Below are 208,096 nucleotides of genomic sequence, written 5' to 3' on the forward strand. Positions count from 1 at the left end.
TCGGCGCTGCGGTTGGCAGCATGGTGGGGCAAGGCGTTGGAATTGCCATTGGCGCGCAGGACAAATTCAGCTGGAGCCAGGTCGGCCGGACAGCGTTGAGTGCGGGTGTGACTGCTGGCATTGGTGGCGGGCTCGCGGACTTGGCACGGACCAGTACTGGTTTGACCCAAACACTGCTCTCAAGCGCAGCGGCGCGCGTGGGCGTTGCCAGTGCGATGACACAAGGCATTGGCTTGGTGACGGGGTCGCAGTCGAGCTTTAACTGGAGGGGCGTGGCGGCGGCTGCCGCTGGCGGCCAGGTTGGCGCTGAACTGGGTGGCGCGCTCGACGGCAAGTTGGGTAGTGGGTTTGCCGGTAGCGTTGCGCAAGGGTCGATCACTGGTTTTGCCGGAGGCATGACTACGGCGGCGCTGCAAGGTGGCCGTATTGCCGCTGTGCAAGTGGCAACCGATGCGTTTGGCAATGCGCTTGGCATGAGTTTGGCCGACAAAATGGGCAGCGCGCGTAGCTCGCAAGAAGAGGCACTACAAACCTCATCGGCTATGGAGGCCGAACGCGCTGCTCGTATTCGGCAAATGCAGGACATGGCTGGAGTGGAGCTCGCTGGAAGTGGAGCGGGGCTTGCATATCATCCCGCCTTTGCGGCACCGCCGTCAGTACCAGTGGGCGCAACATCAGATCGATCCATGGAATCGATTGTGCCCACACCGCAGGTGGTGACCAGAGGTGTGACAGCAGACGGACGAGCCTTCGAGCGCTGGAGCAGTGGTGCAACGGCTTACGCGGTGCCGAGCCCTGTGCTTGGTGGCCAGGAACTCCCACCTCTGGTCGCCAACGTACCATCTGGTCCGCAGGACGTCAGCATGCTCAATAGGTTGGGTCAGGAGGCCATTGGGACGGTGCTGGGGCTTGCGCAGACTGCCGCGAATACGGTGCGGCTCGTGAACGACCAAGGTTGGGTTCTGGCCAATGGGTTGAGCGGCGGCTGGCTGCCCACAACGCTGATGCACTGGCGGCGGTCCAACGCAATACAGCTTTGGGGCAAGCCATCTCGGCAGCCCCTGGCTTTGGGCTGCGTTTGGCAATGGGCAATGTATCCCTTGATGAGATTGGGCAGCGCGGGAGCAATGCTCTGCAGTTGGACAGGATCGACAAGCTGAAGGCCGCCGGGGACTATGTCGGGGCACAGATGATCCGAACGGAAAATGCCTTGGGCATTGCTTCGCTCGCGGTGGGTGGTGAGGGATTGGTAGTAGGGGCGGTGGATCTGGGGTCAAGTCTCGGACGCACAGCTGCAATAGGCACAAGATTGGCGGCTGAGGAGGCTGCTGCATCGCGTACGATGCAGATTGCAGGCGCTAAGTTTGAAGAGTTTAACTATCGATATGGGGTCGGCCCTCGCTATATGATGGAGCCTGACTTCAGGGTTGCTCCGCCAAGCAGCACTGGTGGTATCGCATCTTCGACTGGGGATACCGTATCGGTATTCCGAAAAATGTCTGATGCCGAAGCCGAAGCTACATTGACCACCCAGCGATTGCAGCCTCCGGCTCCGGGTTCGAACTCGAGTAAGTATCTTTCAGAGTCTTTGAATAAAGTCATCGCGTTTCAAAACAATGGTGTTTCGAGCGCGACATCGGAATCTGTGCTGGAATTTGTTCTTAATAAGCCGCGCTATCAGGATTTGATGTCAACGGCGGTAAATCAGGCGGGGTCAAAAGGAGTTGATGCGGTAAAGATAAATTTTGAAGGAATTAGCGATCCATCACTCAGAAATATCGGTGTGCCGATTTCTAAGCTTGATGCCTTCAATGATTTGATTTTGCAGATAAATAAGGTTGATCGATGATTAATCTAAGTGATTCGAAATCGGTGCGTGATAGTGTTACGCAACTGTTTTCGCAGGGCGACTTCGAGGCTGGTGTGACACTGTTGCAGAAAACCGAGAGTATTCCTCGGTTTGTGGAGTTGGAATGCATTGGTAATATGCATTTCTATAAAAGAGAGTTGCAAAAGGCAATTGAAAGCTACGAGCTCGCTATATCGATTCAGCCAGGGTATGAAATTGCCAGATATCAGTATCTTGTCGGAACTCAAGATGAGAGGCAGGGTGATTTTATATCTGCTTTTAAACGATACCAGTCGGCTATTGATATAGAGCCGACATTTGTTGATGCTTATTTTGAGCTTGGTGGTCTACTCGTTAAGGTTGGTGATTTTGAGGGGGCTGCTCAGTGCTATCGTGATGCGGTTAAATTGGCACCAAGTGATCTCGCGGGTTACTACAACTTGAGCGCTGTTCTCGGGAAGCTGGCGCATACGGATCCGGAAAAGTATTCCGCCGAGTTGCTTGCAGTTGATGCCGCATATGAGAAACTTAAGGAGAGTGGTGCTCCTCTTCCTAGCGCGGGGAAGTGGTAGCAAGCAGTCTTTAAAAGATTTATGTCGATGGAAGATTGGTTTGCCTTCAAATTTTGAAAAATTGGTGAAACAAGTCGAACTTCTTGAGGACTACGAGGCAAGCTCTCAAGCTCTCATGGAGATCGTCCATCGTGAGCCCGTAACGGGTGCGCAATTGGCGTCGAACATTCTGTTATCAAAGGCAGGAGATATCCATCTACGTGCCTTCGCTTTCAGTATGCTCTATCGGGCAAACAAGACGAGAGCTTTCGAATATATGTTGGAAAACTCGAGCACCTGTGAGTCGGTCGTTTTTGCTGCGATGCTGGGAGAGGTCGCGGAAGATTTTGGTTTGCTGAGTGATTCCAGAGAGTTGCAGAGAGTCGTCGCGCATCTGCGATCGACTATTCGTGTTCGAAGTGATAAGGATGTCGAAGTGGTTAAACGAGCCATAGATGGATTATTAAGAATCTACGGCAATTAGATTGTTGTTTTTTATCATTGTGTAAAAATGCCCGCTGAATGCGGGCGATTTTTATTCGATAATGCCGAGGATGCGGATTGATCTGCGGAGTAGGCCGTGGTGATCCAAGGTGATGCCTTCGATCTGAAATAATGATAATTCCCACCCAAGCCGATTCTGGACACTATCAGCCGACGATTGAAGAGAGTTTGAAAGTCCCCGCTCTACTGAAGAATCTTGGCTATGATACGTCCGGCGCCTATTTGAAGATTTATGATTTCAGGACGGACTCAAATGGCTTCGTTACTGGTCGAAATCTCACTGTGAATAAACAACTGCCATGAGTGAGTTGAGAGCACTTTCCAAAGCAATTTTTGATGGATACGGTAATGCTGATGTGATTGGCATTGCATATTTCCAGCGTTGGTCGACCGACTTGTCGGCGCATGTCTATTCTGATGTTTTGGTTCATCAGATGCGCAACTATCCGCATAGATATGTACTTGATTTTATACTTGGAACCCCATTTCTTTGGAGGGCGCTCGGCCCGAGCTTTTGGACTGGGTTGCTAGTGTCGGCCGAACGGCCAGACACGGCACGTACAGTCGAGCAAATTGGTGCCTTTGCCGATATAGAATTTCTTTCGCGGTATGTTGAGGTTGACGCGTTAAGCTATCTTTGGCATGAATGCAAGTTATCTGTGGCGGATCGCGCATCGTTGTTGTTGTATTTTCAGAAATATGGGTATGCATTAGTTCCGTCGGATCTCGATGACGAAGATTTGGATGGCTGCTATTTTGTTGGAAAAAAAGATTTGTTGCACCTGGCGGATGATTTGTGTAGGGATTTCAAATTCAAAAAAATGAACTGAGTGAAAAGAGTGTGGCGAGCTATATTGACGGACTTAGCGGTAAGTGATTGATATATTACGGATGGTAATAAATCTAATTTTCGAAAAAGCTCACTGATGTTAAAGTTAGCCATCTTTGCAGTCCTCTGTGCTTCCCTCTCCGGCTGCGCCACCTCCGGCCGAATCGGTGACCTCCCGACCATCGCTGCCGGTGCGCCCTCGTCGTCGCTGGTGCTCATCCGCCCAAGCAGCTTGGTTGGCGCTACCAACAGCTACTACGTCGCGCTCGACGGCAAAGACGTTTTCAGCATTCGCTCAGGTGAAAACACCCAGTTCCCGATTCCATCCGGCGAGCACACGGTATCCGTGAAGTGTTTTGGTGGCTGGTCGCCCACGTGGAAGGAAGACGGCAAACAGTTTGTCGCCGTCGAGGGACAATCGAGTTACTTCGAGATCAATCCCAACCTGACTTGCGCGAAGATCATGCCGATGCCTGCTGAGGCCGCGAAGACGCAATTGGCAGCCACGAAGTTCGTCAACCCAGCCAACGTGTCGAACAAGTAGTTGATTGGCGGACGCTTTGCCGCAAGGTGGGAGCCTCCAGTTACCAAGTACTTCACGAGAAAGCACGGCTGCGTGGCGCCACAACACCGTACCGTTCGCAGGATTTGCCACGCTGAGGAGGGACACTCTATTGCCTGGTCCGGTCTATGAAGGGCCTTCGCGGGCTCAGTGGGACATCCGGATTTGTGCTGCGTAGTTGACGGTACGCGATCAAGCAACGGGCTACGTGGACGCGGCCGGCAACATCGGCCAGCAAGGCCACGCCATCACCTACGACAAGAACGGCAACCGCCTCACGGACACGCACTGGGGCAACAAGGTCACGACCGCAGGCGGCCAGAGCATCATCACGGGCTATACGGAGGCGGGCGAAGCCATCTACAGCACGACCCCGACGACGTTCGTACGCTCAGACGGCTACACCACCGAGACGTATGCGTATGACAACCTGGACCGCCTGAGCAGCGTGGTGCGCGATGGCGCGCAGATCGACCAACGCTCGTACGACGGTGCAGGCCGTGTCACGCGCACCGGCTCGTGCAACCTGCCCACGGGCTAGGGAGTGTCAGGATTTCCGAGTTCAAGGCGAGGTTGAGATTTACACGGACGGTCGAACGAATCGATCCGCATAGAGGATAGCGAATTGGTTCATGGCCTGCTTCCAGTCATGAGCTGCACGGCTCCACCCCGCAGTGATGTTGCGCAGTGCCAGCCAGATGAGCTTCGTCGCAGCCTCGTCGGTCGGGAAGTGGCCTCGGGTCTTGATGATCTTGCGTAGTTGCGCGTTGATGTTCTCAATGGCGTTCGTCGTGTAGATCACCTTGCGTACCGCTGGCGGGAACGCAAAGAACGGAATCACGCGATCCCAGGCGTTGCGCCAGGCAGCACTGACCGTCGGGTATCGCTGCCCCCACGGGCCGTCGGCAAACGCGTCGAGCTCGGCTTGTGCGGCCTCCGCGCTTGGGGCTGTGTAGATCGGCCGGATCGTGGCAGCCAGCGCACGGCGGTCTTTCCAGCTCGCATAGTCCAGGCTGTTGCGGATCAGGTGGACGATGCAGGTCTGCAGCGTGGTTGCCGGGAACACGGCTGCCAGTGCCTCGGGCATACCCTTGAGGCCGTCGGTCACGGCGATCAGGATGTCATTGACTCCGCGCGTCTTGAGATCGTTGAACACCTTCATCCAGAACTTGGCACCCTCGGTGTTTTCGATCCACAGACCCAGAATGTCACGCGTGCCGTCGGGCAGTACCCCCAGCGCCAGATAGACGGCCTTGTTGCGTACCACGGCATCCTCCCGGATCTTGACCCGCAGGGCGTCGAAGAACACGACCGGATACATGGGATCGAGTGGTCGGGCCTGCCATGCGGTGACTTCGGCCATCACCTCATCGGTGACCGAGCTGATGAACTCGGGCGAGACTTCCGTTGCATATTGCTCCAGCAGGAAGCCCTGAATCTCGCGCACAGTCATGCCCCGGGCATACACGGCGATGATCTTGTCGTCGAAGCCCTTGAAGCGTCGCTCGTGCTTGGGAATGAGCAGCGGCTCGAAGCTGCCGTCACGGTCGCGCGGCACCTCGATGCGGATCGGGCCGTCCTCGGTCAGCACCGTCTTGGCGCCTGAGCCGTTGCGCTGGTTGGTGACGGTGGCCGGTTTGGCAGCGCCTGACGGATAGCCTAGGTGGTGATTCATCTCGCCGCCCAGTGCTCGCTCGATCAACGCCTTCTTGAGGGCCAGTGTCGCGGCATTGATGGCTTCGGCCGTCATCGGGCCGCTGCCAAATTGCTCGAGCAGTTCAGTTGGGATCGCTGGCAGGTCCGCCGGCTTGGCTTTCGGTTTGCGGGGCATAACGTCTCCTTGAGAGCATGTTATGCCTCGAACACGAAATTACTGACAGGCCCAGGCGTCTGAATATAAATGTGTGTCTGGACGGTCTGCAGGATTTGTCCAGCGAATTTCTGCCCGAACTGCAAGGAACCAGCAGTACTACCACCGACGCAACACAGACTTCGTTTTGCGTTGCATCGGTGCACTCATTCGCGGAAAATTCACCCCAGTCCCGAAACGTCGCTCCAACGCTTGGCGACACATCACGCGAGCTGCATCGGCGATCTAATTGACGGCGTGCCGGGGCGATTAATTTGAGGCCTCACCCGCTGATCTGACTGCCACCTTGGCGTGTCTGCTCAAGGTTCGGCACAAGTAACGCTTCCACCCCCGATCGCCCGATGTGCTCCAGCGCCACAAGCGCGGGCGGCAGTCGAGCATTGACCTGTACGAGAACCCGAAACATGGAAAGATTCTGGCGATTTGAAACGTCTGCCGTGCATGCCGGCTACGATCCTGATCCGCACGTGCGGTCGGTGGCCATGCCGATTTACCAGACAGCAGCTTTTGCGTTTGATGATGCGCAGCACTCAGCCGACCTGTTTGACGGCAAGGTAGACGGCTTTATCTACAGCCGCTTGGGCAACCCGACTGTTCGCTCGCTTGAGCAGCGTGTGGCCACGCTGGAGCAGGGCGTGGGCGCGCTTGCAATGGCCTCCGGCCAGGCAGCAGTCGCCGCGACGTTCATGACCATCGCCGGCGTTGGCGACAACATCGTGGCAGCCAGTTCGCTATATGGCACGACGTACGGGCTGCTGGCCTATACGCTGCCGCAGTACGGGATCGAGGCAAAGTTTTTTGATTACCGCGATCACGACCGCTGCGAGCAGTTGATCGATGGCAATACGAAAGCCGTCTTCTGCGAATCGATCGCCAATCCGTCGGGGCATGTGGCCGACATTGCGGGCTTGGCTGAAATCGCGCATCGGCACGGGTTGCCGTTGATCGTCGACAACACGATTGCCACGCCGTACCTGTGTCGCCCCTTCGAGCACGGTGCGGATATTTCGGTGCACTCCATGACGAAGTACATGGGCGGCCATGGCGCCACGCTCGGCGGTGTGGTGGTGGATTCGGGGCAGTTTCCGTGGGCGAAGTCTGCTGACAAGTTTCCGAAGCTGACGCAGGCAGACGTGAGCGCCCACGGCAAGGTCTTTACTGAGGTCTATGGCGAGGCCGCCTTCATTGGGCGCTGCAGCGAAGTGCAGTTGCGCACCTTGGGCGCGATCCTGTCGCCCATGTCGGCCAACATGATCGCGCTGGGCATCGAAACCCTGGCCGTGCGCATGGATCGCATCTGCTTCAATGCCGAGATCATCGGCCGTTTCCTGCTAGAGCATCCTGCCGTGCAGTGGGTCAGTTATCCTGCGTTGGAAAACCATCCCGACCATGAACGCGCGCAGCGCTATATGGGTGGGCGGACGTCCGGCGTGCTGAGCTTTGGCGTGAAGGGCGGACGCGAGGCCGGAGCAAAGCTGCAGGACGCACTGACGCTCATCCGACGCTCGACCAACATCGGCGATTGCAAGACGCTGGTCTGCCATCCGGCATCGACCACGCATCGCAAGCTTTCGGCGGAAGACCTGAAGAAGAGCGGTGTGAGTGAAGAACTGGTGCGCCTGTCGGTGGGGATCGAGCATATCGAGGATCTGCTCACCGACCTTGATCAGGCACTCCACCAATGTGCTGTCTGAAGGAGTGCTGACGTGACACTCAAGCCAGAGACCGCGCTGCTGCATACCGCGCACGGCGACGTGCAGAACTTCGAAGCTGTACAGCCGGGTACTTTCCGGGCGTCCAGCGTGTTCTTTCCGAGCATGCAGGCGTGGCGTGAACGTGACTGGACAGCCAAGTCCGGCTACATCTACGGGCCCCACGGCACGCCCACTACCTTTGCCTTGGAGGCTAAGGTGGCACAGCTGGAGGGCGCCGATCACTGCCTGGTGTGTCCGAGTGGGCTCAACGCCATCGCGCTGGTCTACATCACGCTGCTCAGGCCGGGTGATGAGCTGCTGGTGCCGATCAATGTCTACACCGCCAATCGCACCTTCGTCACGCAGGAGCTGATGGGGTGGGGCATCAATGTCTCGATCTACGATCCGACCGATCTCAATTCACTCACGTTTACGGATCGGACCCGGCTGGTCTGGGTCGAGGCGCCGTGCTCAATGACGTTCGAGTATCCGGACCTGCCCGCGCTGGTGGAGCTGGCACATCGCCACGGCGCACTGGTGGCGCTGGACAATGCGTGGGGAGCGGGCATTGCGTTTTCGCCGTTCGATTTCGACGTCGACATCTCGGTGCATGCGCTCACCAAGTACGCTAGCGGCAGCGCCGACGTTGTCATGGGAGCGATCACCACGAAGGACAAGTCGCTCTACGATGCGCTGAAACTCTGTTATATGCGGCTTGGCCTCAATGTTTCGGGGCCCGATGCCGAGTCGGTGCTCAAAGGGCTGGCAACGCTCACGCTGCGCTATCACGCGCATGACCAGAGCGCGCGCACGTTGGCGGCGCACCTGCGCAACAGCGCCAAGGTGGCGCGCGTCATGCATCCGGCGCTGGAGGATTCTGTCGGGCACCAGTTCTGGTCGCGCGATTGCCGGGCGGCGGCCGGCATCTTCAGCGTGGTGTTCGACGGACGCTTTAGCGAGGCGGATATCGATCGCTTTGTCGATAGCCTGCGCCTGTTCCGGATCGGATTCAGCTGGGGCGGGCCTGTCAGCCTGGCCGTCTCTTATGGCAAGAGCGTCGCCACGTTGCAGGAGTTGGAGGGGGAGTTGGTCAGGTTCAGCGTTGGCCTGGAGGCCACCTCAGACCTGATTGCCGACATCGATCAGGCGCTGGCGCGGTTATAGGCCGGCTCAAACCTCGTAACGCGGCCCTGATACTGTAGTGGGTAACTTGGCGTGCGGGTCGGCATGACCTTGCCGCGTGATTCCGTTCGACTTCATCCACGCGGCCAGCGGTACGTCTGCTGGCTGAGGGCCGAATGTGTTCCAGAACCCATGGTTCGAGAATAGCTGCCGCTCAGCGTCGGTGGATGCTTCATTGAGTAGCACCGGTGTTTGCCGAGGACACGGTGCCAGCCAGCGAAGCGCGTACTCCAGGTACATGCCACGGCGGAGTTGCACGGACTCCGCGAACGCCACAGCGCGTGGCGATCTCCGGTCGATGAGTACAACGTCACCCGTCTCAAGGGCGATGTGCTCGCCTGTGTTGCTGCCGCGTGTGGCTTCCATGCAGAGGATCGCGCCAATGGAATACATCGGTGCTCCAGCACGCGGGACATATGGATCCAACGGCGTGGTACCGATGGCTTGCGACAGTGCGCTGTCGGGAAGCACCAGGGCACGCCGTACCGAGATGTTCGGCCCCAACAACTGACACACGATGCCTAGCATTTCCGGATGGCAGGCCACGGCTTGCAGGCTTGCGAGAGCGGCTACATCGACCAGCCAATCGGCGCGTTGTGTAATGGTGACAAGGCCGTCGGTTTCGAGTTGTTGGAATAGGGCTTTCATGGCGTGTGATAGGCCGACGCTGCTGCGGACGAGACGGTGTCGGTTCAACAAATCAGGCGGGCAATCGATAACTGGCAGCATTCGGGTGGTAGCTGCCAGTCTTGCTTGCGGCGAATCCATGGCACTGAAAACTCCACGAACATGACCAGCCGAGTTGCGGTACCCCGGTTCCAGGTGCGCGAATGCAGAAGCCTGCGGTCGAACAGGGTGACATCACCCGCGCGCGCCACGACGGCATGCTGTGGTGCCACCTCAAGGTCGAGGCGACGGATCGCCTGGGGGGACATCCGGTGTGTACCAGGGTAGAGCAGAAGGTTGCCTCCTTCGGCAGGTACGTCGTCCAGCCAGATCGCGGCCTTGAATGTCAGCATGGGCGGGTGCTCCACACAAAGATCTTCTTCGATCCATCCGCCATCGCGATGCGCGCCCATGTTGCCCAGGTAGAAGTATCCGAACGTATGGGGATCACCGGGGCCACGGCTATTCATGTCTTCCGGCGGTGTGACGCCGAACTCCACCATGCTGATGCTGCACGGCTCGCCCAGAATGGCATCTGCAAATGCCACCAGACCTGCGTGGGAGTAGAGCGGTGCGAGATCGAGGAAGTCGTTGCCTTTCGGGCGATGCATGTGATGCGTCGCACGATGGTTTGCTTCGAGTTTCGCGTCCATGCGTTCCTGTGCCAATCGCGCTTGTCCAATCAGGGCGGCGTCGATCAGGTTGGGAATGTGTACATAGCCGTCATTGGAGAAGGCCACGAGGCTTTGCGAAAGGATATCTGTGTGGTTATCCATGTCTGCGTTACAGCGGACGTGCCATGACGACACTGTAAAAATCGTCGCCTGGCCAGCGAATCCGGTCGACCTGGACAAAACCTTCCTTTGCCATGGACGCGAGCCGCTCGGCGTAGCCCTCGGCGGTGTCGGTGCCGACTTCTGTAAACCCGTACTCACGCGCCCACATATCTACCCGCTGCCTCAGCGCGCTTCCAATACCGTTTCCTTGAAGATGTTCTGCAACCGCAAACTGAAACCGATAAGCAAGCTCGGGGCGAGTCAGGTACGCGCACGTGTCGTTTGGGAAGCTGGGGCAGGCAGACATGGTGCCCGCCAATACGCCATCCAGAACCGCGACAAAACAGACACCGCGGGCGGCCCGGCGCCGCGTGTGTTCGATGTCCTGATACGTTCCGGCCAGGCGATAGCCCATTGCTGCGACGCGTGCATATGCGCGGTTGATCAGCGTGGTCAACGCCTCAAGCGAGTCCTCCGGATGCAACTCCCGGATCTGGATGGTTGTCGACGTCATGACGGCTTCGGAGCGATGTAGTGGCCTTTCAGGCAAACGGGTGGATAGCACCAGGCACTGCTTGTCGCCAGCAATCCATCCCGAGCGGCTCTCGGCGGTAGCCGAAGCTGATGGGGATGAGGCCCGGTGCCAGTGCGCGGACTGTATGAATTGCGCGATCGCCAATCACCGGGGTACCGCCGGGCGGCGCCAGTTCTGTCCAGCAGGGGCGGTGGCCGGCTGTGCCCAAACGATTGAAGAGTGTGGCGGCATCACCGCGGAAGGTTGCGGCCGCCTTTGCGTAGGGAGCGCTGTCACCAGAATCTGCCCAGAGCCGGTCCGCCTGTCGGAAGTACGCAGGCGTTGCGTAAAGCGTTCGATGGTCTGCCGGTGTCCGAACATTGGCAGGCTCGATGGCATGGTCGAGCGGGGCATCCATGTGAGCCAGTGCCAATGCTTCTGCCTCTGCAAACGCGTTACGCAGCGCCCCCTCGGCGTCGAAGCTGCAAGCCGAGCCTACGGTTGTGAAATGCGCGGCCTCGCGTTGTACCCAGACCATCCACGTCGGGTGATGGCCCAGGTGCAAACATTGCACGCCGGATGCGGCGCCCAGATGCTCCAGATGCTCGACGCGTTCGCGCAGGTCGTCTGGCAGTGTGTTGCGGTCGATCGAGCGGCCGGGCTGCTGTGCAAACCAGTGCCGCATGAAGGCGTCTCGTTCCACGAGCTCCAGAACCGCGCGCTCGATACACGTGTTCAGGTCCGGGCCGCTTGCGCATCCGGATGACGTGGCGTGCGTCACGAGCTGGCTTAGGTAAGTGGGAGTGAATGCTGCTGGGCTACATACGAAATCAGCCAACGCGTACGTGATGCTGTTATCCATCACATCCCGCATCGCGACCCAGTGGTAGGGCACATCCTCGCGGAACGCGGCGATACAGAAACTCGGATCGGCATACTGCTCTGGCAGATAGCGCACCAGCGCGTCCGGCTCGATGCGCGATGGCATCTGTGCTGCCGTCGCCCACTGCGTATCCGGTAGCGTGCGGAAGGCCAACCGTTCAATCGCCTCGCTGATCGCTTTGTCCTGGGCAATCTGCTGATCGGCGTCGCGCCCGAACCCGGTGTGCGTGCGTTCGTCGTCGAGCGTTACCTCCGCGCAGATGAGGTACTGCCCATGGGCACCCGTCGTGCTGCCTTCTTGGGATAGATGGATGGTAGGCATGCTGTGGATGCGCGGCCTAGCGGAACATATCCTCGAACATTGCCGCGTAGCCTTCCGGCGGCATCAGCGAGTTGGTGTTCATCTCAAGCCACCAGATCTTGCTCTGGGGGTCCACCATGCAATCCACCGTGATCAGTACCGGCGCCGCAATCGCCTGGCGCAGAAGGTCGGCCAGCGCATCACCCATCTGCTGAATCTGGGCGCCGGATCGCTCCATCAGCTGTGGCAGTGTCGAGTCCGTGTCGATGCCGTTGCCCGGCGGGTTGGCGTAACGCTGGGCAAAGCGATAGTCGATCCAGATCTCCTTGCCTTCCGGCACGATGGCAGAGAGATCCATCTCCTGAAAGTTGAAGCAGGAGAGCATGAGGTCGCGATCCGCAAAGGTGTCCCAGTTGCGGCGCGGCGCGAGCCTTTTGCGGATCAGCGCGTCGAGCGACAGCGCGCCATCGCCGCGCACGACAGGAAATGCATGCGACTGCGCAAAAATGGGGCGCTTGCCCCAGAACCAGATCTTCGCGGTCTCGCCGTTGATGAACTGCTCGATGAACGTCTCATTGCCGGCAGACCACTGGGCCCAGCTGTCCTTGGCGGGTTGCGTGTTGGCGCGGTACGGGCCGGAGATCTCCTTCCCAAACGATCCGCGAGTGCCCTTGATCACGTAATCGAACGTCGGCGGGCGATTGATGTCATGCAGCCCTGACTCCGGTGTGGCAATGCTTTGGCTGCGCAGGAAGTTCTTGAAGAGCTGCTTGTCGGTGGAGAGCGGATGCTGAATCGTGCGGTAGGGGCGCCAGCCGCCAAATCCGATCGTCTCGTTCGTCAGCACTTCCATGTGGAAAACGCGTTCCGGCCTGCCGTTTTCACCGCCCTGGAACATGGGGTACATCGTGAAATATCGCCCACGATGCTTGACTTCGAGCAAGAACGTCTTCACGTCCAAGTCAAGCGCCATGTCCTTGCCGGCAGCCCAGGTTTGTAGTGCACGAAGATGGTTGAGAATGTCGTTGATATAGGTGGCCATTTTCGATGCGAAGGATGTGCGGGCGATATGCTTGATGTGTGGCGCACACGGGTGATTGGCTACCGGCTTGCGAGAAAGTCTGGGGGGGGGCCGGCAGCGTAGGGTGTTCTGCAGTCGACGCTGTTGTGACGGCGCTGCAGCAACTCAGGCTGCATCCGCCGATCTTGAGGCGATCTTCCACCAGCGCGTGAGCGCCACACGGGTGCCGCTTCGTACGGGCAGTACCTCGTGCCGGTACCAGGGGTTGGCAGGAAACAGGACCATGGCGCCCGCTTGGGGGCAGATACTCAGCGGAGAGCCCGTGGCGACATCGACCAGAGAGTTGATCTGCAGTTCACCGCCTTCAAAGACGTGCGGGTCGTCGGTCAGCTCATCCGTCGTCTGGTCATGCTGGGACGTCAGCCACACAATGCCGACCAAGTGGCGGTCCGGCTTGATGGCGCGCCAGACTTGCTGCCCGTCCACGTCGTGCAGTGCGCTGTCGTCGGCGTGGTCGCGGATATAGTCGCCGGTCTCATAAATCAGGCACTGGTCGTTGACTGGCTGCAACCGATAGCTCTCGGCATCAATGCCGAACGTCGGCATCGATTGCTCTGCGTAACGCTGCATGGCAGCGAATCCTGTTGCCAGCCCATCCAGCGTGGAGGGAATGTTTTTGGAGCTGCGAAAGCTTTCGTTGACATCCCACTTGGTGTTGGCCGCGTAGCGTGTGCGCGACGCAAAGCTCTGGCCGGTACGGTGGGCGGACAGAATAATGTCGGCCAGTTCCCGCGCGGTGGCTGTATCCAGCAGTTTCGTTTGAAGAACCTCTGGTTGCTGGATCCAGCCGGGGACTGGTCGTGCATCGCCATGCTCCAAGGAGGGAGCCAGAAACCGATATTGCGTCATCAGATCACTTGAATGTCGGGCTGCGCGTAGTTGAACTCGGCGGGCAGCAGGGCTTCCTGCAGATAGGTGGTCACGAGCAGCACCGCGTGATCACTGCCCCGATTGAAATAGGCATGCGGGAGCACGTTGCTGAACTCGAACAGTTCGCCGCGCTGCAGTGGAGCCTTGTAGTCGCAGATCATGAAGCTGTCTTCCGCATTGAAGCGCAGCGGCATGATGGTCCGGTGCGAGGCGTGCAGTTCGACGATGCCCCGTTGGATGTCCGGGATTGACAGATCGGCCCGCTCGCCCTTCAGGAAAACCGGCCCGTCTACATGGAAACCCAGCGTTCCACCGGCGCGGATGACGTAGAGCCCCATCTTGGTCGTAATGCCGGGGCCATAGTTTTCAGCGTGCATGGTCGACCAGGCGTCGATCCAGCGGCAAAGCTCTGTGTCGTCAAATTCCGCAGCGGGAATCGCCACTGCGTCGAACTCCCGATCAGATTGCGCTTTCGCCGATTTCTCCCGTGCGATCTCGCCTTCTTCCAGAAGAACGTGAAACGCAATGTCGAGATGCTCTTCGTCGAGCGACACGCCGGCGTTCTGCCAGAACGTATGTCGCTCCAGTATTCGCTGCCAGTCCGAATCGTCCATCTGGGCGAGCGGCTGGTACAGGCGCGAAGGTGAGTACATGCAGGAGCGGATTGAAGAATTGGAATGCCCCACCAGAACGGCGGGGCTGGGAAATCAGTACGTCGCCGTGGTCAGTGCGGCGCGCACGGTTTCACCGCGTGCCTTCATGCGGTCCGTCGGCATGGCGGCGGGTTTGGCGCTTGCGAAAGTGACTTTCCAGGCGCTTTGAGCGGCCTTGGACATGGCCGGGGTGTTACCGACAGGCGCGGCGGTAACGGTGGTCGATTTTTGCATGCTTGCTCCTGCAAGGAATGAAGGGGCAACGGCGAGAGTGCTCGTTTTCGGGCGCCAGACGCAGTTAGCCCAAGGACATTGAGGTAGTTGGGTGTCCAACCGAACCGTATATCCATGGATTTGAAGATTTGTTTAGCGGTGACGGGGTAGACGGAGGTTTCGCAAGGCCAAGCCGGTGGATCCGCTGGTAACTCGACGCTGGCATTCAGGTTTCAATCGTTGTTCAGCCAAAGAACCGTGGGCAATGGGCAAACCGGAAGGCTGCGAACGTGCGCGCCGCCCGAATTGATCTTTCGAACTGGTCCGCTGTTGCTGCTCTTTCCATTCATCCGTCAGCAAACCAGAAAATCTCCAGTCTTCTTCCTTGATCTCGTGAATCAGAACGTGCGTGTGTTCGGGTTTCTTGCCAAGAACACGAACCATAGAGTCGGTCACGTCTTGAGGCAGTTGGGCGTTCTGCTCACGGATTGCACCCGCCGTGATCTGAATGTTGACGTACGGCATCGCGGTTGGATTCCTCCGGTCTATAGCAAAGACAGCGTTGCCATGTCGTTGGCAAAGCGAGAAGCATGGTGCTCTGGGAATGGGATGGCTCGCTTGCGGGAGGGCGTGCAGCAGCGGGAGCCGACTCTATCATCGGCGCCTTGCCAGTGCATTTACCAGTTCACCGGCAAATGCGCGTCATGCACTGACGACCTTGTTCTTACCGGCGCGCTTGGCTTGATACATGCCGCGGTCCGCACGCTGGATCGCCGCCATGGGGGCTTCATCCTTGCCGAGCTCGGCCACACCGGCAGAGAACGTGATGAAGAGCCGGGTATCACCGGCGGCAAAGAAGCGCTGGGTGAGGGTGCGTTGCAGCCGGGTGATGGCTTGCACGCCATCTTCCAGGCAGGTGTCGGGCATCAGGATCACGAACTCTTCGCCGCCAAAACGCGCGAGTGCGTCCTGGGGGCGTATGGATTCGCGTGCTACCTGGGCCAGATGTGACAGGGCATCGTCCCCGAAGCTGTGTCCGTGGGCATCGTTGATGGATTTGAAATCGTCGATGTCCAGGAAGGCGATGGAGAGCGTCGAGTTTTGATGGGCGGCGCGGGCGACCTCGCGCTCCAATGCTTCTTCCAGGCCCTTGCGGTTGAGTGCCCCCGTGAGCAGGTCGTGACGCGCCGAGGCCGACGCCATGTCGAGCGCCTTGCGAAGACTCGCGACTTCGGCTGCGGCATCTTCGGCCTTCTTCTTCATTGCCGAAAGCTCGTCGCGATTGTGGGCAGCCTGCTGCGACATCCAGCGCGTGGCGGCTAGTGCGTCCTGAATGGCGGGCGCAATCTCGGAGAGGGTCTCGGCCGACTCGATCTTCTTGGCGCACGCTTCCATCAGCTGGTGATGCTCGCCGGACGTTTCAGCGGCCGTTGACAGGCGCTCCATGAAAGAGGCCAGGAGCCGTTTCATGTCCTCCTGGGCTTCCACTGACTTTGCCTTCAACACGCCTTGCTTGTGGATCACCTCTTTGAGGCGCCGCCGCACGTCGTCAAGCCGTCGCAGGCTCACCGGCGCTTCGCTGGCTTTCAACAGGGCGTCAATCTGGCCGCGCAGCCAGCGGTCGTCCAATGACAACTGGCCGATGTTTTCAAAGACAAGCTGCAGCAGGCCCAGCAGCGATTTGCGAATCTCGTTCTGGTCCTCTGCCACCAGCGATAGCCGATGGTTGAACGCCGCCAGCTTGGCGTTCAGGTGCGTGAGGTTTTCTGTTTCTGAGCGGCAGGTCTTGATCAGTGCCCAGGCAACCGGGCCGATCGCGACGTCGTCTTCGCCCAGCGCAGGCAGGCAGTGCTCAACCGTGCGCGCAAGCTGCTCGCGCAACTCCCGCACCAGCGTCATCCGTTCTGCGTTCTGTGCGTCCCCATTTGGCTGGCTGCCGGCAATTTCGTAGTAAACCGCGGCAAAGTTGTCTGGCGTGGGGGCCAACCTGCGTGAGGCCAGCAGCCTGAGAGCGTGCCGCGCGGTCTCCGAGGGATTGTTGTCTGTCATGCCGAACCGCAGGGTGGAGAGGAGGAATCAGTGCGCGATTCTCCACGGTTCCGGGCACATCGGAAAGTCGTTCAAAAGTGTATGTGGGGGTTTTTGTTGTACGGGCTATCGCTGTTCTGTTTGCTGATCAGGCAAGCATTGAACGGCTTATCAGTCCCGCTAAGGTGGCGAGCACTGAGAGTTGCCGCGAGTTGCTTGGCGTAGACGGTGTGCAGTCAGTGGAAATCATTGACCTACAAATTTATCGCTCGGGCTCATTTTCCAAGGCAGCCCGAAGAATGCTCGACGCTACGGTGGAGTTGCTGGGTAAGGTTGGCGACCTGAGGCAGGCGTGCTGGTTTAACAGCGCAAAGAAGGGCATTGGGTGCGCTGCCTGGGGGGCGCATTATTAGAGCGCGAAGCGTTGAAATGCCGCGCTTTCCCGTATCAGGAAAAGCGCGGCATTGTCGAAGAGATGGTGGGACGTACAGGACTTGAACCTGCCTGCCTGCGTCGGTAAACCGTCGCTGCTCGACCCATGAGCTACCGTCCCGCCTTCACTATATCGACCCTTCCTGAGGAAACCCGAGTCGGGACATTTCCCTAGCCCGATCGGTCAGTCGGCCGGGCCGGTCGAGGCATCCGGACGCTCTAGCCCGGAATGATCTTGCGCCGCCGCAAGTCGTCGAAGATGCGCATGAACATCGCTTCCGTTTCCACGTATTCATGAAAGCCGAAACGGCGTGCCTTGGAGCCGTCGCCAAACATGTCGTAGTCCCACGAGAACACGAAGTCGGCAAAGCGCCACGAAGACACGTCGCAATACGGCGTGTCGGCCAGGCCGTGTCTGGTGATCATGCTTTGCCACAGCGGTTCCTTGTCGGCCATGACGGTGTCGAGCGATAGGTGCAGCGGTGGGGCGACTTCCAGATCAAAGTAGCGTGCGATCTTGGGCCACATTTCGCTCCAGCGGAACAGATCACCGTTGTTGATGTTGAAGGCCTGATTGGCGCAGCGCGCGTCGGTGGCGGCCCACACAGTGGCGCGGGCGAGCAAGCCGGCATCAGTCATCTCAAGCAGGTGGTCGTACGCGCCGGGTTTGCCGGGAAAGCGCAGGGGCAGGCCCAGCTCTTTCGATATCGACGCGTACATGGCAATGGCCACGGCCAGGTTCATCGGGTTGCCCAGCGCAAAGCCGCCGACCACCGCTGGGCGGATGGCCGACCATGTCCACACCTTGCCATGCTGGCGTGCTTCCAGAAAGGTCTGCTGGTCGAACATGAATTCGGGCGGCATGAAGTGCGCATCGGTTTCGCGTGCCGGGGTCTTGAAGGGCCCCAGGTGGCCGCCGTAGACCTTGTAGCCCTGCATCAGGCTGATGTGCGCGAGGTGTGGCGCCGTGGCTTCCATGGCGTCGACCACGTTGGTCAGCATGGTGAGGTTGGGCGGCACGAGTTCGGCCCAGGTCGGGCGGTCCTGGTAGGCGGCGTAGAAAATGTGTGTGACGTTGCTGAGCGCACCGAGCTTGGCGCGGGCGCCGGCCGCATCGAGCAGGTCGACGGCGATGTGGTGCACACGCTCGGTCGACTCACCGCCGCGTCGCGACAGGCCGACGATGTGCCAGTCGTTCAGCGTGGCAAGGTGGTCGATCAGGTTGCGGCCGATCACGCCTTGGGCGCCGACGACGAGCGCGACTTTGTGGTGTGCAGTCATGATGGTGTGCGGTGGTGCGATGTTTGATCAGACGGTTTGCGGGCGCTGCGTTGTGGCATCCTCAGCGCCGTGCAGGCGCAGGCCAACGGCGATGAGGCCCAGCGCGCCGACGGGGGCCAGGGCAGCGACCCAAGGCAGGGCAGTCAGACCTGGGCCATGTGCGATGACCACGCCGCCCACCCACGCACCGAGCGCGTTCCCCAGGTTGAACGCCGCGATGTTGAAGCTCGACGCAATGCTCTGGCCAGCACCCTGCGCCTTCTCCAGCACCCACATCTGCAGCGGCGGTACGGTGGAGAAGGCCACGGCGCCCAGTAGCGCCACGAACACCACGGCCCACACCTTGTCGTGCACGGCAAACGTCATCAGCGCGAGCGTCACGGCCAGGGCAACGAGGGTGCCGATGAGCGTGCCGCGCAGGTGGCGGTCTGCCAGCCGACCGCCCACCAGGTTGCCGGCGATGAGCCCGCCGCCAAACACGAGCATCACCGGTGAGACGGCAGCGCTGGTGTAACCCGTCACCTCGATGATGAGCGGCGCAATGTAGGTGAACACCGCAAACACACCGGCATAGCCGAGCACCGTAGTCAGCAGGCCGAGCAGCACGGGGCCGCGCATCAGTACGCGCATGTCCTGGCGCCAGTCGCCGGCATCCTGCGGGGCGGGTTCGTTCGGTACAAAGCGGGCGATGACGGCCAGCGCCACCACACCAACGGCCACGATGGCCCAGAACGCGGCGCGCCAGCCATACGCCTGGCCGAGCCACGTGCCCAGCGGCACGCCAAGGATGGACGCCACCGTCAGCCCCGTGAACATGATGGCGATGGCAGAGGCGCGGCGGTTGGGCGGCACCAGACCGGTGGCGACCACCGAGCCGACACCGAAGAACGTACCGTGTGCAAATGCGGTCAGCACGCGGGCGGTCATCAGCAGGGCGTAGTTGGGCGCCAGCGCACAAGCCGCGTTGCCCACCGTAAAGATGACCATCAGCCCTAACAGCACGGCCTTGCGTGGCCGGCGCGCCGTGAGCGCTGTCAGTACCGGAGCACCCAGTACGACACCGAACGCGTAACCGGAAATCAGCAAGCCGGCCTGTGCGACGCTGACGTGCAGGTCTGCGCTGGCCTCCAGCAGCAACCCCATCAAAACGAATTCAGTCACGCCGATGCCGAATGCACCGGCGGTCAGGGCGAGTAAAGCGACAGGCATGGTCCTATGTCCTCAAAGCTGGCTTCAGTGGCGGAATTCGGACAAGTATGTCGATGCTGTGTCTTGTGCGATAGACTGCCTGGAAGCACAACATCTATGAATTGAAATCACAATGTCGCGGCTTGATGTCAATCGCTTTGGCGAGATGGAAGTCTTCGTGCGGGTGGTGGAACAGGGCGGGTTTTCGGCGGCGGCGCGGGCGTGTCGGATGACGCCGTCGGCGGTGAGCAAGCTGGTGGCGCGGTTGGAGGCACGGCTTGGTGCACGACTGGTGAATCGCTCAACGCGGCGCTTCCAGCTCACGCCGGAAGGCGCGGCATTCTATGAACGCAGCGTGGCGGTGCTGGCGGATCTGGACGAGGCAGAGCGCGAGGCTTCATCCGGTGCGCAGCCGTCGGGGCGGTTGCGCGTCAACTCCAATGTGCCGGTGGGCACGCATCTGCTGCTGCCGATCGTGCCGGCGTTTCTGGCGTGCCATCCGCAGGTGTCGCTCGACATTGCGCTGACGGATCGGGTGGTCGATCTGCTGGAAGACCGCACCGATGTTGCACTGCGCAGCGGGCCGCTGAAGAGCTCCCGCCTGGTCGCGCGCAAGCTGGGGCAGACGCGGCTGATGGTTGTGGCCTCTCCTGACTACCTGGCGCGCATGGGTACGCCGCGCACGCCGGCCGACCTGGCCAATCACAACTGCCTGGCGTTCAGCTACGTGCGCGCGGTCAACGGCTGGCCTTTCACGAAACGGGGGCGCCGCACCGAGGTCATGCCGCAGGGCAACACGCAGATCAGCGACGGCGAGGCCCTGCGCGCTGTGGCCGTGGCCGGTCTTGGTTTGGCGCGACTGGCCGAGTTTCAGGTGCGGGCGGATCTTGATGCCGGGCGCCTCGTGCCGGTACTAGAGGAGTACAACCCTGGCGAAACCGAAGATATTCACGCGGTTTATGTCGGTCAGGGCGCGCATTTGCCGGCGCGTGTGCGGGCGTTTCTGGACTTTCTGGTCGCGCATGTGAAGGTTGCCTAGGCGGCAGTGCCCCCACGCTGGAAGGGCGTGGCGTTCACATTCGTAAATCCCTTCAAGTTGGTCAGCGGCGTGCCGTTTACCGCCACATAACGTGTGCTTGAACGGGGGAAGACGATGTCTCAACTGGAAGTCGATGAACGGACCAATCTGACGAACAACAACCGCTTTGAACTGTTGCTGTTCCGCCTGGGCGAATCCGCGCGCTCCAACCAGCGCGAGATGTTCGGCATCAACGTGTTCAAGGTGCGCGAGATCATGGTCATGCCGCCTGTCACGCACGTGGCGGATGCCGGTGCCCACATCCTGGGTGCGGTGAACGTGCGCGGCCAGATCATCCCGGTGATCGACCTGGCCAGCGTGATCGGCACCAAGAACGGCAATGCCAACATCCTGCTGATTACGGAATACGCGCGTTCCACGCAGGGCTTTGCGGTGGAAGAGGTGGACGAGATCGTCCGCCTTGAGTGGAGCCAGATCTTCCCGGCCGAGGCCAGCGTGGGCAGCAGCAACATCACCAGCCTTGCGCGCCTGGACGGCAATGCCGACAACTCGCGCTTGGCGCAAGTGATCGACGTCGAGCAGATCCTGGTCGACGTGTTCCCGACCCGCCGTGCCGATCTGGCACCGGACAACGATGAGCGTCCGATCAAGCTGCCGCCGGGTGCCAAGCTGCTGGTGGCGGACGATTCCGGCCTGGCGCGCTCGCTGATCGCCAACGGGCTGGAAGCGATGGGCGCACCGTACGTGATGACCAAGAGCGGCCAGGAAGCGTGGGATACGCTGCAGAACATCGCACGTGACGCGGCCCGTGAAGGCAAGACCGTGCGCGACAAGATCGCACTCGTGCTGACCGATCTGGAAATGCCCGAGATGGATGGCTTCACGCTTACGCGCAAGATCAAGACCGAGCCGGCATTCCAGTCGATTCCGGTGGTGATCCATTCGTCGCTGTCCGGCTCAGCCAATGAGGACCACGTGCGCCGCGTCGGTGCCAATGGCTACGTGGCCAAGTTCGAAGCCAACGAACTGGCGCAGGCGATTGCTTCGGCGCTGGGCTGATCGTTAGCCGCTCGCCAACTCCGGCGGCGTGCAATGCGCCGCCGGAAGTATCGTGTGCACTACTTGCGGCTCTGGTGGTCGCCGCCAAGCGGGTCGACGACAATCATCGTGCGGTCCAGCACACCGTTGTCGTCAAAGAGTGCGTTGAAGTGTGCCTGCTGATACCCGGCAACGTACATCCGGTATGACCACGCCTCGCGCTTCATGAGCGGGTAGTATTGCGTCGGCTCGCGCGGCATGCCGAAGCGCTCGGCCACATCGTGCTTGGTCCACACACCCGGGCGCGCTTCATAGATTTCCTTTTCGGTCAGCATCTGGCGAAAGCCGGTGAGTTTGCCGCCGCTGTCGAAATCCGCTGCATAGACCTCGTGCCCCATGGGCTGCTTCGAATAGATCCAGCGTTGCGTGCCACCCGCGAGCTGATAGGTTTCGGTGGGTGTGCCGAAGGCCGTGCGCACGGCGCTTTCCGGTTGGCCGATCATCTTCTGCGCGGTCTGCACCGGCTCCAGCGACGCACAGGCGCAAAGCGCAACTGCGGTCACGCCAATTCCGATCCATTTGGTGAGTTGAGTCTGCATGGCCATCCTCCGGTGTCTACGCGGGCCGTATCCGAATAGTAAACACCTTAGGCATGGCGGTTATTCCATGGGTTCCGGCGTGCCTTTCCAAGGCGGCGGCAGGATCACTCAAGGGTTGTGGTGGCAAAGGGATACTGCGATGCACTATGCATCGTTCACCAAAGGCTCCGTGGTTGCAGCGGCCGGCCGCCATCGCCGCTTGGCGCCCGGGTGGGCTGGCGGGAGGCGGTCATGGCCGAACAGCTTGCCGCGCAGTGTGCCCGGCGCGTAGGCGGTCTTGTAGACGCCTCGATTCTGCAGCTCCGGTACCACCAGATCAATGAAGTCGGCATAACTTTCCGGCGTGACGGTGCGCGCCAGGTTGAAGCCATCGATGTCGGTCTCATCCATCCAGCGCTGCAGGGCGTCGGCTACCTGCTGCGGGTCTCCGACAATGGTTGTGTAGCGGCCGCCCAGGGCCAGTTGATCAAGCAGACGGCGCACGGTGAATTGTGTGTCGCCGCCGGTTGCGCGACGGATGGAAGATTCGATTGCGTTTGTTTGCACCGCGCGCAGCGGGTCGTCCAGCGCATAGGTCGAGTAGTCGACCCCGGACCCTGCGGAGAAATGCGCAAGGCCGGCTTCCGCGCTGGCGTAGCGCTGGTATTCGGCCAGCTTTTCACGCGCGAGCGCTTCAGTCTTGTCGACCACCACGGTGATGCCCATGAAGACCTTGACGTCGTCGGCACGGCGCCCGGCCTGCACGGCAGCCTGGCGCAACTGCGCCACTTGGTCACGCGTGGCCGAGAGGCTCTGTCCAGACAGGAACACGCACTCTGCATGCTGCCCCGCGAAGATCTGCCCACGTGCGGAAGACCCCGCCTGAAACAGCACCGGCGTGCGTTGTGGAGAGGGCTCGCTCAGGTGATAGCCCTCCACGTTGTAATAGCGGCCGTGGTGGTGGATGCGATGCACCTTGTCGGGTTGTGCAAACACACGCGCTGCACGGTCGCGCAGTACCGCGTCGTCTTCCCAACTGCCTTCCCAGAGCTGGTAGACCACGTCGAGAAATTCATCGGCGCGGTCGTAGCGCGCGTCGTGAGCGATCTGCTCGCGCAGGCCCATGGCGCGGGCAGCGCTGTCCAGATAGCCGGTGACGATGTTCCAGCCGACACGCCCTTCGGTCAGGTGGTCGAGCGTGGAGAGGCGCCGCGCAAACAGGTATGGCGCTTCATACGTCAGGTTGACGGTCAGGCCGAAACCGAGATGCTCCGTCACGCCCGCCATGGCCGAGACGAGCATCAACGGATCGTTCACAGGCAACTGGATCGACTCGCGCAGCGTGAGGTCGGCCGATTGTTGGTAGACGTCGTACACGCCCACGATGTCGGCAATGAACAAGCCGTCGAACAGGCCACGCTCCAGCAGCTTGGCAAGATTGGTCCAGTAACTGAGCTTGCGGTAGTCGGCAGAGTTGTCGCGCGGGTGCGTCCACAAGCCGTGGTTGATGTGGCCTACGCAGTTCATGTTGAACGCGTTGAGCAGGATCGATTTCTTGGCCATCGTGCTTAGGCGCCCAGGCTGGTGAGGGTGGGCAGCGCATCAGCGGGACGCTGCAGCAGCACGCCAAGGATCTCGCGCCGCCACGCGTCGTAGAGCGAAACGTAGTTGCGCGTGTCGATGCCGGCCGCGCGTTCGTTCAGCGCCCACGATTCGCGCAGGTAATCGCCCAGCAGCACTTGCAGCTTGTCATCGGCTTCCAGCACTTCACCGACGAGCTGTTCGCGTTGCCCATCCGATGCGGCATTGAGCTTGTTATGCCACCACTCTGTGATGAGGATGCGGTGCACCTCTTCGTCCGGCATGATGCGGTTCTCGGCAAAGTCACGGTTGGCGAGATCGAGCACGCGCGAGGTGCGCCGGTTGACTTGCAAGCGCGCAAGGATGTGATGTTCATAGTGGAATTCCCACGCCAGGAAGGCGGCCTGGCTGGTCAGTGGGTAGTCGCCGAGGATGTCCCAGTGGTGTCGCACGTCTTGCGCAATGCGCTCGATCTGGTCGTGCCCTGACAGCACGCGGATGCGCTCGCGCGAGGCCACGGCGTGAAAGCCGTCGTCGCCGATCTGTCGTGAGAGCGCGAGCTGGAAGTCGGGCTCATCCCGAAACAACCGGTCCAGCCCGGCGCTTGCCAGTTGCACGATGAATAGATCATGCGCGGCGTTCCACACCGCGTAGTCGATGACGCCTGCCCATTCTTCCGGGGTTTGCGCATCGCGCGGTGGTTCTGTGCGCGAGGGCGGCAGGTGCGGCGCGTGGTTGGCGGCGACACGGTCAAAGAGGTCTTTTTCCAGGGCCGCGCCATAGCGCGCGGGGGCCGTTTCGAGGTTGGCTTGGGTCACGTTGACATCCTGCTCGCGGAGGTTGGCTCCGGTTGATCGGTGTGCGCAATCGCCGGGTGGGCGCGCGCGGCAAGGCTGTCATCGTTGCATTGAAGGTGGCGCAGACGAACGAAGCGTTGCGCATGTCGTCAGAACCTGCGCGCAGATCGCGCGGCTTTGTTCAACTGAGGCGGCTACAGGCCATGCTCCACCATCTCGACCACGCGTAGCGCGATGGCGCCTGTCTGTTCGGGCGGGCGGCCGCGTAGCGGACCATCGATGATGAGTAGCGCAAGCCCATGCACCGCAGACCATGCGAGGTATTCGGCGCCCGGGCGGCGCTCAGCCGGGAGCACGCCAGCGGCGGTCATGCGATCGAGTGCCAGGCCCAGCAACTGGAACGGGTTCAGCCCGCTATTGCCGGCCTTGTCCGGATCGGCGTCGTTCTCCACTGCATCGGGCACCGCAAATGCGGTGCGGAACAGGCCGGTCTCCATTTGCGCAAAGCGCAGGTAGCCCACGCCGATGGCGCGCAAGGAGGCGCTGGCCCGCGCATCTTCCGGCCAGGTTGGGTCGATTGCGTCCAACTCTGCCTCCATTGCGCGCGCCAGTGCCGCCAGCGCGGCCGCGCGCACGCCCTGCAGCAAGTCTTGCCGCCCTGCAAAGTGCCGATACGCCGCGTTTGGCGCCACACCGGCGCGCCGCGTTGCCTCGCGCAGCACGATGGCATCCGGGCCGCCGGCACGCGCCAATTCAATGCCGGCGTCGAGCAGTGCGCGCCGCAAATCGCCGTGGCGATAAGTCGATCGCGCAGGCGGGCGGGGTGGTTCCTGGGTCATGCAATCTCCGCAAGCTTTATGTGGACACTGTTCATTATGTCTGCTATCGTTTGTGGACAGTGTTCACAAATCAACACTAGACGCTGTTGCTGTAGATTCCAAGGCGCTTTTTTCTTCATTGGAGGCCGACATGACAACTGCAACAGACACCGCGAATGATGAAGCGCAGGTGCGCGCGCTGATCGAGGCGTGGGCCGCCGCCGTGCGCGCCAAGGACGTGGACGCTGTGATGCGTTACTACGCGCCCGACGTGGTGGTGTTTGATGTCATGCCGCCGCTGTTTGTAAAAGGTGCCGATGCCTACCGTCGCAACTGGCAGGGCTGGTTCGATGCGCTGGAAGGGCAGGCCGATTTCCAGTTTGTCGAGCAGCACCTTGAGGTGAGTGGCGACTTGGCCTATTGCTTCAGCGTGAACCGCTTGCGCGCGCGCTATCGCGACGGTGCGAAGCACGATGCGCAAACGCGCGCCACGGTGTGTTTCCGCAAGATCGATGGTCGCTGGCAAGTCGTGCACGAGCACGCCTCGGTACCAATGCCAGTGCCCGAGCCGGCGTGCAATTGATTGAGCGTGTTCCCCAGGCTGCGCGATGCGATGCGCGGCCGGATCGTCCCACCCCAGAGTCCCTACCCAAGGAGTTGTGATGCAAATTCAACCGTATCTGTTCTTCGAAGGTCGTTGTGAGGAAGCGCTCGAGTTCTACAAGAAGACGCTCGGCGCCAAGGTTGACGTGGTGATGCACTACAAGGATGCGCCTAAGGATGCGCAACCCACTGCCGAGCAATGCGGCGGCATGGCACCTCCGCTCGACAAGGTGATGCACGCAGCCTTCCGCGTAGGTGAAACGCAGGTGCTGGCGTCTGACGGCATGGCTTCGGGCAAGACCGATTTCAAGGGCTTCGGGCTGTCGGTAAGCGTGGTAGACAAGGCCGAGGCAGAGCGTACGTTCAAGGCGCTGGGCGAGGGCGGCCAGGTATCGATGCCGATGTCGGAAACCTTCTTTGCCAACGCGTTCGGCATGGTGGTCGATCGTTTTGGCATCACGTGGATGGTGATTGCACCCAAGCCGATGTAAACGGAACCGCGTGCAGCGCAGCGGCTACCCAGCGGTGGCCGCTCCAAAAAAGCCGCAGGAAGACTGCCTTGGCATCGGGCGAATGTCCGGTGCTAGACTGCGCTTTCACCGGGGCCTTACCAATATCAACGAAACCACCCCTGGGTGACCGGCTGTTCTGGCCGCGGCCCTTCGCATGATCTGCGCGAAGGCGTCCATTCACCTGCTGCCCTCATCTCTGGAGACCGTCTTCATGCTGAAGATCATTGCGATCGTCATCGTCGTTGCCATTGTTGCCGTGCTTGGCTTTGCCGCCACGCGCCCGGACAGTTTTCGCGTGCAGCGCGAAGTCGACATCAAGGCGCCGCCCGAAAAGGTGTTTGCCCTGATCGACGATTTTCACCACTGGACTGCCTGGTCGCCGTGGGAGAAGCTCGACCCGGCGATGAAGCGCACGTATGGCGGCCCGAACAATGGCAAGGGCGCGAATTATGCGTGGGAAGGCTCCAGCAAGGTGGGCGCCGGGCGGATGGAGATTGTCGATGCAGCGTCGCCTGCGCGCATCCAGATTCAGCTGGATTTTCTGAAGCCCTTCGAAGCCCACAACACGGCGGAATTCACGCTGAAGCCTGCGGGCGATCTCACCCATGTGACCTGGGCCATGTACGGTCCGAGCCCATTCATCTCTAAGGTGATGGGCCTGTTCTTCAGTATGGACAAGGTGATCGGTAAGGATTTCGAAACAGGTCTCGCCAATCTCAAATCGGCAGCGGAGTCCTGATAGGAGCCGCGGCGCATTCAAGGAGTGGTTCCATGACGCATGGCATTGACGAACGCAAGCGCTGGCTTGCCCTCATCGTGCTCTGCCTGGGCGTGCTGATGATCGTGCTGGACACGACCATCGTGAACGTCGCACTGCCGTCCATCCGGGCGGATCTGGGCTTTACCGAAACTTCGCTGGTGTGGGTGGTCAACGCCTACATGCTGACCTTTGGCGGTTTCCTGCTGCTGGGCGGGCGATTGGGCGATCTGTTCGGGCATCGCAAGCTGTTCCTGCTGGGCCTCACGCTGTTTACGCTGGCTTCGGCGGCGTGCGGGCTGGCGAATTCGCAGGGGCTGCTGATCACCGCGCGCGCGGTGCAGGGACTGGGCGGTGCCGTGGTGTCGGCGGTGTCGCTGTCGCTCATCATGAACCTGTTCACCTCGCCGGCGGATCGCGCCCGCGCGATGGGTATCTACGGCTTCGTGTGCGCGGGCGGCGGCAGCATCGGCGTGCTGATGGGCGGTCTGCTGACCAGCGCGCTGAGCTGGCACTGGATCTTCCTGGTCAATCTGCCGATTGGTGTGGCGGTGTATGCCGCATGCGTGGCGCTGCTGCCCGTTGGCAAGCCGCTGGCAGATCGCGCCAAGCTGGACGTGGCAGGTGCCATTTCGGTGACGGCATCACTCATGCTGGCGGTGTACGCCATCGTGCACGGGAATGAAGCCGGTTGGACTTCCACGCAAACGCTTGCCCAGTTAGGCATTGCTGTTGCATTGATGGTTGCGTTCCTCGTTATCGAATCGCGTGTGTCGCATCCGCTCATGCCGCTGCACATGTTCGCGCTGCGCAATGTGGCCACGGCCAACGTGGTGGGCGTGCTGTGGGCGGCGGCGATGTTCGCGTGGTTCTTCATTTCGGCGTTGTACATGCAACGCGTGCTCGACTACAGCGCCATGCAGGTGGGGCTGGCCTTCCTGCCGGCCAACATCATCATGGCGGTGTTCTCGCTGGGGTTGTCGGCCAAGCTGGTGATGCGCTTTGGCATTCGCGCGCCGCTGTCGCTGGGCTTGCTGGTGGCGGCCATTGGGCTGGTGCTGTTTGCGCGTGCGCCGGCAGGCGGCAGCTTCCTGCTGGACGTCCTGCCGGGCATGGTGCTGTTGGGCCTGGGAGCAGGCGTGGCCTTCAACCCGGTACTGCTGGCGGCGATGAGCGATGTCGCGCCGGATGAATCGGGCCTGGCCTCGGGTGTGGTCAACACGTCGTTCATGATGGGCGGCGCATTGGGGCTGGCGATTCTCGCAAGCCTGGCGGCCGCGCGTACCAACAGCCTGGCGGCTGCCGGTGCCGATACGGCCACTGCACTCAACGGTGGCTATCACCTGGCTTTCCTGCTGGGGGCCATTGCAGCTGTGCTGGCCTCGGCGCTGGCCGGCGCCTTTGTGCGGACGCGTGCGCACGCGCAGACGCAGGATCAGGCGTCTTCCGCAGCGCCCATCTAATCTGAATCACACCGCATGTCTCAATCGAGGCATGCGGCGTCGCTCTCTATTGACCGACCGGCCGGACGGTTTATAATCGATCCAGCCCCAGCGTGGTGCAGATGGCGCGCTGTGCACATCTCGCGAAAGCGGCCGGAGGATCGCATGTACACCCAAAGCCTGGACCAGCCCGGAGGCTTGCCCACCGAACAGGAGCTGGCAGCTGTGCCGCAAGGCGAGGCCGAACTGCAGGCGCGTTTTGACGCGCGCATCGGTGCTGACCACAAGATCGAACCGCAGGACTGGATGCCCGCGCCCTATCGCAAGACGCTATTGCGGCAGATATCGCAGCATGCGCATTCAGAGGTGGTTGGCATGTTGCCCGAGGGCAACTGGATCAGCCGTGCGCCGTCGCTCAAGCGCAAGGCGATCCTCCTGGCCAAGGTGCAGGACGAGGCGGGCCACGGCCTCTATCTCTACTCTGCCGCAGAAACGCTCGGCAGCACGCGCGACGAGATGATCGATGCGCTGCACGAAGGGCGTGCCAAGTACTCCTCCATCTTCAATTACCCGACGCTGTCGTGGGCAGACGTGGGCGTGATCGGCTGGCTGGTGGACGGCGCCGCCATCATGAACCAGGTGCCGCTGTGCCGTTGCTCGTACGGCCCGTATGCGCGCGCCATGATCCGCATCTGCAAGGAAGAGTCGTTCCACCAGCGCCAGGGCTACGAATCGCTGCTGACCATGATGGGCGGCACGCAGCCGCAACGCGACATGGTGCAGGACGCCGTCAACCGTTGGTGGTTTCCGGTACTGATGATGTTCGGGCCGCCGGATACCGCGTCGCCCAACAGCGCGCAGACCATGGCCTGGGGCATCAAGCGCATCTCCAATGATGATCTGCGTCAGCGCTTCGTTGATGCGACGGTCGAGCAGGCGCGTGTGTTGGGCGTGACGCTGCCCGACCCTGGGCTCACGTGGAATGAGGCGCGTGGTCACTACGATTTCTCGCCGCTGGATTGGTCCGAGTTCAAGCGTGTGCTCGACGGCCACGGCCCGTGCAACCGCGAGCGCCTCGCCACCCGCAAGCGTGCACATGAAGAAGGTGAATGGGTGCGTGAAGCCGCGCTCGCCTATGCGCAAAAGCAGGCGTGCAAGCAGGCCGAGCGTACCGCCGCCAACGAACAAGCTGCCTGAGGAGTTGCACTATGAGTCCAACCACGCATCAACACGAATGGCCGCTGTGGGAAGTGTTCATCCGCAGCAAGCAGGGGCTGGAGCACAAGCATTGCGGCAGCCTGCACGCGGTGGATGCCAAGCAGGCGTTGCAGATGGCACGCGATGTCTACACGCGCCGGCAGGAAGGCATCTCAATCTGGGTCGTGCCCTCGGCCGCCATCACCGCCAGCGAGCCTGACGACAAGCCCATGCTGTTCGACCCGATGGCTGACAAGATCTACCGGCACCCGACGTTCTATCGGCTGCCCGATGAAGTCAATCACATGTGAGCCGTGGCGATGACTTCCAACGCGCATCTGCAGTACATCCTGCGTCTGGCCGACAACGCACTCATTCTTGGCCAGCGCAACGCTGAATGGACGGGGCACGGCCCGGTGCTCGAAGAGGACATTGCGCTGTCCAACCTGAGCCTTGATCTGATCGGCCAGGCGCGACTGCTCTATACGCATGCGGGCCAGCTCGAAGGCGAGCTGACCGGTACGCCGCGCAGCGAAGACGACTATGCCTACTGGCGCAGTGAGCAGGCGTTCCGCAACTACACGCTGCTCGAACTGCCACATGCGGGGCCGCTGGTTGCCACATCTGCTGCGGCGCGTGACTACGCGGTCACCATCGTTCGCCACTTCCTGTACGCAGCGTTGATGGTGCCGTTGTGGGAGGCGCTGGCGGTATCCAAGGATGCAGAACTGGCTGCCATTGCCGCCAAGTCGGTCAAGGAGATGCGCTATCACCTCGCACACACGCGTGATTGGCTGGTGCGCTTTGGCGATGGCACCGAGGTATCGCATGCACGTGCTCAGGCTGCGCTCAACTGGTTGATGCCCTACACCAACGAGTTCTTCGCCGCAGACGCCGTGGAGGATGCCGTGGCCGATGCCGGCATTGGCGTGCGCGTTGCCGATCTGCGTGATGCATGGCAGGCAACAGTGAACGACGCGCTGGCTGAAGCCACGCTCACTTTGCCCGAGTCCGGTCCCTACGTGAGCACCGGCAAGCAGGGCGAGCATTCCGAGCACATGGGCTATCTGCTGGCAGAAATGCAGGGGCTGGCGCGTCAGTTTCCGGGGGCATCGTGGTAACCGAGCCCGTTGCCGGCACCGATGCGGCCACGCGACTTGTGCGCGCTCGGGCTGCGCTGGACGCCGTGAACGATCCGGAGATCCCCGTCGTCACGATTGCCGAACTGGGCATCCTGCGCGACGTGCAGATCGATGGCGACGGGACCTTGGTGGCAACGATCACGCCCACCTATTCGGGTTGCCCGGCGATGGACCAGATTGCTGACGATGCAAGCCGTGCTCTGCAGGCAGCAGATGTGGGTGCGTATCGCGTGCGCTCCGTGCTCTCACCAGCATGGACGACGGACTGGATCACGCCAGAAGGGCATCGCAAGCTGCGCGAATTTGGTGTTGCGCCGCCAGCCCACGTGGTGACGGTGGATGGTGAACGGCCGATCCGCCTTGTGCGCCAGGGGGAGGGCGAGCACATTGCTTGCCCGCAGTGCGGCTCGCAAGACACGGTGCTCATCTCCGCCTTCGGTTCGACCGCGTGCAAGGCGCTGTACCGTTGCCGCGCGTGCCGCGAGCCGTTTGACTATTTCAAGCCCTACTAGACGAAACGATCGCCATGACCCCGCAATTTCACCCGCTGCGTGTTGCCGAAGTGCGCGGCGAGACGGCCGATACGATTTCCGTGCGCTTTGATGTGCCGGACGACTTGCGCGACGCGTATCGCTTCAAGCAGGGCCAGTTTCTGACGCTGCGCATGCCGGTGCCCGAGCAAGGGCAGGATGACGTACGGCGCTCGTACTCCATCTGCTGCTCTGTGCAGGACTACGACGCGCATGGCGAGCTACGCGTGGCCGTTAAGCGTGTGGACGCGGGTGTGTTCTCCAACCATCTGCACGACCGCATTCGCGTGGGGCAGGCGCTCGACGTGCTGCCACCCGACGGCCGCTTCTACGTTCCACTCGCTGCGGAAAGCGCGCGCCACTATGTTGCCTTTGCCGCCGGCAGCGGCATCACGCCCATCCTCTCGCTCATCAAGACCACGCTGGCGGCCGAGCCGCACAGCCGCTTCACGCTGGTCTATGGCAATCGCAGCATCGACAGCATCATCTTTGGCGAGGCGCTGGAAGACCTGAAAGACCGCTATCTCGATCGGTTTGCGCTGTATCACGTGCTGTCGCGCCAGGCGCAGGAGATTGCGCTGTTCAACGGGCGGCTGGATGGTGCGAAGACGCATGCCTTTCTGGATGCACTGATTCCACCCGGCGATATCGACGCCGCTTTCATCTGTGGGCCATCCACAATGATCGATGCGGTAGAGGCTGCGCTACTGGAGTGCGGCGTACCGCGCGAGCGCGTGCATGCGGAGCGCTTTGGCGTGCCGGTGGGCGACGCGTCGACTGAATCGGCCAAAGCACGCCAGCGCGCGGCTGTGGCTGGCGATGTGGCGTTGACGGTGGTGCTCGATGGTAAGTCGCACGAGGTGCCGATGGCGGGGGATGCCAAGGTGCTCGACAGCGCGCTGAATGCTGGGTTGGACTTGCCCTATGCGTGCAAGGGCGGCGTGTGCTGCACGTGTCGTGCCAAGGTGCTGGAGGGGCGCGTGGAGATGGAGAAGAACTTCACGCTGGAAGACTGGGAGATCCAGCAAGGCTTTGTGCTGACGTGCCAGGCGCGGCCGCTCACGCAGCGTGTTGTCGTCAGCTATGACGAACGTTGATCTTCAGCCCTTCTTGCCGTCCGGGCCGCCAAGTCCGTTCTCCAGCATCTCGATCACCATCTCGGCATAGCCTTCATACGATAGTGGGCCATCGGGTTTGAGCCAGGTGAACGTCCAGTTCATCATGCCGAACAGCATCATCGTGATGGGCGTGCGGTTGGCCTCGTCCACCTTGTCCGGGTAGGCTGCGCCGAGCTGCCGGCCCACGGCCGCCACCACATTCCGCTCACGCGCGAGCACGATGTCGCGCTGTTCGGGCGACAGGTACTTCACGTCGTTGAGCAGTGCCACGTGCCGCGTGCGCGACGTCGCGTATTCCGCCAGGAAGGTGCGGATCAGCAGGTGCAGCGTGGCGCGTGCCGACAGCTTGGCGTGCAGCGCATCGCTTTCCGCGCGTTCGACCAGATCGGCCAGCCGCGTGGTGTAGCGGTCGAGCAGATCGAAGAGGATCGCTTCCTTGCCTTCGTAGTAGTGATACAGGCGCGACTTCGAGCCACCACAGGCGGCGGCGAGCTGGTTCATCGACACGCTCGGGTAGCTGTCGGCCGCAAAGGCTTCAGCGGCGGTGTCGAGCACGCTTTCGCGGCGCAGTTCGAATTCGTCTTCGTTCTTGACGCGGGACATGTCTGGCGGCACATCGGTTGGATGGCCGCCATGTTAACCGCAACCGGGCGGGTTGCGGCATGGTGATGCGTTAGGCCGGCTCGTGCACGGCCAGGAAATCCAGCACCAGTTCGATAAACGCGTCCGGCGCCTCCACGTTGGCGAGGTGCACGGTGTCCAGCATGCGCAGCTGTGCGCCCGGAATGGCAGCGGCGATCTCTTCGCCGTGGCGTGCGGAGGTCACCGTATCGTGCCGGCCTGCAATGACCAGCGTGGGATGCGGGATGAGCGCGATCGTGCGACGCAGGTCAGAATCGCGCACGGCAGTCCAGCCGCCAATGATGCCCTCGCGGGGCGTCGCCAGCAAAGCGCGGCGGAACGGTTCGACAGCCGGGTCATTCGCTTCCAGCATGTGTGCCGGGAACCAGTTGCGCAGGAATGTTTCGGCCGTCTCCTGTATGTCGGGGGCGCGCTGCAACTCCGCAATGGCGTTGTCAAAGTACTGCGTCGGGCCAATGTGGGCAGCGGTGTTCGACAGCACCAGGCGGTCAATGCGCTCCGGCACATGGATGGCCAACCATTGTGCAACGATGCCCCCCAGCGATAGCCCCAGCATGTGCACGCGCTGCAGGCCGAGCGCGTCGAGCAGCTCCACGACATCGCGCCCAAGCCGATCGAGCGAGTACAGCCCGGTGGGCGCGTCGGACGCACCGTGACCGCGCGCGGCATAGCGCAGCACGTAGAAGTGCTGGGCAAGCTGCGGCACCGTCACGTCCCACATATGCAGATCGGTGCCGATGGAGTTGGACAGCAGCAGGACGGGCTTGTCGGTCGAACCGTCAAAGCGATAAGCCAGACGTACGCCGTCGCCGGTGGTGATGAACGAGAGGGTGTTGTGAGATTCCATGATGGGCTCCTGAACGTGTTTGAGGTGGAGTCATCCTAGAATCCGGGCCGTTTCATGGATACTATAAAGTTTGAAAGAACTCTGTAGATTAAACAAACAATGTCGAACTTCACGCTCCATGAGCTGCAGTGCTTCGATGCGGTTGTGGCAGGGGGCAGCTTCCAGGCTGCGGCTGACCGGCTGCACCGTTCGCACCCCTCGGTGTTTGCCGCGGTGGCCAAGTTGGAGGAGCAACTGGGCTTGAGCCTGCTGGACCGCAGTGGCTATCGGGTGCGATTGACGGAAGCGGGCCAGTCCTTCCATCGCAAGGTCCAATCGTTGCTGCGGGAGAGCGAAGAACTGCGCACCCATGCCCGGCAACTGGCCATGGGGGAGGAAGCCGAGTTACGTGTGGTGCTGGGCGATCTGTGCCCGATGCAGCCGGTACTGGCATTGCTCAGCCAGTTCGTTGGGCAATGCCCGCAAACGCGCCTGCAGCTTCAGTTCGAGGCCGTGACCGGCCCCTGGGAGCGCCTGCTGGAAGACAAGGCTGATCTGATCGTGCATCGTGTGCCGAAAGGCGATGTCCGCATGGAGTGGATCGACCTGGGCAAGATCGCAATGGTGCCGGTGGTCGCGCCTGGCTTCTTGCCTTTTCAGCCAACGTCCGGCATCACGCCGCAGCAGATGCAGCGCTTCATGCAATGCGTGATCAATGACTCGGCGCGTCAGCCGTCGTCGCAGGCCCACTACGTTGTGGAAGGCGCCCCGCAGTGCTTCGTGCCAGATCAACTGATGAAGAAGGAGTTGATCGTGCACGGCATGGCGTGGGGGCATCTGCCTCGCTTCATGATCGAGGCGGAGTTGCGCGAGGGGCGTCTGTTATCGATTGCCGGCAAGCACTTTCCCGGCATGATCCAGGACCTGGTCGTTGCCCGCCGGTGTGATCGGCCGCACGGGCCCGTCGCCAATCGGCTGTGGGATTTTCTGGCCCTGCAGGCGCCGGTACTGAAGCCGGTGCTGGGCCGGATGCCGCGCCAGGCCGCGGCAGGCGCTGCGCGCAAGACGACGTAGCGCGCGGTCAGGCGGCCTGCTTGGTCGCGCTCATGTAGTTGCGGTTGTAGTTCAGCACGCGCCCCGTGGCGAGGTCAAAGCCGACGCGGCCAGTGAGCGTTTCCAGCGCGCGGCCGTACAGGTGGAAGTGGCGCGTGGGCTTGTTGCCGACCACGTGGATGCTGTGGATGTCGTCCGCCAGAAACGTGATGGGCGTGCCGGGTTGCACAGTCACCTCACGCGACAGGGCGAGCGTGGCCCGCTCAGGGTCGCGGCCATCGTCCGTGCGGATGTACACGCGGTTCAACTCTTCGCCTTCCAGTGCAACGATGACTGCCCACGTGGTGTGGTTGTGGGGCGGCGTGATCTTGCCGGGGTTGATCGAATTCAAGTACAGCGCGAAGGTCTTGTCGGCCTCTTCATGCAGCAGGTAGCGGCTGGAGGCATCGGCGTCGTCTGCCGGGGGCGGCGGGAAGGCGTCGAAGGGAAACAGCGCCTCTTGCGCGGCCAGTTCCTGCAGCCGATCAGCAATGCGGGTGAGTGACGCGTAGGTGATGCCATCCTGCGCAGCAATGGCACGAATGGCGATGAGGGTTTGACGGACCGCGTGGTCCCGTTGCTGGGTGAGGCTCATGGCGCGTTGGGAACAATGAATGGCAGAGGAGAGACGCCCCAGTGTAGGGCGCCGGGCACGCACCACCAACGCAGCATCCCGCATATGTATAGACGCATCGGTTCGTTCGCGGGCGTGGGCCGGCGTGCCTACCATGGGCCTTTCCGTTAACGCGCGAGGCCCGCATGTCTGTTCCTTCCATTGATGCCGTCACGTTGAAGGCGTGGCTCCACGACGGTGCAGAGATCGCACTGCTAGACGTGCGCGAGGCCGGTGAATTTGGCGAGGGGCATCTCTTTCTGGCAACCCCCGCGCCGTACAGCCGGCTGGAGATCGATGCCGTGCGTCTTGTGCCCCGGCGCAATGTCAGGCTGGTGGTGACGGATGCCGATGGTGGCGCGCTCTCCGTGCTGGCTGCCCGGCGCTTGCTTGACCTTGGCTACGGCGGCGTGCACGTGCTGGAAGGCGGCAATGCCGCCTGGCAGGCCGCCGGGTTCGCGCTGTTCAAAGGCATCAACGTGCCATCCAAGACGTTTGGTGAATTGGCCGAGTTGGCTTATCAAACACCGCACATCACAGCGGGTGAGCTGGCCGCCTGGCAGCGCGAGCACAAGCGCCACGTGCTGCTCGATGGGCGCACCGTCAGCGAATACCGCCGCATGACCATTCCCGGCGCCATTGCTTGCCCGAACGGTGAGCTGGCACTGCGTGTGCATGCGCTTGTGCCGGATGCCGACACGCCGGTGGTCATCAACTGCGCGGGGCGCACACGCAGCATTATCGGTGCGCAAACGCTGCGCAATCTGGGGCTGCCCAATCCGATCTACGCGCTGGAAAACGGTACGCAAGGCTGGCAGTTGCACGGCCTGACGTTGGAGCATGGCGCCGACCGCCGCTACCCAGACACGATCGACGTGCCGGCACGCCGGCGCGCGAAGGATGCCGTGGAGGGTCTGTCTCACCGCCTTGCCGTGTCGACCGTTACCGCGGCGGCGGTCCAAGCCGAGCGCCAGCGTGGAGTGCGTACGGTCTTCCTGCTCGATGTCCGCACCGCTGACGCCTTTGCGCGCGGCAGCCTGCCCGGTGCCGTGCATGCGCCGGGCGGCCAGTTGCTGCAGGCGACTGACCAGTATGTCGGCGTGCGCGGCGCGTGGTTGATCGTCTTCGACGATGACGGCATCCGCGCCCCCGTGATCGCCAGTTGGTTGCACCAGCTGGGGCACGATGCCGCAGTGCTGGAAGGCGGTGTGAGCGAAGCGAATGTCGCCTTGCTGGCGACACGCGACACGCCGTGGCAGCCCGCTCCACCTGTGGGTATCGACGCGGGCACGCTACGTAACGCATTCGCGCATGGCGAGGTCGTGTTGTTCGACCTGCGCAGCAGCGCGGCCTATCGCACGGCGCATATTCCTGGCGCACGCTGGGCCACGCGGCGACAGTTACACGACGTGCGAGGCGCACAGGTTGTGCTGGTTGACGATGACGCTTCAGTCAGCGCGCTTGCGGCGGTGGACCTGTTGGAGCAGGGTGTGGCTTCCGTACGGCGTCTCGAAGGTGGTGTTGTCGCGTGGCATGCCGTTGGGTATCCGCTTGAAGCAACGCCGGAACTGCCGGCAGACGCCGAGCGCATCGACTACCTCTTCTTCGTGCACGACCGGCATGACGGCAACCTTGACGCCGCGCGCGGCTATCTCGCCTGGGAGATCGGACTGCTGGCGCAACTCGATGCGCAAGAGCGCGCGCTGTTCGCGCTCGGCAGCCCGAGCGCGCTCGTCAGCGAAACGGCGGAGGTGGTGGCCGAATGACGCGAGCATCCCACAACGTGCCTGAAGCGCTTGCCACGCGCATCATCCACGCGGGCAGTCCGCCGTTTGTTGACGGAACTGCGCCCGTCAATGTGCCTGTTGAACGCACCAGCACCGTGCGTCATGCCAGTACGGCGGCTCTGCACGCTGTGCATGCCCGCCGCAAGGCAGGCGAGAACATCGCCAGCTACGGCCGCCATGGCTCGCAAACGCACCGCGCGCTGGAAGATGCACTGCTGGCGCTGGAGGGCGGTGTGCGGGCGTTTCTTGTGCCGTCGGGCTTGTCGGCCATCTCGTTGACGTTTCTGGCGTTGCTCTCGCCCGGTGATCACGTGATCGTGACCGACAGCATCTATGCGCCCGTGCGCCGGCTGGATGCCCTGCTGCTGCAGCGATTGGGGATTGAGGTGTCGTATGTCGAGCCCAATGATGGGCGGCTCGAAGCGGCCATTCGACCGCATACGCGGTTGATCTTTACCGAGTCGCCCGGGTCGCTGCTGTACGAGATCTGCGATCTGGAGGCGATTGCCCGTGTGGCGCGGCGGCACGACATCGTGCTGGCGACGGACAACACGTGGGCCTCCGGCATTCTGTTCCGTCCGCTTGAGGCGGGTGCCGATGTTTCGGTGCTGGCCGCCACCAAGTACGTGGCCGGGCATTCCGACGTGATGCTGGGTGCCGTGATTGCGCGCACCGAGGCCGTGGCCACCCGCATTGCCGCCGCCCACGACGTGCTGGGTCTGACGATTGGCCCGGATGATGCCTACCTGGCCTTGCGCGGTGTGCGCACGCTACCTGTGCGGATGGCACAGCACCAGCGCAACGCAACACGTGTCGCGCAATGGCTGCAAGCGCAGCCAGGCGTTGGCCAGGTGTTCTATCCGGCATTGCCGGACGACCCCGGTCACGCGCTGTGGAAACGCGATTTCTCGGGCGCCAACGGGCTGGTTTCTTTTGTGCTGAAGGATGCGGATCAGTACGCAGCGGAGCGCGTTGCCGACGCGTTGCGGCTCTTCGCCATTGGCGCCTCGTGGGGTGGCTATGAAAGCCTTGTCACGGTGGTTGCACCCGAGCGTCTGTCAGACCATGCGCAATGGAACCGCAGCGGCGCCGTGTTGCGCCTGCACGTTGGCCTGGAGGATGCCGATGACCTGATTGCCGATCTGGAGCAGGCGCTGCAGCATGCCCGAGTGGCAGAGCTGCACGCCATTGGCGGATAAGAGGGAAGGGATCAGACGGCGAACGCCGCGCTTGCAAAGGCGGCGTGCCACGGTGCATATGCCGGTGGCCGCGTTCCGGTGTGCCCCGACAACGCGCGTGACAGAAATGCCCGCGTGCGCGCGCTCACCGGTGACGAGAACACTTGCTCTGCAGGGCCGCGTTCCACCACCACGCCGTGCTCGGTAAACACCACTGCATCGCTGATGGCGCGTGCGAAGGCCATTTCGTGCGTTACCAGTACGCAGGTCAGCCCATCGTCGACCAGTTCTCCGATCACGTTGAGCACCTCGCCCACGGTTTCCGGGTCCAGTGCAGAGGTCACCTCGTCAAACAGGATCAGCTCGGGCCGCATTGCCAGCGCCCGGGCAATCGCCACGCGTTGCTGCTGGCCACCCGAGAGTTGGCCCGGATAGGCGTGTGCCTTGTCGGCCAGGCCCACCTTCTTGAGCAGGGCATGTGCATCGGCTTCGGCCTCTTGTTTGGTTCGGCCGAGCACGCGCACGGGTGCAGCCGTCAGGTTGTCCAGCACGCTCAGGTGCGGAAACAGGTTGTACTGCTGGAACACGAAGCCGATGCGCTTGCGCAGGGCGATGGTGTCGGCCTCGGTGGTGAGCTGGTCGACGCGGATGCCATCCACCGTCACACTGCCACGCTGTGGCCGCAACAGCCCGCTGATGCAACGCAGGAGCGTCGACTTGCCTGAGCCGGATGGCCCGATGATCGACACGGCCTGGCCACGATGCACGTCGAGGTCGATGCCGCGCAATACAGGTGTGGTGCCAAAGGTCAGATGCACATCGCGCAACGCAACGAGTGCGGCACTGGCGGCAGGTGTATCAAGGGGCAGCAGATCAGGCGAGGACATGGGCGCGCTCCAGGCGCCGGGTCAGGCGCGAAATCGGGTAGCAATAGACGAAGAACAGGGCCAGCACGGTGAAGTAGGTGAGCACCGTGAACGGCGTGCGGTTGACGGTGTTGCTGGCGATCTGCGCGGTGTCGAGCAGGTCATGCACGCCCACCAGCGAGGCCATCGCGGTGCCCATGGTGATGACCGCGTACAGGTTCATCCACGAGGGCAGCATGCGGCGCAGGCACTGCGGCAGAACAATGCGCCAAAGGATGTCGCGGCGCGTGAAGGCGAGCGATGCCGCTGCTTCCCACTGCGTGGAGGGAATCGACAGCACCGCGCCGCGAAAGATCTCCGCCACGTGTGCACTTGCCGGCAGTGCCAGCGCCAGCGTGACCTTGAACCAATCGGGAAACGGAAACACGTGGCCGCGCACCACAATCTCGAAAGGCACGGCGTAAGCAATGCCGTACACGAGCACGAGCCAGGGCGCATTGCGGAAGGCAACGACGTAGCTGCCGGCGAGCCGCTGCACCCAGCGTGCCGGTGATAGATGCAACGCACCGACGGCCAGCCCAATCAGCGTGCCCAGCCCAACGGCAAGCAGGCTGATGCCGATATTGATGGCCAACCCCCGCAGCAGCGCCGGCGACCAGTGCAACAGCGTCGCAAGAAGGGTTTCAGGCATGGGCGGGCCCTCCTGCAATAGCAGGGCTCGTGGCCCCATAGCCCGGCATGCGCAGCCGACGTTCGATCCACACGCCGGCTGCATGCACGGCATAGGTGACCACGCCATAGAACAGCAGTAACAGCACCATGCATTCGAGCACGTTGTCGCGCTGGGTCCAGATCATCAGCGCGCTGTATGTGATGTCACCCACTGCAATGGCCGAGGCCAGTGATGACGCCTTCACCAGTTCCACCGTGTTGTTCATCAACGAAGGCAGCGCGGCACGGAACGCCAGCGGAAGCTGCACGCGCCACAGCCGTTCGCGTGCACTGAAGCCCAATGACGTTGCTGCTTCCACCATGGCGGGCGGTACGGCCTCGATGCCGCCGCGCAGTGCCTCGGCATGAAAGGCCGCCTTGTGCAGCGAGAGAATGGCCACCGCCCAAAAGAACGGCGTGAGCGGATTGCGCAACTGCCACTGCGTCAGCGCCTGCGTGATGAGCGTGTTGACGACCAGGAACGCGCAGCACAGCTGCACCAGCGTCGGTGTATTGCGTGTGAGTTCAACAAAGCCCTGCGCCAGTTGCGCAACGCGCCTGCGCGGCGAGATCAGCAGGCGCGCCAGCACCACCCCAAGGATGAGGCTCAATACTACGGTGCTGAACATCACCTGCAGCGAGAGCCTGGCGCCGTGCAACAGCGCATTGCGCTCATAGGCTTCGGCCAGGAAACCGTAGTCGAGGCCCGCATGGCGGACCAGCGCAATCACGCGCAGCAGCAGATCGTCAGCCATGCGGAATGCGGGTCAGATGCGGTTCGTCTTGGCGGTACCTTTTGCGGCTTCATGCCATTCAACCAGCGCGGGCGACGGCGGCAGGATGCCGTTCTTCTTCTCGGTCTCGATCAGCCAGCCATCGCGATGCCAGCCTTGCACGATGCGGTCGAGCGCGGCCACGGTGTCGTTTTCACCCTTGCGTGCCCAGATAACGGTGGGCGAGGGGATCAGGTCTGGGCCGACGACGCGGTAGTCCTTCCATTCCGGGTTGGTGCGCGGCAGCGGTTGCAGCAGCGTTGCGTCATGCACCGCGGCGGCGCAGTTGTTGCCGCGCAGCGCCAGCAGTGATTCCGCCGGGCTCTTGAAGCCCTTGGGCGTGGCGCCGATCTCTGCCGCCAGCGGCTTGGTGTAGCTACTGCCTTGTGACAGGCACACGTCCTTGCCCTTCAAGTCGCTCCACTTCTGCACGGGGCTGTCTTTGGGCACCAGCGCCACGCCGCCCACGCGGTAGTAAGGCGAGGGCACGTGGGCCAGCAGTTCCGCGCGCTCGGGGTTCAGCTCCATTGATGCGACGAGAATGTCCACACGCCCTTGCTGCAGGAACTGAATGCGGTTGGACGGCTGCACCTGCACCGTTTCCACCTCCACACCCAGCCCGCGCCCAAGCGCCTGTGCCAGGTCGACATTGAAACCCGTCGCGCGCTGCGTTGCCGGGTCGATGGACCCGAACGGCCCGCCCGACAGCACCACACCCACCACCAGCTTCTTGCGTTGCTGGACCTTGTCGAGCGTGGCATCGGCGGATGCAGCGGTGGCTGCGAGCAACGTGGCGGCAGCCAATACAGTGGGGGCGAAACGGAACCAGCGGGAGCGAGCAGACATGGCGTGCGACAGATTGTTTCTGAGGCAACCATTGTGTGAGACGCCCGTCGTGCGGTGAACGAATAAAAACCGGAAACGTTATGCAGTGCTCATGGCTTCTGCAGCCCCAGCCGTGCGCGCCACGCATGCCGCGTGTCGTGCATCCAGTCGATCGTTTTGCGACCCAGCGCAATGGAAGGCTGCTCGACATAACGATGCAACAGCGCCGCCAGCGCAAGCGTCAGCGCAAGATTGACGGCAAACAGCAGAAGCTGCGTACCGATCCACTCCGGCGCAAGCACGCCCACCAGCCGGTGCGTGGCTTCGATCACGCTTGGGTGGACGAGGTAAAGCGCATACGACAACTCTCCCAGCCTGACCGCCACACGCGGCACGCGGAGCAGGCTGCAGTACTCCATCGCCACCAGACCCATCAGCAATGCCCCCGCCGGCAGGCCGCGCGCAAGCAGATCGAACTTGGGCGCCGGCCCGATCACGGAGATGATGAAAGCGCCCAGACTGACCGCCAACAGCACGCGGGCCAAAGCGGGTGTCAGGCGGTGCCGGTGTTTCGCATACAACCACGCCAGCCCCGCACCCAGCAGGAATTCGAGCACAAGTGGGTTGGCCGCCATTGCCTGCACGGGTGTGGCCCAGGCGTGGAGTGCTTCCGGGTTACGCAGCACTACGCTGCCGTGCCAGAACGGCACGATGATGGTTGTGGTGAACAACACGAGTGCGACCAACCACAGCGCACGCCTGCCGAATAGCGTCAACCCCAGTGCACACAGCGCATAGAAGAATGCCTCGTAATTGAGTGACCAGCCGACGTAGAGCGCGGGATAGCCGAAGTAGGGGGCATCCACGTTGGCCTGCGGCAGGAAGGCAAGCGAGCTGAGCAGCGCGCTAGTCGACACCGGATTGAGCCATGTGGAATGCAGCACCGACATCAGCCAGTACGGCGGTGCCAGCCGAAACGTGCGCTTGACGAGAAACGTGCTGGGTGTCTCGGGGCCTTTCGGTCCGACAATGGCGACCCACGCAATGATGAAACCGCTGATGACGAAGAAGACATCCACCCCCACATGCCCGCGTTTGATCACATGCGTGGTCAGCCACGCGAGGGCAGGGATGTCGGCGTGGGCCAGCGCCAGGCCGGAATGGAATGCCACGACATAGAGCGCGGCAAAGCCTCGCAGCGCCTGGATGCTTTGAAGAGAAGACGAAGAGCGGCTCACGCAAGATGGGCGATGGCGGCGCGACGGAGGGGCCGTCGCCATCGCGTGATAGGTAACCCAACCGCTCCAGCAAGCTGCGTGCCGCGTGCTCCTCCCCGTTGTGTGCCAGGGCAGTGGCGCGTTCGTACGCCGTGCGCGTTTCGTTCGCCCCGTACTTGGTGTCAGGCAATCACGCAGCCAGGGGCGCTTGGCCACGGGGTTCATGGTGAAAGAGCGATCGCCCGATTTCCAGTGCCGTTACCCGGCGCGCGGGTGTGAGCATCGGCGCGCTCTAATTGCAGGCACCTGGAGCCAGTCATACATCCTCAAACGCCCCGGCTTTGATGTGGTGATCGACCACGCGGGTGATGAGGTGCTGACCTGGCCCGGCAATTTTCACGTCGGGTTTGAACTGCCGAGCCTGGATGCGGTGCGCGAACTCCACGCGCGTTTTCAGAGTGAAGGCGTGAAGATGGAGACCGACGTGTTCAACAACGGCCGCGGCTCACGCTTCTTCTGCCGCGCCCGAGTATCAGGGGACCTTTGACGACTGAGCGCCAGGGCAACAGGGCGCTCAACGGCACTTGACGCTATAGCCCGACACGCTCGGAAGGTCATCTTCGCCAGCCGTTTCCAGTGACAGCTTGCCGGCCGGGCCCGCGTAGCTGTAGCTGCAATAGGCCATGCCCGTGCCCGAGCAGTCGTCGGTTTCGATGATGCCGTGTTTGAACAGCATCGCCTGCCGCGGGTCGCCGCTGGCTTTGGCCCGCACCGGGTTCCAGCCCTTGGCAGCCAGCGCCTTGCGCGCCTTGTCGATCGGCATGCCGTAGACGTTCGGCAGCTTGGCGCGGCCCTGGCAGACGGTGTCTTCGTCGGCCATCTTGGTCAGCCGCACCGTGCCGTCGGCGTCGACATGCAGGTCACCCGCGGGCGCGGGAACGATGTCGCCATCCCACAGGCGCACGGTGCCGCCTTCGAGCGGGACGAGGTTGCCGATGGCGGTGTCGTCTGCCGATTTTCCGTAGGCCAGCGCGATCAGCTTGTCGTTGCTGAACACCGCGATGTTGCCTTGCGTGGCGGCACAGGTACCACTGGTGCCGGCCTGCATCTGGCCCGCAAAGCTGACGGCGCGGTAGGGCCCCAGCGGTACATCTGCCATGACGGCCCAACCCTGCGCGGCCACCAGCTTGGCACCGGCCGACTTCGGCTGGATGACCCGCTGCGGGCAATCTTCCCGATCACTTGCGCTGCCGCCCGCTTTGGGCAGCGTGGCGGTTGCCTTGACGCGGATGCTCTTCAATTCGGAGAGCACGCGCGGTGCTGCAGTGGTTGTTTGTGCAACCGCGGGCAACGATACCGCGAGGCTCAGCGCCAGCACGGCATGGCGCAGGGAAGTCTGTGCGGCGGGGGCTGCAAACGTAGGCATGGCGAGAGCGCGCATCGAGAGCGCGATGGAAGAAGATTGGAGGGGACGCAGTCTCTGGCGAGCGTGGAAATCGCCAAAAGATTAAGAGGCGGAAACAAGTCGGCGACGCAGCAATGGTTGTTCTGATTGGCTTGCCGCTGTTGACGCGGTGGGACTATATAGATCGGTATCTATTCGTGCAATCGCATCACATGGGCGGCGCGTTGCCAAACTGTGCGGTCCAGTCGGTGGCAGTTCAGAGACCTTGTATGCCCGCTGTGTTGTTGAACTGGGCCGCATTCAATAGGCCGGATTCCGTCAAAGAGAACCGATGGCAACGCCGGAGCTAGGCAACTACGCCTCCAAAGCCTCTTGCTGTGCATCCGGCATTTCGTGCTCCCGGTACGACTGCCCCCAGTCGCGCAGGCTGATCAGCACCGGCGCAAGCGACTCCCCAAGCGGGGTCAGCGCATATTTGACCTTGGGCGGCACCTGCGGATAGACGTGCCGCACGATGATGCCGTCGGTTTCCAGCTCACGCAGTTGCAGCGTCAGCATGCGCTGTGTTGCGTTGGGAATCAGCCGCGTCAGTTCCATGAAGCGCTTCGTGCCGTCCAGCAGGTGAAACAGGATGACGGGCTTCCACAGGCCGCCGATCACGGAGAGCGTGACCTCGACCGCGCAGCCGCTCTTGATGCCTTGAGGTTTGCGACGCATTGGATTTATACCTACAGAATTGATAGTACTGGCGATAATTGTACGTTCTTGCGGTAAAGGATGTACGGCTCGACAATCCCCTCTGTCGCTGTGTTGCCGTGCACGGCCTCAGCGCTGTCTCGATCTCTCCCAAGGAACCGTTTCAATGAAAGCCATCACCCTGCGCCAGCCCGGCGGATTGGATCAACTTCAACGTGTCGAACTTGCCGACCCCGGCGCGCCCGGCCCCGGCGAAATCCGCGTACGCATTCACGCAAGCTCCCTGAACTTCCATGATCTCGGCGTCGTGACCGGCCGTTTGCCCAGCGCGGATGGCCGTATCCCGATGTCCGATGGCGCAGGCGTTGTCGAGGCCATTGGCGAGGGCGTCAGTGAATTCGCAGTGGGTGATGCCGTTGTGTCGACCTTCTTCCCGACCTGGCTGGACGGTGGTCCGACGCTGTCGGACTTCAAGACCGTGCCGGGCGATGGCATTGACGGCTACGCACGCGAATGCGTCGTCCACCCTGCACACTGGTTCACGCACGCACCGCGCGGCTACAGCCACGAAGAGGCGGCAACGCTCACCACAGCAGGCCTGACTGCATGGCGCGCACTCGTGGTCGACAGGCAATTGAAGGCCGGTGACACCGTGCTTGTGCTTGGCACCGGCGGCGTATCGATCTTCGCGCTGCAGTTCGCCAAGCGGATGGGCGCAACGGTCATTGCAACGTCATCGTCCGACGAGAAGCTGGAACGCGTTCGCGCACTCGGCGCAGATCACGCCATCAACTACCGTCGCGACACGGATTGGGCTGCCAAGGTGCTGGAGTACACGAACGGGCGGGGCGTCGATCAGGTGATCGAGGTCGGCGGGGCGGACACGCTGACGCAATCCATCCGTGCATGCCGCACTGGCGGCCATATCGCATTGATCGGGGTGCTCGCCGGCGTTGTCGGCCAGGTGCCCACCGTTGAGCTGATGCTGCGCCACCAGACGCTGCAAGGGTTGATTGTCGGCAGCCGCAGCCAGCAGCGCGACATGGTGCGTGCGATTGAGGCAACAGGTATCAAGCCCGTGATTGACCGCACGTTCGCACTGGATGACATTGCCGAGGCGTTTGCTCACCAGGCAGCGGGTAAGCATTTCGGTAAGCTCTGCTTGTCGATTTGATCTCTGACGGCAGCGCCCAGCTTGGCGGTTTGCGCCGGGCTGGGCAATTGGATTGCGTGCGTGGCTCGATTGCTTTCGGGCACTCGCACAAAGGCGGGTGATGCCAGACCCTGTGGCCGTGCATCGGAGGGCCGCGTTTTCGAGTGCTCAACACCATGCCCCACGCCCAACCAATTCCCATCTATACGATCCCCGCACTGTTCACCTTGCGCGGCATGCTGCATCAGTTCTGGGCGAGCGAGCTGGGTGGCAAACGCCTGCCGCCGGAGCTTGATCAATCTGAGCGGCAATAGCGCATTCCGGGGGGGCAAGCGCATTGAGCGCCGCGGGTGATGTCATGATGACGGCGTGTGGCGATGTACCACACAGCCATCGGGCCGGTACGCGCGGTCAGCAATGCTGGGCACCGGCATGCTATTGTCAGCCTGCGCCAGCGGCGCAGCTGTGAATACAAGGGGAAAGCATGGATGCGCGACGTAGCGAAACACACGGGATGTCCCGGGATCGGCTCGAACGGGTCGAGCGCTTTATCGATGAAGCCTATATCGCCACCGGCAAGCTGCCCGGCGCGTTGACCCAGGTGTGGCGTCGCGGCGAGCGGGTCCTGAACTCGGTGCTCGGCCAGGCTGACCGCGAGAGGCAAGTCCTGCTGGCTGAAGATTCGATCTTCCGCATCTACTCGATGACCAAGCCCGTCACGTCGGTAGCGATCATGATGCTGGTCGAGGAATGCAAGATCGCCCTGGATGATCCGGTCAGCAAGTACATTCCGGCGTGGGCCAACCTGGGCGTGTACACCGGCGGCTTCATGCAGGGCTTCCAGACGCGCCCGACTGCGCGCCCCATGCTGGTGGTCGACCTGTTGCGCCATACCTCCGGCCTGACCTACGGCTTTCACCAGAACACCAACGTTGATGCGGCATATCGCCAGCTCAAGCTGGGCGACATTGCCACCCGGGGCACGCTGGACGAGATGATCGCGAAGCTGGCTGGGCTGCCGCTCGAGTTTTCGCCGGGCGAGGCATGGAATTACTCCGTCTCGACCGACGTGTTGGGCTACCTCGTTGGCAAAGTCAGCGGCATCCCGTTCGAGACCTTCCTGAAGGAGCGGATATTCGACCCGCTGGGGATGGTTGACACTGCCTTTCATGTGCCGGAAGAAAAGGTGCCTCGCTTCTGCGCCTGCTACGCCGTGGGGGCACTCGGATCGACGGCCGTGTCCGAACAGCCGGTTCTGCAGGACGACCCCCACACCAGCCCCTACCTGAAGCCGCCCAGCTTTGTGTCTGGCGGCGGCGGACTGGTGTCTACCGCTGCCGACTACCTGCGCTTTGCGCGCATGCTGCTGCAGGGTGGTGAGCTGGACGGGGTGCGCCTGCTGGGGCCGAAGACTCTGGCGTTGATGACCGCCAACCATCTGCCTGGCGGGGCGAGCATATCGAGCATGTCGCCGCGCTCGATGTTCAGCGAGGCTGCCTATGACGGCGTTGGATTCGGGCTCGGTTTTGCCACCACGGTAACGCAGCCAACCACGCTGATCCCCGGCAGCACCGGCGATTTCTTCTGGGGCGGTGCGGCTGGCACCTTCTTCTGGGTTGACCCGCAGGAGGAGCTGATCGGCATGTTCCTGACGCAGGTGTTACCGTCGTCGGCCTACCCGGTACGCCGCCAGTTGCGTACGCTGGTCTACAGCGCGATCACCGAGCTGGGTGCCGGGCAGCAGCGCTCAAGCTGAGTCCTCGGCTTCCCGTTGTCGCGCGGACGCCGGGAGAACGCAGAAACCGTTGCGGCGCGTCGTCCTGCAAGGCGATGCGCCGTTTTCTTGTCAGGCCTGTTGCGTTCCGCTTACGGGTTCCCACTAGTACACAAAACGAATGTCGCCAACCAAGATGCGAGCACAAAGTTAAGCGCTTAACTTTGTGCTTCGCGACATCGTCTCCCTATGCGCGCAAGAGGGCAGTGCCATCGTCGCGTCCTGCATTGCGGGATTTCCCCCGCAACTTCAGTCCCATTCTTGATAGCGAGGTGGCCATGCGCCATGTTCTTTCAGACAACAAGCCAGACAGGAAGCGTTCATACCGATTTGCTGCGCTTGTCGCATCAACATTGCTCGCCGTTCTGTCACCCGGCATCGCCAGCGCTGCGTCGACGTACTACGTTGATTGCTCCGCGAGCGCGGCAGGTACCGGTGCCAGCACCAGCCCCTGGAATTCGATCAGCCAGCTCAATGCATGGACATTTGCGCCCGGCGACACGCTCCTCTTCAACAGCGGTACAACCTGCACGGGATCGTTCCTCGGCAAGGGTTCGGGCACGGCTGCCGCGCCCATCACCGTGGGCGTTTACGGCAGCGGTGCGCCCCCCGTCATCAACGCCAACGGCGCGCGGGCGGCAATTGAGCTGGACAACGTCGACTATTGGTCGATCGGCGCGATCAAGCTGACCAACCCGGCGGCGTCGGTGGGGCTGCGCAACGGGCTGCTGGTGCAGTCGACGGATGGCACCGCCCACACCGGTTTCGACATCAACGGGCTGATCGTGGATCGTGTTGCCGGCCAGACCAACAAGGCGACGAACTCGAACGACTACATTCACTCTGCGGGGATCGAGTTTGACGCCGACACCACCAATGGGTCGACCTTGAGCAGCGTGCATGTCTACAACACGCAGGTCAGCAACACCGGGGGCGGCGGCATCAAGGTGCGCACCGGGTCGATGACCAAGCGCGGCCAGAATATTCGTGTCGACCACAACACGATCACATCGGCAGGCGGCGATGGCATCGTGGTCTCGTACAGCGAGTCGCCGCTGATCGAATACAACGTTGCAAATGACCTGGGCGGCGGCGTGTATCCCTTCACGGGCGGCAACTTTGCCGGCATGTGGGTGCTGGGCGACCACAACCCGACCATCCAGTTCAACGTGGTCACCGGCAACCACGCATCGGTGGCGGACAGCCAGGCATGGGATTGCGACTGGGGTAACACCGGCACATGTCTGGTGCAATACAACTACAGTCGCGACAACTATGGCGGCTTCTACCTGAACTGCGATGGTTGCGGCACCTCGGGCGGCGCCACGCAGATCGTGCGCTACAACGTCGCCCAGAACGATTGCCGTACAAACAGCGTGGGCAACGCCGTCACGCTCTGGATGTACAACAACACGTTCTATTGCCCCAACACCAAGCTCAACATTGTGTTGCCCACCACCTCCAAGGTGTGGAACAACATCTGGGTGGCGACCACCACGTCCACGCTGCCCACCGGCAGTGGCATCGACTATCAGGGGAACCTGTACCAAGGCGTTCCGCCGCCCACGTCGGACGGTGTGGTGGGCGCGCCTGGGTTCATCAAGCCGGGCACGGGGGGCAACTCTCTGGCATCGACAGCCGGCTACTGGCTGGGTGCTGGCTCACCGGCGTTGAGCAACGGCGTGATCGTGCCGAACAACGGCGGACGGGACTACTGGGGCAATCCGGTCTCATCGACAGCCAACCCGAATCGCGGTGCCTACAACGGCCCGGGTGTCACGCCGACGACGCTGGGCGACACGGCGGACGCCTACGTGCGTGACGGCACCTATGCCACCACCAACTTCGGCACTTCGGTCGACCTGGCCGTCAAGAACGATGCCACCAGCTACGCCCGCGATTCGTACCTGATGTTCGATCTGTCGAGCATTAGCACGCCGATCAAGCAGGCCACGGTGTATCTGACGTCCACCAGCCTGGGCCAGACGGGCATCATCAACAATGCCTACCCCGTGGCGAACCATACCTGGACGGAAAGCGGCGTCACCTGGAACACCATGCCTGCGATCGGGGCGACGCCGCTGGCGGGCTGGACCGCGCCTGCCGTCGGCAACACCGTGGCGATCGATGTGACCTCGCAGGCGATCAGCGCACAGAGCGGCGACAAGCAACTGGCACTGGCCGTCACTTCTCCAGTCAATGTGGGAAGCGGCGGCCTGGTGACCTACGCATCCAAGGAGCACACAACAGCGGGTTACCGACCGGTGCTGGTGGTTGTGCCGGCAAACTGAAATGTAGCGATCGCGCAGGGTGCACTGTCGCTGTCAGCGGCAGCGATTGATGTTCTCTCCATTGGCCTGGTGCCCCACACGGGGTGCCGGGCTTTTTTCTTGGGCGATGTGGGCCCAAAAAAATACCCGGCAACGTTGTCGCAGCCGGGTCGAAGGAAACGATGAAGCCCAGGGCAAGCCAGCCCAGGGCAACTACAGGGTAACGGTGACGGACCTGTCGAAATCTGAACGAATCTGACGCCGTGACATGCACACGACAGCGAAGGGTTGCGGTGACCAATCGTTCTTCGCGGCATGCCGCTCGTCATGGGGAGCTTCCGCTGTCGCCAGGCCGCATTCCCACGCCGTTTGCAGTTCGCGGCAGGCCTGCACGCCGCTTCATTCGACAAGCGCCTCAGGGAAAGCACCAACTCTTCACTTACAACGGGTTTGTTACTCTGGTTAAACGCTTAACAACGCCGTACGGCGGAACGAAGCCAAGAACGTACGTGAGAGCCGTCGGAACACCAATCAAGGTGTATTTGGAGGAAGAGACAAATGAAACGTAAATATTTCGCCGCCCTGTTGGCCATGGGCTTGGCTGGTGGCGCGTATGCGCAGTCCAGCGTCACCCTGTGGGGGCGCGTGGGCGGGGGCGTCGAGTACATGAGCAACATCAAGACGGGCGCCAACACCAGCGGCTCGAAGCTGGCCGAAGGCAGCCAGTGGGGCACCAGCATTTGGGGCATGAAAGGCACGGAAGATCTGGGCGGCGGCAATCAGGCGCAGTTCTGGCTGGAAGGTGCTTTCGCTTCGGATACCGGCAACCAGGGTGGCGGCAAGCTGTTCCAGCGTGGGGCCTGGGTGGCGCTCAAGAACGCCGACTACGGCATGCTGCGGCTGGGGCAGGGCAATACCATCAATAACTACATCTGGCGTTTCGATCCGTTTCTGCTCGAAGACTATTCGGCATCGACATTCACCAACTATCGCAACGGCAATAAGCTGGCCAATGGCATCCGCTACGAGTCGCCCAACTTTGGCGGTTTCGAATTCGGCGCCCAGCTGAACCTGGGGGAGAGCCCGGACGGCTTCCGCAGGGGCCCAGAAGATTCGGTGCTGTCCAACATCGGTATGTCCTATGGCGTCACCGTCGCCTATGTGCAACCGACATGGGAGGTGCGCGCCTTGTACGACGAGGTCAACAGCAACAATGGCCGACTCGACAACCTGTTCATCGCGTCGCGCGAACTCTTCCTGGGCGCCAAGGCGCAGATCACGCCCAGGCTGATGGCGCAAGTTGGGTGGGCACATTACACGGCACCGGACACGGCGCCGGGCCTCTCGCGCGTGGCCAACCACGTCTGGACCGGCCTGACCTACGACGTCACACCACGGCTCCACGCCATCGGTGCGGTCTACATGATGAAGGTGGGCAAGGGGCAGTGGACCAGCGACCACGACGGCGAAGGACGCGGCACGATGTTCAGCCTGGGCGGCATGTACGACCTGTCCAAGCGCACGTTCCTGTATGCCACGGTGTCGTACGTCAAGAACAGCGCCAACGCCAACTTCTCGGTGCGCCCCACAGCCCCGGGCTATGGCGACCCTGTTACCGGCAATGGCAATTCGCCCGCTGCGGGCGGTTCCCAGCTCGGCGCCTACGCCGGCATCATGCATAACTTCTGAGCCAGCGCTTGCCGTTCAAGGCAATCTGCCTGGGGTAAATACCTAGCATCGCAACATCGATTGACCTTGTTCCAGGCGCCATCTTAGGTAAAATTAGTTAAACGCTTACCAAAACAAAAACAAAGCGTCTGAGCCACCGATCAAGCGATCAAATCGTCGTCGGTGGCGCAGACTCCAAATCCCATCGTGGAGGAAGACATGCAGCGTCGTTATGCGAAATTTCTCGCCGGCGGTTTGCTGGCTGCGACGGCGGTCGCAGCGCAAGCGGCCGCGGTTGAGCTGAACGTGAGCGCCTGGAAAGGCGGCGCGGCAGAGCCGGCAGCCATGCCGGAACTGATCGCCAAGTTCGAGAAAGAAAACCCCGACATCAAGATCAAGTTCGACTACATCACCCGCAATGACACGACGACCATCATGTCGTCGCGCCTGCAGGGAGGTGCCGCGCCAGACGTGATGATGGTGGACCGTCCGCTGATGCGTCAGTGGGCGGCGGCGGGTCAGCTCATGGACTTGAGCGCCGACCCGACGATCCAGAAGTTGGCACCCGATGTAAAGCCGCTCGCCCAGATTGGCGGCAAGTACTACATGGTGCCGATGGAGGTGGTCGGTATCGGCCTGTTTGCCAACGAGACCTTGCTGAAGAAAGCGGGCGTCGACCATGTGCCGACCAACATCAGCGAGATGAAGGCGGCTTGCACGAAGCTGCGCGCGGCCAACATCACGCCGCTGCTCCTGCCCGCCAAGGACGGCTGGGCACCCGCCATGCTGGCGCTGACCATGGGCCTGGCGCCCAGCGTGAAGGCGAACCCGTCGTTCGTGAGCGACGTGGTGGCCGGCAAGCAGAAGTTTTCGTCCAACCCGAATTTCAAGCAGGCCATCGGCGCCCTGAAAGAACTGGCGGACGCCCATTGCTATGACCCGAAGCTGAACGTCGGCATCGACCCGTGGGGCCTGGGCCTGACGGAGTTCACTGCCGGCCGCGTGGCGATGATGCCGCAGGGTGCATGGAGCATCCAAAAGTTCACGGTCAATGGCAAGCCGGCAGTCGACTTTGTCTTCGCGCCGCTGCCATCGCTTGATGGCGGCAAGGCGGCGGGCCTGGACATGCTGGGCACGGCGTGGGCGATCAACGCGGCGGCCAGGCAGCCTGCTGCTGCCAAGCGTTGGCTGCAGTTCTGGTCCAAGGAAGAGAACCTCGGCAAGTTCCTGCAGGCGGAAGCTGCGTTCAGCCCGTTTGCCGGTGGCCAGAGCGCAATCCCGGCGTCGGAGCGCTTGTATGCCGAAGCGCGCAAGGCGGGCAACACGGTAGCGCACCCCAAGGGCGATTTCTCCGCTGCCTTCATCCAGGAAATGCAGAAGAGCATGGCGGCCTATCTCCTGAACATCAATCAGGACCAGGGTGCCGTGCTGGCGCGCTGGGACAACGCACCGCAACAGCAGTAAAGGCTGTCTTGACGTGCGCCGGGGTTGCGATGCCATCGCGGCCCCGGCTGATGGAAGAAGAACATGAGCAAGAGAAATCACCTCTTATGGTTCGCGCTGCCGGCGCTAGTCCTCTACGCGATATTCGGCATCTATCCGCTGTTCAGCGCGGTCCGGCTGAGCTTCACGAACTTCGGCGGCGTGGGCGCAGAGACCTGGATCGGCTTGAAGAACTACGCAGAGATACTGGCCAATCCGGAGTACTTCAAGGTGCTCAAGGTCACGCTGGCCTATTGCGTGATCGTGGTCGTGATCCAGAACACACTGGGCCTGCTGTTTGCGGCGCTGCTGTTTTCACTGCCCAGGATTCGTAGCGGTGCGCGCGTTGCGTTGCTGGTGCCGAGCATGTACTCGGCGGTGATTGCCGCGTTTGTCTGGCAGTACATCTACTCGCCGCTGGGCGGCGGACTGAATGAATCGCTGAAGGTGCTCGGCCTCGAAAACCTGCAGCAGATCTGGCTTGGGGACCCAGGCATTGCGCTGTTTGCAGTCGCCGCAGTGCAGGTCTGGATGTACGTCGGGTATTCCACTGCGATCTTCCTGGCCGGCTACATGAGCATTCCCGCGGAGCTGTACGACGCCGCACGCATTGACGGCGCCAACGCCTGGCATCGCTTTACGAAGATCGACATCCCGCTGCTGGCGCCGTCGTTCACCGTGAGCATCACGTTGAGCACGATCGGCACGCTCAAGAGTTTCGAGTTACCGCTGGTGCTCACGCAGGGTGGCCCCGACGGTGCGACTACCACGCTCGGCCTGCAGATCTTCAATAGCCTGTTCGGCGAGTACCGCTTTGGTTTCTCCAGCGCCTTGTCCATCGTCATGCTGGTCATGATCGCGACGATTGCTTACGTGCAGAACTGGATGCTTCGCAAACGGGAGCAAGCCCTATGAAAGCCCTCTCCATGACAGCGTCGTCGGGTACGTCCCAACGCCATCCCACGTTCCGAGTCCGCAATGTCCCGGACATGCTGCGCGGTGCGCTGGCCATCGGCATTGCCGGCGTAATCCTGCTGCCCATCGCCTACATGCTGATGATGTCGGTGCGTTCGGGCATGGACATCGCTGCGAACCCGCTGGGGTTTCCGCGCAGCCTGCAGTGGGACAACTACGTGCGCACGTTTGCCGAGATGAACTACTGGCGCAGCGTAGCCAACACGATCGGCATTACTGTGGCGGTAACGGTGCTGGTGTCGGTGATTGCGTCCATGGCGGCGTATCCGCTGGCGAGGCTGCGCTCGAAGTTGTCGAACGCGCTGTACGTGCTGCTCACGCTCGGGTTGACGATCCCGATGTTCGTCAGCCTCACGCCCACCTATCTGCTGCTGCGCAACTTCGGTCTGCTCAACAGCTACGCCGGGATCATCCTCGCCTACACGGTGCTGAACCTGCCACTTGGCGTGTTCTTCTACTGCAGCTTCCTGAAGAGCATTCCGATGGAGTTGGAAGAGGCGGCCATCTTGGACGGATGCACGCCGTGGCAGGTGTATCGCCACGTGATCCTGCCGCTGCTGCGCCCGATTACCGGCACGCTGGCCATGTTCGTCACCCTGCATGTCTGGAACGATCTGGTCTATCCGCTGCTCTTCCTGCAGGACCAGCACAAGTTCCCGATCACGGTGTCGGTGTTCCGCTTCATCGGCACGATGGATGTTGACCCGACCAAGCTGTTCCCGGCGGCCGTTCTGGGCACCTTGCCGCTGCTGGTGATGTTCCTGTTGCTGCAACGTCAGATCGTGGCTGGTATTACCGCTGGCGCGGTGAAGGGGTGAACATGAGCGAACAACAATGCGGCATTGGTGGCCGCGTGGTGGTGGTCACCGGCGGGGGCGCGGGCATTGGCCTCGGCATCGTCAAGGTGCTGGCGCAGCAGGGTGCGCGCGTGGTCATGGCGGAGTGCAACCCAGAGGGCAGCCGTACCAGCGCGGCCCTGTGCGAGCAGGGCCTGGATGTCCGGTTCATCCCATGCGATGTGGGCGACCCCGCAAGCATCGACGCGCTGTTTGCCGAGGTGCGCAGCCACTACCCCAGGCTCGACGGTCTGGTGAACAACGCGGGGCTCACCATCCACGGCGATTTTCTGGAGGCGTCGCTGGAATCGTGGGAGCGCATGGTCAACGTGAACCTGCGCTCGGTGTTTCTGTGCTCGCAGCATGCCGCACGGATGATGGCGGGCGCAGGCGGCGCCATCGTCAACATCTCGTCAAACCACGCGGGGGCCAGCTCCGAAGGGTTTGAGGGCTATGCGGCCACCAAGGGTGGCATTACCGCCATGACCCGTGCGATGGCCTGGAGCCTGGGCAAACACCGCATCCGCGTGAACTCGCTCAGCCCGGGGCTGACCCTGACGGACCACATCGGCCAACTCATGTCGGACAAGCCCGAGCTTGGCCGTTTCTATCACGCACTGCACGCAACGCAACGGATCAACCAACCGGAAGACGTCGGCCAGCTTGCTGCCTTCCTGTTGTCGGATGCGTCCATCAGCCTGACAGGTGCAGACCTGATGGCAGACAACGGTCTGTCTGCCCATCTGTTTAATCGCAGCGGAATTTGAAGATGAAGATCACGAAGCTCGAAGTATTTCCGGTGGCTCCTCGTTGGCAGTTCCTAAAGGTGGAAACGGATGAGGGGATTTCCGGTTGGGGCGAACCCATTGTGGAAGGGCGCGCAGCCACCACGGCCGAAGCCGTGCGTGAGCTGTCCGATTACCTGATCGGTAAGGACCCGCGCCGCATTGAAGACCTGTTCCAGGTGATGTACCGCGGTGGCTTCTATCGCGGTGGCCCGGTGCTAAGCAGCGCCATCTCCGGCATCGAGCAGGCGCTGTGGGACATTAAGGGCAAGGCGCTCGGCGTGCCGGTGTACGAGCTGCTGGGCGGTGCGGTGCGCGACAAGGTTCGGCTGTACGCCCATGTGCCTGGTGCCACGCCGGAAGCGTGCGCTGCTGCAGCAAAAAAGCTGGTGGCATCGGGCTACACCGCGCTGAAGATGGGCGTGGTGTCCGAGACGGACTGGGTGGAGCGGCCTTCCAACATCGATGCAGCCGTCAACCGGTTTGCCGCCGTGCGCGAAGCGGTGGGCCGCGATGTGGGTGTGGGCATCGATTTTCACGGGCGCGTGCGCCGTTCCGTTGCCAAGGTGCTGGCCAAGGCGATCGAGCCGTTCGACCCGATGTTCTATGAAGAGCTGCTGCTGCCTGGCAACACCGATGCACTGCGCGAGGTTGCCCGCAACTGCGCCGTGCCGCTGGCAACGGGGGAGCGCATGTTCACCCGGTGGGACTTCAAGGCCGTGCTGGAAGACGGCGTCGTCGACATCATCCAGCCCGATGTGAGCCACACCGGTGGCATCTGGGAGCTGCGCAAGATCGCTGCGATGGCCGAGGCCTACGACGTGGCCGTCGCCCCGCATTGCCCGCTGGGCCCGATCACGCTCGCGTCGTCGCTGCAGATTGATCTGTGCACGCCCAATGCGTTCATCCAGGAGCAGTCCACCAACGTGGCGTATCACACCGACGACAACGCCATGTTCCGGTACCTCAAGGGCGATCCGTTCAATTTCGAGGCGGGTTTTGTCAACCGTCTGGAAGCGCCGGGCCTGGGCATTGAAGTCAACGAAGAGGCGGTACGCGAGGCGGCCGCCACGGGGCACCGCTGGCGCAATCCGGTTTTCCGTCTTGAAGACGGCTCCGTCGCCGAGTGGTAAGCGCGGCAACACGCAGGAAGAACGATCATGGCAAAAGTGGCACTGCATCACATCGGCAAGCGGTATGACGACGGCACCGAAGTCATTCGCGATGTCAGCCTCGAAATCGAGGATGGGGAATTCATGGTGTTTGTCGGGCCGTCCGGTTGCGGCAAATCGACCATGCTGCGCATGCTGGCGGGCCTGGAAGACATCACGCGCGGCGATCTGCTGATCGGCGAGCGGCGCGTGAACGAGATCGCGCCGTCCAAGCGCGGCATCTCCATGGTGTTCCAGAGCTATGCGCTGTACCCGCACATGTCGGTGTACGACAACATGGCATTTGGCCTGAGGCTGTCCGGTGTCAAGGGCGAAGAGCTTGACCGCGCGGTGCGCAATGCGGCCGAAATCCTGAAGCTCACGCCGTTGCTGGAGCGCCGGCCGAAGGCGCTGTCCGGCGGTCAGCGGCAGCGGGTGGCGATTGGCCGCGCCATCGTTCGCAAGCCCAAGGTGTTCCTGTTCGACGAACCGCTGTCGAACCTGGATGCCGCACTGCGCGTGCAGATGCGCATTGAACTGGCCCGCCTGCACAGCCAGCTCGAAGCCACGATGGTCTACGTGACGCACGACCAGGTAGAGGCCATGACCCTGGGCGACCGCATTGCCGTGTTCAACGCCGGGCGCATCGAACAGGTCGGGCGCCCCCTGGAGCTGTACAACCGGCCCGCCAACAAGTTTGTGGCGACGTTCCTGGGCTCGCCCAGCATGAACATCCTGCCCTGCAGCTTCATGGGTGATAGCGCTGGCGGTGCACGCCGCGCGCTGGTCGGCAATCGTACGGTCATCGGGCTGGGTGAACACCGTCAGGCTGCCGCTACCAACGAGGGTTCCATCGGCATCCGGGCCGAGCACATCGATATCGGCTCGGCCGGCGTGCTTGATATTCCTGCACGCGTGACCTTGATCGAGCACCTCGGCGAGATGGCCATTGCCTACGTTGAGATTGCAGGCCACGCCGAATCGGTGGCAGTCAAGCTGCGCTCGGAAAAGGTCGAGTACGAGATCGGGCAGGAGGTCAGCGTTGGCTTCCCTTCGCAGCACATCTACGTGTTTGATGCCGAAGGCACAGCAGTCTACTGAGCGGTGACACAGACCAGTCGTCCATAACAAAAAAGTCAGTCACGGAACGCAAACGATGCAAGTTCAATTGGTGCAGGCCGCCAACGCAATCCTGGGCGAAGGCCCACTGTGGTGCCCGGATGAGCAGGTGCTCTACTGGATCGACATCCTTCGCCCCGCGGTGTATCGCCATACGCCGGGCGTGGGGCAGACCGGCGTATGGGCGTTGCCCGAAAGCGTGGGTTCCATTGCCCGCCTAGGTGCAGGGCAACTGCTGGTTGCCATGCGCAGTGGCCTGTTTGCGCTGTCTACGGTCGAGGGTTCGCTGACGCGGCTGGCCTCCGTCGAGCACGCCTCTGCCCAGCAGCGCCTCAACGATAGTGCAGTCGATCCTGCAGGGCGCTTCTGGGTCGGCTCCATGCGTGAGGGCGGCCCGAGCTTCGGCAAGCTGTATCGCTTTGGCGGTGGTTCTGCACCGTTCGAACTCGATGATCAATGGGCGTGCCCGAACGGTATCGGCTGGAGCCCAGACGGCACGGTGATGTACGTCACCGATTCGGCCAAGCAGACCATCTGGCGCTATGCCTATTCGGTTGAGCACGGCACGGCCACCGACAAGCAGGTGTTTGCCACCTTCGATGCTGGCACGCCGGATGGCCTGACGGTGGATGCCGAGGGGGGTGTGTGGTCTGCCTTGTGGGACGGCTGGAGCGTCGTCCGGCTGAGCCCCGAAGGCGAACGTGTGACCACGGTGCCGATGCCCGTGCAACGGCCTACCAGCGTGGCCTTTGGTGGCGACGCCCTCCAGACGCTGTATGTGACGTCGGCAAGCATCAATGTCGACACCACCGGGTTGAACGCCGGGCCCTTGGCGGGTGGCCTGTTCGCGGTTGAGACATCGGTGCGTGGACTGCTCAATACGCCGGCCCGTTTGGGGGAGAGGACATTCCTGTGCACGACAGGCGCGGAGGTGCCCGCATGACCGCGCAGGCCGGCCTGATCGCACAGGAAAACACCGTGGACACGGACGCCGTTGCGCCAGCACTGGTTGCGGTCGATTGGGGAACGTCGTCGTTTCGCGCGGCGATTGTGCGGGCAGATGGCACCATTCTTCGTTCCATGTCGGCCGGCAAGGGCATTGCCAAGATTCCTGGGCGAGACTTCAGCCAGGCATTCAGGCAATTGCTGTCCAGTTGGGAGGCGGAACTTGCCTCGTTACCAATCTACCTATGCGGCATGGTCGGCAGCCGCCAGGGCTGGGTGGAAACCACGTATCAGGAGTGTCCTGCGGGCTTTGAAGACATCGCGCGCGGCACGACCCGTTGCAAGATCGACGGCATGGAGTTGCGTTTCATCCCGGGCCTGCACCGGTATGACAATGTGGCCGGGCACGACGTCATGCGGGGTGAAGAGACGCAGGTGATCGGGGGGATGACGCTTGGCCGTGAGCGCATTGTGGTTACGCCGGGCACGCATTCCAAATGGATTCTGACCGAGGGCCAGTCTGTCCGGCACTTCCGTACGTTCATGACGGGCGACATCTTTGCGGCAATGCGTGGTCACACCATCCTCGCGCATTCGATGGACGAGGGCAGCACGCTGGCTTCGCCGGGGGAAGTCAGTTTCGAGCAGGGTGTCCGGCAGGGCTTCCGCACAAACGCGTTGATGGGCGAGCTGTTTTCGGTCCGTACGCGCAGCTTGTTTTCGGAGCCCGGTTTCCACGCGGCCAGCTATTTGTCCGGCCTGCTGATCGGCAGCGAGTTTGCTTCGGGTGTGGCCCTCTATCCGGCAGCCACTCGGGAGGGGGTCACGGTGATCGGGTCCGCCGCGCTGATGCCGTTCTATGTGCGCGCCGCACAGTGCCTGGGCATCGATACGGAAGTCGTGGACGGCGAAGCCAGCGTGCTGGGCTGCTACCGGCTCGCACGATTAAATGGAGAAGCATGGTGATGCAGTCAAAGAACGTAGAGAAGTTTGCGCAGTTGATGGCACGGTGCCCGATTGTCGCAATCCTGCGAGGGGTCCACCCGGATGAAGTGCTGGAGATTGGCGAGGCGCTCATCTCCAACGGCATCGAGATCATCGAGGTGCCACTCAATTCACCGGAGCCCTTCGAGAGCATCCGCCGCTTGCAGGCGCGCTTTGGCGAGACCGCGCTCATTGGCGCGGGCACTGTTGTGACGGTCGAACAGGTGGATCGCGTGCGTGACGCCGGCGGCGCGCTTGTGGTGTCGCCCAATATCAACCCGGCGGTGGTGCGGCGCACGGTTGAAACTGGATTGGTATCGCTGCCTGGTGTTGCAACGCCTAGCGAAGCCTATGTTGCTCTGGAGGCCGGAGCGCACGCGGTGAAGGCGTTTCCGGCGGATCAGATTGGGTGTGTTGCCTTGCAGGCTTGGAAAACCATCCTGCCAGCAGGCACCCGGCTGCTGGCGGTTGGCGGTGTGGACGAGGCGACGTTGCCGCGCTTTCGCGCAGCCGGAATCACGGGTTTTGGGGTGGGCGGGTCGCTGTACAAACCGGGTGCGTTGCCGGAACAGGTCGGGCTGGTGGCAAAAAAGCTGCACAATGCCTGCCTGAACTGAGCGCAAACGCACCGATATCAGGCGTATCCGCTGTGAATCGTGTCCTGCCGCCATTCATGAACACTTCGGTTTTGCATTGAATTTCATGACTGAAAAGAAGAGTGCCCCGACCCTGAGCGACGTCGCCACCGCGGCCAATGTCTCCACGGCGACCGTCTCGAAATACATCAACCGCATCCAGCGTTTCTCGCCGGAGGTGGAGGCGCGGGTTGCCGCCGCCATCAAGGACCTGGGCTACCACTCCAACCCGATGGCGCGATCGATGGTGACGGGGCGCTCCAAGACGCTGGGGTTGTCCATCACGGATATGCACAACCAGTACTTCGCCGGGCTGGTGCAAGGTGCCAACCGCGTGGCAATGAAGCACGGCTACAGCTTGCTGCTGGTGGATAGCGAAGAAAGTGCGAGCCGAGAGCGTCAGTTGCTGGAAGACCTGTGCATGCGTGTCGACGGCCTGATGATCAACTCCAAGCTGCGCCAGGAAGAGATGGAGTGGATTCACGAACTGCCCAAGCCGTTCGTCTTTTTCGATCGGCGCGAGGACAACGGCAAGCAGGAGATTGATTCGCACAACCGCGATGCTGCTTACATGGTGGCCAACTATCTGGTCAAGAGCGGCCATCAGCGGATTGCCTATATCGGCTTCGACAAGTCGCGCGCCGATCAGGAGCGCTACGCCGGTGCTCTGGCTTGCCTTGAGGCTCACCGGCTCGACCTGCCCCGCTACGAGACTGACGCATCGTCTCCGCAAGAGGGCGCCAGAATTTGCTCCAAGATCATGCTGGGTTCGGAGCGCGTGGATGCCGTCATCTGCTTCAACGACATGATCGCGATCGGCTTCCTGAAGCAGGCGTCCGAGCTGGGTTTCTCGGTGCCGGACGACTGCTCGGTGGTTGGCTTCGACAACATCCCTTTCTGCGACTACGTCACCCCCACCCTGACCTCCGTCGACATGGGCGGCGAACGCATGGGGGCGCTGGCTACACAGCACCTGATCGACATTCTCAATGGCAGGGAGTCGAAGGCTTCGCTTCCGGAACCCAAGCTGATCCTGCGCAAGTCCACAAGGGGCCGCAAGCTGGAAATCTAGCCGACCGGTGCGTGAGGCCCTTCCATTCGGATTACGCAATGCGCGACGACGGCGTGAGCGAGGAAACTCGGAGCGATTTCCGCTGGACAGGGAATCGTGGAGGGCATGGATGCTGATCTATCTGATCGAAGGCGATCGCTCGCAGTCGGTGTCTCTGGGCGGCGTGCTCTCCGGAGCGGGCTACATGGTGGCGTGCTATGCCGACGGGGCCGATGCGCTGCGCGCCATGCGACGTACGGCGCCGGACCTCGTCGTACTCGACCGTAAGCTGCCCGATATTGATGGGCTTGAGGTACTCGCCTGGATTCGCCGCCACTATGCCGATACCCCGGTGGTGATGCTCACAAGCGCGGCGCTCGAGTGCGACATCGTCGCGGCGCTGGAGGCCGGCGCCGATGATTACCTCATGAAGCCGGTCAAGCACGCCGAACTGGTGGCGAGGATCAATGCCTTGGTTCGCCGTACCAGGCGCCAGGCCGCCAGGAGCGACGCACAGTCGTTTGGCGCCTACACCGTCAACTACCAGGAGCGACGTGTCCTGATGCACGGCCAGGCTGTCTCGCTCACCCCGAAGGAGTACGAAATTCTGGAGATGCTGGCGCGGAATGTCGGGCGTCTCATGCCGCGTGAAGCCGTGCTGAATCAGATCTGGGGCCAAGTCCACGATCTCACGCACTCCCGATCGTTGGATACCCATATCTATCGGCTGCGGCGGAAACTGCATCTTGGGCAGCAGAGTGGGGTGTCGCTCAGGGTGGTGTATTCCCATGGCTATCGGCTTGAGTGCCATGAAGGGTAGGGTGGCGGCGTTCTTGCCGTCACCCCGCCCCCGGTTGATTGCCTCATCCTGAGGGACAGCCCAGTGCTCGGCCAACTTGCCGTCTTCAATGCGGACGACGCGCGGCGTATAGCCGGCTCTCCGGTGTCGTGCCAAGCGGGCCAACGACGTACGCATGCTCATCGAGTTACGGCATACCGGGCCGCAGGAATCGCGGTGGACAGGTGCGAGAACATTGCCTGCCGCGCGGCTTCATAGGCGTCCCACTTTTCGCGGGCGTGCAATGACGGGATCGTCACCAGCTCGCGCTGATCAAATCCGACCAAAGCGGCGTCGACCATGTCGGGTGCCGACATGACGATTTCCTTGGGCAGATGTTCCAGCGGAAGGCCGCCGATCTGCCAGAAGTCGGTGGCGGTGGCACCGGGTAGCACAGCTTGCACCTGCACCCCCTTGTCTGCGAGTTCGTGGTGCAGTGACTGGCTGAAGGCAAGCACAAACGCCTTGCTGCCGCCGTAGACGCCGTTGAGCTGTTCGGGCGTGATCGCGACGATGGACGCGATGTTGATGACGGCGCCCTTGCCGCGTGCGACAAAGCCTGGCACAGCGGCGTACGTCAGCCGCGTGAGCGCGGTAATGTTCAGGTCGATCATCCGTGTCATTGCGTCGACATTGCTGTCGAGCAGCGGCGTGTGCGTCCCCACGCCTGCGTTGTTGACGAGCAGGGTGATGCTTGCGTCCTGCTTGAGCTTGGCCTCGACGGCCGTCAGCGCTGTGCGATCGTTGAGGTCGGCATCGACAATCTCGACGCTGCGCCCTGTTTCATTGGCGATGCGGTCGGCTAATGCGGCCAGTCGGTTGCGGTTGCGTGCGACCAGAATCAGGTCGTAGCCCCGCCGGGCGAGGCGGTCTGCGTAGATTGCCCCAATGCCTGATGACGCGCCGGTGATCAGGGCCGTACCTTGGTGTGTTTGAGTCATGACGTCACTCCGTTGTGAAGCGGGTTGATGAATGCGTGAATGCATTCTGGCTTCGATCGGCTGTGACTGAAATGACGTATATAGTCGTGATTTAAGACGCGGCTTGATGGAGAACGGACATGCACCGAATCGGCTTTCTGATCAGCGATGGTTTTCAGATCATGGCGCTGGCCAGCCAGTCCGTGTTTGAGTACGCCAACATGACGGCGGGTGAGCCGTTCTATGTCATCAGCAACTTCTCGGTCGGCGGCGGAGAGGTGCGCTCGTCGCTTGGGGTCTCGGTCGGCACGCGATCCCTGCGCGGCAGGGGCGACGTGGACACGTGGATGGTCGCAGGCGTCAATGACCCGGTAATTTCACCGGCCCCTGCCGAGATCCTCGCGTTCCTGCGCAAGGGGGGCCGCCGGGCCAGGCGTGTTGCCGGCATTTGTACCGGCGCCTTCGTGCTGGCGGAGGCAGGTTTGCTGGCGCAGCGTCGCGCCACGACGCATTGGGCGTACGGGCGGGAAATGCAGAGGCGTTTTCCGGACATCCACGTCGAGGAAGACCGCATCTACATCGTCGATGGCCCGATCTGGACGTCTGCCGGCATGACGGCAGGCCTGGATCTGGCGCTTGCAATGGTGGAGAAGGATCTGGGCGCGGACATGGCCCGCTCTGTGGCGCACAAGCTGGTCATGCATCAGCGCCGGGCGGGCGGACAGTCGCAGCATTCCGAAATGCTCGATCTCGCGCCAAAGTCGGATCGGATCCAGAACGCGCTGAACTATGCACGTCAAAATCTGCACCGTTCACTGACCGTGGAAGAACTGGCCGAGACCATCCATCTGAGCCCGCGCCAGTTCAGTCGCGTGTTTACGCAGGAAACGGGGCAGTCGCCCGCCAAGGCGATCGAGGGACTGCGGTTGGAGGCGGCCCGGCTGATGATCGAGCAAGGCCGGCATCCGCTGGATGTCATTGCCAGGGAAACCGGCTTCCGAGATCGCCGCCATATGCGTGAGGCGTTCATGCGTGGCTTTGGCCGCCCACCTCAGGCGGTTAGGCGGGACGCGCGCATGGGCGACTGAGACCCTGCCATCGGTACGTTGCCGCAGAGGCGGTTGTCCTCAGTCATCGCAACCAAGCCGCGCATCCTGTCATACACTCACGCGCGCCTTCTGTCGTAGAACAACCCAACAATACAAACAGATGACTGTCCTCCTTAACGTATCAGCTCAATCCGGCAGCACAGCAGGCATGCCGCCTGACATGAGGCGCAACGGGGGCATCGGGCGCCAGCGATTCCCGTTGCGCAACGCATTGATTTCCACGGCACTTGCGCTGGGGTTCTTGCAAGTTGCGGGACTGGCCGCTGCCTCGACAGGCCCGGGCGCCTCCTGCGAGACCTGGGTGGGTGACTTCGCCACCAAGCAGGGTGCCCCCGCTTTTTTCCGGATCGAGCACAACGACCAAGGCTTTGTTGCGCGCACCAAGCAGGCCGATGGCAGTTGGAGTGCGGAGACCGTCGAGCTGGTGGACGTAACCCACAAGCCAGAGCTGGAGATTTCCTTCGCTCATGGTTGCGTGCTGGCTGGCGCCGGAGCGCTGTTGATCGAAGCCCCGAAGGGCACGGCCTACCAGGCCACGTCGATCACCGGGCGCAATTTCAGCACGTACCACATGGGTACGGATGCGCTGATGCTGGTCATGCAGGGCTTTCAGGTTGACGGGCGCGATCTGTACCGTGTGGCGGCCGAAGGCGCATCGCCGACACCGCTGCCGCCATTGCCCAAGGCGGTTCCCGGCAAAGAGGTGTCGAGCTTTGCTTGTCCTGGCCTACGCCCGCCCGCCATCACGCAGGCTGCCTTCGATGCCTTGCCTGCCGACTATCGCAAACGCTTCGACGGGCTGAGGCCCGATCGGCAGGCGGAAGTGATCTGCGGTCAGCGCCTCAATGATCTGCTCAGCCTTGACACGTTCACCAGCGTTGGCCTGCACGCGGATCGCGCAGCGACGCTCGCCGAGGCGCAGATCCTACTCAAGGCGGGGGAAGCGCCCCGTGACGAAGCGGGCAAAGACACATGGTGGCCGGCAGCACGCCACTGGTTGATGCGCAACACCCCGTTGTTCGATACCGACCCGCCTGTCCCGCTTCAGGCCGAGTATTTCGCCGCATTCAACGAAGACATCCTGCCGCGGCTGCCAAAGGCTCCGGCCGACGACACTCAGAGCGTGAAAGATGTGGTTCGGTACACACTTGCCATGCCGCAGGCGCAGGCGACCCACGCACTCGCCGGGTTGCAAGCGCTGGGCGCGTTGGATGCGCTGGTATCTGGTGGCACGGTTGCCCATGCTGTGTTGCAGTGGGCGCTCGAGCCGCAGGTTGCCGACGCGGTATTCGAGACGATCTACAAGGCCGCCAAGGTGCAGCCGCGCGATGCCAGCACGCTGTTCATTCCGGTCATTGACACGAAGAACGCGGTTGGTGTGGATCGCCTGCTCAAGCATGGTCTTGATCCGCGCGATGCGAAGGTGCTGTTGCGCGCGCGTGCGCAGCCGGCCCTGTATACAACCTTGCTGGACGCTGCATTCCAGCGTGCCAAGTCGGCCGGCGGCAAGCTGTCGCCCGACGTGGTTGATCCGTTGGTTCAGGCGGAACTGCGCAATGGCAAGACGATCAACTGGAGCGCCGTCGAGCCGTTGCTCAGCCATGGCGGTGACGTGTCTCGCAGTTTTATCACCGGTGTGGAGCGTGACAATGCGTCGCTTGCCTTTTTTGCCCGCAGTGCGCCAGACAAATTCCTGGACCTGCTCAATCACGGCTTGCGTGTTGATTTGCCGTATCCGGTTGGAGGCAATGCGCTGCTGACCCGTTATCTGCGTCTGAACATCGCCTGGATGCCGGATGGGCCGAGACCCGATCTGGTCGAGGCGATGCTCAAGCGCCACAACAATGCGGTAACCGGCAAGCCATGTACCGACTGTGCCTACGATCCCCTTGGCATTGCACTCGGCAATCAAGGGCCCAACAGCGTTGCAGTGCTCAAGGTGCTGCTGCGCTACGGTGCCGACCCCAACACGCCCGACACCAAGGGATTTCCTGCTTTCACCTACGCGATCATGGATGACCGCGTCGATATGCTCGAGGCCATGATGCAGGGTCCCAAGGCGCTCAATCTGAAACTGACCGATCCCAATGGGTTCAGCTTGTTGGCGCTGGCGCGCTGCTACGACGCCAACAAGGCAGCGGACTGGCTAAGCCAGCATGGAGCGGGCCAGCCGGATCAGGGCTATGCTGCCTGTCGCGAGGGGCTTGCCGCACAACGCAAGAAGGGTTGATTGCCGGCGTACGGCCCACTAGCGCTGGCAGAGGTCGATTCATGCTCGGAACATGCCTCTGCCAGCACGTCTGCGGTCAGTTCTTGTGGCTGCCGAATCGACGCCCTTGGTCGAATAGCGTTGCGACAGCAACCATCAGCCCGGAACAGATCAGGATAACGACGACCCCACCTGTGGCATGCGTCGTCGATTGCGCAACCATGGACAACGCCCACAGTGGTGCCAATCCTCCCGCCAAGGCCGTACCGATTTCGCGCCCCGATCCGACACCGGTCGAACGGCTCTGCACTGGAAACTGGCGGCTCAGGAACGACCCCTGCGGTGCAAACATCATTGGTGCCAGAACGCCGGTGCCAATGACCATGGCCCAGTAGATTGCTGTGCTGGCACCCGTTCCCAGCAGCGAGAGGAAGGGGTAGGCAAACAGCGCAGACAGCATGCCACCCACCATCAACACCTTCTTGCTGCTGAACTTGTCGCACATCCAGCCGAAGAGCGGCACCGTCACAATGGCAACCAAGCTGGCCAAGGTCACCGACAGCGACGTGACGCTGGCCGGTACGCCCTTGAACTGGGTGAGATAGGCCAGAGAGAACGTCTTGAAGATATAGCTGATGGCGTTGTATCCAACAGCGATGAAAAAGACGACGCCAAGACCCTTGAAATGCGAGGTCAGCAACGTTCGAATCGGCTTTTCCTGGCGATGGCTCTCTTCAAAAGACGCGTATTCCGGTGTTTCGGGCAGGCTCCTGCGTACCCACATCCCGACCAGCACCAAGACAAAGCTCAGAAGGAAGGGAATGCGCCATCCGCCAGCAAGCAGGAATCGATCCCCCGCCATCGTGAGCAGGTAGACGGTCAGCGATGAAAGCAGCAGGCCCAGGTTCAAGCCCAGCGCGGGCCATGATCCTTGGCGGCCTTTACGGTTCTCTGCGGCATGTTCGTACGAAGTCACTGCGGCGCCGGCCAACTCGGCACCGGCTCCCAAGCCCTGGATGATTCGAATCAGCACAAGCAGCAGCGGTGCCCAGAAGCCGATGGATGCATAAGTCGGGATCAGGCCGATTGCCGTTGTGCACAATCCCATCAGGCAGAACGTGACAAACAGCATTTTCTTGCGGCCGTACCTGTCACCGAAGTAGCCGAAAAAAATGCCGCCGATGGGCCGCGCAACAAAGCCGATCGCGAAGGTGGCGAACGCCTGCAGCGTGGCATTGGTTGGGTTGGACGTATCAAAGAAGATCTTGCTGAAGACGATCGACGCCATCGTGGCGTACAGATAGAAGTCGTACCACTCCAGCATTGAGCCAACGATCGTGGCGGTGGCCACTTTCCTCAGTCGTGTCTTGCTGTCAGCAGGGGATTCAAGGCGAAGTGCTTGCATTGTGTCTCTGTTTTTAATGTGTGTTTTTATCATTCCGGGTGGAATGGATCTCTCGTTGTCTTTCCTATCTGCCGACAACCTCCGGGGTACCGCTCAGGCGCGGCGGCGCACGATGTGCTGTTGCCCGAGTTCGAAGCAACGCGTCACGCCGAGCATGGCCAGGTTGCGGTCGACCTCATCACGCAGCAAGCCGATGGCGTGAGCGACGCCGGCCTCGCCCGCCACGGCCGCGGCGTAGTTGAAGGGGCGACCCACGAGCACCATGCGCGCACCCAGCGCCAAGGCTTTGAGCACGTCTGAGCCGCGACGAAAGCCGCTGTCGATGAGTACTGGGTAATCGGGTCCTACGGCGGCCACCACGGCCTCAAGAACGCGCATGGGGGAGGCCGCACCATCGAGCTGGCGGCCGCCGTGGTTGGACAGCACGATGCCATCGGCGCCCACCCGTCGGGCCTCCAATGCGTCTTCCACGCTGAGCAGCCCCTTGACCACCAGCGGCCCCTTCCAGCGGCGGCGAATGGCTTCAATGTGGCGCCAGGTCAGGTGGTCACGCGCCGAGAAGTCGCGCAGCACGGTGGACGACATGATCGGCGCCCCGCGCGTGGCGAAGGAATTCTCAAAATGCGGCATGCCGTGGCGCAGCAGCGTGCGCAGGAAGGTGCCCGCCACCCAGCCTGGTCGCACCATGCCATCCCAGACCAGGCGCAGGCTGGGGCGCAGCGGCGTAGAAAAGCCGGTGCGGATGTTGTTCTCGCGGTTGGCCGAAATGGGGATGTCCACCGTCACCATCAGCGTGCCGAAGCCAGCGCGCTCCACGCGGTCGATCAGTGCATCGATACGTGCCTGGTCGCCCGGTATGTACGCCTGGAACCAAGTGGCCGGGCATTCGCGCGCCACCTCTTCCATGGGGATCAGCGACGTCCCGCTCATGACGGACACGATGTCTGCCTGTTGTGCCGCACGTGCCAGCACCAGATCGCCCCGGTAGGTGGTCAGTGCGTTGATACCCATCGGCGCAATGCCGAACGGGCTGCTGTAGCAGTGGCCGAACAGTTCCACTGCCTGCGAGCGTTTCGAGACATCGCGCAGCACGCGGGTGGAGAACGCGTAGTCGTCAAATACCTCCCGGTTGTCGCGCAGCGAGCCGTTGTCCTCGGCCGCGCCCGCGATGTAGCCGAAGATGGGGCGAGGCAGGCGCCGACGCGCTGCGGCCTCGAAGTCGTGCAGCGACAGCATGTTGCGCAGCGCGGCGGGCAGGGTCACGGATGAGGGTTCAGCGTAGGAAGCCATGGGGAATGCGGATTGCTCCAAAAAGCTGCGACACTGTAGGGCGACGGTTTTGCGAATTAAAGCGAAATATTTAGAATGACTATGTTCGCTTTTAAGAAACAAAATCACGATGCCTCAACCGTCGATCAAGCAGCTTGAAGCCTTCTGGTGGGCTGCAACCTGCGCCAATTTCGCCACTGCGGCCGAGCGTGTGCACCTGTCGGTGTCGTCGCTGTCTAAGCGCATTGCTGAGCTTGAAGCGACGCTGGGCCAGTCGCTGTTTGACCGCAGCGGCCATCGCGCGGCACTCACCGAGGCAGGCGAGCGCCTGCTGCCCGCCGCGCTTGGTGTGCTCAATGCCATGGCGGCGCTGGGCCAGACACTGGATGCGCGGGCCGAGCTCACGGGTCACTGCCGCTTTGGGGTGGGTGACCTTTCCGCGCTGACCTGGTTACCGGCCTTTGTGGCGGCGGCGCGGCAAGCGCATCCGCAGTTGGGGTTGGAGCCATACGTGGATGTGGGGGGCGTGCTGGAACGCCGCCTGGCGGATGGCGAACTGGACTTTGCCGTGATTGCGGGCCGGTCTTCGCGCAGCGAGCTGCTGTCGCAGCCTGTGGGTGCCGCCCACTTTGCCTGGGCCGCCGCCCCCAGCCTGCCGGGCGCAGGCCGCCAGGACGCGGTCGCGCTGCTACAACGCCACCCGCTGGTCACGCTGCCGGCCGGCGCTGGCACCACGCGGCTGCTGGACGACTGGTTGCTGGCCAACCGTGCCACGGTGCAAGAGCGCATTGTGTGCAACAGCTGGGGCGCCGTGGCGGGCATGCTGCGGCAGGGCGTGGGCGTGGGGTTTTTGCCCGCGTACTGGGTGCGTGCGCTGAACTTGCGCGCGGTGGGGGCACGTACCCCGCTGGCGCCGTTGCACTATGCCTTCCAGTGGCGGCGCGGAGATGCGCGTGCGCTGATCGCGGCCATGCAGCCGTTGGCGCAGGCGCAGGTGGATTTTTCTGTTGCTCCTGGGGTTGCTGGCGCGTTGAGCCTGTGATGCATCGATGGTCGGCAGGCGCTGACCATCAACCAACGCGGGTTGGAGCCCCACAGGCTTGCTCGCTCTACAGCGTTCGTGCCGGCCTGCAACGCAACGGGCTAAGGCAGCACACATCCACCAAGCGGTTGCGCGTCAGCGCGCGCGGCGTCCTATTCTTCAACCTCGCTGCGCACCATCAGCACAGGCTTGTTGGTCTTGCGAACGACACCTTCGGCCACGCTGCCCAGGACCAGATGGTTGAGCCCACGCCGGCCGTGCGTGCCGAGCACGATCAGGTCCGCTCCGGTTTCGTTCGCTTCTGCCACGATCGTCGTCGAGATCTGGCCGGGGGCGATACCCTTTTCCAGCAGTTTGGTCGAGTGTTTGACGCCAGCTGTTTCCAGCTTGCTTGCTGCGCTGGCCAGGGTTTCCCGACCTACCTCAAGCACGCGCTTTGCGTAGGCAATTGCATCGCAGCCGACCATGTCGAAGGTCAGGTCTGAACTGTCAGCCACAAACAAGGCCTCGACCTCTGCGCCGGTGGCTTTGCCTACGACAATGGCCTGATGCAGCGCAAGGAGCGATGCATGACTTCCATCGATAGCGAGCAGGATGCGTTGGTACATGGTGGCCTCCAAAGGGATCATGCGGGACGGTGCCGCTTGTCATCAGCGTAGCCCGCATGGTGGGATTCCCATTGACGCACATCAACGCTTATCAGGCGCGACCCTCAACACTGCGGCGCCGGCAACGCGCCCCGTGCGCAGGTCATCCAGCGCGGCGTTGGCATCTTGCAGCCGGTACGTTGTGACATGCACCTTTAACGGGATTGCCGATGCCACCTGCATCAGCGCAAGGCCATCCGCGCGGGTCAGATTGGCCACCGACATGAGTTTGCGTTCCTCCCACAGCAGCCGGTACGGGAACGACGGAATATCGCTCATGTGAATGCCGCCACAGACCACGGCACCACCCTTGGCGACAGCTAGCAGGGCTTGTGGTATGAGCGCCCCAACCGGAGCAAAGATCAAGGCCGCATCCAGCAACTCCGGCGCGGATTGGTCGCTCGATCCAGCCCAACTGGCGCCTGTCTCCAGGGCAAGCTGCTGTGCAGCTGTGTCTGCGGGGCGTGTGAAGGCGAAGACTTTGCGCTGCTCCGCCACGGCAATCTGGGTGACCAGGTGGGCTGCCGCGCCAAAGCCATAGATGCCGATTCGACGTGCATCTCCAGCCATGCGTAGCGTCCGATAGCCGATCAGACCGGCGCACAGCAGCGGGGCCGCATGCGCGTCGTCATACCGCTGTGGAATCGGCAGGCAGTACCGGGCATCGCAGACCACGTACTCGGCATAGCCGCCATCACGCGTGTAGCCCGTGAAGGCGGGGTGGTCGCACAGGTTCTCGTGCCCGCTCAAGCAGAACGGGCAGGCGCCGCATGTCCAGCCAAGCCAGGGCACGCCAACTCGCTCACCCGGCGCTGGCGAAGAAACGCCTGGGCCACAGGACTCGACGACACCCACGATTTCGTGGCCGGGAATGAGCGATGCCTTGGGATGCGGAAGTTCACCATCCACGATGTGCAGGTCGGTACGGCAGACTCCACACACGGACACGGTGATCCGGACTTCTCCCGGCCCGGGAGCCGGCACAGGCACCTCTCGCCACTGCAGTGGCGCCGCCGTGCTTTCGTGGACCATGGCTCGCATGGATTCTCGCATTGGCGTCTCCAGACGCACCGCACCCGGTCAGTCCGGAGGGTGCGGAACGCTCAGTCTCGGCCGATGCCCATCATCCAATAGACCGGACACATGCGGATGAGGCCGGTGATCAGAGGCACCAGGCCAAGCCATCCAACCCAGGCCGGTACCTTGCTGAACAGCGCCAGCAGAATCATCACGACGCCGATGAGGATGCGAACGATACGGTCGGCTGTTCCAACATTGGGAAACATGGCTGCACTCCTACTGATGAAACGAAATAGGGCGGACGTCCGAAACAGTTAGCGGAGACAGGGTTTCGGAACCATGGTCGGTGCATCGGTCGCGGCCGAGAATGCCGGCCAGCAGCGTCCATTCGCCGCCTATCGCGCGGATAGTGTCATCCAGGGTCAGCATGCCGATGAGCTGCTGCTGATCGTCAATCACCGCAAGGCGGTGCAGGCCGTGACCGAGCATGGTGCGCAGTGCCTCGCTGATGACCGCATGTCCCTGAATGGTCAGCACGCCGCGCGTCATGACTTCGGACACGGTGGTTTGCGCGCAATCGGCCTGGCTGGCAATGCCGTGTACCACCATGTCGCGGTCCGTCACGATGCCGACAACCCGCATGCCTGTGACGACGTGTTCTGTCACGAACAACGCCCGCAGGCATTGGTCTCGCATCAGGCGTGCGACCGTCTGCAGCGTTGCGGAGACCGGAACGTGGACGATGCGGCGCGAGCAAATCTCATTGACCCTCATGCTGGACTCCGATGCGCGTACGTGTTCACTATAAGAACGGACAAGTTCCAGAAGTTGATCCCGCACAAGATGTTGTCGTCCTCCGTTGCAGGAGGGGGATCTGTGGGCAACAGAAAAGTCTAGTGAAAGGTGCGCAGTGGTTTTTGAGGTAGATCAAGCGGCCGCACCCTCTTCACGCATGGGAAAACGCTGATGTAAATCAAGGGGCAATCCATCCGGTGGTCCAACATGGAGTCACGTTAGCCCGTGCTCGGGCGCTCGGCCGATTCAATATGGAGGCGCATCATGTACGACAGGATCCTGGTAGCGGTAGACGGCAGTCCAACGGCGGATCGGGCTTTGGACGAGGCCATACAGCTTGCCCTGAAGCTCGACGCGGAGCTGATCATTGCTCACGTGATCGACAACAACTACCTGAGGTACGACGTCGGTTATATCGACGTGGCCGGGTTTACCGAGATGCTGATCGAGTCCGGCAAGCAGATCGTAGCGAGTGCAAAAGCCACGGCGGAGAAAGCCGGTGCACGCGTCAAGACGCAGCTCGTGAACGACCCGCTTGGCGCCTTTGATGTGGGCTATGCGATCGAACAGGCCGCTCGCGACGCCGACGCCAAGCTGCTGGTGCTCGGAACGCATGGCCGACGCGGCTTCCGCCGGATCTTGCTCGGTAGCGTGGCGGAAAGCGTCACGCGACAAAGCACGCTGCCGGTGCTGCTGGTGCGGGCCGTTCCGCCTGAAACCGAGCGCGCGGGCACCGAACCGCTGACGAACCTTGCCATTGCCTAGTGCGTTCTTCTTTTGACTCAGAGCGAGGATCGATCATGACTTATGCCAGCGTGATGGTGCATCTGGATGCCAGCGAGCGCGCGGTGCGCCGCCTCAGTCTTGCCGCGTGCTACGCACAGGCGCACCACGCAAAGCTCATCGCTGTCTACGCAAGCTTTGCGCCAAGCCCGAACTGGTTCTACCGGATGGAAGGCGCAGCGCATTACCTGGAAGAAGACCGCAACCGGCGCGACCGTGTTCGGGACGTTGTGCATGCGCGTTTTCGTGAGGCGATGCAATCCGTTCCTGTGGAGACGGGATGGCGGTCAGTCGACGGTGATCCGCTGGCTGAGGTGTTGCGCCAGGCTCGTGAGGCGGACCTGCTGGTGGTCGGCCAGGAAGACACCAGCGACGCCGAGAGTTTTGTTGCCCCCGATTTTGTTGAAACGCTGATCCTTGAGTCAGGCCGGCCGGTACTGGTCGTGCCGTATGCCGGCCGCTTTACGAGTGTGGCGCAGCGAGTGCTGGTGGGGTGGAGCGGTGGCCGGGAGTCGGCACGTGCACTGCATGATGCGATGCCGTTGATGTCTGGAAACACCGTACAAGTCCTGCAAATGACGGGTGACCGGCCGCAGCATTGGGCGGAGGACACGACAGTGGGCCAGGTCGCCCGCGCGCTGCTGGCACATGGCATTGAGGCCAAGGTTGAGGAGGCACGTTGTGTGGATTCCGACGTGGCGATTGGCGAGATGCTGCTATCGCGCGCTGCCGATTTCGGTGCCGACCTGATCGTGATGGGGGCCTACGGGCACGGCCGTCTGCGCGAACTCGTGCTCGGCGGGGTGACTCGCACGCTGCTCAAGACGATGACCGTGCCGGTCTTGATGTCCCACTGAGTCCTGACACTATTCCAGGAGATCGCCATGAAGAACGACATCCAGCTCAAGAGCGATGTGGAGGAGGAGTTGCAATGGGATCCGGCTGTCGATGCCGACCGGTTTGCCATTCGCGTCAAGAACGGCGTCGTCACGATCTCAGGCAGCGCCGATAGCTTTGCGGACAAGCATGCCGCGGAGGAAGCGATTCGCCGCGTGTCGGGTGTGACCGCGCTCGTTGTGCACGTGCAGGTGCGCGTGCCGCCCGATATGCGGCGTCCGGATGAGGAGATTGCCCAGGCCATCGGCGACGCACTCCATTGGAACACTGCCGTGCCTGCTGATGCCATCCACGTCACGGTCGAGGATGGTGCCGTGACCTTGCGGGGCAAGGTCGATCAGGATTTCCAGCGTCGTGCGGCACTGGATGCCGTACAACGCGTGCGCGGTGTGACATCGGTTGCCAATGCGCTGACGCTGCATGAGGTTGCGGGCCCGGCAGACCTGTCCGAGCGCATCGTCAAGGCGCTGCAGCGCCAGGCTGTTCTCGATGCCGCACGGATCAATGTCGTGGTGGCGGATGGCACGGTCACGCTGTACGGCCCCCTGCGCAATCTGCATGAGTGCCGCGCCGCGCGAGAGGCCGCCATGGATGCTCCTGGGGTGCACGCCGTGATCGACCATCTTTGGGTGGGCACCTGACCGAGTTGGGCGCACCTTTCTCCTTGATCCAATCCAGACATCTGCCATGGAAAAGAACCTGATCGTCTACTACTCGCGCACCGGCACGGCACGCCAGGTGGCTGAACTGATGGCGGCGCAAAGCGGTTGGCAGCTTGCCGAAGTTGCGGACGCGTATCCGCGTGCCGGTTTTCTTGGCGATCTGCGCTGCGTGATTGAAGCGCTGTTGCACAAGCGCGCCAAGTATCACTACGAAGGACCACCGCTGGATGAGGTCGACCAAGTTGTTGTGCTGGCGCCCATTTGGATGGGCCACCTGGCCTCGCCGATGCGGGATTTCCTGGCGGATCAATCGCCGTTCTCGGCAAACCTGTCGGTGATCTGCGTCATGGCATCGCGCGGGGCGTTCCGCGCCATTGAAGAGGTCGCGCGCATCACCTCTGCCATTCCGGCACCGGTCCTGGCACTTTGCCAGCGTGACGTGCTCAGCGGTCTTTCCCAGCAGGAGATCGCGGGATTTATTGAACAAGTACAGACCGCCGGCAAGTGGGAGCAATCCAGGCGCCGGCCGGCTTGGCTCTCACCAACAGAAGCCTGAAACCTAAGCAGGGATGGCGCATCGGATCGACCGCAGGAGAGTGTGCATGCATCGCTTTACCGAGGAGCAATGGACGCGCCTCAACACATTGCTCGATGAACAGGAGGCGCGCACGCAGCGTCAACTGGCAACACTGCGCGCGGCGACCAAACCAGCCTCTCACGAGGCACCGCTCGAGAATGCAGACCTGGCGGATCAAGAAGCTGGAGACCAGGCGAACGACATCATGCTTGTTCACTACAGGAACGAGCTTGCGCAGGTCGATGCCACACGACAACGCATGCAGGAGGAGCAGTACGGTATCTGTGTGGATTGCGGCGAGGCGATTCCATTCTTGCGCCTGCAAGCGCAGCCAACCGCGCTGCGCTGCCTGACCTGTCAAGCCGAGCGAGAACGAGGATGGGGCTAGCGCGCAAACTTAAGTACGGTAGGAGTGAGGTATGAAAAGCGACCTGGGTATCAAGCAAGACGTCAATGACGAACTGCTTTGGGAGCCTGCTGTGGATGCGGCAGGCGTGGGGGTGGAGGTCGACCACGGGGTGGTGACACTCACCGGCCACGTACGCAGCTATCTGGAGAAAGTGGCGGCCGAGCATGCCGCTGAACGCGTTGCGGGTGTACGTGGCGTGGTTCAGAAGATTGAAGTGCGATTGCCCGGCACACATACGGATGCGGACGTTGCCGAAGCGGCCCGCTCAGCGATTGAATGGCATTCCAGCCTGCCATCCAATCGCATCGAGGTTCTGGTGGAGAACGGGTGGGTGACGCTCTCGGGCGAACTGGATTGGCCGTACCAGTGTGAGCTGGCGGCGCACGCAGTCGGCGCATTGCGTGGCGTGGCCGGGTTGATCAACCGTCTGACGGTCAAGTCGCGCGTGGTGCCTGCCAATATTACGCAGCAGATCGGCGCGGCGCTCCAGCGCCATGCCGCGCGCGAGGCCAACCATATCCAAGTGTCGGTCCAGGGTGGAACGGTGACGCTCAGCGGCCGTGTCGATTCTGCGTCAGAACGCAAGGCGGCCAAGGGCGCTGCATGGTCGGCGCCCGGCGTGACGGAAGTCATCGACCATCTGCAGCTCGCGCCTTGATGACAGGGCAGCGCCGCCCGCTGCATCAACGGTGGCGCTTGCCTTCTATCGCGCGGCTATAGTTCACTGAGCGCCGATTTCTTCACGATCCCAATCTGCTTGCCACTCACCGCGATCCAGCCTTCGCGTTGGAACCGCGACAACGCGCGGCTGACAGTTTCCAGTTGCATGCCCAGATAGCTGCCGATCTCCTCGCGCGTCATCCGCAGCGTAAAGCTGGACCCGGAATAGCCCCGGTCTTGCATGCGCGTGGATAGATTGAGCAGGAACGTCGCGACGCGCGTCTCTGCGGTCAGCCCCGCCAGCAGCAACATCAACCCGGATTCGCGCACGATTTCTTCCGCCATCAGTTGGTGAAGCCGGCGCTGCAGCGGACGAATGTCCTGGCACAGGTCTTCAACACAGTGGAATGGCATGGAGCAGACGGTGCTGTCTTCCAGGGCAACTGCGTCACACGTGTGACGATCAGCGGCAATGCCGTCCAGACCGAGGGTTTCCCCTGACAATTGGAAGCCCGTAACGTGGCTCGTGCCATTGGGGTGAGATACGACCGTCTTGAAGGAGCCGGAGCGGATGGCATACAGCGCATGAAAGGTGTCGCCGGCGCGGAACAGCGATTCGCCTTTGCCGACTTTTCGCCAGGTATGAACCATCCGGTCCAGCCTTTCCTGTTGCGCGGATGGCACAGCCCCAGTAATGCACGCCCAGTGCATCACGCAGTTTGCGCATGGGCTGGCCGACGCCAGGCCGGCAGTTTGGCCACCCTGGGTTGCATCACGCACCAGCTTGAGTTGACGCGGGGCCAATGGGCGGACGACGTCGACAGATGTCTGGCTTTTGAGAGAGCTCGGAATCATGGGGCCTCCGGAGGGCATGCGCTGTATGTGATTCCCGCACTTGGTTTAGGGGCGGCGGGATCGGTCACCGCATGAAGCCGAAGCTCGGTGTCCGTATGCTCAGTATCGAAGGCCAGCGGCTTGCGCGAAATCAGGCAGCGCTGAGATGCATGTCGGCATAGGCTGCGGCGCTGTCAGGCATCCCTGACAGCATCGACGGGTTTTTCCTGAGGCTTCTCCATCACACGGCTAGTATCTCCTGCCGTCTGAATGGGCTATGTTTGATGCCATCTCGGCCCTTCTGGTGACATGTGTGGTGGAGCAAGACAGCCCTTTCTCAAAGGCGTCGCGCAGGCGCCTGTTGCTATCGCGTTCCACACCGGCCGAGCTGATGGCGGGCGGGTTGGCCATTCTGCTGCTGGCTGCGTCAGTTACCTGGCTTGCCATGGCGCTCCAGGCGCGGGACGCACCGTTTGTATTGTTGGCCCTGGCAAGCATTGCCGCTGTTCTGGCACTTGTCTTCTATTGGCTGCGACTTCGCGCGTTGCGCGCAGCGGTCGCGAAGGATCTCACCGATCTGGAGAAGAGTGAGGCCCGGTTGGCGGGCATCATCCGCTCCTCCATGGAGGCGATCATCTCGGTGGACGATACCCAGCGCATCGTTCTGTTCAATCCCATGGCGGAAACCCTGTTCGGATGCCCGGCAAAACATGCTGTCGGCCGCCCGCTGTCTGACTTCATGCCCGAGCGGTTTCGGGGTGCACACGAGGCGCATGTGCGGCGCTTTGGCGTGACTGGCGTATCAGAGCGCCAGATGGGCAAGCAGCGCCCGTTGTTCGCTCTGCACGCCGACGGCCGTGAATTCCCCATCGAAGCCTCGATCTCGCAGATTGAGGTGAATGGAGGCAAGCTTTTCACCGTGATGCTGCGCGACACCACGGAGCGCGTGCGAGCGGAAGCGGCGCTGCGGCGCTCGCAAGAAGAACTCCAGCATCTATCGGACAGCATTCTGGCGTCGCGAGAAGAAGAACGGCGTCGCATCGCACGTGAACTGCACGATGACCTTGGGCAGCGCCTGAGTGCGCTCAAGATGGATATTTCGCTGCTGGCAGCGGATCTGCAGGCCGGGGCAAGTGACAGGGCGTTGGTCTCGCAGACAGAGGCCATGCAGCGCGTGATTGACGAGACCATCGCAGCGGTCCGGCAGATTTCTGCCGATCTTCGCCCGCCGTTGCTCGATGAACTGGGGCTGGTGCCCGCCATCGAATGGATTGCCAAGAACTTTCGCCAGCGCTTTGGACTGATCGTCAACGTACACGCTCAGGAGACGCGGCTGCAGGAGCATGCGGCAATCTCGGTGTTTCGGATTGTGCAGGAGGCCCTCAATAACGTGGTGCGCCATGCTGACGCTACCCGTGTTGATATCGAATTTGCGCGGCAGGATGACATGCTCGAACTCTCAATCCAGGACAACGGCCGTGGCTGGAGCGGGGGGCCACCCGCATCGGGTGAGCGCAAACCGCTGGGGCTGCTGGGCATACGCGAGCGTGCTCGGCAACTGGGCGGTCAGGCTTCCATCACGCATACACCCAACAACGGCTTTCGATTGAGCGTGCGCTTTCCTGCCTTCCATGAGGTGACCGAGGAGATCGGACCATGATCCGCGTGATGATTGCCGATGACCACGCTGTCATGCGCGACGGCGTACGCCATATCCTGGAGCGCGCCGGTGATTTCGATGTCGCCTGCGAAGCGTCCGACGGGACCCAGGTGCTGCAGCTTGTGCGTGAGCACCAGCCGCAGGTGATCGTGCTCGATCTATCAATGCCGGGGCGTAGCGGCCTGGATCTGCTGCGTCAACTGCACGACGATCATCCGACGGTGCGTGTGCTGGTGCTGACCATGCATGCCGAAGAACAGTATGTGGCGCGCGCTTTCCGTGCTGGGGCAGCTGCCTATCTGACCAAGGAAAGCGCCGCAACCGAACTGGTGACCGCGCTGCAAAAGGTGGCACGTGGCGGCACGTATGTCAGCCCGGCCATGGCCGAAAAGCTTGCACACAGCCTGGGTGAAGCCAGCGAAGAGGCTGCGCACACCCGCCTGTCCGACCGGGAGATGGAGGTCTACCGCCGGCTGGTACGCGGGGAACCGCTGACCGAGATTGCCGCCAGCCTGTGTGTCAGCGCCAAGACCATCAGCACCTACAAGATGCGGCTGATGGACAAGCTGCAGGTGTCCAGCGAGGCGGCACTCGTGCGCTATGCGATACGCCATCGTTTGTTCTCGGACGACGACACCCTGTAACCCATCCGCGCGCAAGATGTGCGCCGCCTTTGCGGCACATCAAAGGCCAGCACTCGTGACTCGCTATCGTTGAGGCACATGCATCGGCACCCGATGGCTTGGCACGCGGCCCATTGCAGGTCATTCACACGTCGCCCCAAGGCCTGACCAGTACCGCCGTGCATGACCACGGGGGTCATGTGCCAGCCATTCTCAAACTCGCCTACAAGCTCTTGGTCAATGACAAGGCCAAGCTGAGCGGCTTGCTGGTGGGTATCACCTTTGCCGTGTTTCTGATGATCGAGATGACCTCCCTATTTGCGGGGGTGCTGAACCGGTCGTCATCTGCGGTGTACAACATCGGCGCCCGCATGTGGGTCATGGACCCGGCCGTCAATACCGTCGCCAACACCATCGGCATGCCGGACTACGTGCTCGATGCGGTGCGCAGCATTGATGGCGTGAAGTTTGCCGTGCCACTGTATTCAGGCGGCGGGCTTGTGCGTCTGCCCAGCGGAACGTATCAGCCCGTTACCGTAGTCGGCATCGACGATACCACCCTGTTCGGGCGGCCGCGCATGCTTAGCGGCCGTATCGAAGACATCTACGGCGAGAACGGCTTCATCGTCATTCAGGATGCCGAGTTCGGCAAACTTGAGAACCCCCACATCGGCTCCGAGTTCGAGATCAATGATCATCGCGGTGTGATCGTGGGGGTTGGGGAAGTGGTGACCAGCGGGCTGTTTGGCGTGCCCACGTTGTACACCACGTATAGCCGTGCCCTGCAGTATCTGCCGAGTACGCGCTACACGATGTCGTACATCCTGATCGAGCCCAAGAGCGAGGCGGATATCGCTGCTATCGAGCGAGCGGTTGACAAGCTCGGGTATCGCGCCCTGACCAAGGAAGAGTTCATCGGCCGGATCTCGCACTTTTATACCTACCAGACAGGGTTGGGCACCAACATCCTGTTGATGACGGTGATCAGCTTCATCGTTGGGTTGTCGATCTCGGGGCAGACCTTCTACACGTTCATCCTGGAAAACCTCGAGCGGTTTGGCGCCCTCAAGGCGATCGGGGCCAAGGGGCATGAACTGGTGACGATGATCGTGTTCCAGGCCACCTTCGTGGCGCTGGTGGGCTACGGGCTCGGGATCGGCCTATGTGCGGGATCCATTGCGCTGGCACGGCTGCGCATTCCGGACTACGCCGCCATGATCACGTTCGCCAACTTGGTACTGGCACTGGCCATGGTGATCGTCATCGCTGCCATCTCGGGCTACATCGGCGTGCGCAAGGTGCTGCGCATCGAGCCCTTCGACATCTTCCGGGGGTAACTGTGGCCAACACCGCCATTGCAGCGCAGGCGCTCGACAAGTGGTTTGGCGAAGGCGAGGCGCGCACGCGCGCGCTCATGCAGGTCAGCTTCGAGGCCTACTTCAATGAGATGTTGTTCATCGTTGGGCCATCGGGCAGCGGCAAGACCACGCTGCTGAGTGTGATCTCCGGCATCCTGCGCCCGGACGGCGGCCACGCGGTGGTCGACGGCGTCGATATCTGGAGCCTGGGAGCCGACGCGCTGGCCGATTTCCGCCTTGCCAGGATCGGCTTCGTTTTTCAGGACTATCACCTGTTCCCGCGCCTGACCACGGTGGAGAACGTTGCTATTCCGCTTATTCTGCGGCGTGTGGCGTGGGACGAAGCGCTTGAGCAGGCCATGCATTACCTGGATGTGGTTGGCCTGAAGAACCGGGCGCAGTTACCACCCGTCAAATTGAGCGGCGGCGAGCAGCAGCGGGTGGCCATTGCGCGCGCCATCGTCACCCAGCCAGACATCTTGATCCTCGACGAGCCGACGGCCTCGCTCGATGGTGATACGGGCCGCTCGATCATGCAGTTCGTCAAGACGGAGATCATGAACGAGCACCGCTGCATCGTCATCGTGACGCACGATGCGCGCATTCTGGACATGGCCAGCCGCATTCTCAATATGGAAGACGGCCACCTGAACCGCATTGAACGGGGAGACGCGCGATGAAGATCCGCTGGCTATTGGTGCTCTCGGTGATTGGCCTGTTGATCGGTATCGGGGCAGCCATCTACTACGCGCAGCAGAGCCCGCCGCTGCCACCGGTCTTTCAGGCGGCCGCCAATCCGTATGCCACGGGCATCTACGCCAATGGGATCATCGAAAGCGATCAGCAAAGCGGTGCCAATCTGAACCTGTACTCCGAGGTGTCGGGCACCGTGGCACGCATTCTTGTGCAAGAAGGACAGGCGGTAAAACGGGGCGATGCGCTGATCCAGGTTGAAGATTCTGTCCAACGCGCCCTGACGGCGCAGCAGCAATCGCAGGCGGACGCATTGGATGCCCAGTTGAATGCGCTGCTGGCGCAGCCTCGCAAAGAGACGCTGGAAGTCACGCGCGCGCAGGTGACGGCGGCAGATGCAAGCCTGCGCACGGTGCAGGACCAACTGGACAAGCTGGAAGCCGCCGCTCGGCTCAACCCGAAGGCCGTCAGCCGAGATGCGATGGACAACGCTGCCAATGCCGTGCGCGTGGCGCATGGCAACCTGATCGTCGCACAGCGCCAATATGAACTGACGCGCGCGGGGGCGTGGAGCTATGACATCCGCTCCATGCAGAAGCAGCGCGACGCCTTGCAGAAGGGGGCGGCGGCGGCGGCGGCCCTGCTCGACAAGTACACCGTGCGAGCGCCCGCCGATGGCATTGTGATGTCGGTCAATACCTCGCCCGGCGCGTATGTATCGCCCCAGGGCACCTACGATGCCTATACGCGAGGATATGTTCCGCTGGTGATGATGAGTTCAGGCCAGAGCCAGCTGGCCGTGCGGGTGTACGTAGACGAGATTCTGGTGCACCGGCTGCCATCCAACACGGTGAAGGCACGCATGTTCTTCCGGGGCACTGACGTGAGCGTGCCGCTGGAGTTTGTGCGCGTGCAACCTTATGTCTCGCCCAAGGTGGAGCTGTCCGACCAGCGCTCCGAGCGGGTTGATGTGCGCGTGCTGCCTTTGCTCTTCCGGTTCAAGCAGCCGGACAAGCTTGTGGTCTATCCAGGCCAGCTGGTCGATGTCTACCTGCAAGGAGCATCGTGATGAAGGCCGCACGCAAGGTGGCGTGCATGGCCGCCATTGCGATGGCCGCCAGTGGTTGCGCCGTGGGGCCGGATTTCCGAGAACCTTCGGCGCCAGACGTTGACCGGTACCTTCATGCCGGCGACCCTGCCGCCACCATGCTGGCGGATGGCGTTGCACAACGGTTTGCCCTGGCACCTGTGTCTGCCAACTGGTGGCGCGCATTTGGCAGCCCCGCGCTGGACAAGGTCATGGAGACCGCCATGACGGCCAACCCGACCCTGCAACAGGCAGAAGCCAACCTGCGCGCGGCGCAAGACCTGTTGCGCGCCGGCGCCGGCGTGTTCTACCCGCAGGCGACGGCAACGGCCGACCTATCGCGCCAAGCTGTCGTGCCGGCTCGGCTTGGCGAGGCTGGGGCGCCAAGCCTCTTCACGCTGTGGTCGCTTGGTCCATCGATTAGTTACGCGCTCGATGTGTTCGGCGGTAGCCGTCGGGCCGTGGAGGCGCTGGCGGCACAGGCTGAAGGCCAGCGCTATGCCGTTGCCGCTGCCTATCTCACCCTGACTGGCAACCTGGTCAATGCGGTCATTGCGCGCGCAGCGTATGCCGCACAGATCGACACCACGCGCCGCCTGATTGCCGTGGTGCGTGAGCAGGTGGATATTGCGCACGCCCAGGTTGATGCCGGGGTGATGGCGCATTCCAGCGAGCTCAGCCTGGTCGCTCAACTGGCAGCGTTGGAAGCCTCACTGCCACCACTGGAGCAGAAGCGAGATCAAGCGGCGCATCTCGAAGCCGCACTGACTGGCCGGTTTCCAGCACAGGCGGATACCGCAGACGTGGGGCTGGGCAGTTTGGCGTTACCGGCTGATTTGCCTCGCCTTGTGCCCTCCGAACTGGTGCGGCAGCGGCCAGATGTTCTGGCCGCCCAAGCAAGACTGCATCAGGCCAGCGCCGAGGTGGGTGTTGCCACGGCAGCCATGCTGCCGAGCTTGACCCTCACTGCGGACTACGCCCGTATGAGCAACCGTGGCGCCGATCTGTTTGGTGCGCAGGCCGGAGCATGGAGCATCGGGGCCAGCCTTGTCGCGCCGTTGTTCGAGGGCGGCAGTCTCTACTACCGGCGCGGCGCGGCGCAGCAGGCCTTGCAGGCTGCGGATGCGGACTACCGCCAAGTGGTGCTCGCGTCTTTCGAACAGGTGGCGGATGTACTGCGTGCGCTTGAACACGATGCAATTCAACTTGACGCGCAATTGCGCGAGCAGGCGGCCGCAAGCGCCGCACTGGATGAGATCAATGCCGATTACCGCGCAGGTGTGGCGAGCTATCTGCAAGTGCTGAGTGCCGACCTGCAGTATCAACAGGCGGTGCTTGGCAGTGAGCAGGTGCGCGCGCAGCGGTTGCAGGACACCGTGGCGCTGTTCCTGGCCCTGGGCGGAGGCTGGCGCGATAGCAAACCGGCCGGAGGCGCAGGGCCATCGGCCTGAGCCTCGTGTTATGCCTTGCCTACCAAGAGGGGCGGATGAATCACCTGCCGGGATCATCCGCCTGGTGTGTTCTCATCGTGCCGGGAAGCATGCAGGGCTGCGCACACTTGAGCATCCTCGATTTGAGGAAAATCGCCGTAGTACATACCGACCGCGCGAAAGCCAAGTGGGGCGTAGAGGCAGACAATCTCGTCGGCCAGCGGGCGAATATCTTCCAGGCTGTCCGGGGCCGCTACCGGCACGGAACAGACCAGCCACTTGGGTTGGAACTGCCGCACAGCATGCAGCGCGGCCTTCATGGAGGCGCCCGTCGCCAGACCATCGTCCACCACGATCACGACACGTCCCTTGGCGTCGTACGGACTGCGCCGTGGTGTGTAGAGCGCGCGCCTGCGTGAGATGACGTCCATCTGCACGGCCTTTTCCTGCTCCAGATAGGTGGCGTCTGCACCGGCATGTGCCGCATACGGTGCAACATACGTCCAGCCATTTTCTGCAACAGCACCCACGGCAAATTCGGGGTCGAAAGGCGCGGCGATCTTACGGACGAGAATGACATCCAGCTCGCCGTCCAGCGCCGTTGCAATGAGCTGGCCCATGGGCACAGCTCCCCGCGGTATCGCGAGCACCAGCGGATGACTGCCCCGGTATTTTTCGAGCGCAACCGCAAGGAGGCGCCCCGCGTCCAACCTGTCCTTGAACCGCACGGCTTACCTCGCGTACTGATGGTGTGGTTGCTCTCCGCTGAGATAGCGCACAAACCAGGCGCGCGCCAGCGCGGCCACGTGCTCAAGCGCACCGGGCTCCTCAAACAGGTGCGTGGCGTGTGGCACGGTCTCCAGGGCTTTCTCGCATCGCATCAGGCTCAGTGCCTGCCTGTTGAGATCCAGGACGTCCGGGTCTGCGGTGCCGACAATCAGCAGGGTGGGGGATGCAAGCTGCTCCAGCGCAAGCGGGTCCGCAAGATCCGGGCGCCCGCCGCGGCTGACCACGGCATTGATCCGGAACAGGTCGTCAGGCAGCGCCGCCGCTTGAATGGCTGCAGCAGCACCTGTACTGGCGCCAAAGTACCCAAGGCGCAGCTTGCGCTTGCGGGCAATGTCGCCAACCGCGTGTGTGGCGGTACGCAGGCGCTGTGCAAGCAGGCCGATATCGAAGCGGCATGCGGCGTGTGCGGCCTCGTCGGCGGTCAGCAGATCGAAGAGCAGCGTGCCCAGCTTCGCCGCGTTGAGCTGATCGGCGACAAACCGGTTGCGCGGGCTCCATTGCGAGCTGCCGCTTCCATGCGCAAAGATCACCAGGCCGGTTGCGTTGTCGGGGCACGTCAGATGCCCTTCCAGCAACGCGCCGTCCGCAACGATGCTGATGCGCTGGGAGGGGGTTTCAGCGTTCATGCGATGGGTTGCCTGACACGGGTGGCCAACGGTCTTAGACGCTGAGCGGCGGCTCAACGCTGCCGGTCATTTCGCGCTCGCGCTCATTGCGCACCAGGCGTGCAATCAGGCTCCACTCGGAGGCCATCGCGCTCAGGACGTCGTCCAGAGACAGCAGGCCAACCAACGCGCCGTCGGAGGTCACACCCACGCGCCGGACTCCGGCGGACAGCATCTCCTGCAATGCATCGCTCAGGCTGGTATCCGGCGTGACGCTGATCACGCCGTCGCTCATCACATCCGCCACGCAGGTCTGGGTTGGATGCAGGCCCGCCGCAACGGCGTCAAGCACGATGTCTCGGTCGGTGACGACGCCGATGGCGCGCGGGCCGCCGGGTGTATTTTCCGTCACCACCAGTGCGCCGACGTGCTTCTGGCGCATCTGCCGTGCCGCTTCCTGCAGCGTGCAGGAAAGCGGGATGTGTACGGCGTTGTGTGAGCAGACGTCTTGAACTCGCATGGCGGCTCCTGCTTGTGGTGGTCAGGCGGCTTGCGGGCTCGCTGTCTTCTCTACGACCGTTCGCGGCATCACTTTCTTCTTGGCTTCGGAATCTGGCGCGCCCACCAAGTTGAAACTATCGAAGAATGTCCGAAGTGAATCTGCGGATGCTTGGAACATCTGCGCCGAGGACGTTTGTCCTTGCGCATGCTGCACCTGGTCGGTCCAGTCGGTCAGTTGGCGCAGATACGCTGCCTGCAGGTTGTTCACGAAGTCGACCCACGACTTCAGGGCGTTGGCACTGTGGCTTGACTGCATTTTCATGAAAATGCTTTGCGTCGCTGCCAAAGAGGTCCAGTCATGGGCGCTACCCAACTCATGCTCCAGTTCGTGCATGTCTTCCAATGCGGCTTCGGCGATCTTCAGGCGCAAGCGGGAGATCTCAATCTGCGCTTCGATTAGAAATTCAGCGGTGCGCCCCATGTCGCGCATTGCAGCACCGACGAGGTTGCAGGCCATATCTGAGGGTTGTTGCATTGTGTTCTCCGTTTGAGCTTGCCGGCAGGTTGGATCCCCGCCGGACGATGGTTCTGTTTGCAGCGTAGGCACTTTGCGCAGATGTGGATTGATATGGCGCAAGTCTGTGGATGCGCGAATCAGAGGGCGAGACCAGCCCATCGTTTCGCGACAGTTACCTGCCCACGCGAGCAAATGCAGATACATGTGAGGGCACGGGAACACCTTGCTGTTGCTGCTGATGCACACCATCAGCAAGCGAAGATTCCGCGTGGTGTGGCCTCAATGCCTTGACCTCAGTCAACGAGGAGCGTTGCCGGCTCACTATGCTTGAGACTGCCCGCAGTCCTCACCTCAAGCGTTGGCTCCGGGAGGATGTCGAATCAATCAGGCGTCTTGGGTTCTTCTTGGGAGCAAGAGATGAACAGAAAATTCGTGATGGCACTGCTCGTCGCCGCGGCCACCGCGTCGGCTTCGGCCCATGCGGAGACGAAGCCGGATTCGCCCTCCAGCGATGGGGCGCAAGCCCACAAGATTGACCCCTACACAAATGGTGCCAAACAGGCCAAGCGTGACCCCTACACGCAGGGCGCGAGGCAGGGCAAGTACGACCCGTACACAGAAGGGGCCAGGCGCGGCAAGTTCGATCCATACACGGAAGGGGCGAAGCAAGACAAACGCGGGCACACGGAAACGCGAGATCCCGATACTGGCGGAGCAAATTCGAACCGATAGTAGCGCCGCGACCGCCGAGGTCGCCGTGGCTGCATCCGTCAAACCTGGTGGCCCGGGGCGATGACGCCGCTTGGAGACGCAATGACCCGCATGCGTGCGACGTAGGGAAGCCGCGGACGTGTGTTGCTTGGAATCACGTAGGATCGCTCTTCCATAGTCAACGGCTGTTGCGTGGTCACCTGGGCATCCAGTACAGAAAGATCGGCTTCAGAGGCGTCCTGGCCTGCTTGCATTCTTGCGCGGATGCGCGCACGCAGGACCTCCGGTTCGGCAGCACATTCCACGATGGCGAAGGGCACACCAAGACGCTTTGCCAACGTAAAGAACCGGGTGCGCTGGCTCTCTGCCAGGAACGTGGCATCGGCAATCATGGGAAAGCCGGCCTGCACACCAATCTTGCAGATGGCCCCCAGCCGACGATAGGTGTGATCGATGGCGTGTGGCGCGTACCGATCGACTGCGTTGGTGCAGATACCGCGGCGGCGTTCCGCATCGGAACGCACGCGGATCATGCACTCCGTTTCCATCAACTGCGCAGCCTGGGTCGATTTTCCGCTGCCTGACAGGCCGTGCATGAGGATGACGCAACCGTCGTTGCGACAGAGCAGGTCGTGAGACAGCGCAAGCAACCGGTGTGCTTCGTCCCGGTATGGTGCTGCCAGTGTCGGCGCGCTCTCCAGTTGGTGGGCCCGTTCCAGCAGCACGCGGGCGCGTACCAAGGCCCGCATGGCTGCATAGAACGGCAAGACCGCGAGCCCGCCGTAGTCTCCGCAACGTTCGAGGTAGCGGTTGATCAGGCGGTAAGCCAGGCAGGCAAGGCCTGACGCGACAAGATCCATGAACAGGAATGCAGCATCGTGCATGGTGTCAATCCAGCGCAGCGGCGCGGAAAACTCCAGGCAGTCGAACGGTGTGGGTTTGCCCTCGACCAAGACGATGTTGCCAAGATGGAGATCACCATGGCATTCGCGAATATGTCCCGTGCGCCGGCGTGACGCAAAGGTCTTGTCGAGCCGTTCTGCATGCTGGCGCAGCAACGATAGGGTCGCCAATGTTCGTTGTGCATCCGTGCTCAACGCGGCGACTCCGGTCGCGCAGTCCTCAAGGGTGCGCCGAATGCGTGCCGGGGTTCCGAAATCGGTGCTCGCGTCTGCAACAGGTGCTACGCCGTGAAAGTCTGCGATGAGATCGGCCAGTGAGTCGATGGCTTCGTGCCCAAGCTGATGGGTGTGCACCATCTCGCTCAGCACATCGCGCTGGTGGAAGCGGCGCATGCGCACTGCGTATTCGAAGGGCTCGCCGTGTCCGTTCACGTGTACGGTACCGCTGACCGCGTCGCGCACGATCGGCGCCACGCCAAGGTAGAGGTCTGGCGCGAGCTGGCGGTTGAGCCGCCATTCCTCGTCGCAGTCGGTGCGGCGGGCGGCGAGGGACGCGAAGTTGACGAAGTCGAGCGTGACGGGCTTGCGCACCTTGTACGCAAACTCCCCCGCCAGGAATACCCATGACAGATGGGTTTCGATCATCCGCAGATCGGTTGCCGGGTGCGCATACGCGCGCGCATCGAGCATGCACGCGGGCAGTGCTTCGGCAAGGTGACCGGCCGGGGTCGGGCTGGGTTGTTCGGCCATGCGCATGTGTCGCCTCCTGCAAGCCAATATCGGTCAACCCAGGTTTTGTGTGCCTGATGCAGATCAATGGTCGGGCGGGGCGGTTGCCTAGCATGGAATCTCTACTCCAAGGAATGATCTCCATGAAAGCACTGGTCTATGACGGCCCTGGCAAGATCTCACTGGCGGACAAGCCGAAGCCCGAGTTGCAGGCGCCTAGCGACGCCGTGGTCCGCGTGACGTTGACGACGATCTGCGGGACTGATCTGCACATCATCAAGGGTGATGTTCCCACCTGCCAACCCGGGCGCACGTTAGGGCATGAAGGTGTTGGGGTGGTCGAGTCCGTCGGCGCCGCTGTGACGTCGCTCAAGCCGGGCGACCATGTGTTGATCTCGTGTATCTCCTCATGCGGCAAATGTGCGAACTGCCGACGCGGCATGTACTCACATTGCGAGACGGGCGGCTGGGTCCTGGGGAATCGCATCGATGGCGTGCAGGCAGAGTACGTCCGGATACCGCATGCAGAAACCAGCCTCTACAAGCTGCCGCCGGGCATCGACGAAGAGGCGCTGGTCATGCTGTCAGACATCTTCCCGACCGGCTTCGAGTGTGGCGTCCTGAACGGCCGCGTCCAGCCGGGAAGCACCGTGGCGATTGTCGGCGCCGGACCCATTGGGTTGGCCTCGCTGCTGACTGCCCAGTTTTACTCGCCTGCCCAGATCATCCTGATCGATACCAACGCCGCCCGCTTGGAGGTGGCGAGCCGGCTGGGCGCCAGTGCGTGCGTCAACGTCACCAGCGAGGATGCGGTTACCGCCGTCAGGAAGCTGACGGATGGCGTGGGTGTGGATTGCGCGATCGAGGCGGTGGGAGTGCCTGCCACGTTCGAGCTGTGCCAGGACCTGGTTGCGCCGGGCGGCGTGATTGCCAATATCGGCGTGCACGGCGTGAAGGCGGATCTGCATCTGGAGACACTGTGGAGCCAGAACATCGCCATCACCACGCGGCTGGTCGATACGGTAAGCACGCCGATGCTGCTGAAGACGGTGCGCGCGGGCAAGCTTCAACCGGGGCAACTCATTACGCACCGGTTCAAGCTCAACGACATCCTGTCCGCCTACGATACCTTCCGCAACGCAGGGGAATCGCATGCACTCAAGGTCATCATCGCTACCTAGGCCACCCATGCAGGGCACGGCGAGTGAGGGGCGCACACCATCGATCCGGTTGGGGCGCCGCGCGTGGGTCGAGTCCGCCGCTTGGCCGTAGTGGCCGTGGCATCGCTGGGCAGTGCCTGCAAGCGCGTGCGGGCACTCCTGAGCGCGGACTGACCCGTACGCGCCGTGCTCAGGGAGGCCATTGCCATGGTGGGCGAGATACGGATTGCGCCAGAGGTCTTGCCTCCCGTCTGCGCCGCCGTGCTGGCGGACCGCTATCTCGCACCTGGCGAGACGACGCGCGAGCACGTTTTCAGACGGGTTGCCCATGCATTGGCGGCGGCAGAAGCGCCCGATCGACGTGCGCACTTTGCGCGCCTGTTCTACGCCAACATGTTGCATGGTGCTATCGGGGCGGGGCGCATCATGGCGAATGCCGGCGTGGCCAGGCAGGCTACGATGGTGAACTGCTTTGTGCACCCGATTGTGGGCCCCGGTGTGCAGATCGCGGCGGCCAGCGACATTGAGCGGGCATTGTCGCAGGCACAGGTCACGCTGCGCATGGGCGGCGGCGTAGGCTACGACTTCTCACCCGTGGCCCCACGCGCTGCGCTGCAAGCGCAGGCTGGCACCGGCAGCGTGAGCGAGGTCATCGAGCGCTTCGATCATGCTTGCAAGTCGCTTGCACTGTCCAACACGCGCGGCGGTGCACAGATGGCCGTGCTGCGTTGCGACCATCCCGACCTTGCCTTGTTCGTCCGTGCCAAACGTGAGCGCAAGCGCTGGACGACCTTCAACATATCGGTTGCCGTGACAGACGCCTTCATGCAGGCCGTTGCCGACGATGCGTTATGGCCGCTGCAACATCGTGCCGAGCCCGATGCGATAGCGCGGGCGGCTGGCGCACACCCGCTTGGCAACGGAAACTGGTGCTACGCGACACTGCCCGCACGGCAGCTTTGGCGCGAGATTGTCGAGGCCGCACATCACAGTGCGGAGCCTGGGCTTCTGTTCATCGACACCATCAACGCAGCCAACGACCTTGCCGAGGTCGAAACCATTGTCGCGACCAATCCTTGTGGTGAACAGCCCCTGCCGCCGTGGGGCAGTTGTGTGCTGGGCCCGATCGATCTGTCCCGTTGGGTCGAGTGCCCGTTTGGAGTGGGCGGGCAACCGATGTTCGACTTTGTCGGGCTGAGCCGGTCGGTGCAGGTACAGGTGAGGATGCTCGACAACGCGATCGACATCACGCGCTGGCCGCTGCCCGAGCACATGCATGAGGCACACGCCAAGCGCAGGGTCGGTGTGGGCGTGACGGGTCTGGCCGACGCGCTGACGATGATGCGCCTACCGTACGACGCGCCGCACGCGCGCCACCTTACAACCCAAATTGGACGGTGCTTGCGCGACAACGCTTACGCAGCGTCTGCAGCACTGGCGCAGGAACGCGGGCCGTATCCGCTGTTCCGGGCCGAGCGCAGCCTTGCGCCGGGGCATTTCGTCGCCGCCTTGCCCAACGCCGTGCGCGACGCGATTGCCCGGCACGGATTGCGCAATAGTCATCTGCTGTCGCTGGCGCCCACCGGTAGCGTGAGCCTGGCTTTTGGCGGTAACTGTTCCAGCGGGATCGAACCGGCCTTTGATTGGACGTATGAGCGGCGCGTGCGCGTTCAGCATGGCCCGCCGCTGCGTTACCGTATCGAGAACCACGCTTATCGATACTTCCGGGCCGTGCATGGCGGCCATGCTGCGTTGCCCGACTACTTCGTCACCGCAAGACAGGTCGACGGTATGGACCACCTACGCATGGTCGCTGCGCTGCAGCCGTTTATTGACGCTTCGATCTCTAAGACGGTGCTTGTTGCGGGTGGGGTGTCGCCCGCCGAGGTGGGGGCGTTGCTATTTCAGGCGTGGCAGTTGCGTCTCAAGGGCATCACGATCTTCCGGCCGGATCCAGCATTGGATGAAGTGCTGTCTATGCTGCCGGTAGCCGAAGGCCGGCCCGCATGTTTCTGCTGAGCACATCGAGCCCATTTTTTCCATGAGATGCAGGGTCACCAGCGTTCCGGTTGATGCCCATCAACATTCAACGGCGCTGGCTGGCTACGCTCGAATCAGTTGGGCGATGTCTCCCGACCCTTCCGCGTTCTTGAGGTCAATGCCATGAGCGAAGCGATGCTTCTTTCCTACGAACCGGTGCGCGCTGAACCGCCCAAGCCGACTGCAAACACCGCACCTGCTGCCATTGCACTGCCACCGCCGCACCTGGGTGGCGGCGCGGTGCTGATGGCCGCGCTGGCCCAGCGCAAAAGCGTGCGCGCGTTTGCGCAGACCCCGCTTTCGCTCCAGCAGCTCAGTGAGCTGCTATGGGCGGCGGACGGCATCAACCGCCCCGAGACAGGGGGACACACCGCGCCGTCCGCACACGGCCTGAACGAGATCGACATCTACGTTGCATTGCCCGAGGGCGTCTATCGCTATGAAGCGGAGCCGCATCGGCTGCGACTCAAGCACGCCGTGGATGCACGCAACCTGACGGGCTATCAGGACTTTGTGGGTGCGGCGCCCCTGGATCTGGTTTACGTGGTCAACCACGCACGCGCCGACCAGATGCCGCCATCGCAGCGCGAGACCTTCTCTGGCGTTGCCGCAGGTGCTATCTCGCAGAACGTATCGCTGTACTGCGCTTCGGCCGGGCTGGCGTGCGTGGTGCGCGGGTGGCTCAACCACCGACTGTTGGCCGAGGCCCTGTCACTCAATGAAGATGAGATGCCGGTGCTGGCGCAGACGGTGGGGCACCCGGTTTCTGCATAAGGTTGGCAAATGAACTGGGCCACACTCTTTCTCCCACGGTGCTGCCTGACTGCGCTGCTACTTGCGAGTCAGGCTGTCATCGCGGCTGAACCCGGCATCGGTGCGACACCGGAGGTTCGATTTCAGAACGAAATCGCCTATATCTCGGGCGGTATCGGGCGCGACGAGCGTGACGCCATGCACGCGATGGCCGGCCGGTTCAACGTCCGGTTGAACGTGGTGTCGGCAAGGAATGGTGAGGCGTTGTCCGACATCGACGTCTCCGTGGTTGACGAGCACGGGAAGCCACGGCTTCACCTGCTCATGCCTGGCCCGCTGCTGTACATGAAGCTTCCGCACGGGCGCTACCAATTGACGGCAGCGTATGGGCGGGCCGTGCGTACTGTTCTGCTGCGCGCGGGAGCGCAACCGGTTGACATGGTTGTTTCATTGCCTGCGGAGACTGAGCAGGAAGAGTGGCTCCTGTGCAAGAGGGGATGTGCTCAGCGCGGAGCCCGCGCGCCTTCCGGGCGATAGGTGTTGGCCCCCCCGGGGCGCAACCGGCTGGCGCTGCGCAAACAACGCATACACACAGACGAGGTTGGCATGACAACAGACCGTATCGCGCTCATCACCGGAGGCATGGGCGGCTTGGGCGAGGCTATCGCCGTCCGCCTGCACGCACACGGGCACCGGGTGGTGGTCACCCATTCGTTGGGGAATGCGCATGTGGCTGCGTGGCTTGCGGAGCAGCAGGCCCATGGCCGTGCGTTCCAGGCATTCGCCGTGGATGTGGCCGACTACGAGGCCTGCCAACGATGCGCGGCAGAAGTGGTGACAAAGGTCGGCCCGGTCGACATCCTGGTGAACAACGCCGGCATTACGCAGGATGTGACTTTCAAGCGCATGACGCTTGAGGCCTGGCGGAATGTCCTGGCAACCGATCTGGATTCGGTCTTCAACATGACCAAGCCGCTGTATGACGGCATGATTGCGCGCGGATGGGGCCGCGTCATCAATATCTCGTCGGTCAATGGATCAAAAGGCGCGTTTGGTCAGACGAACTATTCCGCGGCCAAGGCCGGGATACACGGTTTTACCAAGGCGCTGGCGCTGGAGTGCGCGGCCAAGGGTGTGACCGTCAACACGGTATCGCCAGGCTACCTTGCCACGCGCATGACGCGGGATATTCCGGAAGACGTCATGCAGCAGCGCATTCTTCCTCAGATCCCGCTGGGCCGTCTTGGGCGGCCGGAAGAGGTGGCCGCCCTGGTGGCATTTCTGTGTACCGAAGACGCCGCCTACCTGACCGGAGCCAACCTCGCAGTCAACGGTGGCCTGCACATGCAGTAGCGCTGCCGGGCGCCCGATAGGCTTGAGCGACAGCGCTCCAGCATGGATTACGCCTCCTCTGTCCGGCAGCTCGGCTGACCTGCGTGCGGCCGGTGTTTCTGCTCGGTGTCTACCAGCATGCGTTCTATGTGCGTGAAAGCCTCGTCAAGCGCAAGATAGGCGTCCTCGTTCGAGGTCTTGCTGGAAATGTGCGTCTGGTGCGGCGTGGTGACAATGACATGGACATCGATGGGTTTGCCTTGGTGCTGATGCTTCGCGCCCAGGGTCAGGCTGACGCGGCAGCGGGTGATGTCATGACGAATGTGGACTAGGCGATGGGCCCGCTTGACCACGGCGTCTTCCACCGATTTGGAGTGGGGCACACCTTGAAACGAGATATCGATCGGCAGGGACACAGTTGGACTCCATGAAGCAAGGCAAAAGGCGAGGATGCGAAGCACACTGGTGTGCCCGACGTGTTGCTTGAAGCACCGAAAACGCGGCCACCAGTCAGACCATTCTCAATGGCTTGGGCCTTGGACTGTTGACCGGGATCAACTCGCCAACGGTTCGATCCGATCCGTTGCTGCGGGTGCACACGCCGTCAGTCCAGATCCAGCTGCGGGTAGTCGGACAGCACGCTGGCCCGCGATCGACAGGCGCGTAATGGGTCGTCGGGCCCGAGCCACGAGGCAAGCACGTTTACGCAGACTTCCCGGAACTGCGCGGTGGTCACCCCAATCCGGTTGGCTGCTGCTGCCCAGTGTGAAAAGACTCTTGCATGCACCTGCAGGTAGGCCTGGCGAACCACGGGGTGCCGCGGGAACATGCCGTCGGCTGTCGGAAATTCCGGGCACCTGAGATACAGGTTGAACCAGAAGAGCACTGCGTATGCCCGAAGAATCTCATCCGTTGATTCGCAGCATGTGGGGTCGAAGGCCACGCGCGGGAATGGACAAGGTGTTGTGCAGAAACGTGCCTGATTCATGGCGGCATTCCTCCAGGCTATCCAGCGTGAAACCGTTGCGCGTACGCCGGTTGCGGTGGCGGGCTGCCTGCCGACTCCACCGTAATCATCTGGTCGAGCCTGCAGATGCCGGGTAGCGCCAACAGGGCGGCTTTCAGGCCCGCGAGCGGACGGGCATCCTGAATGTGTCCTGCCAAGCGAACACGCCCGCGTACCACGCTCACGGTCAGGTATTCCGCCAGGGCGGGAACAAACCAGCTCGCGGCGGTTTTCGCAAGTACGGCGATGGCGCTATCGGCCAATAGGGGACCCCGGGAGGCATGCACCGTCGGCGTGATGGGATACGCCGACACGCTTTCGCTGGCGCGTTGAACCGAGGCTGCGGCATCGGGCTCAGGATCGGCGGAGGGAGCGGTGTTCATGAGCGGTGCATCGTCACGAGTGGAGCCTTCCTTGAATCTAAGGGATGCGTGAAGCGTGCATTTGACCGAGAGCAAGGCGTGATCCATTGGCTGAAAATGAGAAGAGTGTGGCGGCTACATGGTCCCTTTCAGCAGTGCAAGCAGCGCGTTCAGCGGGCGGGTGTTGAGCACGTCAGCCTGTTCGAGCCATCCTCGACGCGCCTGTGTGACGCCAAACGCCAGGTTGGCGAGGTCGGCTGGGCTGTGGGCGTCCGAGGCAATGCTCACCAATACGCCCGTGGCTTTTGCCAGGCGGCATCCGTAGTCGGATAAGTCAAGGCGAGCGGGTTGCGCGTTGGCCTCAACGTAGCAGCCACGTTCCGCAATCGCTTTCAACACCCGTTTGAGATCCACGTTGCAGGCGTTGCGTTCGCCGATCAGGCGGCCCAGGGGATGCGCCAGGATGCTGAAATGCGGGTGGTCGATCGCGCGGAGGATGCGGGTGGTCTGCTTCTCCATCGGCAAGATGAAATGGCTGTGAACGGCGCCAATGACGAGATCCAGACGCCCCAGCACCGCGTCGGGCAGATCCAGCGATCCATCTTCGAGAATGTCGACCTCGACGCCCTTGAGCAACACCGGCCACCCTTCGTGTTCGGCGTTGAAACGATCGATTGCATCGGCCTGCGCGGCCAGGCGTTCTGCTGTCAACCCATGGGTGACGGCTATGCGTGGCGAGTGGTCGGTAATCGCCAGGTACTGAAGGCCTCGTCGGCGTGCCTGTTCTGCCATCGCTTCCAGGCTGGCGGTTCCATCGCTGGCGGTCGTGTGGACATGAAGGTCTCCCTTGGCGTCGCGCTCTTCCACGAGGGTAGGCAGCATGCCTTTGCGTGCGGCCTCGAGTTCGCCCTGGTCCTCACGGAGTTCGGGGCAGATCCACGGCAGACCGACGGCGCGATAGACCGACGCTTCGGTTTGCCCGGCGATACGTTCGCTGTCTCGAAACACGCCGTACTCGTTGATCTTCAGGCCCTGCGCCTGCGCGATCTTGCGCAGCGCGATGTTGTGGGGCTTCGAGCCCGTGAAATACACCAGCGCCGCCCCAAAAGCGGCCGGTTTCACAACCCGCAGATCGATCTGCATGCCGTTCTTGAGCACGACGCTGGCGCGGGTTGTACCAGCGGAAATCCGGCTGGCCACCTCTCGGTACTGGACAAAGTACTCGATAACCAACGCGGCGTTCCGGGCCGTTACCAGCAAGTCCAGGTCGCCGATGGTATCGAGACCTCGGCGGTAACTTCCCGCGACGACAAGCTGCTCCACCGTGCCGCTTGCCTGCAGATAGCGTGTCAAGGCTTCGGCGCACGGCTTGGCGACGACAAGACCGTAACGGCGATGACGCTCCAGGCGTGCGCTGACGGCCTGCAACAAGCGCTGTTCGCTCTGAGTGCCAAAGCCGTGCAGTGCTCGAATTTGATGGGTGGTCGCCGCCTTGGCCAAGTCATCCAGCGTGGTAATCCCCAGTTCGTGCTGCAGCATGCGGGCCCGCTTCGGGCCGAGCCCCGGCAACTGAAGGAGTTGGACCATGGACTGCGGGACCTCTCCACGTACCCGGACGAGCATGGAGCAGGTTCCTGTTTCAACAATTTCCCGCATCTTTGCCGCGAGGTCGGTGCCGATACCCGGCAGCTCGGCCAAGTCCGCGCCGCGCGCCAGCATGACATCCACACCTTCGGCCATTCCATCGATGACGCGTGCGGCGTTGCGGTAGGCGCGCACCCTGAACGGGTTGGCGTCTTCAACCTCAAGAAGGTCAGCGATCTCGTTGAAGACCGTCGCGATCGTTTGGTTCACCTGATGTTGAGCTGGAACCGTCTGCAGCATGGGAGAGCCTCAACTTTGCGGAACTGATAGGCAGCGCACAGATGTCTCATCGTTTCATTGATTCGTGAATCCGGGTTGCGCGAGATCAACCCTGCAGATGCACGCCCCCGTATCGTGATCACAGATCAAAGGGGGTTCCATGGTCCAGCTGCTCATCGTTGCCAACGTGGTCGTGTTTCTCGCAGAGATCTTTGCTGGAGATGCGCTGATCCGCACCTTCGCGTTGTGGCCGCTGGTAGCGTCGGCGGGTGATGGCAATGGCGTGTTCATGCCTTGGCAGCCGCTGACCTACGCTTTCCTCCACGCAAATGGCGCCCATCTTGTGCTCAACATGTTCGGTCTCTACATGTTCGGGCGCGATGTCGAGCGCACGTTAGGTGCGCTGCGCGCCTGGCTGCTTTACGTGTCCAGCATATTGAGTGCCGCATTGGCTCAAATCGTTTGCACAGCGCTGGGGTTCCTTCCAGCGGCGCCGGTGATTGGCGCTTCGGGTGGCGTGTTCGGACTGCTCCTGGCGTATTGCGTACTGTTCCCGCATCGAACCGTCATTCTGTTGATTCCGCCCATTCCGATGCCAGCCTGGTTGCTGGCGACCCTCTACGCGATCGTTGAACTGGTGCTTGGCGTGAGCCGAACACAAGGCAATGTCGCGCATTTCGCCCATCTGGGCGGCATGGTTGGGAGCGGGCTGATGCTCTGGCATTGGTTGCACGGCCCAGCGCGGGAATCATAGGGCGGGCGTGTGTTGTCTCAGCGCTATCCGTAGCGTTTCAAGCTGGAGGCGCACAGCGCCGTTGTTGGGTCGCAAACGGTGTGGAACATGCTTCGCGACGGCGTTCCGCTGAAGGGCGTCCACCGTGCCGCCAGCGCAGAGACGGAGGTCTTTCTGGGGCGGCAGCACCTTGTCTTCTGTCTTGTTGCGCTATCGAGCCCACTCCACATGCAGTTCGGTTGCGGCGTTGCCGTAATTGAACGTCAGTCGCCCCTGGAACGCATGGTGGATTGCGTGGCCGATGTCTCGCGCCAGGTGGAACCCTGTTGTCAGGATTTCGGTGCTGTCTGCCGTCGACTCCACCGCCATGATGCGCTCCATTGGGTGGTCCGCCCGCAACGCCGCTTCGCGATGGCGCGCGAGCATGAGGACTTCTTCCCGATGGGCCGCTTCAAAGTGACCTGACAGACGGATGCGTGCTGCGGGCACTTGGTCCGCCGCGCGCCGGCAAGCGGAGCAGACCATCGTCTTTGCGCCGGGAGGCGGATTGCGCCACTGCCAGCGGCCCTTCAGAAAGACGGCTCCGCAAACCGGGCAGCAGCTTGCTGCCGGGGTTTTGTCGGGTTGGCGGTAGTGCTCATGGATCGGCTCTTCGGAGAAAGGGCTCCAGCGTGCCGGCCGGACCCGCCCGGATTGGGAACGCAATTTCATGTTGACTCCTGTTGATCGCAGTTCTGCCGATGCGCAGCGCACTTCGATCTGGAGCGAGCGGTCGGTCATTTCTCAGCTTAGCCATCGCAACGCATTGCGGTTTGGGCTGGATCAAGCAAACCTCCCACGCGCGTCAGGATGACGGCCGTCAACGCGCCAGGCTTGGATAGAGGCGCGTGGCAACGGCCAGCAGCACCGCGAATACGCCGATCATGACGCCAAAGCTGGTTGTGATGCCGTAGTTGCTGACACCCCCGACGATCATCGCGCCACGCAGCGTATCGACGAGGTAGGTGAGTGGGTTGATCGTGGCGAGAACCCGCAACCAGGGCGGCATGAGGTCGAGCGGGTAGATCGCGTTCGAGGCGAAGAAAAGTGGCATCGTCAACACCTGGCCGATGCCCATGAAGCGCTCACGTGTCTTCACGATGCAGGCAATTACCAAAGAAAACGTGGAAAAAATGCATGAGCCGATGAACACGCTGCAAATGACAGTCACGATAGCCAGCGGCTGCGTGCGCACGGAAACGAGAAGCGCCACGGCAATGAGGTAGACGACCATCGCCTGAACGAGGCCACGCAGGGCAGCAGCGAACGCCTTGCCAAGTACCAGAGCACTGCGGTGGGCAGGCGTGACCAACAGCTTGTGAACAATGCCCAGGTCGCGCTCCCAGATGATGGCAATGCCGTAGAAGATTGAGGAGAACAGAATGCTCTGCGCCAGGATGCCCGGCGTCATGTAGTCGAGGTAGCGCAGTTGGCCGGTGGGAATACCGCGCACGGCGCTGAACACCTGGCCGAACACGACAAGCCACAGCACCGGTTGGATGGCGCGAGAGAGCAGCTCGGTCGGATCGCGGCGCAGTTTGCGTATCTCTGCGTCTGCAACGGCGAAACTTTCGTACAGGACACTGAACATTCGTCACCCCAGTCGTCGGATGGCACTTCGGCTTTCGCGAATGTTTCGGTAACTGCCGCCATGCTCGATCACTGCGCCGCTGAAATGTGCGAATACGTCATTCAGGTCTGCCCCGGGGCCCACTTGCGATTTCAGTTCCTCAGGCTTGCCGACGACAGCGAGTCGGCCTTCGTGGAGCACCGCCAGACAGTCGCACAGTACGTCGGCTTCTTCCATGTCGTGCGTTGTGATGAGGATCGTCACCTGGTGGTCCTGGCAAAGCTGCTCAAGGCGCTCCCACACGGTCTTTCGCGCCATCGGGTCCAGGCCAATCGTCGGCTCGTCGAGGAACAGGATCTCGGGGTGGTGCAATGTTGCTTGCGCTACCTCCAGGCGGCGGATCATGCCGCCTGAATAGGTCCGCACGAGGTGATCGGCCACATTGCCAAGCCCCGCGAACGCCAGCGCCTCCTGTACGCGCTCCTTGCGGCGGGCACCATGAAGGCCGTGCAGGCGAGCTGACAGATCCAGGTTCTCACGCGCAGTCAGCGCGCCGTCGGCTGACAGCAGTTGCGGCACATACCCGATACGGCGCCGCACCTCGACAGGGCTCCTGGCTACATCGAAACCGGCAACTCTGGCCGAACCTGAGCTGGCATCGAGCAAGGTCGTCAGGATCTTGATCGTGGTGCTCTTGCCCGCGCCATTCGGGCCGAGCAGGCCGAAGATCTGCCCTTTGGCGATGGCCAGCGAAAACCCATCGAGTGCCACCACACTACCGAATCGCTTGGTCAACTGCTCCGTGACGATTGCGGGGGCCTCGTTGCTATTCGGGGTGGGCGTTCCGTTCATGACGTGGTGTATGCGGCGGGCGTGTTTCTGGGCCATCTCAGGGGAGCGCGGGCTTCCAGCTGTCATCCGGGTCATACACCCGCATGCGACGGGCGATGTCAGCCGTGTGCGGCCCGAGGTTCTTCTCGTAGACGACACCGTTTTGATTGACGACGAATGTCATGACGCCGGATGCACCAAACGCCGCAGGGAAGGCGAGCAATGCAAAGCCGCGCGTCATGTGTCCGTTGACAACGTAGTCGTGTGCGCCACCCGGTGCATGGGCGCCCTGCTGCGTCAGAATGCGAAAGACATAGCCATGAAATGGCGTGACAGCTACAGCAGCCGATATGGAGTGACGTTGGGCATCTGCGATCGCGATGAGTGGCCCCATCGGGCTTTCTTCCTCGCCGGCCGAGGCGACCCAGTAGAGGCCATCGTGCTTGCCGGGTGAACTGGCAATACGTTGGGCGAACTCGGGCTGCCCATCCACGGTGCGATGCGATGCGGCATAGCGCAACTGTGCTTCAACATATGCGCGGCAGACGCGGATGGCATGGGCCTCGTGATGGCCGATGCGCCGGTCAATGATCTGCTGCGCACCGGCTTGGGTATCAAACTGCCATTGCGCGCCGCGCATTGCCAACGGAATCGGATACGGCCAATCGTCCTTGCCAAGAATGATGACTGCATAGCCCGCGCCATCGGTTTCGATTCGATGCGCTTCGTCGTACGCTGAGGCCAGTTTGCTTCGGGCGATCTGTTCTCCGATCGGGTCGCCGGACCGCACCAGCTTCGCCCCACCTGGGCCGAACAGTGCGAGAAGGGCATCGCTATTGCCGCTGCGCCAGGCAGCGGCCAACGCCTCGGCGGCCTTCTCGGGGGAAGCGAAGCCCTGCTGCAACTGCCGGTCGGCCCATGATGACGGGCACGTCATCCAGGCTGCCAGCGCCACAAGAAGGATGGCAAGACGGCGCAGGCACGCCACTTTGCAAGTCTCTCGCATCATCGTCTCCTGCCGCCGCCAGCGGGTGCGGCGTGTGGCGCGGCACCTCTGAACGAGGGCGCGCTTGTTTGCGGTGCGGCCGACATACGGCTGGCTTGCCCACGTTGCGCTTGGCCGCGCACGTCGGCGCCGTGTCCGTACGACTCGAATGTTGGTGGGTAGCTTGGCGACGGTGCACGCGCAGCCGGGCGCGCCGTAGGCGCCTGACGTGGCGAGCTCCGCGGCGCATCGAGCGCCGGGCGTGCAGGTCCCACGGGAGAGGGGCGAATGACGGATCCGGCCGGCGTTGCGGAGGGCATCGGATAGCCCTGGAAACCACGCCGCACATCCGGTGAAATGGCAGCACCACCGAATCGCCCCGCTGGTATCGCGCTCGGATAGGGAACGCCGTGACGATGCCCCGGGTCATGTGCCCAGATACCGCTGATGGGAGCGCGATGGTGGTCGATATTGCCGAAGCGCCCGCGATCAATATCAATGCGATGGCCGTGCCAGTTGACGTGGTCCCAGCCCCACAGCGGGACGACCACCGAGAAACCGACCCAGCCGATACCGAGCCCGCCGATGACCACACCACCCCAGATATCGGGAAAGAGGTAGGGCGGGTACGCGGGATACGGCCAAGGCGCATAGACGACGTAGGGATCGTAGACCGGAACGTAGACGACTTCAGGATTGGTCGGCTCGATGGTGATGGCACCGTCCTCTGTCGACACAATCGCCTGCGTGGTCGATGCCAGTGTGCCGGCAGCGGCGGCACGACTGCGTAGACGTTGGATTGAATCCATCACAGCCGCCTCGTCCGCCAGGAATGCGTTGCCCACGCGCTCTGTCCAGTCGAGGTTGTCATCCATCATGCGCAGCAGCCCCGGGAACGGCACCAGCGATTTCACACTCGGGTCCCATGGCAGCGGTGCAAGCGCGTTGGTCAACGAATCACCGCCAAGCGCGGCATGGCTGGGCTCCTGCAGCCAACGATCGGCCTGCACCACTTCGAGCGGATACGTGGCCGCCATGAGGATCTGGGAGACAAGCGGATCCGGGTACAGCGCGATTGGCGCCAACAATGGATCGAGCTGTTCGGCACTGGCCAGAGGCGGGTCGCTTAACAGCACGCCAGGTTGAGAGAAGGCCACGTTGAAGAGCAGCAGCACGAGCGCCAGGGCCACTGCCATCGGCTTCACCGATCTCGCGTTCATCGACAGCCTCCTCACCTTCACGACATTGGAGCAGCGAGCCCTTGGCGGGCCTGTTCCTCATGCGATCCATATTGGGTCAGGCGTGCCGATGACGGTTGATGCGTATCAACGCTGGCGCGCATTTGCGTGCCCATGATGAGAGTGGAGTGGAGTACGGCTCGCAAACTGCCGGGAAGAGCCGGTTGTGGGTGCGGCGCGGTGCCGTGTTTCGAATCGTCGCCCAGGAGGCTTGCCATGCCGGACATCGTCACGCTCACCGTCAACCCAGCGATCGATATCGCCACGTCGGTCGAGCGCATGACGGATACGCACAAGATGCGCTGCGCTGCGCCGCGGTGCGCAGCGATCCGGGCGGAGGGGGCATCAACGTTGCCCGCGTCGTCCATCGCTTAGGCGGCGATTGCCTGGCCGTGTATCTTGCCGGTGGCCCCATGGCGGAACGATTGGCGTGGCTATTGACCGCAGAAGGGCTGCCATTCGAGCAGCTCCGGATTGGTGGCGAGACCCGGGAGAATTTTTCGGTAACGGAAACCTCCACCCACCGCGAGTTCCGGTTCGTGATGCCAGGCCCGGTCGTCTCTGAGGCGGAGTGGCAGCACTGCCTGGACCGCCTTGATGGGCTGCACCCTGCGCCGCTCTACCTCGTATTGAGCGGAAGCCTGCCGCTCGGGGTGCCTGAAGATTTTTACGCACGGGTCATCCGCATGGCCAAGGCGCACGGCAGCCGCGTCGTACTGGATACATCGGGGCCGACACTGCGTCTTGCGCTGCCTAGCGCGCCCTACCTGATCAAGCCGAGCCTCAACGAGCTTCGGCAACTGACTGGACTGACCCTGGAGACGGAAGCCGATTGCTTGCGTGCGGCCCGGGAGATTGTCCAGGCAAGGCATGCAGATGTCGTCGCACTCACGCTGGGTGCGGGCGGAGCCATGCTGGTGACCCAGGACGACGTGGCGTATGCAAGCTCCGTTGCAACGTCGGTTCACAGCACCATTGGTGCGGGCGATAGCTTTGTCGGCGCAATGGTGTGGGCGTTGAATTGGGGAGCTGACGTGCGCCAGGCATTTCGGTACAGCATGGCCGCCGCCGGCGCTGCCCTCGGGCATGCTGGAACCGAGCTGGGTAGCGCCGCAGAAATCGAGCGGTACTACCAGGGCGTTTCGCTATCGAGCGCAGCTTCAGTCGTGTCTGCGCCGAAAGATGAGCCACGCACTTAGGCTCGTCAGCGTGAGTGATAGCAGGGCAACAATCCAGAAACCGTTCTGTGCGCCTCGGAACGGAATACCGCCGATGTTCATTCCCAGCAGCCCTGAGACCAGGTTGATCGGCAAGGCCACCACAGTCACCGCCGTCAGCACCCACACGCTCTGGTTGGTATGCTCGGCGACCCTGTCGGCGATTTCGCCTTCGATCAATTGGATCCGCTCTTGAAGGCCAGCCATGTCCCGCAGCGCCAGGGAGTATTCCTCGGCCGATTGCCTTAAGGATTGCGCGTCCTCCTCTCGCATCCAGCGCGGAGGGTGATTGACCAGCCGGAACAGCGCTGCTGGTTCTGGCGCCAACAGACGCCGCAGGCGCACAAGATCGCGGCGAATGCCGCCCAGGCTCGAACGCGTTGGCAGATTTCCGATACGCAGAGCGGTTTCCACTTCATTCGCGGTTTGGGTCGCACTTCGCACAATGCCCAGCAAGACATCAGCCTGCTCTTGCAACAGTCGGATCAGGAGTGCCGCTGGGCTGAGAAAAGTGCTGCCGGCCTCCACCTCGCGGCTTAACCGGTCGACTGAACGCGGGGGTAGGCTGCTGACGCTCAGCAGACACCGAACGCTGACACTCAGCCATAACGTCGCGACGCTGGGCGGGCCCTTGTGGTCAACGTCGTAATCGACGTCGTTGACCACGGCAATGAGATTCTGATGGACGTGTTCGATGCGGGTCGAGCGTAGACCTTCCCGCAGGGCATCGCCGAACCCCAGAGGCAGCGTCACAAGTTGGCTTGGCCAACCGCTCAGTACGGTTGGGACGTCATGGAAATGCAGCCAAAGGAACCCTGGGGCCTCGCTTGAAGGGCGGCTGAGCCATTCGATGGCCTCATCTGCGTTGATCCTGCGGCCGGTTCCGCCTTCCGCAAACACGTAGCCACGATCCAGCGGCAGGGAACGTACTTCCTCTGTTGCCAGTGTTTCGGTGCTCATTTCGGCCTCCTTGCATCTGTCCTGCTGGATGGGCCTGCGTTCAGTCTTCACATCGTTCACGCAGTGTCCTGGCTTGGCCCTGTTCAGTCATGGGTCGGCCAGGACCCTGTCCAGATCCTGCCGATCGACCACCTCCTTCTCGAGCAGCCGTCGGGCCAGCGCTTCGAGCTTGGTGCGTTGGCCCTTCAACGTGGCTGTTACGCGGGTGCTTGCCTCGGCCAGCACGTTGCGTACCTCCGTGTCGATCAACTGCGCGGTGTTTTCGCTGTAGTCCTTGCGTTCGCGCCGCGCCCATCCTGTACCCGAGAAGAGGGGGTTGGGCGCATCTTCATAGGTGGCCAGGCCGAGCTGTTGGCTCATGCCGAACTGGGTGACCATCTGGCGGGCCATGTCGGTGGCGCGTTGCAGGTCGTTCTGCGCGCCGGTGGAGACATCGCCATAGACGATCTGCTCCGCCACATAGCCGCCCAGCAGCACATCGAGCCGGTCGAGCAACTCGCTGCGCTTGAGAAGATAGCGATCTTCCGTGGGGGTTTGCTGCGTGTAGCCCAGCGCGGTAACGCCTCTGGGAATGATGGACACCTTGGAGACGCGGTCCGCCAGGGGTCGATGCTCTGCAACGATGGCGTGTCCTGCTTCGTGGTAGGCGATGGTCTCCTTCTCCTTGGCGTTGATCACGCGGCTCCTCTTTTCGAGCCCACCGACGATACGATCCAGTGCCTCGTCAAAGTCTTCTGACTCGACCGCCGATTTGCCCTTGCGGGCGGCCAACAGCGCTGCTTCGTTGGCGAGGTTGGCCAAGTCCGCCCCAGCAAAGCCGGGCGTGCGGGCGGCAATCTTGTTCAAGTCCACATCGCTGCCGAGCATGACGTTTTTGACATGAACCCGAAGGATCTGCTCGCGCCCCTTGAGGTCTGGCCGATCCAGTGCGATGTGGCGGTCGAAGCGGCCGGGGCGCAGCAGCGCCGGGTCCAGTATCTCGGGGCGGTTGGTCGCTGCCATGATGATGACGCCTTTGTTGCTGTCAAAGCCGTCCATCTCCACCAGCAGTTGGTTCAGGGTCTGCTCGCGTTCTTCGTTGCCGCCAACCATGCTCAGCGCGCGGGTTCTGCCCAAGGCATCGAGTTCGTCGATGAAGATGATGCAGGGCGCCATGGTCTCGGCCTGGCTGAACAGGTCGCGCACCCGAGCGGCACCCACACCCACAAACATCTCGACAAAGCTGGAGCCGCTCATGCTGAAGAATGGAACCGCCGCTTCACCCGCAACAGCCTTGGCAAGCAACGTCTTGCCGGTGCCGGGGGCTCCCACCAGCAAAACCCCTTTGGGAATCCTGCCGCCCAGGCGTTGGTACCGCAGGGGATCCTTCAGAAAGCTCACGATTTCAGACAGCTCTTCCTTGGCTTCGTCGATACCGGCAACATCAGCAAAGGTCACGCCCGTTTCCTTCTGCATGTAGACCTTGGCTTTACTCTTTCCGATCTCCATCAGCCCGCCGGCGGCGCCCCCAATGCGCTTGATGAGAAAACGCCACAGGGCCAAGACGATGAGCACGGGCACGACCCATGACAGGAGCGCCCCCAGCCACTTGTTGTCAGGGCGGCCAACAAAGCGCACCTTGGCGGCTTCCAGTTCCGGCACGAGCGTCGGATCGGTCACGCGCAGTGTCAGGAAAGCATGGTCACCGTTACCTGCGCGGTTGATTTCTTCGATCTGCGGCTTCGAGAGGAGCGCGTCAACGCCCTCCGTGGAGAACGTGCCGGTGATGTCCTGTTCACCAACGGAAACGTCCTTGATCTTGCCCGCCTTCAACAGCACCTTGAAATCGCTGTAAGGCAGCGTCTCGACCTGGTCGGAGAGGAACCGGGTCTGGATGGCGAGTATGGCCAACATCGCCACGATGCCATACCAGATAGAGAATTTTTGCTGCCGCGGTTCCATGCCGTCTATCCGTTTGTTGGCCTCGCTCAAGAGCGCTGCCGTTGCGTGGCCGACGTACCGAGCCTGCTTGGAGCTTCGCGCTTTCAACCGAAGCGCGTTTGATACGGATCAACGGACCCGCACACGTGAGCGTTCACACGGCTATCTGGGGCGCACGTGAGATGGAGGGAACAGCTGCCGGCAGCCGGTCTGGTGGCGAAAGAAGATGATCGCCAGCGTCGGCGTCGATGTGGCCAGCTCTGCTCGCACGCAACCGCGTTCGAGCCCGGGACAGTGCAGGCGCGTGATGCGCAGATGCGGCGTATCGCTCGGGCCAAACCACTTGGCGAGCAATTCGCGAAGAGATGTGTGGTCGTTCAGCATTTTGTCCTCCAGCTTCTGCGGTCTTCTCGTACGCATGCCGTCTGGTGCCTCTGGCGACCTGCGCTTCGGGCCATGCTGTGCGCCACTCAACGGCAAGCGCTAGCAGCATCAGCCGAAAAAGTGTGCATGCGGCCCGCATAGTGAATCACCTGACCATCGCCCACATGGATGCTGTGATGCTCATACCCCTTGCGCTCAGTGTCGAGATGCGCGCCGACGAGCAAGGCCAGATGCGGCTGGGCAACCCCTTCCTGTGCGTGCCATACGGTGGGGGCTGCGATGTTCCGACGCATGGCGTGCCCCTGTGGGGTGGCCTGCTTGTATGCCCCCAGTATTGGCGGCGCAGACAAGGGCGTCATGCAGGCAGGGCTGAATATGCTGTCGGGCCGGTGCGCCTTCGTGTCAGGGAAATCTGACAGGCGTTGTGGACCCCTCCGAAGGCACCGAGGCGGGCGATGGTAAGGGGCATCAGATCGCTTGGGGCTGATGGCGCACGCGGCCAGGATGACGATGCCTCGCGACGTTGATCTGCCGCAAAACGTGTCCGACCCGTCGTGCCACGATGAATAGGCCGGCCCCCCGAGTTCTGCGGGGCCATTCATCAGGAGGCTGTCATGAGTCAAATCAGGCGTTACGACCCATTTGCCATCGAACCGGTGGGTGACATTTTTCAAGGGCTTCTGCGGTCATTTCGCGGTGGCGTGGAGGGCGCATTGCCGTTCAAAGTCGACGTAACGGAATCCGACACTGCGTACACCGTCGTTGCGGAAATCCCGGGCGCGAAGAAGGAAGACATTGACGTGACCGTCGACCGCGGCACGGTGATGCTCTCGGCCAAGGTGGAGCGCCAGTCCGAGAAGAAGGAGGGCGAGCGCGTCATCCGCAGCGAGCGTTACAGCGGATCGATGCAGCGTATGTTCACGCTGGATGCCGTCATCGACGAAGGCAAGGTCGAAGCCACCTACGAGAACGGGCTGCTGCACGTGACGCTGCCCAAGAAGGAAGCTTCTCCGCAGCAACGCATCACGATTCGTTGAGCGCGGGAGCGGCGCATGCGATTGCAGTTTCTCGGGGCCACCGAAACGGTGACCGGCTCGAAGTACGTGCTGGAGACAGGCGCGCATCGCGTCATGGTTGATTGCGGGCTGTTCCAGGGCTACAAGTCCTTGCGACTGCGGAACTGGGACGCGCTTGCCGTCAATCCGCACCATATCGACGCCGTCGTCCTCACGCGTGCCCATATCGACCACAGCGGCTACCTGCCGCTACTGGTGCGCAACGGGTTTCGTGGTCCCGTCTACTGCACGAAGGGTACAGCCGAGCTGTGCAACATCCTGCTGCCCGATAGCGCACGGCTTGCCGTTGAAGATGCCCAGTACGCCAACGCACAGGGTTTCTCGCGCCACCATCCTGCATTGCCCCTCTACGACGAACACGACGCTGCCAAGGCGTTACGCCGATTGCACCCTATGGGCTATGGGGAACGCTTCTCTGTGGCGGATGGGGTTGAGGCCGAGTTTCACCGTGCCGGACACATCATCGGCGCCTCCACGGTGACGGTGCTGGCGGAAGGCCGGCGCATTGTCTTCTCGGGCGATTTGGGGCGGCAAGCCGATCCTGTCATGCGTCCGCCTGAGCCCCTGGCGGAGGCCGATACCTTGCTGGTCGAATCCACCTATGGGGATCGGCTGCATCCATCCGGTGATCCGCTCGACGAACTCGAACGCATCGTGCACAGGACCCTGGAGCAGGGCGGCACGCTGCTGATTCCGGCATTTGCGGTCGGTCGCACGCAAGCGCTGCTGTACTGCCTCTACAAGCTGATCCAGGCGCATCGGATTCCGCACGTACCGATCTATCTTGATAGCCCGATGGCCGAGCGGGCCACCGAGGTGTTTGCACGCCACGTTGACGAACTGCACATCGATGCCGTGGATTGTCAGGCGGCCTGTGCTCTGGCGATTCCAGTGCAAAGCCCGCAGCAGTCGATGCATCTGTCGAACGACCGGGCGCCGAAGATCATCCTCGCAGCCAGCGGAATGGCCACTGGCGGCCGTGTCTTGCATCACCTCAAGAGCTTTGGCGGCGGCAAGCGCAATGCCATTCTGATGTCAGGTTTCCAGGCTGCCGGCACGCGTGGGGCGGCGCTGGTGGCGGGGCAGCGGCAACTGCGCGTGCATGGCCGCGATGTCGCCATCCGTGCGGCGGTTGAGCAGATCGCCAATCTTTCCGCCCACGCCGATGCCAACGAGCTGATGACCTGGCTGCGCGGCTTCTCTCGCGCGCCGCAGCAGACATTCATCGTCCACGGCGAGCCGGCCGCCAGCGACGCTTTACGCCAGCGGATTGAACGCGAGCTGCAATGGCCGGTATGCATGCCGGAGTACCGGCAGTCCTATGTGCTGAGCTGAACATGGAAACCCCAACACCACTTCGTACGGTCATGGGTGAGACGCCCAGGCGTGTGGTACTGGCCTTGCCCGGTAACCAGGCGGCGGCCGGCAGGCTGGCCGTGCCGCTGGCCGCCGAAATTGGACACGCCGAACTCAAGCGCTTTCCCGATGGTGAGTCCCACGTGAGGCTGCAAACGCCCGTGAGCGATGCTGAAGTGGTGGTCGTCTGTACGCTGGATCGGCCGGACGAGAAAGTGCTGGCGCTCCTATGGCTTGCCATTGCGGCCCACCAGGGTGGGGCGCGCCGCGTTGGACTGGTCGCGCCGTATTTGGCCTACATGCGGCAAGACGCCATCTTCCAGCCGGGGGAGATCTGCGCAGCGCAGCATTTTGCTGAGCTGCTGACACGCTACTTCGACTGGATGGTTGCGGTCGATCCTCACTTGCATCGCATTCCAAACCTGTCGGACATCTATGCGGTGCCTGCGGTGACAGTGCAGGCTGCACCGGCAGTGGCTGCCTGGTTGCAGGCCCACGTAACCAACCCGCTGTTGGTAGGGCCCGATGAAGAAAGCCGCCAGTGGGTCGAGCACGTGGCCAACCTCTGCAATGCGCCCTGGACTGTCCTGAACAAGACGCGCCACAGCGCCTGGAGTGTGGAGGTGTCGGCTGTCCGATCCGATTTGCAGACGGAGCGCACGCCTGTACTGCTTGACGACATCATCTCCACCGGCCGCACCATGATCGCAGCGGCCAACCAGTTGCGCAGGGCAGGATTGCCGCGCCCCGTATGCGTGGCAGTGCATGCCGTGTTTTCCGCCGATGCCTACAGCGAGCTGAGCGCCGTAGCGGCCGACGTGGTCACCTGCGACACCATCGCCCACCCCACGAACCGCATCGAGCTGACGGAGCCCATCGCCGCGGCGATCTCGCACATGTTTGATCTACCTCTGCCCACCGCGACGCGGCGCCTTGCGTGGTAAGGGCTGGGTTCCTACGCTGACGATGCCAAGACCCCCACCCCGTGAGAGATGCCTTATGAAACAGATCGAATTCCTGGCTTGCGAGCCAACCTACTGTGCGGCGGGCCCAACGTTGCTGTGCGGCGCCTCGGTGGATGGCAATAACGCTACCTATGCCATTACGGCAGAAGCACTCGAAGACCACTTTGGTGCCCGGTCGTGCCGTTCAGAAGATCTCGTGCAGGCCTTCTCGGGGCACCGCAACGATATCGAGGCCGTTGCCCGGGCCATGTTTGAGATGACCGGGTCCAAGCAGATCACCCTGCATAGTGGCCACTTCCGCTTTGGCCTCTAAGCGGATCGGGAGCCGTCGCCATGCTTGTTCCGCCTGAGGTAACGGTGCTGCCAGATCGGTTGATCTTCAAGCCCCTGGGCATCGACACCTGGCAGGAGCATGTCATCTACATGCATCCGGACTGTGCGATCTGCCGGTCGGAAGGGTTCACCGCACAGGCCCGGGTGGATGTACGGATTGGCCAGCGGTCCTTGATAGCGACACTCAATCTGGTTGGTTCAGGCTTGCTGGAGATGCACGAGGTCAGCCTGTCCGTCAGCGCCGTCGAGTCGCTGATGGCTAGGCCGGGCGATGCCGTTACCGTCAGCCATGCTCCCGCGCTGGAGTCGTTGCGAGCGGTGCGGGCCAAGATCTATGGGGCGCATCTGGATACGCACCAACTGGCAAGCGTCGTGAGCGATATCGCCAAGGAGCGCTATGCCGATGTCCATATCGCAGCATTCCTGAGCGCTTGCGGCGGCGAGCGTATGAGCATCAAAGAGACCATCGACCTGACGCAAGCGATGGTCGATACGGGTGAGCGTCTCAAATGGGATCGCGCCGTCGTGGCGGACAAGCATTGCGTGGGCGGCCTGCCCGGCAACCGTACCAGCCCGATCGTGGTGGCGATTGCAGCAGCGGCGGGGCTTTTGCTGCCCAAGACGTCTTCACGCGCGATCACCTCACCCGCCGGCACGGCCGACACAATGGAAACCCTCACCCGCGTGGCGTTGAGCGCCACGGAGCTGCGGCGCGTGGTTGATCGGGTGGGGGCTTCATTAGCCTGGGGCGGTGCGTTGAGCCTGAGCCCCGCAGATGATGTGCTGATCCGCGTGGAGCGGGCGCTGGATGTGGACAGCGATGCCCAGCTGGTGGCCTCCATCCTGTCAAAGAAGATCGCGGCTGGGTCGACCCACGTGTTGATCGACGTGCCGGTTGGGCCGACAGCCAAAGTGCGCCGCCTGCAGGATCTGGAGCGTTTGCGCATGCTGCTGGAGCGCGTGGCGCGAGCGTTTGGTGTGCGCGTCATGATCGTGCGTACCGACGGCTCTCAACCCGTCGGCCGTGGCATTGGCCCGGCACTTGAAGCGCGAGACGTTCTGGCCGTGCTGCAGCGCTCGCCAACGGCACCGTTTGATTTGCGGGAACGGTCGTTGCTGCTGGCTGCGGTACTGCTGGAGTTCTGTGAGGCGGCAGCGCAGGGCGAGGGGCTTCAATTGGCGACGAGCTTGCTTGACAGTGGTGCTGCGTGGCGCAAGTTCGAGGAGATCTGCGAAGCGCAAGGCGGGCTGCGCGTACCGGGCGAAGCGATTTTTCGTCGCGATGTTGTTGCCGAACACGATGGCATCGTGACCGAGATCGACAACCGGCACCTCGCCCGTATCGCCAAGCTTGCCGGGGCGCCGGTGCGCCAAGTGGCCGGCGTAGAAATGCACGCAAGGCTGCACGATCAGGTTCAGGCGGGGCAGCCGCTCTTTACCATTCACGCTCAGGCCTCGGGCGAGTTGGAGTACTCCTCAGCCTATGCGCGGATGCACGCGGCGGTATCTCTGGCCCCAATCGAGCATGTGGCTGTGTGCTCGCCTGAGGCACCCACTTGCCAGCAAGGGCAGTGAACGATGCGCGGGCGGCCATCCTGGAGGGCAATTCCAAAGGCGATGCAACCGCATTCGGCCCGCACGAGCCCATCGGCATGGGCGGCAATGCAACCGCAGGATGTGCTCGATAGCCTGGAGACACGACCGCAAGGCCTGACGCAGCAAGAGGCCGCCGCGCGCCTTCGCGAGTACGGTCTGAACCGGGTGGCCGACGGGCACCATGCATCCGTACTTGCCGAGCTGGCAAATCGCTCACTCAATCCGCTCAACGTACTGCTGATTTCACTGGCGGGTATCTCGGCCGCGCTTGGCGACATTCGGGCGGCTGTCCTGATTGCGGGGATGGTGGTGCTGAGCGTGACGCTGGGGTTTCTGCAGGAGCATCGCTCGAACCGGGCCGCAGAGGCGTTGCGGCGCATGGTTCATACCACCGCGGCTGCCCGCCGTATGGGCGGCGATGGAACAGAGTGCAACGAAGAGATTCCCATTGAACAGTTGGTGCCGGGTGACATCGTGCAACTCGCTGCTGGCGACCTGGTGCCGGCGGACCTGCGGTTGCTCAGTGCGAAGGACTTGTTCGTCAACCAGTCCGCCTTGACCGGCGAAGCGATGCCGCAAGAACGGCACGCCGAGCAGTATGGCGGGATGGTCGACGCAGACTTCGATCTGCCCAACCTGTGCTTCATGGGCAGCGCGATTGTCAGCGGATTTGGCACAGGCGTCGTGCTGGCGACCGGTCAGCAGACCGCCTTCGGGAGCGTGGCAGACCTGATTGCCGCACAGCGTGTGCAGACCAGCTTCGACCGTGGCATCACGCGCTTTACCTGGCTCATGCTGACGTTGATCCTGGTGATGGCGCCAACCGTCTTCCTTATCAACGGGTTGACCAAAGGCAACTGGTTTGAGGCGCTCTTGTTTGCTGTGGCTGTTGCAGTGGGCCTGACGCCCGAGATGCTGCCGATGATCGTGACGGTGAACCTTGCCAAGGGCGCGATCGCCATGTCGCGCAAGAAGGTCATCGTCAAGCGGCTCAACGCTATCCAGAACTTTGGTGCCATGGATGTCTTGTGTACCGACAAGACAGGCACGCTCACCCAAGACCGCATCATTCTCAAACATCACCTGGACTTGCGTGGCGAGGAGTCCGATCAGGTGCTGGAGTATGCGTTCCTGAACAGCTTCTACCAGTCTGGCCTGAAGAACCTGCTGGATATCTCGGTGCTCAAGCACGTTGAGCTGGAGCAGCGGCTGGACGTCCACGCGCGCTTTCGCAAGATTGACGAACTGCCATTCGACTTCGAGCGGCGACGCCTGTCGGTGGTTCTGGAGCGGAGCGATGGCAGCCACGTTCTGATCTGCAAGGGTGCGGTGGAAGAGGTGCTGGGCGTCAGCACGCGCTACGTCAGCGGCGACGAGGTCGGTCCGCTGGAGTCAGGGCATCTGGAACACGCCAAGCGCATGGCGGAGGACTTGAATAGCGATGGTTTCCGTGCGGTGGCGGTGGCGTACAAGGCGTTACCGCAGCAACAGTCCCAGTACGCCGTGGCGGATGAGTCGGACCTGATATTGCTCGGCTTCATCGCGTTTCTTGACCCGCCGCGGGAGACCGCTGCCGAAGCCCTCTCCGCACTCAAGGCCAGCGGAGTTACCGTCAAGATCTTGACCGGTGACAACACCATCGTTGCGCGCAAGATCTGCCGAGAGGTCGGTCTGGATGTCGATCCCGTTGTACTGGGCACGGAGCTGTCCGCCATGTCGCCGGATCAGATGGCCGAGATGGCGGAGCGCGCCTCGGTGTTCGCCAAGGTGTCGCCCGCACAGAAGGCGGCGATTGTCGAGGCGCTGCACCGCAAGGGGCATGTTGTCGGCTTCATGGGGGATGGCATCAACGACGGGCCGGCGCTCAAGACGGCCGATGTCGGTATCTCGGTGGACAGTGCCGTGGACATCGCCAAGGAATCCGCCGACATCATCCTGCTGGAGAAAAGCCTGGCTGTGCTGGGCGAGGGTGTGACGGAGGGGCGCAAGGTCTTCGGCAACATCGTCAAGTACATCAAGATGGGTGCCAGCTCGAACTTCGGCAACGTGTTCAGTGTGCTGGGCGCCAGCCTGTTTCTGCCGTTTCTGCCGATGGCGCCGGTCCAGGTGCTGCTGAACAACTTGCTGTACGACTTCTCGCAAACCGCCATACCGACTGACAACGTGGATGAGGACTACCTTGTGCGGCCGCGTCGGTGGGAGATCGGCCACATCCTGAAGTTCATGCTGTACATCGGGCCTGTCAGTTCGGTGTTCGACTTTGCAACGTACGCCCTGATGCTGGGGGTGTTTCATGCTTGGGGCAATCCGCAACTTTTCCAATCGGGGTGGTTTGTCGAATCACTACTGACCCAGACGCTCATCATCCACATCATCCGGACCGCCAAGGTGCCCTTTGTGGAAAGCCGTGCAAGTACGGCTCTGATCGCAACCAGTGTCGCCATTGCCTGTGTTGGGGTTGCCATGCCGCTGACACCGTTGGGCACGCTGTTTGGCTTTGTGCCTTTGCCAGTTGCCTACTGGCCCTGCCTGGTGGCGATTGTTGTCGTTTATGCCTTGCTCACCCATCTGATGAAGACCTGGTACGTGCGCCGGTACGGGCTCGACTGAGCTGGTCGATGGTACGGGCGCCATGCACAGAGGGCGCGGGAGCGTGCCCATTTGACTATCGTCAGCCGCGCCTTGGGTCTGGCGTCGTAGCATGGGTCAAGACAAGAAGGGGTGGGAATACGCCCCAGTGGGGGAAACCATGTTGGAAAAACAGCCCGATGAAGTATTTGCGGCCACGCTGTGGGAGCTTGAGGCAACGGTGGCAGCAACCTTGCCTTGGAGCGCGTTGATTCGTGCGACGCGCTCGGATTGCGGAGGCTACAACGTTGAAGCCAAATGGCCCTGGCTCGGTGCACATGGCAATTCGATGTTGTGCGCGCTGGCGATTCATTTTCCTGCCGATGCGTCCCGCGTCTACTGCGCACTGGGCCACCCCGGTCGGGAACAGGTGTGCCGACGCATTGGTGAGTGGCTGAGTGCTGAGCTGGAGTCGCAATTCGCCGGGCTGGCGGCGGATACCGGCTTCAGCATCAACCGCACCGTGCCGACAGCGCTGTTTTTTGACGACGGCGATTCGATTCGCGTCACCGCGCAAGACAAACGGCACGACTTTGCACTGTATCGGGGCGCCCCGCCGCCGCCGTTGTGATGCCTTGCAAAGGCTGCGTGTCATTTCTGTGAAGGGCGTCTAGAGTCGGCACTCTTGTCTCGGTTTGAGATGCATCAAGTTCATGCTGCGGCAGCTGGCATCTAATGGATTGCATATTTGCAAACGTTTAACGCCCCGACCATGCGCACCGCCCCCGTGCCGTCTTCCCCAGCTGCCGAGTTGATTGATCCACCGTTTCACGCTGCACTTGCACGTACGTCGGGTTCGTTGTCACTGGTATCGATGCAACTGGCGTTGCTCGATTGGGCACTGCACTTGGCGGTGTCGCCCGGCAAGCGGCTCGATCTGTGCCGCCTGGCACTGACCCAGGCCGAGCAGCTCGGGCGCTACATCCAGAACTGCATGGCGGCTGGCCCTCAACAGGCGAGTCTTTGCGTTCTGCCGCCGGCACAAGACCGTCGTTTCCAGGCCGATGAGTGGCGCCTGTGGCCGTTCAACGTGCTGCACCAAACCTTCCTGCTGACTGAGCAATGGTGGGAGGCGACAACACGCGGCGTGTGGGGTGTCGCCCAGCACCATGAAGACGTGGTGGCCTTTGCCGCACGGCAGTGGCTCGACATGATGTCGCCGGGCAACCAACTGGCGACGAACCCCGTCGTCCTGCGTCAAACCTTTGAGCAGCACGGCGCCAATCTCGTGCGGGGCGCGCTCAACGCGCTTGACGATCTGGAACGTGCCATGAGCGGTGCGCCGGCCGCCGGCACCGAACGCTTTGTGGTGGGGCGCGACGTGGCGGTGACGCCCGGCAAGGTCGTGCTGCGCAATCGCCTGATGGAGTTGATCCAGTACGCGCCCAACCCGTCTGTCAGGCCCAAGGTCCAGGCCGAGCCCATCCTGATCGTGCCGGCGTGGATCATGAAGTACTACATCCTGGATCTGTCCCCGCAGAACTCGCTGATTCGCTATCTGGTGGAGCAGGGCCATACTGTGTTCTGCATCTCGTGGAAGAACCCTGACGAGGCCGACCGCGATCTCGACATGGATGACTACCTCAAGCTCGGCGTCTTCGCCGCGCTCGATGCGGTCAACGCCATCGTGCCGAATCAGCGCGTGCACGCCACGGGCTACTGCCTGGGCGGCACACTGCTGGCCATTGCAGCGGCGGCCATGGCGCGCGATGGCGATGCGCGGCTGGCGTCCATGACGCTCTTTGCCGCGCAGACGGACTTTTGCGAACCGGGTGAGCTGGGGCTCTTCATTGACGAAGCTCAGGTCAGTCTGCTTGAGGCGCAGATGGCGCAGACCGGCTATCTGCGTGCAAGCCAGATGGCTGGCGCCTTCCAGATGCTGCGGTCGTATGACTTGCTGTGGTCACGCGTGGTGGGCGAATACCTGCTGGGTGATCGCGCGCCCATGAACGACCTGATGGCCTGGAACGCCGATGCCACGCGCATGCCCGCGCGCATGCATAGCCAGTACCTGCGGCGCCTGTTCCTGAACGACGACCTGAGCGAGGGCCGCTACCCCGTCAACGGCAAGCCGGTGATCCTGAACGATCTGGACCTGCCGATCTTCGTGGTGGGCACGCTGACCGATCATGTCGCGCCATGGCGCTCGGTCTACAAGCTGCATCACTTGACCGAGGCGGAGCTGACATTCGTGCTGACCAGCGGCGGCCACAATGCCGGCATTGTCAGCCCACCGGCAAATTCGCATCGGCGCTTCCAGATGCAGACACGTCACGCGGGCGGGGTTTCGCTGGCGCCGGATGACTGGCTGGCGTCGGCCCCAACCACGGACGGTTCATGGTGGCCGGCATGGCATGCGTGGCTGACCACGCATGCATCTGCCCCCACACCGGTCAAGCCGCCGAAGATGGGGGCTCCGGGCCTGCCGCCGTTGGGCGATGCGCCTGGCATCTACGTGCTGGAGAAATAAATGCGTGAGCAGGATAAGACCACGGCGTACGGCTGGTACGCCGGCACGCATATGGCCGCCCTTGCCGCAATGGCCTCAGCCACAGCCGTACTGGCGTTGTCGGGCTGCATCTCGATGGCGCCGCCATACGAAGCCCCGGCGCTGCCCGTGGCCCAGCACTATGACGCCAACGATGACCGTGATGGTCTGTCCGCCGCTGCCGTCGGCTGGCAAGCCTACTTTACGGATACGCGTCTGCAGGCGTTGATTGCCCAGGCGCTGGAGAACAACCGCGACTTGCGGACCGCGGTGCTGCGCGTGGAAGAGGCACGCGCGGCGTTCGGCATCCAGCGCGCGGAAACGTTTCCGCACCTCAACGCGCAGGCTGGCATCAACCGCCTGAGCATTCCGGCTGACCTGAGCCCCTTCGGCATGCCCATGCGCGTGAGCCAGTACCAGGTGGGCGCCGGTGTCTCAAGTTGGGAGATCGATTTCTGGGGGCGCGTGCGCAATCTCAATGACGCCGCGCTGGAAAGCTACGTGGCGTCTGATGCGGCGCGCCGTGCAGTCGCACTCGGGCTGATCGCGCAGGTGGCTGACAGCTATCTGGTCCTGCGTGAGCTGGATGAGCGCATCGCGCTGGCACAGCAGACCGTGGACAGCCGCACCGAGACCCTGCGCATCTTCTCGCGCCGCGTGGCAGTGGGGGCGACATCGCGGTTGAACCAGACGCAAGTCGAGACTCTGCTGACCCAGGCGCAGGCACTGCTCACGCAACTGCAGCAAGCGCGCGATGCGCAGGCGCATGGCCTGACGCTTCTCGTGGGTAAGCCCATCGACCTGCCACCGGTAGCAGAGCCACTCGATGAGCACCGGATGCTGGTGGAGTTGCGTGCAGGGCTGCCCTCTGATCTTCTAACGCAACGCCCGGACATCGCTGCCGCAGAGCACCGGCTGCGTGCTGCGCACGCCAGCATCGGCGCGGCACGCGCGGCATTCTTCCCGCGCGTGGCATTGACGGGCGCCTACGGCACGGTCAGCCCAGAACTGGGCAACCTGTTTGCACCCGGCACGCGTGCCTGGGTTTTTGCGCCGAGCGTGACCCTCCCGCTGTTCGAAGGCGGCAAGCTGCGCAGCAACCTGGACCTGGCGCAAGCCCGCCGTGATCTTGCCGTCGCGGGCTACGAGAAGACCGTACAAAGCGCGTTTCGCGATGTGTCTGATGCGTTGTCCGCGCGCAAGTGGCTGGCCGAACAGCTCGACATCGCGCAGGCCACGCTGGCAGCGCAGACCGAGCGCGCACGGCTGTCGCAACTGCGCTTCGATGCGGGGGCCTCGGCATTTCTGGAGGTGCTCGACGCACAGCGCGATCTGCTGGCCGCGCAGCAGCAACTGGTGCAGGTGCGCCGCGCGCTGCTCTCCAGCCGCGTAGGGCTGTACGCGGCGCTGGGCGGCGGTACGCAGGCCGTCGAATCCGCATCCGATACCCAAACCCATCTGAGCCTGACGCCGCCCCCGCGCGCATCAGGAGAAACAACACCATGACAACAACGCCCCAACAACGATGGATTGCATTGCTCGCTGCCGCCCTGGTGATTGCCGGTGGTGCGTTTGCGTGGAAGGCCTTGCGGCAGGACGGCCCCGGCAAGGGCTTTGCCAGCGGTAACGGCCGCATTGAAGCCACCGAGATCGACGTGGCCACCAAACTGCCCGGCCGCGTGCAGGACATTCTGGTGGATGAGGGCGACTTCGTGAACGCCGGTCAGCCGCTGGCGCACATGCAGGTGCAGACGCTGGAGGCCCAGCGCGACGAGGCCCAGGCGCGGCAGCAGCAGTCCGTCTCCGCCGTGGCCAGTGCACAAGCCCAGGTGGCCGTGCGCGAGGCAGACCGGCAGGCGGCCCTGGCACAGGTCGCCCTGCGCGAAAGCGACCTGGATGCTGCACAGCGCAGGTTGGCGCGTTCTGAAACGCTGTCGCGCGAAGGGGCGTCGTCCATGCAGGAGCTGGATGACGACCGCGCCCGTGTGCGTGGCGCCAAGGCCGCACTGGTGGCGGCCCGCGCGCAAGCGGAAGCGGCGCAGGCCGCTGTGGCCGCAGCCCGCACGCAGGTGGCCGGCGCCAATGCCACGGTCAAGGCCGCAGACGCGACGGTGTCGCGCGTAAAAGCGGATATTGACGACAGCGCCCTGGCTGCCCCGCGTGACGCCCGCGTGCAATACCGCATCGCCCAGCCTGGTGAGGTGCTGGCCGGTGGCGGGCGGTTGCTCAACCTGGTGGATCTGTCCGACGTCTACATGACCTTCTTCGTGCCAGAAACGGACGCTGGACGCATTGCCATGGGCAGCGAGGTGCGCATCGTGCTCGACGCCGCGCCGCAGTACGTGATTCCGGCCCGCGTATCGTTCGTGGCCAGTACCGCACAGTTCACACCCAAGACTGTGGAAACCGCCTCCGAGCGCCAGAAGCTGATGTTCCGTGTCAAGGCGCAGATTGATCGTGATCTGCTGCGCAAGCACCTCAAGCTGGTGAAGACGGGTCTGCCCGGCATGGCGTGGCTCAAGCTCGATGCGCAAGCCGAATGGCCGGTCAACCTGGCGATCAAGGTTCCGCAGTGACCCCGTTCGCCAATCCGCTCACCCAGCACGATGCCCAGCTTGGGCCGCCGCTTGGTCCATTCGTAGTCAGTCTGGCCGGCGTGAGCCTGCGTTACCGCAAGACGCTGGCGCTGGATGGCATCACGCTTGACCTGCCGGCTGGTTGCATGGTGGGCCTGATCGGGCCCGACGGTGTGGGCAAGTCGAGCCTGCTGTCGTTGGTGGCGGGTGCACGGGCCCTGCAGGATGGCGCGGTGCATGTGCTGGGCAGTGACATGGCCGACCGCCGCGCACGTGCCGTGGTCGGCCCGCGCATCGCCTATATGCCGCAAGGCTTGGGGCGCAACTTGTACCCCACGCTGTCGGTTGAAGAGAACCTGCAGTTCTTCGGCCGCCTGTTCGGTCACAACGCAGCGGAGCGCCGCCGACGTATCGATGCGCTCACAGCCAGCACCGGCCTTCGGCCATTCCTTTCGCGGCCGGCGGGTAAGTTGTCGGGCGGCATGAAGCAGAAGCTGGCGCTGTGCTGCGCGCTGATCCATGACCCGGATCTGCTGATTCTCGATGAGCCGACCACGGGTGTTGACCCGCTCTCGCGCAGCCAATTCTGGGACTTGATTGCAAGCATTCGGGCCGGGCGCCCGGGCATGAGCGTGGTTGTGGCCACCGCGTACATGGAAGAGGCTGAACGCTTTGACTGGCTGGTCGCCATGGACGCAGGGCAGGTGCTTGCCACCGGCACGCCGGCAGCACTGCGCAGCCGCACGAGCACCGATTCGCTGGAGGCGGCGTTCATAGCGCTGCTGCCGCCAGCGCGCCGGCAGGGGCACCAAGCCGTGGTGGTGCCACCGCTGGTGGCTGGTGCGGAAGACGATGTGGCCGTGCAGGCGGGCGGACTGACCATGCGCTTTGGCGACTTTGTGGCGGTCGACCACGTCGACTTCCGCATACGCCGCGGTGAGATCTTCGGTTTTCTCGGCTCCAACGGCTGCGGCAAGTCGACCACCATGAAGATGCTCACCGGCCTGCTGCCCGCCAGCGAGGGCCAGGCCTGGTTGTTTGGCCATCCGGTCAACCCCAAGGACATCGATACGCGACGGCGCGTGGGCTACATGTCGCAGGCGTTCTCGTTGTACGGTGAGTTGACCGTGCGCCAGAACCTCGTGCTGCATGCGCGCCTGTTCCAACTGCCCGAACCCGAGGTGCAGCCGCGCGCGGCAGAGATGCTCGCCCGCTTCGGGCTCCAGGACGTGGCCGACAGCTTGCCCGAGCGCTTGCCGCTGGGCATGCGGCAGCGCCTGTCGCTGGCCGTGGCGATGGTGCACAAGCCGGAACTGCTGATCCTGGATGAACCGACCTCCGGTGTCGACCCGGTCGCGCGTGACATGTTCTGGCGCCTGATGGTCGACCTGGCCCGGCAAGACCGGGTGACCATCTTCATCTCCACGCACTTCATGAACGAGGCCGAGCGCTGTGACCGCATCTCGCTCATGCATGCCGGCCGCGTGCTGGTGAGCGATGCGCCCGCCGCGCTGGTACGTAGGCGCGGCACGCAGACGCTGGAGCAGGCATTCATCGCCTATCTGCGGGAGGCGTCTGAAACGGTGTCCGATGCGGCTCCCGGCGCCGCCGAGATTGCCGCACCCGCACCCGTAGCAACAACCACCGCATCAACCGGCACGTCTACACGCCGTCACTTCAGCCTCGCGCGTGCCTTGAGCTACTCGCAACGCGAGGCGCTGGAATTGCGCCGCGACCCGGTACGCGCCACGCTGGCTTTGCTGGGCACGGCCATCCTGATGTTCATCATCGGATACGGCATCAGCCTGGATGTGGAGAACCTCACCTACGCGGTGCTCGACCGCGACCAGACCGCAATTTCCCGCGATTACACGCTCAACCTGGCCGGCTCGCGGTATTTCATCGAAAAACCCCCGATTCGCGACTACGCTGAGTTGGACCGCCGCATGCGCAACGGCGAGCTGTCGCTGGCGATTGAGATTCCCCCGGGTTTTGCGCACGATGTGGAGCGCGGCGCGGCCGTACAGATCGGCGCCTGGGTGGACGGCGCCATGCCCACCCGTGCAGAAACCGTACGCGGCTATGTGCAGGCCATCCACCAACTCTGGCTGGCAGACGCCGCCGTGCACCGGCTGGGGATGCGGCTCGCGATGCCCAGCACGATTGAGACGCGCTATCGTTACAACCCCGACGTGAGAAGCCTGCCCGCCATGGTGCCCGCCGTGATTCCGATGCTGCTGATGATGATTCCCGCCATGCTGGCGGCGTTGTCGGTGGTGCGCGAAAAGGAACTGGGCTCCATCATCAATTTCTACGTGACGCCGGTCACCCGTGCGGAATTCGTGCTGGGCAAGCAGGCGCCGTACATCGTGCTGGCGATGCTGAACTTCTTGCTGCTGGCGTTGCTGGCGGTGACGGTGTTCGGTGTGCCGATCAAGGGCAGCTTTGCGACGCTCGCGCTGGGTGCGCTGATCTTCGTGACGTGCTCGACGGGTTTCGGGTTGTTTGCGTCCACGTTCACGCAAAGCCAGATTGCCGCCATGTTCGTCACCATGATCGGCACGATCATCCCGTGTGTGCAGTTTGCGGGTTTGCTCAACCCCGTGTCGTCGCTGGAGGGCGTGGGGGCCATGATCGGGCGCGTGTATCCGGCCACCCACTTCCTGACCATCAGCCGCGGCGTGTTCAGCAAGGCGCTGGATGTGAGCGCATTGGGCAGCGCCTTCTGGCCGCTGCTGGCGGCGGTGCCGGTCATCCTGGCGGCCACGCTGTTGATGCTGCGCAAGCAGGATCGGTAGGGGCGCGCCATGTCAGACCATCCGACCGATCGCCGGGCGGCCCGCTTGCGCAACATCTTCCGCCTTGGTGTGAAAGAGCTGTGGAGCCTGGTGCGCGACCCAATGATGCTGGTGCTGATTGCCTACACTTTCACGCTATCGATCTACGTGGCAGCTACCGCCATGCCGGAGAGCCTGCACAACGCCTCGATTGCCATCGTGGATGAGGACAGCTCGCCGTTGTCGGCACGCATTGTCTCGGCGTTCTATCCGCCGCATTTCCGCACGCCCGCGCTGATTCCACTTACCGAGATGGACGCCGGGATGGATAGCGGCCGCTACACCTTTGTGCTCGACATCCCGCCCAACTTCCAGCGCGACGTGCTGGCGGGGCGCGCGCCGGCCATCCAGCTCAACATTGACGCCACCCGCATGAGCCAGGCCTTTACCGGAAACGGCTACATCCAGCAGATCGTCTCGGGCGAGGTGAGCGAGTTCCTGCAGCGCCACCGTGCGGCACCGGCCGCGCCGGTTGACCTGGTGCTGCGCACGCGCTTCAACCCCAACCTGGAACAGACGTGGTTCGGCTCGCTGATGGAGATCATCAACAACGTGACCATGCTGTCGATCATCCTGACCGGCGCCGCGCTCATCCGGGAGCGGGAGCACGGCACCATCGAACACCTGCTGGTGATGCCCGTCACGCCGTTCGAGATCATGACGGCCAAGGTGTGGTCGATGGGGCTAGTGGTGGTGCTGGCCGCGCTGATGGCACTGGTGTGCGTGGTGCAAGGCGCGCTGCATGTGCCCATCGAAGGTTCGATCCTGCTGTTCATGCTGGTGGCGACGCTGCACCTGTTTGCCACCACCTCGATGGGTATCTTCCTTGCGACGGTGGCGCGGTCCATGCCGCAGTTCGGCATGCTGCTGGTTCTGGTGCTGCTGCCGCTGCAGTTGCTCTCGGGCGGTACCACCCCGCGCGAGAGCATGCCAGCACTCGTGCAGGACATCATGCTGGCCGCGCCGACCACGCATTTTGTATCGGCGTCACAAGCGATTCTTTATCGGGGCGCAGGATTGTCCGTCGTATGGCCGCAGTGTCTGGCCATCGGTGCAATCGGTGCCGTGCTGTTTGTCGCATCATTGACGCGCTTTCGTAAAACCATCAGCCAGATGGCTTAAGGAGCCAACATGGATACACCTGCCAACCTTCCTCTCGCGCTCTTCAAGGCGCAAGTCGCACTCGGGCTGCAAACACTGGGCCTGCTCAAGACGGCGCGGCAGCGCTGGTATGAACTGGGTGCAGAATTGCTGGCTGAAGACGTAGGACGTACAGAATCTGCGCTGACCGAGCTGCAAGGCGTTGAAGACTGGAACGCATGGGCAACGCTGCTCCCCAACGCTTTCTGGCAGGCCAACCAACGCGCAATGAATGTGGTTCAGGGCGTGATGCAAACAGCGATCGCCAATCAAGCGAGCTTTGCAACGGACTACCAGCGCGCCATGATGGCGTGGCAGCAGGCCTCTGTGCAGGCACTGAGCGCGGCCGGGAATGCCATGCCGGTACATACGGTGCTGCAGGGCATGCTGTCTTCGTTGGGGGCGCCGGCCGATGCGTTCATTCGCTCGGCAGTAGTGTTGCCAGGCACGGCACCTGCGCGCAGCATGGGCAACGGTCAACTTCGCACGGCTTCCTGAGGAGCACACATGGGCCCCGACCACCTGCCGGCGCCGCCGGCATCGCTGCCGGGCGGCGATCTGAGCGTGGTGCGCAATCGCACCTTTGACGAAATCGCCGTTGGTGAAACGGCCGCCATCCAGCGCACGCTGACAGCGGAGGACATCCAGCTCTTTGCCGTGCTGTCGGGCGATGTCAACCCGCAGCACTTGGACCCCGAGTTTGCGGCCTACACGCGCTTTCATGGTGTGATTGCCCACGGCATGCTGGGCGGCGCGTTGATTTCCGCCGTGCTCGGAACGCGCCTGCCTGGGCCCGGTACGGTCTATCTTGGGCAGACATTGCAGTTTCACGCGCCGGTGCGTATTGGCGATACGTTGACCATCCGCGTGACGGTCACCAGCAAGGAAGAGCGGAGCAAGCGGCTCAAGCTGGCGTGCACCTGTACCAACGACAGTGGCGTCATCGCCGTTACCGGAGAAGCCGAGGTCATCGCGCCTACCGAGCGGATCGAGCGCCCACGTACAACGCTGCCCGATGTACGCATCACCACCGGCGGCAACGGCATCCATCGGCTGCTTGATCACGTGCGGCCCCTGGGGGCGATCCGCATGGCGGTCGTCCACCCGTGCGATGCGCTGAGCCTGTCCGCCGCGCTGGATGCCCGCGCTGAAGGGCTCATCGTGCCGTGCCTGGTCGCACCGCGCGCCAAGTTGATGCGCGTCGCCGCTGAAGCCGGGCTTGACCTGAGCGGCCTGGAAATCGAAGACGTGCCACACAGCAGCGCCGCGGCCACCCGCGCGGTGGAGCTTGTGGCGCTGGGCAAGGCCGAGGCGCTCATGAAAGGCAGCCTGCATACGGATGAGCTGATGGCGGCCGTGGTGCGCGCTGAAGCCGGGCTGCGCACCAAGCGTCGGATCAGCCATTGCTTCGTCATGCAGACACCAGCGTATCCACGCCCGTTTATCGTGACGGATGCCGCTATCAACATTGCACCGACCTTGGATCAGAAGGCCGACATCATCCGCAACGCCATCGATCTGGCCCATGCGATTGGCGTGGCGCGGCCGCGCGTGGCGATCCTGGCGGCAGTCGAAACCGTGAACCCGCACATGCCCGCCACGCTCGACGCAGCGGCGTTGTGCAAGATGGCCGACCGCGGCCAGATCGAAGGAGGCGTGCTGGACGGGCCACTGGCCTTCGACAACGCGGTATCGGCCGCTGCAGCCCGCATCAAGGGCATCGTTTCGGAAGTGGCAGGGCAGGCCGATGTGCTGGTGGTGCCGGATCTGGAAAGCGGCAACATGCTCGCCAAGCAGTTGGAATACCTGGGTGGGGCCGCCAGCGCGGGCATTGTGCTCGGCGCACGCGTGCCCATCGTATTGACCAGCCGTGCCGATTCACGCGAATCGCGCATTGCGTCATGTGCCGTCGCCACGTTGCTGGCGCACCGTTACCGCATCCTCCCGCCATGAACGATTGCATCGTCGTACTGAACTGTGGCTCGTCGAGCATCAAGTTTGCGTTGTTCGATGCCACACAGCTTCCGTTGCCCCGTACCCCCGTGTGGAGCGGGAAAGTGGAAGGCATCGGCACCGATCACCCCACCGTAGCGGAAGTCGGAGCGCCAGCGCAGGCCGTGGAGCTTGACGCCGCGCAGCCGTATCACGCTGCGCTGCTGCACATTCGCCGGCGTGTCGAGCACGTGCTCGGCAACCGTCGGTTGGTTGCCGTGGCACACCGTGTGGTGCACGGCGGAGCCAAGTACTTTGCACCCGTACGTGTGGACGCGGAGGTGCTTTCCGATTTGCGCAGCTTCATCCCGCTGGCACCGCTGCACCAGCCGTTTGCGTTGGAGGCCATCGAGGCGCTGCTGTCAGATCTGCCCGAGGTGCCGCAGGTGGCCTGTTTCGATACAGCGTTCCACCACACGCTGCCGCAAGTTGAAATGATGCTGCCGCTACCGTATGCCGCGTGGGAGCGCGGGTTGCGGCGCTACGGTTTTCACGGGCTGTCGTACGAGTACATGTCGATCGTCTTGCCCGAGCGACATGGCGATATCGCCCGTGGGAGAACCATCGTCGCGCACCTTGGCAGCGGTGCCAGCCTGTGTGCCATGCGCGGGCTCGAGAGCGTGGCGACCACGATGGGGTTTTCCGCGCTCGACGGCCTGATGATGGGCACACGCTGCGGCGCCCTGGACCCAGGCGCGGTGCTCTACCTGATGGAGACGGAGCATCTTTCTCCCGCACAGGTGGGGCACGTGCTGTATCACGAATCCGGTCTGCTCGGCGTGTCGGGGGTGTCATCTGACCCGCGCGATCTATTGGCGCAAGAAGCCGACAACCCGCGCGTGCAGGCGGCGCTGGCGCTTTACGTGCGTCGCATCGTCCGCGAAATCGGTGCCCTGGTGGCTGTTCTTGGCGGCTTGGACTTGCTGGTTTTCACGGCGGGGATTGGCGAACACAACGCCGTGCTGCGTGAGCGCGTCGTGCGTGCGCTCGGCTATCTGGGCGCCGATTTGGATGAGGCGGCCAACCAAGCGCACGCCGCAATCATTTCCAGTTCGGCCAGCCGGATTCGTGTGGCGGTGGAGCCCACAAATGAGGAGTGGGTCGCTGCACGGCATGTCGCCCAGAGTGAGCAGTCGCGGTAGTCGTTGATATTGGTCTTTGGCCGTAGCGAAAGGTGATCAGAGTGATTTCAAGAAGCCGATCAGTGCCGCGTTGACCGCCTCAGGTGCTTCTTGCTGGAGCCAATGGCCCGCCTTGGGTACCACCTGCGACACGCGCAGCTGAGGCACTAACGACGGCATGGCATCGATGATGTTCTGCATGCCCGGCATCGCGAGGCCAGTATCGCTTTCGCCCACCAAGTACATGGCGGGCACATGGATTTGCAGGCCGACAAAGGCTGCCTCGGCTGCCCAATTGCGGTCAAGGTTGCGGTAGTAATTCAGACCACCGCGAAAACCGCTTTTCTCAAACGAGCGCACAAGCTGCTCAAAGTCCACGGCGCTGAGCCAGTCCGGCAGGGCTTGTGGGGTCGGCAATGCCGTAAGCAGTCCGTCTGAGCGAGCAAGCATGCCGAAGGGATTCGGTGTGAGCACATCGTCGCGTGGCCCAGCACTTCCTGAAGCCGCAAAGTAGATCTTGCGCAGGGTTGTCGCCACATCGGCCTCCAGCTCTCGCTCCGCCAGGCCTGGAGATGCAAAGTAGTGCGTGTAGAACCAGGCGTCTGGAGTCTGGGGAAAAAGCCGGCTGGGTGCCATGGGCGCACGGCCCATCATGGGCACCCCTAGTGCGGCCACCGCTCGGAATCGGTCCGGTCTCAAAAGCGCTGCTTGCCAGGCAATCGTCGCGCCCCAATCTCCGCCGACAACCACGGCTTGCTGCTCTCCCAATGCATCGAGCAGCGCGACCAAGTCGCCGACCACTTGCAGTGCCGTGTATGCGTCGACTGCCTCGGGCTGCTCACTGCGTCCATAGCCACGCAAATCTGGAGCGACGGCGCGGTAGCCTGCCGCTGCAAGCGCCGGCAACTGATGGCGCCACGCGAGGGAGGTCTCTGGAAATCCGTGGCAGAGCAGGACCAAGGGCCCCTGGCCTTGTTCAAGCAGACTAAGGCGTATTCCGTTGGCATCGACCAGGCGATGAGAAGCTGTCGTCATGAGTGTCTCGCTGTGCGTGAGCTAATACTGTAATATACAGAGTTACGGAATAAAAGCATCTTCTGAATATGGCTCAAGACGTACGCCTTGCCCGGCTGTTGCACGTACTCATTCACATGCATCTGCGCGGTGGCTCTACCAGTTCTGAAACGATTTCGCAGATGCTGCACACCAATCCGGTCGTAGTGCGACGGACCATGGCGGCGCTGCGTGACGCGGGCTACGTTGCCTCCGCTGGCGGGCGCAGCGGAGGTTGGACACTCGCATGCGGACTCGACGCGCTCACGGTGGGCGACATTCATGCAGCGATTGCGAGTGCCAGTCCGTTTGCTTTCGGGCCAGCCCAAGACAACCCGCAGTGTCCAGTAGAAGCGGTGGTGAACCGCTTTGTCAGCGAAGCGCAGCGTGCGGCGGAGAATGAACTGTTGAGGTGCTTTCAAGGCAAGCGCTTGTCAGCGCTCGCAACAGAGTGCATCTCGTTCGCGTCGGAGCCTCAGGCGAATCACTCTGTATAGCGTTGACTGCCAGCGTAGAGACTTCTCTTTTGATGCATCGATCGCTGGCCGCTTCCGCATGGCATCCGCGATGGGTAGAGGGCTCAGGGTTCTGTGAAGCCACGTTGCTATCCGCCGCGATGAAGTGCTCGAAAAAAAAGCACCTCGACAGGCCTTATTTTTGGCAAGCACAGCATTGTTCCGTAAGAATAAAGTCTGTCTGAATCGCACATTCAAATCTCTCCAGGAAGCAGGGCGCCTGCATTAGTTGTTGCTCGATCTCGTACAGCGCCAGGTCCTTGCCACGCAGCCACTCTGGTCTGCGCCTCATGCCACTCCATGTCTGACCAGTCACAGGGTCGTGGTAGTTCGGCCAAATGCTGTGCTGCCTACAGGAGCCGTATTCCGGCGGGAAGTTGAGCGCATGTGGTTGGATGCCGAACTCGGTGATGATCCACTGTGCGTCGGCGATGTGTTTCTTGCGGTCACCGTGGCGTACCGCATGAATCTGGAGCTTGCCCCCGTCCAATTCTCGCAACAGGTCGGATAAAGGCGGCACAGTGGATTCCCCGGGCGCGGTTGTTTTGCGCTGTTCTTCATGGCGCAGCGAGCCCTATCGTTTGAACCCTGATGTGACGACTTCAATCCCGATCCAACTCCGCCCTGAGCAGCGTGAGCCGCGTGCCCCCATCCGGCGTAAAGTGCGTGCCGTAACGGACCAACCCAAGCTGGTGGAGATGGCAGCTCATCGTAAAGCTGAGCAGCATGCCGGGCTCGGTTTCATTGATCTCGATGTCGATGGCTTTCAGGCGTGGCTCGTAGGCCAGCAGCGTGGTCTCGATCTCGCGCTTGAGCGTGTGGGCCGACGCCGGCAAATGCCGATAGACCTTGGACAAGTCTCCCAGCCCGTAGTCCGGCACATGTGCGAGGCTATTGCGGCGGCTGTTCAGGATGCGCTGGATGTTGTCCTGCACCGATAGGAAGGTTTGCGTGGCCTCATCAAACGCGTCGATCGGGGCGCCATTTGCAAAGTGTCCCGTAATCGCCTCGAACAACCCCGGCCCTCTGCGCGTCATGCTGCGGCGCTCTCGGCTTCATCAAAGCCCACGGTCATGCCTTCTTCTGCATCAAACGACAGGCGCACCGCTGCGGGCGGCTGGCGATGGGCGCCACGCACCAGCAACTCGCGCGACAGCACGGGCAAGATCTGCTGATCGAGCAGGCTGTCGATATTGCGTGCGCCGGAATCGGGCAATTGGCAGGCGCGTACGAGTTCGTCCACCAGCGCGTCGTCGCACGTGAGCGGCACGTCGAAGCGGCGGGCGATGCGCGTTGCCACCTTGTCGAGCTTCATGCGCACGATGGCGGCCAGCGCATCGGCGGCCAGCGGTTGGAACGGAATGGTCTGGAAGCGCGCCAGCAGGGCGGGCTGGAAGTGTTCGATCAACAGGGGGCGGATGGCTTCCATCAGCATGGCGGGCGTGGAGCGGCCGCCGGCTTCGGCCACGGCATCCGTCGCAGCCATGATCTGGTCGCTGCCCAGGTTCGACGTCATCAGGATCACGGTATTGCGGAAGTCGATCACGCGCCCCTCGCCGTCGCGCATGAAGCCTCGGTCGAACACTTGGTAGAACAGGTTCAGCACGTCACGATGGGCCTTCTCGACTTCATCGAGCAGGATCACGCTGTACGGCCGTTGGCGCACGGCCTCGGTCAGCACGCCGCCTTGCCCGTAACCGACGTAGCCCGGCGGCGAGCCCTTCAGTTGCGAAACCGTGTGCGCCTCTTGGTATTCCGATAGGTTGATGGTGATGAGCGATCGTTCGCCACCAAACATTAGGTCGGCCAGGGCGCGCGCGGTTTCTGTTTTGCCCACGCCGGAGGGGCCGGTGAGCAGGAACACGCCCAGCGGCGCGTCTTCGGATTTGAGCCCGGCCTTGGCGGCGCGCAGGCTTTTGCCCAACGCCTCCAGTGCATCGTCCTGACCGACCACCAATTGGGCAAGACGCGTTTCCAATTCCAGCAAGGTAGCCAGTTCGTCTTCGAGTAGGCTGCCGAGCGGCACGCCGGTCCAGTCGGCAACAACCTGCGCGGTCACGCCTTCGTTGACTTCCAGCGGCACCAGTACTGGACCGGTATGCACGGCGAGCGCGTCGCGTTGCGCCTTGATGGCGTGTTGCAAGTCGCGTCGGGCCGTGTCGTCGGAGGCGTTTTGCCACGCAAGGCGCAGGCGCTCCAGTTCTTGCGCGGCGTGTTGTTGCTCGGTCCAGGTGGTTTGCAGGGCGGCAAGCTGCGCGTCCAATTCTGCGCAACGCGCGTCAATGGCGGCCAGTCGGGTCTGGGCGTCCACGGCGGTGGCGCCTTGGTCTTCCAGCAAGGCAGTGCGTTCAACGTCAAGCGCGGCACGCTCGCTTTGCGCCTCGCTGATCACCAGCGGCGTGGTGTCCATGCCCAGACGCACGCGGGCAGCGGCTGTATCCAGAAGATCGACTGCCTTGTCCGGCAACTGCCGCCCGGTCAGGAAGCGGCGCGACAGTTTGACGGCTGCAGTGACAGCTGCATCGGTGATGTGCACATTGTGGTGCTTGGCGTAACGATCTTTCAGGCCGCGCAGCATGAGGCAGGCGTTGTCGTCATCCGGCTCATCGACCTTGACCATCTGGAAGCGGCGCTCCAGTGCCGCATCCCGCTCAAAATATTGTTTGTACTCAGACCATGTGGTCGCGGCAATGGTGCGCAGTTCACCCCGCGCGAGCGCCGGTTTAAGTAGGTTGGCGGCATCGGCGCCACCGGCTATATTGCCCGCGCCAATGAGCGTGTGCGCTTCGTCAATGAATAGCAGGATCGGCGTGGGCGACTGCTGCACAGCCTCAATCACATTCTTCAGGCGCTGCTCGAATTCCCCCTTCACGCCGGCACCGGCTTGCAGCAGGCCCAGGTCGAGCGTGAGCATGGTCACATTGGCAAGCACGGCGGGCACGTCGCCTTCGGCAATCTTGAGTGCCAGCCCTTCGACCAACGCTGTTTTACCCACGCCGGGCTCACCCACCAGGATCGGGTTGTTCTTGCGCCGGCGCATGAGGATGTCGATCATCTGGCGGATTTCGACATCGCGGCCAAACACCGGGTCGATTCGTCCGTCACGCGCCTTTTGTGTGATGTCGATGGTGAAACGCTGCAAGACGCTGGCGTCTGCTTGGCCGGGGAGGGCGAGCGCAGCGGCTTCGCGCGCGTTAGCGGGGCGCGCCGGTGCAGCCGTCGTTGTGCTCGATGCCATGACTGTAGCAGCCTCAGCGCGCGGTGCCTCGGTGGAGATCCGATCCAGTTCGGGCATGAGCCGCTCGATCTGCGTTGCAGACACCGACAGCAGCGGCCAGGCATCCGGCGCGCGCAACAGGCTGGGTGACTCCACCAGCGCAGCCAGCAAGTGCGCCGAGCGGATGAACGATTGCCCCTCTTCCAGCGAGGCGTGAATCCACGCGGCCTCCAGCAGCATCCCCAGCCGCTGCGACAAACTCGGCTTGCCACGCAGATCGTGCGGCAGCCGCTCAATCGCGCTCAGCAGGCCATTCCAGATGGCATCGGTATCCAGCTCATAGCGGCGCACGATGGCGACCAGATCGCCTTCGCCAAGCTCCAGCAACTTGATGAGCCAGTGCTCGACCTCGATATCTCGATGGGCGCGCGTCTCGCAAAGGCTTGCCGCATCGGCAAGTGCTTGGGCGCAGTGAGGGGTGAGTCGACGCAGGAACGGGGAGAGATCGCGGGCGGTCATGGCGAAGAGGGCAACATCAAGAACACCAGGCAGGAACGAAATCGCCCCAGCCTGACGCAAAAAGCCGGCACCCCGGTGGGGTGGAGCGCCGGTGGTCAAGCGGTGGTGTTACGCGCGTTCGTTCCAGCTATCGGCGTGGATGATGTTGCCGTCCTTGTACGACCACGTGATTTTTTCGTAGCGCAGTTCCACGTCTTCCAGGTGGTTGTGCTTCTCAAAGGCCGGGTTCTTGATGTCGAGCATCTTCGGGCGCACGGCCACGACCTTCACGTTGTCGAGCTTGGTGTTGAAGTACTCCTTCTCCTTGCCCGCGTCGTCGATCTTGTACCACTTGATTTCGACCGACTTCAGGGTCTGGCCGCTCGTCACAGCCTTGTACAGATACGGCGTGGAAGCGTCGGTTTCCTTCGTGAAGGTGATCGGCTTGTGCACGCGCGTGCCGGTCAGCTTGCCGGTGTTGCCGTCGGTCGGGATGTTGACGCCGTGGTCCAGTGCCACCACTTCAACGCTGCCTTCACGGCCTTGCACCGTGACCGAACCCTTGATGTCGGCACCGCCATCGTCCTTGATCCACATATATGCTGGGATTGCCATTGCTTGAGCTCCTTCTACTCGAATGAACAGGCCGGTTGGCCTTTGGGGGAATCGCTGTTACGCGCATCGCGGCAATCCGGGATGAGCGTGATTTCAACGCGGCGGTTCGCAGCGCGCCCTGCGTCGGTGTCGTTACTGGCCTTGGGGCGGGTGTCTCCGTAGCCTTGAATGGCGAACTGCGAGAGCGGAATGCCCGAGGCATCGGCCAGCCAATTGCGCACGGAGGCTGCGCGCGCTTCCGACAGCTTCCGGTTGAATGCGGGGCTGCCGACGGAATCGGTGTGGCCCGCCACCAGCACGCGCTTGTTCGGATGCGCCTTGATCATCTCCAGCGCGCCAAACATCACCCGGTTCGAGCCGGGGTTGAGCACCGCGCTGCCGGTCTTGAACAACGACAAGCTATCGAGCTCAATCATCGACGGCGGGGGCGCCGGGGGCTGGTAGCTGGCGATGAGCGTGTTGATGGCGGGCAACCGTGCCCCGGCCCGATAGAAGCCGAGCCCAAGCCGAGGCGGTACGCCCATGCGCGCGTACCGTTCGAGTTCATCGCGGTCGCGCTTGATGGCTGCTAGAGCATCGACGCGGGCGGCATCGTTTGCCGGCGGAATTGCCTCATAGCGCGTCACGTCGGCCTGCACGCGCGCGATCAGCTCACGGTTCTGCCATGCAGAGGCTGCCGTCGCCGCGCAGAGGGCCACCGTCAGCGCAACAAACGCATGCGCCAGCGCACGCGGCAGTACCCGGCGCATCTGCTGTGGGGCAATACCGGGCAGCAACGCATCGGGTAAGGGCAGGCGCGCCGGGGTACCCGAGGGCAAGGGCTGGGCCAGCCCGGTGATGGCACCCACGTAACGACCAACCAAGGACGCTGACGTGGGCGTCCCGCGCACCATCGTGAGCCCGAATGCGGCCATGTTGATCGGTCGTGTGCCGCGTTTGGTGTCGGCCAAGCCGGGCAAGAGGTCAGCGGTTGCCCAGCGCGCAGCGGCATCAAGACGCGCGACGTGATGCGCCCAACGCGTGCGCGCCTCGTGTGGCACCCAGCGCGCGTGAGCGAGCGTCGCGGCGCAGACTTGATCGGCCAGGGTATTCAACGCCGGTGGCAACGTGCCCGATGCCCCAAACCAAGGACAGGCCTGTTGCGCGGCTTCAACCTCGGCCACGTACACGGCAACGCACACCGGCAGCGCATAACCGACGGCGCGGCTGGCTTCATCGACGGCGGTGCGCCATTGCTGGGTGGCAGCGGCGAAGGCGGCGTCATCAACGGCGCTGTCGGCGTCGACCAGATAGGCCACGGCGTCCGGCCCCTGACCATCGCGCCAGCGTTTGAGGGCGTTGGCGATGTGTTTGAGGCGCGCGGGCTCATCCACGCGCACCCAGATGGCCGCGTCGGTGATCTGAACAACGTTGTTCTCAAACGCCTGGGCCAGCACCCCTGTCGACTCGCCCACGGTGAGTACCAGTGGGGTGTTGCGCCGGGTGTCGCCGGGCAGGGCTTGCAGTGCGCCATTGATGGCAGCGAGGACCTGCCGGCTGGCGGCGCGCCGTGCGCGGATACGCCGCGTCGCCATGACGAGCGCAACGCAGGCCACCAGCCCCACCGCCGTGGCGAGGCCAATGTTCCAGGCGGAAGACCATGGCGAGCAAGCCCCCAGCCAAAACAGCGCCAGCGCTGCGATCCACACAAACAGGGTGCGATACGGATAACCGGTCAAGCGATGCCTCGTCAGTGGGCCAATGCGTCAATCGACACGGTCAGCCAGTGCTGCGCGCCGACATACACGAGGCCGGACATGGCACAAGCCAGCAGCACCCAGGCTAGCGGCGACAGGCCGCCAAAACGGCGCGCCGTGCCTTGGCGCACGAGTACGTTGCTGGTGAGGTCGCGCCCCGCCTTGCCATCCAGCCGCTCGTTGACGGCACGCATCAAGGTCGTGCGGGCGGTCTCTCCAAGCAAGGCGAACTTGCCTTGAAAGCCCAGGCCCAGCACGGCGCTGAAGATCGCCAGCAACGGCATGACGGGTTGCGGCTCGGTCAGACGTTGCTCAATACGCTGGATCAACGCATCGCCCGCGTCGTGGCTGTTGAAATACCGGACCTGTAGCGGTTCGCGCTCCCAGGTGTCGCGGTCGGCCCCTTGCAGGTAGGTGAGGGCGGTTTCGTCCAGCAGCGCGCATTGCGCATACACCGCGTCGTTGATCACGTCGTTCGCTTGGCCCGCTGTGGCCAGTTGCTTGCGCAAATCGGCAATCTGCTTGTCGCACTGTGCGGCAAACTCGACGTAGGTTTGCGGCTGGGCGGCACCGGCCAGGCTTGTGACGGTCAGCGCCGTATCGCGCAGGGCGAGCGGCAATCCGGCGGAGGAAAAAGAAGCAGCAGTCATGGAAGAGGTCATGCCGGCAACACAGCATAGAGTTCAAGCGAAACGTCGGGAATCGACGCCGGCACGTAGAACTGGCACGCGCGCGCTTTCAACATGCGGCCGAAGGCGGGGTGCGTTTGGTCAAGTGCGAAGTATTGGTTTTCGATGCGTACGGGAATCGCTGCCGGCAGTCGTGAGGTCGTCCGCAGCGGAATACCGGTGAGCGCCGAGTTGATGATCTGCTCGACTTCATCGGGTGCACCGGCCTTGCACAGGCGGGGCAGTTGTTCGAGCAGCGCGTGCGCAGGCAACCCTGCTTGCACGGAGAGGTAATAGTCGGCGCCTTCGACCAGCCGCTCGTCCTGGATCTTGCCTGCCCACATGGTGGGCTTGACGCGCTCCAGTGCGATCGGCACCACGCGCGAGGGCACCACGGTATCGATCAGCGTGCGGATCAACTCTTCCAACGCGGCAAACACGGGCTCTGGCGCAGCGTGGTCATAGGCGGGAATTGCCTTGAGCGTTTCGGTGGTCGAGAAGGTCAGCAGCGACCCGGCCAGGCGCGCGAGCATGGCATACAGCCGCTCGGGGTGCTGGTCTGGCGCTGCACACAGGCGCGCCAGTTCGGGCCAACTGCTGTTGACGCTGTGCAGCAGCCAGAAGAGCGCCACATCGGCCACGGCAAAATCGGCAATCTGGTCGGAACGTTCGCGTCGGCGCACGGCAAGGCTGGCGCTCTTGGCGCTGAGAATGTCCGACAGACGTTGCATGCGTTCGGTCAGGCGTGTGCTGGCCGAGAGAAATAGGCAGGGCGGCACAAAAGTTGGGTCAACCTCGAAACGCCCCTGGGTATTGCGTGTGAGCCGCGCAACCGGGCAAGTCACGTAGTCACCAAGCGACTCGAAATCGAACAGCAGCGCCAGCGCGTGCCGCTCAACGCTGATCTCTTCCTGCCCCTCGCCATTGAGGTCGGCCACTTGCAGGTATTCGCGGGTAAAGCGGCGCGGGCGGGCGGGCTTGTGGCCTGCTTCAATGCAGTTGCCGCCTTGTGCATCCAGCAGCGGCAAACCCGCCAGCACGATGACGGATTCCGTTTGTGCCGGCACATCGCCCAGGTTGCGCGCTGCGGGCAGCAGGTCTGCGGTTTGCGTATCGACGAGCGTGCCATCGGGCAGGCGTGCATCCAGCGCAGTCAATTGCAGCCGGTCGATGCCCAGCGCATGGGTATCGACCTCGACCCGGCACACGCCCCACGGGTTGGGCCACGCCAGCCGCGCGATGCGTTCATCGGCAAAACGGTCCCACATCGCTTGTTGCTGGAAGTGCTGAGGCGTCATAAAAATGCCCTGTGCCCACAGCGGTCTGGTGATCTTCATCGTGATGAGAGGGTGTGCGAAGGTGTGGCTTCGCATGAAACACCACTGCGCGGCGCCAAAGATGACGTCGCGCTGTGCAACTACAGAGGAATGGTGCTGAGAGCCTAAAAGGCTAGCGCTGGATCAGCTCTTGGCCTTCGGCATCTGAGAGACGAGCGACAGGTTGATGTCCATGCCCTCGATCTGGAAGTGCGGCACGATGAAGAGCTTGATGCGGAAGAAACCAGGGTTGTCTTCGATGTCTTCCACGATCACCTTCGCTTCGCGCAGCGGGTGCGAGGCTTGCAGATCGTCGCCCGGGTCTGTCATCTCGGTGACGAGCGTCTTGATCCAGGTGTTCAACTCCAGCTCCAGCACGCGGCGGTCCTTGGTGGTGCCGATGTTCTCGCGCTGAATCAGCTTGAGGTAATGCGCGATACGCGAGAGCAGGAAGATGTATGGCAGGCGCGCGTTGACGCGGCTGTTGGCCGTGGCTTCCTTGGTGTCGTACAGCGTGGGCTTTTGCGCCGAGTTTGCCGAGAAGAAGCACGCAAAGTCGTGGTTCTTGTAGTACGACAGCGGAATGAAGCCCAGGTTGGCGAACTCGAACTCGCGCGTTTCCGGAATCAGCACCTCGGTCGGGATCTTGGCTTGGTTGCCCGTGCCCAGGTCGTACAGGTGGATCGGCAGGTCTTCTACCAGACCACCGGCTTGCGGGCCACGAATCTGCACGCACCAGCCGTTCTTGATGAAGCTCTGCACCATGTTGGCGGCAAACGCAAAGGCAGCGTTGGCCCACAGGTAGCGGCTATGGTCCGGGCCCTTGACGGCTTCGGTGTAGTTGAAGGCGCGCACCGGCACCGTTTCCGGGCCATAGGGCAGGCGCGCCAGGAAGCGCGGCATCGTCAGGCCGATGTAGCGTGCGTCATCCGAGTCGCGGAAGCTCTTCCACTTCAGGTACTCAGCGCGGTCGAAGTAGTTGCCGATGTCGCGGATGCTGGCGACTTCTTCCATTGTCTCCTTGCCGAAGAACTGCGGCGACACCGCACCGACAAACGGCATGTGGGCCGCAGCCGACACCTTGGAGATATTGCGCAGCAGGGCGATGTCTTGCGGGCTGCGGTCGAACTCGTAGTTCGAGATGAGCGAGCCGATCGGCTCGCCGCCCGGCGTGTCGTATTCCTGAATGTAGGTATGCAGGTACAGGCCGCTCTGGATGACTTCGGGCGTGTCTTCAAAGTCTTGGCGCAGCGCGTCTTTCGACACGTCCAGCAGCTCGATCTTGACGTTCTTGCGGAAATCCGTGCGGTCGACCAGGAACTTCAGGCCGCGCCATGCGGATTCGATTTGCTGGAACGTCGGGTCATGCATGATCGCGTCGAGCTGACGGCTGATCTGCTGATCCAAGTGTTCGATATGGAAGTCGAGCAGGCTCTTGTCCAGACGATCCACCTGTTGGGACGATTCCTGAATCATTTTCAGGAACACGTTCATCGCTTGCGCGACGCGCTCATCCAGCGACGATTCCGACAGCGTGTCGGCGCTTTGGAACGCTTCAAACGGGCGGGTGGCCTTGACTGGCGTCAGGTTGATCTTCTCGCACAGCGCCTCGTAGACGCTTTTGCCCGGTGCATCCAATACCACCGATTCCACGGCGCTCGATTCAAATTGGCTGTTTTCTTGTTTTGCCATGTTGATTGTTCCTGGTTGGCAGCGGGATTATTAGGCGGAACCGGAAACCGGCGGCGTGGTTTCACCGATTTTCTGTAAATCAGCGCGCAAACGGTCCGAGAGTGCCGAATCCTTGAGAATCTTTTCGAGCTCGCGGCGGAATGTGGCGTTATCCAGTAAATTGGATTTCAAATCACGCAGCAGATTACGTGCGGCCATGAGTGCACGCAGTTCCGGCACTTTGCCTGCGACAACATCCGGTTTGAAATCGTCCATCGACTTGAAATCGAGATCGACCGGCAACTCCGAACCGTCGTTCGCCATGGTGTTCTCGACGGCCAACTTGGCCTTCGGGTTCAGCTCGGCCAGCACCGAGTTGAAGTTGTTCTTGTTGATCGAGACCTTCGCGCGTTCGGCCAGCGGCGCGGTGGTCTGTCCGTTGCTGTAGTCGCCCATCACCAGCAGCTTGAGGGGCAACTCCACCTTCTTCTGTGCGCCACCTGTGTGCAGGTCCAGCTTGATGTTGATGCGCGCCTTCGGCACCTCGTTTTGGAAGCTCTCGGCCATGTTGCCCCTTTGTTTAAATCAGATATAAACGACGTTAATAAAAATCTCTAATATAGATAGCATGCGGGATAACCAACCACAAATCGTTTGAACGTCAAGTTTTGTCAATTTGAAAAAATGTAGGACCTCTTATTCCAAATGCATCGGAAATTGCTTAACTTGCGCCTTCGCGCGCGAAAAGGGCGCAGCGTCAAATTCATAACAAGGTGAGCAACGATGGCAGACTGGCAAGCAGCATCCGGGGCGGTAGATGCGATCATCGATCGGGCGGCGCGTGGTATCACGGGCCGTCAGTCGTATTTCCTGGATGTGCTTGGCCCCGCCAACGGGCGCACGCTGTCGGTGGTCTCATTCGAAGCGGTCGAGAGCATGGGCGCGCCTTACCGCGTCACCATCGAAGTCACTCACGAAGATGAACTGCTGCGCGCCGATTACCTCGGCCGCGATGCCATCTTCACCATTGACGCGGCAGACAGCGCCGAACCACGCACGTTCTCGGGCTGCATCACACGGTTCTCCAAGCTCAAGACCACGGCGGATTTCAACCGCTATCAACTGGTGGTCGAGGCGCATATCGCGCGTTTGAGCCTCACCCGCACCAGCAGAATCTTCCAGCACCAGAGTGCGCCGCAGATCATTGAAGCGATCCTGCGGCGACACGGTTTCAAGGGGCACCAATTCCAGTTCGAGCTGCGGCGGCAGTATCCACAGCACGCCTTCCGTTTCCAGTACCAGATTGCGGATTGGCCGTACATCCACGTGCTGATGGAACAGGAAGGCATCTACTGCTATATCCAGCAAGGCAAGCACGGGGATGTGGTCATTTTTGCGGATGACATTGACCACTACGAGTATCAACCCGAACTGAACGTCCCATACCGGGAAACGGCTGGGTTGGAGGCGGGCATCGAGGCCATCTTCAGCCTGCACACGCACGCGGAGACCGTGCCCGAATCGTTCCTTGTGGCGGACTACAACCCGGATGCCGCGTGGGAGCGTATTAAGGCGGACGCCAACGTCGCCCGCAACGATACGACCACCTACGGCCAGCCCTACGTCTATGGCACGCACCACCTCGACCAAGCGGGCGCCAAGTGGGAAGCGCAACTGCGCCACGAGGCTGCGATTGCGTGGCAAGTCGTCTACGAGGGGCAGAGCAATGTGCTGGATTTGCGCCCCGGACGCATTTTGCACATGGATGCCGGGCTTCCGGACGCCCCGAACGGCCAGGTGATCATCGAAGTCACGCATCGTGGTGCGCGCGACACGGCGTATAGCAACGCCTACCGGGCCATCCCCAGCGATCGCCGCTTCCGCCTCAAGCTCGAAGAGGCTGCGTGGCCCAAGATTCACGGCACACTCAGTGCCCGGGTGACATCTCCTGGCAAGTACAAATACGCCTACCTCACCCAGCAAGGCCATTACACGGTTCGCTTCGATTGCGACTTTGATGAATGGAACCCGGGTGGGGAAAGCGTACCGCTGCGCATGGCCAAGCCGTTCGCGGGTGCATTGCAAACCGGCTTCCACTTTCCGGTCATTGATGGCACCGAGGCCGTGCTCGGCTTTCGGGATGGCAATCCTAATAAGCCGTTCATCAGCCAGTTCCACCACACCAGCGTTCAGACGGACCTGATCACCAATCAGGAGCGCTGGCTGTCGCGCAACGTTATCCGCACGCAGAGTGATAACAAGTTGCAGATGGAGGATTGGCAGGGCGAAGAGCACGTCAAGTTCAGCACTGAACATTCCGGCAAGAGCCAGCTCACGCTGGGCCACATAGTTAATGGGCGGCGGGAGAAGCGGGGGGAGGGGTTTGAGCTGCGGACTTCGGGGTGGGGGACGATTCGGGGTGGCAAGGGAGTATTTATCTCCGCCGATGACCAGCCTAAGGCCAACGGCCAGCAACTCGACATGCAGAACGCTGACGAGACGCTACGCCAGGCTATCGATCTACTGCGCTACCTGAACGACTCGGCGAATGCGGCCAAGGCGTGGCTGGCGGAGATCGACCAGCAGCGCGAACTGATCGAGCAGCGGCTTTCAAAGTTGCAGAAGCCCGCCATCCTCGCAAATGCTCCGGAAGGCGTTGGCATTGCAAGTGGACAGCACCTGCAACTTGCTGCCCGCAAGCAGCTATTTATGACCGCCGGTAATGGGCTCGACATCGGGGTATTCAAGCGTGTGACGGTAGCTGCCGGAGAGGCGATCTCCCTGTTTGCCGCCAAGCTCGGCATTCGCATCTTTGCCGCCAAAGGCAAGGTTCAGATGCAAGCCCAAGGCGATGCGCTGGAACTGATGGCGCTCAAAGACGCCACGATGAGCTCCTCCGAAGGCCAAGTCTTGATCACAGGTTCGCGAGGCGTCACGCTGGGTGACGGTTCCGGGGCGTACATCAAGATCGAAAACGGAAAGATCGTGTTGGCCAGTCCGAGTGGACACATTGAGGTCAGAGGCAACCTCAGCGTTGCCGGGCCGGCTGGGGGTAACTTCACCTTCCCCAGTTGGACGAACGCGCCGGTCAAAGATGTCAAAGGCAATATGAGTTTCAGATTTTCTGAGTAACGCAACCCATGGCAAGCACCACCCCAACCAATCCGCCGGCCCAGCCCCCACTCAAGCGATTGCGCTTCACCTTTCCCCTGCGCAAAAAGGGGCAAGGCGATGCAGCAAAGGCAGTCGAAATCACCGACGAGCACGAATTCCACAAGCTGCTCAAGAACGAGCCATCGGGCGGCTACGGGGTCAGCGGTGCGGGCATGTGGCACGGCGGTATCCACATCACGGAGAGGGGCGCCGGCCAATCGCTAGACATCAAGGCCGGCGTGCGATGCATTGCCGATGGCGAAGTTGTGGCTTGGCGCATCAACCGTACTTACCTCGTCAGTGAACTGCCGGAGCAAGATGGCCAGCCGGCCATCCGTGCGCCCTACAGCACAGGCTTTGCCCTCGTTCGTCATGAGATGGAGTTTCCGCGTGGCACCAAGCTGACTTTCTTCAGCCTGTACATGCACGTGCAAGCGTGTTCGGACTACCCGGAAAACGGCCCCTGGCCTGCGTACTGGCCGACCTGTTTTGAAGTCACGCAATACGCCAATGACCGCCCCGCCAACGGGGCAGGCGGTCAAGCCGCACCCGCCTCGCACGTCGGCCTGCGCGTGCGGGCCGGTGCCACATCCAGCAGCCAGCCCATCGCGATCCTGCCGCAAGGTGCGCAAGTTCGCATCGGCAAGCGTGAGAAAAAGTGGGGCCAAATCGTGGAGGCCAATGGCGTCACGCCCTATCCAGCCAAGGCGGGTGATTGGGTGGAGCCTGCGGCGGTCGTCGGCAAATGGATACATGTGGGTAAGAACAACGCTGGGCAATTGGAGGCCCGGGAGGTCATGCCAGAGGACGCATTCGATCAGGTGGTCGTGCCGCCCAAGCCGTACCCCATCAAAGCCGGCGACCTGATCGGCCACCTCGGCCGCTATGACTCACTCAACCAGCGCACCTCTGATCGTATGGTGCACATCGAAGTGTTCTGTGGGGACGATATCAAGCTCTTCCTCGCGCAAGGGCGTGATTGGATTCGTAACAACTGCGCCAACGCCAATGCCTGGAAGCAGCTTGGGCTGCCCAGCGATCCCACCATCCTGCGCGTTGGCAAAGGCACCAAGCTCTATGCTGCGCCCTTTCAAGAGGGACAGGATGCACCGTGCACCGATGTCACCCTGATCGAAACCTTCTCCGAACTGGCCAAACACCCGGAAAACCGCCACACCGAAACTGCACCAGGCGTCGACGGCCAAAAGCGGAACTGGTGGAAAGTGGACGGCGCCAACATGCTGCATGCCGACATCAGCGGCTGGGTGCGAGAACAGAACTTTGCCGGTGGCCGCGTCACCCGCGAGTTCGCCCAATCGTGGATCGACTTCGATACCGTGGAAGACGAACACGACCCCACGCACACGATGTTCGCCACCACCGAGGCGTATATCGACTATCGAACGGGTGCCGACGTGCCCGAGCCCGCAGCGCTGGCCAAGCTCAGCCCGTTGATGGCCAAGGTCTACCGCACCGCCTTCCCGACCGGCGATGGCCGCCAAGCCGCCGATGAACTGCGTGACGCTGCCAGCGACCCGTGGCGGGCGTTCAGCCTGTCACGCCTGATCATCCAGCACGAGAGCGAATGGGCCAATCCGGGCAAGTGGACCAAACTGATCGCGGCCATCGAAGAGAAGACCGGCGCGAAAGCCGAGCACGAGGCAGAGCAGCAGCGGATTGAGAAGCTTGTGTGGTGGGAGGCGGTGCAGGCCAAGCTCCCGGGTTTCCCTGAACCCGCGGTGTTTCATATTCATTCGGGGGCGTTGGTTGGAAATTTTTCTAGACCCGCGTTCCGCTTCACCTTAGAGATAATGAAAAATCTCTATCCAGATGTCGCCAACTCCAAGTCGGAAGAGCTTGAAGTCATTGCTGAAGAGCTAAACAACCATCTCTCACTCTATCAGCTTGACACGGCACTGAAGCGCACGCATTTTTTTGCACAAATTTTGCAAGAGACCGGAAAGAAACTGTCGGTCGAAGAGGGATTCGTTTGGAAAGCCATTAGTCTCATCGAAAAATTCTCTTATTTTAGAAATCATCCGACTGAAGCGCATCTACACGGCTATGCAACACAAAGGCCAATAAAAGCCAACGGACAGTCGATGGGGGTGAGCGACTACATAACCATCGCAAACGGAGCTTATGGGGGACGCGCCGATCTCGGAAACGGTGACCATCAAAGTGGCGATGGATGGAAATACCGAGGCCGAGGGCTGAAACAGCTAACAGGAAGATCAAACTACAAAGATTTTTCAAGATGGCACCGCGAAAATCAAAGCGAATGGCCGGGCGATGTCTTGAATTTCGAGGATTCGCCGGATTTACTTACCGATTTAAAATATGCAACAAGATCAGCGGCGTATTTTTGGGTGCAGCATGCATTGGCCAGCAAAGCAGAGAAGGGTTCTCAGCCGGAGCATGTGAACGCAATCACCGCAGTCGTTAACCTCTACACGGATAGCTATGCCGCTCGGGTTGATAACTTCAATCGCATATTCAACAAAGGCATTTTGGAATGAAGATTATATCGATCGGTATTGCAGCTTTTCTTTCAGCCGCAACCTCATCAACATGTGCCAGCGACTCTCTTCGGTCAAATGAGACTACGCTTTGCTATCCTCATGAGGATGTTTATTTTAGTTGCGACACGGGAAATAAAATAATATCGGTATGCGCATCTGGAAACATAAAGTCAAGTAGAGGATATGTCCAATACCGCGCTGGTCAGCCCAGTGAGATTGAGCTCGAGTATCCAAAAAATCCTTACCCACCAAAAGGAATATTCTCAATTAGCGAAATTATTGGTGGGAATTTTAACGGCGTTCATCTGAAATTTAAATCTGGGCGATACAATTATATAATTTATCAGAGTTCAGTTAGTGGTGTGTATGTAAAAAAAGACGGAAAAATAGTCTCCAACCTAATCTGCAGGGGCGGGGAGTATCTGGATATCGCCCCACGGGCCAAGCGCGGGATTGATCTCGTAGATCCAATTGAAAACATTGACTGAAATATAAAACTCGCTTCAGTCACTATTGTGCGTGTATTTTTCCGAGAGGAGTCATCCCATTCACGCCGTGAAAGTCACTGAAATTATAAAAATAGCATTTCTTATGATACTTGCGTCAAATGCATTGCCAGTCCTGGCTCAGTCTATCCCGATCTTTGATGAGAGTTTGTGTGCGGAAAATGAGGATGTCTATTTCAGTTGCGGGCTAGAGGGGGTGAGAGGGATCGTTTCTGTTTGCGCAAAATCAAATGACTCATCTAATGAGGGATATGTACAATATATATTTGGTACTAAACGGAAAATTGAAATTGAATATCCAAAAGAAGGAATTTCACCGCAGCAAAGCAACATCTCCATAGTCGATTTTTAAAGAACCGCCGCTGGACTAGGAACGCATTTGAAGTTTTCATAGAACGGATTTCGTTATGTCGTATCTACGTCGCTTGTGCCCGGTGAAGTTTACGTCGTGAGAGATATGCGAGTGGTTTTTAGGAAGACATGCGAAGACGGAGCACACACGGATTTCTCTTACAAGTCAAGAAAGGGACTTCTGTGGGGGCATGTAGAGTCAGTCGACCATTCTGATGGTGGCTAGTAACCTCACTCACGGCAGATTGAAAAGCTGTTCGCAGCGATTCCCAATGAGGGGCTTTCACAGAGTGGATTTCGATTGCGGTTCCAGGCAGGAATATTGCACACTTGCTAAGTGGCGGCCAGAACGGCTATGCAGATAGACTTGAACGATAAAATCGCACCTCCAAAATTCCAAGATTGCCTGCGGAATAGAAATGAAGAGGATTATCATTATCATATTTTTCTTTGTGATATCGACAGCCTGCCAAGCAACCAATCAATGCAGGGAAAACGAATCTGAGGTATTCAACTGCATTACAAAATATACTCACGCGTCGCTTTGTGAGTCAAAAATCGATGAAATGCTAACCTACCGTGCCGCAGCTAAAGGTAAGTTGCAGTTGCAAATATCGGAAACCAAAAAAAATAAAGGAAAGCTATTCTTCTTCAGCAGCACGCCTTACGCTGGCGGAGGTGAGGCACATATCAGATTCGTCAACGCGGGCTACACTTATTACCTCTATGACAGGGCCGTCAAGGGCGAAGGCGGTCCAATATTCTCATCCGGAGTCGCTATTTATCGAGATGGCGAGAAAATCTCTAATCCAACTTGCGAGAACGATGCATCAATACACCAAAGCGCATACGAAAATATGACGCGGGAGCCGTATTTAGATATTCAATAAAAATAGTCGATGCGGAATATCTATAGAGTGCTTTCGGAAACCAGCAGATCGCAACGAACCCCAGCATTGTGAGCCAACAGGTGGCGTATACGATTGAGTCGGCACGCTGGTATTGGCGAAAAGGTAGTGTCTTGGGTGACATCAATCCGATGGCAGCGTGAAGCGATTTTTTAAACGTAACCAAGGAAAAATTGATACCGAGTCGCGCGATAAAACGGATGTGGCCCGGCTGCCCCAGCCTTTGCGCATGTCTCGGAGCCCGCAGGCGAAGGCAGCTGGCGTTTTTTGTTGCGAACTACGTATGTCGACATCATCCCTGCAAGAATAAGAGGAATCGAAACATCAAATATTCTCAAAATTACGCATCAAACAAAAGAAGAGTGGTAAATCTGCTAGCAGCATGAGTAATCCAATCCACGGAAATAACGAAACCACCCATGGCGAAGGAATCCTGATGGCATTCAACCGCACTCAGGTCGATGGTCGGCGAGTCGCCTCTGTTGGCGATGTCGTGCCCTGCCCAATCCACAGTGCCAATGCGACTACGACGGGAAGCACTCGCGTGACCCAGTGCGGGAGTCTCTTGGTCACCACCGCCAACGACGACGTAGCGGTGCGATAGATGCCAGTTGATTTTGGCCGGGTGCCACCTCGGGTGAGTGTGCCGGAACCGCCGCGCCCGTCAGTGCCGCTCTGGTCGGTACTGTTCATCGTCTTCGTTGGCGCCGGAATTGGACTCACAGTCGCCCTGTGGCCGATTGGAAAATCCACCAATGTGCCGTTGTTCTGGCTCTGCTGCCTCGCTTATCCGGTGGCTAGCTGGGCGTTTTTCCTGCTGCTCTCTTTGGGCCACAGCCACCTCCAACGCGATACGGCGCTCGCAGGCAATTTCGCCAGCGAGCGCATTGAAGCCTCGTGTCATCAAGAGGCAAGTGCGCCACTTGCCGTGCTGGGGCATGCGTGGCGCTTTGCCGGCCACAAGGAGGCTAACGATGTTGAGGGCATCGTCAGTTGCTCCACCCGGTTGGGTGCCCAGTCAAGTGGTGCGGAGCCTGGTCTTGAGATCTCCGCCCGCTGGCTGGAGGTTCCCGGCAAGCCGTTTTATCCCGGCAACGCGTTAGCCGAACATGATCGTCACCAAGTGGTGAGCGAATGGCTGATTGCCGAATTGATTGAACAGATCACACCGGGGCTGATAGCACTGCCCGCTGGCTGTGCCCTGCATGTGCAATTGAACGTGCAGTCCGTGCTGGACATAGAAGACGTCCGCCTCGGCGTGGAGGCGTTGCTCTTGGCCAAGGCCCCGGTGTTACAGATCACTACCGTGGTGAGCGAGCACGAACTGCCGCTTTCTGAAGTGGACTCGTGGCACGACAAACTAACGCGGCACGATGCGCATTTGCTCATTGCAATACAGCTTCGCCGTGCCATCAGTGAACGCCTGGCCGATGGTGATGCGGAAGCTGGCATTGCCCTGTTGGTGGCGCGCCCCGGCGTTGCACGGCAATCCGTGCCATCGGCCAGCCTTGCGCTGCATCGACCAGCGATTGGCCCGGCCGATGCTGCCGCCAAGGTCGTGAGTCTCGCACTACGTTGGGGGCAGACCGAGGCACCTCAGGTCAAAACACTCTGGTGCCACGCGCCAAGCGAAGAGCAGGTCCGCCAAGTCAAATCCTTACCGGATTTCTCCCCACAGGTGCAATGGATTGATGTTGGCACGTCCGTCGGGAACTGTGCTGGCACCGGTGCGTGGTTGACCACAGCGCTTGCGATTGAGTACGCATCCCGCGCCGCATCTCCGCAATTCGTCCTTTCCCAGAGCGATCACAACATGATTGCCCTCGTGTGCAAGAAGCAGGTATGAGCAACAACAAGCCCGTGTCGTCGGCAGGTGTCTTTCTTGGCATCGCCTTGTTTATCCTCTACGTTGCGTTGGCCGTCACCGCATGGGTGCTGCGGGTTGAGCGTGGATGGTCAGTCGAGTGGTTGACCATCATCGAGCTCAGTCTGCTAGTAGGTTTCCTGCTGGGGTTGATATTCCTGATGCCCTTGCAAGGCATTATTCTGTGGATGTCGACGTTGAAGGCCACCCAGTTTGTGGCCAGGCATTTCAAGTCGGGGACCGGGGCCGACAACCCGACAAATCCCGCTCAGAGCCGCCAGGTTACCGAGGGACGATTCCGTGCGTTGCGTGAAATCCTGCGCACCACCCACGGCTGGCGCTGGCGCTACCGCCACCCCTGGCTCCTCCTCACAGGCGACGCCAGCACCGTCGCCCGCCTGCTCCCCGCCATACAGGAACCCGGCTGGCTCAACACAGGCGAAGCCATCCTGCTCTGGAACAACGCAGGCGAGGGCGGCCAGCCCGACGCCGCATGGCTCCAACAACTGCGCAAACTCCGTCGCCGCCGTCCGATTGATGCCGTGATCGTGGTGCAAGACGGCACCGCCCAACTCGCCGCCCAACGTCGCGGTGTCAGCACCGACAGCCTCAACCTCAGCCGCTTCGCCGAGGTGCTCAAGTGGTCCGCGCCTGTTTATGCGCTCGATGTCGCCGAAACCGCCCCCGCGCATGAAGGCGCCACCCCCCTCATCGGCTGCGAATTTGACAGCAAGAGCGGTCGCGCAGACGCCACCGCCATCGCCAACGCGCTGATGACCTTGCGCGACCAACTCAGCGAGCGCGGCATCGCGCAAATCATCGCTGACACCAAGCGCCAGGACACCTACACCGCCAAGCTCTCCCAACGCCTCGACGACCGCATCGCACCGCTCGCCGCCTGGATCGCCAGCCTGTCTGGCAAACAACGCAGCCACCAGCCGATCGGCGGCGCTTTCTTCGCGCCGTACCCGCAGACGACGGATAAAGACGACACTCAAGCCGACTTGCCCCTCTGGCACCACCTCGGCCAGCTAGCGCAGCGTGCCCGAGGCTGCCGCGTCGGCTTCCACCCCGTCACCGTGTTCAGCACCGTGATGTTGTTGATCGTCGGCACCTGGACCGCCGGCCTGCTGATCTCCGCCGCCACCAACGCTCGCGAAGTCCACCTCACCAACGTCGCGCTTCAGGACTTGAAGGCCACCCCAGACACCGCCGCCAGCCTGCGCGCACTGCTGGGTGTCCAACACCGCATCGAACTCTACGAACACCGCATTAGCACACACGCGCCGTTCTGGACCCGCTTCGGCCTCAACCAAGACCGCGCCACACTCGCCGCCCTGTGGCAACCCTACGGCCAAGCCGCCGACCGCCTGCTAATCGCCCCCATCGCGCACAACATCGAAGCGGAACTGGTGGATCTCGCGCAAATGCCCACCGACCAGCTCGACGACACCACCAACCAGCTCGCGCTTGAAGGCCACCACGCCCTCAAGGCCTACCTCATGCTCGCCGAGCCCAGCCGGGCTGACGCCGCCTTCCTCACGCCCCAGCTCACTCGCCACTGGCGCACCAGCGCCAACCTGAGCCCCGGCGCCAAACTCGACCTGTCCGAACGCCTGCTCAGCTTCTACGCCCAGCACCTCAAGGTCCACGAAGCCTGGCGCGTCCAGCCGCAGCAAGACTTGGTGAACGAAGCCCGCCAGACCCTGCTCGCCGTCATCGTTGTTAAAAACTCCGAAGACACCGTCTACCAAAGCCTCCTGGATGCCGTCGGCAACAAATACCCCGACCAGACCCTGGCGACCTTGACGGCTGGCACCGACCCGCGCGGCCTGCTGCGCACCGGCGCCACCATTCCCGGTGTCTTCACCCGCCAGGCGTACGAAGGCAGCATTCAATCCGACATCGACAAAGTCGCCGAACGCAGCGCCGCCGCCACCGACTGGGTACTCAACACCCACACCAGCAGCGAGCCCGAACAAGGCCTCACCGGCGATGCCCTCAAAGCCGAACTCACCGCCCGCTACTTCGCCGACTACGCCGACCACTGGCAAGCCTTCATGAACAGCCTCCAGTGGGAATCCGCGCCCACCATGCCGGCCGCCATCGAGCAGCTCAAACCGATGGCTGACGCCCGCCAATCGCCCGTCATCGCGCTGATGAAGGCATTGGAATACCAAGGCAAAGCCGGCGCCCCCAAGGCAACGCTCTCCGACACCCTGGTCGCCAAAGCGCAAAACGTCTTCGGCAAGAAGAACGAGGACCCGCAAGCACAGAGAACGGTTGACCCGGCTGGCCCCCTGGGCCCCGCCTTCGGCCCCGTCCTGCGCCTCGTCGCCCAAGGGGAGGGCGCAAACAATGCCCCCTCTGCCGACAGCGACCTCAGCCTGCAACGCTACCTCGCCCGCGTCACCGCCTTGCGCCTGAAGCTGCAACAGATCAGCAACAGCCCCAACGCCGATACCCAAGCCAAACAAGTCGCGCTCGCCCTGTTCCAAGGCAAAGGTTCAGATCTGGCCGACATCCAGGACTACGCCCAACAAGTGGCCGCCAGCCTCGGCGCCCAATGGGCCGGCATGGGCGAAGCCCTGTTCGTGCGCCCGGTCGCCCAAGCCACGCAAACCGTGCTGCAACCCGCCCAAGCCAGCCTGAACGACGCCTGGGGCCAGACCATCGTCGCCACCTGGAACAAATCCTTCGCCGGGCGCTACCCCTTTGCCAGCACCGACAACGACGCTTCATTACCTGAACTCGCAAGATTCCTGCGCCCGCAAGGCGGCCTGATCAGCGCCTTCCTCAGCACCCAATTGGCAGGCGTGCTCGAATTGCAAGGCGACCGCTGGGTCCCTGCGGGCCGTGCCTTCGGCACCGCCGCGGGTGGCGACAGCCTCGCCTTCGACCCCGCCTTCCTCAAAGCCATCAACACCTTGCAACGCATCGCCGCGCACATGCTGGTGCAGGGTGAGCCGCAATACCGCTTCGACTTCCAGCCCGTGCCCACCCCGGGCCTGACCGACACCAAATTCACCCTCGACGGCCAGAGCCTGCACTACTACAACCAGCGCGAAACCTGGCACGCCCTGAACTGGCCCGCCACCAACCCGCAGACCCTCGGCACCCGCCTGCAATGGCAGACCGAACAGGCTGGCACCAACAAGAGCCTGGAGTTCAGCGGACGCTGGGGCTTGATCCGCATGTTGGAGCGCGCCAAGGTGGAACCGATCGACAACGCCACCTTGCAACTGACGTGGCAGGCCACGCCCGATGCACCAGCCAGCAAACCGCAAGACGATGACGCGCAAGTCGACAAGGAAGCCCACACGCCCGCGCCGCAAGCGATGACGTATCCGATCCGCTACCTGATGCGCACCGAAGTTGGCAGTGGCCCACTGGAGTTGCTGGCGCTGCGGGGCTTCACCTTGCCCCAGCGCATCTTCCTGACCGGCCGCAACGCACGGAGCCAGAATTGATGTTCGCCAATCTCTTCCAATCGCTATTCGGCACCCGCACGCCGTCCGATCTCGCCCGTTCCACCCAAGGCCGCTGGGACGACTGGCTGCGCCCCATCAGCGACGCCGCTCCGGTGGGCACCGACCCCGCCTACGACGACGACTTCCTCGCCATCAAAGACGAAGTCGCCAAGCTCTCGGACATCGACGACGACCTGATCGTCACCACCACCGAGCGCCTGCTCAAGCACAGCGCCAAAGACGTGCGCATCGCCGCCTACTGCGTCTACGGCCGCATGCGCCGCGACGGCGCAGAAGGGGTGGCCTCCGGGCTGGAATTGCTCTCCGCGCTGGTCGACCGCTTCGGCGAGACCCTGTTGCCGGCCCGGGCCGAAACACGCCGCGCCGCGCTCGAATGGCTTGCCGGCACCACCTTCGCCAACCGGCTCGACCGCGTGCAGGGCTTGGACGACGTGCTACTCGAGCGCACCCTGTCCGCGCTCGCCCTCATCACCGAGCGCACCGAAACCTGGCCCGAAGCCGCACGCCCCGATCTCGGCCCACTGCTGCGCCGCTTCGAAGACAAAGTCGACGCCCCCCAGCCGTCAGAAAACGCCCCCGCCGCCCAACCCGCCAGCCTGCCCGCCGCCAACGAAGTCGCCTCCACCCGCGACCTATTGGATCGTGCCCGCCAGATGGCGCAATTCCTGCGCGAACAACCGCACGGCTACCTCGCGTCTTACCGCCTGATGCGCTGCGTCCGCTGGGACACCCTCACCGAAGCCCCTCCGCACGATATCAGCGGCAAAACCCGCCTGCCAGGACCGCGCTCAGAACTACGCGCCCACCTGCAACGCCTCATCCTGCAAAAGCAATGGCCCGAATTGCTCGAACGCGTCGAAGCCGCCTTCGCAGAGGGCGCCAACCACTTCTGGCTCGACCTGCAGTACTACGCCTTCAAAGCGCAAGAGCAGGCCGGCGGTGAATACGCCCAAGTGCGCGATCTCGTCACCACCGATTGCGCACTCATGCTCGAACGCCTGCCCGGCCTGGAACACCTATCGTTTGCCGACGGCTCCCCGTTTGCCGACGACACCACCCGCGAATGGATCGCCCGCCACGCCACCGTGCACGACATGGAGCGGGGCGATGCCGTCGCCCCCATCGCCATCGACACCGCGGGCACCGACTGGGCCGAAACCGAAACGCAAGCCACCGAAATGGCCCACCAGCAAGGCACCGAAGCCGCCTTCGCGTGGCTGCAACGCCTGCCCGCGCAAGACGGCGAGCGAGAGCGTTTCGTGCGCCAACTCGTGATGGCCCGCGTCGCCGAACGCGCCGACAAGCCCGACGTCGCATTGCACCTGCTCACCACCCTCGATGCCGCCGCACAGCGCTACCAGCTCGGCACCTGGGAGCCCACGCTCGCGTTTGAGACCAAGCTCCACCTGCTGCGCCTGCTTAAGGTCCGCATCAACCGCAAGGATGCCGACAAGCCCACACTCGCTGCGCGCATCGATGTGCTGACCGGCGAGTTGACCGCCATCGACCCGGCTCGCGCCATCTCGCTCTCCTAAGACCCTGCGACCCATGCGCACCCCCACCCAAGACAACGACATCCTGCGCTACTACGAAGCCGAGATGCGCTACCTGCGCGAATCTGGCCGCGAGTTCGCGCGGGCCTATCCAGACCGCGCCCGTATGCTCGGCATCGACCGCATTGGCGAGCGCGACCCGCACGTCGAGCGCCTGTTCGAAGGCTTCGCCTTCCTGATGGGCCGCCTGCGGCACAAGCTCGACGACGAATTGCCCGAGTTGACCGAAGGCATCGTCAGCATGCTCTGGCCACACTACCTGCGCATGATCCCGTCGCTCTCCATCCTGGAGGTGAAACCCTCGGGCGGCGCACTGCAACGGCAGGAAACGCTGCCCGCCGGGCTGGAAGTCATGTCCGACCCGATTGGCGAAGACCGGATCGAATGCGTCTACCGCACCACGCAAGCGGTTGACCTGTATCCGCTACGCCTGTCCGAGGCCAGCGCTACCACCCGCGAAGACGGCCGCTCCGTCATTCGCCTGCGGCTGGCGATTCAGGAGCAGGCACGGCGCGACCAGCTCAGCGTGCCACGCCTGCGCCTGTATCTGAATGCGGATCGGCCCGTTGCGCTGGCCTTGTACGCCGCGCTCACCGCCAAGCCGTTGGCCATGCGGGTGCGCATTCCCGGCCACCCGGAAGACCGCCCCGGCGCCCCGCAAACCATGCCCGGCCTGCATCTGGAGCCCGCCGGCTTTGGCCCCGACGAGCGCCTCTGGCCCAAGGCCGACAACGCCTTCGGCGGCTACCAGCTCCTGCTTGAATACTTCACCTTCCCTGAGAAGTTCATATTCGTCGACCTGGTGGGCCTGGACCTGCAAGCCGTGCCGCACCATGCGGATTACATCGACGTCGAAGTCGTGCTCGACAAACCGTACCCCGACGACATGCGCTTCTCGGCCGAGAACGTGCGCTTGTTCTGCACGCCCATCATCAACCTGTTCCAGGTGGACGCTGACCCCATCACCGCCACCCAGTTCGAAACCGAATACCGCGTGAACGCCATGGAGCAATACGGCGAGCACGTCGACGTGTATTCCGTGGACACCGTGCAAGGCTTCACCTCCGGCACCGGCAGCCGCTTTGAATACGTCCCGTTTGCCGCGTTCCGCCACCGGGGTGGCATGCTGCGACACGACATGCCCGAGCGCTATTTCCACACCCGTGTGCAGCGCGGGCCATCCGGGCGGTTCGACACCTGGGTCATCCTGGGCGGCCACGCCTGGGAGCACCAGAACACGTTGCCGCAAGAAACGCTGTCCCTGTCGGTGACCGGTACCAACGGCATGCTGCCACGCAAGAACCTGCGCGAAGCCAGCATCCAGCGTATGCGCAGCGGCTTCACCAACGTCGAATCGGTGCGCAACCTCACCGCGCCCACGTTGCCCGTCTACCCGCCCACGGGCGACCGCTTCCACTGGCGCGTGCTCTCGCACCTCGCACCCAACTACCTCTCGTTGCTCGACGCAGAAATCCTGCGCGGCAGCCTGGCGTTGTACGACTGGACCGACGGCGAACTGAACAAACGCCGCATCGACGCCATCACCGACGTGCAACACCGCCCCCTGCAAAAGCTCGTCAAAGGCGGCTTGCAGCGCGGCGTGGAAATCGAGGTCACGCTCGATGCCGGCCAGTTTGCGGGCGACGGTGACATCCAACTGTTTGGCGCGATGCTCAATCGCTTCCTTGGCCTGTACGCCACGCTCAACCTGTACACCCGGTTGACCCTCATCGTGCAGCCGACCGGCCAGCGCATCACTTGGCCCGACACCAAAGGGGAGGGCGCACCGTTTTGAACGCCCCGGAGAAAGCATCACAACTGAGCGGAGAGCCAACGCTGCTGCCCACCCTGCTGGCCAACGCGCCGCGGATGAACTTCTTCCGCCTGTGCGAGCTGATCGAACTGTCCGCACCCGCGCAGCCGCCGCTTGGCGCAGAAGACACCCCAAAGCACGAACCCATCCGCTTCCGCTCGCGCCCCAAACTCGGCTTCCCCAATCGAGAAATCGACGCCGTCGAGTTCGACCCGGACGCCCCCGACGCACCGCCCGCCGTACGCACCACCTTCCTCGGCCTGTACGGCGTGGATGCGCGCATGCCGTCGTACTTCATCGACGAAGTCGCGCAGAACCGTGACGGCGCCGAACCCCTGGCCGCCTTCCTTGACCTGTTCCACCACCGCATCGTCACGCAGACCTACCGCATCTGGCGCAAATACCGCTATCCGGCCGGCTTCCGCAAAGACGCCAGCGACAAGGTCTCCAGCTACCTGCTGAGCCTCACCGGCTTAGGCATCGGCACACCCGAGATCCGGCAGGAGGTCGATACACGCACCTTGCTCGCCACGCTCGGCTTGACCGGCCAGCGCACCCGCACCGCAGAGGGACTCGCCGGGATGCTCCAACACGCCGTGCCGGACGCCACCATCACCGTCACCGAATTCCACCCCGTGTGGATCCAGGTGACTGACTTCGAGCCCATGCCCCTGGGCGAGAACTGTTTGCTCGGCCGTGGCTTTACCGACCGCAGCAACGCCGTGCACGTGCGCATCGCACCGCAAACGCGCGAATCCGTGATCGGCCTCATGCCCGGACAGCCCATCCACGCCAAGCTCATGGCGCTGCTGCGCTACTACCTCGGCTACGAAGCCCAGGCGCACTTGGAAATGGACGTGCGTCCCGATCTGATGCCGCAGCCGGCTTTGAACTCGAAACACGTGAGCCTGGGGTACACCACGTTGCTGCCCAAAGCCAAGGCCGAACAGGCCCCCGAACTCACCCCCATCCGCGTCCAACTCGGCACCTGGGGCGGCGCCGCACACTGAATGATGAATACGATGAAGACACACACGCTGTTGGTCATGCTGGCCGCCGCCACCCTCGCAGGCTGCGGCATAGCGCAGTCCGTCAAAGACGGCACCGTCGACGCCGCCAAATGGGCCTTTACCACCCAGGTCAAGACCATGAACCTGGATCTGACCAGCCGCGCAAGCCTGAACCCCAACGGGGCCGGGCAACCGCTGTCCACGGTGGTGCGCATCTACCAGCTCAAGGACACCAAGACCTTCGATACGCTGGACTATGTGCAACTGCAATCGAGCGACCTCCAAGAATTGAAAGCCGACCTGCTGGCAACCAAGGACGTGGTGCTGCGCCCCAACGCCAGCGCCAGCGTGAGCGAACCCATGAATGAGGATGCCGAGTTCGTCGGCGTGGTGGCGTTCTTCCGGGACGCGGGCAAGGACTCGACCTGGAAGTTGGTGATTCCGAAGAAGCAGTGGAAGAAGACCGACCCGGTGCAGGTGCTGGTGATGGGCAATACCTTGCAGCCTGTGGGGGCCAAGCCTGAGCCTGTGCAGCGGACGGCGCCGGTGCAGAGTGTGCCGAACACGGATCAGCCAGAATCAGGCCCACAGACCTAAGGGCACGCAATGCCGCTTCGCCCGGCAGAAGCATCCACAAGTTTGTGTTGGTATTGGTTCAACTCGGTATTACGGCTGTCAGCTGATCCGTAAAAATAAAGTCTGTCGGAGGGGATGTTTTTAACTCATTGATTTTAAAAGAGTTGGTGTGCCAAAAAAAGCGACAAGTCTGTCGGGCCCCCTCAGTTTGGCTCTGTGGTCCGTGGGAAATTTAGCAATAGTCTGTCGAGGCTAGGCGTGACAGGCCTTTGCCGGGACGGGAGGGGGAGGGCGTATCTCGTACATTCTGATTGTTCGTCGCCACCATGAGCATCAGAAAGGTCCTGACTGGCAGCTTTCGGCCACGAGCCGCCGGTCAACGCCGCCATCTGGTCTGAATAGCCAAGATCTCGTCCGCCCTCGCTGAATGGCCGGTTTCCGGCGAGCGAATTGCCGGCGGTACCTCAACCCGGCCAACAAAGGCCCGTTAAGAAGGGCCGCTCGGAGTCCGTTGCACGGAACCCTAGAAGTCTCATCGGACACGAGCATGCGCCACTACAACCGACGTTGGACGAAGATCGAGGTGACGGATTTGCCTGTTAGGGAGCTTCCGACTGGGACTTTGAGGTCGGCCCGAATAAGACCGTAGTACGGCAGATGGAGGTGTACGACGCGGCAGTTGCTCCGGGCTTCGATTTCCAAATCAAGGTTGCCCATCCTATCCGAAGAGGGAAACGATTGATCGGGTTGGAGGGGCGCGCGGAGCGGCAACTACCATAGTCTACTGCCCCGCAACGACCCCTTAACGTCGGCGTCAACTTTATGGCCCAGCGTTTTCACGCCGCGGCAAGAGCACTAAGTCGGCCGCTTCGTCAGCATCTTTCAGGAGCGTCTTGCGCGGCATGCCTATCTGCGCACGCATTGTCAGCCCACGAGCAAAATCCGTGACTTGCGTTGCGCGCGCGACTACGGGGAAGTCAGATGCGATTTCTCCCGCACTGATCCCGTCCCGGAAACGGCGCTCCACTAGCGCCGTGCCACCCGCAACGGCGCTCTGCAGAAACCGCTGAACCTCAGCGTCGTTTACAAGCGGAGCGACGCACACCATAAGGCAGCCCCGGGCGGACCCTTTCTCGGTCGCACTCTCGACGGCGAACCTCAAAAAGCCTGCGATAGAGTCGCGAAGACTCTCCGGCGAGAGCAGCGCCTTCGCGGCTTTTGCGCCCTTCCTTTCCGCATACGCCTTAAGGACGCGCAAGAATATCGCCCGCTTGTCGCCGAAGACGGCATACAGGCTCGGCCGTCCCACGCCCATCCCCGCGACAAGGTCGTCAATCGTGACGCCATCATAGCCTTTCGACCAGAACACCTGAGTTGCCTTTTCCAGCGCCTCTATCTCGTCGAAGCTGCGGGGCCGTCCACGCGGCGCAGGCGTATTTTGAACCATTTAGTTTAAAACTCCTTGACACCTGTTCTTGCATGAATATATAACCGAACAGTTCTAAATTGACAAGTTGGCTCCAGCCTCGCGGGACCACACGGCTCGACCTTAACCGTCTACCACGGAGACGCCCTTGGAACATTCGATCGCTCTCGTAACCGGCACCACCTCCGGGCTCGGTCATGCTGCAGCCCGCCTTCTTGCTGGAGAGGGCTGGCGCGAGATCATCATCACGGGGCGCAGCCTGGCTCGAACCCGGGAAGCGGCCGCACAGCTTGCGGCGGAGACCAAAAGACAGATCTTCACGCCGCTGGAGCTGGATCTGAACACGCCCGCCAGCGTTCAGTCCGCCCTCGCCGCGCTTGTCAAGGGAGGTCGGCCGATCGATTTCCTGCTGCTCAATGCCGGGATGGTCCCAGGTAAGCAGCGGGTGATCACTGCGGCGGGCGTCGAGGCTTCTCAGGCCCCGCTCATCGGCCACCATCAATTGACGGTCGGATTGCTCCGCGCCAACCTGCTGAGCCCCAACGCACGGATTGTGATTGCCAGCGCGGAACCTGCCCGAGGGGGCGTACCCATGTTCAAGTACACCGACGTGGACGCACTCGCGGCCAAATACCACGGAGGCGACCTGACCGCTGCGATGGAAGCCCTGCTGCGCAATGGGCCGAACGTGAAGTATGTGCCCAACAATGCGTATGCCGACGCGAAGCTCATCGTTGCCTGGTGGGCTGCGGCACTGGCGCGTCGGCTGCCTTCCGACATGGCCGTGTACGCTGTCTCGCCCGGTGCGGCGACCTCTACTAAGGTTTCGCGACAAGCTAGCTTGGCCGTGAAGTATTTATTTATCCCAATCGCGAACCTCATTCCCGGCATGAATCAGACGCCGGAGACAGCGGCCCGTCGGTACCTCCAGGCGTCGGAGTTCGGAACCGAAGTCTCGGGGCAATTCTTCGCCTCGGCTGAAGGGAAGTTCTCAGGCCCAATTGAGGCGCAACGCCACCCACACCTGCACGATGGCGCTTTTCAAGAAGCCGCGTGGCAGGCCATCGTGAACGTCTCTGGCGTCAACCTCTCTGTCGTCAACTTGCATTAGGAGACCAGCCGTCCTGACGCTCGCCGCTAGTTGTCCGCTTTCGGCCACAAGCAGCCACTCGAAGGCACCACTAGATTCATTGACAATTGGCGTGCGTAGCCCGGCCGCCGCGTAAGCCATTCTGGAAGCTCTGGAACTAGCAGCCCGGCTTGCCACGTGATGTAGATAGGGCCATCCCGGCCAAGTGCAGACACTGGCATCCCTCCAGGAATACAGACGAGATGGCAACATCGGCTCGCCACTCGGAAAGTAAAACTATTTTGTGACTTATTGAGCTTTTTTGTGGCCTCTAGGGAGCGGCTCGGCTTCGCGTGAACTTCGGTCGTTGCGAATTGTGGACCCCTTTCGCGCCGAGTCTCCACCATGTTCAGTTCCGCTAACTTATTGAGGGAAAAGCGATTTTTGACCGTGCAGTCAGGCAGGCACTCCGCAGAGTTCGGAGTTGAGTGAATCTCGACACTAGGCATGATTTCCACGACTTGCCTAGTCGACGAGCTGGTGGTCGACGCAACCCCTCATCCATGCTCGCGGAAAAATCGGCGTGACGCCCGGAACACGGGCTGTGATTGGCAGCACTGCGTGGACGCGTTTAATGGTGTGCTCGGTAAGACGCTTCGACAGACTTTATTTTTACGGATCAGTACCAGCAAGCCCCACGAGATTCCGTTACACTAATAATTGACGCATCAATCATTGATGTATCATTTGTCTTGTCGATCTCCCCATCATGGCCGTCCACACTGCGCTACCGCATTCCCATACCCAAGTCTTGCCGTTCAAAGAGTCGCTGCTGGCGATGATCGGCATCTGCTTTGTTGTCGTGCTGGTGGCGCTGGACCAGACTGTGGTCGGTACGGCACTTCCGACGGTGGTGGCGGAGCTCAAGGGCTTTGAACTGTATGCGTGGGTGGCAACGTCGTATCTCCTGACCTCCGTGGTGACGGTGCCGATCTTTGGCCGGCTGGGAGACTTCTACGGCCGCAAGCCGTTTGTGATTGCATCCATCGTGGTGTTCACGCTGGCCTCCATCATGTGCGGCATGGCGGGCAGCATGAGCTTTCTGGTGTGGTCGCGCGCGCTGCAGGGCATTGGCGGCGGCATGCTGGTCGGTACGGCTTACGCGTGCATTCCCGACCTGTTTCCCGATGCGCGCGTACGTTTGCGCTGGCAGGTGATGCTGAGTGCCTCGTTCGGTATCGCCAACGCCATCGGCCCGACGCTGGGCGGCTGGATGACGCAGGCGTTCGGCTGGCGCTCGGTGTTCTACGTGAACATTCCGTTTGGTGTGCTGAGCTTATGGTTTGCGTGGCGATTTTTGCCGCACCTGCGCCAGAACGTGCACACCGGGCGCATTCGCCTGGACTGGCAGGGCGCGGTGTTGATTACGGCAGCGCTGGGGGCGCTGCAGTTCTTTGTGGAATTGCTGCCGCGCCAGGGCCTGTCGCTACCGTTGGTGGGCTGGCTGGTGCTGTCGGTAGCGGCGTTCGTGGGCTTGTGGTGGTGGGAGCAGCGCGCCGAACAACCGCTGCTGCCGTTCGACATGCTGCGTAATCCGGCGCTGGCCACGCTGTTTGTATTGGCCATGCTGTCTGGCTTCTCCATGTTTGCGGTGCTGTTCTATGCGCCGCTGCTGTTCCAGGGTGGTTTCGGCATGTCGCCGCAGGAGGCGGGGCTGGTCATCACGCCGCTGGTGGTGTGTATCACGCTGGGGAGCATCATCAATGGGCGCATCGTTACGCGCATCCCTAATCCGAACGCCATGCTGTATGCCGGGTTTGTGCTGTTCACGCTGGCGCTGGCCGGCATGGCGGCGTCGTCCAGGGCAATGCCGCATGTGGCGCTGGCCGGGTTGATGTTGCTGGCTGGCCTGGGGCTTGGTTTCGTGCTGCCCAACCTGACCGTGTTTGCCCAGCAGACGGCTGGCCGCGCGCACCTGGGCATTGCCACGGCGCTGCTGCAGTCACTGCGCATGGTGGGCGGCATGGTGGGCACGGCGCTGGTCGGCACGATGGTCAGCGAGCGCTATGCCTCCGGCGTGGGCGACGCCCTGCGCGCAGACAACGCAACCCAATGGCTGCACAAGCTTGCTGACCCGGAAATCCTGATCGACCACGACGCGCAAACCGCTTTGCTCACGCAGATGCACGCCGCGGGCCACGATGGCGCCGTGCTGCTCGAAGCGGCCCGGCACGTGCTGGTGGGGGCGATCCATATTGGCCTGATCGCCGCAACAGTCGTGGCAGCCATTGGCCTGTGGCGTGTGCGCCGTGTGCCGCCGGTGGTGCTGCATCACGTGGAGCCCGTACAACACACGGAATAAGGTGTTTGTGCCCAGTTCGTGCCACTTAGCGGTTACGATGCGCGCATTCCTGCAATTTCATGCCTGATCGATGACCTCTGAACGCGAACGCTTCGCCGTCATGCACCAGTTTGGCCGCACCTACCGTGCATTCATGGCTGCCTTCGAGGCCCATGTCGGCCAGCCCATGCCGCGTTGGCGCATTCTGCTGGCGTTGCACGACCAGACGGGCGGCGGCCTCGCCCAGAAGCAGCTTGCCGAGCGTCTGCAGATGGATCCCGGTGCGCTCACCCGCCAGCTCAAGGTGCTCGACCAGCTCGGCTGGATCGAGCGCACCACCGACGCACGCGACAACCGCTTGACCAACGTGTCGCTCTCCGATGCCGGCCTGGCCGTCGTGCTCGAATGCATGCCGCGCCGTATCGCCTTCATCAATGCCACGCTGGATGGGCTGCCCGATGATCTCGTCCACGCGCTGTCCGAAGCGCTGGCGCAGATCGAAACGCGCCTTGCCGAGGTGCCGATGCTGTCCAGCGAGGCAGACACCAAGAACGCCGATCAGCCCGAAGAACGCTAACGCGTTTGGAATGCGCCCGGAGACACGCCATGCCCATGGTGATCAATAGCGCGCTGTACCGCAACGGCAAGCGCGAACGCGACCTCTCGGTCGAAGACATCAGCGACGTCCTGCACACCCCTGGCTCCTTTGTCTGGCTTGGCCTGCATGAGCCGGACAACGCCATGCTCAACCAATTGCAGGAAGAATTTGCCCTGCACGACCTGGCCATTGAAGATGCACGCAACGCCCACCAGCGCCCCAAGCTGGAGGTGTATGGCGACACGCTCTTCATCGTGCTGAACACCGCCCAGATGGAAGACGGCAACGTCGTTTTTGGCGAGACGCACGTGTTTGTCGGCAAGGACTTTCTCGTCTCTGTGCGGCACGGGCCGTCCGCCTCCTATTCGCCCGTGCGCGAGCGTTGCGAGCGCACGCCGCAACTGCTGGCTAAGGGTGCACCGTTTGCGTTGTATGCGGTGATGGACTTCGTGGTCGACAACTACCAGCCCGTGCTTGAGCGCATGCAGGAGGAGTTCGAGCACATCGAAAGCCAGATCTTTGGCGACACGTTTGACCGTGCGGCCATCGAGCGGCTCTACACGCTCAAGCGTCAGCTCTTGCGCCTGCGCGGCGCAGCCCTGCCGGTGGAGGACATTGCCGGCCAGCTCGTGCGTCTGCACGAAGACGTGGTGCCCAAGGAGCTGCGTGCGTACTTCCGCGATATTGCCGACCATGCACACCGCGTGGTGGGCGCGCTCGACGTGATTCGCGAAATGCTGACCACGGCCATCTCCGTGAATGTGGCGCTGGTATCCGTCACGCAAAACGATATCGTGAAGCGCCTGGCAGGGTGGGGCGCTATTCTTGCCATTCCGACCGTGGTGTTCAGCAACTACGGCATGAACTTCAAGCGCATGCCGGAGTTGGAGCATCCGGCTGGGTATCCCATCGTGCTGGCGTGCACGGCCACCGCTTGCATGTGGCTGTATCGCAAGCTGCGCAAGTCGGGTTGGATCTAGGTCTAGGAGAGACGGGATGGCGCGCTGCTGCTGGGTCAACGAAGACCCGCTGATGATCGAGTACCACGATACCGAGTGGGGTGTGCCCTCGCACGATGACCGCCATCTCTACGAGATGCTCATTCTGGAGGGGGCGCAGGCCGGGCTTTCATGGCAGACCATTTTGCGCAAGCGGGCCCGCTACCAAGAGGTGTTCGAGGGGTTTGATGCGGCACGCGTGGCGCGTTTCACGCCGGCCCGCATTGAACAGCTGCTGGCCGACCCCGGCATTGTGCGCAATCGCGCCAAGGTGGAAGGCGCCGTCATCAACGCACGTAAAGTGCTGGAGTTGCAGGAAGAATTGGGTTCGCTCGATGCGTTTCTGTGGGCGTTCGTCGATGGCAAAACCATCGTCAACCGCTGGGACAGCTACCGCGATGCCCCCGCCGCCACCGATGCCTCCAAGGCGATGAGCAAAGCGCTGGTCAAGCGCGGCTTCAAGTTTGTCGGCCCCACCATCTGCTACGCCTTCATGCAGGCCACCGGCATGGTCGATGACCACGAAGCCGGTTGCTTTCGCGCTGGCAAGGCCAAGTAACTACTTGGCAGCAACCGGTTTGAGCTGCATGACCCAATGCGCGAACCGGTCGGCTTCTTCCGGGGTGATCGAGTTGGGCGGCATGGTGCCTGCGCCCCATTTGCCGCTGCTGCCTTTCAGCATGCTCTGCTTGAGCTTGGCAATGGCGTCCGGATCGTTTTTATAGCGCTCGGCAATCGAGCGGAACGGCGGGCCAACTTTGGTCGTGTCCATCGTGTGGCACGCGCGGCAGGTCTCTTCGCTGGAAGAAGACGCGGCGTGTCCGGACACAACCAGCATGCCGGACAACGCCGCCAATAGGGAGAGCACTGCCGATTTCATCAACGTCATGGTTCTGCTTCGGTTCTGGTGCGGGCGCCCGCTGCAAGACTGCGCAGTCGGGCGCCGGTTTGGCTACATGCGGATCAGCGATGCGGCCAGGCTTTGGCAGGTGCGCCCATCACAGGCTCACCCAGCAGCGGTGTCGACAGGGCGTAGGCACCATCTTCCGTAAAGGCCCAGATGATGTTGCGGTCGTACTCGGTGTAGATCGCAAACACACCCTTGCCCAGCGTGTACGACGGCAGTTGCGTTTCGTCAGCCAGCGCGGGGATGAAGTAGCCGGCAATGGACGGATGCGCCGGGTCTTTCACGTCGTAGATCTGCACGCCCGCGTTGTAGAACGAGTACGGCACGATGCCTTGCTTCCAGCCACCCGGCTGGCCGATGGCGTTGGCACGCTTCGGGCCGTAGTTGCCGCCGCGCTGGCAGAAGCTGGTGAACGGCGCACCCGGCGGAATCTCCGGCTCCGGCAGCTTGGTGGCGATCTTCAGGTGCTTCGGATCACGCGCGTCGACCACGAAGATGTCCTTGTAGGGCTCGTAGCAATCGCGGTTCATCGGGTAGCCGTTGGTGAACACGTAGCCGGTGCGCGCGTACTGGCTCACGTCGGCGTTGTCGTATTCCGTGCCGGCAAAGCTCGGCGGCGTGTTCGCGTTGCTCAGCACCTTCGGCTTGGCCGGGTCGGACAGGTCAAACGAATAGATGCCCAGACCGCCCATTGCACCAAAGCCGATCTTGCCGCCGGCTTCCAGCGGCTTGGGCAGGAAGATCGGGTTGCGCGAGCCCATCCACGACGTGCGGTTGCCGGCGCGCGGGTTCATCAGGTAGGCCTGCTCGTGCTCGGGGTTGCCCAGGATCTGACCCGGCACGGCAATCTGCGAGACGAACTTCGGATCAGCCGGGTCGGACATGTCCCACACCTGGTAGCCCGGCGAGTACAGATAGTTCGGGTACTCGGTCAGCGCATAACTGTCGTCCGGCGCGGAAGACAGGATCATGTACTTGCCGCCGTAATACTCAGGCGCATCCAGCGAGCCCGAGCCCTGCTGCTGGCCGATCGGCGCATCGGGGTGCTGGTAGTCGGTGGTACGGGTGGCGATCAGCTTCCACTGGTCCGGCAGCGGGCCGTCCATCTCGAATACCTTGAAGCCCTTGAGCGAGTTGTAGTTGCGCTGGGCGGCCACCTTGTCCGGCTGATCGATCTTCTCGGTCATCAGGCCATAGCGGCCGATCTCGAACGAGGCGACGAGCACCGGTTTGCCGAGCTTCTTGCTCCACGCAATGGTGGCGCCGCCCAGGTAGTCCTGCACGGTGTTCGGATCGTATTTTTCGGTCGAACCCTTCGGGCCCCACACGCCGCCCTTGGAGAACACGACCTTGCCGTTGGCCGGGTCCGTCACGTCCATGATGCGCAGGTAGTCGCGGTCGTGGATGTACAGGTAGCGGCGGCCCTGGAAGTCGGCGATGTTGTTCCACGCATGGAAGGGCGAATCGACGCCCGGATAGAACGCGATCACCTTGACGTTCTTGGCGTAGCTCTTCTTGTCCCACGAGGTCATCTCACCGGGAAAACGCTTGCCCTCATGCACTTCGGGCGTGGCCTTCGGCCAGATGAACTTGCCGGTGGCCGGGTCCATGCCGTAGTCGACACCGGCCTTGAGCGGCACGGGTTTGCGGTCGGGCGTCAGGCGCAGCCAGCCGGCCAGGTACGGGTCTTTGACGTTGGGTGTGCCGGGCGTGCCCGAAGGTGCTGCCGCGGGTGCCTGGCTGGCTGCCGCCTCGCCCGTGGGGGCCGGGCCGGATGCCGTCGCCATCGACGATGCCGTGGCGAGAATGAACGCGAGCGTCGCGCCCTGGGTCAGGGCGGTTTTCAGACGCGGATGTCGCGAGCGAAGCATGGGGTTCCTCCTTGGAATGAAGACGGATCAGAATGCGTGGCGGATGCCAATCTGGAAGCCGGTCGGGCTTTGGCCAGCGTTGGGGTAGGCCTGCCACGTCACCGGGTATGGAATCGACACGTTGTTCTTCAGCTTGATGTGCGCGACGGTCGCGTACAGGTCCGTGCGCTTGGACAATCCGTAGATGTAACCAGCGACGAAGCCCACAGCGTTGGAGACCTTCGTGTTGTTGTCGTCGTGACGGTACACGGCGCTTGCGTAGAGGCGGTTGCGGCCGTCGATGTTCCAGCGCGCGCCGAGCTGCGCATCCCAGCCACGCGAGCTGAATGCAACGTACGGCGGGTAAGCGTAGTAGCCGTTGTACGTGTGGAAGATGGCCGTGGGCTCGAAGCCGCCGATCTTGTAGACGGCCGAGAAATAGTTGTCGCGCGACGAGTTGATGCGCGAGCTGTTGAAGATATCGCGCGTGTATTGCAGTTCGCTCACGGCACCCAGGAAGATCGGGCCGTTGCGGTACTCCAGGCTCGTGCTCAGGAAGCGCCCGGCGCGCGTGGTGTCTTCGGCCCCGGTGGCATACATGACGCGACCGGTGAAGTTATAGAAGGTGGGCGTCTTGTACTGGATGGCGTTGTCCACGCGGTACGACGCGTAGAAGAACTCCATGTTGTTGACCATGCTGAAGTCGGCCGCCCAGCTCGGGTCGGCATAGCCGGCAATCCAGTACGACGGCGTGAACTGGCGGCCGAGCGTGATTTCCCCATACGTGTCGCTCCTGAGACCCACGAAGGATTGGCGGAACTGCGTGGCCTGCTTGCCGTCGTCGGCCGTGAACATCGGCTCGATCGTGAATACGGCACGGTTGCCGTCGCCCAGATCCTCCACACCGCTGATGTTGAAGCGCGAGTTGTTCAGCCCGCCGCTGGACATGCGCGTCACGGTGCCGTTGCCGGAAGAGATGAGGTGCGAGATGTTCAGATCGACGTAGCCAGACAGCCAGACACGCGAGTCAGCCTGCGCAGAGGCGCACACGCACAGCAGGGCGCCGGTGGCGATGAGGTTCCTTTTCATTGGGTCTCCGAGTTTTTGTGTATTTACTGCAGGGAGGGCGGCACACGCAGCGGCAGATCGTGCTGCCTGCTCTTCGCTCGCATGGCCGGGCTGAACGGCCCTTCCTATCTGTCTCTACGTCGTTGTGTATACACAGACGCAAAAAATTATACGTAGAGAAGTATTTGAATTAAGAGCACTATTTTTTTATACAAAACGACGGTTTGGTTATAGCGGGTTGACCCGAATAGCCATGGCGCGTCAGAACAGGTGCCGGATACCGATGGCATAGGTCATGGCTGAGCCATTACCGCTCTGGCGGTCGTAGACCGTGACCACATAAACATCCGTGCGCTTGGAGAGGGCGTAATCGAGCCCCGCCGCGCCGGTATTGCGGGCGCTGGCGACGTTGCGTGGCGCAGTGCGGCGCGTGTACGCCCATTCCCCCAGCAGCGACAGCTGTGCGGTCAGCGGCACGGAAAGCCCAAGCTGGTAGGTGTGCGAACCAATGCCTGTTGTATTTGTGCGTGTGCCCTGTACTGCGCCATACAGCTTCAGCCAGGCAAAGTCATAGGTTGCCCCGGCAAGGTAGGCGTCTTGGCTGGGCGCCGCCGCCCCTGCAACGACACGGTTGCGTTGCACGGTTGCGACGGCGGTAAATGGGCCCGCCGTGTAATGCAACGACGCGGCCGCGTTGTAAACGCCAGATGCCCCCGCCATGCCGCCTGGCGCATACACGGCGGTGGCCTTCAGACCGTTCAGGGTGGGGCTGCTGTACTGAATGCCGTCGTTCCAGACCGTATCGCCCGCAATGGCGCCGCCGTATGAGGCGACGAACGTCTGCATCACCAGCGGCGAGAACAGGATCGACGCCTGGAACGGGTTGACGGCTTGTTCGCCGAGATACATCAGGTTGGTATGCCGTCCAAAGGTCAGCTTGCCGAAGTCGCCTTCCAGGCCGACGTAGCTGTTGCGGCCCCAGAACGGATCGGCCGATGTGCGGCCCGTGCCGCCGGTGTCTGGCTGGAAGAAGCTCTCCAACACGGCGACGGCGCGGGTGCCGCCGCTCAGGTCTTCGGTGGTCTTGATGCCCCAGTAGGGTGCAGTCAGCCCGGGGGCCTGCTGCATCAGCGTGGCAGGCGGCCCACCGCTGCGTTTGGAACTCGCCATATCGAGCCCCACCAAGCCGTATAGCGTGACAGAGGTCTGCGCCCAGGCGCAGTGCGACACCGACAGGCTGGCCACGCAAAGGGCCAGCGTCGGCAACGAGCGAACGTGCATGAAGATCCCCCGGGTTGGGAGTGGGTAGGAAGGCGCGGCACAACCTGCGCTGGCCGCGCCGGCGGGTTTCAGACAGCGGGGATGGCGAGTTCCACGCGAGCGCGTGAGAAGTGCTGCGACAGGCTGGCGAGCAGCACATCCCGCTGCGCCAGCCACGATGCCGGTGAGCGGCCAGCCATGTGCGGCGTGACCAGGACATCGCGGTGATGGAACAGTGCGGCCGGCACATCGGGCTCGTTCTCGATAACGTCGAGCCCGGCGCCGGCAATTTCCCCGGCATCCAGCGCATCGAGCAGCGCGTTGGTATCCAACACCGAGCCACGCGACACGTTGACGACGTAGCCCGACGGACCAAGTGCCTGCAGGACCGGGCGATCGATCAGATGACGCGTTTCCGGGCCACCGTTGCACGCGACGACCAGGAAATCGCTCGCGGCAGCCAGCGCTTCTGCACTGGCGTAGTAGTGGCCCGGTGCATCGTTCTGCGCGCGCCGGCCGTGGTACCCGATCGTCATCGCAAAACCTTGCGCGCGAGCAGCAATCAGCCGCCCGATGCGGCCCATGCCGACGATACCGAGCGCGGCGCCCGTCAACGTCGGCCTGGCTTGGCGTGACTGCTGCCACCGGCCTTGCTGCACGGCGGCAGTGAGCGGTGCATAACCACGCGCCAGCGCCAGCAGCATGCCGAATGCATGGTCGGCAACGGTGTCGGCATTGGTGCCCGGCGCATGCGTCACGACAATGCCGCGCCGCGCTGCTGCAGCCACGTCGACGTTCTCATAGCCTGCACCAAACGCACAGACGACCTCCAGCGCAGGCAGTTGGGCCATCTGCGCATCGGACAGCCCCGTCGAGCCGTTGGTTACAACCGCGCGGATCGTGGTGGCGTCCGGCACATCGTGCGGCATACCGTCGGAGTAGTGGTGCAGCGTGTACTGTTTGCGCAGCGCTTGGAGCGTCGATTCCGGCAGCGCAATCAGCGCGAGCACCGCGGGCGGTGCCAAGGTGCTCATGACTGCGTGGGCGCGACTTCTTTCACTGCGCCTTTCCAGCCGTTCTCCGTAATGTCGAAGACCGTGCCGTCGGGCATGCGGTACTTCACCTCGTAGAACACGTTCGGGTCTTTTTCGTGGCGCCCGGTCAGGTAGGTACCGCCTGCCGCGACGACGCGCGCGGCGGTCTCCTCAACGTTGTCGACCCACATGCCGAAGTGGATCACGCCGCGCACGTCCTTCAGGCCCGCGTAGCCAGGCACGGTCTCGTCCTTGAAGTTGAGCAGCGCGACGTTCATCGTGCCGTCCGTCATATAGATGCCACGCATGGCGTTGCCTGCGCGGCGCATGCCGAAGGCTTTCTCAAAGAATTGGGCGGCGGCTTCCGGGTCTTCAACTGAAAGCGCGATGTGGCGGAGTTTGTCCATGAATGTCCTCGAAGCGTGGCGGCATGTGCCGTGATGGAAGGTGGTCACGACTTTGACGCAAGTTCCCCGAAGTCTTCACTAGGTATACTACTTATGCATTGTGTATACACATGAGTGAATTTATATACCAAAATAGCTTCCAGTCGTCGCCTGATGGAGTTGGAGCCGGTGCGCTTCTTCTCGGACCTTGTTTTCGGGCGCTATGCAGGAGGCTGTAGATGCTGGTTTTGCAGGAACCGCTCGGCAATCTTTCCGCCGAGCTGAGGCAACGCTTTGCGCAGATCGGTGCCGTCTGGGGGCGCGATATCAATGCGCATCGCGATCTGGTGATCAACGCGTACACCCCGCTGGTGGCGGCCGCGGCCAATGACGCAGCCGACGGGTGTGAAGTCCTGCGTGACGTGGCCTATGGGCCGCACGAACGCCAGCGTCTGGATGTGTTCGTCCACACCGCAACACGCGAGGCCGGACAGGCCGATGTGGTGGTGTTCGTGCACGGCGGCGCGTTCCTGCGCGGCAGCAAGAGTTTCAACGGGCTGATCTACGACAACGTGTCGCGCTGGTTTGCGCGGCAAGGGTGCGTGGCCGTCAACGTGGAGTACCGGCTGGCTCCGGAAGCGCCATATCCCGCTGGGGCGGAAGACGTGGCTGCCGCGCTCGATTGGGTGCGCACGCATGCCGTCGCACTCGGCGGCAATCCGCAGCGGATCTTCTTGGTGGGTCATTCGGCGGGCGGCGCGCATGTCGCCACGTATCTCGCCGATCCGGCATTGGCCGCACAGCGCAGCACACCGGTGGCGGGCGCGGTACTGATCAGCGCGCGCGTGGTTGCCGACGTCCTGCCTGACAACCCGAACGCCGCCGGTGTGCGCGCGTATTTCGGGGATGACGCTTCGCTGTATGCGCTGCGCTCACCACTCACGTACGCAGGGCACATCGACGTACCGCTGATGGTGGTCGTGGCCGAGCACGAGAACCCGTATCTCGACGCCTATGGCGCGGCGTTCTTCGAGCGGGTGGCCCAGGTACGTCAGCGCACCGGGCGCCCAGCGCGGGCGCCGCGCTTCGTGCAGATGCTCCGGCACAACCACACCTCGGTGGTCGCGCACTTCGATTCCGGTGAGACGCTGCTTGGCAACGCGATGCTCGATTTCTTCCGCGCCTGACGGCTTGCCGTTCTGCTCATCGTTCATCCAGCAAGCAAAAGAAAACAGGAGATCCGCATGTCCGCATTTGGCAAGCCGCGCGTGTTCGTGCCCGTCGTCACGCCATTCCGTTCTGACCTGAGCGTCGATACGCCGCGCTTTGTCGCGTTCTGTCGCTGGTTGATCGGACAGGGCGCGGGCCTGGCTGTGTTCGGCACCAACAGCGAGGCGAATTCAATGAGCCTAGCCGAGCGCCGTGCCCTATTGGATGCCGTGTTGGCCTCCGATATTGACCGCACGCAACTGCTGCCCGGCACCGGCGCTTGCGCCCTGACCGAAGCGATCGAACTGACCCGGCACGCCGTGGCCGGCCGTTGTGCGGGCGTGCTCATGTTGCCGCCGTTCTACTACCAGGGCGTGAGCGACGACGGGCTGTTCGCGTACTACTCCGAGGTCATCCAGGCTGTGGGGTCGGATGCGCTGCGCGTGCTGCTGTATCACATCCCGCAGTTCACGGGCGTGCCGATTTCGCACGCGCTGATCGAGCGGTTGATTACGGCTTACCCGAACACGGTGGTCGGCATCAAGGACAGCTCAGGCGATTGGGCGAACACCGAGGCAATGCTCAAGCGCTTTCCGGGGTTTGCCGTGTTTCCGGCATCCGAGGCGTTGCTGGGCAAGGCGCTGCCGTTGGGCGCGGCGGGCTGCATCTCGGCCACGGCCAACTTGCAGCCGCATGCGATTGCCAGCCTGCTGGCAGCCACAACGGCTGATGACCGCGCAGTCTGGGAAGCAAAGGTGACGGCGTTGCGCACGATCGTGCAGGCGTTGCCGATGATTCCGGCGCTCAAGGCCGTGGTTGCGCATCACATGCAGCACGCCGGCTGGAGCCGCGTGCGGCCGCCCTTGACGGCATTCAGCGCAGAGCAGGCGAATGCACTGCTGGCACAGCTCGATGCATTGGGGTTCTCGATGCCGCCGGTTCAGCAGGTAGCGGCATGAGCGCGTTGTTCTGCTCGGATGGCGCCTCAGGCGCTGGCGCGGTTGCCTTGTTGTTGCTTCTTCAGGCGGCCCAGCACGACGATCGACAGGCGCGCCGTGTGGTCGCGCATTGCGTTGTAGGCGCGCTCCGGATCGGCAGCGAGGATGGCGGAGACGATCTCGCGGTGCTCGTCGGTGGCGGCCTCAAAGCGCGACGGCGTTGCTGGTTGCGCGGCGCGGAAGCCCGCCAGGCGCTGGCGTTGCACCGCAATGATCGACGCCAGCGATTTGCTCTGCGCGCCCTTGCAGATCAGCTCGTGAAACTCGCGGTTGAGTTCGAAGTAACCGACTTCATCGCCACGCGCGATGGCTTCGTTCATGTCGCTCTGGAGTACTTCGAGCTGCTTCTTCTCGACCACGCTCATGCGCTGCGCGCTCAGGCGGCAGCACAGGGCTTCGAGCTCGCACATGGCTTCGAGCATGTCGGCCAACTCTTCGATGCTGAACTGCGCCACCACCACGCCCTTGCGCGGCGTGAGCTCGACCAGCCCACGGACGGCCAACTCGCGCAGGGCCTCGCGGATGGGCGTGCGCGAGGCGTTGAAGCGCTCGGCCAGCGCTGCTTCTTCGAGCTTCTGGCCCGGCTCAAGCGTGCCGTCGATGATCTCGTCGCACAGCAGTCGATAGATTTTGGAAGAGAGCGTCGTCATCGTGTCAGCGGTGGGGTTGGGCGCAACGGCGGTCTACACAGACGTGCGTCGCATTATGCGCCAGCCGCCCCCCAGGGCAACCCGATGCGATGCGTCGCACGCGATTTCGGTAGGTCCGGCTTGCCTTGGGAGAGCCCACGGGCCGCCGGTTTTTCTGGAATGGGAGTATACGCTAGTTACTTGTTGAATACATAGATTAGTATATGTATACAAAACAAATTCACTCATCACGACAGTGGGGACACAAGTGATCAGGTTCGGGATTGCAAGCTATGAATTGAATGGCCGCGTGGCGGCGGGTTTGAGCGTGGGCGACGCGCTCTACGATGCGCAGACCGTGCTGAAGCAGGCGACGGGCGATGCGGCACCGGTGGATGTCGACGCCCTGGTCCGGGGGTGGGACCAGGACGGTGCGGCCGCCGTGCAGCAGTTCGAGGCCGCGGCGCGAGCCGTTGCTGACGGCTCCATCGACGCCAAGCCGCTCACCGGCTACCGGCTGCGCGTGCCGTTCACGCCCCGCCGCATCTTTGCCGCGGCCTCCAACTACTACGAGCACGCCCGCGAGATGGGCACCGAACTGGCCCCGCGTGAGGAAAGCACGCCCTACATGTTCATGAAGGCCGAGACCAGCGTGGTGCCGACGCTGGCCGAAGTGCGCATCCCGCCGCAAGCGGAGCGCGTGGACTGGGAGGTGGAGCTGGCCGTGGTGATTGGCAAGCCGGGCCGCCATATCGCCATTGAAGACGCGTTGGACTATGTGGCCGGCTACACCGTGCTGAATGATGTGAGCGCGCGTGACCTTAACCGCAGGACGGACTATCCGTTCAAACACGACTGGTTTCGTGGCAAGAGTTTCGATACCTTCGGGCCTCTGGGGCCGTGGTTGGTGCCCCGTGCGTGCATTGCCGAGCCGCAGAACCTGCGCATGATGCTGACGGTGAACGGCGAGACCATGCAGGACGGCAACACGTCGGAGATGATCTTCAGCGTGGCCGAGCAGATTCACTATCTGTCGTCGATCCTGACGCTGCAGCCGGGCGACGTGATTGCGACGGGCACGCCGACGGGGGTCGGCATGGGCCGGGGCATCTACCTGAAGCCGGGCGACGTGATGGTGGCGTCCATCGAGGGCATCGGCTCGATCGAGAATCCGCTGGTGCAGGGGTGACACACGTGTGGTCCGGCCAGACCACATCTTGACGGGAGAAGACATGCTGGAGCGGATGAGTGCCTTGTTGCGCGGACTGGTGTTCGCGGCGGGGCTGGGGGCAGGGCTGGCGTCGGCTGCGCATGCGGCTGACACCGTACGCGTCAATCTGGCGTGGCTGCCGCAAGGCAGCACGGGCGGCATCCTGCTCGCTCAGGCCAAGGGCTACTACAAAGAGGCCGGCCTGGACGTGACGGTCATGCGCGGCTACGGCGGCCAGCGTACGGTCAACGAGGTCGATGCCGGGCTCTTCGAGTTCGGCTACGGTGACCCGGTGAGCGTGGCTCTGAACCGTGCCCACGGCGGCCACACGGTGATGGTGGGCGCGATCAACACGCGCTGGCCGGGGGCCATGTGCTACGTGGAGCGGCCCGGCTTCAAGGTGACCTCGCTCAAGGACCTGGCAGGCATGACGTTGGGCGGGGGTGGTGCGTCTGCGGTGCAGAACATCGTGCCGGCGTGGCTCAAGCAGAACGGCATGGCGCCCGACGCCATCAAGCTGGTGCGGCTGGACCCGGCGGTAATCAACACCGCGCTGCTGCAAAAGCGCATCGACCTGTCCGAATGCTGGGAGGGCGCCAGCCTGCCGGTGCAGCAGGCATTTGCACAGCGCGCTGGTCAGAAGCTGGGCAAGGTGTTCTACCGTGATTTCGGCCTCGACATGATGGGTAGCGGCATCGTCACCACCGACCGCTACATCGCGGAGCATCCGGATGTCGTCAAGCGTTTTGTCGAGGCCACGTACCGCGGCTACGCCTTCATGCGTGACCAGCCCAAGGCCGCTGCAGATGCAATTGTTGCGCAGCAGCCGCTGCTCGATCGGGCCATCCTGCAGCAGCAGATTGCGGAAACCAACAACCTGATCTCGGACGAGCCGGACAAGCACAAGATCGGCTGGCTGCGCCCAGAACGCATCAATGGGACGGTTGATTTCCTGTCGCGTGCGTTTGATCTGGGCGGCAAGGTCAAGCCTGCCGACCTGTACACGAACCGCTTCGTTGAATGAGCGTGCAATGAATTTGGGGCTACGGCCCAACCCGCCCACCACGTATGGGTACATTGGAGTGAGACAAATGAACAGCTTGCGTCCCAAGCGGCTTGGACACATGGTTTTGATGGTGCGGGACATCCAGCGCTCGGCCAAGTTCTACACCGAAGTCCTGGGGCTGAAGGTGTCGGACTGGATTGGCGACCAGATGGTCTTCCTGCGTGCCGGCACCGACCACCATGACCTGGCGCTGTCCCAACTGCCGAAAGATTCGCCCGACTTCAACGACCTGCCGCGCTATTCGCGCCCAGGGCTGGAGCACTTCTCCTACCTGATCGACAGCGTTGAAGAGATGGAGCGATCGGTCAAGGTGCTACAGGAACACGGCGTGGAGATCGTGCGCGGCATCGGGCGCCATGGACCGGGCGACAACTACTTCCTCGTCTTCAAGGACCCGGATGGCAACAACGTCGAGGTCTACTGCAACATGGAGCAGATTGGCGAGCGCGACCCGCGTGAAGCGCAGGTGTGGGAGCGCAATATCGAGTCGTTCGACCAATACCGCTTCGAGCGCTTTGTTGTGCCGCCGCCGCCGCACCTTGTTGCGCAGAAGTCCGGTGGAGCGGCACCCAAGGCAGAGCCCGCCGACAAAGAGAAGCCCGGAGACAAGTCATGAAGCGCGTGCTTGAAACCGTCGCGTTCTGGATCGTCGTCGGGCTGGCGTGGGAACTCGGCGTGCGATGGACGCATGTACCGGAATACGTATGGCCGTCGCTGTCGTCCGTGTTCGCTGCCGGCTGGGAAATGCGGGCTCAGTTGCTGAGCGATACCGTCACCACCGCAGGGGAGGTCTTTGCCGGCTTCATGCTGGCGCTGGTGAGCGGGCTGGCGCTGGGGCTGCTGGCCAGCACCTCCGCCATCGCCCGTCGCACGCTGTTCCCGCTAGTGACGGCTCTGCAGAGCATGCCGAAGATCGCGCTGGCGCCGCTGTTGATCGTCTGGTTCGGCTACGGCTTTGCCTCCAAGCTGGCGGCTGCGGTGCTGTTTGCTTTCTTCCCGATCGTCGTCGCCACCATGGGTGGTTTGGCAGGCGTGCCGCAGAACCTGGATGAGCACTTTCGCGCGCTGGGTGCATCGGCCTCACGCACGTTCTGGCACCTGCGTCTTCCTGCTGCGATGCCTGCGCTCATGGATGGCCTGAAAATTGCCATGCCGCTTGCGGTGATCGGCGCGATCGTGGGTGAGTTCATCGGCTCGGAATCGGGGCTTGGGCATCTGATCGTGTTCGCAACGTCGAACGCGCAAACGCCGCTGTGCTTTGCGGCCATCCTGATGGTGACGGCGCTGGCCATGGTGTTCTACGCCGCCGTCGATTGGGTCTCGCGTGCTGTCTGGTGGAGAGGAGTCACGGTCTGATGGCAATCGTCAATCTGTCGCGCGTGGTGCCGCGCGAAACCGCAGTGCTCGCCGCTGCCAACCCTGCGCCGCAGAGCATGGCGTCGAGCGTGATGATCGATGTCGACAACGTCGGCAAGCGCTTTGCCGCGCGTGGGGGTGCCGCGGCGTTCAATGCCCTCGAAGACGTCTCCATGCAGGTGCGGCAACGTGAGTTCGTCTCCATTCTGGGGCCGAGCGGCTGCGGCAAGAGCACGCTGCTGCGCATGGTGTCGGGGCTCGTGCCGTGTGATGCGGGCGAAATCCGTGTCGATGGCCGGTCGATCAACGCGCCGGTCCCCGAGATCGGGGTGGTGTTCCAGACCAGCAACATGCTGCCGTGGCTCACGGTGGGCGACAACATCCGGCTGGGCGCCAAGCTGCGCAACCTGCCGAGCGTGAAGACCGAGGCGCGCCTGCCGGGCCTCCTGGAAACGCTCGGCCTCACGCAGTTTGTGGATCGCTACCCGCACGAGTTGTCGGGCGGCATGCGCCAGCGCGCCGCCATCGGCCAGATCCTGCTGCTGGAGCCACGCGTGATGCTGATGGACGAGCCCTTCGGCGCGCTCGATGCCCTGACGCGCGACAAGCTCAACGTCGAGCTGCTGCGCATCTGGCAGCAGAGCACGCTGACGGTGCTGCTGGTCACACACAGCATCCACGAGGCGGTGTTCCTGTCGGATCGGGTACTGGTCATGTCGCCACGACCGGGCCGCGTGCAGCATGACGTGAAGATCGACCTGCCGCGCCCCCGGCAGCCGGACGAGATCAAGCGCGACCCGCGCTACGCGGAGTACGTGTCGGAGTTGTCCAGCATGATGGGGGTGTTCTGACCGGATTGTGGGTTCTGCTCGGGGCGGGCGGCTGCTACGATCGTGCATCGCCCGCCCTCAAAGCAAACTGACATGCAAGCCAATCCGCTCAGCGAGATCTCCCTGATCCGCCGGCTGAAACTGAATCAATTGATGATTTTCGAGCGCGTGCTGGAAACGCGCTCGGTCGTCCGTGCCGCCAACGAGATGCGCTTGACCCAGCCCGCGGTGACCAAGGTCATCCACGAGCTGGAGTCGTGCTTTGACGGCGCGCTGTTCTCACGGTCCAACCGGGGCGTGGTGCCGACGGAACTGGGCCTGATGCTGGGCCGGCGCGTGAAGTCGCTCATGGCCGAGTTGCGCTACATGACCGACGAGCTGAACGACTTCCGGCTCGGCACCAGCGGGCATGTGATTGTCGGCACATTGATCTCGGCATCGGCACGGTTGTTGCCGCGCGCCATCGCCATGCTCAAGGCGCGCACGCCCAATGTGCTCGTCACCGTGCGTGAGGGCACCACTGCCCATCTGTTCCCGGCCCTGGCGACGGGCGACCTGGATATCGTGGTCGGCCGTTTACCCGAACGGGAGCTGCCGATCGCCAGCGCGTTTCCGCTCACGCACGAAGTGCTGTTTGATGAATCGCTGTGCGCGGTGGTGGGCAAGGGCTATGGCCCGTTGCCCGAACGTGTGGCGCATCTGTCGGAGCTGGCCGGCTCGCCATGGATTTTGCCGACGCCGGATTCGCCCGCGCGCCTGGCGGCGGAGCATCTGTTCCGCTCGGCCGGGTTGCCGTTGCCGACCGATATTGTCGAGTCGCTCTCGCTGCTGACCAACATCGGCCTGCTGTTGGAGACTCCCCGCATTGCGCTGATGCCGCGCGTGGCCGCCCGGCAATTTACCGATGCCGGCCTGTTGCGCATTCTTGATCTGCCGGAAACAGCCGCATTCGGCACCGTCGGGTTCTCGCTGCGTTCGCACAAGGAGCAGAGCGCGGCGTGCCGGGTATTTATCGAATGCCTGCGAGAAGCCGCACAAGCCACCGCGCCCGATACCACCGCGTAGCCAGAAAACCCAAGCTGGGCAAGGCTTGCGCTGGTATTCCGGTTTGGGATACTTAGCGCCGAATGTTTCATTGTTCTTCTCTGCCGCGCGTCCCTAGACTCCTGCCAACACTTCAACAAGAGCAGGAGACGTTGTGAACCAGGAACCGGCTGACGCCGCGCGTGCACCGCGGCTTTTACGGCACTACATCAACGGTGAATTCGTGGCGAGCGCCACCACGTTTGCCGATGTCAGCCCAGTCGACGGCACGCTGGTCGCCCAGGTGTGCGAGGCCGATGCGGCTGCCGTTGACCAGGCCGTGCGTGCCGCACGTGCCGCACAACTCGCAGGCTGGCGTGACACGACACCAGCCCAGCGCGCCGACTGGCTGCACCGCATTGCCGACGGCATCCAGGCGCGGTTTGACGAATTCGTCGCCGCCGAAGTGGCCGATACCGGCCGCCCCCTCACGCAGGCCCGGACGTTGGACGTGGCGCGCGGCATCGCCAACTTCCGCACGTTTGCCGACCTGATCCGCACGGCGAACAGCGAATTCTTCGAGACGCACACGCCGGACGGCAGCGAGTACATCAACTACGTGCGCCGCAAGCCGCTGGGCGTGATCGGCATCATCTCGCCGTGGAACCTGCCGCTGCTGCTTTTCACGTGGAAGGTGGCGCCGGCGCTGGCCATGGGCAACTGCGTGGTCGCCAAGCCTTCAGAAGAGACACCGGCTTCGGCCACGCTGCTGGCCGAGGTGATGCACGACGTGGGCCTGCCGCCGGGTGTGTTCAACCTGATCCACGGCCACGGGCCGAATGCGGCTGGGGAGTTCCTTACGCGCCATCCGGATATCAGCGCCATCACCTTCACGGGCGAATCGCGCACCGGCAGCACGATCATGAAAACCGTGGCCGACGGCGTGAAGGAGATCTCGTTCGAACTGGGCGGCAAGAATGCGGCGGTGGTGTTTGCCGATGCGGATTTCGATGCGGCGGTGGAAGGCGTCGTTAAATCCAGCTTCACCAACGCCGGGCAGGTGTGCCTGTGCAGCGAACGCGTGTATGTCGAACGGCCGATCTTCGATCGCTTCGTCGCGGCCCTGAAGGCCCGTACCGAAATGCTGTGCGTCGGTGCGCCGGACGATCCGGCCACGACCATGGGCCCGCTGATCTCGCGCGGCCATCGCGAGAAGGTGTTGTCGTATTTCCGCCTGGCGGTGGAAGAAGGGGCGACGGTCGTCACGGGTGGCGGTGTGCCCCAGTTTGGCGATGCACGCGACGAAGGCGCCTTTGTGCAGCCGACCATCTGGACAGGCCTGCCGGATACCGCGCGCTGCGTGACCGAGGAGATCTTTGGTCCGGTGTGCCACATCGCTCCGTTTGATACCGAGGATGAAGTGATCCACCGCGTGAACGATAGCGCGTACGGCCTGGCCGCCAGTATCTGGACGACCCAGCTCGCGCGCGGCCACCGCGTTGCCAAACAGATCGAGACGGGCATCGTGTGGATCAACGCCTGGTTTGTGCGCGACCTGCGCACGCCGTTCGGCGGCGCCAAGCTGTCCGGCATCGGCCGCGAAGGTGGCCGCCACTCGCTGGACTTCTATTCCGAACTGACCAACGTCTGCGTGAGGGTTGCATGAGCGCTATCGATATGAACGCGGCCATCGCGTTGGCGCATCAACTGTGGCAGGCCGAGCAGGAGCGTGCACCGCGTGCGCCGGTGCGTGAAGCGATTGCGGCACTCGGTGGTGATCCGCTGGAAGCGGCGTATGCCGTGCAGCGCGTCAACACGGAGCGCAAGCTGGCCAGCGGCCGCCGCCTAGTGGGCCGCAAGATCGGCCTGACCTCGAAGGCAGTGCAGGCGCAACTGGGCGTCGATCAGCCAGACTTCGGCATGCTATTTGACGACATGGCGATTGCCGACGGCGAAGAGATTGCCCTGTCGCGCACGCTGCAGCCGAAGGTGGAAGCCGAGATCGCACTCGTGCTGGAACACGACTTGCCGCACGAGCGCCACACCATTGCCGACCTGATTCGCGCCACCGCCTATGCGCTTCCCGCCATCGAGATCGTCGGCAGCCGCATCGCCAACTGGGACATCCGCCTGACTGACACGGTGGCCGACAACGCGTCCAGCGGCCTGTTCGTGCTGGGCAACCGGCCGGTCAAGCTCGACGCGTTCGATGCGATCCAGTGCGGCATGGTGATGGAGCGTCGTGGCGATCAGGTGAGCGTAGGCGCCGGGGCGGCGTGCCTGGGCAACCCGCTGCATGCTGCGCTGTGGCTGGCCAACACCATGACCCGCGTGAACGCGCCACTCAAGGCCGGCGACATCGTGTTGACCGGCGCGCTCGGGCCGATGGTCGGCGTGGCGTCGGGCGATGTCTTTACCGCGCATATCGAAGGCCTCGGCAGCGTGAGCGCCTGTTTCTCCACCCAACCGGATTCCGCACAATGAAGGGCAACCACAAGCAAGCCGTCGCCATCATCGGCTCCGGCAACATCGGCACCGATCTGATGATCAAGGTGCTGCGTAACGCCCTGCATCTGGAGATGGGCGCGATGGTCGGCATCGACCCCAGCTCCGACGGGCTGGCACGCGCCGCGCGGCTGGGTGTGCCCACCACGGCCAAGGGCATTCAAGGGCTGGTCGAGATGCCCAATTTCGGTGACATCCGTATCGCATTCGATGCCACCTCCGCAGGCGCGCACGCACACCATGCAGAGGTGCTGCGCCAGCATGGCGTGCAGGTGATCGACCTGACGCCGGCCGCCATCGGCCCCTTCGTCGTGCCGGTGGTGAACCTGTTCGAGCATCTGGAAGCGCCCAACGTGAACATGGTCACGTGCGGCGGCCAGGCGACGATTCCCATCGTGCATGCGGTTTCGCGCGTGGCACCCGTGTACTACGCAGAGATCGTCGCCTCGATCGCCAGCCGTTCCGCTGGGCCGGGCACCCGCGCCAACATCGATGAGTTCACGGAGACCACCTCCAAGGCCATCGAGATGGTGGGTGGCGCTGCACGCGGCAAGGCCATCATCGTGCTGAACCCGGCCGAGCCGCCGCTGATGATGCGCGACACCGTCTACTGCCTGACCGATGCGGACGCCGATACGACCGCTATCGAAGACTCGGTCGAAGCCATGGTGGCCGCCGTTGCCAGCTACGTGCCGGGCTACCGCCTCAAGCAAGCGGTGCAGTTTGACCGCTACACCGCGGACAGTCCGCTCGCGCTGCACGCGAACGACCGTCGCGCGGGGCTGAAGGTGAGCGTCTTCCTGGAAGTGGAGGGCGCCGCGCACTACCTGCCGTCGTACGCAGGCAACCTGGACATCATGACCTCGGCAGCGCTGGCCGCCGCCGAGCAGATCGCGGCAAGCCGCGCGGTCGCCTGAAGAGAGATCGGCCATGACCAACAACACCAAGAAGATCTACGTCTCGGACGTGACGCTGCGTGACGGCATGCACGCGATCCGCCATCAGTACTCGCTGGAGCACGCGGTTGCCATTGCCCGCGCGCTGGATGATGCGGGTGTCGACAGCATTGAAGTTGCGCACGGCGACGGGCTGTCGGGTTCGAGCTTTAACTACGGTTTTGGCGCGCATACCGATCTGGAATGGATTGCCGCCGTTGCCGGTACCGTCAAGCGGGCCCGTGTAGCGACGCTGCTGCTGCCCGGCATCGGCACCGTGCACGACCTGCGCGCGGCCTACGATGCCGGCGCCCGCGTCGTGCGCATCGCCACGCATTGCACGGAGGCGGACATCTCCAGGCAGCACATCGAATACGCCCGCTCGCTGGGCATGGACACGGTGGGCTTCCTGATGATGTCGCACATGACCACGCCGCAGGCGCTGGGCGAGCAGGCGAAGTTGATGGAAAGCTACGGCGCGCAGTGCGTGTACGTGGTCGATTCCGGCGGCGCCCTGAGCATGCGCGACGTGGCCGAGCGCTTCGATGCACTGAAGGGCGTGCTCGACCCCGCCACGCAAACGGGCATGCACGCACATCACAACCTCTCGCTGGGTGTGGCGAACTCGATCGTCGCGCTGGAGCACGGCTGTGATCGCGTTGATGCTTCGCTGACGGGCATGGGTGCAGGGGCCGGCAACGCACCGCTGGAGGTGTTCATCGCTGCCGTGGACCGCATGGGGCTGAACCACGGCTGCAATGTGAAGCAACTGATCGACGCCGCTGAAGACATCGTGCGCCCGCTGCAGGAGCGCCCGGTGCGCGTGGACCGCGAAACGCTGGCGCTGGGGTATGCCGGCGTCTACTCCAGCTTCCTGCGCCATACGGAAGCGGCAGCGGCCAAGTACGGCCTGTCCGCGTTCGACATCATGGTTGAGCTTGGGCGCCGGCGCATGGTGGGTGGGCAGGAAGACATGATCGTCGATGTCGCGCTCGACATGCTGAAGGCGCGTCAGCCGGCCAGCCAGGAGGCTGCATGACCGATCTCAATGCCATTGCCGCACGCGTGGACGATGCTGCGCGATATGCGGAACCGATTGCCCAGCTGACCGACGATGCCGGCTTCTCGCTGGACGAAGCCTACGAAATCCAACGTGCCTCGATCGAGCGCCGCATCCATCGCGGGGAAAGCATGGTCGGCGTCAAGCTGGGTTTCACCAGCCGGGCCAAGATGGTGCAGATGGGCGTCGACAGCCTGATCTGGGGCTGGCTGACCGACGCAATGCTCGAAGAGGACGGCGGGCGCGTATTGGTCGACCGTTTCATTCATCCGCGCGTCGAGCCCGAAGTGTGCTTCCTGACCCGTCGCGAGATCGATCGCCCGCTCACGCTGCTGGAAGCCGCGAGCTATCTGGAAGCCGTGGCGCCCGCCATGGAGATCATCGATTCGCGCTACCGCAACTTCAAGTTCACGCTGGAAGACGTGGTGGCCGACAACTGCTCGTCAGCCGGTCTCGTTATCGGGCCGTGGACGCGCCGCTTTGACTCGCTGCGCAATGCGGGTGTGCTGATGCGCATCGATGGGCGCGCCGTGCAGGTGGGCTCCACGGCGGCCATCCTGGGCGATCCGCTGCGCTCGGTTGTGCAGGCGTCGCGGCTGATCTCGCAGAGCGGGCTGGTGCTGCCCGCGGGCTCACTGATCATGGCCGGTGCGGCTACCGCGGCCGAGGCATTGCCGCGCGGTGCGCACGTGCAGTGTGTCGTCAACGGACTTGGCACCACGGAATTCACTACCTACTGAGCGTCATCGACATGACCACTGAAACCAATCCGCAAGGACGCCTCGTGGCCGGCAAGGCCAAACCGCGCGGCCGCTTTCCGCACATCACGCGTGCGGGTGATTTCCTGTTCGTCTCGGGCACCAGCTCGCGCCGTCCGGACAACACCATTGCCGGTGCGTCAGCCGATGCGCTGGGCACGACCCAGCTCGACATCCGCGAACAGACCCGTGTGGTGATCGAGAACATCCGCGACATCCTGCGCAGCGAAGGCGCAGACCTGTCGAACCTGGTCGAGATCACGTCGTTCCTGGTCAACATGAACGACTTCGCTGGTTACAACGCGGTGTATGGCGAGTACTTTGATGAGACCGGCCCGACGCGCACGACGGTGGCGGTGCACCAATTGCCGCATCCGCACCTGGTGATCGAGATGAAGGCGATTGCCTACGCGCCGAAGCGATAACGAAAACGACGCTAGGCCCCCAAGGAGCGAGACATGTTGACCTACGGAAACCCGTTCAACTTCCAACGCTGGATCGATGAACACGCGCACCTGCTCAAGCCGCCGGTCGGCAACCAGCAAGTGTGGCAGGACAGCGATTTCATCGTGACCGTGGTGGGTGGGCCGAACCACCGCACCGACTACCACGACGACCCGCTCGAAGAGTTTTTTTACCAGCTGCGCGGCAATGCGTACCTGAACCTGTGGATCGACGGCAAGCCGGATCGTGTGGACCTGAAGGAGGGCGATGTCTTCCTGCTGCCGCCGCACGTGCGGCACTCGCCGCAGCGCCCCGAAGCGGGCAGTGTCTGCCTGGTGATCGAGCGCCAGCGCCCTGTGGGGCTGCTCGACGGTTTCGAGTGGTACTGCGATGCCTGCGGCCATCTCGTCCACCGCGTCGAGGTGCAACTCAAGAGCATCGTGCGCGACCTGCCGCCGCTGTTCGAAGCGTTCTACGCATCGGAAGACAAACGCCGCTGCCCGCAGTGCGGCCACATCCACCCGGGCAAGGCGGCCTGACGCTTCGGCGTTCCCTCACAAGCAATTGCAATTGAAGATGACACTTCGAATCGACATGCACTCGCACTTCTTCCCGCCCATCACGCGGGAAGAGGCAGCGAACCTCGATGCAGAGAAAGCGCCGTGGCTGCGTATCGACGCCGACGGCGAGCGCGGCATGATCATGGCCGGCGATCGCGCCTTTCGCCCCGTCTACCGTGCCCTGTGGGACCCGGCCAAGCGCATCGAAGAGATGGACGCCCTTGGCGTGGATGTGCAGCTCGTTTGCGCCACACCGGTGATGTTCGGCTATGGCTACGACGGCGCTGCCGCGCACGACTGGGCCATGCGCATGAACGATCGCGCGCTTGAACTCTGCGCGCATGCACCCCAGCGTCTGAAGGCGTTGGCCCAGGTGCCGTTGCAGGACATCGACCTGGCATGCCGGGAGGCCACCCGCGCGCATCGTTCTGGCCACCACGGCGTGCAGATCGGTAACCACCTCGGCCCGCGCGATCTGGACGACGCGCACCTCGTCACCTTCCTCACGCACTGTGCCAACGACGGCATTCCCGTGCTCGTGCATCCGTGGGACATGATGACCGACGGGCGCATGAAGAAATGGATGCTGCCGTGGCTGGTGGCCATGCCGGCCGAGACGCAGCTGAGCATGGTCTCATTGATTCTCTCTGGCGCGTTCGAGCGGATTCCCAAGTCGCTCAAGCTGTGCTTTGCGCACGGCGGCGGCAGCTTTGCGTTCCTGCTGGGCCGCGTGCAGAACGCCTGGGAGCAGCGCGACATCGTGCGCGAGGACTGCCCGAACCCGCCCAACTCGTACCTCGATCGCTTCTACGTGGACAGCGCCGTGTTCGACCCGCGGGCCTTGAGCCTGCTGGTTGACACCATGGGCGAAGACCGCGTCCTGCTTGGCTCCGATTACCCATTCCCGCTGGGCGAACAGAAGATCGGTGATCTCGTTGCCAACCACACGGCGCTGAGCGACACCGCCAAGGCCAAGATCCTGGGTGGCAACGCCGCGCGCTTCTTTGATCTTCCCGATGCCGCCAGAACGTGAACGGCAGCATCACGAACCCTTCAACACACAGCAACACACCATGACTTCGACGATCACTCGGGACGCCTGCGCCGCGCTGGACGCGGCCGACACCCTGGCCCATTGCCGCGCACGCTTCAACCTGCCTGCGGACACGATTTACCTCGACGGCAACTCGCTGGGCGCCATGCCCGCCAACGTGCCTGCACGCATGAAGCAGGCGCTGGAGCAGGAGTGGGCGCACGGCCTGATCCGCTCGTGGAACGACGCCGATTGGTACCCCGCACCGCAGCGCACCGGCGACAAGATCGCCAAGCTGATCGGCGCAGGGCAGGGCGAGGTGATCGTTGCCGACTCCACCTCGGTGAACCTGTTCAAGGTGCTGGTGGCCGCCACCCGCATGCAGCCGGGCCGCCGTGTGATCCTGGCCGAGCGCACGAACTTCCCGACTGACGTGTACATCGCCGGCAGCGCGGCCGAGATGACTGGCTGCGAACTGCGCTGTGTCGATCCGGACGATGTGCTGGCTGCCATCGACGAGACCGTCGCCATCGTGTCGCTCACGCACGTGAACTACAAGACCGGCAAACGTTACGACATGGAAGCCGTGACCCGTCGCGCGCACGAAGCTGGGGCGCTGATCGTCTGGGACTTGTGCCACACGGCCGGTGCCATGCCCGTGCAGCTGAACGCGTGCGAAGCCGATTTCGCCGTGGGCTGCGGCTATAAGTACCTGAACGGGGGCCCGGGCGCACCGGCCTTCGTTTTTGTTGCTTCGCGCCACCTGGCGGCCATCCGTCAACCGCTGACGGGCTGGCACGGCCACGCCAAGCCATTCGAGTTCACGCACGACTATGCGCCGCATCCGGCCATCGACCGCATGCTGACGGGCACCGCGCCGCAGCTCGGCGTGATCGCGCTGGAGAGCGCGCTCGACGCCTTTGACGGTGTGGACCTCAACACGCTGCGCGAGAAGAGTGTCGCGCTGGGCAACCTGTTCATCGCGCTCGCCGATCAGGAGCTCGCCGGGCTCGGATGCGGGCTGGCCTCGCCGCGCGATGCGGATCAGCGCGGCAGCCAAGTCTCGCTGACGCACGAAGAGGGCTACGCGATCATGCAGGCGCTGATCGCCCGCAACGTGATCGGCGACTTCCGCGCGCCCGACATCCTGCGCTTCGGGTTCGCACCGCTCTACGTCCGTTACGTCGACATCTGGGACACCATCGCCGCGCTCAAGGACATCATTGCGACCGGCGCTTGGAACACCCCGGAATTCCGCACGCGCAAGTCCGTAACCTGAGCCCCAGCGCCAGGCAGGTCGGCAATCCAACTACGAACAAGCGGCCGCACCCACACGGTGCCGGCTGCGGCAAGGAGACATGCCGTGAGGCAACAACACGGATTCGACACGATCGTCGAACGGGAGAAGGGCTTGCAGCGCGGCCTTTCCACTGCACAGCTTTCGATGATTGCCATTGGCGGTGCGATCGGGACGGGCCTGTTCCTGGGCAGCGGTTTCGCCATCGGCTTTGCGGGGCCCAGCGTACTGGTGAGCTATGCGATCGGTGCGCTGATCGCCCTGCTGCTGATGGGCTGCCTGGCCGAGATGACGGTGGCGCATCCCACGTCCGGCTCGTTCGGCGCGTATGCGGAGCACTACATCGGGCCGTGGGCCGGGTTCCTGGTGCGCTATGCGTACTGGTCGTCCATCGTGCTTGCGGTGGGCGCCGAGGTCACGGCCATTGCCGTGTACATGAAGTACTGGCTTCCAGCGGTGCCGGGCTGGTACTGGATTGTCGGGTTCTCGGCGGCGCTCATCGGCGTGAACGTGGTCAGCGTGAAGGTGTTCGGCGCGGTTGAATACGTGTTCTCGATGCTCAAGATTGCGGCCATCGTGGGCTTCATCCTGCTGGGGGCGTACGTCGTGTTCAGCGCGCCGGCCGGCTCGGGCATTGGCCTGGCGAACTACCAGGTGCAGGGCGGTTTCTTCCCAAAGGGCGCATGGGGCACATGGGTGGCGGTGATCGTCTCGATCTTCAGCTACCTGAGCATCGAGATGATTGCCGTCGCCGCGGGCGAGGCGCGTGACCCGCACAAGGCCATCACGAGCGCCTTCCGCGCGACGATGATCCGGCTGGTGGTCTTCTATCTGCTGACGCTCGCGCTGATGCTGGCCATCGTGCCGTGGACGGCGGCCGGCGCCAACGAAAGCCCCTTTGTGAAGGTGATGGCCGCCACATCGGTGCCGGGCGCCGCCGGTGTGTTCAACTTTGTAATCCTGGTGGCGGCGCTGTCGGCCATGAACAGTCAGCTCTACATCACCACGCGCATGATGTTCAGCCTGTCACGCGCCGGCTATGCGCCCAAGGCGCTGGGCCGCCTGAATGCGAGCGGCGTGCCCACCGGGGCGCTGCTGCTCTCGGCAGTGGGTATTGCCGTGGCGACCGTGCTCAACGCGCTGTACCCGGAGAGTGCTTTCCTGCTGATGATGTCGGTGTCGATGTTCGGCGCGATGTTCACGTGGCTGATGATCTTCGTCACGCATATGTTCTTCCGCCGGGCGCACCGCGGTCAGGTGCTGGCGTTTCGCATGTGGGGGTTCCCGGCCACGTCGTTGTTGGGGGCTGCACTCATGGCGGCCGCGCTGGTCACCACCTACTTCACGGCGGAGTTCCGCATGACCCTGCTGTGCGGCGTGCCGTTCATGATCGCACTGTCGGTGGTGTATGGCGTCTGGTACCGCAAGCAGGCGCATGCTGCCCAGGCTGTCACCTCTTCTTGATCGCGCGAATGTCCGCTATTCTCGCCAATCCCAACATTGACGGAGTCGTTCTTCATGTCGCTGACCTTTCTCGGCATTGCCGGCAGCCTGCGCCGCAAATCCACCAACCAGGGGCTGCTGCGTGCGGCGTCCACCCGCCTGCCTGACGGCGTTGAAATGGAACTGGCGGACCTGCGTGATATTCCGTTCTACAACGCAGACATTACGGACAAGCCGGCGTCAGTGCTGCGCGTGTTCCAGCAGTTGGAGCGCGCCGATGCGCTGGTGCTGGCCTGCCCCGAATACAACTACTCGCTGGCACCGGCACTGAAGAACATCCTCGACTGGGCTTCGCGCGAACCGAACAACGCACTGCTGGCCGGTAAGCCGGTGGCGATTCTGGGTGCGGGCGGCGGCATGGGCACGTCGCGTGCGCAATACCACCTGCGTCAGGTGTGCGTGTACCTGGACCTGCATCCGTTGAACAAGCCGGAAGTGTTTGCGAACGCCTTTGCCGGCGGCTTTAACGCCGAGGGCGATCTGACGGACGAGCGCATCGCTGGCCTGATTACCGAACAGATGCAGGCGCTTGCCAATTGGACGGTGAAGCACAAGGCGTGAACGACGCCACCCCGTGACTCACTCGCCGGCGTGCAGCGTACGGTTGCGCCCGGCGAGCGATCCCATCACGATGGACGCCAGTGCTACGGCGCTGAACAGCCAGCCGACCACGGCCCAGCCGCCGGTCAGGTCGTGCAGCACGCCCATCAGGTACGGTCCTGCGGCGGCCATGGTGTAGCCGATGCCCTGCGTCATGGCCGACAGGCTGGCCGCCACACGCGCATCGGCCGATGCGCAGCACGATCAGCGACAGCGCCACGCTGAAGTTGCCGCCCTGGCCCAGCCCCAGCAGCACCGCCCACCACCACAGCGTCGACAGCGGCGCGTACAGGCAGCCGAGCAGGCCGGCCCAGCACATCAGCATCATCAGCAGCACGGCAGGACGTTGATCCCGCCCGAGCCGCGCCACGAATGGCCCGCCCAGCGCGGTGATGAGCTGCACGAGAATCGACACCGCCGCCACCACGCCTGATTGCACGGCAGACAGCCCTCGGTCCTGCAGGATCACCGGCAGCCAGCCGAACACGCAATACGCCAGCGATGATTGCAGGCCCATGTACAGCGTCACCTGCCAGGCGATCGGCTTGTTCCATAACGACACGCGGTCGAGCCGCGCTGCCGACCCCTTGCCGTGCGCATGCCGCATGTGCGGCCACCAGCCGACAAAGGCCAGCAACGCCGGCAAGGCCCAGAAGGCTAACGCGGGTTGCCACCCACCCAACCATGCGGAAAGCGGAGCGCTGGCGCCGGCCGCCACCGCCGCGCCAAAGCACAGTGCCATCGTATAGACGCCGGTCATCAGATCAGCGTGCCGGCCGAAGTCACGCTTGACGATACCCGGCAGCAGGATGCCCGTCACGCCAATGCAGGCACCGGCCGCCAGCGTACCGATGAAGAGCGGTGCGACGCCGCCCGCGCTGCGCAAGGCAATGCCCGCCGCCAGCGCAATCAGCAAGCCACCCACGGCGCGCTCTGCACCAAAGCGCCGGGCCAGAATGGCGGCAGCCGGCGCAAAGAGGCCCAGGCACAGTACCGGCAACGTCGTCAGCAAGCCCGCCGTGGCGCCGGACAACCCCGTGCCAGCGGCCACTTGCTTGAGCACGGGTGACAGGCTGGACAGCGCCGGCCGCAGGTTCACGCCCACCAGCACCAGCCCAACCACGAGCAGGATTAGCGCGCTGGCCGAACGTCGTTCGGCGGCATGATGGGTGGGGGCAGCAGATTGTGTTGGGGGCGGTGATTGGGACATGACAGGACAGGCGTGCGAGCAAGCTGCCGATTGTAGGGCGCGCGCAAGATTGGTGCATGCGCATCGCCCGATCCTAATGATGATGTTGCTGCTATTGCGCGCGGTCGATGCGTTTGGCGAGGTCGGCCAGCACGTCGGCGGACGGTGCGCCGCGTTCGGCCGCCAGTGCCAAGGCGCGTCGTGTGAGGGCGGTGTACAGCGTCGCATGATCTGCGCCGAGTGCGTCGAGCGCACGCAAGTGCTTGTCGATCACGCCGCCGTCACCGCGCGAGACAGGGCCGGCCAGGGCGCCAGCCAGACCGCGCGCACGTGCAGCGGCCAGCGTGCCGTCCACCAGCGGCCACATAGCATCGACGGCAGCGTCGCGATCGATACCCGCAGCCTGCCACAGCGTGGCCGCCTCATGCAGCGCGCACAGCAGGAAACTGGCCGCGTAGTTGGCTCCCGCGTGATACAGCGCGCGTTGCCCGGGCCGGACCTTCAGCGGCGTGCAGCCGAGCCGTTGGGCAAGATTCGCGAGCGCCGCATCATGCGGGGCGTCTGCCTCGATGGCGATGGACGCGCCACCCAGGCGCTCCGCGTCGTCCGGCAAACCGGCAAAAAGGAAGAGTGGATGGAAGCTGGCGGTATCTGCGCCGGCCTGGCGTGCGGCGTCCAGTAGATCGCGTTCGCCAGCGCCGCTGCAATGGACGACGAGCTGCCCGGGGCGCCAGCGCACGCCTGCTGTGATGCGGGCAATCGCGTCATCTGGCACGGTGATGAAGACCCAGTCCGCCGCATCGGCCACACCTTGCGTGTCGAGCGCCCTGGCGCCCGTTGCCTGCGCCAGCCACGCAGCATTGGCGTGCGTGCGGCTGGCCACCGCAGCGCTATGCACGCCGGCACGATATGCGCGCGTGGCCAGCGCCCGCGCCAAGCGCCCTGCGCCAATCCAGCCGATGGAAACGGGCGCTTCGATTGCTAAAGAGGACATACCGGAACCCTGCGTCAGAACGGGCGGATCATAAGCCCGCTGCCTTCTGATATTTGCAATTAACTGCCGTGATTTTTTCCCAAACGTGAACATGCATGCAGGAGCCTGGAGTGGGCTGAGTGACGACCAGACTCACTGCTGGCGCGCACTGTTCGCTGAGCATCACCTGACCGCTCTTTGTGGGTTGCCTGAGCGCGGCATCGCCCTCGGGGTGTTTCCAAGGCGCTTGACTAGGCATAATTCCGGCTGCTTTCCTGAAGGACGCATTCATGAAAACAGGTCGACACGCCAGGGGCAAGCCCTCCGGCGGTCTTGCCCAACGTTGTGGACGATATGCACCGCTGGTGCTGGCGATGCTGCTGGCCGGTTGCGCTGTCGGGCCCGACTACCGCGCGCCGCAGTTGAGCGGCACCGAAGCGCCGCAAGGCTGGCACGCCACGCTGCCGCACCACGGCAGCCGCATGGCGCTGGCCCACTGGTGGGAGCAGTTTCACGATCCCGTGCTGACGCAGCTTGTCGAGCAGGCTGACACCAGCAGCCCGACCATCGCCCAGGCGGTGGGGCGCGTGCGTGAGGCGCGCGCGAGTGTCTCCACCAGCCAGGCGGCGTTCTTTCCGACGCTGAAGGGCAGTGGTTCGGCGTCGCGACAGGGCGGGTTCGGCAGCAGCGAGTTCACTGGCGGATCAAGCTTTGGTGGACTGCCCGGGGGCACGCTGAGCCCAACGCTAGGGCTGGGCACGATCACCACGCTGGCAGCGCAGGCCGATGCGTCTTGGGAGCTCGACCTGTTTGGCGGTAAGCGCCGCAGCTTGGAGAGCGCCGGCGCGCGGTTGACCGCCAGCCAAGCCGATTGGCACGACGCACGCGTGACGCTGGCGGCGGAAGTCGCCAACACCTACTTGCAGCAGCGCGAGTGTGAAGCGCTGGTCGACATTGGCGCGACGACGCTCGCCTCGCGGCAGGAGACGTTATCGCTGACTGAGCGCAAGTTCCGCGCGGGCTTTGTCGCGCCGGCTGACTATGCGCAGGCGCAGGCCACCGTGGCCGATGCCGTCAACGCGCTGGAGAGCCAGCGGGCGCAATGCGCGCAGGGCATCGACAAGCTCGTCATGCTCACCGGCCTGGACCACGACGCACTGAATGCGCTATTGGCCAAGGCGAGTGCACAGATTCCTGCACCGCCTGATGCCGGCGCGCCCGACGTGCCGGCGCAGGTGCTGTCACAGCGGCCCGATGTGTCGTCGTCTGAACGTGCGGTGGCTGCGGCCAGTGCTGACATTGGCGTGGCGGTGGCGAGCCGCTTGCCGTCACTCACGCTGGCGGGTTCCATCGGTATCAACACGTTCCGCGTGAGCGGGCAGTCGTTGACGAGCAAGTCGTGGTCGTTTGGTCCGTCGCTGTCACTGCCGATTTTTGAAGGCGGTGCGGGCGCGGCGCGTGTGGAAACCGCACGTGCGCGCTATGACCAGGCGCTCGCCAGCTATCGCGGCAAGGTACGCCAGGCCGTGCAGGAAGTTGAAGATGCGCTGGTACGGCTGGACGCCGCTGACCGCCGCCTCGACGCTGCCACCACCGCCGACGCGCAATACACGAAGGTGCTGGAGGCGGCCAACGCACGCTATCGCCTGGGTGCCGGCAGCCTGCTGCAGCTTGAGGATGTGCGACGCACGACGCTGCAGGCATCGCAGTCACTGGCGGCTGTGAAGCTCGAACGCGCGCAGGCGTGGGTCGCGCTGTACAAGGCCGTGGGCGGTGGTTGGCGCGCAGATGATGCTGGCGCCGCTGATAACGCCCAATCGAATTCTTCCAATGCTTCCGCGCCGGCCGCTGGGCCTCAAGCGCACAACGGAAATGCTTCATGACAGGACAACGTGTTTGGATGGCTGGGCTGGCCTTAGTACTGGCTGGTGTGCTCGTGGCGTGCGGCAAGCCCGCACCCGAAGGCAAGGGGCTGGGCAAGGAACAACCAGCGGCCAAGCCGGCGCTGACCGTCAACGTTGCGCATCTTGCGCAGCAGGTATGGCCGCGTGCGGCTACGGCCAGCGGTGCGGTGCAGGCATGGCAGGAAGCTAGCATCGGCGCCGAAGTCGGCGGGTTGAAGCTGGCGGAGGTGCTCGTCAACGTGGGGGATGTCGTCAAGCAGGGCCAACTGCTGGCACGCCTGTCGGACGAGACGGTACGGGCCGACGTTGCCGCGCAACGGGCCACGCTGGCAGAGGCCGAAGCTTCTGCAGCCCAGGCAGCAGGCGAAGCCCGCCGTGCGCACGAACTCGACAAAAGCGGTGCCATCAGCCAGCAGGATCTGGTGCAGTACGACACGCAGGCCAAGACGGCTGCGGCCAAGCTGGCTTCGGCGCGTGCGCAGTTCGACAGCCAGCAATTGCGCCTGCGTTACACGCGGGTGGTGGCGCCCGATGACGGTGTGATCAGCGCGCGTTCGGCCACGGTGGGGGCGGTAGTGTCATCCGGCACCGAGCTCTTCAAACTCATCCGCAAGAACCGCCTGGAGTGGCGCGCCGAGATGCACGGCGACGTGCTGCCGCGCGTGCAGCCCGGCCAAGCCGTGCGCTTGAAGCGCATGGATGGCGGCATCGTCAACGGCCGCGTGCGCCAGATTGCTCCCACAGTGGATGCCAACACGCGCAACGGTCTCGTGTATGTCGATCTGCCGCCCGAAGCCGGCAGCGCAGGCGTGAAGGCGGGCATGTACCTGTCGGGCGATGTGCTATTGGGCGATGCGCCAGCCAAGACGCTGCCAGAGACCGCGGTGTTCTCGCGCGATGGTTACGACTACACGATGGTGGTGGGTTCTCAGGGCCGCGTGCGTCAGACCAAGGTCGTGCTGGGCCGCCGTCAGGATGGTCAGGTGGAGGTCACGCAAGGGATTGACCCGAGCGATGCGGTGGTCGCCGCTGGGGCGGCGTTCCTGAGTGATGGCGACCTCGTGCGCGTGGCCGCAGCCGGAGCCCCCGCATCCGCGCCGGCGGTATCGTCGCCAGCAGCAGGAGCCAAGCGATGAACTTCTCTGCCTGGGCGATCCGCAAGCCCATTCCGTCGATCCTGCTGTTCATCCTGATCACGGTGGCGGGGCTGGTGTCGTTCAAGATGCTGTCGATCCAGAATTTTCCGGACATCGACTTTCCTGCTGTGTCGGTTACAGCCAGCTTGCCGGGCGCCACGCCCACGCAGATGGAGACCGAGGTCACGCGCAAGATCGAAGATAGCATCGCCAGCATCGGGGCCATCAAGCACATCACCTCCACCATCAACGATGGCAGTTCGACCACGATGGTCGAATTCCAGCTGGAGAAGGACGTGCAGGAAGCGGTGAACGACGTGCGCGACGCGGTCAGCCGCATCCGCGCGCAACTGCCGTCCGACGTGCAGGAGCCGGTGATTTCGCGCGTGACGTTCGCCAGCCTGCCGGTGCTGACCTATGCCGTGGAAGCGACGGACATGGACGCGGAGGACCTCTCCTGGTTTGTCGACAACACCGTCAACAAGCGGCTGCTGTCTGTGCACGGCGTGGCCAAGGTTACCCGCCAGGGCGGGGTGGACCGCGAGGTGCGTGTGCAGCTCGACCCGGTGCGCCTGCAGGCGCTGAACGTGACGGCGGCGGACATCAGCGCACAAGTGCGCGGCATGCAGCAGGAGGCGCCGGGCGGGCGCGGCAACATCGGCGGGCAGGAGCAGGCGGTGCGTACGCTGGGCACCGTCAAGAGTGCGCGCGAGCTGGCGCAGATGGACATCCCGCTGCCGGACGGTCGGCGCATCCGCCTGTCGGACGTGGCCGACGTACGTGACACCGCAGCCGAGCCACGTCAGATGGCGTTGTTCGACGGCAAGCCGGTTGTGAGCTTCCAGGTGTTCCGCTCACGCGGCGCTAGCGAGATCTCGGTTGCCAAGGGCGTGCGCGAGGCCATTGCCAAGCTGCAGGCCGAGCGTCCCAACGTGCATGTGACCGAGGTCTACAACATGGTCAAGCCGGTGGCCGACGCCTACACCGCCTCGATGCACGCGCTGTACGAAGGCGCCATCCTGGCCGTGCTGGTGGTGTGGCTGTTCCTGCGCGACTGGCGGGCGACGTTCGTGTCGGCGGTGGCGTTGCCGTTGTCGATCATCCCGACGTTTGCGGCCATGCAGCTGCTGGACTTCACGCTCAACGGCATCACGCTGTTGGCGCTCACGCTGGTGGTCGGGATTCTTGTCGACGATGCCATCGTGGAGGTGGAGAACATCGTGCGTCACCTGCGCGACGGCAAGAAGCCGCTGGAGGCGGCGACGGAGGCCGCGCAGGAGATTGGCCTGGCGGTGATTGCCACCTCGCTCACGCTGGTGGCGGTCTTTCTGCCGACCGCCTTCATGGGCGGGATCTCGGGCAAGTTCTTCAAGCAGTTCGGGTGGACGGCCTCGCTTGCGGTGCTGGCGTCGCTGCTGGTGGCGCGGTTGCTGACGCCCATGATGGCGGCCTACATGCTCAAGCCGCAGGACGAGCCCAATCGCGACAGCTGGATCATGACGCGGTACCTGCAGGCGGCGCGCTGGTGCCTGGTCCACCCGTGGAAGACGGGCAGCATGGCAGCAGCATTCTTTGTGGTGTCGGTCGCCATCATCGGGTTGATTCCAGCGACGTTCCTGCCGCCAGAAGACTGGGCGCAACTGCAGATGACGGTGGAAAGCCCACCCGGTAGCACCATCGCCCAGACGCGCGACAACACCGAGCGCGTGCGCAAGATCGTGATGCAGCACAAGGAGGTCCGTCACGTCTATACAGCCATCGGTTCTGGCGTGATGGCAGGGGTGCCCGGTTCCAACGGCGGTGAGGTGCGCAACGGCACGCTCACCATCTCGCTCACGGACAGGCATGACCGCCATATCAAGCAGCAGGAGGTGCAGCGCCAGTTGCGCGAGATGCTGGAGGGCGTGCCGGGTGTGCGCATTTCGTTTGGTGCGGTGGGCTCGGGTGAGCAGTTGCAGGTGGTGCTGACCGGTGATGACCCCGCCACGCTGCAGCAATCCGCCCGCGATGTGATGCGCGATCTGCGCATGGTGCCGGGCCTGGGGGCGATTACGTCCTCGGCGAGCCTGCTGCGGCCCGAAATCATCATCCGCCCGGACTTTGCGCGTGCTGCGCAGCAAGGCGTGACAGCCGCCGCCATTGGTCAGGCCGTGCGCGTGGCTACGGCAGGCGATTACGACGTCAACCTGCCCAAGCTGAACCTGCCGGAGCGGCAGGTGTACATCCGCGTGGAGCTGGACCCGAAGGCGCGCAACCAGATCGAGACGATCCGGCAGTTGCGCGTGGCGGGTCGCAACGGCGCGGTGCCGCTGGAGAATATCGCCGACATCTCCATTGCCAGCGGCCCGGCGCAGATCGACCGCTATGACCGCAGCCGCAACATCACCATCAGCGTGGGGCTGGAGGGGCGTGCGCTGGGCGAGACCAACATGGCAGTGGAGGCGCTGCCGTCCATCAAGAACCTGCCGCCGGGCGTGCGCCGCATTGCCTCGGGCGATGTGGAGGGCATGCAAGAGTTGTTCAGCAGCTTCTTCCTCGCCATGTTTGCGGGCGTGCTGTGCGTGTACGCGGTGCTGGTGCTGCTGTTCCACGACTTTACGCAGCCGGTGACGATTCTGGCGGCGTTGCCGCTGTCGGTGGGCGGGGCTTTCGGGTTGCTAGCGCTGTTTGGTTTCAGCTTGTCGCTGCCAGCGCTGATCGGCTTGCTCATGCTGATGGGCATCGTGACCAAGAACTCGATCCTGCTGGTGGAATACGCCATTGTGGCCCGGCGTGATATGGGCATGTCGCGCACGGATGCCATTATCGATGCGTGCCACAAGCGCGCCCGCCCCATCGTCATGACCACGGTGGCCATGACAGCAGGCATGGTGCCGATGGCACTGGGCCTCGAAGGCGACGCGGGGTTCCGCGCGCCAATGGCGGTGGCCGTGATCGGTGGCCTGCTGACCTCCACGCTGCTGAGCCTGTTGGTGGTGCCCGTGGTGTTCGAAAAGGTGGATGACCTCAAGGAATGGACGCTGCGCAAGTTCCGTGGTGCGCGCCATCATGGGCATCAAGTGGAACCGGCGTCGGAGCCCGGTCAGCGCTAGGTGTAGCATCGGGCGGTCTGCCGGAGCACTCAAGAACAGGAGACCGCCCATGTCCGATGCTGTGCTGTTCCAGACCGATGGCCCGGTCTGCACGATCCTGCTCAACCGGCCCGGCTGCCGCAACGCGGTGGATGGGCCAACCGCGGCCGCGCTGCTCGCCGCGTTCGAGCGCTTTGAAGCCGATGATGCGCTACGCGTGGCCGTGCTGGCCGGCACGGGCGGGCACTTCTGCGCTGGCGCCGATCTGACCGCCGTTGGCGATCCTTCAAGACGCAATCATCTCGACCCAGAGGGCGGGGCGCCTGGTCCGATGGGGCCGTCACGCATGGCGTTGTCCAAACCGCTCATCGCGGCGGTGAGCGGCTACGCCGTGGCGGGTGGCCTTGAGCTTGCGCTGTTGGCCGATCTGCGCGTGATGGAACGCGATGCCGTGTTCGGCGTGTTCTGCCGTCGCTGGGGCGTGCCGCTCATCGACGGTGGCACGGTGCGCTTGCCGCGCATCATCGGCATGGGCCGCGCGCTGGACATGATCCTGACTGGCCGTGCTGTGCCCGCCGACGAGGCGCTCGCCATGGGGCTGGCCAATCGCGTGGTCGAGCCTGGCGAGGCGCTTGCCGTTGCACAACAGCTTGCCCGAGACATTGCCGCGTTTCCGCAGCAATGCATGTTGACTGACCGGGCGTCGGCGTATGCCCAGTGGGATCTGCCGTTGGCAGCGGCGTTGCGGCAGGAAGGTGCGCGAGGTACGCCAATCGTGTTTGCCGAAGGGGTGGAGGGTGCGGCGCGATTTGCCGACGGTGCCGGACGGCACGGTCAATAACCGGATTGCGCGTTGATCACGATTTGGCATTTAAAAAGTCAACCCGAAATCCGTGGGGAATGCGGGTTGATCCTTTATCACCTTGACCCGCTAAAACAGCCGGTACAATCCGCGCTTTGCTGAAAATAATCGACGCATCGACGCTCGAATAAGGCAAGTCCAGGGGCAGTGTGGGGGTGGTTCGCTACGACGTACAGCGTTGCGGACATTGTCGACACGCATATCCGCGCGGGGCCTCGCCAGGCCGTCGCGCGGAGCATTGCGGGTGGATCCAACTTTTCTCTCTGTTTTCCATCAAGCGCGGGCCATGCCGTGCCGATACTGCCTGGGCGCATTCCGCAAAGACTCGAATTAATATTTTAGAAAATCAGATTTCATATTTTTTTAAGGGAGAAGTCGAATGAAGCAAACCTCGAAGTTGATGTTTGCCGGCGCTGCGGCGTTGGCACTGGGCATGCTCGGCGGCTGCGCGACCGAATCGTCGCAAGCATTGCCGGTTGCCAAGGTGGAAAGCGCGAGCCGCCCGTACGTCGGCGTGCGCGCTCCGATTGCCGTGGGCAAGTTCGATAACCGATCGGCGTACATGCGCGGCGTGTTCTCGGATGGCGTGGACCGCCTGGGCGGCCAAGCCAAGACCATCCTGATCACGCATCTGCAGCAGACGAACCGCTTCTCCGTGCTGGACCGCGACAACATGGCGGAGATCAAGCAGGAAGCCGCGATCAAGAACACCGCACAGAAGCTCAAGGGCGCTGACTACGTCATCACCGGCGACGTGACCGAGTTCGGCCGCAAGGAAACCGGTGACCAGCAACTGTTCGGCATCCTCGGCCGCGGCAAGGAGCAGGTCGCCTACGCGAAGGTCGCACTGAACGTGGTCAACATCTCGACCTCGGAAGTCGTGTACTCGGTGGGTGGTGCAGGTGAATACAAGCTGTCGAACCGCGAAGTGATCGGCTTTGGCGGGACGGCCAGCTACGACTCGACGCTTAACGGCAAGGTGCTGGATCTGGCCATGCGTGAAGCGGTGAACAACCTGGTCAACGGTATCGAAAGCGGTGCCTGGAAGCCTGGCGCGCAGTAAGAAGACACGCAGTCAAAACAAAAACGGGAAATTAGGGGTAACAACAGTCATGAGCAAGGTGTTTGCGATGTGGCGCGCGGCGGCCGGTGTGGCCGTCGGGAGTGCAATGCTGGCGGGTTGCGCCGGCCCGAAGCCGCTGTACCAGTGGGAAGGCTATCAGCCGCAGGTGTATCAGTACTTCAAGGGCGAAGCAAAGGAAGCCCAGGTGGCGGAACTCGAGCGCGGCCTGGAGAAGATCAAGGCCACCAATGGCGCCGTGCCGCCGGGCTATCACGCTCAACTGGGCATGCTGTATTCGAGCCTGGGCAAGGATGACCAGATGGTCCAGGAGTTCAATACCGAGAAGGCGCTGTTTCCGGAGTCGACGACGTACATCGATTTCCTGATGAAGAACGTGAAGAAGGGGACCAACTGATGGCCAAGCGCTTCCTGAAACTGTTTGCGGCGGCCAGCGTGGTTGCCTTGATGGCGGGCTGCGCCGCGCCGACAAAGAACATCGACTATTCGGCTTTCAAGGCCAGCAAGCCGCGTTCCATCGTGGTGCTGCCGCCGCTGAACGAATCGCCGGACGTGGGGGCGACCTACGGCATGCTGTCGCAAGTGACGGTGCCGTTGGCGGAGGCGGGCTACTACGTGCTGCCGGTGGCGCTGGTTGATGAGACCTTCCGCCAGAACGGTCTGACCACGGCAGGCGACATCCATGGTGTGCCGGTGGCCAAGCTGCACGACATCTTCGGTGCGGACGCCGCGCTGTATGTCACTGTCACGCAGTACGGCAGCAAGTACATGGTGGTGAGCAGCGCCACCGTCGTGTCGGCTGATGCCAAGCTGGTGGACCTGAAGAGTGGGCAGACGCTCTGGACGGGGCACGCCAGCGCGTCGAACAACGAGGGCGGGAACAACTCCGGCGGCGGCCTGATCGGCATGCTGGTGTCGGCGGCAGTCAATCAGATCATCGCCAACGTGACCGACCAGGGCTACAAGGTGGCCGGTACGACCAGCGCGCGTCTGCTGTCGGCTGGGCAACCGGGCGGGCTGCTGTATGGTCCACGTTCGCCCAAGTACGGCACGGACTAAGCGACTCTCGGTAGTAAGAAAAGACGCCAACCGAAACAAACCGGTTGGCGTTTTTCTTTGGGGCGTTGCGGCTGCTTACGCCGTTACGCTTTCAGCGTGCATGGCCTTGCTTCCTGCATGCCGCGTCTTCGCATGCTTGGCACGCAAGCGGCGCGTTGCCTCCACCATGCCTTGCAGCGCCGCTTCCACTTCCGGCCAACCACGCGTCTTCAGGCCGCAATCTGGGTTCACCCACAGGCGCTGCACCGGCACCACCTGCGCGGCCTTGTCGAGCAGCGCTTCCATCTCTTCCACGCGCGGCACGCGTGGCGAGTGGATGTCGTACACGCCGGGGCCGATCTCGTTGGGGTAGGCAAACTCGCCAAACGCGTCCAGCAACTCCATGTTCGAGCGCGAGGTCTCGATGGTGATCACGTCGGCGTCCATCGACGCGATGGCCGGCAGGATGTCGTTGAACTCCGAATAGCACATGTGTGTGTGGATCTGCGTATCGTTGCGCACGCCCGAGGCCGATACGCGGAACACCCGCGCGGCCCATTCCAGGTACCCAGGTACGTCAGCTGCACGCAGCGGCAAGCCTTCGCGGAAGGCCGGTTCGTCGATCTGGATGGCGGCGATGCCGGCCGTTTCCAGATCGCATACCTCGTCGCGCAACGCCAGGGCGATCTGCAGTGCTGTCTGTTCGCGTGGCTGGTCGTCTCGCACGAAGGACCATTGCAGCATCGTCACAGGGCCGGTCAGCATGCCCTTCATCGGCTTGGTGGTCAGGCTCTGCGCGTACTTGGACCACTCCACCGTCATTGGCTCGGGGCGGTACACATCGCCGTAGATGATGGGCGGCTTCACGCAGCGTGAGCCGTAGCTCTGCACCCAGCCGTTGGCGGTGAAGGCATAGCCCCACAGCAACTCTCCAAAGTACTCGACCATGTCGTTGCGCTCGGCTTCTCCATGCACGAGCATGTCCAGCCCCAGGGCCTCCTGGCGGCGCACCACGTCGGTGATTTCGGCGCGCATGCGCTCCAGATAGTCCAGCGCGGGCAGGTCGCCACGCTTGTGGCGTGCGCGCGTCTGGCGGATTTCAGCCGTCTGCGGGAACGACCCGATGGTGGTGGTCGGCAACAACGGCAGGTTCAGACGGGCTTGCTGGGCCTGGGCGCGCGTGGGGTAGTCGGCGGCACGCTGGGCGTCTTCCGCGCGAACGGCGGCCAGGCGTTTTTTGACGCTGGCGTTGTGTACGCGACGTGACGCTGCGCGCGAGGCGATGGCGGCGCGATTTGCGTCGAGCGCGCCTTGTACGGAAGCGGCACCTTCCACCAGCGCACGCTTGAGGACGAACAGCTCATCCAGTTTCTGGCGGGCAAATGCCAGCCAGCCCTTCAGTTCTTCGTCCAGCTTGGTTTCAGCCGAGAGGTCCACCGGTACGTGTAGTAGCGAGCAGCTCGGCGCGATCCACAGGCGATCATCGAAGGCCTCGGCCAGTGGCGCCAAGCGTTCCAGCACGCGCGCGAGATCCGTGCGCCAGATATTGCGGCCATCGACCACGCCAACGGACAGCACCTTGTCTGATGGCCACGGTGCAAAGGCCGTGAGCTGCTCCGGTGCGCGCACGAGGTCCAGGTGCACCCCCGCCACCGGCAGCGACCGGATGAGCGCTGCATGATGCGCGGCGGCCTCAAAGTAGGTCGCCAGCAGCAGCTTGGGGCCGTTGGCCGCTTGCAGGGCCTGGTAAGCCGGGCCGAACGCATCCACCCAAGGTTGCGGCAGGTCCAACACCAATGCCGGTTCGTCGATCTGCACCCACTCCACGTTCAGCGCGGCCAGGCGCTGTAGCACGGCAGCATAGGCCTGCAGCACCTGCGGCAGCAGCGCGAGCTTATCTGTAAGGCCATTGCGCGCCTTGGACAGATGCAGGAACGTGACCGGTCCGATCAGCACCACCTTGACGCGATGGCCCGCTACCTGTGCCTCGCGCACCTCGTCGAAGAGCCAATCGGCGCCGGGGCCGAACTGCAGGTCGGGCGTGAGCTCCGGCACGAGGTAGTGGTAGTTGGTGTCGAACCACTTGGTCATTTCCATGGCGGCGTGGTCGGCATTGCCGCGTGCGAGCACGAACGATTGCGCCAGCGTCAGTTGTGCCGCATCAAAGCCAAAACGCGTGGGAATGGCGCCCAGCAGGGCGGCTGTCTGCAGCACCTGGTCGTACCAGGCGAAATCACCCACGGTCACGAAATCCAGGCCGGCGTCGCGCTGGGCCGCCCAGTGGCGCTCGCGCAATGCCCGGCCGGTGGTACGCAGGTCGTCTTCCGCAGAGGTGCCTTTCCAGAACGATTCGAGAGCGAACTTCAACTCACGCTGTGCGCCGATGCGCGGGTAGCCGAGGGTGTGGATGGTCGTCATAGGGGATACAGGCGCCAAAGTGCAGGTCGATTTTTGAGTCCTGTGATGATGGGCGACGACGTAGCATGAATCAAATGATATTATTTTCGCCATCATTGAATGAAATTCATATTTTGGGAATTGCACGGCTATGCTGGAAATCCGTCATCTACGTACCCTGATTGCCTTGGCTGATGGCGGCTCGGTGTCGCGGGCGGCCGAGCGGCTGCACCTGACGCAGTCGGCGCTGTCGCACCAGTTGCGTGCGCTGGAATCGCACTACGGGCTGGCCGTCGTGCGCCGCAAGGGACAGACCGTGGAGTTGAGCGAGGCCGGCGAGCGCTTGCTGGAACTCGCCCAGAAGGTGGTCGCCGACATCCAGGCCGCCGAGCGCGACCTGGAGCGCATCAAGGGCCGTGCCGCCGGCACGCTGCGCATTGCGCTGGAATGCCACACCTGCTTTGACTGGCTGATGCCGGTGATGGATGCCTTCCGCCAGCGTTGGCCCGAGGTGGAAATGGACCTCGTCTCTGGCTTTCATACCGATCCGCTCGCGCTGCTCAAGGATGGCCGTGCCGACGTCATCATCGGCTCTGATGCGAAGATGCGCCGGGGCGTGGTGTTCGCGCCGCTGTTCCGCTTCGAGATCCTGGCCGTGCTGCCTGTGGATCACCCTCTGCGCAACAAGAAATGGCTGGAGGCGAAGGACTTCGCAGACCAGACGCTCATCACGTATCCCGTGCCGGAAGAGCGCATCGACCTGATCCGGCAGGTGCTGACGCCCGCCGCTATCGTGTTCAACCGTCGCACGGCGGAGCTGACCATTGCCGTGCTGCAGCTCGTCGCCAGCCGCCGCGGGCTGGCTGCACTGCCAAGCTGGGGTATCAAGAACTACATCGACTACGAATACGTGGTGGCCAAGCGCGTTGGCAAAGACGGTGTGTGGAGCGATCTGTACGCGGCCATGACACGCGACTACGCGCAGGCCCCGTTTGCGCAGGACTTTATCGAGACGGCCAAGTCGATCTGCTTTGCACAGTTGCCGGGGCTGATGCCGTTGGAAGCCTAGTCAGGTGCGTGTTTTCTGGGGCAGGCGCGGCAGCTTGTTCTGCAGGCCGTCTTTCAGAAAATCCAGCAGATGCCGCGTTGCCAGCGTCCGATACCGGCTCGGCATGGCGAGCATGTAGAGCCGGCTGCCGAACACACTGAACCGATACCCCGGCAGCACGCGTTTGACGTGGCCCTCGCGCAAGTCATCGGCGGCGGCGTAGTAGGGCAGGATGCCCAGCCCGTTGCCGGCGCGCACGGACGCTTGCAGGAACAGATAGTTGTCGGACGAAACGCCCGGGTCGAGCGTGACGTGCGCCCGCTCATCGCCCAGTTGTGCGGATAGCCGCAGCGGCTGCCCAACCGCCGGTGCGCTGACGATGGTGTGTTTGGCCAGCGCATCAAGCGTCTTCGGTGTGCCATGCGTCGCAAGGTAATCCGGTGCGGCACACAACACCCAATCGACTTCATCGAGCAGCGTGGCGACCAGCGACTCGGGCGGGTTCGACACGATGCGCAGCGCGACATCCACGTCTTCGCCAATCAGATCTGACACACGGTTGTCGAAACGCACATCCAGCCGGATATCCGGATACGCGCGCTTGAACGCCACCAGCAGCGGCGACACCAGCAGGTGCCCCAGCCCCGTTGGCACGGATAACCGCACGCTGCCCTGCAGTGATTTTCCCAGCGACGAGACCAGTGCATCCGCCGCCGCCATCTCGCGCAGGATGCTGCGCCCGTGCTCGTAGATGCCGGCGCCGACTTCGGTCGGCTCCACGCGGCGAGTGGTCCGGCGCAGCAGTTGCACACCCAGCGCCCGCTCAAAGGCCTTGAGCCGATGGCTCACATTGGAGCGCGTGGTTTGCAGCTTGCGCGCCGCCGCCGACAGGTTGCCCGAATCGACGATTTCCACGAACAGCTTGAGTGCATTGAGATCCATCCCGGCGTGCCATATTGGTGAAGTGGATTTGACATTCTGTTGATGTGAGACCTGATTGTCAAAATGCACCAACCCGGTACCATCTTTCGGAATATTCCATTGGAGCCAGGCGATATGGCGCTCGACGACGAATCCTTCGGTCTGCTGCAGCAATCGGTGCAGCGCTTCATTCAGGAACGGCTCATGCCGGCGGAAAACATCCTTGAAGAAGAGGATGACGTGCCAGCAGAGATCGTCGCCGACATGAAAGAGATGGGCCTGTTTGGCCTCTCGATTCCGGAAGCGCACGGCGGCATTGGTCTGTCGATGGCGCAGGAATGCGAAGTGGGGTACGACCTGGGCCATACGGCGCTGGCATTCCGCTCGGTGTTTGGCACCAACGTTGGTATTGGTTCGCAGGGCATCCTGATGGACGGCACCGATGCGCAGAAGGCGGATTACCTGCCGCGTATCGCCAGCGGCGAGCTGATCATTTCGTTTGCGCTTACCGAGCCGGGCGCCGGTTCGGATGCGGCATCGCTGCAGACACGCGCCACGCTGGACGGCGATCACTACGTCATCAATGGCACGAAACGCTTCATTACCAATGCGCCGCGCGCCGGAGCATTCACGCTGATGGCGCGCACGGGCGGCGAAGGCGCGGGTGGCATCTCCGCCTTCATCGTACCGGCTGATACGCCGGGCATTACGCTGGGCAAGCCGGACAAGAAGATGGGCCAGCGCGGCACCAAGACGTGCGATGTGATGCTCGACAACGTGCGTGTGCCCGCTGCCAACATCATCGGCGGTCTAGCCGGGCAGGGCTTCAAGACGGCGATGAAGGTGCTGGATCGCGGCCGTCTGCACATCTCGGCACTCGCATGCGGCATGGCGCATCGGCTGATCACGGATGCCGTGGCCTATGCCAAGGAACGCAAGCAGTTCGGCCAACCGATCGCAGATTTTCAGCTGATCCAGGCCATGCTGGCCGATAGCCAGGCCGAGTTGTATGCCGGTCTGTCCATGGTGCGTGACTGTGCTCGCCGCTATGACGCCAAGCCCGTCGGCAAACAGGACCACGAAGTCAGCATGCTGGCCTCCTGCACCAAGATGTTCTGTACGGAAATGGTGGGGCGCGTGGCGGATCGCGCCGTGCAGATCCACGGTGGCGCGGGCTACATTGCCGAATACAAGGCCGAGCGCTTCTACCGTGACGTGCGCCTGCTGCGCCTGTATGAAGGAACGACACAAATTCAACAACTCATCATCGCCAAGAACCTGCTGCGGGACTGAGCTGGCTCCAGGAATGGCTTCGGAGCTGGCTCTGTATTGGGGCCACGCTTTGGTTCAGAATGGGTAGGTTCCTACTTGATTTGCACGGCTGTTGCCGGAGTTGCCATGTACGTTCCCGCCCACTTTGAAGAATCGCGCACCGAGGCGCTGCACGCGCTGATCGCGCAGAATCCGTTCGGCTCGCTGGTGACACACGGCAAGAACGGGCTCGATGCGAACCACATTCCATTCCTGTTGCTGCCCGAAGAAGGCAAGCTGGGCACGCTGCACGCCCACGTCGCACGCGCCAATCCGGTCTGGCAAGACGTGGCCAACGGCGATGAGGTACTGGTCATCTTCCGCGCGGGCGACGCGTATATCTCGCCGACGTGGTATCCGAGCAAGCACGAAGCGCATAAGCAGGTGCCGACGTGGAACTACCGCGTGGCGCATGCGCACGGGCGCATCACCATCCGCGACGACGAGCGCTTTGTGCGTGGTGTAGTGGCGCGCCTGACGCGCACGCACGAGGCATCGCAACCCACGCCGTGGAAGATGTCCGACGCCCCCGCTGATTACATCGACACGCTGCTCAAGATGATCGTCGGCATCGAGGTCGAGATCACGCGGCTCGAAGGCAAGCTCAAACTGAGCCAGAACAAAGAGACGCGGGATATGGTTGGCGCTGGCGAAGCGCTCAAGGCCAATGGCGAACGCGTGATCAGCGACGCGATGCTGGCTTGCGCCGCGGCGAAACCGGAATAATGAGAGCAGCGGACTCTTAATCCGTAGGTCGAGTGTTCGAGTCACTCACGCCCCACCAGTATTCATAAGGCTTCACGGGAAACCGTGAGGCCTTTTGTCTTTCTTAGGTGTGTGTTTTTTTGCCTATCCTCCCCACGGCTTGGGCCAGTTTGTTTGTCACAAGGTGCGCATAACGTGCCGTTGACTTCGCATCCTTGTGGCCCAAAACAGCCCCTACCGTGTACAGATCAACGTCCTGATTGATCATTTCTGAGGCTGCTCCGCGCCGCAAATCGTGGAATCGGAGATGCTCAAGACCGGCTTTCTTGCGCGCCTTCTCGTAGTGCCAAGCAAAGTGGTCACCGTTAATCGTAAATCGTACCTTGCGGGCAAGTACAGCGATCTTTGGATGAATGGGCACGATGCGCGGTAGTCCGTTCTTCGTCTTCGATAGCGAAAAGCCCTTCTTCGTCACCTTGGCCCTCAAAATCTCCGAGCGGCGCATACCAGAATAGAAGGCTATTCACTACCCCCACACGGTGTCCGATGAGCCCTTAAGCGATGCACAAGTCAATGCGTTAGTGGATAAGGACATCGCACTTGCGGTTGCGGCTCTTGATGAAAACGCTAACTGGTGGAGAGCGCTGGATGGGCTGCTGCCGGTTTCATGGACACCTTGTTAAGGTGGAAAATGAAACTGGAGGTGGTTTATGGGAACGAGGCGGCAATTTAGCCGGGAGTTCAAGCTTGAG

At 62.6% G+C, this 208,096-nt stretch carries 198 protein-coding genes and 2 pseudogenes; 124 read left to right on the forward strand and 76 right to left on the reverse strand.

What is annotated here, in order from left to right; all coding sequences use genetic code 11:
* Positions 1–20 precede the first annotated feature (20 nt).
* The 7 genes from R2N11_RS16845 (at position 21) to R2N11_RS16875 (ending at position 4,836) form a co-directional block, all read left to right on the forward strand.
* On the forward strand, positions 21–1,160 hold the full coding sequence (locus tag R2N11_RS16845; protein ID WP_316681679.1) for a hypothetical protein: 1,140 nt from the start codon (positions 21–23) through the stop codon (positions 1,158–1,160).
* Positions 1,139–1,849, forward strand: coding sequence for a hypothetical protein (locus R2N11_RS16850; RefSeq protein WP_316681680.1), 711 nt, complete (start codon positions 1,139–1,141; stop codon positions 1,847–1,849). The genes R2N11_RS16845 and R2N11_RS16850 overlap by 22 nt, the downstream gene beginning before the upstream one ends.
* On the forward strand, positions 1,846–2,421 hold the full coding sequence (locus tag R2N11_RS16855; RefSeq protein ID WP_316681681.1) for a tetratricopeptide repeat protein: 576 nt from the start codon (positions 1,846–1,848) through the stop codon (positions 2,419–2,421). Before R2N11_RS16850 ends, R2N11_RS16855 begins: the two co-directional genes overlap by 4 nt.
* Complete coding sequence (locus tag R2N11_RS16860) at positions 2,390–2,884, forward strand: hypothetical protein (protein ID WP_316681682.1); 495 nt, start codon at positions 2,390–2,392, stop codon at positions 2,882–2,884. The genes R2N11_RS16855 and R2N11_RS16860 overlap by 32 nt, the downstream gene beginning before the upstream one ends.
* A gap of 319 nt (positions 2,885–3,203) precedes the next feature.
* Positions 3,204–3,734 carry a hypothetical protein gene (locus R2N11_RS16865; protein WP_316681683.1) on the forward strand — a complete coding sequence of 177 codons (531 nt, stop codon included), beginning with the start codon at positions 3,204–3,206 and terminating at the stop codon, positions 3,732–3,734.
* Between the two features lie 96 nt (positions 3,735–3,830).
* Positions 3,831–4,277 (forward strand): hypothetical protein, encoded by a 447-nt coding sequence (locus tag R2N11_RS16870; protein WP_316681684.1) that lies wholly within the window; start codon positions 3,831–3,833, stop codon positions 4,275–4,277.
* Between the two features lie 196 nt (positions 4,278–4,473).
* Complete coding sequence (locus tag R2N11_RS16875) at positions 4,474–4,836, forward strand: hypothetical protein (RefSeq protein WP_316681685.1); 363 nt, start codon at positions 4,474–4,476, stop codon at positions 4,834–4,836.
* A 39-nt stretch (positions 4,837–4,875) separates the two neighbouring features.
* On the opposite strand, the gene R2N11_RS16880 is transcribed toward R2N11_RS16875, so the two are convergent.
* Positions 4,876–6,126 (reverse strand): IS256 family transposase, encoded by a 1,251-nt coding sequence (locus tag R2N11_RS16880; RefSeq protein ID WP_316681686.1) that lies wholly within the window; start codon positions 6,124–6,126, stop codon positions 4,876–4,878.
* Between the two features lie 443 nt (positions 6,127–6,569).
* Here R2N11_RS16880 and R2N11_RS16885 point away from each other — a divergent pair, with 443 nt between their 5' ends.
* Complete coding sequence (locus R2N11_RS16885) at positions 6,570–7,859, forward strand: O-acetylhomoserine aminocarboxypropyltransferase/cysteine synthase family protein (protein ID WP_316681687.1); 1,290 nt, start codon at positions 6,570–6,572, stop codon at positions 7,857–7,859.
* Positions 7,860–7,871: 12 nt separating this feature from the next.
* A complete protein-coding gene (locus tag R2N11_RS16890; RefSeq protein ID WP_316681688.1) occupies positions 7,872–9,023 on the forward strand; it encodes a trans-sulfuration enzyme family protein in 1,152 nt (383 codons plus the stop codon).
* Between the two features lie 6 nt (positions 9,024–9,029).
* On the opposite strand, the gene R2N11_RS16895 is transcribed toward R2N11_RS16890, so the two are convergent.
* From R2N11_RS16895 to R2N11_RS16950, 12 genes are all read right to left on the reverse strand, one after another.
* Positions 9,030–9,689, reverse strand: a complete 660-nt coding sequence (locus R2N11_RS16895) for a hypothetical protein (protein ID WP_316681689.1) — start codon at positions 9,687–9,689, stop codon at positions 9,030–9,032.
* A gap of 44 nt (positions 9,690–9,733) precedes the next feature.
* Positions 9,734–10,483: a phytanoyl-CoA dioxygenase family protein gene (locus R2N11_RS16900; protein ID WP_316681690.1), complete on the reverse strand. Its 750-nt coding sequence runs from the start codon at positions 10,481–10,483 to the stop codon at positions 9,734–9,736.
* 7 nt (positions 10,484–10,490) lie between these two features.
* The gene (locus R2N11_RS16905) at positions 10,491–10,997 is read right to left on the reverse strand and encodes a GNAT family N-acetyltransferase (protein ID WP_316681691.1); all 507 of its coding nucleotides are present in this window, start codon (positions 10,995–10,997) and stop codon (positions 10,491–10,493) included.
* Between the two features lie 28 nt (positions 10,998–11,025).
* Entirely contained in the window at positions 11,026–12,201 is a 1,176-nt protein-coding gene (locus R2N11_RS16910) for a YcaO-like family protein (RefSeq protein ID WP_316681692.1), read from the reverse strand.
* A gap of 16 nt (positions 12,202–12,217) precedes the next feature.
* Positions 12,218–13,222 (reverse strand): hypothetical protein, encoded by a 1,005-nt coding sequence (locus R2N11_RS16915; protein WP_316681693.1) that lies wholly within the window; start codon positions 13,220–13,222, stop codon positions 12,218–12,220.
* Between the two features lie 144 nt (positions 13,223–13,366).
* A complete protein-coding gene (locus R2N11_RS16920; RefSeq protein WP_316681694.1) occupies positions 13,367–14,110 on the reverse strand; it encodes a 2OG-Fe(II) oxygenase in 744 nt (247 codons plus the stop codon).
* Entirely contained in the window at positions 14,110–14,745 is a 636-nt protein-coding gene (locus R2N11_RS16925) for a hypothetical protein (protein ID WP_316681695.1), read from the reverse strand. Before R2N11_RS16925 ends, R2N11_RS16920 begins: the two co-directional genes overlap by 1 nt.
* 93 nt (positions 14,746–14,838) lie before the next feature.
* The gene (locus tag R2N11_RS16930; RefSeq protein WP_316681696.1) at positions 14,839–15,018 is read right to left on the reverse strand and encodes a hypothetical protein; all 180 of its coding nucleotides are present in this window, start codon (positions 15,016–15,018) and stop codon (positions 14,839–14,841) included.
* 132 nt (positions 15,019–15,150) lie between these two features.
* The gene (locus R2N11_RS16935) at positions 15,151–15,522 is read right to left on the reverse strand and encodes a tautomerase family protein (protein WP_316681697.1); all 372 of its coding nucleotides are present in this window, start codon (positions 15,520–15,522) and stop codon (positions 15,151–15,153) included.
* Between the two features lie 177 nt (positions 15,523–15,699).
* Positions 15,700–17,046 carry a GGDEF domain-containing protein gene (locus tag R2N11_RS16940; protein ID WP_316681698.1) on the reverse strand — a complete coding sequence of 449 codons (1,347 nt, stop codon included), beginning with the start codon at positions 17,044–17,046 and terminating at the stop codon, positions 15,700–15,702.
* 630 nt (positions 17,047–17,676) lie between these two features.
* A complete protein-coding gene (locus tag R2N11_RS16945) occupies positions 17,677–18,738 on the reverse strand; it encodes an SDR family oxidoreductase (protein ID WP_316681699.1) in 1,062 nt (353 codons plus the stop codon).
* Between the two features lie 27 nt (positions 18,739–18,765).
* Entirely contained in the window at positions 18,766–19,947 is a 1,182-nt protein-coding gene (locus R2N11_RS16950) for an MFS transporter (protein ID WP_316681700.1), read from the reverse strand.
* Positions 19,948–20,059: 112 nt separating this feature from the next.
* On the opposite strand from R2N11_RS16950, the gene R2N11_RS16955 reads away from it, so the two are divergent.
* Positions 20,060–20,965, forward strand: coding sequence for a LysR family transcriptional regulator (locus R2N11_RS16955; protein WP_316681701.1), 906 nt, complete (start codon positions 20,060–20,062; stop codon positions 20,963–20,965).
* Between the two features lie 114 nt (positions 20,966–21,079).
* Positions 21,080–22,024 (forward strand): chemotaxis protein, encoded by a 945-nt coding sequence (locus R2N11_RS16960; protein ID WP_199026583.1) that lies wholly within the window; start codon positions 21,080–21,082, stop codon positions 22,022–22,024.
* Positions 22,025–22,083: 59 nt separating this feature from the next.
* Here the strand turns inward: R2N11_RS16960 and R2N11_RS16965 are convergent, their stop codons facing one another.
* The 4 genes from R2N11_RS16965 to R2N11_RS16980 all read right to left on the reverse strand — a co-directional run bounded on the left by R2N11_RS16965 (position 22,084) and on the right by R2N11_RS16980 (position 25,798).
* Positions 22,084–22,602: a hypothetical protein gene (locus tag R2N11_RS16965; RefSeq protein ID WP_316681702.1), complete on the reverse strand. Its 519-nt coding sequence runs from the start codon at positions 22,600–22,602 to the stop codon at positions 22,084–22,086.
* A 144-nt stretch (positions 22,603–22,746) separates the two neighbouring features.
* Positions 22,747–24,144, reverse strand: a complete 1,398-nt coding sequence (locus tag R2N11_RS16970) for an LLM class flavin-dependent oxidoreductase (protein WP_316681703.1) — start codon at positions 24,142–24,144, stop codon at positions 22,747–22,749.
* 5 nt (positions 24,145–24,149) lie between these two features.
* Positions 24,150–24,980, reverse strand: a complete 831-nt coding sequence (locus R2N11_RS16975) for a hypothetical protein (protein ID WP_316681704.1) — start codon at positions 24,978–24,980, stop codon at positions 24,150–24,152.
* Positions 24,981–25,153: 173 nt separating this feature from the next.
* Complete coding sequence (locus tag R2N11_RS16980) at positions 25,154–25,798, reverse strand: TetR/AcrR family transcriptional regulator (RefSeq protein WP_316681705.1); 645 nt, start codon at positions 25,796–25,798, stop codon at positions 25,154–25,156.
* Between the two features lie 130 nt (positions 25,799–25,928).
* Between R2N11_RS16980 and R2N11_RS16985 the strand changes: the two genes are divergently transcribed.
* The 9 genes from R2N11_RS16985 to paaE all read left to right on the forward strand — a co-directional run bounded on the left by R2N11_RS16985 (position 25,929) and on the right by paaE (position 33,057).
* Positions 25,929–26,360, forward strand: a complete 432-nt coding sequence (locus tag R2N11_RS16985) for a YybH family protein (protein ID WP_199026578.1) — start codon at positions 25,929–25,931, stop codon at positions 26,358–26,360.
* A gap of 79 nt (positions 26,361–26,439) precedes the next feature.
* Positions 26,440–26,871: a VOC family protein gene (locus R2N11_RS16990; RefSeq protein ID WP_316681706.1), complete on the forward strand. Its 432-nt coding sequence runs from the start codon at positions 26,440–26,442 to the stop codon at positions 26,869–26,871.
* A gap of 232 nt (positions 26,872–27,103) precedes the next feature.
* On the forward strand, positions 27,104–27,631 hold the full coding sequence (locus R2N11_RS16995) for an SRPBCC family protein (RefSeq protein WP_316681707.1): 528 nt from the start codon (positions 27,104–27,106) through the stop codon (positions 27,629–27,631).
* A 32-nt stretch (positions 27,632–27,663) separates the two neighbouring features.
* On the forward strand, positions 27,664–29,112 hold the full coding sequence (locus R2N11_RS17000; RefSeq protein ID WP_316681708.1) for a DHA2 family efflux MFS transporter permease subunit: 1,449 nt from the start codon (positions 27,664–27,666) through the stop codon (positions 29,110–29,112).
* 144 nt (positions 29,113–29,256) lie between these two features.
* A complete protein-coding gene (paaA, locus tag R2N11_RS17005) occupies positions 29,257–30,288 on the forward strand; it encodes a 1,2-phenylacetyl-CoA epoxidase subunit PaaA (protein WP_199026574.1) in 1,032 nt (343 codons plus the stop codon).
* A gap of 11 nt (positions 30,289–30,299) precedes the next feature.
* Positions 30,300–30,599 carry a 1,2-phenylacetyl-CoA epoxidase subunit PaaB gene (gene paaB / locus R2N11_RS17010; protein ID WP_199026573.1) on the forward strand — a complete coding sequence of 100 codons (300 nt, stop codon included), beginning with the start codon at positions 30,300–30,302 and terminating at the stop codon, positions 30,597–30,599.
* Positions 30,600–30,608: 9 nt separating this feature from the next.
* Positions 30,609–31,409, forward strand: a complete 801-nt coding sequence (gene paaC / locus R2N11_RS17015) for a 1,2-phenylacetyl-CoA epoxidase subunit PaaC (protein WP_316681709.1) — start codon at positions 30,609–30,611, stop codon at positions 31,407–31,409.
* Positions 31,403–31,942, forward strand: a complete 540-nt coding sequence (gene paaD / locus R2N11_RS17020) for a 1,2-phenylacetyl-CoA epoxidase subunit PaaD (RefSeq protein ID WP_316681710.1) — start codon at positions 31,403–31,405, stop codon at positions 31,940–31,942. The genes paaC and paaD overlap by 7 nt, the downstream gene beginning before the upstream one ends.
* Before the next feature lie 14 nt (positions 31,943–31,956).
* Positions 31,957–33,057: a 1,2-phenylacetyl-CoA epoxidase subunit PaaE gene (gene paaE / locus R2N11_RS17025; RefSeq protein ID WP_316681711.1), complete on the forward strand. Its 1,101-nt coding sequence runs from the start codon at positions 31,957–31,959 to the stop codon at positions 33,055–33,057.
* 3 nt (positions 33,058–33,060) lie between these two features.
* On the opposite strand, the gene R2N11_RS17030 is transcribed toward paaE, so the two are convergent.
* Complete coding sequence (locus R2N11_RS17030; RefSeq protein ID WP_316681712.1) at positions 33,061–33,681, reverse strand: TetR/AcrR family transcriptional regulator; 621 nt, start codon at positions 33,679–33,681, stop codon at positions 33,061–33,063.
* 70 nt (positions 33,682–33,751) lie between these two features.
* A complete protein-coding gene (locus R2N11_RS17035) occupies positions 33,752–34,567 on the reverse strand; it encodes an alpha/beta fold hydrolase (RefSeq protein ID WP_316681713.1) in 816 nt (271 codons plus the stop codon).
* A gap of 99 nt (positions 34,568–34,666) precedes the next feature.
* Here R2N11_RS17035 and R2N11_RS17040 point away from each other — a divergent pair, with 99 nt between their 5' ends.
* Positions 34,667–35,620 (forward strand): LysR family transcriptional regulator, encoded by a 954-nt coding sequence (locus R2N11_RS17040; protein ID WP_316681714.1) that lies wholly within the window; start codon positions 34,667–34,669, stop codon positions 35,618–35,620.
* A gap of 7 nt (positions 35,621–35,627) precedes the next feature.
* Here the strand turns inward: R2N11_RS17040 and R2N11_RS17045 are convergent, their stop codons facing one another.
* On the reverse strand, positions 35,628–36,233 hold the full coding sequence (locus R2N11_RS17045) for a cysteine dioxygenase family protein (RefSeq protein WP_316681715.1): 606 nt from the start codon (positions 36,231–36,233) through the stop codon (positions 35,628–35,630).
* A 164-nt stretch (positions 36,234–36,397) separates the two neighbouring features.
* Here R2N11_RS17045 and R2N11_RS17050 point away from each other — a divergent pair, with 164 nt between their 5' ends.
* A complete protein-coding gene (locus tag R2N11_RS17050) occupies positions 36,398–38,017 on the forward strand; it encodes a rhodanese-like domain-containing protein (protein ID WP_316681716.1) in 1,620 nt (539 codons plus the stop codon).
* Positions 38,014–39,237, forward strand: coding sequence for a cystathionine beta-lyase (gene metC, locus R2N11_RS17055; RefSeq protein ID WP_316681717.1), 1,224 nt, complete (start codon positions 38,014–38,016; stop codon positions 39,235–39,237). Before R2N11_RS17050 ends, metC begins: the two co-directional genes overlap by 4 nt.
* 11 nt (positions 39,238–39,248) lie before the next feature.
* Here metC and R2N11_RS17060 read toward each other — a convergent pair whose 3' ends face one another.
* The 5 genes from R2N11_RS17060 to R2N11_RS17080 form a co-directional block, all read right to left on the reverse strand.
* Positions 39,249–40,103 carry an amino acid ABC transporter ATP-binding protein gene (locus R2N11_RS17060; RefSeq protein ID WP_316681718.1) on the reverse strand — a complete coding sequence of 285 codons (855 nt, stop codon included), beginning with the start codon at positions 40,101–40,103 and terminating at the stop codon, positions 39,249–39,251.
* A complete protein-coding gene (locus tag R2N11_RS17065) occupies positions 40,090–40,773 on the reverse strand; it encodes an amino acid ABC transporter permease (protein ID WP_199026562.1) in 684 nt (227 codons plus the stop codon). Before R2N11_RS17065 ends, R2N11_RS17060 begins: the two co-directional genes overlap by 14 nt.
* Positions 40,766–41,548: an amino acid ABC transporter permease gene (locus R2N11_RS17070; protein WP_316681719.1), complete on the reverse strand. Its 783-nt coding sequence runs from the start codon at positions 41,546–41,548 to the stop codon at positions 40,766–40,768. The genes R2N11_RS17065 and R2N11_RS17070 overlap by 8 nt, the downstream gene beginning before the upstream one ends.
* A 12-nt stretch (positions 41,549–41,560) precedes the next feature.
* On the reverse strand, positions 41,561–42,412 hold the full coding sequence (locus R2N11_RS17075; protein ID WP_316681720.1) for a transporter substrate-binding domain-containing protein: 852 nt from the start codon (positions 42,410–42,412) through the stop codon (positions 41,561–41,563).
* An 89-nt stretch (positions 42,413–42,501) separates the two neighbouring features.
* Positions 42,502–43,629 carry an acyltransferase family protein gene (locus R2N11_RS17080; RefSeq protein ID WP_316681721.1) on the reverse strand — a complete coding sequence of 376 codons (1,128 nt, stop codon included), beginning with the start codon at positions 43,627–43,629 and terminating at the stop codon, positions 42,502–42,504.
* Positions 43,630–43,816: 187 nt separating this feature from the next.
* Between R2N11_RS17080 and R2N11_RS17085 the strand changes: the two genes are divergently transcribed.
* Positions 43,817–44,155 (forward strand): hypothetical protein, encoded by a 339-nt coding sequence (locus tag R2N11_RS17085; RefSeq protein WP_316681722.1) that lies wholly within the window; start codon positions 43,817–43,819, stop codon positions 44,153–44,155.
* Positions 44,156–44,182: 27 nt separating this feature from the next.
* On the opposite strand, the gene R2N11_RS17090 is transcribed toward R2N11_RS17085, so the two are convergent.
* Positions 44,183–45,034: a hypothetical protein gene (locus tag R2N11_RS17090; protein WP_316681723.1), complete on the reverse strand. Its 852-nt coding sequence runs from the start codon at positions 45,032–45,034 to the stop codon at positions 44,183–44,185.
* A 333-nt stretch (positions 45,035–45,367) separates the two neighbouring features.
* Positions 45,368–45,730, reverse strand: a complete 363-nt coding sequence (locus R2N11_RS17095) for a winged helix-turn-helix transcriptional regulator (protein WP_316681724.1) — start codon at positions 45,728–45,730, stop codon at positions 45,368–45,370.
* Between the two features lie 145 nt (positions 45,731–45,875).
* On the opposite strand from R2N11_RS17095, the gene R2N11_RS17100 reads away from it, so the two are divergent.
* From R2N11_RS17100 to R2N11_RS17175, 16 genes are all read left to right on the forward strand, one after another.
* The gene (locus R2N11_RS17100; RefSeq protein ID WP_316681725.1) at positions 45,876–46,883 is read left to right on the forward strand and encodes a zinc-dependent alcohol dehydrogenase family protein; all 1,008 of its coding nucleotides are present in this window, start codon (positions 45,876–45,878) and stop codon (positions 46,881–46,883) included.
* 155 nt (positions 46,884–47,038) lie between these two features.
* Entirely contained in the window at positions 47,039–47,176 is a 138-nt protein-coding gene (locus R2N11_RS17105; protein WP_316681726.1) for a hypothetical protein, read from the forward strand.
* Positions 47,177–47,376: 200 nt separating this feature from the next.
* Positions 47,377–48,618 carry a serine hydrolase domain-containing protein gene (locus tag R2N11_RS17110; protein WP_430715451.1) on the forward strand — a complete coding sequence of 414 codons (1,242 nt, stop codon included), beginning with the start codon at positions 47,377–47,379 and terminating at the stop codon, positions 48,616–48,618.
* A 371-nt stretch (positions 48,619–48,989) separates the two neighbouring features.
* Entirely contained in the window at positions 48,990–50,927 is a 1,938-nt protein-coding gene (locus R2N11_RS17115; RefSeq protein WP_316681728.1) for a CBM96 family carbohydrate-binding protein, read from the forward strand.
* Positions 50,928–51,464: 537 nt separating this feature from the next.
* Complete coding sequence (locus R2N11_RS17120) at positions 51,465–52,595, forward strand: porin (protein WP_199032035.1); 1,131 nt, start codon at positions 51,465–51,467, stop codon at positions 52,593–52,595.
* Positions 52,596–52,793: 198 nt separating this feature from the next.
* Positions 52,794–54,038, forward strand: a complete 1,245-nt coding sequence (locus R2N11_RS17125) for an ABC transporter substrate-binding protein (RefSeq protein WP_199032034.1) — start codon at positions 52,794–52,796, stop codon at positions 54,036–54,038.
* A 63-nt stretch (positions 54,039–54,101) separates the two neighbouring features.
* The gene (locus R2N11_RS17130) at positions 54,102–54,971 is read left to right on the forward strand and encodes a carbohydrate ABC transporter permease (RefSeq protein WP_199032033.1); all 870 of its coding nucleotides are present in this window, start codon (positions 54,102–54,104) and stop codon (positions 54,969–54,971) included.
* On the forward strand, positions 54,968–55,849 hold the full coding sequence (locus R2N11_RS17135) for a carbohydrate ABC transporter permease (protein ID WP_199032032.1): 882 nt from the start codon (positions 54,968–54,970) through the stop codon (positions 55,847–55,849). The genes R2N11_RS17130 and R2N11_RS17135 overlap by 4 nt, the downstream gene beginning before the upstream one ends.
* Positions 55,850–55,851: 2 nt before the next feature.
* Entirely contained in the window at positions 55,852–56,634 is a 783-nt protein-coding gene (locus tag R2N11_RS17140; RefSeq protein ID WP_316681729.1) for an SDR family NAD(P)-dependent oxidoreductase, read from the forward strand.
* A gap of 2 nt (positions 56,635–56,636) precedes the next feature.
* Positions 56,637–57,785 carry a galactonate dehydratase gene (dgoD, locus tag R2N11_RS17145; protein WP_316681730.1) on the forward strand — a complete coding sequence of 383 codons (1,149 nt, stop codon included), beginning with the start codon at positions 56,637–56,639 and terminating at the stop codon, positions 57,783–57,785.
* Between the two features lie 27 nt (positions 57,786–57,812).
* Positions 57,813–58,904, forward strand: a complete 1,092-nt coding sequence (locus R2N11_RS17150; RefSeq protein ID WP_316681731.1) for an ABC transporter ATP-binding protein — start codon at positions 57,813–57,815, stop codon at positions 58,902–58,904.
* Between the two features lie 55 nt (positions 58,905–58,959).
* Positions 58,960–59,865, forward strand: coding sequence for an SMP-30/gluconolactonase/LRE family protein (locus R2N11_RS17155; RefSeq protein WP_316681732.1), 906 nt, complete (start codon positions 58,960–58,962; stop codon positions 59,863–59,865).
* Positions 59,862–60,833, forward strand: coding sequence for a 2-dehydro-3-deoxygalactonokinase (locus tag R2N11_RS17160; RefSeq protein ID WP_316681733.1), 972 nt, complete (start codon positions 59,862–59,864; stop codon positions 60,831–60,833). Before R2N11_RS17155 ends, R2N11_RS17160 begins: the two co-directional genes overlap by 4 nt.
* The gene (locus R2N11_RS17165; protein WP_316681734.1) at positions 60,827–61,468 is read left to right on the forward strand and encodes a 2-dehydro-3-deoxy-6-phosphogalactonate aldolase; all 642 of its coding nucleotides are present in this window, start codon (positions 60,827–60,829) and stop codon (positions 61,466–61,468) included. The genes R2N11_RS17160 and R2N11_RS17165 overlap by 7 nt, the downstream gene beginning before the upstream one ends.
* A gap of 85 nt (positions 61,469–61,553) precedes the next feature.
* A complete protein-coding gene (locus R2N11_RS17170; RefSeq protein ID WP_316681735.1) occupies positions 61,554–62,558 on the forward strand; it encodes a LacI family DNA-binding transcriptional regulator in 1,005 nt (334 codons plus the stop codon).
* Between the two features lie 109 nt (positions 62,559–62,667).
* Positions 62,668–63,357, forward strand: coding sequence for a response regulator transcription factor (locus tag R2N11_RS17175; RefSeq protein WP_316681736.1), 690 nt, complete (start codon positions 62,668–62,670; stop codon positions 63,355–63,357).
* A 158-nt stretch (positions 63,358–63,515) separates the two neighbouring features.
* Here the strand turns inward: R2N11_RS17175 and R2N11_RS17180 are convergent, their stop codons facing one another.
* A complete protein-coding gene (locus R2N11_RS17180) occupies positions 63,516–64,316 on the reverse strand; it encodes an SDR family NAD(P)-dependent oxidoreductase (protein ID WP_316681737.1) in 801 nt (266 codons plus the stop codon).
* A 119-nt stretch (positions 64,317–64,435) separates the two neighbouring features.
* Between R2N11_RS17180 and R2N11_RS17185 the strand changes: the two genes are divergently transcribed.
* Both R2N11_RS17185 and R2N11_RS17190 read left to right on the forward strand, forming a co-directional pair.
* Complete coding sequence (locus R2N11_RS17185; RefSeq protein ID WP_316681739.1) at positions 64,436–65,383, forward strand: GlxA family transcriptional regulator; 948 nt, start codon at positions 64,436–64,438, stop codon at positions 65,381–65,383.
* Positions 65,328–67,634, forward strand: a complete 2,307-nt coding sequence (locus R2N11_RS17190; protein WP_316681740.1) for an ankyrin repeat domain-containing protein — start codon at positions 65,328–65,330, stop codon at positions 67,632–67,634. Before R2N11_RS17185 ends, R2N11_RS17190 begins: the two co-directional genes overlap by 56 nt.
* A gap of 76 nt (positions 67,635–67,710) precedes the next feature.
* On the opposite strand, the gene R2N11_RS17195 is transcribed toward R2N11_RS17190, so the two are convergent.
* Both R2N11_RS17195 and R2N11_RS17200 read right to left on the reverse strand, forming a co-directional pair.
* The gene (locus R2N11_RS17195; protein WP_233176912.1) at positions 67,711–69,051 is read right to left on the reverse strand and encodes an MFS transporter; all 1,341 of its coding nucleotides are present in this window, start codon (positions 69,049–69,051) and stop codon (positions 67,711–67,713) included.
* Between the two features lie 60 nt (positions 69,052–69,111).
* Positions 69,112–70,308, reverse strand: coding sequence for an alpha-hydroxy acid oxidase (locus R2N11_RS17200; protein WP_316681741.1), 1,197 nt, complete (start codon positions 70,306–70,308; stop codon positions 69,112–69,114).
* Positions 70,309–70,417: 109 nt separating this feature from the next.
* On the opposite strand from R2N11_RS17200, the gene R2N11_RS17205 reads away from it, so the two are divergent.
* Positions 70,418–71,329, forward strand: a complete 912-nt coding sequence (locus tag R2N11_RS17205) for a LysR family transcriptional regulator (protein ID WP_316681742.1) — start codon at positions 70,418–70,420, stop codon at positions 71,327–71,329.
* A 152-nt stretch (positions 71,330–71,481) separates the two neighbouring features.
* On the opposite strand, the gene R2N11_RS17210 is transcribed toward R2N11_RS17205, so the two are convergent.
* The 4 genes from R2N11_RS17210 to R2N11_RS17225 all read right to left on the reverse strand — a co-directional run bounded on the left by R2N11_RS17210 (position 71,482) and on the right by R2N11_RS17225 (position 73,770).
* Entirely contained in the window at positions 71,482–71,937 is a 456-nt protein-coding gene (locus tag R2N11_RS17210; protein ID WP_199030509.1) for a universal stress protein, read from the reverse strand.
* Positions 71,938–72,018: 81 nt separating this feature from the next.
* Positions 72,019–73,029, reverse strand: coding sequence for a zinc-dependent alcohol dehydrogenase family protein (locus tag R2N11_RS17215; RefSeq protein ID WP_316681743.1), 1,011 nt, complete (start codon positions 73,027–73,029; stop codon positions 72,019–72,021).
* Between the two features lie 50 nt (positions 73,030–73,079).
* Positions 73,080–73,262, reverse strand: coding sequence for a YgaP family membrane protein (locus R2N11_RS17220; protein WP_199030507.1), 183 nt, complete (start codon positions 73,260–73,262; stop codon positions 73,080–73,082).
* 10 nt (positions 73,263–73,272) lie between these two features.
* On the reverse strand, positions 73,273–73,770 hold the full coding sequence (locus R2N11_RS17225) for a CBS domain-containing protein (RefSeq protein WP_199030506.1): 498 nt from the start codon (positions 73,768–73,770) through the stop codon (positions 73,273–73,275).
* Positions 73,771–74,055: 285 nt separating this feature from the next.
* Between R2N11_RS17225 and R2N11_RS17230 the strand changes: the two genes are divergently transcribed.
* Genes R2N11_RS17230 through R2N11_RS17255 form a run of 6 tightly spaced genes read left to right on the forward strand, consistent with a single transcriptional unit; the run spans position 74,056 to position 77,777 of the window.
* A complete protein-coding gene (locus tag R2N11_RS17230; protein ID WP_199030505.1) occupies positions 74,056–74,556 on the forward strand; it encodes a universal stress protein in 501 nt (166 codons plus the stop codon).
* A gap of 35 nt (positions 74,557–74,591) precedes the next feature.
* Positions 74,592–75,431 carry a universal stress protein gene (locus R2N11_RS17235; protein WP_316681744.1) on the forward strand — a complete coding sequence of 280 codons (840 nt, stop codon included), beginning with the start codon at positions 74,592–74,594 and terminating at the stop codon, positions 75,429–75,431.
* A gap of 27 nt (positions 75,432–75,458) precedes the next feature.
* A complete protein-coding gene (locus tag R2N11_RS17240; RefSeq protein ID WP_199030503.1) occupies positions 75,459–76,112 on the forward strand; it encodes a BON domain-containing protein in 654 nt (217 codons plus the stop codon).
* A gap of 46 nt (positions 76,113–76,158) precedes the next feature.
* The gene (locus R2N11_RS17245; protein WP_199030502.1) at positions 76,159–76,689 is read left to right on the forward strand and encodes a flavodoxin family protein; all 531 of its coding nucleotides are present in this window, start codon (positions 76,159–76,161) and stop codon (positions 76,687–76,689) included.
* A gap of 46 nt (positions 76,690–76,735) precedes the next feature.
* Positions 76,736–77,098, forward strand: coding sequence for a TraR/DksA family transcriptional regulator (locus R2N11_RS17250; RefSeq protein ID WP_316681745.1), 363 nt, complete (start codon positions 76,736–76,738; stop codon positions 77,096–77,098).
* A gap of 31 nt (positions 77,099–77,129) precedes the next feature.
* Positions 77,130–77,777: a BON domain-containing protein gene (locus R2N11_RS17255; RefSeq protein ID WP_199030500.1), complete on the forward strand. Its 648-nt coding sequence runs from the start codon at positions 77,130–77,132 to the stop codon at positions 77,775–77,777.
* A 56-nt stretch (positions 77,778–77,833) separates the two neighbouring features.
* On the opposite strand, the gene R2N11_RS17260 is transcribed toward R2N11_RS17255, so the two are convergent.
* Entirely contained in the window at positions 77,834–78,634 is an 801-nt protein-coding gene (locus R2N11_RS17260) for a helix-turn-helix domain-containing protein (protein ID WP_316681847.1), read from the reverse strand.
* 256 nt (positions 78,635–78,890) lie between these two features.
* Between R2N11_RS17260 and R2N11_RS17265 the strand changes: the two genes are divergently transcribed.
* From R2N11_RS17265 to R2N11_RS17290, 6 genes are all read left to right on the forward strand, one after another.
* The gene (locus R2N11_RS17265) at positions 78,891–80,273 is read left to right on the forward strand and encodes a PAS domain-containing sensor histidine kinase (protein WP_316681746.1); all 1,383 of its coding nucleotides are present in this window, start codon (positions 78,891–78,893) and stop codon (positions 80,271–80,273) included.
* Positions 80,270–80,917 carry a response regulator gene (locus tag R2N11_RS17270; RefSeq protein WP_316681747.1) on the forward strand — a complete coding sequence of 216 codons (648 nt, stop codon included), beginning with the start codon at positions 80,270–80,272 and terminating at the stop codon, positions 80,915–80,917. The genes R2N11_RS17265 and R2N11_RS17270 overlap by 4 nt, the downstream gene beginning before the upstream one ends.
* A gap of 179 nt (positions 80,918–81,096) precedes the next feature.
* Positions 81,097–82,233, forward strand: a complete 1,137-nt coding sequence (locus tag R2N11_RS17275; RefSeq protein ID WP_316681749.1) for an ABC transporter permease — start codon at positions 81,097–81,099, stop codon at positions 82,231–82,233.
* A gap of 2 nt (positions 82,234–82,235) precedes the next feature.
* Complete coding sequence (locus tag R2N11_RS17280; RefSeq protein ID WP_316681750.1) at positions 82,236–82,934, forward strand: ABC transporter ATP-binding protein; 699 nt, start codon at positions 82,236–82,238, stop codon at positions 82,932–82,934.
* Complete coding sequence (locus R2N11_RS17285) at positions 82,931–84,016, forward strand: HlyD family secretion protein (RefSeq protein WP_199030494.1); 1,086 nt, start codon at positions 82,931–82,933, stop codon at positions 84,014–84,016. Before R2N11_RS17280 ends, R2N11_RS17285 begins: the two co-directional genes overlap by 4 nt.
* Entirely contained in the window at positions 84,016–85,485 is a 1,470-nt protein-coding gene (locus tag R2N11_RS17290) for an efflux transporter outer membrane subunit (RefSeq protein WP_316681751.1), read from the forward strand. The genes R2N11_RS17285 and R2N11_RS17290 overlap by 1 nt, the downstream gene beginning before the upstream one ends.
* Positions 85,486–85,538: 53 nt before the next feature.
* On the opposite strand, the gene R2N11_RS17295 is transcribed toward R2N11_RS17290, so the two are convergent.
* From R2N11_RS17295 to R2N11_RS17310, 4 genes are read right to left on the reverse strand one after another with little or no spacing between them, the layout of a single operon-like run.
* A complete protein-coding gene (locus R2N11_RS17295; RefSeq protein WP_316681752.1) occupies positions 85,539–86,192 on the reverse strand; it encodes a phosphoribosyltransferase in 654 nt (217 codons plus the stop codon).
* A 3-nt stretch (positions 86,193–86,195) separates the two neighbouring features.
* Entirely contained in the window at positions 86,196–86,879 is a 684-nt protein-coding gene (locus R2N11_RS17300) for a dienelactone hydrolase family protein (RefSeq protein WP_316681753.1), read from the reverse strand.
* A gap of 34 nt (positions 86,880–86,913) precedes the next feature.
* Complete coding sequence (locus R2N11_RS17305; protein ID WP_316681754.1) at positions 86,914–87,378, reverse strand: CBS domain-containing protein; 465 nt, start codon at positions 87,376–87,378, stop codon at positions 86,914–86,916.
* Positions 87,379–87,399: 21 nt separating this feature from the next.
* Positions 87,400–87,894 carry a hypothetical protein gene (locus R2N11_RS17310; protein WP_199030489.1) on the reverse strand — a complete coding sequence of 165 codons (495 nt, stop codon included), beginning with the start codon at positions 87,892–87,894 and terminating at the stop codon, positions 87,400–87,402.
* A gap of 399 nt (positions 87,895–88,293) precedes the next feature.
* Between R2N11_RS17310 and R2N11_RS17315 the strand changes: the two genes are divergently transcribed.
* Positions 88,294–88,608 (forward strand): hypothetical protein, encoded by a 315-nt coding sequence (locus R2N11_RS17315; RefSeq protein ID WP_316681756.1) that lies wholly within the window; start codon positions 88,294–88,296, stop codon positions 88,606–88,608.
* Between the two features lie 38 nt (positions 88,609–88,646).
* Here the strand turns inward: R2N11_RS17315 and R2N11_RS17320 are convergent, their stop codons facing one another.
* Complete coding sequence (locus R2N11_RS17320) at positions 88,647–90,179, reverse strand: bifunctional aminoglycoside phosphotransferase/ATP-binding protein (RefSeq protein WP_316681757.1); 1,533 nt, start codon at positions 90,177–90,179, stop codon at positions 88,647–88,649.
* A 182-nt stretch (positions 90,180–90,361) separates the two neighbouring features.
* Between R2N11_RS17320 and R2N11_RS17325 the strand changes: the two genes are divergently transcribed.
* From R2N11_RS17325 to phbB, 5 genes are all read left to right on the forward strand, one after another.
* The gene (locus R2N11_RS17325; RefSeq protein ID WP_316681758.1) at positions 90,362–91,399 is read left to right on the forward strand and encodes a zinc-dependent alcohol dehydrogenase family protein; all 1,038 of its coding nucleotides are present in this window, start codon (positions 90,362–90,364) and stop codon (positions 91,397–91,399) included.
* A 186-nt stretch (positions 91,400–91,585) separates the two neighbouring features.
* Entirely contained in the window at positions 91,586–93,397 is a 1,812-nt protein-coding gene (locus R2N11_RS17330) for an adenosylcobalamin-dependent ribonucleoside-diphosphate reductase (RefSeq protein WP_316681759.1), read from the forward strand.
* A gap of 144 nt (positions 93,398–93,541) precedes the next feature.
* Entirely contained in the window at positions 93,542–94,192 is a 651-nt protein-coding gene (locus R2N11_RS17335) for a nitroreductase family protein (protein ID WP_199030486.1), read from the forward strand.
* Between the two features lie 9 nt (positions 94,193–94,201).
* Complete coding sequence (locus tag R2N11_RS17340; RefSeq protein WP_199030485.1) at positions 94,202–94,708, forward strand: hypothetical protein; 507 nt, start codon at positions 94,202–94,204, stop codon at positions 94,706–94,708.
* A gap of 69 nt (positions 94,709–94,777) precedes the next feature.
* Positions 94,778–95,524 (forward strand): acetoacetyl-CoA reductase, encoded by a 747-nt coding sequence (gene phbB, locus R2N11_RS17345; protein WP_199030484.1) that lies wholly within the window; start codon positions 94,778–94,780, stop codon positions 95,522–95,524.
* A 47-nt stretch (positions 95,525–95,571) separates the two neighbouring features.
* On the opposite strand, the gene R2N11_RS17350 is transcribed toward phbB, so the two are convergent.
* From R2N11_RS17350 to polX, 4 genes are all read right to left on the reverse strand, one after another.
* Positions 95,572–95,919, reverse strand: coding sequence for an HPF/RaiA family ribosome-associated protein (locus R2N11_RS17350; RefSeq protein ID WP_316681760.1), 348 nt, complete (start codon positions 95,917–95,919; stop codon positions 95,572–95,574).
* A gap of 188 nt (positions 95,920–96,107) precedes the next feature.
* On the reverse strand, positions 96,108–96,491 hold the full coding sequence (locus tag R2N11_RS17355) for a hypothetical protein (RefSeq protein WP_316681761.1): 384 nt from the start codon (positions 96,489–96,491) through the stop codon (positions 96,108–96,110).
* 17 nt (positions 96,492–96,508) lie between these two features.
* Entirely contained in the window at positions 96,509–96,892 is a 384-nt protein-coding gene (locus R2N11_RS17360; RefSeq protein ID WP_316681762.1) for a hypothetical protein, read from the reverse strand.
* Positions 96,893–97,006: 114 nt separating this feature from the next.
* A complete protein-coding gene (gene polX, locus R2N11_RS17365) occupies positions 97,007–98,755 on the reverse strand; it encodes a DNA polymerase/3'-5' exonuclease PolX (RefSeq protein WP_316681763.1) in 1,749 nt (582 codons plus the stop codon).
* Between the two features lie 139 nt (positions 98,756–98,894).
* Between polX and R2N11_RS17370 the strand changes: the two genes are divergently transcribed.
* Positions 98,895–99,488: a rhomboid family intramembrane serine protease gene (locus R2N11_RS17370; RefSeq protein WP_316681764.1), complete on the forward strand. Its 594-nt coding sequence runs from the start codon at positions 98,895–98,897 to the stop codon at positions 99,486–99,488.
* Between the two features lie 189 nt (positions 99,489–99,677).
* On the opposite strand, the gene R2N11_RS17375 is transcribed toward R2N11_RS17370, so the two are convergent.
* The 5 genes from R2N11_RS17375 to R2N11_RS17395 form a co-directional block, all read right to left on the reverse strand.
* Positions 99,678–100,247, reverse strand: coding sequence for a BCAM0308 family protein (locus R2N11_RS17375; protein WP_316681765.1), 570 nt, complete (start codon positions 100,245–100,247; stop codon positions 99,678–99,680).
* A gap of 79 nt (positions 100,248–100,326) precedes the next feature.
* Positions 100,327–101,097 (reverse strand): ABC transporter permease, encoded by a 771-nt coding sequence (locus tag R2N11_RS17380; RefSeq protein WP_316681766.1) that lies wholly within the window; start codon positions 101,095–101,097, stop codon positions 100,327–100,329.
* Positions 101,098–101,100: 3 nt separating this feature from the next.
* The gene (locus R2N11_RS17385; RefSeq protein ID WP_316681767.1) at positions 101,101–101,928 is read right to left on the reverse strand and encodes an ATP-binding cassette domain-containing protein; all 828 of its coding nucleotides are present in this window, start codon (positions 101,926–101,928) and stop codon (positions 101,101–101,103) included.
* 37 nt (positions 101,929–101,965) lie between these two features.
* A complete protein-coding gene (locus R2N11_RS17390) occupies positions 101,966–102,913 on the reverse strand; it encodes a DUF2950 domain-containing protein (protein ID WP_316681768.1) in 948 nt (315 codons plus the stop codon).
* Positions 102,913–104,112 (reverse strand): DUF3300 domain-containing protein, encoded by a 1,200-nt coding sequence (locus R2N11_RS17395; RefSeq protein ID WP_316681769.1) that lies wholly within the window; start codon positions 104,110–104,112, stop codon positions 102,913–102,915. The genes R2N11_RS17390 and R2N11_RS17395 overlap by 1 nt, the downstream gene beginning before the upstream one ends.
* Before the next feature lie 234 nt (positions 104,113–104,346).
* Between R2N11_RS17395 and R2N11_RS17405 the strand changes: the two are divergent.
* Positions 104,347–105,329, forward strand: a pseudogene (locus R2N11_RS17405) (1-phosphofructokinase family hexose kinase).
* Here the strand turns inward: R2N11_RS17405 and R2N11_RS17410 are convergent.
* The 4 genes from R2N11_RS17410 to R2N11_RS17425 form a co-directional block, all read right to left on the reverse strand.
* The gene (locus R2N11_RS17410) at positions 105,291–106,307 is read right to left on the reverse strand and encodes a CorA family divalent cation transporter (RefSeq protein ID WP_316681770.1); all 1,017 of its coding nucleotides are present in this window, start codon (positions 106,305–106,307) and stop codon (positions 105,291–105,293) included. The pseudogene R2N11_RS17405 and the gene R2N11_RS17410 sit on opposite strands and share 39 nt — an antisense overlap.
* An 87-nt stretch (positions 106,308–106,394) precedes the next feature.
* Positions 106,395–108,248 carry an ATP-dependent zinc metalloprotease FtsH gene (ftsH, locus tag R2N11_RS17415; RefSeq protein WP_316681849.1) on the reverse strand — a complete coding sequence of 618 codons (1,854 nt, stop codon included), beginning with the start codon at positions 108,246–108,248 and terminating at the stop codon, positions 106,395–106,397.
* Positions 108,249–108,389: 141 nt separating this feature from the next.
* Complete coding sequence (locus R2N11_RS17420; protein WP_316681771.1) at positions 108,390–108,611, reverse strand: hypothetical protein; 222 nt, start codon at positions 108,609–108,611, stop codon at positions 108,390–108,392.
* Between the two features lie 86 nt (positions 108,612–108,697).
* Positions 108,698–108,904 carry a lecithin retinol acyltransferase family protein gene (locus R2N11_RS17425; RefSeq protein WP_199030883.1) on the reverse strand — a complete coding sequence of 69 codons (207 nt, stop codon included), beginning with the start codon at positions 108,902–108,904 and terminating at the stop codon, positions 108,698–108,700.
* 321 nt (positions 108,905–109,225) lie between these two features.
* Here R2N11_RS17425 and R2N11_RS17430 point away from each other — a divergent pair, with 321 nt between their 5' ends.
* The 15 genes from R2N11_RS17430 to R2N11_RS17500 all read left to right on the forward strand — a co-directional run bounded on the left by R2N11_RS17430 (position 109,226) and on the right by R2N11_RS17500 (position 128,740).
* Positions 109,226–109,648 carry an Hsp20/alpha crystallin family protein gene (locus R2N11_RS17430; RefSeq protein ID WP_199030882.1) on the forward strand — a complete coding sequence of 141 codons (423 nt, stop codon included), beginning with the start codon at positions 109,226–109,228 and terminating at the stop codon, positions 109,646–109,648.
* A 15-nt stretch (positions 109,649–109,663) separates the two neighbouring features.
* On the forward strand, positions 109,664–111,022 hold the full coding sequence (locus R2N11_RS17435) for an MBL fold metallo-hydrolase (protein ID WP_316681772.1): 1,359 nt from the start codon (positions 109,664–109,666) through the stop codon (positions 111,020–111,022).
* A 2-nt stretch (positions 111,023–111,024) separates the two neighbouring features.
* The gene (locus R2N11_RS17440) at positions 111,025–111,987 is read left to right on the forward strand and encodes a ribose-phosphate pyrophosphokinase (protein WP_233176967.1); all 963 of its coding nucleotides are present in this window, start codon (positions 111,025–111,027) and stop codon (positions 111,985–111,987) included.
* 55 nt (positions 111,988–112,042) lie between these two features.
* Positions 112,043–112,321, forward strand: a complete 279-nt coding sequence (locus tag R2N11_RS17445) for a DUF1488 family protein (protein ID WP_316681775.1) — start codon at positions 112,043–112,045, stop codon at positions 112,319–112,321.
* 20 nt (positions 112,322–112,341) lie between these two features.
* Positions 112,342–113,916 (forward strand): thymidine phosphorylase family protein, encoded by a 1,575-nt coding sequence (locus R2N11_RS17450; protein ID WP_316681776.1) that lies wholly within the window; start codon positions 112,342–112,344, stop codon positions 113,914–113,916.
* A gap of 3 nt (positions 113,917–113,919) precedes the next feature.
* Entirely contained in the window at positions 113,920–116,547 is a 2,628-nt protein-coding gene (gene mgtA, locus R2N11_RS17455; RefSeq protein WP_316681777.1) for a magnesium-translocating P-type ATPase, read from the forward strand.
* Positions 116,548–116,638: 91 nt separating this feature from the next.
* Positions 116,639–117,136 (forward strand): hypothetical protein, encoded by a 498-nt coding sequence (locus tag R2N11_RS17460; protein WP_316681779.1) that lies wholly within the window; start codon positions 116,639–116,641, stop codon positions 117,134–117,136.
* Between the two features lie 141 nt (positions 117,137–117,277).
* The gene (locus R2N11_RS17465) at positions 117,278–119,035 is read left to right on the forward strand and encodes a PHA/PHB synthase family protein (protein ID WP_199030876.1); all 1,758 of its coding nucleotides are present in this window, start codon (positions 117,278–117,280) and stop codon (positions 119,033–119,035) included.
* 51 nt (positions 119,036–119,086) lie between these two features.
* Positions 119,087–120,559, forward strand: coding sequence for an efflux transporter outer membrane subunit (locus R2N11_RS17470; protein WP_316681850.1), 1,473 nt, complete (start codon positions 119,087–119,089; stop codon positions 120,557–120,559).
* Positions 120,556–121,629 (forward strand): HlyD family secretion protein, encoded by a 1,074-nt coding sequence (locus R2N11_RS17475; protein WP_316681781.1) that lies wholly within the window; start codon positions 120,556–120,558, stop codon positions 121,627–121,629. The genes R2N11_RS17470 and R2N11_RS17475 overlap by 4 nt, the downstream gene beginning before the upstream one ends.
* Positions 121,593–124,427: a ribosome-associated ATPase/putative transporter RbbA gene (gene rbbA, locus R2N11_RS17480; protein WP_316681782.1), complete on the forward strand. Its 2,835-nt coding sequence runs from the start codon at positions 121,593–121,595 to the stop codon at positions 124,425–124,427. Before R2N11_RS17475 ends, rbbA begins: the two co-directional genes overlap by 37 nt.
* Before the next feature lie 9 nt (positions 124,428–124,436).
* Complete coding sequence (locus R2N11_RS17485) at positions 124,437–125,588, forward strand: ABC transporter permease (protein ID WP_199030872.1); 1,152 nt, start codon at positions 124,437–124,439, stop codon at positions 125,586–125,588.
* 9 nt (positions 125,589–125,597) lie between these two features.
* Positions 125,598–126,104, forward strand: coding sequence for a hypothetical protein (locus R2N11_RS17490; RefSeq protein ID WP_316681783.1), 507 nt, complete (start codon positions 125,598–125,600; stop codon positions 126,102–126,104).
* Positions 126,105–126,113: 9 nt separating this feature from the next.
* Positions 126,114–127,559: a bifunctional enoyl-CoA hydratase/phosphate acetyltransferase gene (locus tag R2N11_RS17495; RefSeq protein ID WP_316681784.1), complete on the forward strand. Its 1,446-nt coding sequence runs from the start codon at positions 126,114–126,116 to the stop codon at positions 127,557–127,559.
* Complete coding sequence (locus tag R2N11_RS17500) at positions 127,556–128,740, forward strand: acetate/propionate family kinase (RefSeq protein ID WP_316681785.1); 1,185 nt, start codon at positions 127,556–127,558, stop codon at positions 128,738–128,740. Before R2N11_RS17495 ends, R2N11_RS17500 begins: the two co-directional genes overlap by 4 nt.
* Positions 128,741–128,776: 36 nt before the next feature.
* Here the strand turns inward: R2N11_RS17500 and R2N11_RS17505 are convergent, their stop codons facing one another.
* Positions 128,777–129,754: an alpha/beta fold hydrolase gene (locus R2N11_RS17505; RefSeq protein ID WP_199030868.1), complete on the reverse strand. Its 978-nt coding sequence runs from the start codon at positions 129,752–129,754 to the stop codon at positions 128,777–128,779.
* Between the two features lie 68 nt (positions 129,755–129,822).
* Between R2N11_RS17505 and R2N11_RS17510 the strand changes: the two genes are divergently transcribed.
* The gene (locus R2N11_RS17510; protein WP_316681786.1) at positions 129,823–130,269 is read left to right on the forward strand and encodes an RrF2 family transcriptional regulator; all 447 of its coding nucleotides are present in this window, start codon (positions 129,823–129,825) and stop codon (positions 130,267–130,269) included.
* A gap of 154 nt (positions 130,270–130,423) precedes the next feature.
* Here the strand turns inward: R2N11_RS17510 and R2N11_RS17515 are convergent, their stop codons facing one another.
* The 9 genes from R2N11_RS17515 to tssB form a co-directional block, all read right to left on the reverse strand.
* Positions 130,424–130,807, reverse strand: a complete 384-nt coding sequence (locus R2N11_RS17515) for an H-NS family nucleoid-associated regulatory protein (protein WP_316681787.1) — start codon at positions 130,805–130,807, stop codon at positions 130,424–130,426.
* Between the two features lie 82 nt (positions 130,808–130,889).
* Positions 130,890–131,324 carry a type VI secretion system baseplate subunit TssE gene (gene tssE / locus R2N11_RS17520; RefSeq protein WP_316681788.1) on the reverse strand — a complete coding sequence of 145 codons (435 nt, stop codon included), beginning with the start codon at positions 131,322–131,324 and terminating at the stop codon, positions 130,890–130,892.
* A complete protein-coding gene (gene tssH / locus R2N11_RS17525) occupies positions 131,321–134,023 on the reverse strand; it encodes a type VI secretion system ATPase TssH (RefSeq protein WP_316681789.1) in 2,703 nt (900 codons plus the stop codon). The genes tssE and tssH overlap by 4 nt, the downstream gene beginning before the upstream one ends.
* Positions 134,024–134,131: 108 nt before the next feature.
* Positions 134,132–134,617, reverse strand: a complete 486-nt coding sequence (locus R2N11_RS17530) for an Hcp family type VI secretion system effector (RefSeq protein ID WP_316681790.1) — start codon at positions 134,615–134,617, stop codon at positions 134,132–134,134.
* Between the two features lie 14 nt (positions 134,618–134,631).
* Positions 134,632–136,335, reverse strand: a complete 1,704-nt coding sequence (locus R2N11_RS17535) for an OmpA family protein (protein ID WP_316681791.1) — start codon at positions 136,333–136,335, stop codon at positions 134,632–134,634.
* An 11-nt stretch (positions 136,336–136,346) separates the two neighbouring features.
* The gene (locus R2N11_RS17540; RefSeq protein ID WP_316681792.1) at positions 136,347–137,003 is read right to left on the reverse strand and encodes a DotU/TssL family secretion system protein; all 657 of its coding nucleotides are present in this window, start codon (positions 137,001–137,003) and stop codon (positions 136,347–136,349) included.
* 8 nt (positions 137,004–137,011) lie between these two features.
* Complete coding sequence (gene tssK / locus R2N11_RS17545; protein WP_316681851.1) at positions 137,012–138,358, reverse strand: type VI secretion system baseplate subunit TssK; 1,347 nt, start codon at positions 138,356–138,358, stop codon at positions 137,012–137,014.
* Between the two features lie 123 nt (positions 138,359–138,481).
* Positions 138,482–140,029: a type VI secretion system contractile sheath large subunit gene (tssC, locus tag R2N11_RS17550; protein ID WP_316681793.1), complete on the reverse strand. Its 1,548-nt coding sequence runs from the start codon at positions 140,027–140,029 to the stop codon at positions 138,482–138,484.
* 30 nt (positions 140,030–140,059) lie between these two features.
* Positions 140,060–140,575: a type VI secretion system contractile sheath small subunit gene (gene tssB / locus R2N11_RS17555; RefSeq protein WP_316681794.1), complete on the reverse strand. Its 516-nt coding sequence runs from the start codon at positions 140,573–140,575 to the stop codon at positions 140,060–140,062.
* Between the two features lie 216 nt (positions 140,576–140,791).
* Between tssB and R2N11_RS17560 the strand changes: the two genes are divergently transcribed.
* The 11 genes from R2N11_RS17560 to tssJ all read left to right on the forward strand — a co-directional run bounded on the left by R2N11_RS17560 (position 140,792) and on the right by tssJ (position 157,776).
* Entirely contained in the window at positions 140,792–143,140 is a 2,349-nt protein-coding gene (locus R2N11_RS17560; RefSeq protein ID WP_316681795.1) for a type VI secretion system Vgr family protein, read from the forward strand.
* 8 nt (positions 143,141–143,148) lie between these two features.
* Entirely contained in the window at positions 143,149–145,680 is a 2,532-nt protein-coding gene (locus tag R2N11_RS17565) for a chitinase (protein WP_316681796.1), read from the forward strand.
* Positions 145,677–146,171: a hypothetical protein gene (locus R2N11_RS17570; RefSeq protein ID WP_316681797.1), complete on the forward strand. Its 495-nt coding sequence runs from the start codon at positions 145,677–145,679 to the stop codon at positions 146,169–146,171. Before R2N11_RS17565 ends, R2N11_RS17570 begins: the two co-directional genes overlap by 4 nt.
* Positions 146,172–146,238: 67 nt before the next feature.
* Positions 146,239–146,541: a hypothetical protein gene (locus tag R2N11_RS17575; protein WP_316681798.1), complete on the forward strand. Its 303-nt coding sequence runs from the start codon at positions 146,239–146,241 to the stop codon at positions 146,539–146,541.
* A 418-nt stretch (positions 146,542–146,959) separates the two neighbouring features.
* Positions 146,960–147,430 carry a hypothetical protein gene (locus tag R2N11_RS17580; protein WP_316681799.1) on the forward strand — a complete coding sequence of 157 codons (471 nt, stop codon included), beginning with the start codon at positions 146,960–146,962 and terminating at the stop codon, positions 147,428–147,430.
* Positions 147,431–148,052: 622 nt separating this feature from the next.
* Entirely contained in the window at positions 148,053–149,294 is a 1,242-nt protein-coding gene (locus R2N11_RS17585) for a hypothetical protein (protein WP_316681800.1), read from the forward strand.
* 122 nt (positions 149,295–149,416) lie between these two features.
* Positions 149,417–152,782, forward strand: a complete 3,366-nt coding sequence (locus tag R2N11_RS17590) for an ImcF-related family protein (protein WP_316681801.1) — start codon at positions 149,417–149,419, stop codon at positions 152,780–152,782.
* Positions 152,782–154,338 carry a type VI secretion system protein TssA gene (tssA, locus tag R2N11_RS17595; protein ID WP_316681802.1) on the forward strand — a complete coding sequence of 519 codons (1,557 nt, stop codon included), beginning with the start codon at positions 152,782–152,784 and terminating at the stop codon, positions 154,336–154,338. The genes R2N11_RS17590 and tssA overlap by 1 nt, the downstream gene beginning before the upstream one ends.
* Positions 154,339–154,351: 13 nt before the next feature.
* Entirely contained in the window at positions 154,352–156,151 is a 1,800-nt protein-coding gene (tssF, locus tag R2N11_RS17600) for a type VI secretion system baseplate subunit TssF (RefSeq protein WP_316681803.1), read from the forward strand.
* 74 nt (positions 156,152–156,225) lie between these two features.
* Complete coding sequence (gene tssG, locus R2N11_RS17605) at positions 156,226–157,179, forward strand: type VI secretion system baseplate subunit TssG (protein WP_316681804.1); 954 nt, start codon at positions 156,226–156,228, stop codon at positions 157,177–157,179.
* A gap of 12 nt (positions 157,180–157,191) precedes the next feature.
* Positions 157,192–157,776, forward strand: a complete 585-nt coding sequence (gene tssJ / locus R2N11_RS17610) for a type VI secretion system lipoprotein TssJ (RefSeq protein ID WP_316681805.1) — start codon at positions 157,192–157,194, stop codon at positions 157,774–157,776.
* 799 nt (positions 157,777–158,575) lie between these two features.
* Here the strand turns inward: tssJ and R2N11_RS17615 are convergent.
* Entirely contained in the window at positions 158,576–159,202 is a 627-nt protein-coding gene (locus tag R2N11_RS17615) for a TetR/AcrR family transcriptional regulator (protein WP_316681806.1), read from the reverse strand.
* A gap of 127 nt (positions 159,203–159,329) precedes the next feature.
* Between R2N11_RS17615 and R2N11_RS17620 the strand changes: the two genes are divergently transcribed.
* From R2N11_RS17620 to R2N11_RS17640, 5 genes are all read left to right on the forward strand, one after another.
* Positions 159,330–160,292, forward strand: coding sequence for an SDR family NAD(P)-dependent oxidoreductase (locus R2N11_RS17620; RefSeq protein WP_316681807.1), 963 nt, complete (start codon positions 159,330–159,332; stop codon positions 160,290–160,292).
* Between the two features lie 727 nt (positions 160,293–161,019).
* Positions 161,020–162,612: an MFS transporter gene (locus tag R2N11_RS17625; RefSeq protein WP_316681808.1), complete on the forward strand. Its 1,593-nt coding sequence runs from the start codon at positions 161,020–161,022 to the stop codon at positions 162,610–162,612.
* A 70-nt stretch (positions 162,613–162,682) separates the two neighbouring features.
* Complete coding sequence (locus tag R2N11_RS17630; protein ID WP_199031539.1) at positions 162,683–163,168, forward strand: MarR family winged helix-turn-helix transcriptional regulator; 486 nt, start codon at positions 162,683–162,685, stop codon at positions 163,166–163,168.
* A 29-nt stretch (positions 163,169–163,197) separates the two neighbouring features.
* Positions 163,198–164,169 carry a magnesium and cobalt transport protein CorA gene (locus tag R2N11_RS17635; RefSeq protein WP_316681809.1) on the forward strand — a complete coding sequence of 324 codons (972 nt, stop codon included), beginning with the start codon at positions 163,198–163,200 and terminating at the stop codon, positions 164,167–164,169.
* Between the two features lie 16 nt (positions 164,170–164,185).
* Positions 164,186–164,746 (forward strand): DNA-3-methyladenine glycosylase I, encoded by a 561-nt coding sequence (locus R2N11_RS17640; protein ID WP_316681810.1) that lies wholly within the window; start codon positions 164,186–164,188, stop codon positions 164,744–164,746.
* On the opposite strand, the gene R2N11_RS17645 is transcribed toward R2N11_RS17640, so the two are convergent.
* The 6 genes from R2N11_RS17645 to R2N11_RS17670 form a co-directional block, all read right to left on the reverse strand.
* Positions 164,747–165,076, reverse strand: a complete 330-nt coding sequence (locus R2N11_RS17645) for a c-type cytochrome (protein ID WP_316681811.1) — start codon at positions 165,074–165,076, stop codon at positions 164,747–164,749.
* 74 nt (positions 165,077–165,150) lie between these two features.
* Positions 165,151–166,965: an LVIVD repeat-containing protein gene (locus R2N11_RS17650; protein WP_199031543.1), complete on the reverse strand. Its 1,815-nt coding sequence runs from the start codon at positions 166,963–166,965 to the stop codon at positions 165,151–165,153.
* A gap of 27 nt (positions 166,966–166,992) precedes the next feature.
* Positions 166,993–168,033, reverse strand: a complete 1,041-nt coding sequence (locus R2N11_RS17655) for a porin (protein ID WP_316681813.1) — start codon at positions 168,031–168,033, stop codon at positions 166,993–166,995.
* A gap of 240 nt (positions 168,034–168,273) precedes the next feature.
* The gene (locus R2N11_RS17660; protein WP_316681814.1) at positions 168,274–169,293 is read right to left on the reverse strand and encodes a porin; all 1,020 of its coding nucleotides are present in this window, start codon (positions 169,291–169,293) and stop codon (positions 168,274–168,276) included.
* Between the two features lie 68 nt (positions 169,294–169,361).
* Positions 169,362–170,306, reverse strand: a complete 945-nt coding sequence (locus tag R2N11_RS17665; RefSeq protein WP_316681815.1) for a 2-hydroxyacid dehydrogenase — start codon at positions 170,304–170,306, stop codon at positions 169,362–169,364.
* Positions 170,303–170,713 carry a VOC family protein gene (locus R2N11_RS17670; protein WP_199031547.1) on the reverse strand — a complete coding sequence of 137 codons (411 nt, stop codon included), beginning with the start codon at positions 170,711–170,713 and terminating at the stop codon, positions 170,303–170,305. The genes R2N11_RS17665 and R2N11_RS17670 overlap by 4 nt, the downstream gene beginning before the upstream one ends.
* A 218-nt stretch (positions 170,714–170,931) precedes the next feature.
* Between R2N11_RS17670 and R2N11_RS17675 the strand changes: the two genes are divergently transcribed.
* Together R2N11_RS17675 and R2N11_RS17680 are read left to right on the forward strand one after the other, a co-directional pair.
* Positions 170,932–171,879, forward strand: coding sequence for an alpha/beta fold hydrolase (locus R2N11_RS17675; protein WP_316681816.1), 948 nt, complete (start codon positions 170,932–170,934; stop codon positions 171,877–171,879).
* A 57-nt stretch (positions 171,880–171,936) separates the two neighbouring features.
* A complete protein-coding gene (locus tag R2N11_RS17680) occupies positions 171,937–172,860 on the forward strand; it encodes a dihydrodipicolinate synthase family protein (protein WP_316681817.1) in 924 nt (307 codons plus the stop codon).
* Between the two features lie 26 nt (positions 172,861–172,886).
* On the opposite strand, the gene R2N11_RS17685 is transcribed toward R2N11_RS17680, so the two are convergent.
* Positions 172,887–173,549, reverse strand: a complete 663-nt coding sequence (locus R2N11_RS17685) for a GntR family transcriptional regulator (RefSeq protein ID WP_316681819.1) — start codon at positions 173,547–173,549, stop codon at positions 172,887–172,889.
* Between the two features lie 247 nt (positions 173,550–173,796).
* Between R2N11_RS17685 and R2N11_RS17690 the strand changes: the two genes are divergently transcribed.
* The 17 genes from R2N11_RS17690 to R2N11_RS17770 all read left to right on the forward strand — a co-directional run bounded on the left by R2N11_RS17690 (position 173,797) and on the right by R2N11_RS17770 (position 189,669).
* Positions 173,797–174,717: a fumarylacetoacetate hydrolase family protein gene (locus R2N11_RS17690; RefSeq protein WP_316681821.1), complete on the forward strand. Its 921-nt coding sequence runs from the start codon at positions 173,797–173,799 to the stop codon at positions 174,715–174,717.
* Positions 174,718–174,760: 43 nt separating this feature from the next.
* On the forward strand, positions 174,761–175,762 hold the full coding sequence (locus tag R2N11_RS17695; RefSeq protein WP_316681822.1) for an ABC transporter substrate-binding protein: 1,002 nt from the start codon (positions 174,761–174,763) through the stop codon (positions 175,760–175,762).
* Between the two features lie 67 nt (positions 175,763–175,829).
* Positions 175,830–176,420: a VOC family protein gene (locus R2N11_RS17700; protein ID WP_199032744.1), complete on the forward strand. Its 591-nt coding sequence runs from the start codon at positions 175,830–175,832 to the stop codon at positions 176,418–176,420.
* Positions 176,417–177,160 (forward strand): ABC transporter permease, encoded by a 744-nt coding sequence (locus R2N11_RS17705; protein ID WP_316681823.1) that lies wholly within the window; start codon positions 176,417–176,419, stop codon positions 177,158–177,160. Before R2N11_RS17700 ends, R2N11_RS17705 begins: the two co-directional genes overlap by 4 nt.
* Entirely contained in the window at positions 177,160–178,011 is an 852-nt protein-coding gene (locus R2N11_RS17710; protein ID WP_316681824.1) for an ABC transporter ATP-binding protein, read from the forward strand. The genes R2N11_RS17705 and R2N11_RS17710 overlap by 1 nt, the downstream gene beginning before the upstream one ends.
* A 72-nt stretch (positions 178,012–178,083) precedes the next feature.
* Positions 178,084–179,055, forward strand: coding sequence for a LysR family transcriptional regulator (locus R2N11_RS17715; RefSeq protein ID WP_316681825.1), 972 nt, complete (start codon positions 178,084–178,086; stop codon positions 179,053–179,055).
* A 133-nt stretch (positions 179,056–179,188) separates the two neighbouring features.
* On the forward strand, positions 179,189–180,679 hold the full coding sequence (locus tag R2N11_RS17720; RefSeq protein ID WP_316681826.1) for a 2-hydroxymuconic semialdehyde dehydrogenase: 1,491 nt from the start codon (positions 179,189–179,191) through the stop codon (positions 180,677–180,679).
* Positions 180,676–181,497, forward strand: coding sequence for a 2-keto-4-pentenoate hydratase (locus tag R2N11_RS17725; RefSeq protein WP_316681827.1), 822 nt, complete (start codon positions 180,676–180,678; stop codon positions 181,495–181,497). Before R2N11_RS17720 ends, R2N11_RS17725 begins: the two co-directional genes overlap by 4 nt.
* Complete coding sequence (locus R2N11_RS17730) at positions 181,494–182,435, forward strand: acetaldehyde dehydrogenase (acetylating) (protein ID WP_316681828.1); 942 nt, start codon at positions 181,494–181,496, stop codon at positions 182,433–182,435. The genes R2N11_RS17725 and R2N11_RS17730 overlap by 4 nt, the downstream gene beginning before the upstream one ends.
* 13 nt (positions 182,436–182,448) lie before the next feature.
* Positions 182,449–183,492: a 4-hydroxy-2-oxovalerate aldolase gene (gene dmpG / locus R2N11_RS17735; protein ID WP_316681829.1), complete on the forward strand. Its 1,044-nt coding sequence runs from the start codon at positions 182,449–182,451 to the stop codon at positions 183,490–183,492.
* Positions 183,489–184,253 carry a 2-keto-4-pentenoate hydratase gene (locus R2N11_RS17740; RefSeq protein ID WP_316681830.1) on the forward strand — a complete coding sequence of 255 codons (765 nt, stop codon included), beginning with the start codon at positions 183,489–183,491 and terminating at the stop codon, positions 184,251–184,253. Before dmpG ends, R2N11_RS17740 begins: the two co-directional genes overlap by 4 nt.
* Positions 184,254–184,264: 11 nt before the next feature.
* Positions 184,265–184,696 carry a RidA family protein gene (locus tag R2N11_RS17745; RefSeq protein ID WP_064807548.1) on the forward strand — a complete coding sequence of 144 codons (432 nt, stop codon included), beginning with the start codon at positions 184,265–184,267 and terminating at the stop codon, positions 184,694–184,696.
* 33 nt (positions 184,697–184,729) lie between these two features.
* A complete protein-coding gene (locus R2N11_RS17750; protein ID WP_316681831.1) occupies positions 184,730–185,254 on the forward strand; it encodes a 3-hydroxyanthranilate 3,4-dioxygenase in 525 nt (174 codons plus the stop codon).
* 37 nt (positions 185,255–185,291) lie between these two features.
* Positions 185,292–186,308 (forward strand): amidohydrolase family protein, encoded by a 1,017-nt coding sequence (locus tag R2N11_RS17755; protein WP_316681832.1) that lies wholly within the window; start codon positions 185,292–185,294, stop codon positions 186,306–186,308.
* 40 nt (positions 186,309–186,348) lie between these two features.
* Entirely contained in the window at positions 186,349–187,587 is a 1,239-nt protein-coding gene (gene kynU, locus R2N11_RS17760) for a kynureninase (RefSeq protein WP_316681834.1), read from the forward strand.
* Between the two features lie 84 nt (positions 187,588–187,671).
* The gene (locus R2N11_RS17765; RefSeq protein WP_316681836.1) at positions 187,672–189,069 is read left to right on the forward strand and encodes an amino acid permease; all 1,398 of its coding nucleotides are present in this window, start codon (positions 187,672–187,674) and stop codon (positions 189,067–189,069) included.
* Positions 189,070–189,123: 54 nt separating this feature from the next.
* Entirely contained in the window at positions 189,124–189,669 is a 546-nt protein-coding gene (locus tag R2N11_RS17770; protein ID WP_199032879.1) for an NADPH-dependent FMN reductase, read from the forward strand.
* A gap of 18 nt (positions 189,670–189,687) precedes the next feature.
* Here R2N11_RS17770 and R2N11_RS17775 read toward each other — a convergent pair.
* Both R2N11_RS17775 and R2N11_RS17780 read right to left on the reverse strand, forming a co-directional pair.
* Positions 189,688–190,918, reverse strand: a pseudogene (locus R2N11_RS17775) (CynX/NimT family MFS transporter).
* Positions 190,919–191,009: 91 nt separating this feature from the next.
* Positions 191,010–191,891 (reverse strand): Rossmann-like and DUF2520 domain-containing protein, encoded by an 882-nt coding sequence (locus R2N11_RS17780; RefSeq protein ID WP_199031919.1) that lies wholly within the window; start codon positions 191,889–191,891, stop codon positions 191,010–191,012.
* A gap of 269 nt (positions 191,892–192,160) precedes the next feature.
* On the opposite strand from R2N11_RS17780, the gene R2N11_RS17785 reads away from it, so the two are divergent.
* The 7 genes from R2N11_RS17785 (at position 192,161) to R2N11_RS17815 (ending at position 200,983) form a co-directional block, all read left to right on the forward strand.
* Positions 192,161–193,753, forward strand: coding sequence for an efflux transporter outer membrane subunit (locus R2N11_RS17785; RefSeq protein WP_316681837.1), 1,593 nt, complete (start codon positions 192,161–192,163; stop codon positions 193,751–193,753).
* Positions 193,750–194,910, forward strand: a complete 1,161-nt coding sequence (locus R2N11_RS17790) for an efflux RND transporter periplasmic adaptor subunit (RefSeq protein WP_316681838.1) — start codon at positions 193,750–193,752, stop codon at positions 194,908–194,910. Before R2N11_RS17785 ends, R2N11_RS17790 begins: the two co-directional genes overlap by 4 nt.
* Positions 194,907–198,002, forward strand: coding sequence for an efflux RND transporter permease subunit (locus R2N11_RS17795; RefSeq protein WP_199031922.1), 3,096 nt, complete (start codon positions 194,907–194,909; stop codon positions 198,000–198,002). Before R2N11_RS17790 ends, R2N11_RS17795 begins: the two co-directional genes overlap by 4 nt.
* 49 nt (positions 198,003–198,051) lie before the next feature.
* Complete coding sequence (locus R2N11_RS17800; protein WP_316681839.1) at positions 198,052–198,822, forward strand: crotonase/enoyl-CoA hydratase family protein; 771 nt, start codon at positions 198,052–198,054, stop codon at positions 198,820–198,822.
* Between the two features lie 400 nt (positions 198,823–199,222).
* Positions 199,223–199,906: a CsgG/HfaB family protein gene (locus R2N11_RS17805; RefSeq protein ID WP_199031924.1), complete on the forward strand. Its 684-nt coding sequence runs from the start codon at positions 199,223–199,225 to the stop codon at positions 199,904–199,906.
* Positions 199,907–199,955: 49 nt separating this feature from the next.
* Positions 199,956–200,321 (forward strand): DUF4810 domain-containing protein, encoded by a 366-nt coding sequence (locus R2N11_RS17810; RefSeq protein WP_199031925.1) that lies wholly within the window; start codon positions 199,956–199,958, stop codon positions 200,319–200,321.
* The gene (locus tag R2N11_RS17815; RefSeq protein ID WP_199031926.1) at positions 200,321–200,983 is read left to right on the forward strand and encodes a DUF799 domain-containing protein; all 663 of its coding nucleotides are present in this window, start codon (positions 200,321–200,323) and stop codon (positions 200,981–200,983) included. Before R2N11_RS17810 ends, R2N11_RS17815 begins: the two co-directional genes overlap by 1 nt.
* A gap of 75 nt (positions 200,984–201,058) precedes the next feature.
* On the opposite strand, the gene metE is transcribed toward R2N11_RS17815, so the two are convergent.
* Positions 201,059–203,380, reverse strand: coding sequence for a 5-methyltetrahydropteroyltriglutamate--homocysteine S-methyltransferase (gene metE, locus R2N11_RS17820; RefSeq protein ID WP_316681841.1), 2,322 nt, complete (start codon positions 203,378–203,380; stop codon positions 201,059–201,061).
* A 130-nt stretch (positions 203,381–203,510) separates the two neighbouring features.
* Between metE and R2N11_RS17825 the strand changes: the two genes are divergently transcribed.
* Entirely contained in the window at positions 203,511–204,428 is a 918-nt protein-coding gene (locus R2N11_RS17825) for a LysR family transcriptional regulator (protein ID WP_316681842.1), read from the forward strand.
* Here the strand turns inward: R2N11_RS17825 and R2N11_RS17830 are convergent, their stop codons facing one another.
* Positions 204,429–205,349, reverse strand: coding sequence for a LysR family transcriptional regulator (locus tag R2N11_RS17830; RefSeq protein WP_316681843.1), 921 nt, complete (start codon positions 205,347–205,349; stop codon positions 204,429–204,431).
* A gap of 114 nt (positions 205,350–205,463) precedes the next feature.
* Here R2N11_RS17830 and R2N11_RS17835 point away from each other — a divergent pair, with 114 nt between their 5' ends.
* Together R2N11_RS17835 and R2N11_RS17840 are read left to right on the forward strand one after the other, a co-directional pair.
* Entirely contained in the window at positions 205,464–206,621 is a 1,158-nt protein-coding gene (locus tag R2N11_RS17835; RefSeq protein ID WP_316681844.1) for an acyl-CoA dehydrogenase family protein, read from the forward strand.
* Between the two features lie 105 nt (positions 206,622–206,726).
* Positions 206,727–207,365 carry an FMN-binding negative transcriptional regulator gene (locus R2N11_RS17840; RefSeq protein ID WP_316681845.1) on the forward strand — a complete coding sequence of 213 codons (639 nt, stop codon included), beginning with the start codon at positions 206,727–206,729 and terminating at the stop codon, positions 207,363–207,365.
* A 103-nt stretch (positions 207,366–207,468) separates the two neighbouring features.
* On the opposite strand, the gene R2N11_RS17845 is transcribed toward R2N11_RS17840, so the two are convergent.
* Complete coding sequence (locus R2N11_RS17845; RefSeq protein ID WP_316681846.1) at positions 207,469–207,819, reverse strand: tyrosine-type recombinase/integrase; 351 nt, start codon at positions 207,817–207,819, stop codon at positions 207,469–207,471.
* Positions 207,820–208,096 lie beyond the last annotated feature (277 nt).

Source organism: Ralstonia flaminis (genome assembly GCF_958415495.1).
GTDB classification, from domain to species: domain Bacteria; phylum Pseudomonadota; class Gammaproteobacteria; order Burkholderiales; family Burkholderiaceae; genus Ralstonia; species Ralstonia flaminis.

Coding starts and splice junctions, on each gene's coding strand:
- R2N11_RS17490 (WP_316681783.1), top strand. CDS start 125,598: ATGGATACACCTGCCAACCTTCCTCTCGCGCTCTTCAAGGCGCAAGTC.
- R2N11_RS17040 (WP_316681714.1), top strand. CDS start 34,667: ATGTCGAACTTCACGCTCCATGAGCTGCAGTGCTTCGATGCGGTTGTG.
- R2N11_RS17505 (WP_199030868.1), bottom strand. CDS start 129,754: ATGACGACAGCTTCTCATCGCCTGGTCGATGCCAACGGAATACGCCTT.
- R2N11_RS17210 (WP_199030509.1), bottom strand. CDS start 71,937: ATGTACCAACGCATCCTGCTCGCTATCGATGGAAGTCATGCATCGCTC.
- R2N11_RS17030 (WP_316681712.1), bottom strand. CDS start 33,681: ATGTCCCGCGTCAAGAACGAAGACGAATTCGAACTGCGCCGCGAAAGC.
- R2N11_RS17640 (WP_316681810.1), top strand. CDS start 164,186: ATGGCGCGCTGCTGCTGGGTCAACGAAGACCCGCTGATGATCGAGTAC.
- R2N11_RS17335 (WP_199030486.1), top strand. CDS start 93,542: ATGAGCGAAGCGATGCTTCTTTCCTACGAACCGGTGCGCGCTGAACCG.
- R2N11_RS17645 (WP_316681811.1), bottom strand. CDS start 165,076: ATGACGTTGATGAAATCGGCAGTGCTCTCCCTATTGGCGGCGTTGTCC.
- R2N11_RS17070 (WP_316681719.1), bottom strand. CDS start 41,548: ATGGCTGACGATCTGCTGCTGCGCGTGATTGCGCTGGTCCGCCATGCG.
- R2N11_RS17240 (WP_199030503.1), top strand. CDS start 75,459: ATGAAGAACGACATCCAGCTCAAGAGCGATGTGGAGGAGGAGTTGCAA.
- R2N11_RS17185 (WP_316681739.1), top strand. CDS start 64,436: ATGCACCGAATCGGCTTTCTGATCAGCGATGGTTTTCAGATCATGGCG.
- R2N11_RS16905 (WP_316681691.1), bottom strand. CDS start 10,997: ATGACGTCGACAACCATCCAGATCCGGGAGTTGCATCCGGAGGACTCG.
- R2N11_RS17245 (WP_199030502.1), top strand. CDS start 76,159: ATGGAAAAGAACCTGATCGTCTACTACTCGCGCACCGGCACGGCACGC.
- R2N11_RS16960 (WP_199026583.1), top strand. CDS start 21,080: ATGTCTCAACTGGAAGTCGATGAACGGACCAATCTGACGAACAACAAC.
- R2N11_RS16845 (WP_316681679.1), top strand. CDS start 21: ATGGTGGGGCAAGGCGTTGGAATTGCCATTGGCGCGCAGGACAAATTC.
- R2N11_RS17270 (WP_316681747.1), top strand. CDS start 80,270: ATGATCCGCGTGATGATTGCCGATGACCACGCTGTCATGCGCGACGGC.
- R2N11_RS17470 (WP_316681850.1), top strand. CDS start 119,087: ATGGCCGCCCTTGCCGCAATGGCCTCAGCCACAGCCGTACTGGCGTTG.
- R2N11_RS17140 (WP_316681729.1), top strand. CDS start 55,852: ATGAGCGAACAACAATGCGGCATTGGTGGCCGCGTGGTGGTGGTCACC.
- R2N11_RS17200 (WP_316681741.1), bottom strand. CDS start 70,308: ATGGCTTCCTACGCTGAACCCTCATCCGTGACCCTGCCCGCCGCGCTG.
- R2N11_RS16990 (WP_316681706.1), top strand. CDS start 26,440: ATGCAAATTCAACCGTATCTGTTCTTCGAAGGTCGTTGTGAGGAAGCG.
- R2N11_RS17830 (WP_316681843.1), bottom strand. CDS start 205,349: ATGGATCTCAATGCACTCAAGCTGTTCGTGGAAATCGTCGATTCGGGC.
- R2N11_RS16950 (WP_316681700.1), bottom strand. CDS start 19,947: ATGCCTGTCGCTTTACTCGCCCTGACCGCCGGTGCATTCGGCATCGGC.
- R2N11_RS17160 (WP_316681733.1), top strand. CDS start 59,862: ATGACCGCGCAGGCCGGCCTGATCGCACAGGAAAACACCGTGGACACG.
- R2N11_RS16995 (WP_316681707.1), top strand. CDS start 27,104: ATGCTGAAGATCATTGCGATCGTCATCGTCGTTGCCATTGTTGCCGTG.
- R2N11_RS17395 (WP_316681769.1), bottom strand. CDS start 104,112: ATGAACGCGAGATCGGTGAAGCCGATGGCAGTGGCCCTGGCGCTCGTG.
- R2N11_RS17715 (WP_316681825.1), top strand. CDS start 178,084: ATGCAAGCCAATCCGCTCAGCGAGATCTCCCTGATCCGCCGGCTGAAA.
- R2N11_RS17710 (WP_316681824.1), top strand. CDS start 177,160: ATGGCAATCGTCAATCTGTCGCGCGTGGTGCCGCGCGAAACCGCAGTG.
- R2N11_RS17430 (WP_199030882.1), top strand. CDS start 109,226: ATGAGTCAAATCAGGCGTTACGACCCATTTGCCATCGAACCGGTGGGT.
- R2N11_RS17750 (WP_316681831.1), top strand. CDS start 184,730: ATGTTGACCTACGGAAACCCGTTCAACTTCCAACGCTGGATCGATGAA.
- R2N11_RS17815 (WP_199031926.1), top strand. CDS start 200,321: ATGGCCAAGCGCTTCCTGAAACTGTTTGCGGCGGCCAGCGTGGTTGCC.
- R2N11_RS17530 (WP_316681790.1), bottom strand. CDS start 134,617: ATGGCAATCCCAGCATATATGTGGATCAAGGACGATGGCGGTGCCGAC.
- R2N11_RS16900 (WP_316681690.1), bottom strand. CDS start 10,483: ATGGATAACCACACAGATATCCTTTCGCAAAGCCTCGTGGCCTTCTCC.
- R2N11_RS17740 (WP_316681830.1), top strand. CDS start 183,489: ATGACCGATCTCAATGCCATTGCCGCACGCGTGGACGATGCTGCGCGA.
- R2N11_RS17155 (WP_316681732.1), top strand. CDS start 58,960: ATGCAAGTTCAATTGGTGCAGGCCGCCAACGCAATCCTGGGCGAAGGC.
- R2N11_RS17805 (WP_199031924.1), top strand. CDS start 199,223: ATGAAGCAAACCTCGAAGTTGATGTTTGCCGGCGCTGCGGCGTTGGCA.
- paaB (WP_199026573.1), top strand. CDS start 30,300: ATGAGTCCAACCACGCATCAACACGAATGGCCGCTGTGGGAAGTGTTC.
- R2N11_RS17705 (WP_316681823.1), top strand. CDS start 176,417: ATGAAGCGCGTGCTTGAAACCGTCGCGTTCTGGATCGTCGTCGGGCTG.
- R2N11_RS17770 (WP_199032879.1), top strand. CDS start 189,124: ATGTCGCTGACCTTTCTCGGCATTGCCGGCAGCCTGCGCCGCAAATCC.
- R2N11_RS16895 (WP_316681689.1), bottom strand. CDS start 9,689: ATGAAAGCCCTATTCCAACAACTCGAAACCGACGGCCTTGTCACCATT.
- R2N11_RS17790 (WP_316681838.1), top strand. CDS start 193,750: ATGACAGGACAACGTGTTTGGATGGCTGGGCTGGCCTTAGTACTGGCT.
- R2N11_RS17100 (WP_316681725.1), top strand. CDS start 45,876: ATGAAAGCCATCACCCTGCGCCAGCCCGGCGGATTGGATCAACTTCAA.
- paaA (WP_199026574.1), top strand. CDS start 29,257: ATGTACACCCAAAGCCTGGACCAGCCCGGAGGCTTGCCCACCGAACAG.
- R2N11_RS17615 (WP_316681806.1), bottom strand. CDS start 159,202: ATGGTTCAAAATACGCCTGCGCCGCGTGGACGGCCCCGCAGCTTCGAC.
- R2N11_RS17065 (WP_199026562.1), bottom strand. CDS start 40,773: ATGCCTGAAACCCTTCTTGCGACGCTGTTGCACTGGTCGCCGGCGCTG.
- R2N11_RS17225 (WP_199030506.1), bottom strand. CDS start 73,770: ATGAGGGTCAATGAGATTTGCTCGCGCCGCATCGTCCACGTTCCGGTC.
- R2N11_RS17050 (WP_316681716.1), top strand. CDS start 36,398: ATGTCTGTTCCTTCCATTGATGCCGTCACGTTGAAGGCGTGGCTCCAC.
- R2N11_RS17560 (WP_316681795.1), top strand. CDS start 140,792: ATGGCAGACTGGCAAGCAGCATCCGGGGCGGTAGATGCGATCATCGAT.
- ftsH (WP_316681849.1), bottom strand. CDS start 108,248: ATGGAACCGCGGCAGCAAAAATTCTCTATCTGGTATGGCATCGTGGCG.
- R2N11_RS17035 (WP_316681713.1), bottom strand. CDS start 34,567: ATGGAATCTCACAACACCCTCTCGTTCATCACCACCGGCGACGGCGTA.
- R2N11_RS17570 (WP_316681797.1), top strand. CDS start 145,677: ATGAAGATTATATCGATCGGTATTGCAGCTTTTCTTTCAGCCGCAACC.
- R2N11_RS17165 (WP_316681734.1), top strand. CDS start 60,827: ATGGTGATGCAGTCAAAGAACGTAGAGAAGTTTGCGCAGTTGATGGCA.
- R2N11_RS17235 (WP_316681744.1), top strand. CDS start 74,592: ATGACTTATGCCAGCGTGATGGTGCATCTGGATGCCAGCGAGCGCGCG.
- R2N11_RS17370 (WP_316681764.1), top strand. CDS start 98,895: ATGGTCCAGCTGCTCATCGTTGCCAACGTGGTCGTGTTTCTCGCAGAG.
- R2N11_RS17650 (WP_199031543.1), bottom strand. CDS start 166,965: ATGCTTCGCTCGCGACATCCGCGTCTGAAAACCGCCCTGACCCAGGGC.
- R2N11_RS17215 (WP_316681743.1), bottom strand. CDS start 73,029: ATGCGAGAATCCATGCGAGCCATGGTCCACGAAAGCACGGCGGCGCCA.
- R2N11_RS17500 (WP_316681785.1), top strand. CDS start 127,556: ATGAACGATTGCATCGTCGTACTGAACTGTGGCTCGTCGAGCATCAAG.
- R2N11_RS16930 (WP_316681696.1), bottom strand. CDS start 15,018: ATGCAAAAATCGACCACCGTTACCGCCGCGCCTGTCGGTAACACCCCG.
- R2N11_RS17660 (WP_316681814.1), bottom strand. CDS start 169,293: ATGCACGTTCGCTCGTTGCCGACGCTGGCCCTTTGCGTGGCCAGCCTG.
- R2N11_RS17230 (WP_199030505.1), top strand. CDS start 74,056: ATGTACGACAGGATCCTGGTAGCGGTAGACGGCAGTCCAACGGCGGAT.
- R2N11_RS17495 (WP_316681784.1), top strand. CDS start 126,114: ATGGGCCCCGACCACCTGCCGGCGCCGCCGGCATCGCTGCCGGGCGGC.
- R2N11_RS17840 (WP_316681845.1), top strand. CDS start 206,727: ATGTACGTTCCCGCCCACTTTGAAGAATCGCGCACCGAGGCGCTGCAC.
- R2N11_RS17150 (WP_316681731.1), top strand. CDS start 57,813: ATGGCAAAAGTGGCACTGCATCACATCGGCAAGCGGTATGACGACGGC.
- R2N11_RS17420 (WP_316681771.1), bottom strand. CDS start 108,611: ATGCTGAACGACCACACATCTCTTCGCGAATTGCTCGCCAAGTGGTTT.
- R2N11_RS17410 (WP_316681770.1), bottom strand. CDS start 106,307: ATGAGCACCGAAACACTGGCAACAGAGGAAGTACGTTCCCTGCCGCTG.
- R2N11_RS17680 (WP_316681817.1), top strand. CDS start 171,937: ATGTCCGCATTTGGCAAGCCGCGCGTGTTCGTGCCCGTCGTCACGCCA.
- R2N11_RS17795 (WP_199031922.1), top strand. CDS start 194,907: ATGAACTTCTCTGCCTGGGCGATCCGCAAGCCCATTCCGTCGATCCTG.
- R2N11_RS17360 (WP_316681762.1), bottom strand. CDS start 96,892: ATGAACACCGCTCCCTCCGCCGATCCTGAGCCCGATGCCGCAGCCTCG.
- R2N11_RS17315 (WP_316681756.1), top strand. CDS start 88,294: ATGAACAGAAAATTCGTGATGGCACTGCTCGTCGCCGCGGCCACCGCG.
- R2N11_RS17305 (WP_316681754.1), bottom strand. CDS start 87,378: ATGCGAGTTCAAGACGTCTGCTCACACAACGCCGTACACATCCCGCTT.
- R2N11_RS17075 (WP_316681720.1), bottom strand. CDS start 42,412: ATGTCTGCTCGCTCCCGCTGGTTCCGTTTCGCCCCCACTGTATTGGCT.
- R2N11_RS17135 (WP_199032032.1), top strand. CDS start 54,968: ATGAAAGCCCTCTCCATGACAGCGTCGTCGGGTACGTCCCAACGCCAT.
- rbbA (WP_316681782.1), top strand. CDS start 121,593: ATGGCCGGTCAACCTGGCGATCAAGGTTCCGCAGTGACCCCGTTCGCC.
- R2N11_RS16970 (WP_316681703.1), bottom strand. CDS start 24,144: ATGGCCAAGAAATCGATCCTGCTCAACGCGTTCAACATGAACTGCGTA.
- R2N11_RS17000 (WP_316681708.1), top strand. CDS start 27,664: ATGACGCATGGCATTGACGAACGCAAGCGCTGGCTTGCCCTCATCGTG.
- R2N11_RS17485 (WP_199030872.1), top strand. CDS start 124,437: ATGTCAGACCATCCGACCGATCGCCGGGCGGCCCGCTTGCGCAACATC.
- metC (WP_316681717.1), top strand. CDS start 38,014: ATGACGCGAGCATCCCACAACGTGCCTGAAGCGCTTGCCACGCGCATC.
- R2N11_RS17825 (WP_316681842.1), top strand. CDS start 203,511: ATGCTGGAAATCCGTCATCTACGTACCCTGATTGCCTTGGCTGATGGC.
- R2N11_RS17630 (WP_199031539.1), top strand. CDS start 162,683: ATGACCTCTGAACGCGAACGCTTCGCCGTCATGCACCAGTTTGGCCGC.
- R2N11_RS16915 (WP_316681693.1), bottom strand. CDS start 13,222: ATGGCCACCTATATCAACGACATTCTCAACCATCTTCGTGCACTACAA.
- tssB (WP_316681794.1), bottom strand. CDS start 140,575: ATGGCCGAGAGCTTCCAAAACGAGGTGCCGAAGGCGCGCATCAACATC.
- R2N11_RS17260 (WP_316681847.1), bottom strand. CDS start 78,634: ATGATTCCGAGCTCTCTCAAAAGCCAGACATCTGTCGACGTCGTCCGC.
- R2N11_RS17125 (WP_199032034.1), top strand. CDS start 52,794: ATGCAGCGTCGTTATGCGAAATTTCTCGCCGGCGGTTTGCTGGCTGCG.
- R2N11_RS17745 (WP_064807548.1), top strand. CDS start 184,265: ATGACCACTGAAACCAATCCGCAAGGACGCCTCGTGGCCGGCAAGGCC.
- R2N11_RS17045 (WP_316681715.1), bottom strand. CDS start 36,233: ATGAGCCTCACCCAGCAACGGGACCACGCGGTCCGTCAAACCCTCATC.
- R2N11_RS17385 (WP_316681767.1), bottom strand. CDS start 101,928: ATGAACGGAACGCCCACCCCGAATAGCAACGAGGCCCCCGCAATCGTC.
- R2N11_RS17585 (WP_316681800.1), top strand. CDS start 148,053: ATGCCAGTTGATTTTGGCCGGGTGCCACCTCGGGTGAGTGTGCCGGAA.
- R2N11_RS17635 (WP_316681809.1), top strand. CDS start 163,198: ATGCCCATGGTGATCAATAGCGCGCTGTACCGCAACGGCAAGCGCGAA.
- R2N11_RS17175 (WP_316681736.1), top strand. CDS start 62,668: ATGCTGATCTATCTGATCGAAGGCGATCGCTCGCAGTCGGTGTCTCTG.
- R2N11_RS17785 (WP_316681837.1), top strand. CDS start 192,161: ATGAAAACAGGTCGACACGCCAGGGGCAAGCCCTCCGGCGGTCTTGCC.
- tssJ (WP_316681805.1), top strand. CDS start 157,192: ATGAAGACACACACGCTGTTGGTCATGCTGGCCGCCGCCACCCTCGCA.
- tssC (WP_316681793.1), bottom strand. CDS start 140,029: ATGGCAAAACAAGAAAACAGCCAATTTGAATCGAGCGCCGTGGAATCG.
- R2N11_RS17510 (WP_316681786.1), top strand. CDS start 129,823: ATGGCTCAAGACGTACGCCTTGCCCGGCTGTTGCACGTACTCATTCAC.
- R2N11_RS16940 (WP_316681698.1), bottom strand. CDS start 17,046: ATGACAGACAACAATCCCTCGGAGACCGCGCGGCACGCTCTCAGGCTG.
- tssK (WP_316681851.1), bottom strand. CDS start 138,358: ATGAAGATCACCAGACCGCTGTGGGCACAGGGCATTTTTATGACGCCT.
- R2N11_RS17725 (WP_316681827.1), top strand. CDS start 180,676: ATGAGCGCTATCGATATGAACGCGGCCATCGCGTTGGCGCATCAACTG.
- R2N11_RS16880 (WP_316681686.1), bottom strand. CDS start 6,126: ATGCCCCGCAAACCGAAAGCCAAGCCGGCGGACCTGCCAGCGATCCCA.
- tssG (WP_316681804.1), top strand. CDS start 156,226: ATGAACTTCTTCCGCCTGTGCGAGCTGATCGAACTGTCCGCACCCGCG.
- R2N11_RS16955 (WP_316681701.1), top strand. CDS start 20,060: ATGTCGCGGCTTGATGTCAATCGCTTTGGCGAGATGGAAGTCTTCGTG.
- R2N11_RS17835 (WP_316681844.1), top strand. CDS start 205,464: ATGGCGCTCGACGACGAATCCTTCGGTCTGCTGCAGCAATCGGTGCAG.
- R2N11_RS17300 (WP_316681753.1), bottom strand. CDS start 86,879: ATGAACGCTGAAACCCCCTCCCAGCGCATCAGCATCGTTGCGGACGGC.
- paaC (WP_316681709.1), top strand. CDS start 30,609: ATGACTTCCAACGCGCATCTGCAGTACATCCTGCGTCTGGCCGACAAC.
- R2N11_RS17625 (WP_316681808.1), top strand. CDS start 161,020: ATGGCCGTCCACACTGCGCTACCGCATTCCCATACCCAAGTCTTGCCG.
- tssE (WP_316681788.1), bottom strand. CDS start 131,324: ATGACGCGCAGAGGGCCGGGGTTGTTCGAGGCGATTACGGGACACTTT.
- R2N11_RS17440 (WP_233176967.1), top strand. CDS start 111,025: ATGGAAACCCCAACACCACTTCGTACGGTCATGGGTGAGACGCCCAGG.
- polX (WP_316681763.1), bottom strand. CDS start 98,755: ATGCTGCAGACGGTTCCAGCTCAACATCAGGTGAACCAAACGATCGCG.
- R2N11_RS17685 (WP_316681819.1), bottom strand. CDS start 173,549: ATGACGACGCTCTCTTCCAAAATCTATCGACTGCTGTGCGACGAGATC.
- R2N11_RS17780 (WP_199031919.1), bottom strand. CDS start 191,891: ATGTCCTCTTTAGCAATCGAAGCGCCCGTTTCCATCGGCTGGATTGGC.
- R2N11_RS17665 (WP_316681815.1), bottom strand. CDS start 170,306: ATGAGCACCTTGGCACCGCCCGCGGTGCTCGCGCTGATTGCGCTGCCG.
- mgtA (WP_316681777.1), top strand. CDS start 113,920: ATGCGCGGGCGGCCATCCTGGAGGGCAATTCCAAAGGCGATGCAACCG.
- R2N11_RS17655 (WP_316681813.1), bottom strand. CDS start 168,033: ATGAAAAGGAACCTCATCGCCACCGGCGCCCTGCTGTGCGTGTGCGCC.
- R2N11_RS16910 (WP_316681692.1), bottom strand. CDS start 12,201: ATGCCTACCATCCATCTATCCCAAGAAGGCAGCACGACGGGTGCCCAT.
- R2N11_RS17320 (WP_316681757.1), bottom strand. CDS start 90,179: ATGCTCGATGCGCGCGCGTATGCGCACCCGGCAACCGATCTGCGGATG.
- R2N11_RS17220 (WP_199030507.1), bottom strand. CDS start 73,262: ATGTTTCCCAATGTTGGAACAGCCGACCGTATCGTTCGCATCCTCATC.
- R2N11_RS17450 (WP_316681776.1), top strand. CDS start 112,342: ATGCTTGTTCCGCCTGAGGTAACGGTGCTGCCAGATCGGTTGATCTTC.
- R2N11_RS16925 (WP_316681695.1), bottom strand. CDS start 14,745: ATGGACGATTCGGACTGGCAGCGAATACTGGAGCGACATACGTTCTGG.
- R2N11_RS17435 (WP_316681772.1), top strand. CDS start 109,664: ATGCGATTGCAGTTTCTCGGGGCCACCGAAACGGTGACCGGCTCGAAG.
- R2N11_RS16855 (WP_316681681.1), top strand. CDS start 1,846: ATGATTAATCTAAGTGATTCGAAATCGGTGCGTGATAGTGTTACGCAA.
- R2N11_RS17390 (WP_316681768.1), bottom strand. CDS start 102,913: ATGCGAGAGACTTGCAAAGTGGCGTGCCTGCGCCGTCTTGCCATCCTT.
- R2N11_RS17755 (WP_316681832.1), top strand. CDS start 185,292: ATGACACTTCGAATCGACATGCACTCGCACTTCTTCCCGCCCATCACG.
- R2N11_RS17265 (WP_316681746.1), top strand. CDS start 78,891: ATGTTTGATGCCATCTCGGCCCTTCTGGTGACATGTGTGGTGGAGCAA.
- R2N11_RS17800 (WP_316681839.1), top strand. CDS start 198,052: ATGTCCGATGCTGTGCTGTTCCAGACCGATGGCCCGGTCTGCACGATC.
- R2N11_RS17670 (WP_199031547.1), bottom strand. CDS start 170,713: ATGGACAAACTCCGCCACATCGCGCTTTCAGTTGAAGACCCGGAAGCC.
- tssA (WP_316681802.1), top strand. CDS start 152,782: ATGTTCGCCAATCTCTTCCAATCGCTATTCGGCACCCGCACGCCGTCC.
- R2N11_RS17565 (WP_316681796.1), top strand. CDS start 143,149: ATGGCAAGCACCACCCCAACCAATCCGCCGGCCCAGCCCCCACTCAAG.
- R2N11_RS17675 (WP_316681816.1), top strand. CDS start 170,932: ATGCTGGTTTTGCAGGAACCGCTCGGCAATCTTTCCGCCGAGCTGAGG.
- R2N11_RS17695 (WP_316681822.1), top strand. CDS start 174,761: ATGCTGGAGCGGATGAGTGCCTTGTTGCGCGGACTGGTGTTCGCGGCG.
- R2N11_RS17465 (WP_199030876.1), top strand. CDS start 117,278: ATGCGCACCGCCCCCGTGCCGTCTTCCCCAGCTGCCGAGTTGATTGAT.
- R2N11_RS17195 (WP_233176912.1), bottom strand. CDS start 69,051: ATGATAAAAACACACATTAAAAACAGAGACACAATGCAAGCACTTCGC.
- R2N11_RS17170 (WP_316681735.1), top strand. CDS start 61,554: ATGACTGAAAAGAAGAGTGCCCCGACCCTGAGCGACGTCGCCACCGCG.
- R2N11_RS17540 (WP_316681792.1), bottom strand. CDS start 137,003: ATGACTGCTGCTTCTTTTTCCTCCGCCGGATTGCCGCTCGCCCTGCGC.
- R2N11_RS16935 (WP_316681697.1), bottom strand. CDS start 15,522: ATGCCGTACGTCAACATTCAGATCACGGCGGGTGCAATCCGTGAGCAG.
- R2N11_RS17130 (WP_199032033.1), top strand. CDS start 54,102: ATGAGCAAGAGAAATCACCTCTTATGGTTCGCGCTGCCGGCGCTAGTC.
- R2N11_RS16965 (WP_316681702.1), bottom strand. CDS start 22,602: ATGCAGACTCAACTCACCAAATGGATCGGAATTGGCGTGACCGCAGTT.
- R2N11_RS17250 (WP_316681745.1), top strand. CDS start 76,736: ATGCATCGCTTTACCGAGGAGCAATGGACGCGCCTCAACACATTGCTC.
- R2N11_RS16985 (WP_199026578.1), top strand. CDS start 25,929: ATGACAACTGCAACAGACACCGCGAATGATGAAGCGCAGGTGCGCGCG.
- R2N11_RS17340 (WP_199030485.1), top strand. CDS start 94,202: ATGAACTGGGCCACACTCTTTCTCCCACGGTGCTGCCTGACTGCGCTG.
- R2N11_RS16920 (WP_316681694.1), bottom strand. CDS start 14,110: ATGACGCAATATCGGTTTCTGGCTCCCTCCTTGGAGCATGGCGATGCA.
- R2N11_RS17090 (WP_316681723.1), bottom strand. CDS start 45,034: ATGCCTACGTTTGCAGCCCCCGCCGCACAGACTTCCCTGCGCCATGCC.
- R2N11_RS16945 (WP_316681699.1), bottom strand. CDS start 18,738: ATGACTGCACACCACAAAGTCGCGCTCGTCGTCGGCGCCCAAGGCGTG.
- R2N11_RS17285 (WP_199030494.1), top strand. CDS start 82,931: ATGAAGATCCGCTGGCTATTGGTGCTCTCGGTGATTGGCCTGTTGATC.
- R2N11_RS17425 (WP_199030883.1), bottom strand. CDS start 108,904: ATGCGTCGGAACATCGCAGCCCCCACCGTATGGCACGCACAGGAAGGG.
- R2N11_RS17445 (WP_316681775.1), top strand. CDS start 112,043: ATGAAACAGATCGAATTCCTGGCTTGCGAGCCAACCTACTGTGCGGCG.
- tssH (WP_316681789.1), bottom strand. CDS start 134,023: ATGACCGCCCGCGATCTCTCCCCGTTCCTGCGTCGACTCACCCCTCAC.
- R2N11_RS17355 (WP_316681761.1), bottom strand. CDS start 96,491: ATGAATCAGGCACGTTTCTGCACAACACCTTGTCCATTCCCGCGCGTG.
- R2N11_RS17730 (WP_316681828.1), top strand. CDS start 181,494: ATGAAGGGCAACCACAAGCAAGCCGTCGCCATCATCGGCTCCGGCAAC.
- dmpG (WP_316681829.1), top strand. CDS start 182,449: ATGACCAACAACACCAAGAAGATCTACGTCTCGGACGTGACGCTGCGT.
- R2N11_RS17180 (WP_316681737.1), bottom strand. CDS start 64,316: ATGACTCAAACACACCAAGGTACGGCCCTGATCACCGGCGCGTCATCA.
- R2N11_RS17325 (WP_316681758.1), top strand. CDS start 90,362: ATGAAAGCACTGGTCTATGACGGCCCTGGCAAGATCTCACTGGCGGAC.
- paaE (WP_316681711.1), top strand. CDS start 31,957: ATGACCCCGCAATTTCACCCGCTGCGTGTTGCCGAAGTGCGCGGCGAG.
- R2N11_RS17095 (WP_316681724.1), bottom strand. CDS start 45,730: ATGCGTCGCAAACCTCAAGGCATCAAGAGCGGCTGCGCGGTCGAGGTC.
- R2N11_RS17255 (WP_199030500.1), top strand. CDS start 77,130: ATGAAAAGCGACCTGGGTATCAAGCAAGACGTCAATGACGAACTGCTT.
- R2N11_RS17290 (WP_316681751.1), top strand. CDS start 84,016: ATGAAGGCCGCACGCAAGGTGGCGTGCATGGCCGCCATTGCGATGGCC.
- R2N11_RS17310 (WP_199030489.1), bottom strand. CDS start 87,894: ATGCAACAACCCTCAGATATGGCCTGCAACCTCGTCGGTGCTGCAATG.
- R2N11_RS16865 (WP_316681683.1), top strand. CDS start 3,204: ATGAGTGAGTTGAGAGCACTTTCCAAAGCAATTTTTGATGGATACGGT.
- phbB (WP_199030484.1), top strand. CDS start 94,778: ATGACAACAGACCGTATCGCGCTCATCACCGGAGGCATGGGCGGCTTG.
- R2N11_RS17375 (WP_316681765.1), bottom strand. CDS start 100,247: ATGACCGACCGCTCGCTCCAGATCGAAGTGCGCTGCGCATCGGCAGAA.
- R2N11_RS17580 (WP_316681799.1), top strand. CDS start 146,960: ATGAAGAGGATTATCATTATCATATTTTTCTTTGTGATATCGACAGCC.
- kynU (WP_316681834.1), top strand. CDS start 186,349: ATGACTTCGACGATCACTCGGGACGCCTGCGCCGCGCTGGACGCGGCC.
- R2N11_RS17810 (WP_199031925.1), top strand. CDS start 199,956: ATGAGCAAGGTGTTTGCGATGTGGCGCGCGGCGGCCGGTGTGGCCGTC.
- R2N11_RS17475 (WP_316681781.1), top strand. CDS start 120,556: ATGACAACAACGCCCCAACAACGATGGATTGCATTGCTCGCTGCCGCC.
- R2N11_RS17110 (WP_430715451.1), top strand. CDS start 47,377: ATGTCCCGGGATCGGCTCGAACGGGTCGAGCGCTTTATCGATGAAGCC.
- R2N11_RS17205 (WP_316681742.1), top strand. CDS start 70,418: ATGCCTCAACCGTCGATCAAGCAGCTTGAAGCCTTCTGGTGGGCTGCA.
- R2N11_RS17120 (WP_199032035.1), top strand. CDS start 51,465: ATGAAACGTAAATATTTCGCCGCCCTGTTGGCCATGGGCTTGGCTGGT.
- metE (WP_316681841.1), bottom strand. CDS start 203,380: ATGACGACCATCCACACCCTCGGCTACCCGCGCATCGGCGCACAGCGT.
- R2N11_RS17460 (WP_316681779.1), top strand. CDS start 116,639: ATGGGTCAAGACAAGAAGGGGTGGGAATACGCCCCAGTGGGGGAAACC.
- R2N11_RS17380 (WP_316681766.1), bottom strand. CDS start 101,097: ATGTTCAGTGTCCTGTACGAAAGTTTCGCCGTTGCAGACGCAGAGATA.
- dgoD (WP_316681730.1), top strand. CDS start 56,637: ATGAAGATCACGAAGCTCGAAGTATTTCCGGTGGCTCCTCGTTGGCAG.
- R2N11_RS17330 (WP_316681759.1), top strand. CDS start 91,586: ATGGTGGGCGAGATACGGATTGCGCCAGAGGTCTTGCCTCCCGTCTGC.
- tssF (WP_316681803.1), top strand. CDS start 154,352: ATGCGCACCCCCACCCAAGACAACGACATCCTGCGCTACTACGAAGCC.
- R2N11_RS16885 (WP_316681687.1), top strand. CDS start 6,570: ATGGAAAGATTCTGGCGATTTGAAACGTCTGCCGTGCATGCCGGCTAC.
- R2N11_RS17060 (WP_316681718.1), bottom strand. CDS start 40,103: ATGTCCTCGCCTGATCTGCTGCCCCTTGATACACCTGCCGCCAGTGCC.
- R2N11_RS17700 (WP_199032744.1), top strand. CDS start 175,830: ATGAACAGCTTGCGTCCCAAGCGGCTTGGACACATGGTTTTGATGGTG.
- R2N11_RS16980 (WP_316681705.1), bottom strand. CDS start 25,798: ATGACCCAGGAACCACCCCGCCCGCCTGCGCGATCGACTTATCGCCAC.
- R2N11_RS17105 (WP_316681726.1), top strand. CDS start 47,039: ATGCCCCACGCCCAACCAATTCCCATCTATACGATCCCCGCACTGTTC.
- R2N11_RS16870 (WP_316681684.1), top strand. CDS start 3,831: ATGTTAAAGTTAGCCATCTTTGCAGTCCTCTGTGCTTCCCTCTCCGGC.